This window comes from Actinosynnema sp. NPDC023587, assembly GCF_040640215.1.
Taxonomy (GTDB): domain Bacteria; phylum Actinomycetota; class Actinomycetes; order Mycobacteriales; family Pseudonocardiaceae; genus Actinosynnema.
Map to the genome: position 1 here is coordinate 516,596 of NZ_JBFABG010000002.1, position 222,760 is coordinate 739,355.

Below are 222,760 nucleotides of genomic sequence, written 5' to 3' on the forward strand. Positions count from 1 at the left end.
ATCGCGAACGCCGCGATGGTGTCGGCCTCGGCGGGCGACGGTCCGATCTCGATGCCCTCGGCGTCGACGTTGAGCTCGCGCGCCAGACCGAACAGCTCCACCAGGGTCTTGCCCGCGGACGCGACGGCGTCGCGCGGCGTGATGGAGGGCTTGGTCTCGACGTCGAGGATCAGCTTGTCGAAGTCGGTCCGCTGCTCGACACGGGTGGCCTCGACCTTGTAGGTCACCTTCATGACGGGCGAGTAGATCGAGTCGACGGGAATGCGGCCGATCTCGGCACCGGCCTGCTTGTTCTGCACGGCGGGGACGTAGCCGCGACCGCGCTCGACCACGAGCTCGATCTCCAGCTTGCCCTTGCCGTTCAGGGTCGCGATGTGCAGGTCCGGGTTGTGCACGGTGACACCGGCCGGGGGCACGATGTCGCCTGCGGTCACCGCACCAGGCCCCTGCTTGCGCAGGTACATGGTCACCGGCTCGTCCTCCTCGGAGCTGACGACCAGCTCCTTGAGGTTGAGGATGACGTCGGTGACGTCTTCCTTCACACCGGGGACGGTCGTGAACTCGTGCAGCACACCGTCGATGCGGATGCTGGTCACGGCCGCGCCGGGGATGGACGACAGCAGGGTGCGGCGGATGGAGTTGCCGAGGGTGTAGCCGAAGCCCGGCTCCAGCGGCTCGATGACGAACCGGGAGCGGGTCTCGTTGACCGCTTCCTCGCTGAGCGAGGGACGCTGGGAAATCAGCACTGGGTTCTTCCTCTCTCAAACCCGACGACCGCTATTTGACGCCGGGAGCGCCGGTCGCGGAGACCGGCCAACGCGTGCGGCACACCATTCCGTGCCGTCGCGGGACCCGACTGGAGGGCGTGCCCCGGGAAATCCGGTCCGGGGAGCGCCCTCCAGGAGGATCACTTCGAGTAGAGCTCCACGATGAGCTGCTCCGTGACGGGCGTGTCGATCTGCGCCCGCTCGGGGACCTGGTGCACCAGGATGCGCAGGTTGGACTGCACGACCTGGAGCCACGCCGGGATCGGGCGGTCGCCGAACGACGCACGCGCGGCCTCGAAGGGCAGCGTGGGCAGCGACTTCGGCTTCACGTCGATGATGTCGAACTTCGACACCCGGAAGCTCGGGATGTTGACCTTGTGGCCGTTCACGATGAAGTGCCCGTGGCTGACAAGCTGACGCGCCTGGCGACGGGTGCGCGCGAGACCCGCGCGGTACACCACGTTGTCGAGCCGCGTCTCCAGGATCTGGAGCAGGTTCTCACCGGTCTTGCCGGTGCGGCGGACCGCTTCGTCGTAGTAGCGGCGGAACTGCTTCTCCAGCACGCCGTACGTGTAGCGGGCCTTCTGCTTCTCCTGGAGCTGAGCCAGGTACTCGGTCTCCTTGATCCGACCCCGACCGTGCTGGCCGGGCGGGTAGGGACGGCGCTCGAAAGCTTGGTCCCCACCGACGAGGTCGACCTTGAGCCGGCGCGAGATGCGGGTGGCCGGTCCGGTGTAGCGAGCCATCTGTCTTACTCCTCCCCGTGCCTCAGACCCGGCGCCGCTTGGGCGGGCGGCAGCCGTTGTGGGGCTGCGGGGTCACGTCCTGGATGGTGCCGACCTCCAGGCCGGCGGCCTGGAGGGAGCGGATCGCGGTCTCGCGGCCGGAGCCCGGGCCCTTCACGAACACGTCGACCTTGCGCATACCGTGCTCGGCGGCCTTGCGGGCGGCGTTCTCGGCGGCCATCTGCGCGGCGAAGGGCGTCGACTTGCGCGAGCCCTTGAAGCCGACGTGGCCGGCGGACGCCCAACTGATCACGTTGCCCAGCGGGTCCGTGATGGACACGATGGTGTTGTTGAACGTGCTCTTGATGTGCGCCTGGCCGTGCGAGACGTTCTTCTTTTCCTTGCGCCGGACCTTCTTGACCCCGGCGCCCGTGCGGGACTTGGGTGGCATCTCTGGGTGATCTCCTACTTAAGTTCGCGAGGTCTTACTTCTTGCCGGCCTTCTTCTTGCCCGCCACGGTCTTCTTCGGACCCTTACGAGTGCGCGCGTTCGTCTTGGTGCGCTGCCCGCGGACGGGCAGGTTGCGACGGTGGCGCAGACCCTCGTAGCAGCCGATTTCCATCTTGCGGCGGATGTCGGCCTGAACCTCACGGCGGAGGTCACCCTCGACCTTGAAGTGGTTCTCGATGTACTCCCGCAACTTCGCGAGGTCTTCGTCACCCAGGTCCTTGACACGCAGGTCAGGGGAGATCTCGGTGGCGGTCAGCAGCTCCTTCGAGCGCGTGCGACCAATGCCGAAGATGTAGGTGAGCGCGATCTCCATCCGCTTCTCGCGGGGGAGGTCGACGCCAGCGAGTCGTGCCATACGGCGCTTGCTCCTGTCGGTTTCACTCCAGGTCTGCTCCTCGCCCGATTCCGGGACTGACTCGCTGTGTCAGTTCCGACCGCTCTCGCGGTCGGTGTCCCGGCCCCGGCCTGGAGTCCGGGGGTGTGCCCGCGCACGGCGGTGCGTGCGTGGGCAGGTGCGAGGAGGCTTGCTGTTGTCGCGTCCGCGGAAGACCGCGAGGTCGTGCTCGGCGCTGATCAGCCCTGGCGCTGCTTGTGGCGCAGGTTCTCGCAGATCACCATGACCCGGCCGTGACGGCGGATCACCTTGCACTTGTCGCAGATCTTCTTGACGCTCGGCTGGACCTTCACGCCTGAGCTCTCCTGCTGCTAGCCAGGTGTCCCCGAGGCATCGTGAACACCGTGGAGGTCACTTGTAGCGGTAGACGATGCGCCCGCGGGACAGGTCGTAGGGCGAGAGCTCCACGACAACCCGGTCCTCGGGGAGGATTCGGATGTAGTGCTGACGCATCTTGCCGCTGATGTGTGCCAGGACCTTGTGCCCGTTCTCCAACTCGACGCGGAACATCGCGTTGGGAAGTGGCTCGACTACGCGGCCCTCGACCTCAATGGCCCCGTCCTTCTTGCCCATGTCCTCCGCGTTTCGTGACGGTGGGTACTTCCTCTTGGGGTGCGGGCACGCGTGACCCCGACTCCTTCAAGGTCCTTGCGAACCCTGCCAACCGTGACCGGAACGTCACAGGCATGGCGGAACCGGCGCTACGTGTGCGCCACCCGTCCATAGTACGCGTGTCGCCGGACAACCCCAAATCGGCCCTGTTCGCGAGGTGGTGGCGGGGTGGGCATGGGGTGGTCGCGGGGGTGGGCGCGGGGGTGGGCGGGAGCCGGTCGGAGAGTGGGCTTCGGACGGGTCGCGCCTGGTCAGAGGCGGTGCGGGGTGCCGGGTTAAGGGATGACTATGAGCAGGATGCCCCAGAAGAGGAGCCACACCCACCAGGGGTGCAGGGCCTCGCCGAGGGACGCGCTGATGATCGCCCAGACGAGGAAGTTCACCGAGAACACCGCGAGGAAGAGCGCGTACATCCTCCGCTTGGACCGCCGCTCCGGCCCGGCGGGCACGTCGTCCCCGGGCAGGTCGGCGGTGAGGGCGGCGAGCTCGGCGTAGCTGTCGGCGGACGCCACCAGGTGGATGCGCTGCTCGTACTCGACCTCGGTGAGCCGTCCGTCCGCCCTCGCCCGAGCCAGTTCGCGGGCGGTGCGCGCCCGGTCGTCGCGCTGGAAGTCGGTCACTCGTCCCGGCCGAGGACGAGCCAGACCACGCCCAGCACCGAGCCGGCGGGCAGCGCGACCCACAGGAACCACGGGTGCACGAAGCCCTCGTCGCCGAGCAGGCTGACCAGGACCCACAGCGCGAAGTTCAGCGCGCTCACGCTCAACCAGATGGTGGTGAGCACCTTCATCGCGGTCCGGCCGCCGTTGCGCCTCGGCACGACGGGGAGCGGCGGCGGGACGAGCAGCGGCGGCGGGACGACGGTGCTCTGGGTGAGCGCCGTGCGCGGCAGGTCGGCGGTGAGGACGACCAGGTCGCCCCGGGTCCTGGCCTGCCAGGCGCGGGACACCCGGAGGTCGAATTCCGCCAGGTCGAGGCTGCCGTCGCCGTGGGCCCGGTGCAACCACTGCTGCACGAGTTCGCGTTCGGCGTCGGAGGCCCGCATGTCCTCGGGCCGCACAGGCTGCGTCACGCCTCCCATGGTGGCGCGATCCTCCCCCGAAGAGGAGGGGGCTAACCCCACGCTTGCCCGGGGTGCCACCCCGAGGTCAGTCCTCCAGCGCGGTGAGCACCCACGGGCCGTCGGCCGTGATCGCCACGCTGTGCTCCCAGTGCGCGGCGCGCGAGCCGTCCGCGGTGACCACGGTCCACTTGTCGTCCAGCTCTAGGGTCTGCTCGCTGCCCAAGGTCAGCATGGGCTCGATGGCGATGGCCATGCCGACCTTCAGGCGCGGGCCCTTGCCGGGCTTGCCGTAGTTCGGCAGGAACGGGTCCATGTGCATCTTGGTGCCGATGCCGTGGCCGCCGTAGCCGTCCACGATCCCGTACTCCACGCCGTCGCGTTCGCCGGCCAGGATCGTGGCCGACTCGATCGCGAACGAGATGTCACCGAGCCGCCCACCGGGCAGCGCCGCCTCGATCCCGGCCAGCATGGAGGCGCGCGTGGCGTCGGACAGCTTCGCCTCGGCCTCGGTCACCGCGCCCACCGCGAGCGTGACGGCGGCGTCGCCGTGCCAGCCGTCCAGGATCGCGCCGCAGTCGATCGAGATCAGGTCGCCCTCGTCCAGGACCTGGGTCTTGCTCGGAATCCCGTGGACGACCTGCTCGTTGACGCTGGCGCAGATGCTGGCCGGGAACCCGTGGTAGCCCTTGAAGCTCGGCACCGCACCCGCGTCGCGGATGCTCTGCTCGGCCAGCTCGTCCAGTTCGGCGGTGCTCACGCCGACCTTGGCGTGCTCGGAGAGCAGGGCCAAGGTCCGCGCCACGACCAGGCCCGCGGCCCTCATCGCTTCGAGCTGGCCGCGGCTCTTGATCTCGATCATGCGGTCGCTACCGCCGGGCAACGCGTTGCGCAGAGCATCGAGCAGTCCGTTCACTCGCTCGCGCGCAGCGCCTTGAGCGCGCGCTCGGTGATCTCGTCGACCGAACCCACGGCGTCGATCGTCAGGAGGATGTCCCGGTAGTAGTCCAGCAGCGGGGCGGTCTCCGACCGGTACACCTGCTGCCGGTGCCGGATGACGTCCTCCTTGTCGTCCTCCCGGCCGCGGGCGAGCAGCCGGCCCACCACGACGTCCTCGGGCACGTCCAGTTCGAGGACGGCCTCCAGGCGCTGACCGGTGGAGGTGAGGAGTTCGGTGAGCACGTCGGCCTGGGCGGTGGTGCGGGGGAACCCGTCGAGCAGGAAACCGTTCCCGGTGTCCTCCTCGGCGAGGCGCTCCCGCACCATGTCGATGGTGACCGAGTCGGGCACCAGCTTGCCTTCGTCCAGGTACTTCTTGACTTCCCGGCCGAGTTCGGTCTGGCCGCTGATGTGGGCGCGGAAGAGGTCCCCGGTGGAGATGTGCGGCACGCCGAGCTGGGCGCTGAGGATCTGGGCCTGGGTGCCCTTGCCCGCTCCGGGCGGGCCGACGAGAACGAGTCGCACTAGCGGAGGAACCCTTCGTAATTGCGCTGCATGAGCTGGCTCTCGATCTGCTTAACAGTGTCGAGGCCGACGCCGACCATGATCAGCACCGCCGTACCGCCGAACGGGAAGTTCTGGTTCTGGCCCTGGTCCGTGATGTCCAGGAAGAAGTTCGGCAGGATGGCGACGATGCCCAGGTAGATCGAGCCAGGCAGCGTGATCCGCCCCAGGACGAAGCGGAGGTACTCGGCGGTGGGTCGACCCGGTCGGATACCCGGGATGAACCCACCGAACTTCTTCATCTCGTCCGCACGCTCGTCCGGGTTGAACGTGATGCCGACGTAGAAGTAGGTGAAGAAGACGATCAGCAGGAAGTAGAGCCCGATGTGCACCGGGCTGGACTGGGTCACCAGGTGCGTCGCGACGAAGGTCGCGAACCACCCGGGAGGCGACCCGTCGGTGGCGGCGGTCAGCCGCGAGATCAGGTCGGGCAGGTACAGCAGCGACGAGGCGAAGATGACCGGGATGACGCCGGCCTGGTTCACCTTGAGCGGCAGGTAGGTCGAGGTGCCGCCGTACATCCGGCGACCGATCATGCGCTTGGCGTACTGCACCGGGATCCGGCGCTGGGCCTGCTCGACGTAGATGACGCTGGCGATGATGAGCAGCGCCGCGAGGCAGACGAGGAAGAAGGTCAGACCGCCGCGGCTCCAGATGACCTGGCCCTCGGCGGGGATGCGGGCCGCGATGCCGGTGAAGATCAGCAGCGACATGCCGTTGCCGATCCCCTTCTCGGTGATGATCTCACCGAGCCACATGATCACGCTGGTGCCCGCGGTCATGGTGACGACCAGGACGACCAGGTTCCACACGCCCTGGTCCGGGATGACCGGGACCTCGCAGTTGGCGAAGAGCTGGCCGCGCACCGCGAGCGCGATGATGCCGGTCGACTGGAGCACCGCCAGCGCGATGGTCAGGTAGCGGGTGTACTGGGTCAGCTTGCCCTGACCCGCCTGACCTTCCTTCTTCAGCTGCTCGAACCGCGGGATGACCACGGTGAGGAGCTGGACGATGATGCTCGCGGTGATGTAGGGCATGATGCCCAGCGCGAAGATCGACAAGTTGAGGAGCGCGCCACCGCTGAACAGGTTGATCAGCGAGTAGATGCCCTGCTGGTCGACCGAGTCGATGCATTGGCGGACGTTTTTGAAGGAGACACCCGGCGCGGGCATGGTCGCGCCCAACCGGTACACCACGACGATCCCCAGCGTGAAGAGGATCTTCTTCCGTAGGTCCGGCGTCGCGAGAGCCGAGCGGAATGCGCCGAGCACGCGAACCTCCATCAGCGTTGCCGCCCCGCCGGGGTCGGCATCCTGCGGTACCGGCTGTGTTGCCGGCACAGTCTTGCGTTTGTCCTTGCGGTGGTCCACCTGGCCGGGCCGGTGGAGGCGGCCGGTGGTGGCGGACGCGACGGGGTAGCCGCGACCGACCCGGAGGACATCCGGGTTCAGCCCGCGACTTTAACAGCCGCGAGGCTGATCGCCGTAGCCAGTCGTCCTTCACACTTCGTACCTGATCCACTACTCCGGTTGGCAAGCCCCCGAATGGATCAAGTTCAGGTGGTCGTGCTGGTAGCGAGGAGTCCTGCCAACCCGGCAGCAGTGTGCCCGCACCCGTGTCGAGTCCGCGTTTGGTGCGGGCGGCGGGGTGGGTTCGTCGGATGACCGCGCCGGTGGTCGCTCAGCCCGTTCAGGGGAGCGTTTCCGGTGCCAGGTATACGAGTCCGAGAAGTGCGGACCGCGTGGTGGGACGTGGCGCACGAGGTCCGCGAAGTGCGGGTCGACGGCGGGGAAGATCAACAACCCTGGTGGGGCGGGTGGCCGTGGCCAGGAACTCCGCGCGGAGCGGGTGACCTGGTCCTGGTGCCGGATCGCGGTGTGTAGGTGTGAAGAAGATGCGCGCGAGTGGGTGACGGGGTGGGGGCGGGGGGTGGGGGTCTTGGGGGTGGGGAGTGGAGGTCGGAGGGTGGGATGAGGCGGGGGTGAGGATCTTGATTGGTTTACGCCCTGGGCGAACTGGGTCTCGAATGGGTGTCGGGCGTGGTGGGGCGGCGTGGCGGGGCGGCGTGGTGGGGCTGGGAGGCAGAGCGGGAGGGAGGGGCGGGGCAGGGTTTTAGAGAGTCCTCGCCGGACGGGCGAGCCGCCAAGGATGGGACTCGGGTGGTTGCCGTGCGGTGATGCGGTGGGCGTCGTGTCATCCCCGTACGGCCCGGTCGGAGACAACCACCCTTGGTTGGGCAGGGCAAGCGAAGAGCGTGCTTGCCCTGCCCAACCAAGCGCGGTTCGCTGGCGCGCGGGCCATACGGGGATGACATGACGCGGTGTGTGGGGGCGAGAGGGGGGCGCGTTGTGTGGGGGCGGTGGGGGTGTGTGGAGGCGTGGGGGGTGTGGAGGCGTAGGGGTGTGGAGGCGTAGGGGTGTGTGTTGTGTGGGGGTATGAGAAAGGCCCCCGGAGCGGAGGCTCCGGGGGCCTTTCTCGGTCTTGCTGCGGTCAGAGCACCGTGGTGGTGCCGCCGGCCGCTTCGATCTTCTGGACGGCGCTGCCCGAGAACTTGTTGGCCACGACGTCCAGCTTGACGTCGCCCAGGTCGCCGTCGCCGAGGACCTTCACCAGCTCGTTCTTGCGCACCAGGCCCGCGTGGATCAGTGCGTCCACGTCGACCCGGCCACCCTTGGGGAACAGCCGGGCCAGGTCGCTGACGTTCACGACCTGGTACTCGGTGCGGAAGGGGTTGCGGAAGCCCTTGAGCTTCGGCAGGCGCATGTGCAGCGGCATCTGGCCACCTTCGAAGCGCGGGGAAACGTTCTTCCGCGCGCCGGTGCCCTTGGTGCCTCGTCCTGCCGTCTTGCCCTTCGAGCCCTCACCGCGACCCACACGGGTCTTCGCGGTCTTGGCACCGGGGGCCGGACGCAGGTCATGGATCTTGATGGTCACGGCTGGACCTCCTCGACGACCACCAGGTGGCGCACGGTGTGGATCAAACCGCGCACCTGCGGCGTGTCCTCACGGACCACCGACTGGCGGATCTTGCGCAACCCCAGGGTCCGGAGGGACTCGCGGTGGTTGTGCTTGGTACCGATGCTGCTCTTCACCTGGGTGACCTTGACCTGGGCCATGATCACACCGCCCCTGCGCGAGCGCGGAGCATACCGGCGGGAGCGACGTCCTCCAGGGGGAGGCCACGGCGGGCCGCGACTTCCTCCGGACGCTGGAGACCCTTCAGGGCCGCCACGGTGGCGTGCACGATGTTGATCGCGTTGTCGGAGCCCAGCGACTTGCTCAGCACGTCGTGGACACCGGCGCACTCCAGCACCGCGCGGACAGCGCCACCGGCGATGACGCCGGTACCGGCCGAGGCGGGGCGGAGCAGCACGACGCCGGCAGCCTTCTCACCCTGGATCGGGTGGGGGATGGTGCCCGCGATGCGGGGGACGCGGAAGAAGTTCTTCTTCGCCTCCTCCACACCCTTGGCGATCGCGGCCGGGACTTCCTTGGCCTTGCCGTAGCCGACACCGACCATGCCGTCGCCGTCGCCGACCACGACCAGTGCGGTGAAGCTGAAGCGACGACCACCCTTGACGACCTTGGAGACGCGGTTGATCGCGACCACGCGCTCCAGGTGGGGGGTCTTCTCCTGGGCCGCGCCGCCGCGACCGCCGTCACGACGGTCGCGACGCTCTCCGCGCTCGCCCCCGCCGCCTTCGCGACGCGTGCGTCCTGGCATCAGGCGTCCCTCTCAATTCGGAAGATGTGCATTGTCAGAACTCCAGACCCGCCTCGCGGGCGGCGTCGGCCAGAGCAGCGATCCGGCCGTGGTAGGCGTTGCCACCGCGGTCGAAGACGACCTTGGTGACGCCGGCGTCCTTGGCACGGGCCGCGGCCAGTTGGCCGACCTTCGCGGCGCGGGCCTTCTTGTCGCCGTCCACCGCGCGGACGTCCGCCTCGACCGAGGAGGCCGCCGCCAGGGTGTGGCCGGCGAGGTCGTCGATGATCTGCACGGTGATGTGCTTCGACGACCGGTGCACGACCAGGCGCGGGCGCTCGGCGGTGCCGCCGACCTTCTTGCGGAGGCGGAAGTGACGGCGCGTCTTGGCGATGCGGCGAGTGGTCGAGATGTCCTTGCCCACCGGCTTGCGCTTCGTTGCAGTCTCGCTCATGTCACTTACCCGTCTTTCCGACCTTGCGGCGGATCTTCTCGCCTGCGTAACGCACACCCTTGCCCTTGTACGGGTCGGGCTTGCGCAGCTTGCGGATGTTCGCGGCGACCTCGCCCACGAGCTGCTTGTCGATGCCCGCCACCGAGAACCGGGTGGGGGTCTCCACCGCGAAGGTGATGCCCTCGGGGGCCTCGACCTTCACCGGGTGGCTGTAGCCGAGCGCGAACTCCAGGCCGGAGCCCTTCAGCGCGACGCGGTAGCCGACCCCGTGGATTTCCATCTTCTTCTCGTAGCCCTGGGTCACGCCGATGACCATGTTCTGCACCAGGGTGCGGGACAGGCCGTGGAGCGAACGGCTGCGACGCTCGTCGTTGGGACGCTTCACCTCAAGGGTGCCGTCCTCGACCTTCTCGATGATGATCGGCTCAGCGATGGTCAGCGAGAGGGTGCCCTTGGGCCCCTTCACGTTGACGTCCTGGCCCGCGATGTTCACGTCGACCCCGGAAGGGACGGTGATCGGCAGCTTTCCGATGCGCGACATACCTAATCCCCCTTCCTCACCAGACGTAGGCGAGGACTTCTCCGCCCACGCCCTGCTTGTTGGCCTGGCGGTCGGTCAGCAGACCGCCAGAGGTCGAGATGATCGCAACGCCCAGGCCACCGAGGACCTTCGGCAGGTTGGTCGACTTCGCGTAGACCCGGAGACCGGGCTTGGACACGCGTCGCAGACCGGCGATGCTGCGCTCCCGGTTCGGGCCGTACTTCAGCTCGACCACCAGGTTCTTCGCCACGTCGCCCTGCTCATCGCGGTAGCTCGCGATGTAACCCTCGCGCTTGAGGATCTCGGCGATGTTGGCCTTCAACTTCGAGTGCGGCATCACGACCTTGTCGTGGTAAGCCGAGTTCGCGTTCCGCAGACGCGTCAACATGTCTGCGATCGGGTCGGTCATCGTCATGGTGACCTGGTCAACCTTTCTCGCTGCGGTTCCCCAGTCAGGGTCCGAGCCGGCCTTGCGGGCGGCTGGTCGTGAGCGGGCCTACAGCGAAGTGGAGTACGAAAAAAGTGCTACTACCAGCTCGACTTGCTCACGCCGGGCAGCTCGCCCCGGTGAGCCATCTCGCGGAGGCAGATCCGGCACAGGCCGAACTTGCGGAACACCGAGTGCGGGCGACCGCAACGCTGGCAACGGGTGTAACCCCGCACCTTGAACTTCGGCTTGGCCGCGGCCTTGTTGACCAGCGCCTTCTTGGCCATTCTCAGTTCTCCTTGTGGCAACGCTCGGCGACGGACATCTCGGTCACTGCTCCTTGAACGGGAAGCCCAGGAGCTTCAGCAGCGCCCGGCCCTCGTCGTCGTTGGTCGCGGTCGTGACCACGGTGATGTCCATGCCGCGGGGACGATCGATCGCGTCCGGGTCGATCTCGTGGAACATCGACTGCTCGTTGAGACCGAACGTGTAGTTGCCGTTGCCGTCGAACTGCTTCGCCGACAGGCCGCGGAAGTCGCGGATGCGGGGCAGCGCGATGGTCAGCAGCCGGTCCAGGAACTCCCACATGCGGTCGCCGCGCAGCGTGACGCGCGCACCGATCGGCATGCCCTCGCGGAGCTTGAACTGCGCGATGGACTTGCGGGCCTTGCGGACCTCGGGGCGCTGGCCGGTGATGATCGACAGGTCCCTGACGGCACCCTCGATCAGCTTGCCGTCGCGGGCGGCGTCGCCGACACCCATGTTGACGACGACCTTCACCACGCCGGGCGTCTGCATGACGTTGGCGTACTCGAACTGCTTGCGCAGCTCCGCGGCGATCTCCTCGCGGTAGCGCGTCTTCAGCCGAGGCGTGATCTTCTCAACGGTGGTCATCAGATGTCCTTCCCGTTACGACGGGAAACGCGGACTCGCTTGCCCTCGTCGTTCGTCCGGTAGCCCACGCGGGTCGGCTTGCCGTCGGAGTCGACCACCATCACGTTGGACACGTGGACGGAGGCCTCCTGGGTCACGATGCCACCCGACTGCGCACCGCGCTGGGTCTGCGTGACCCGGGTGTGCTTCTTGATCCGGTTGACGCCCTCGACCAGGACGCGGTCGGTCGCGGGGTAGGCCTGGATGACCTTGCCGCGCGCGCCCTTGTCCTTGCCCGCGATGACGACGACCGTGTCGCCCTTCTTCACCTTCATGGTCAGAGCACCTCCGGCGCCAACGAGATGATCTTCATGAACTTCTTGTCGCGCAGCTCGCGGCCGACCGGGCCGAAGATGCGCGTGCCACGCGGCTCGTTGTCGTTCTTGATGAGCACCGCGGCGTTCTCGTCGAATCGGATGTAAGAGCCGTCGGGACGGCGCTTCTCCTTGACGGTCCGGACGATGACGGCTTTGACCACGTCACCCTTCTTCACGCCGGCACCGGGGATGGCCTGCTTCACCGTGGCGACGATGATGTCCCCGATACCCGCGTAGCGGCGGCCCGAACCACCGAGAACACGGATGCAGAGGATCTCCTTCGCACCGGTGTTGTCGGCGATGCGCAGCCGCGACTCCTGCTGGATCACTTACCCACTCCTTGACCATTCCTGGCCCGCCAGATTTCCGACCTGACGGGCTCGGTCCGATTGCTACTTGGCCTTTTCGAGGATCTCGACGAGGCGCCAGCGCTTGGTCGCCGACAGCGGCCGGGTCTCCATCAGCAGGACACGGTCGCCGACACCGGCGGTGTTCTGCTCGTCGTGCGCCTTCACCTTGGTGGTGGAGCGCAGGACCTTGGCATACCGGCGGTGCTTCTTCCGGTCCTCCAGCGCGACGACGATCGTCTTGTCCATCTTGTCGGACACGACGTAGCCCTCGCGGACCTTGCGGTCGTTGCGCGTCTGGGTCTCAGTCACTTCAGTGTTCTCGCTCATGCGGCACCTTCACCAGTGGAAACAGCGTCGGGAGAGGCCGACAGACCCAGCTCCCGCTCCCGCATCACGGTGTAGATCCGGGCGATCTCGTGCCGGACCGTGCGGAGCCGGCGGTTGTTGTCGAGCTGCCCGGTGGCCATCTGGAAGCGGAGGTTGAAAAGCTCCTCCTTCGCCTCCCTCAGGCGCAGCACGAGCTCCTCCTCGGTGAGCTCTCGCAGCAAGGACGCCGCGGAACCCGCTTCAGTGCTTGCCATTGGCTAGAACTCACCACCCTCACGCGTAACGATGCGGCACTTCATCGGGAGCTTGTGGATCGCGCGGCGCAGAGCCTCGCGGGCCACCGTCTCGTTCGGGAAGCTCATCTCGAAGAGCACCCGACCCGGCTTGACGTTCGCGACCCACCACTCCGGCGAACCCTTGCCGGAACCCATGCGGGTCTCGGCGGGCTTCTTGGTCAGCGGGCGGTCCGGGAAGATGTTGATCCAGACCTTGCCACCACGGCGGATGTGCCGGGTGATCGCGATACGAGCCGACTCGATCTGCCGGTTGGTCACGTAAGCCGGCTCCATGGCCTGGATGCCGAACTCACCGAAGGTGACCCTCGTGCCGCCCTTGGCAGCACCGGACCGACCGGGGTGGTGCTGCTTGCGGTGCTTAACCCTGCGCGGGATGAGCACGACTCAGCCCTCCGTCTTCTTCTCTTCGGTCGCGACCGGAGCGTCCGTGGCCTCGGCCGCGGCGCGGCCTGCCTCGGTGCTCGTCGCCGTGGTGCCGCTCGCGCCCGAACGACGCGCCCGGTTCGGGCGGTCGCCGCGGTCACGCCGCGGAGCCCGCTCGGCCGACGGCGCGGCGTCGCGCTCGCGCTTGGCGTTGATGCCGCCGACCACGTCGCCCTTGTAGATCCACACCTTCACGCCGATCCGGCCGAACGTGGTGCGGGCCTCGAAGAAGCCGTAGTCGATGTCGGCGCGGAGCGTGTGCAGCGGCACGCGGCCGTCGCGGTAGTGCTCCGAACGCGACATCTCCGCGCCGCCCAGGCGGCCACCGCACTGCACGCGGATGCCCTTCACCTGGGGCGAGCGCATGGCCGACTGGATGGCCTTGCGCATCGCCCGGCGGAAGGCCACGCGGTTGGAGAGCTGCTCCGCCACGCCCTGCGCGACGAGCTGCGCGTCCGACTCGGGGCTCTTCACCTCAAGGATGTTGAGCTGCACCTGCTTCTTGGTGAGCTTCTCCAGCTCACCGCGGATGCGGTCGGCCTCCGCGCCGCGGCGGCCGATGACGATGCCCGGCCGTGCGGTGTGGATGTCGACGCGAACCCGGTCCCGGGTCCGCTCGATCTCGACCTTGGAGATGCCCGCCCGCTCCATGCCCTTGGAGAGCAGCTTGCGGATCTTGACATCCTCGGCCACGTACTCGGCGTACTGCTTGTCGGCGTACCAGCGGGACTTCCAGTCGGTGGTGATACCGAGTCGGAAGCCGTGTGGGTTGATCTTCTGGCCCACTACCGAGCCCCCTTCCTGGAGTCTGCGCCGGCCTTCGCGCTGATCTTCTTCGGACGGCTTTCCACCTCGACGGTGATGTGGCTCGTCCGCTTGCGGATCCGGTACGCACGGCCCTGGGCCCTGGGGCGGAACCGCTTGAGGGTCGGACCCTCGTCCACGTAGACCTTCGACACCCAGAGGGTGTCGGGGTCGAGGGACAGGTTGTTCTCGGCGTTGGCCACGGCGCTCGCGAGCACCTTGCGGACCGGCTCACTTGCCGCCTGAGGCGCGAACTGGAGCACGGCCAAGGCTTCGCCGGCGCTACGGCCCCTGATGAGCTCGACGACGCGGCGCACCTTCATCGGCGTGTCGCGGACGTAGCGAGCCCGAGCCACGGCGCGCGGGAGCTCCGGCGCTTCGGCTTCGTTACGGGCGTTCATCGCTGCTTCCCCTTGCTCTTCCTCTAGTTCGTCGCCTTAACGGCGGCGCGACTTCCGGTCGTCCTTGATGTGGCCCTTGAACGTGCGGGTCGGCGCGAACTCGCCGAGCTTGTGCCCGACCATCGCCTCCGTCACGAACACCGGCACGTGCTTGCGGCCGTCGTGCACCGCGATCGTGTGGCCCAGCATGTCGGGGATGATCGTCGACCGGCGGGACCAGGTCTTGATCACGGTCTTCTTGCCCGACTCGTTGAGCACGTCCACCTTCTTGAGCAGGTGGTCGTCCACGAAGGGGCCCTTCTTAAGGCTCCGAGGCATCCTTCACTCCCTCCCTGCTCAGCGCTTCTTACCGGTGCGACGACGCCGGACGATGAGCTTGTCGCTTGGCTTCTTGCGGCGGCGAGTACGGCCTTCCGGCTTACCAGCCGGGTTGACCGGGTGGCGACCACCGGAGGTCTTGCCCTCACCACCACCGTGCGGGTGGTCGACCGGGTTCATGGCCACACCGCGGACGGTGGGCTTGCGACCCTTCCAGCGCATCCGGCCCGCCTTGCCCCAGTTGATGTTCTGGTGCTCGGCGTTGCCGACCTCGCCGACCGTGGCGCGGCAGCGCACGTCCACGTTGCGGATCTCGCCCGAGGGCATCCGCAACTGGGCGTACGGGCCGTCCTTGGCCACGAGCTGCACGCTCGCGCCGGCGGAACGGGCGATCTTCGCGCCGCCGCCGGGGCGGAGCTCGATCGCGTGGATCACCGTGCCGACCGGGATGTTGCGCAGCGGCAGGTTGTTACCCGGCTTGATGTCGGCCTTGGGGCCGTTCTCGATCCGGTCACCCTGCTGCAACTTCGCCGGGGCGATGATGTAGCGCTTCTCGCCGTCGACGTAGTGCAGCAGCGCGATGCGGGCGGTGCGGTTGGGGTCGTACTCGATGTGAGCGACCTTGGCCGGAACACCGTCCTTGTCCGTGCGGCGGAAGTCGATGAGGCGGTAGGCCCGCTTGTGGCCACCACCCTTGTGCCGCGTCGTGATCTTGCCCGAAGCGTTCCGGCCACCACGGCCGTGCAGCGGGCGGACCAGCGACTTCTCCGGCGTCGTCCGAGTGATCTCGGCGAAGTCGGAGACGCTCGCACCGCGACGACCGGGGGTCGTCGGCTTGTACTTGCGAATGCCCATCTCTACGCAGTCCTCGTCGTCATCAGGCGGCCGGGCCGCCGAAGATCTCGATCGGCTTGCTCTCGGCGGACAGCGTCACGATGGCGCGCTTGGTGTCCTTGCGCTTGCCGAAGCCCGTCCGGGTGCGCTTGCGCTTGCCCTGGCGGTTGATCGTGTTGACGCTGACGACCTTGACGCCGAAGACCTTCTCCACGGCAATCTTGATCTGGGTCTTGTTCGAGCCGGGTGCCACCAAGAAGGTGTACTTGTTCTCCTCCAGGAGCCCGTAGGACTTCTCGGAGATGACCGGCGCGAGCAGGATGTCCCTGTGGTCGGGGATCACTTCTCGTCCTCCACTTCGGACGAACCGGCGACCGCCTCGGCCGAGCCCTTGCCCTGCTGGGCCTTGCTCGCCAGGAACACGTCCAGAGCGTCCTTGGTGAACACCACGTCGTCGTTGACGAGCACGTCGTAGGTGTTCAACTGGTCCGGGGCGATGATGTGCACGTGCGTGAGGTTGCGCAGGCTGACCCACGAAACCTCTTCGCTGCGCAGCAGCACGACCAGCACCCGACGGGCCTCGGTCACGGACTCCAGGACCTTGCGGGCGGTCTTCGTCGACGGGGCGTCGCCCGAGACGAAACCGCTCACGACGTGGACCTGGCCGGCGCGCGCCCGGTCGGAGAGGGCACCGCGCAGGGCGGCGGCCTTCATCTTCTTGGGGGTGCGCTGGCTGTAGTCGCGGGGCTGGGGGCCGTGCACGACGCCACCACCGGCGAACTGCGGCGCGCGGGTCGAGCCCTGGCGGGCGCGACCGGTGCCCTTCTGCCGGTACGGCTTCCGGCCACCGCCGGACACCTCGCCGCGGGTCTTCGTGGAGTGCGTGCCCTGGCGGGCCGCGGCCAACTGGGCCACGACGACCTGGTGCAGCAGCGCCACGTTCGCCTGCGCGTCGAAGACGGACGAGGGCAGGTCGACGCTGCCTTCGGTCTTGCCGTCCGGGGTGCGGACCTCAACGGACGTCATGATCAGGCACCACCCTTCGCAGCGGTCTTGACGAACACGGTGCCGCCCTTGGGACCGGGCACCGCGCCCTTGATGAGGAGCAGGCCCGACTCGAGGTCGACCCGGTGCACCCTCAGGTTCTGGGTGGTGACGCGCTCGTGGCCCATGCGTCCCGCCATGCGCAGGCCCTTGAACACGCGGCCGGGCGTGGCGCAGCCGCCGATGGAGCCCGGCGAGCGGTGCTTGCGCTGCGTGCCGTGGCTCGCACCGAGGCCGTGGAAGCCGTGGCGCTTCATGACACCGGCGGTGCCCTTGCCCTTGCTCGTGCCGACCACGTCGACCACCGCGCCGGCCTCGAAGACCTCGGCGGTGACTTCCTGGCCGACCTGGTACTCGGACGCGTCCGTGGTGCGCAGCTCCGCCAACTGCCGGCGGGGTGTGACGCCCGCCTTGGCGTAGTGGCCCGCAACGGGCTTCTTGACCTTGCGCGGGTCGATAGCGCCGAAGGCCAACTGCACGGCCGAGTAGCCGTCGCTTTCCTGGGTCCGGATCTGGGTGACCACGTTCGGCTCTGCCTTGACGACGGTTACCGGCACGATCCGGTTGTTCTCGTCGAAGACCTGAGTCATGCCGAGCTTGGTGCCCAGGAGGCCCTTAACCTGCCTGTCAGACATTGGTCTCGTTACTCTCCGCGTCCAACGCTTACTGGATGTTGACGTCGACGCTCGCCGGCAGGTCGATGCGCATGAGCGCGTCCACCGTCTTCGGCGTCGGGTCGAGGATGTCGATCAGACGCTTGTGCGTGCGCATCTCGAAGTGCTCGCGCGAGTCCTTGTACTTGTGCGGCGAGCGGATGACGCAGTAGACGTTCTTCTCAGTGGGCAGCGGCACAGGCCCGACGACCCGAGCGCCGGTGCGCGTCACGGTCTCGACGATCTTGCGCGCAGACGCGTCGATCGCCTCGTGGTCGTAGGCCTTGAGCCGGATGCGGATCTTCTGTCCCGCCATGGTGGCTTGCCGTTCCTCTGCTTCTCGATACCGCTGCGGTGCGGGCAACCGAATGAGGCCGTCAAGCCTTCGGCGCGTACCGCCCCCTATTCAGGACTGACACCTCAGCGGTGTCACGGTGCCCGGTCCACGCGGTCGGGCGTGTCGCACCCTTGGCCATAGACCGGTCCCACTGATGAAACCTTGTGGGATTGTCGTGCTGCTAGATCCCCTCGTGACGGAGCGGCCGGGTTCTGATGGAACCGGCCGCCCCGTGACGAGCAACCCGTCAATGGTTGCACACCGGGGTGCGCAGACCAAATCGGGGGTCCGAAAATTAGAGCCAGGTCACTTGAGGATCTTGGTGACCGAGCCCGCGCCGACCGTCCGGCCACCCTCGCGGATGGCGAACCGCAGGCCCTCGTCCATGGCGATCGGCTGGATCAGCTTCACGGCCATGGTCGTGGTGTCGCCCGGCATGACCATCTCGGTGCCCTCGGGGAGGGTCACGACGCCGGTCACGTCGGTCGTGCGGAAGTAGAACTGCGGGCGGTAGTTGTTGAAGAACGGCGTGTGGCGGCCACCCTCGTCCTTCGACAGGATGTAGACCTGCGCGTCGAACTCGGTGTGCGGGGTCGTGGTGCCCGGCTTGACGATCACCATGCCGCGCTCCACCTCCTCGCGCTTGACGCCACGCAGCAGCAGGGCGGCGTTGTCGCCGGCCTGGCCCTCGTCGAGGAACTTCTTGAACATCTCGATCGAGGTGACCGTGGTCTTCTTCGAGGTCTCCTTGATGCCGACGATCTCGACCTCTTCGTTGACCTTGACCACGCCGCGCTCGATGCGGCCGGTCACCACGGTGCCGCGACCGGTGATCGTGAAGACGTCCTCGACCGGCATCAGGAACGGCCGGTCGACCTCGCGCTCGGGCTCCGGGATGTTCTCGTCCACGGCGTCCATCAGGCCGATGAGCTTCTCGCCCCACTCGGCGTCGCCCTCAAGCGCCTTGAGCGCGGAGACGCGCACGACCGGCAGGTCGTCACCCGGGAACTCGTACTCGGAGAGCAGCTCGCGGACCTCGAGCTCGACGAGCTCCAGGATCTCCTCGTCGTCCACCATGTCGGCCTTGTTCAGGGCCACCACGATGTAGGGCACACCGACCTGGCGGGCCAGGAGCACGTGCTCCTTGGTCTGCGGCATCGGGCCGTCGGTCGCCGCGACCACCAGGATGGCACCGTCCATCTGCGCCGCACCGGTGATCATGTTCTTGATGTAGTCGGCGTGACCGGGGCAGTCGACGTGCGCGTAGTGGCGCTTGTCGGTCTGGTACTCGATGTGCGCGATCGAGATCGTGATGCCGCGCTGCTTCTCCTCCGGCGCCTTGTCGATCTGGTCGAACGGCGTGAAGGGGTTCAGGTCCGGGAACTTGTCGTGCAGGACCTTGGAGATCGCAGCGGTCAGCGTCGTCTTGCCATGGTCGATGTGACCGATGGTGCCGATGTTGACGTGCGGCTTCGTCCGCTCGAACTTCGCCTTCGCCACTGGATTGTCCTCCTGGACTTCTATTGCTTTGCCCGGCGGGTGCAGCGACACCCGCCGAACTTCACGTCAGGGTTGTGCGGACCCCAGGGACGAGACCCCGGAGAGCCCGCGTGGTGCTGCGGTGCTCCGGTTGGGGTTACTCGCCCGTCGCCTTCGCGATGATCTCCTTGGCGACGTTCGCGGGAACCTCGGCGTAGGAGTCAAAGGTCATCGAGTAGTTCGCCCGACCCTGGGTCCTGGACCGCAGGTCGCCGACATACCCGAACATCTCCGACAGCGGGACCAGTGCCTTCACGACACGGGCACCGCTGCGCTCCTCCATGGCCTGGATCTGGCCACGGCGGGAGTTGAGGTCGCCGATCACGTCGCCCATGTAGTCCTCGGGCGTGGTGACCTCGACGGCCATCAGCGGTTCGAGGATCGCCGGGCTCGCCTGGCGGGCGGCTTCCTTGAGCGCCATGGAACCGGCGATCTTGAAGGCCATTTCCGACGAGTCGACCTCGTGGTACGCACCGTCGAGCAGCGTCACCTTCACGCCCACCAACGGGTAGCCGGCCAGCACGCCGTACTGCATGGCGTCCTGCGCGCCCGCGTCGACCGACGGGATGTACTCCCGCGGGATGCGGCCACCGGTGACCCCGTTGACGAACTCGTAGAGCGCGCCGTCTTCCTTCTTCTCCAGCGGCTCCAGGTCGATCAGGACCTTGGCGAACTGGCCGGAACCACCGGTCTGCTTCTTGTGCGTGTAGGAGTACTTCTCCACCTTGCGGCGGATCGTCTCCCGGTACGCGACCTGGGGCTTGCCGATGTTCGCCTCGACCTTGAACTCGCGGCGCATGCGGTCCACCAGGATGTCCAGGTGGAGCTCGCCCATGCCGGCGATGATGGTCTGGCCCGTCTCCTGGTCCAGGTTGACCCGGAACGTCGGGTCTTCCTCGGCCAGCTTCTGGATCGCGGTGCCCAGCTTCTCCTGGTCCGCCTTGGTCTTCGGCTCGATCGCCACCTGGATGACCGGCTCCGGGAACGTCATGGACTCCAGCACGATGGGGTGCTGGGAGTCGCACAGCGTCTCACCGGTGGTCGTGTCCTTCAGGCCGATCACGGCGTAGATGTGGCCCGCGATGGCCTCGTCGACCGGGTTCTCCTTGTTGGCGTGCATCTGGAAGATCTTCCCGATGCGCTCCTTGCGGTCCTTGGTCGAGTTGATGACCTGACTGCTGGCCGCGACCCGACCCGAGTAGACCCGGATGTAGGTCAGCTTGCCGAAGAACGGGTGCGAGGCGATCTTGAACGCGAGCGCCGCGAAGGGCTCCTCGACGGAGGGCTTGCGGAAGGCCGGCGTCTCGCCGTCCTGGAGCGTGCCCTCGACCGGGGGGAGGTCGAGCGGGGCCGGCAGGTAGTCGATGACCGCGTCGAGCATGGGCTGGACGCCCTTGTTCTTGAACGCGGAACCGCACAGCACCGGGTAGGCGCTGCGGTTCTTCACGATGTTCCGGATGCCGGTCTTGATCTGCTCGGTGCTCAGCTCTTCGCCACCGAGGTAGAGCTCCATGAGCTCGTCGTCGGTCTCCGCGACGGCCTCGACCAGCGCCTCGCGGTACTCCCGGGCCTTGTCGGCGAGGTCGGCCGGGATCTCCTCGACCGTGTAGTCCTCACCCTTCTGGACCTCGCCGTGCCAGGTCAGCGCGCGCATCTCGACCAGGTCGACGACGCCGGTGAAGTCGCTCTCGGCCCCGATCGGGATCTGGATCGGCAGCGGCTTCGCGCCGAGGCGCTCCTGGATGGTGCGCACGGTGAAGTAGAAGTCCGCGCCCAGCTTGTCCATCTTGTTGACGAAGCAGATGCGCGGGACGTCGTACTTGGTGGCCTGCCGCCAGACCTGCTCGGACTGCGGCTCGACGCCTTCCTTGCCGTCGAACACCGCGACCGCGCCGTCGAGCACGCGGAGGTTGCGCTCCACCTCGACCGTGAAGTCCACGTGACCGGGCGTGTCGATGATGTTGATCTGGTGGTTCTTCCAGAAGCAGGTCGTCGCGGCCGACGTGATCGTGATGCCGCGCTCCTGCTCCTGCTCCATCCAGTCCATCACGGCCGCGCCGTCGTGGACCTCGCCGATCTTGTAGCTGATCCCGGTGTAGAACAGGATCCGCTCGGTCGTCGTGGTCTTGCCCGCGTCGATGTGGGCCATGATCCCGATGTTGCGGACCTTGGCCAGGTCGGTGAGCACATCCTGTGCCACGGGTGTTTCCCCTGTCTTGAGCTCGCAGGCTCACTAGGGCCGGGAGAGCCCGGCGGCTGCCCAGAAGTGGGTCTTGTGGCCGGCCGCCGGGCGTCACATCACCAGCGGTAGTGGGCGAAGGCCTTGTTCGACTCGGCCATCTTGTGGGTGTCCTCGCGGCGCTTGACGCTCGCGCCCAGGCCGTTGCTCGCGTCGAGCAGCTCGTTCATCAGGCGCTCGACCATGGTCTTCTCGCGGCGCTGCCGGGAGAAGGTGATCAGCCAGCGCAGCGCCAGCGTGGTCGAGCGACCGGGCTTGACCTCGATCGGCACCTGGTAGGTCGCACCACCGACGCGGCGGCTCTTGACCTCCAGGGCGGGCTTGACGTTGTCGAGCGCGCGCTTGAGCGTGACCACCGGGTCGGTGCCGTTCTTGTCGCGGGCGCCTTCGAGGGCGCGGTACACGATCCGCTCGGCCACGGAGCGCTTGCCGTCGACCAGCACCTTGTTGATGAGCTGGGTCACCAGCGGAGAGCTGTAGACCGGGTCGGAGATCAACGGCCGCTTCTGGGCCGGTCCCTTGCGGGGCATCAGCTCTTCTCCTTCTTCGCGCCGTAACGGCTACGGGCCTGCTTGCGGTTCTTCACGCCCTGCGTGTCGAGGGAACCGCGAATGATCTTGTACCGGACGCCGGGGAGGTCCTTCACACGACCGCCGCGCACGAGCACCATCGAGTGCTCCTGGAGGTTGTGGCCCTCACCCGGGATGTAGGCCGTGACCTCGATGCCGCTGGTCAGCTTCACGCGAGCGACCTTGCGGAGCGCCGAGTTCGGCTTCTTGGGCGTGGTGGTGTAGACGCGGGTGCACACACCGCGCCGCTGCGGGCTGCCCTTGAGCGCCGCGGTCTTCTGCTTCGCGACCTTGTCCTGCCGGCCCTTTCGGACCAACTGCTGGATCGTTGGCATTCGCCGACTGCTTCTTCCGTTCGAGTGCCCGTCGCCTTGGGGGCGTCGACCACTGTTTACCTGGTCCCTCTCTGCACCCGAGGTCGGGCGTGTCGCGCCCGTAGACCCCAGGTCCGCAGGCAACATCCCAGGACGCCCCTACGAGTGGAGGTCACCGCGGCCCGCAATCCAGCACCACTGGCGCGTAGGCACACGGAGCGGCCCGACATGGGTCGGGCACGAGTACCAAAGATACCCCGCCCGCTTCCCACTGGTCAAAACGGGTCGGTCACACCGCGGGGCCGGGCACGCGGGTGCCCCGCCGGTTCACCCGCTGTTCGTGCCCAACGCCGCCCACCTGCGCGGAATTCCCCCGCGCGGACCACCTCCGCCGCCGGTTCCGGGCGGCGGTCACACTGGGGCGCGTGGACTCCGTCGCGCCCGGCCCCGACCCGCTGCGCCGCCGCAAGGCGACGACCGTGCTGGTGATCGTCTCGGTGGTGGTGCTGCTGCTCGCGGCCGGTGCGGTGTTCGCGCTCAGCCGCACGTCGAACCCCGCCGCGGGGGACTGCGTGGTCACCTCCGGCGGCCCGACGACCCCGATGGCGGTGCGGAAGATCGACTGCGGCGCGCCCGAGGCGACCTACCGGGTGTCCCCCGCACCGTGCCCGGAGGGCGACTACTTGGCCGCCGACGACCTGTGCCTGAGCCTGGACGTGGTGCCGGGCGACTGCCTGAAACCCGTTGATTACCAAGGCGTTTCGGCGTTCCACACGTGGCCGTGCGACCAGGGCGAGGTGCGGCGGGTGACCCGCGCGGTCGACGTCGCGGACCGCGCCGCGTGCGACGGCGGGGCGGCCCACGTCTACGCCGCTCCCCCGCGCACCGTGTGCCTGGACCGGTGAGCCACGGCGCACACTGATCGGGTGAACTCCGAACTCGTCGCGGGCATGGCCGCGCTGGTCGCGTCGGACGCGCCGGCCGAGGTGCTCGCGGTGCGCGGCGACGTCGTGGTGGTGCGGGTGGGCGAGGTGGTGGTCAAGGCCCACGAGCGCGGCACCGACCGCGCGGTGCTCGCCGCCCGGCTCCGGGTGGCCGGCGATCCACGTCTGGGTGAACTCCTGCTCGCGCCGCTCGACGCGCCGGCGGTGGTGCTGGGCCGGGTGGTCACGGTGTGGCCGCTCGGCGTGCCGGTGCCGCAGGACGTCGACGCGCTGCCGCTGGAGGCCGCCGGGCGGCTGCTGGCCGAGCTGCACCGGTTCGGTCGGGCGGACTTCGCCGACCCGGTGCCGCCCGCCGGCGCGCGACCCCGGATGGAACGCGCGGTGCGCGACCTGGCGGACGTGCCGGGCGCGCGGGTCGTGCGCCGGGCGTTCGGCACGCTGGGGCCGGTGCTCGGGGGCGCGACCGGGGACACCCTCATCCACGGTGACTGGCACCTCGGGCAGCTCGTCCGGCGCGGTGGCTGGCGGCTGATCGACGTCGACGACCTCGGCCTGGGCGACCCGGCGTGGGACCTGGCCCGCCCCGCCGCGCTGTTCGCCGCGGGCGTGCTGGACCCGGAGTCGTGGGGCCGGTTGCTGGAGACCTACCTCGACGCCGGCGGGACGGCCGTGACGCGCGCCGACCCGTGGAGCCGCCTGGAGGTGCCCGCGCGGGCCCTGGTGGTCCAGATGGCCGCGCGTGCGCTGTCGGCTGCGGAGCGCGACGACAAATCGCTCACCGAAGCACAAGAGGCGCTGATCGACGCGTGCGGTCGGATCGTCTCGGAACACGAACCCATTCCGCGCGGCTAATATCGCGCGTATCGCACCGAGAGCAGGAGGCTCACACGATGCAGTGTCCCAAGTGTCATGCGAACATGCGCACCTTCGACCGCATGGGTGTACACATCGAGCAGTGCGACGGCTGCCGCGGGGTCTTCCTGGACTACGGCGAGCTGGAGGCCATCACGCGCCTGGAGACCCAGATGGCACCGCCGCCCCCGCCGCCCGCCGCGCCCGCTCCCGCCCAGGTGCACTACGTGCAGCCGGTGCAGCAGGTCCAGCCGGGTTGGGGCGCGCAGCCGCACTACGGCCACGGCTACGGCCACCGCAAGCACCGCGGTCTCGGCGGGCTGTTCTTCTCGTCCTGATCCGCGATCCGAGTCGGTCGTCGAGCCGGTCCCGGCAGGTCCGGGTCCGGTTTCGCCGGCACCGTTGCGACTGGTGGAAGACCGGGCGATGCTCAGGAGCGGCTGAGGGAGGTCGTCATGTCCGTCGCGACGGAGACCGCGTCGATGCGGTACCTCTTCGACCAGATCGAGGAGATCGAAGAGGTCGCGTCGAGCCTCCCGGCGGACGACGAGCGGCGGCACAAGCTCGACGGCGTGGTGGCGCGCGCGCTGCGCAACGCCCCGCCGGTCAGGCCCGTCGTGGCCGGCGAACTGCTCGACCTGACCGAGAAGACGGTCAAGGCGTGGGCCCGGGAGGGCGTGCTGGCGATCCACAGCCAGGAACCCCGGATGCTCCTGGACGCCGTGCGGCTGCACGAGGTGCTGCACGTGGTGTCGGAACTGCGCCGCGCCGGCCGCACCCGCGGCCTGCTGGACGAGGTGCACCGCAGGCTGGGCGACCGGACCCCGCTCGACCGCGAGGACCTGGTGACGGGGCTGGCGCGGTTGGGCCGGGGTGGGGGACGGGCAGTCCGCTCGGCTTGATCACCGCCGTGGAGACGCCGCTCGCCGGCGTCCGGGCCACGAACCGCCGTGCCGTTCGGACGGCACTCCCCCAGTCGACGCGTGCCGGGTGCGGCGGGGTCGGGCCACCCCGCCGCACCCGGTGACCGCGCTGGTCAGCCCGTCACGGCCAGGTGGCCCTCGACGGCGGTCGGGCGCGGTGCCTTGCCCGGCGCGGAGGCCGCCGGGCCGGTCGTGATCCGCGCGGTCGGCGTGGGCGTCCCGGATGCCTTGCCACAGCTCGCGGACGCGATGTCGATCTTCTGGACCCCGGCGGCCTCGATGGCGATCGCCACCACGGTGAGCGTGCCGTCGGCGGCGCGGGTCTGCTTGTTCAGCACCACGGACGCCACTCCGGGCACGCCGACCCCGGTGTTCGGCGGCGGCTGGACCGCGAGCGGCACCGCGCCCGCCTTCGCGCCGGCGAGCGTCACCTGGCCCGCACCGTCCACGCAGGACGCGCTGACCGCCTCGGCGGTCACCTCGGCGATGTCACCGGGCAGCTTCAGCAGAGCCAACTGCGCCTTGAGGTCCGCGACGCTCGCCCGCGCTCTGCCCCGGTCCGCCTCGGAGCTGAGCGCACCGGCGGACAGGACCGGTGAACCGGCGTCCGGGAGCCGCGTCGACGCCGCCGACGTCTGCCGGAACCCGTTGCGGCTGTCCAGCGCGGCCAGCGGCGGGACGGTGAGCGGCCCGGACGCGGACAGCGCGAACGCGGAACTCGCGCCGGAGGCGGACGGGTCGGCCGCCGCACCCGGGGTGGTCACGACGAGCGCCAACGCGGCGGCGGTGAGGGCGGTCAGGAACTTCTTACCGGACAAGGCAATGCCTTTCTGGGTCATTTGACGATCACCACGGTCCCCAGCGGAAGGGTCAGCAGCAGGTCGAGGGCGTCGTCCGGGACGCGGATGCAGCCGTCGCTGCCGGCCACGCCGAACGGACTCGCATCCGGCCACCCGTGCAGCGCGACCGTGCCCGGTCCACCGCCGAACGTCTCGTGGCTGTCGGAGTGCGCGCCCAGGGGGAGGATGTGCGGGCTGAACGTCGTCACGGTTTCCCTGATCGACGCCATGAGGTAGGTCCGGCCGGTCGGGGTCGGGTACTCGGGCTTGCCCGTGCCGACCGTCCAGGTGCCGCGCGATCGGCCCTTCTCGGACACGTCGAGGCGGAACGCGGCCAGGTCGACGGTGACCAGGAAGTCGTTCTCGGCGCGCTCGAAGTCGCCCGAGCCGGTGAACACCCAGCCGCTGGAGCGGTTCGGGCGGACCGGCAGCAGCACCTGCGACCAGCCGTCCCGGCGGGCGATCTCGGGGACCCAGGTCGGCGAGCCGAGCTGGGTCCCCGGCAGCCGGGCGACGGCCTCGCCGTCGGGCCGGTCGTAGACGGGCACGGCCTTGACGGCCCGGAGCACCTGCCCGGCGGTCGGCGACGTGTCGTCGTCCCGGGGCAGGCCGTCGATCTCGGCGAAGGTGGTGGCCTCCGGGAGGGCCTCGAAGGACCGCACGTCCACCGCCGTCGGAGCGGGCGGGGGCGGGGGCGGCGGATCCGGGGTGCCGGCGCAGGACGTGACGGCGAGCGCCGACACGGCTGCGAGCAGCAGCGAACGCAACATCGTGGGTCCCGATCAGGTTGAGGTCAGGTGACGGCGGAGGTGCCTCGACACGGCCGGTAGCGGCCGATCGGCACAAAGTCACGCCGTACCGCGAAGCTATCCACTTCCGAGGATCGGTCGCAAGCAGCCCAACGCCCTGCCACCTGAATGCCCCATCGCTTTACTCCACCTGTTCCAATCGGGCCCAAGATCGCCACTGAAAGTGACGTTCAATTACCGCGCGCTACAGCGGTCCGTCGGCCGTCAGTGCGCTCGGCAGGGGTCCTCGGAGCGTGCCCAGGGGTGCACGGTGGCTCCGGGAGGTGGAGCAAGGCCGGGAAAGCGAACGACCCCCGGAGCGGGAGGCTCCGGGGGTCGTTCGGGGGGACTGCGGTCAGCGGTAGTCGCGACCGAAGTCGTAGTCGTCCAGCGGAACGGCAGCGCCGGTCCCGGTGCCGAAGACGTCCGGCGTGTAGTAGCCGTCGTCGTAGGACGGGATGGCGTACGCCGCCGCGCGGGCTTCCTCGGTCGGCTGCACCTGGATGTTCCGGTACCGGTTGATGCCGGTGCCAGCCGGGATCAGCTTACCGATGATCACGTTCTCCTTGAGACCGATGAGCTTGTCCGAGCGGCCGTTGATGGCCGCGTCGGTCAGCACCCGGGTGGTCTCCTGGAACGACGCCGCCGACAGCCACGAGTCGGTGGCCAGCGACGCCTTGGTGATACCCATCAGCACGGGACGGCCGGCGGCGGGCTCGCCGCCTTCCGCCACGACGGCGCGGTTGCCGCTCTCGAACTCCGCGCGCTCGACGAGCGAGCCCGGCAGGAACTCGGTGGCACCCGAGTCGATGATCGTCACCCGGCGCAGCATCTGCCGGACGATGACCTCGATGTGCTTGTCGTGGATCGCCACGCCCTGGGCCCGGTAGACCTTCTGGACCTCCTGGACGAGGTGGAGCTGGGCTTCGCGGGGACCCATCACGCGCAGGACCTCGTGCGGGTCCGGCGTGCCTTCCAGGAGCTGCTGGCCGACGTGCACGTGGTCGCCGTCCTGCAACGGGCCGGTGACCGTGTTCGCCAGGCGCTGACGCTTGGACAGCTTCTCGAAGATGATCTCCTCGGACCCGTCGTCCGGGATGAGGGTGATCTTCCAGAAGCGGTCGCCGTCCTCGATCCGCACGCGGCCGTCGACGTCCGCGATGGGTGCCTTGCCCTTCGGCACCCGGGCTTCGAAGAGCTCCTGCACGCGGGGCAGACCGGTGGTGATGTCGTCGCCGGCCACACCGCCCTGGTGGAAGGTGCGCATGGTGAGCTGCGTGCCGGGCTCGCCGATCGACTGCGCGGCCACGATGCCGACCGCCTCGCCGACGTCGACGAGCTGGCCGGTCGCCATCGAGCGGCCGTAGCAGGACGCGCACACGCCGACCGCGGACTCGCAGGTCAGCACCGAGCGGACCTTGACCCTGGTGACGCTCGCCTCGACGAGCGTGGCCAGCGCCGGGTCGCCCAGGTCGTCACCGCGGTTGAGCACGACGTTGCCGTTGGCGTCGGTGATGTCCTCGGCGATGGTCCGCGCGTACACGGAGGTCTGCGCGAACTCGGCCAGACCGACCTTGTCGCCCAGCTTCTCGCCGACCGTCATGTTCACGCCGCGCGTGGTGCCGCAGTCGACCTCGCGGATGATGACGTCCTGCGAGACGTCCACCAGACGACGGGTCAGGTAACCCGAGTCGGCGGTGCGCAGCGCGGTGTCGGCGAGACCCTTGCGGGCACCGTGGGTCGCGATGAAGTACTCCAGCACCGACAAGCCCTCGCGGAACGAGTTCTTGATCGGGCGCGGGATGTACTCGCCCTTCGGGTTGGTCACCAGACCGCGCATGCCGGCCAGCGACCGGACCTGGGTCATGTTGCCCGCCGCCCCGGACTTCACGATCATGCGGATCGAGTTGTCCTCGGGGAAGTTGGCCTCCATGACCTCGGCGACCTCTTCGGTGGCCTTGGTCCACACCTTGACGAGCTCGTTGTTGCGCTCGACGTAGGAGAGCTGACCGCGCTGGTAGCGCTTCTCCACCGCGTCCGCGAGCTTCTCGTACTCGTCCAGGATGCCCTGCTTGGCCTCCGGCACGAGCACGTCGGAGATCGCGACGGTGACACCGGACCGGGTGGCCCAGTAGAAACCGGCGTCCTTGAGCTTGTCCAGCGTCCGGGCGACGGTGACCATCGGGTACCGCTCGGCCAGGTCGTTGATGATCGTGGCCTGCCGCTTCTTAGGCATGACCTCGTTGATGAAGGCGTAGTCCTGCGGCAGGACCTCGTTGAACAGCACCCGACCGAGGGTGGTCCTGGCCAGCCACGGCTGACCGGGCTCCCAGCCCTCCGGCTCCTCGTCCTTGGGCGGGTTCTTGTCGGAGATGCGGATCTTGGCCATCGCCTGGAGGCCCAGGGCCTTGCGGTCGTAGGCCATCAGCGCCTCGGCCGGCGACGAGTAGGCGAGACCCTCGCCGACGTCGCCCTCCTTGTGCCGGGTCAGGTGGTACAGGCCGGTCACCATGTCCAGACGCGGCATGGCCAGCGGCTTGCCCGACGCGGGCGAGAGGATGTTGTTCGACGACAGCATCAGCACGCGCGCCTCGGCCTGCGCCTCGGCGGACAGCGGCAGGTGGACCGCCATCTGGTCACCGTCGAAGTCGGCGTTGAACGCCTCGCAGACCAGCGGGTGGAGCTGGATGGCCTTGCCCTCGACGAGCTGCGGCTCGAACGCCTGGATGCCCAGGCGGTGCAGCGTGGGTGCGCGGTTGAGCAGCACCGGGTGCTCGGTGATGACCTCTTCCAGCACGTCCCACACGGCGGGGCGGGCGCGCTCGACCATCCGCTTGGCCGACTTGATGTTCTGCGCGTGGTTGAGGTCGACCAGCCGCTTCATCACGAACGGCTTGAACAGCTCCAGCGCCATCTGCTTGGGCAGACCGCACTGGTGCAGCTTGAGCTGCGGGCCGACCACGATGACCGAACGGCCGGAGTAGTCGACGCGCTTGCCGAGCAGGTTCTGGCGGAACCGGCCCTGCTTGCCCTTCAGCAGGTCGGACAGCGACTTCAGCGGCCGGTTGCCCGGACCGGTGACCGGACGCCCGCGGCGGCCGTTGTCGAACAGCGCGTCGACGGCCTCCTGGAGCATCCGCTTCTCGTTGTTGACGATGATCTCGGGCGCGCCGAGGTCGATCAGCCGCTTGAGGCGGTTGTTCCGGTTGATCACCCGGCGGTACAGGTCGTTCAGGTCGGACGTGGCGAAGCGGCCACCGTCGAGCTGCACCATCGGGCGCAGGTCCGGCGGGATGACCGGGACGCAGTCCAGCACCATGCCCTGCGGGTTGTTGCGGGTCGCCTGGAAGGCGGCCACGACCTTCAACCGCTTGAGGGCGCGCAGCTTCTTCTGGCCCTTGCCGCTGCGGATCGTCTCGCGCAGGACGTCGGCCTCGGCGTCCACGTCGTAGTCGCCGAGCAGCCGCTGGATGGCCTCGGCACCCATGGCACCGGTGAAGTAGTCGCCGTAGCGGTCGTACAGCTCGCGGTAGAGCATCTCGTCCGCGATGAGCTGCGCGCGCTCCAGCTTGGTGAAGGTGGACCAGATCTCGTCGAGCCGGTCCAGCTCGCGCTGCGCCCGGTCGCGGAGCTGGCGCATCTCGCGCTCGCCGCCCTCCTTGACCTTGCGGCGGACGTCGGACTTCGCGCCCTCGGCCTCCAGCTCGGCCAGGTCGGCTTCGAGCTTCTGCGCGCGGCCCTCGACGTCGGCGTCGCGCTTGTTCTCCACGCGCTTGCGCTCGACCTGCATCTCGTTGTCGAGAGTCGGCAGGTCGTTGTGGCGCAGCTCCGCGTTCACGCCCACGATCACGTAGGCGGCGAAGTAGATGATCTTCTCAAGGTCCTTGGGGGCCAGGTCGAGCAAGTAGCCCAGCCGGCTGGGGACGCCCTTGAAGTACCAGATGTGCGTGACCGGGGCGGCCAGTTCGATGTGGCCCATCCGCTCGCGGCGCACCTTGGCGCGGGTCACCTCGACGCCGCAGCGCTCGCAGATGATGCCCTTGAACCGGACGCGCTTGTACTTGCCGCAGTAGCACTCCCAGTCCCGGGTGGGACCGAAGATCTTCTCGCAGAACAAGCCGTCCTTCTCCGGCTTGAGCGTGCGGTAGTTGATGGTCTCGGGCTTCTTGACCTCGCCGAAGGACCACTGGCGGATGTCGTCCGCGGTCGCGAGACCGATGCGGAGCTCATCGAAGAAGTTGACGTCGAGCACGTCTACTCTCTTCCCCTTTTGATTCGGTTGCCCTTGCGGGCGGTGCTTGGGAGCTGGTGGCTCGGCGGTCGGGGGAAGGCGGGAGGCCCTCCCCCGACCGCCGGCGAGTGTCAGTTGACGACGTCGTCCACGGACGGCGACTCGGACCTCGACAGGTTGATGCCGAGGTTCGCCGCCGCGCGTTCCAGGTCTTCGTCGTCGCCGTCGCGCATCTCGATCGCGGCACCGTCCGAAGACAGCACCTCGACGTTGAGGCACAGCGACTGGAGCTCCTTGAGCAGCACCTTGAAGGATTCCGGGATACCCGGCTCCGGGATGTTCTCGCCCTTGACGATCGCCTCGTAGACCTTCACGCGGCCGAGCACGTCGTCGGACTTGATGGTCAGCAGTTCCTGGAGCGTGTACGCCGCCCCGTAGGCCTGCATCGCCCAGCACTCCATCTCACCGAAGCGCTGGCCACCGAACTGCGCCTTACCACCCAGGGGCTGCTGGGTGATCATCGAGTACGGGCCGGTCGAACGGGCGTGGATCTTGTCGTCCACCAGGTGCAGCAGCTTCAGGATGTACATGTAGCCGACCGACACCGGGAACGGGTAGGGCTCGCCGCTGCGCCCGTCGAAGAGCTGCGCCTTGCCGTTCTCCTTGACCATCCGCTCGCCGTCGCGGTTCGGGACCGTCGACCCGAGCAGGCCGGTGATCTCGTCCTCGCGAGCGCCGTCGAAGACCGGCGTGGCGGTCTTCGTGCCGGGGTCCACGTCGTAGAGGTCGGCGGGCAGGTTCTTGGCCCAGTCCGGGTCGCCGTTGATGCTCCAGCCCTGCTTGGCGATCCACCCGAGGTGGGTCTCCAGCACCTGGCCGATGTTCATCCGGCGCGGCACACCGTGCGTGTTCAGCACGATGTCCACCGGGGTGCCGTCCTCCAGGAAGGGCATGTCCTCGACGGGGAGGATCTTGCCGATGACGCCCTTGTTGCCGTGGCGGCCGGCGAGCTTGTCGCCGTCCTGGATCTTGCGCTTCTGGGCGACGTAGACCCGGACCAGCTCGTTCACGCCGGGGGGCAGCTCGTCGTCGTCCTCGCGGCTGAACACGCGGATGCCGATGACCTTGCCGTACTCGCCGTGCGGCACCTTCAGCGACGTGTCGCGCACCTCGCGGGCCTTCTCGCCGAAGATCGCGCGCAGCAGGCGCTCCTCCGGGGTCAGCTCGGTCTCGCCCTTGGGCGTGACCTTGCCGACCAGGATGTCGCCCGGCTGGACCTCGGCACCGATGCGGATGATGCCGCGCTCGTCGAGGTCGGCCAGGACCTCCTCGGAGACGTTCGGGATGTCCCGCGTGATCTCCTCGGCACCCAGCTTGGTGTCCCGCGCGTCGATCTCGTGCTCCTCGATGTGGATCGAGGTCAGGACGTCGTCCTGGACGAGGCGCTGCGACAGGATGATCGCGTCCTCGTAGTTGTGGCCCTCCCACGGCATGATCGCGACGAGCAGGTTCTTGCCCAGCGCCATCTCGCCGTTCTCGGTGCACGGCCCGTCCGCGAGGACCTGGCCCTCCTGCACCCGGTCGCCCTCGTTCACGATGGGCTTCTGGTTGATGCAGGTGCCCTGGTTCGAGCGGCGGAACTTGTGCAGGCCGTAGGTCTGCCGCGAGCCGTCGTCGGCCATGACCGTGACGTAGTCGGCGGAGATCTCCTCGACCGCACCGGTCTTCTTGGCCACCACGACGTCACCGGCGTCGACCGCGGCGCGCAGCTCCATGCCCGTGCCGACCAGCGGCGACTCGCTGCGCAGCAGCGGCACCGCCTGGCGCTGCATGTTCGCGCCCATCAGCGCGCGGTTCGCGTCGTCGTGCTCCAGGAACGGGATCATGGCGGTCGCCGCCGACACCATCTGGCGCGGGGAGACGTCCATGTAGTCCACGTCGAGCGGGTCGATCTGCTCGACCTCGCCGCCCTTCTTGCGGACCAGGACCTTGGTTTCGAGGAAGTTGCCCTCGTTGTCGATCTTCGCGTTGGCCTGGGCCTTCACGAAGCGGTCTTCCTCGTCCGCCGTCAGGTAGTCGACCTGGTCGGTGACCCGGCCCTCGATGACCTTCCGGTACGGCGTCTCGATGAAGCCGAACGGGTTGACCCGGCCGTAGCTCGACAGGGAGCCGATCAGGCCGATGTTCGGGCCTTCCGGCGTCTCGATCGGGCACATGCGGCCGTAGTGCGACGGGTGGACGTCGCGGACCTCCATGCCGGCCCGCTCGCGGGACAGACCACCCGGGCCGAGGGCGGAGAGGCGACGCTTGTGCGTCAGGCCCGCCAGCGGGTTCGTCTGGTCCATGAACTGGGAGAGCTGGGAGGTGCCGAAGAACTCCTTGATCGCCGCCACGACGGGCCGGATGTTGATCAGGGTCTGCGGCGTGATCGCCTCGACGTCCTGGGTCGTCATGCGCTCGCGCACGACGCGCTCCATGCGGGAGAGGCCGACCCGGATCTGGTTCTGGATCAGCTCGCCGACGGTGCGCAGGCGGCGGTTGCCGAAGTGGTCGATGTCGTCGACCTCGACGGGCACCTCGGTCTCGCCCGGCTGCATCGTCGTCTCACCGGCGTGCAGGCGGACCAGGTACTCGATCGTCGTGACGATGTCGTCCTCGGTCAGCACACCCGTGGAGATCGGGGAGGCCAGGCCCAGCTTCTTGTTGATCTTGTACCGACCGACCTTGGCCAGGTCGTAGCGCTTGTCCTTGAAGAAGAGGTTCTCCAGCAGCGCCTGCGCGGACTCCTTCGTCGGCGGCTCGCCCGGACGCAGCTTGCGGTAGATGTCGAGCAACGCTTCGTCGGTGCCCGCGGTGTGGTCCTTCTCCAGCGTCGTCAGCAGCGTCTCGGAGAACGAGAAGCGCTCGCGGATCTGCTCGGTGCTCCAACCCAGGGCCTTCAGCAGCACGGTGACCGGCTGGCGGCGCTTGCGGTCGATCCGGACACCGACGGTGTCACGCTTGTCGACGTCGAACTCCAGCCAGGCACCCCGCGACGGGATGATCTTGACGCTGAAGACGTCCTTGTCGGTCGTCTTGTCGATCGCCGTGTCGTAGTAGACGCCGGGCGAGCGGACGAGCTGGGAAACCACGACCCGCTCGGTGCCGTTGATGATGAACGTGCCCTTGTCGGTCATCATCGGGAAGTCACCCATGAACACCGTCTGGCTCTTGATCTCGCCAGTGGTGTGGTTGGTGAACTCCGCCGTGACGAACAACGGGGCGGCGTACGTCATGTCCTTGTCCTTGCACTCCTCGGTCGAGGCCTTGACCTCGTCGAAGCGCGGATCGGAGAAGGAGAGGGACATCGAGCCCGAGAAGTCCTCGATAGGAGAAATCTCGTTCAAGACCTCTTCGAGGCCGCCCGTCGGCGTCTCGTCGCCCTCGTCGACTCGGCGCTGGAACCACGCCTCGTCGCCGGTGAGCCATTCGAACGACTGGATCTGGAGGTCGAGCAGGTTGGGCGTCTGAAGCGGTTCGTGGATCTTCGCGAACGAGACGCGCTTCGGCGCTCCGGGAATCCCCGACGTGGAGTTGGTCGCAGCAGTGGCCTTGGTCGCGCGAGAGATCGCCAAGATGCGTCCTTCCAGGGACAGGTAGCTGGCTAGTCAGCGGAACTAGCACGGCTGTCAAGGGTGCGGCGATGCCCGGCAATCCAGCTCTCGGCGAAGGGCAAACGGAAAGAGGGCAGCGCAAAGGGGCAGTCTAGCCACGCGCATGCCAACTGTCGAGAGGCACCTGGAAGGACCTTCCTCGTCATCACCGACAGAGTGACCCTGCCGACGCCCACAGTCAAGATGCCACGCGGCGATCACTCTCGTGGCGCAAGCCGCGTTCACTCGCGGTTACCGCCCTGACCAGCGGAATTACTCGGATGCGGGCTGGAGGTGAACTGTCGGCGGGTGTTCGTGGTCCTCCGGTCGACGTCCCCGGTTCCACTCCGTGACCTGTCGTTTTGTGTGATGGAGCTCACTGTTCTAGGAGTTGCTTTTGGAGGTTTTTCGTCCACATGCGACCTGCGAGGAGACAGGAGAGCCGCGTGGGCTGGGGGTTTGGTGAGTTGATCTCTGCGGTGGGTGGTTGGGATACTGGGAGTGGCTGCGTGCCTACGCTGCGTTTGACATGGCGTGGGATGTTGGTGGGTGGTGTGGTGAGGGGCGAGGTGTAGCGCTGGGACTGCGGGGCGCTGTGTTGGACGTGCAGCGTTTGAGCGTGCGATCCGCTGGGCATGTGTGTGCAGGCGCTGGCGGTGCGGGGCTGGCGGGTGCGGGTGCGGTGCTGAAGATGCAGGTGCGGTGGCGCGGAATGCGGTGCGAGCGGGGCGGGATTGTCGTACCCCGCTGCTTGGATGTGAGTCGGGGGCTCTTCGCGCGGGAGTACCCCTGGGCGACCTTGGGCGGCGAACCTCGGGTGGCCTTGGACAGCGAGGTGCGGTGGCGGCGTTGAAGTGCGTTGGAGATGAAGGCGTCCTCGCTGATGGGCGAGCCGCCAGGATGATTGATGCGGCGGGTGGGGCGTGCCGGCGCGGGCCGGTTTCATTGGGCCAGTTCTGTTGACTGGTCACCGGCCTGACTGAACATTTCCCTGCTGTTGGCCTTCCAACGGCCGCCCGTCCTTTGGCCAGGCTGGTCACTCCCCCGGAGACGGCCTTGACCGTTACCACATAACTTCTGCTCCGGTGCCGGCTTCCTTACCGGTGGAAAACGCCCCCACGGTACTTCTGACCTGGCCCGAGACCTCCGTGGTGCCCGCGCTGGGGCTCCGGGAAGTCGATTACGTCCTCCATGAACGGCGAGATGTCCGGATTGGAGGTGAGGGTGGCCGTGGGGTGTTTGCGCAGGTCAGCGACGCCGGGTGGCCCGTTGTAGGGGTGGACGGGACCGGGCGGCGGGTGGGGGCACGGGATCTCCTCCTCCGGCGCTGAGCTTCCAGCCCGCGTCGGTGCGGGTCAGGTCGGTTTGGTAACGGTTGACCTCCTTCACCGGTTGGATGCCTTCCGGGGTCACCGTCGTTTCACCACGGTGATCAGGTGCGCTTTTCCGGCTCGGCCGTCCAGGTCCGGGAGATTTCGGTGCGGAGGTCTCCGGTGGACGAGTCGAACCAGCGGTTCAGGTCGTCGTCTACCTTTTGTAGTCCAGGGTGGGGAAGTCGGCTATTCCCGCCTGGTCCACGCTGAGCGCCTCTTCGCGTTCCGCCACGGCTGCATCGCGCACTCCAACTCGACCGGCAGTCCGAGTGGCTGTCCCAGGCTGGTCAGGGCGGGCACGTCGGGGCGCGCACGGCGGTGACGCGGTCGACCTCGGTCTTGCGGGAGGGCTCACGGAGCGCGAGCGTGGAGGCGGCTTTGTCGAACAGGGTCATCGGCCCGAATCCGGCCGCAGCGCCGTAGTCGCTCCCCAGTCGGTTCGACAGGTCACGGGGACGTGGCTTCGCGACGTGGGCCGCTTCGGGCGTCAGCGCTCGGCCGCCGGCACCTCGGTTCGTCCGGACACAGCGAGAGGGCGGGCACCCGTGGTGGGTGCCCGCCCTCTCGGAGCTTCAGCGCAAGCGCCCGGAGGCGCTCAGATCACTTGAGCGAGATCTTGGCGCCGGCCGCTTCCAGCTTCTCCTTGGCGGCCTCGGCGACGTCCTTCGCCACGTTCTCCAGGATCGGCTTCGGGGCGGCCTCGACCAGCTCCTTGGCCTCCTTCAGGCCCAGGCCCGAGACGACCTCGCGGACGACCTTGATGACCTGGATCTTCTTCTCGCCGGCACCTTCGAGAACGACGGTGAACTCGTCCTTCTCCTCCTCGGCGGGGGCAGCGGCGGCGGCCGGGCCGGCAGCGGCGACGGCGACCGGAGCGGCGGCGGTGACCTCGAACTTCTCCTCGAACTTCTTGAGGAAGTCCGAGAGCTCCAGCAGGGTCAGGTCCGCAAAGGCGTCGAGCAGGTCATCGGTGCTGAGCTTCGCCATGATCGGCGTCCTTTCGTTCAACGCCCGACTACCGCCGGGGCGCGGAGATTGTCGGGTGGATCAGCTTTCGGCGGGAGCGTCGGCAGCGGGAGCTTCTTCCGCCGTCTTCTTCTCCACCAGGGCAGCGGCCAAACGAGCGACCTGCGTGGCCGGGGCGTTGAACAGCGCCGCGGCCTTGGACAGGTTGCCCTTCATCGCGCCCGCGATCTTGGCGAGCAGCACCTCGCGGTTGTCGAGGTCCGCGATGCGGCTGACCTCGTCGACCGAGAGCGGGCGGCCGTCCATGAAGCCGCCCTTGATGACCAGGGCCTTGTTGTCCTTCGCGAAGTCACGCAGCGCCTTGGCCGCGTCGACCGGCTCGCCCTCGACGAAGGCGATGGCGGTCGGGCCGATGAGCAGGTCGTCGAGACCTTCGACGCCGGCGTCCTGGGCTGCACGCTTGACGAGCGTGTTCTTCGCGACGGTGTACGTGGTGCCCGCGCCGAGAGCGCGACGCAGCGTGGTGAGCTGCGCCATGGAGAGGCCGCGGTACTCGGTGACGACAGCGGCCGAGCTACCGCGGAACTTGTCCGTGAGCTCGGCGACGGCCGAGACCTTGCTGGGCTTCGCCATGATCGCCTCCTCTCTGGGCTGTGAGGTGACCAGCCGGCCGTGCCGAGGAGAGGGCATGAAAAACGCCCCGGTGCACAGCAGCACGGGGCGGTCAGGACGCGGTGCGTCCCGGGAACCTCGTCCTCCTGCGCGGGCCGTTCGCCGTGCGAACCCTTCGTTCCCACACCCTGGGGTGCGGGAAGACCAGCGGTCTTCGGTAGAACCACCGCAGACAGTACGGGATGTGTCCCGCGCGCTCCAAATCGGCATGATGTGACCTGTGACCGAAGAGCCCCCGAGGAACCCGCCACCCCCGGACATCGACCCGGAACAGCTCAGGCAGTTCCAGGAGTTCCAACGGTTCCAGGAATTCCAGCGCTTCCAGCAGGGCCAGGGCACCCCGGCCCTCCCCGCCGGCGCGGGCACCCCCGCCCTGCCACCGGCCGTCCCGGTACCGGTCCCGCCCGTCGCACCCCCGCCCAAGCCGCCGCGCACACCGCTGTGGCGGATCTTGCTGGGCAGCAAGGCGTTCCGGCGGTTGATCTACTTCCTGGTGGTGGTGCTCATCCTCTCCCTCGTCTACGACCACTACTTCGGCCCGAGCGACGAAGAGAGCGACCCCCGCGCCCAGGGCAGCCAGGAACAGGTGGCGCGAATCCCGAAGACGCCGTGGAACGCGAACGGCACCGTCGGCAGGCTGTACCAGCACGTGGGCCGGGATACCCCCGACCAGGGCTGCCTGCTGTTCACGCGCGACGGGGCGGCCAAGAAGAAGTTCGCCGAGGCGTTCGGCGCTCCTGATTGCGAATCGGCCATCCGGCGGCTGCACGAGCAGGTCACGAACCTGGCCGAGTACGAGAAGGCCTACCCCGACGACCCCGGTACCCAGGAGACCCGGGTGCGGGTGTCGTCCTGCGAGTTCAAGGTGAACGGCGGACCCCGGCTCGGCTGGTTCGAGTTGACGAAGCTGGAGCCGAGCGGGGGGTGGGCCATCTCCGACTACAAGGCCGAGCCCGCCGGCTGCGGTCCCGGCTGATCGCGAACCGGTCCGCACACGGGAAAAGCCCCTCGGCGGGAGGCCGAGGGGCTTTTTCGCGCTGGGAGGAAGCCGGTCAGGCGGTGGCTTCGTCGGTCAGCAGGTTGCGGGTGCGGTTCGGGTCGACCAGGATGCCCGGGCCCATCGTCGTCGAGACGGTGACCTTCTTCAGGTACCGGCCCTTCGCGGCGGACGGCTTCACACGCAGGATCTCGTCCAGCGCGGCGGCGTAGTTCTCGACCAGCTTCTCCAGGTCGAACGACACCTTGCCGATGACCAGGTGCAGGTTGGCCTGCTTGTCGACGCGGAAGTTGATCTTGCCGCCCTTGATGTCCGCCACGGCCTTCGTGACGTCCGGCGTCACGGTGCCCGTCTTGGGGTTCGGCATCAGGCCGCGCGGGCCGAGGATGCGGGCGATGCGGCCGACCTTCGCCATCTGGTCCGGCGTGGCGATCGCGGCGTCGAAGTCGTACCAGCCGTCCTGGATGCGCGCGATCAGGTCTTCCGAGCCGACCGCGTCCGCACCGGCGGCCTCGGCCTCGGCGGCCTTGTCACCGGTCGCGAAGACGATCACGCGGGCGGTCTTGCCCGTACCGTGCGGCAGGTTCACGGTGCCGCGGACCATCTGGTCGGCCTTGCGGGGGTCGACGCCGAGGCGGATGGCGACCTCGACGGTCGCGTCCAGCTTGACCTTGGACGTCTCCTTGGCGAGCTTGGCGGCCTCCAGCGGCGTGTACAGCCGCTCCCGGTCCACCAGCTCAGCCGCGTTCTTGTACGCCTTGCTGCGCTTCATTCTCTGTCCTTAGCCAACAGTTGTGGTCACGAGCCGAAGCGACGGCTCTCCCACGGAGTTCGGTGGAAAATCAGCCTTCGACCGTGATGCCCATGGAACGGGCGGTGCCCGCGATGATCTTCGCGGCCTGGTCGACGTCGTTCGCGTTCAGGTCGACCATCTTGGTCTGCGCGATCTCGCGCACCTGGTCCATGGTCACCTTCGCGACCTTGACGCGGTGCGGCTCGCCGCTGCCCTTCTCGACACCGGCGGCCTTGAGGATCAGCTTCGCGGCCGGCGGGGTCTTGAGCTTGAAGTCGAACGAGCGGTCTTCGTACACGGAGATCTCGACGGGCACCACGGTGCCGCGCTGCGACTCGGTCGCCGCGTTGTACGCCTTGCAGAACTCCATGATGTTGACGCCGTGCTGACCCAGCGCGGGGCCGACCGGCGGCGCGGGGTTCGCGGCCCCGGCCTTGATCTGCAGCTTGATGACCGCTGCGAGCTTCTTCTTCTTGGGTGGCATCTCGTGATTCCTCTATTGCGGTGTCCGCGCGCGGCCCTGCCGGCCGCAGCGTGGCTGCCGATCCCGCAGGGGGACCGATCAGATCTTGGAGACCTGGCTGAACGACAGCTCGACCGGAGTCTCGCGGCCGAAGATCGACACCAGGACCTTCAGCTTCTGGCCGTCCGCGTTGACCTCGCTGATCGTCGCGGGCAGCGTGGCGAAAGGGCCGTCCATGACGGTGACCGACTCGCCGACCTCGAAGTCGACCTCGACGGTCGTCTTGGTGGGCGCGGAGGACTTCTTGCCCCCGGTCGGCTTCTCCCGCTCGACCTGCGGGAGCAGGAACTTCAGCACGTCGTCGAGGGTGAGCGGCGACGGCTTGGAGGTCGCGCCGACGAACCCGGTCACGCCCGGCGTGTTGCGCACCGCGCTCCACGAGGCGTCGTTGAGCTCCATCCGGACCAGGATGTAGCCGGGCAGCACCTTGCGCTGCACCTGCTTGCGCTGGCCGTTCTTGATCTCGGTGACTTCCTCGGTCGGCACCTCGACCTGGAAGATGAAGTCCTCCATGTCGAGCGTCTGGATGCGCGTTTCGAGGTTGGTCTTGACCTTGTTCTCGTACCCCGCGTACGAGTGCACGACGTACCAGTCGCCGGGCGCGTACTTGAGCGCCTCGCGCATCTCGGCGGCCGGGTCGGCGGGCTCTTCGTCGATCGGCGTCGTGTCGAGCGCGGCGACGTCGACCTCGGCGTCCGCCTGGTCGTCCTCGTCGCCGGAGCCGGAGTCGTCGGGATCGGAGGCGGTGACGCCCTCGGTGTCCTCCGCCGCCTCGTCCTGCTCGACGTCCTCGACGCCACGGTCGAGGTCCTGCTCGTCGGTCAGCTCCTGGGCGTCAACGCCGTTCTCGGAGGTCACTGTGGGTCTCGCTTCCTTTCAATGCATCACGTGCTCCCGCCGCCGCCCGCGGGCGGCGGCCGGGGTGTCCGACTCTAGGCGAACACCTTGAACACGCCCCAGGCGAAGGCCGAATCGAGGCCGAACACCAACGCCACCATGAAGGCCACGAAGACCAACACGACCGACGTGTAGGTGATCATCTGCTTGCGGGTCGGCCAGATGACCTTCCGCAGCTCGCTGACCACCTCACGGGCGTAGCGGATGATCCTCGCGAAGAACCCGACGCGCTTCTCCTGGTCATCCCGCGCTCGCGTGGGACGACCCTTCTTGTCCTCCGCGTCGTCGGAGTCGACCTCGGCCGACTTCTTCGCCTCGGGACGTGCGGCGGAGTCCTTGCGGCCCGCAGGGCGCGCGGAGCCCCGACGCTCACGACGCGCTGCGGCGGTGACCGGCCGGGACGCGCTCTCGCGCTCGTCCGGCTGATCCTGCTCGCGGCCCTCGCTCATGCCGTCCTCCGCTCACCATCGCGATCGCACGTCGTGCTTCGACGCAGGGGCGACAGGACTTGAACCTGCAACCTGCGGTTTTGGAGACCGCTGCTCTGCCAGTTGAGCTACACCCCTTTGGGATCCCCGGTGGGGAACCCCTGGCTGAGGACGTCTTCCACTCTCCTCACGTGGCCCGTGAGGCAGCGGCTGGACGTTCCGGAGTCGAAGCATACGGCACCGGGTGCCCCTCCTTCCAACTGGCCCGGTCAGAGGGGGTGCCGGAGCGCTGCGCCGCTGTGCCGTCTGCCACGATTGGGGCATGGCCTCACCTGAGACGACCTCCGCCCCCGGCACCTCCGACCTCCCCAGGATCTCCCGGCGGATCTCCGGCATCGCCGAGTCCGCCACCCTGGCGGTCGACGCGAAGGCGAAGGCGCTGAAGGCGGCCGGGCGGCCGGTGATCGGCTTCGGTGCGGGCGAGCCCGACTTCCCGACCCCCGATGCCATCGTCGCCGCTGCTCAGGCTGCCTGCACCGACCCGCGGAACCACCGCTACACCCCCGCCGCCGGCCTGCCCGAGCTGCGGGAAGCCGTAGCGAAGAAGACCGAGCGCGACTCCGGGTACGCCGTGCCCGCCTCGCAGGTGCTGATCACCAATGGCGGCAAGCAGGCCGTCTACCAGGCGTTCGCGACCGTCCTGGACCCGGGTGACGAGGTGCTGCTGCCCGCGCCGTACTGGACCACCTACCCCGAGGCGATCACCCTCGCGGGCGGCGTGCCGGTGCAGGTGACCGCCGACGAGGCGACCGACTACCTGGTGACCGTGGACCAGCTCGAAGCCGCGCGGACCCCGAGGACCAAGGTCCTGCTGCTGTGCTCGCCGTCCAACCCGACCGGTGCGGTGTACTCCCGCGAGCAGGTCACCGCGATCGGCGAGTGGGCGCTGGAGCACGGCCTGTGGGTGATCACCGACGAGATCTACGAGCACCTGGTCTACGACGGCGCGGAGTCGGTGTCTCTGCCGGTGGCCGTGCCCGCGATGGCGGACCGCACGATCGTGCTCAACGGCGTGGCGAAGACCTACGCGATGACCGGCTGGCGGGTGGGCTGGCTGATCGGGCCGGCCGACGTGGTCAAGGCCGCCGCGAACCTCCAGTCGCACCTGACGTCGAACGTGTCGAACGTGGCGCAGCGCGCCGCGCTGGAGGCCGTGTCCGGCCCGCTGGACGCCGCGCACGAGATGCGCGAGGCGTTCGACCGGCGGCGGCGGACGATCGTCGACCTGCTCAACGCCATCCCCGGCGTGCACTGCCCGACGCCGAAGGGCGCGTTCTACGTGTACCCGTCGGTGAAGCCGTTGCTCGGCAAGGTGCTGCGCGGCGTGGAGATCACCGACACGGTGCAGCTCGCCGCGCTGATCCTGGAGCACGCCGAGGTGGCCGTGGTGCCCGGCGAGGCTTTCGGAACGCCCGGTTACCTGCGGCTGTCCTACGCCCTCGGCGACGACGACCTGAAGACCGGCATCACCCGTATGGCGGAACTGCTCGGCGAGATCAAGTTGTAAATATTCACAACCCCCTCGAAAGGCACCCTCGTCCGGGGGTGCCTTTCGTCGTTTTCGGACACATCCCGGTAACCGAACGTAATCGCTTTGTACGGCTGCCCGATGGTCCGACCCCGGCTCACCGAGCCGAAACCCCCCGAGGAGCTCACATGGCCTTACCCCAACCGCCGACGACGCAACACCACCAACACGCCGCGTCCGCTCCCCCGCGGAACGGGTTCGGCATCGCCGGCTTCGTGCTCGGCCTGGTCGGCTTGGCCACCAGCTTCATCCCGCTGATCGGCCTGGTCGCGTGGCCGCTGGTGATCCTCGGCCTGGTGCTCGGCGGCCTGGGCATCGCGCGGGCGGGCCGGTCCGGCGGCCGGGGGCTCGCGATCGCGGGCGTCGTGCTGTCCGCGGCGGGCCTGGTCGTCTGCGTGCTCTGGGTGGCGGTGTTCGGCAACGCGCTGAACGACGACCCCCAGTCGATGAACGACCTGAAGGGCCAGGCCGGCAAGGAGTCCAGGGTCGTCTACGAGATCACCGGCAGCGCGGCCAGGGCGTCCGCCACGTTCACCACCTACAGCGGCGGCGACAGCTCCTCCAACAAGGAGGAGATCACGAAGCTGCCGTGGACCAAGGAGGTCACCGTGACGGGCCTGCTCAGCGGTGCCGGTCTCTCCGCGATGACCGGCCCCGAAGGCGGCTCGGTGACCTGCAAGATCAGCGTGGACGGCGTGGAGAAGAAGACCGTGACCGCGACCGGGGCGTCCGCCGTGGCGGCCTGCAACTTCTGACCCGCTCTGCTTCGACCTGGCCACTCCGGCGCTCCTCCGCACCCGCCGGAGTGGCCTTCTCCCGCTACGCCGTGTAGTCCTTACGGGTGAACAGAGTAACCGTCGGAAGAACCACGACGATGGTCTGTTCAGATCAATGGATCTTGGCCCGAGGAGAGCAGCGCATGACGGAGTCCTCCCTGCCGGAGCCCCCTGGACGCCCGATCCGCAAGTGGCCGGTCATCACCGGGTCCGCCGTGCTGGTGCTGGGCGCGCTGCTGCTCGCCCTCTGGGTCGCCAGACCGGCCGAGCCGGCGGTGGTGGTCTACGAGGTCTTCGGCGAGGCGGGCGGTGCCACCGTCACGTACTCGACGTTCGACCGGAACGGCAGCGCGACCCGCGAGGTCGAGCTGACGTCGTTCCCCTGGTACCAGGAGCTGCGGGTGGCGGGCGACGACGTGCACGACGGCGTGTTCACCGTGACGATCGGCCCGGCCGGCGGCTCGGTGGGCTGCAAGGTCGGCGTGGACGGCGTCGAACGCCGCTCCGCGACCGCCACCGGGGCGCTCACCAGCGCCCTGTGCGGGGGTTTCTGACCCGGGGTCGCGCGCCGGACCGGCCCGGCGCGCACCGGGAGCCGGGCTACGGCAGGCGGACCCGGGCGGATGCGCCGCCGAGCACCGACCTGCCCTCGAACGAGGCCGTCACGTTGACCTTGAAGGTCCCGTCCTCCAGGACCTTGGTGACCTTGCCGGTGACCTCCACGAGCGCGCCCTCGTCGTCGTCGGGCACCGGGACGGGCCGCCCGAAGCGGACGCCGTACTCCACGACCGCGCCGGGGTCGCCGGCCCACTCGGTGACGATCCGGCCGGCCAGGCCCATGGTGAGCATCCCGTGCGCGATGACGCCGGGCAGGCCCACGCCGGTGGCGAACCGCTCGCTCCAGTGGATCGGGTTCAGGTCGCCGGACGCACCGGCGTAGCGGACCAGGTCGGCCCGGGTGATGCGCAGCGCCAGCGGCGGCAGCTCGTCGCCCACGGACACCTCGGCGGCGCGGATCACGCGTCCTCCCCACGGACCACGAGGGTGCAGCGGCCGGTGCACACCGGCTCGCCCTCTTCGGTGCTGATCTCGGCGCGGAGGGCGAGCATGTCGTTGCCCATCCGCGAGGTGACGCCGTCCACGTGCAGTTCGACCACGAGCCGGTCGCCGGCGGTGATCGGGCGCACGTGGTGGAACGTCTGGTCGCCGTGCACGACGCGCGTGTAGTCCAGGCCCAGCTCGGGGTCGTCCACCAGGACGTCGTTGGCCTTCAACGACACGATGATCGCGAACGTGGGCGGCGCGATGACGTCGCGGTACCCGGCAGCGCGGGCGGCCTCCGGGTCGCGGTGCACCGGGCTGGTCTCACCGAGGGCGTCGGCGAACTCGCGGATCTTCTCGCGGCCGACTTCGTAGGGCGGTGAGGGCGGGTACGCGCGGCCGGTGAACGACTGGTCGAGAGGCACCGGAGCAGGTTACGCGACGAGGCCCGCCCCCTGGTGCGGGGACGGGCCTCGTCGGAACGGCTGCGGGAACCCTAGCGGGTTTCCTTGTGCGCCCGGTGGGTCTTGCAGTTCGGGCAGAACTTCTTGATCTCCAGGCGGTCCGGGTCGTTGCGCCGGTTCTTCCTGGTGATGTAGTTCCGGTGCTTGCACTCCTCGCACGCGAGGGTGATCTTGGGGCGTACGTCGGTTGCAGCCACGGTCCTTGCCTTTCACAGAGCGCGCGTACCCCGGAACGTCCAGTACGGGCTTACCGCCTGGCGGGGATCGAACTACGAGTAGCGGTGGCCGGACTTGAACCGGCGACACAGCGATTATGAGCCGCTTGCTCTACCAACTGAGCTACACCGCTTTGCACGACAACCAGCCGCTGATGCTTGTGCACCGCGGCCAAGTCGTGGAGCCCCTTTACGGAATCGAACCGTAGACCTTCTCCTTACCATGGAGACGCTCTGCCGACTGAGCTAAAGGGGCCTGCTCTTTGCGTTCCTTGCGGAGCGAGTAGAACTCTACACAACCTCCCCGCGAGAGTGAAATCCGGGGGGCCGGTCAGTGCACGAGGGTGAGTACCGTCTCATCCCGGGCACCCCTGACCTGCACCGTCCGCGCCCGCAGCCACGCTTCGAAGCGCTCCTCGGACAGCGGCCGGGAGATCAGGTAGCCCTGCGCCACGTCGCAGCCCATCGCCACGAGCTGGTCGCGGGCGGCGTCGTCCTCGACGCCCTCGGCCACCACGATCAGGCTCAGCGAGTGGCCCAGCTCGACGATCGACCGCACCACGGCCATGTCGCCGAGGTCGGTGCCCATGCCGAGCACGAACGACTTGTCGATCTTGACCTCGTCCACCGGGAGCTGCCGCAGGTAGGCCAGCGACGAGTAGCCGGTGCCGAAGTCGTCCACGGCCAGCACGACGCCCATGGTGTGCAGCCGCCGCAGCACGGGCAGCGCCCGTTCCGGGTCGGCCATCACCCCGGACTCGGTCAGCTCGAACGTGAGCAGCTCCGGCGGCACCTCGTGCTTGACCAGCGCGGCGGCCACCCGGTCCGGGAACTCCTCGTCGGCCAGCGTCCGCACCGACAGGTTCACCGCGATGGACATCCGCAGCCCGCGGTCGAGCCACCCGCGCACCCGTTCCAGGGCCTTGTCCATCACGAAGTCGGTCAGCACGTCGACCAGGCCGGTGGCCTCGACGGCGGGCACGAACTCGTCCGGGTCGACCCGGCCGAACTCCGGGTGCTTCCAGCGCACCAGCGCCTCCGCGCCGACCACCTGCCTGCTCGGCAGCGCGACCTTGGGCTGGTAGTGCACCGACACCTGGCCGTTCTCCAGCGCCGACCGGAACTGGGTCACCAACTGGAAGCGGCGCAGGAAGATCTGGCCCATCGACGGCGCGTACGCCCGCAGCGGCTCGGCCTCGCTGGTCGCCCGGACCGCCACGTCGGCGCGCTGGAGCAGCGCGTCCGGGTCGGGGTCCTCGATCTCGCAGTTCGCGGTGGACGCCCAGCCGACGACCGCCCCGGCCTCGACGGTGAGCCGGTCCACCGGGTAGGGCACCGACAGCGCGGTGCGCAGCCGCTCGGCGATCTCCCGGATCCGCTCGGCCTGCCGGTCCAGCAGCAGCGCGGCGAACGCGCTGCCCTCCAGCCTGGCCAGCGGCACCTCGGGACCGAGCTCGTCGCGCAGCCGGCGGCCGGCGGCGACCACCATCCGGTTGCCCCACGCCTGGCCGAGCGCGTCGGACACGGTCGAGAGCACGTCCAGGTCGATCCGCACGACGACCGACGTGCCGGCCTGCCGCACCGGCTCGTGCCCGGCCTCCCGGAAGCCCGGCCGGTTGAGCAGGCCGGTCAACGGGTCGTGGTAGGCGTCGTGGCGCAGCCGGGCGAGCAGCCGGCGGTTGTCCACGGCGGTCGACAGGTGGCTGGCCAGGGTGCGCAGGAGCTGGAGGTCGGCCTTGCCGAAGCCGCGCCACCGGCTGAGCCGGTCGTGCACCTCGACCGCGCCGAGGAGCTGGGTCGCGCCGCGCAGCGGCACCACCAGCGCTTCCTGCGCGTCCCGGCGGGCCAGGGCCTCGGACACGTCCTCGCCGGCGTCGACGACGCGGAAGTACCGCACCTGCGAGCCGGGCAGTTGCAGCATGGCGTCTTCGCGGAGCTGGCGCGGGTCGTCGCGGCGCATCCCGTGCGGCAGCGGCTCGCCCGCGACGAGCATCCGCATCGGTGCCTGCGGGTCGGTGCGCAGCCGGAGCACCACGCGGTTGGCGTTGAGCTGCTCGCGGATCCGCTCGGCGATGAGCTGCCACTCGTCGTCCTCGGCCTGCCCGTCGCCGTCCTCGGCGGACGCGCCGCGCGGGCCGGTGGCGTGCCGGCCGGACCGGGCCACCCGCAGGGAGACCTCGCTGAGCGCCTCCAGGTCGCGCTGCTCGCGCAGCAGACCGGAGTACGCCAGGTAGATGGCGGTGATGCCGGCGAACACCAGGGCGATCAGCAGCCCGCCCCAGGGGGCCTTGGTCGCGATCTCGTAGCCGGCCAGGCCAGCGGAGGTGTTGAGCAGCGCCACGACCAGCGTCTGGAGCACCAGGCGCAGGCTCGGCGCGACCCGCATGCCCTTGCCCATCAACCGCAGCGCGGTCAGACCGAGCACGCTGGCCAGCAGCGGCACGGCGATGGTGCCGAGGAACGCGCCCGCCCAGAACGGCCCGTCGTCGCCGACGAACTCCTTCACGGAGTGGGCGACCGCGAAGGCGACCGAGATCTCCATGAACATCAGGCCGGCGTTGTAGACGGCGCGGTCCAGCACGCGCCTGCCGAGCAGGGTGCCGACGCCCGCGACCACGTGCGCGGCGAGCACGACCTCGAACGGCGCGACGAGCAGGCCGAGCACGAGCGGGATCTCGGTGAAGGAGATCGTCCAGGCCACGCCACTGCGGACGTCGACGTTGATGGCGAGCTGCTCGGCGAGCAGGAACCCGACCACGAGCAGCGGTCCGGCCCACAGCAGCTCGAACCGGTCGTCGTCCTTCGGGAGCCACGTGCCGACGGCGAACGCGGACAGCGCGCCCGCCGCGAGGAGCAGGACCGCGAACACGCTGAACGCGCGGTTCGTGGACCGGGTCGGCGCGCTCGGCACCGTGGCCGACGCGTGGTCGGACATCCAGCCTCCTCGTCGGCCGTCGTCGCGCACGGCCGGGTTGCGGCCTACGAGCTCCGGGCGTGACTGAGGGGTCCCGAACACCGACCGAGACCCCTCCAGGGGTGCCAATGTACCCCGGTTGGGCGACGAAATGGCAGGTCGATAAGCCGATTACCACGAGAAGTAACAGAACGGCTCACACGATCAGCTCTCCTGCCAGCACCGTCACCGCCTGGCCCGCGAGCCGCACGCGATCACCGGCCAAGGTCGTCCGGACCTGCCCGCCACGGGGCGACGCCTGCTCGGCGAGGAGCTCGGCGCGACCCAGCCTCGGCGTCCACCAGGAGGCCAGCGTGCAGTGCGCGGAACCGGTCACGGGGTCCTCCGGAACCCCGTAGGACGGGTAGAAGCAGCGGCTCACGACGTCCAGCCCGGGTCGGTCGCCGGGCGCGGTGACGATCACCCCGCGACCGGGGACCTCGCCCAGCGCGGCGAGGTCGGGGCGCAGCGCGCGGACCTCCGTCGCGGACGCCGCCTGCACCAGCACGTCGGACACGGCCCGCGCGACGGCGGTGATCGTCACGCCCGGCAGGCCGGCGCGCAGCGGCGGGGTGATCTCGACCGGCCGGGCCGGGTCGGCCGGGAAGTCCATCTCCACCCAGCCGTCGCGGGCGGTGCAGGTGAGCACGCCGCTGCGGGTGGCGAACCGGCGGTCGCCGCCGAGCACGTGCGCGGCGGCCAGCGTGGCGTGGCCGCACAGGTCGACCTCCCGGACCGGGGTGAACCAGCGCAGCGGCAGCGGTCCGTCGTCCACGAGGCGCACGAACGCCGTCTCGGCGTGCTTCATCTCCGCCGCGACGGACTGCATCCAGGCGTCGTCGGCGGGTTCGTCGAGCAGCACGACGCCCGCGGGGTTGCCCGCGAACGCCCGGTCGGTGAAGGCGTCGACCACGTGGATTCGCACGGGGACCAGGTTACGTTTCGGGCATGGACCCGTTGCTCCCCGCGTTCCCGCCGGTGGCCGACCCGTACTCGTTCCGCGAGTTGTCGGCCGATGACGCGTACGCGACCTGGGGCGCGCTGCGGACGCACAGCCTGCGGTGGCACCCCGACGCCGACCTGGACGGGCAGTTGCGGCGCTGGGAGCTGACCGGCGCGGGCGACCGGGAGACGGCGGCGATGGTGACCGTGCCCAGCCGGGCGGTGGCGGCGGCCGAGGTGCTGGCCCGGCACGGGTTCACGCCGATGCTCGTGACCGCCGTGCGCCGGGGCGGACGGCCCGGCGGGCGTCCGGCGTCCGACGTGGTGGTGCGCCGGGCGACGGAGGCGGACGTGGACTTCGCGGCGGCGCTCAGCCTGGAGACGGCCCGGTACGACAGCCGGTTCGGGATGGTGACCGAGCGGCCGTCGACCGCCGCCCGGCTGCGCGAGGAGGTCGAGGTGCGCATGACGTGGGACGACCCCGGCACGTGGGTGGCCGAACGCGACGGCGTGCCGCTCGGGGTGCTGTATTACGACCTGCCGCCGCACTCGGACCCCATGGTGCCGCTGACGTGCTTGTCGAAGATCGCGTACCTGTCGCTGCTCGGTGTGTCGGAGGCGGCGCGGAGCACGGGCGTGGGCAGCGCGCTCGCCGCCCGTGCGCACCAGGAGCTGGAGGACGCCGGCGTGGAGTCGACGCTGTTGCACCACACGCTGCCCAACCCGCGCTCCACGCCGTTCTGGTACTCCCACGGCTACCGTCCACTGTGGACGACTTGGCAGCGCCGCCCGGCGCTCGCCTAGACCGCGACGAGCTCCTCCCGCGCGTCCGACTCCCGCAGCCCGGCGCGGATGACGTCCAGCACCTCGCGCGCCTGCGTCGCCGCCTGGTGCTGGGCCGCGCCGCTGCCCACGGCCTCGCGGAGCACGAGCCAGACGGACGCGTCGTCCTCGCGCACGGCGGTGAGCAGGTCGCGCCGCTCCGGGTAGGGGTGCAGGGCGATGCGCTCGGTATGGGCGCGCAGGTCGCGGAGGGTGTCGTGGTCGACGGCGTTCGTGCGGGCGATCCGGTCGAGCTTGGCGGGCAGGTCCACGGAGCCGAGCTCGGAGGCGGCCAGCGGGCCGAAGTCGAGCACGGTGTTGAGGCCGTACTCAAGGTCGTCCGCGGCGTGCCGCAGTTCGCGCAGGCGGTCGCGGTCGGCGACCTCGGCGGCCGTCCGGTCCGCCCGCGGCCGGCGTCCGCCCACCCGGCGTCCGCCCGCCCCGCGCCCGACCGCGCCCCGGAGGAGGGCTCCGAGAACGACGCCGACGACACCGGCGGCGAGGACGGGCAGGACGGTCCAGAGTTCACTCATGGGTTCGAGTCTCGGCCTCGCGGGGCGACGCGGCGTCGGGACAACGGCGGCCGGCGCGATCCCAGCGCCGAGAGGTCGGTGGACTTCGGTTGGACTGAACAGCCCAGCCGATCGGCGTGGCGGCGTGATCCGAACGGCGGCGCGGGGGAAGGTGGGGGCGACGACCCCGCTCCGGCGGCGGTGAACCACCCGTTCGGGCGGTACTCAGTGGTCGGGTCGAGGCCTCCTACAGGAACGAGGGGTACCGGAAGGACGGGCGAGGGGGTCGCCATGACCATTGCGAAGGAACTCTCCGGCAGGGCCAAAGCGATGTTGCGCGCCGTGGCCGCAGGCAGGGGCGAGCTGTCCGGCGGGAGGGAACCGGACCTCTACGTCGACGGCCTGCCGTGCTGCGACCGGATGGCGACCCACGACCTGGTGCACGCCGGTCTGCTGCGCGCCAGACGCGCGGTAGGGCTGGACGAGCGGTCGGACGCGGAGCTGACGGACGAGGGAAGAGCCGCCATCGCGTAACCCTCGAACATACGTTCGACATGCGTTATGCTGTGATCGTGAGGCCGGCACGCAAGCGAGAGGAAGCGCTTGCGCGTCGGCCTCATCTTGAACGGGGCCCACTCGCCTGAGGACGGACGTGCGCAGGCCCGAGACAACGCCGGCGCGGCAACCGATCCGCATCTCGCGCTCGCCGCTCCACACCCACGCCCCGTTCCCACACCCACCGACGGTCGTGTGGATCGCTGTGCTCGCCCGACGACGGCAACACCAGGCACCTGACGGCATCGCCCTGATGTCGTGACATGGCACTGGCGGCGTACGCGACGAGCTCGAACATCAGCTGTCCCACGTAGCCGATGCCTGCACAAAGTGATCGCGCAACGCGTCATGCAGGGTGTCGTGCACCGGGACGGGAATGGCGGGGCTGCGCCCTTCCAGATCGCCGTAAGTCGAGTAGCCGGCCAATTCGGGCGCGACGCGGATCGTCAGCGAGGCGGGGTCGATGGCCATCTGCCCGGCGTCGAACAGCTGGTGGATGTCGGCGCGGAGCAGCAGACCTTCCCGCACGTTGTGCTTCTTGTGCACAGCGAACGCCCTGAGGTGTGCGGCGTGCAGAGCCACCTTCGGACACGGCCCCGTGATCGCGCAGGACTCGCCGAACTCCGCCAGCAGCAGCGCCCGGTACTGACCCTGCCCATTCCGCACGTTCACCAGACGCCGTTGGTGCCCTCCGCCCGGCGAGGGGTCGACGGCTTCGGTGTCCGGCGGCTCGGGGAGCTCCAACAGGCGCTCTGCCATCAGTTCCTCCAGCACGCTGCGCTTGAGCGGGCTGATCGACTGCTGCTTCGACTCGTTGGCGGCAGCCCGCCTCAAATCTACGACCGCGAACGGCTCCTCGAAGGCGTGCCAGGTCGTCTCGTAGTGCGCGATGCGGCGGGTGACCAAGAGCGGTTCCACGGTCGGGTGGTCGAACTCGTTCCGGCACTTCAGGCACAGGTACCTCGGCTTGAGCTTCTTGCGCTGCTTGAAGCTCGCGTCGCCACAACCCGGACACCGCCGCCGGACCGATTCGGCGCCGTGCTCGACCTCGATCCGCTGGATGACCGCGGATCCGAGCACCCAATCGCGGTTGCGGATGAACACCAGATCTCCGACCTCGACCTTGTCGGCGTAGGTGACCGGTGAGTCGTAGACGTAGTAGGACTCCAGTACATCCGGATAGCCAGCGTTGCCCTGAAAGTGACGTTCATCACCAACCGACAGAAAAGCCCAAGTCCGCATACCTACCTCCTGCGCCACATGAGTGCTGCACCTATCGAACCAAGACGTCGACTCGGCACATCGCGCGCGGGGTCGCTGCTCCGATGGGCCTGCGCCTCGCCCCCGCGCGGGTCGCGCCGACGCCCGCACGCACATCCAGGGCGGACTCCGTGCAGGGCAGCGGCTTCCTCGGGCATTCGACGCGCGGGGCTGCGCCGCGAGTCGTCCGACCGCGCGCACGAGAAAGCCCCCGCGACCTGTAGTACCAGGTCACGGGGGCTTTCCCGGGTGTGGCGGGTGTAGGATTCGAACCTACGTAGGCGTAAGCCGACGGATTTACAGTCCGCTCCCATTGGCCGCTCGGGCAACCCGCCTCGCGCCCGGCATCACCGGGTGCGGAGGAGACAATACATAAGCCCGCGGGGCACCCTGCAACCGGGATACCCCGGTAGGCTCCCGGGCGGTTCCAGACCCACCTAAGCGGAGGTACCGGCACGTGGCAGACCCGTCGTTCGACGTGGTGAGCAAGGTCGACCGGCAGGAGGTCGACAACGCGCTCAACCAGGCCGCCAAGGAGCTGAGCACGCGCTTCGACTTCCGGGGCACCGGCAGCGAGGTGTCCTGGGCGGGCGAGGAGGCGATCACCTTCCAGTCCGGGACGGAGGAGCGCTGCCGCGCGGCGATCGACGTCTTCCAGGAGAAGCTGGTCAAGCGCGGCATCTCGATGAAGGCCTTCGAGATCGGCGACCCCGTCCTCTCCGGCAAGGTGTTCAAGGTCACCGGCACCCTGGTGCAGGGCATCTCCTCGGAGAAGGCCAAGGAGATCGCCAAGAAGATCCGCGACGAGGCACCCAAGGGCGTCCAGGCGCAGATCCAGGGCGATCAGCTGCGCATCTCCGGCAAGAAGAAGGACCACCTCCAGGACGTCATCGCCCTGCTGAAGGGCAACGACTTCGGGGTCGCCCTCCAGTTCACCAACTACCGGTGAAGGGCATCATCCTGGCGGGCGGGAGCGGCACGCGGCTGCACCCGATCACCCAGGCGGTGTCCAAGCAGTTGCTGCCGGTGTTCGACAAGCCGATGATCTACTACCCGCTGTCGGTGCTGATGCTCGCGGGCATCCGGGACGTGCTGCTCATCTCGACGCCGATCGACCTGCCGCTGTTCCGCCGGCTGCTCGGCGACGGCTCGCAGTTCGGCCTGCGGATCTCCTACGCCGAGCAGGCCCAGCCGAACGGGCTGGCCGAGGCGTTCGTCATCGGCGCGGACTTCGTCGGCGACGACGACGTGTCCCTGGTCCTGGGCGACAACATCTTCTACGGCCAGGGCTTCTCCCGCGTCCTCCAGCACCACGCGGCGGCGCTGGACGGCTGCGTGCTGTTCGGCTACCCGGTGCGCGACCCCGAGCGCTACGGCGTGGGCGAGGTCGACGCGGACGGCCGGTTGGTCTCCATCGAGGAGAAGCCCGCCAAGCCGAAGTCGAACAAGGCGATCACCGGCCTGTACTTCTACGACAACCAGGTCGTGGACATCGCGCGCGGCCTGAAGCCGTCGGCGCGCGGCGAGCTGGAGATCACCGACGTGAACCTCGCCTACCTGCGGGAGGGCCGGGCCCAACTGGTGGACCTGGGGCGCGGTTTCGCGTGGCTGGACACCGGGACGCACGACTCGCTGCTCGAAGCCGGCCAGTTCGTCCAGGTGCTGGAGCACCGCCAGGGCGTGCGGATCGCGTGCCCGGAGGAGATCGCGTTGCGGATGGGCTACATCAGCGCGGACGAGTGCTACGCGCTGGGCGAGAAGCTCGCCAAGTCCGGCTACGGCCAGTACCTGATGAACGTGGCTCGCGAGGCCCGCTAGGAGCGCGCGAGCTCCTCCAGCCGGCGCACCCGGTCGGCGATCGGCGGGTGGGTGGAGAACAGCCTGGACAGGTTCTCCCCCGCCCGGAACGGCGACGCGATCATCAGGTGCGACTGGGCCACCACGGCGGGTTCCGGGGACAGCGGCGCGGCCTGGGTGCCGTGCTCCAGCTTGCGCAGCGCCGAGGCGAGCGCGAGCGGGTCGCCGGTGAGCTCCGCGCCGGACGCGTCGGCCTGGTACTCGCGGGACCGGCTGACCGCCAGCCGCACGATGACCGCCGCGACGGGGCCGAGGACCGCGACCAGCAGCAGCGTGACCGGGTTGGGGCGCTCCTCGTCGTCACCGCCGAAGACGCCCGCGAAGATGGCCAGGTTCGCCAGCGTGCCCACCGCGGCGGCCAGCGCGCCCGCGACGCACGAGATGAGAATGTCGCGGTTGTACACGTGCGAGAGCTCGTGCCCGAGCACCGCGCGCAACTCGCGCTCGTCGAGCAGCTCCAAGATCCCGGTCGTGCAGCACACCGCCGCGTTGCGCGGGTTGCGGCCGGTCGCGAAGGCGTTCGGCGCGGCCGTGGGGCTGAGGTAGAGCCGGGGCATCGGCCGGCGGGCCGCCATCGCCAGTTCCCGCACGATCCGGTACATCGCCGGCTGCTCGACCTCGGACACCGGGCGCGCCCGCATGGCCCGCAGCGCGAGCTTGTCGGAGTTGAAGTACGCGTACGCGTTCACCCCGAGCGCCAGCAGCGCGCCGATGACCAGGGCGGTCCGCCCGAACAACGAGCTGATCCCGATGATCAGCGCGCTCATCGCGCCGAGCAGCAACGCGGTCTTCAACCCGTTGTAGTGCTTGTGCACGTTGCTTCGCCTCCGGTGCCTTACGTCCTCCCCCTCAACGTCCCGGGACGTCCAGGGGTTCCGGAACCCCCCCGTGCCGGGCGGCCGGCGGCGTTCTCCGGGGCGGCTTCGGCGGCCGGGTCCAGGGCGGGCGGCGGCGGCACGTGGGCCACCCACGTGCCCAGGACGTCCCGCTCGTGGACGAGTTCGGCGACCGCGCCGCCCCCGGTCGGGGTGCCGGTGCCGGGGTAGGAGAAGTCGGGGGCCCAGTGCAGGGCGTCGAACGGGCACGCCTCGACGCAGATCCCGCAGTACAGGCACTGCCCGTAGTCGATGGCGAACCGGTCGAGCACGTTGCGCGCGCGGGGCCGCGCCGAGCCGGGCTGCTGCTCGGTCTCGGTGTGCGAGTCGATGTGGATGCACCAGTCGGGGCACTCGCGCGCGCAGATCATGCACACCGTGCAGTTGGCTTCCAGCAGCGCGATCACACCGCGGGTGCGGGGCGGCAGGTCAGGCACCGTTCCCCCCTTCACGTCGGGGCCCCCACGAGGGGTCGGGCACGCCGGGCGGCGCGGTGCGCCGGCGGCTGGGCGCGGACGTGCCGTCCTCGCCGGGTTCGAGGCGGCCCGGCCAGGGGCGCACCACGCGGGAGGCCAGCACGAAGTCCTTGCGCAGCGGGTGGCCCGCGAACGCGTCGGGCAGCAGCAGGTGCGGCGCGGGCTCGGCCAGGGCGATGCCGAACATCTCGGCGGCCTCCCGCTCGTGCCACGCCGCGCCCGCCCACAGCCCCGCCACGCTGGGCAGCGGCTCGTCGCCGACCTCGGTGCGCAGCAGCAGGCCCAGGCGGGTCCCGGGCTCGACGACGTGCAGGAACACCGCGTGCCGCAGACCGGACGCGCCTGGCCGGCCGGCGTCCTCGACGCCGAGCCAGTCGAACGCGGCGCAGCCGAGCTCGTCGCGCGCGTGCCGGGCGGCGGCGAGCCAGTGCTCGACGTCGACGTGCGCGGTGGTCTGCCCGAACGCGGTCGTCGCCCGCGATCGCGGGACCAGCGCGGCGAGTTCGGCGGACGCGGCGGTCACGACACGAGCCGGTGGAGCGCGGCGAGGCCGTCGAGCAGCGCCTCGGGGCGGGGCGGGCAGCCGGGCACGGCGACGTGCACCGGGAGGACCTGGTCGATGCCCTTGGTCACGCTGTAGGAGTCCCAGTACGGGCCGCCGGTGTTGCTGCACGCGCCGACGGACAGCACGTAACGCGGTTCCGGCATCTCCTGGTAGGTGGCGATCACGGCGGGCAGCATGACATCGGTGACCGTGCCGGAGACGACGAGCACGTGGGCCTCGCCCGCGGCGTGCGCCACGTCCACCCCCAGCGCCGCGAGGTCGTGCGGCCGGTCGCCTTCGAGAGCGGCCATGACCTCGACGCCGCAGCAGGCCAGTCCGAGGTCGAGCACGGTGACCCGGTACGTCGTGCCCCAGTCGAGCGTGGAAACCGTCACACCGGATGAGGTTAATACGTGGAGGCCCGCCCGGCGCACGCCCGGCGGGCCCCCAACCCCCCAATACTCCCCCTGATTGCTCCCAGGCGAACTCGCACCTGGTTGCGGCAGAAGTCTCTTACGGATCGCGTATACCTGTCCAGGGAAACCGGTCAAGATCTACGGATAATTTCACGGCAAACTGTGGTCAAGTTCAGTACAACTAATCGGTAGATCACCTAGCCCCGACCCGAGAGGCCCCGATGTCCACCTCGGCCCGGCTGCTGCTCCCCGTGGGCAACCAGCTCAGCAGGCTCCTGCACACCCCGCCACTGCTGCTGGACACGACGTTGGACCAGCTCAGGACGTTGATCGCGGTGCACGAGACGCGCTCGGCACTGCGCGCCGCGCGGGTGCTCGGCCGTGAGCAGTCGAGCGTCCAGAAGCAGGTCGACACGCTGAACCGCAACTTCAAGGCGCTCTGCGGGGAGCCCCTGGTCGTCAAGCAGGGACGGGGAAAAGACGTCCTCGTCACCCCGACCGGGGAAGCGTTGGTGCAATTGGCGAAGGAGACGCTGGGCGACTGGCTGGATTCGATTCACGAGTGCCGGCGCAAGCTCGGCACCACGCTCACCGTGGGCACCACGCGGTTCATGCTGGACTCGCTCGCGAAGGCGTGGCACCACGTGGCGGACGACTTCCGCCGGCGCGACGTCGAGCTGAAGGTGGTGCACATCCGGACGAAGGACATCTGGCACAAGCTGGAGAGCAAGGAGGTCGACATCGTCTGCGGATCGGTGGTGACCCCGGCGGGCGGCGGGTCGGACTTCGTCGACTTCGACGTGATCGAGTGGCGGCGCGGCGGGTTGGCGCTGCTCACGAACCTGCCCGAGCACCGGTTGGGGGCCAGCGTCGGCACCGGGGAGTTGCCGAAGCTGCCGCTGGTCGTGCCGGGCGACGGGTTGATCGCGGAGTTCCTGCGCGGCTGGTTCGGGCCGGACTACCGCAACGAGCTGGACATCGCGGCGGAGATCGACGAGATCCAGTACGGGATGTCGCTGCTGCGGTCGGGGCTGGTCGAGGGCTGCATGATCGTCACCTCCGGCCTGGGCGTGGTGGCGGCGAACAACGAGCTGCGCGAGGGGTCGGGACTGCGCGTGGTGGAGCTGAAGAACGACCGCAAACCGGTGCTGGAGCGGCTGGTGGGGGTGTTCGCGCGCAAGGAGGAGCGGGCCAAGTTCCCGGCCGACCACCCGCTGAACCTGCTGTGGGCGGCCTTCCAGCGCGAGGTCTCCGACTGAGCCGTCCCCCGCCGTCGGGATTTCACCCGGATGCCGGGGCCACCCGGTGCGCCCCCGGGCCCGCCCGCACGGGCGGACGGGCCCGGCGCGGCCTAGCTCTCGCGCTGCCGCTGAGCCTGCCGCACCAGCCACTGCAAGCCGGTGAGCTGCGGGGCGACCTCCGTCTGGTCGCGTTCCACCCGGTCCTCCTCCGGTTGCGGCTGAGGCGAAGGCACCCGGTCTTCGAGGTCGTTCATGGCGCGGCTCCCTACCTTGGTCGACAGCGAGTGCCGTCGATCGGAGCACTGTCCCGGCCCGACCCGCCAGCCCGATCAACCCAACGGGTGACAGGCCACAGCTCTACCGCGATCCCTGGTAAGTGGGCGCGGCCGGGGCCAGCTCGGCATCCCCACGACGCTCGTCGACCGGCGCACCACCTGGACCGAGGGCAGGGCCGCTCAGTCCCGGATCTCCATCGTGCAGCACTTCGGGCCGCCACCCGACTTGCGGAGTTCGGAGATGTCCACGAAGACCGGCTCGAAGCCCCGGCGGGCGATCTGGTCGGCCAGGTCGGTGGCCTCCACCGGGAGGATCACGTTCCGGCCGTCGGAGACGGCGTTGAGGCCCAGGTGCGCGGCGTCCTCGGCGGTCGCGATGACGGCGTCCGGGAACAGCCGGCGCAGGACCTTGCGGGAGCCCGGGGAGAACGCCTCCGGGTAGTACGCGACCAGGTCGTCCGCCAGCACGAACAGGGCCACGTCGAGGTGGTAGTACCTCGGGTCGACGAGCTGGAGCGAGATCACCGGGACGCCCAGGACCTCCTGCGCCTCCGAGTGCGCCAGGGGGTCGGTGCGGAAGCCCGTGCCGGCCAGCAGGTACCGACCGGTCCAGGTGAAGTCGCCCTCGGCTTCGTTCGTGCGCTCCGGCATCACCACGGACCGGTAGCCGTTCGCCAGGAACCACCGGCGGAAGTGGTCGGCTTCCGGGACGCGCTGGGCGGCGCGGAACCGCGAACCGAGAACCTGGCCGTCGACGACGGTGCCCGAGTTGGCCGCGAAGACCATGTCCGGCAGGCCCGGGACGGGCTCGATCAGGTCCACGCGGTGGCCCAGGCGCTCGTAGGCGTCCTTCAGCGCGGTCCACTGCTCGACCGCCAGCTCCGTGCTGATCGGTTTCGTCGGGTCCATCCACGGGTTGATGGCGTACTCCACCGTGAAGTACTCCGGCGGGCACATGAGGTACCGGCGGGTGGTCGGCACGCGCACCGGGCGGGCGGGGGTGGTGACGCCCAGCACGATCGGCTCATCGCCGGGGCCGAGGAGGGAAACCGAGGTCATGGATCGAAGGGTAAATTGCCTTCAGACCATCGAACAACGCCGCAGACTTGCGTTTGTTGGTGCAGAATGTTGCGTGTGGACTCGATCGACCAGCGAATCATTTCGTGCCTGATGGCCAACGCCCGCTCCAGCTACGCCGACATCGGCAAGGAGGTCGGTCTCTCGGCCCCGGCGGTGAAGCGCCGGGTGGACAAGCTGCTGGACACCGGCGTGCTGCGCGGCTTCACCGCCGTCGTGGACCCTGAGCAGCTCGGATGGGGCACGGAGGCCTTCGTGGAGGTGCACTGCCGGGGCAACGTGGCACCCCACGACATCCGGCAGCGGCTGGAGCCGATGGCCGAGGTGATGGCCGCCTACACGGTGTCCGGAGCGGCCGACGCGATCGTCCACCTCCGCGCGGCCAACATCCACCACCTGGAGACCGCCCTGGAGCGCCTGCGCGCCGTCGAGATCATCGACCGGACGGTCTCGACGGTCGTGCTCTCCCGCCTGCTCGACCGACCGCCGACCCCGTGACGCCCGCGCCCTAGAGTCGCGCCCATGTCCGAGGTGCTGCTGGAGCGTTCCGACCGGGTCGGTGTGATCACCGTGCACGACCCGGAGCGGCGCAACGCGTTGACGCTCGACCTGTCCGACCAGCTCGTCGCGGCCGTCAAGACCTGCGAGCGGGATGCCGACGTCCACGCCGTGGTGGTCACGGGTGCTCCCCCGGCGTTCTGCGCGGGTGCGGATCTGACGGCGCTGGGCGCGGCCCGGGAAGAGGGGCTGCGGCGCATCTACGCCGGGTTCCTCGCGGTGGCGGACTGCGCCCTGCCGACGATCGCGGCCGTCGGCGGCGCGGCGGTGGGTGCGGGGCTGAACCTCGCGCTGGCCTGCGACGTCCGGCTGGCCGGGCCGAAGGCGCGGTTCGACGCGCGCTTCCTCCAGCTCGGCATCCACCCCGGCGGCGGGATGACGTGGATGCTGCACCGCCTGGTCGGCCCGCAGACGGCGACGGCGATGACGTTGTTCGGGCAGGTCCTGGACGCCGACGCGGCGGTCCGGCTGGGCCTGGCCTGGGACCGGGTGGACGGCGGGCACGACGAGCTGGTGGCCTCGGCCGTCGAGTTGGCCGGGGCTTCGGCCGAAGGCCCGCGCGACCTGGTCCGCACCATCAAGTCCACGATGCGGACGACGGCGACCCTGGACGCCCACGCGGACGCCGTGGACACCGAGCTCACACCGCAGGTCGCCTCGATCGCCACGCCGGAGTTCGCGGCCAAGCTGGCCGCGATGAAAGCCCGGATCAGCGGGCGTCCGTGAACCCGGGCAGCACCACCAAATACTCGTAACTTCGGGTAACAGTTACTACCGGGTACCGCCAAAAATGCGGAGTTTTCCGCCTGGTCGGCCCTTGTCACACCAGGTGGGACGAACTGTCCCGCAGAGTGGTACAGGAGAAACCGGCCCGTGCGTGGGCACGACTACCCTCGCGGTGGGGAGGGGCGACTTGCCCTGAGGCGTGCGTGCGAAGAGAGGGATCGGCGTAGGACATGACTACCGACGTTGGTAATGGCACCGCGCCAGGTGGTGGCAACGCCAAGAACACAGGCACGGTCCACAAACTCGACCGCGTGGTGATCCGGTTCGCCGGCGACTCCGGCGACGGGATGCAGCTCACGGGCGACCGGTTCACCTCCGAAGCCGCCGCGTTCGGCAACGACCTCGCGACGCAGCCGAACTTCCCGGCCGAGATCCGGGCACCCCAGGGGACGCTGCCCGGGGTCTCCAGCTTCCAGCTCCACTTCGCCGACTACGACATCCTCACGCCCGGCGACCGCCCCGACGTGCTCGTGGCGATGAACCCGGCCGCGCTCAAGGCCAACATCGAGGACCTGCCCAAGGGCGGAATCCTCATCGTGAACACCGACGAGTTCAACAAGCGCAACCTGGTCAAAGTCGGCTACGCCGCCAACCCGCTGGAGGACGCCTCGCTGGAGGCGTACCAGGTGCACGAGGTGGCCATGGCCACGCTGACCATCGGCGCGCTGGAGAACACCGGCCTGGGCAAGAAGGACGCCGAGCGGTCCAAGAACATGTTCGCGCTGGGCCTGCTGTCCTGGATGTACCACCGGCCGACCGAGGGCACCGAGCGGTTCCTGCGCGAGAAGTTCGCCAAGAAGCCCGACATCGCCGAGGCGAACGTGCTGGCGTTCCGGGCGGGCTGGAACTACGGCGAGACCACCGAGTCGTTCGCGGTCACCTACGAGGTCGCGCCCGCCAAGCTCAACCGGGGCACCTACCGGCAGATCACCGGGAACACCGCGCTCGCCTACGGGCTCGTGGCCGCCGGGCAGCAGTCCGGGCTGCCGGTCGTGCTCGGCACGTACCCGATCACGCCCGCCTCCGACATCCTGCACGAGCTGTCCAAGCACAAGAACTTCGGCGTCACCACGCTCCAGGCCGAGGACGAGATCGCGGGCATCGGCGCGGCGCTGGGCGCGTCCTACGGCGGTGCGCTGGGCGTGACCTCCACGTCCGGTCCCGGTGTGGCGCTCAAGTCCGAGACCATCGGCCTCGCGGTGATGACCGAGCTGCCGCTGATCGTGGTCGACGTGCAGCGCGGCGGCCCGTCCACCGGTCTGCCGACCAAGACCGAGCAGGCCGACCTGCTCCAGGCGATGTACGGCCGCAACGGCGAGTCGCCGGTGCCGATCGTCGCGCCGCAATCCCCGGCGGACTGCTTCGACGCGGCCCTGGAGGCGGCGCGGATCGCGCTGGTCTACCGCACGCCGGTGCTGCTGCTCTCGGACGGCGCGATCGCGAACGGCTCCGAGCCGTGGCTCGTCCCGGAGGTCGACGAACTGCCGGACCTGACCGTGGAGTTCGCCACCGAGCCGAACGGCCCGAACGGCGAGTTCTGGCCGTACCTGCGGGACCCGGAGACGCTGGCCCGCCCGTGGGCGGTACCCGGCACGGCCGGCCTCCAGCACCGCATCGGCGGACTGGAGAAGGCCGACGGCAACGGCAACATCTCCTACGACCCGGTCAACCACGACCACATGGTGCGGCTGCGGCAGCGCAAGGTGGACGGCGTCGTGGTGCCCGACGTGGTGGTGGACGACCCGTCCGGCGAGGCCAGGGTGCTCGTCGTGGGCTGGGGCTCGTCCTACGGCCCGATCGGCGCGGCGGCCCGCCGCGTGCGCAAGCTGGGCCTGCCGGTCGCGCACGCCCACCTGCGCCACCTGAACCCGTTCCCCAAGAACCTCGGGGACGTGCTGGCCCGGTACGACAAGGTGGTCGTGCCCGAGATGAACCTCGGCCAGCTCGCGTTGTTGTTGCGAGCGAAGTACCTGGTGGACGCGATCAGCTACACCAAGGTGCAGGGCCTGCCCTTCAAGGCCGAGGAGCTCCAGGACGTGCTCGCCGATGTGATCAAGGGAGTGTCCGCGTGACGGCCATCGAATTGGGGCTGCCGAGCCTGGGGGGCCTGGTCGGCGTCCCCGTTGCCGACGAGCCGCAGAAGGCCAAGGACTACAAGTCGGACCAGGAGGTCCGCTGGTGTCCGGGCTGCGGCGACTACGTGGTGCTCAACGCCGTGCAGTCGTTCCTGCCGACGCTGGGCCTGAAGCGCGAGAACATCGTCTTCGTGTCCGGGATCGGGTGCTCGTCCCGGTTCCCCTACTACATGAACACCTACGGGATGCACTCGATCCACGGGCGGGCACCGGCCATCGCGACCGGTCTCGCCGTGGCCCGACCCGACCTGTCGGTGTGGGTGGTCACCGGTGACGGCGACGCGCTGTCCATCGGCGGCAACCACCTGATCCACACGTTGCGGCGCAACGTGAACCTCAAGATCCTGCTGTTCAACAACCGGATCTACGGCCTGACCAAGGGCCAGTACTCGCCCACCTCCGAGGAGGGCAAGGTCACCAAGTCCACCCCGCTGGGCTCGCTGGACCACCCCTTCAACCCGGTGTCGCTGGCGCTGGGTGCCGAGGCGACGTTCGTCGGGCGCGCGGTGGACTCGGACCGGGCGGGGCTGACCGAGGTGCTGCGGCAGGCCGCCGAGCACCGGGGTTCGGCGCTGGTCGAGATCTACCAGAACTGCCCGATCTTCAACGACGGCGCGTTCGACGTGCTCAAGGACGCGGACGAGGCGGCGCGGCGGATCATCACCGTCGTGCACGGGCAGCCGATCACGTTCGGCGGCGGCGAGTACGCCGTGGTGCGGGACGGGTTCGGCCTGGCCGTCGCGAAGACGTCGGAGGTGGCGGCGGCGGACGTCGTGGTGCACGACGCGAACGACCTGAACCTGGCGTTCGCGCTGTCCCGGCTGTCGACGCAGGACCTCCAGCACACCGTGACCGGGGTCATCCGCAACGTCGCGCGGACCACGTACGACGACGGGGCGCGGGCGCAGGTCGAGGCCGCCAAGGCGGCGAAGGCACCGGACCTGGCCGGGCTGCTGCGCGGCAAGGACACCTGGACCGTGGTCTAGAACGGGCCCCGGGGGTGGTCGCCCCCGGTTCGCGGCAGACACGGAAGGGCCCCTGTTCCGCCTCCCGGAACAGGGGCCCTTCGCGTTCCCTCCCCAGGGAGCTTCTGGTGCGCCGGGAGGACTATCCCACGCGCCGCTTGAGGTCGGGGTGAAACGATCCGGTCCGGTCCGGCGAGGACCGGACCGGTCACGGTGCCGGGCGGAACCCCGCCTTCTCGGCGTCGGACGTGGTGCGGAACCAGACGTCGGCGCGGGTCTCGCGGAAGTTCACGGCCTCGCCGGTGTAGTAGCGGCGACCGGTGAGCGTCGCCTTGACGTGGAAGTCCGGCGCGGGTGCCATGCCGTCGGACTTCGGCAGCACCGAGCCGGGACCGAACGGCGACCTCGGGTTGAAGCCCTCGGGCTGCTGGTACCGGGTGGTGGGCCCGCCGGTCGGACGACCGCCCGTGCTGGGGCTGAACCCGACCGGGCGCGGGCGGACCGGGCGGGCCGGTGGCGGGCTAGCGGGCTGCGGCGACAGCGGCGCGGGCGATGTCGTGCGCGGGCTGTTCGCCGAGCGGGTGGGGCGCTGCGGCAGGCCGCCGTTGCCCGACGCGAGCAGTTCGGGGGCGAGCGTGGGTACGAACGGCTGGTCGTTGCCGGGTGTCGCGGGACGCGGCGGGACCGGCGGCGGCTCCTCGTCGGCGTCCTCGGGGGTCAGGAGCGGCTCGAACAGGGAGCGGGGACGGCCGGGCTCGCGGGGTTCCGGTGCCTTGGCCGGCTTCGGCGCGGGACGGGGCTGCGCCGAGCGGGGCTGCGCCGGAGGGGACTGCGCGGGGCGCTCGGCGGGCGCGGGTTCGACGTCCACGTGCGGCGGGGTGAACATCGACACCGGCTCGACGGGCTCGACCGGCTTCGCAGGCGCTTCACGCACGGGCACGGGCTCGGACTCGGGCTCGGGTTCGGTGAACAGCGAGTTGGCGACGGGTGCCGGTCGCGGGTCCTCGGCCACCGGTTCGACGGCGTCCGGCTCGGGATCACCCGCGAAGGGCTCGCTGGTGAAGGGATCGAAGGGGGACGGGTCGGGTTCGCCGCCGAAGGGCTCGAAGATGGTGGGCGCGGGGCGGTGGGTGGGAAAGGGCGTAGAGGGAAAAGGCGCGGAGGGAAAAGGCGCGGCGCGAGAAGGCTGGACCACCACGGGCTCGTCGCGGGGCGGCTCGGCGCGGGCGGGCTCGGCGCTGGACGGCTCGGTGGGAGCCGGCTCAACGGCGGGCTCGGCGGCGACCGGCTCGACGTAGGTGGGCTTGAAGTGGGCGGGCTCGGGGAGCTCGGGCACGGCGTGCTCGGGCTCAGGGTGCTCGGACTCGGGACGCTCGGGCTCGGGGCGCGTGTGCGCCGCGTGCTCGGGCTGGGCGTGAGCGGGTGCTGCGGATTCGGGTGCTGCGGATTCGGGTGCCGAGGGTTCGGGGCGGGTGGCCGGTGGCTCGGGGTCCACCGACAGGTCCGCGCCGAACGGCGAGATGTACTCGGTGCGCGGCGAGAGGTGCTCGGCCTTGCGGCGCTCGGGCGCGGGTTCGGGCTTCGTGAACGCCGGTTCGGTGAAGGCGGGTTCGGTGCGGGCCGGTTCGGTGAAGGCCGGCTCGGTGCGGGGCGGCTCGGTGAAGGCCGGTCCGGCGTGGGGCGGGAGGTCGGCGCGGATCGCCGGGTACTCGCCGGTCAGGTCGTGGTCCGGCCAGAGCTGCGCGTGCTCCGAGCGCCACGCGGGCCGGGGGTCCTCGGTGTGCCGGGTGGTGCGCGGCTCGTCCGCCCACGTCCGCTCCGGCGCGTCCTCGGGGGCGTCCGACCGGGCGTCGGTCTCGCGGGCGTTCTCGGCGCGGACCCGGGCGAGTTCCGCGTGGAAGTCGTCGGCGCGGGCCTGCTCCTCGGCGCGCGCCTGGTCGGTGCGGGTCTGGTCCTCGGCGCGGGCCTGGTCGTCGTCGGCCTCGTCGTCGGGGTCGGCGCGGTGATCGGCGCGGGAACGGTCGTCGGCGCGGCCGTCGACCTCGGCGATGGCCTGGGCCAGCGCGGTCGCCGGGATGAGGGCGGTGGTCTCGGCCGGGCGCTCCGGCTCATCCTCCTCCTCGTGCGACGGGGACGTGCCGGGCTCGTCGGCGTCCTCGCCGTAGACCTCCGGCACCTCGGTGTCCCCGCGCCACACCTCGCGCGGTCGGTACGACTCGACCTCGGGCGGCGCGGTCGGCTCGTCCGACGCGGCGGCGGGCTCGGCCACCGGGACGACCGGCGGCAGGAAGCGGGTCTCCTCGTCCGGGCGCTCGGACTCCTGGCCGGGCCGGTGCGCGGGCTCCGCGCCGTTCGCCGAAACGTCCTTCGCGCCGTCTTCCGGGGAGAGCCGCTCGAACAGGCTGCGCGGGCGCTGCTCGTCGTCCGGCTCGGCGCGGTGCTCGACGCGCTGGTCGTCACGGTGCTCGACGCGGTGCTCGTCGCGCTGGTCGAGCTTGAGGTTCGTCACGTCGTGGCGGGGCGGCTCGTCGTGCGCCGGGGCGTCGACCAGGGAGCGCGGAGCCTCCGACCAGTCGTCGAACTCCTGGCGCACGGGCGCGGCCACCGGTGCCGGGCGGGGGGAGGTGAGCAGGCGCTCTTCGAGCTCCTCCAGCTCCTTCTTCACCGGGCGGACCAGGACCAGCCAGGTCAGCGCGACGCCTGCCACGAACGACAGCAGGCTCCACAGCCAGACCTGTCCGAACAGCGATCCCACGGGAGACCCTCCCACTGCGATGTCCTGTCACGCTCCGACACGCTCCGCAGCCGGTTCACCCGGTAGTGGAGCGGCTGCAAAACTACCCTGCCTCCCGACCGGACGCGCTCTACCGCCCGGACATCGGCCCTGGTGCGAATAGTAGGCCACCTGGACCAACTGACCAGGAAAAACGGCGGCGTAGAGTGACCCACGTGCCGCCGTTGACGAACTCTTCCGCCGTCGTGGCGGAAACCAACGACAGCAGGCGGGGCGTCGCCTTCGGCATCGGGGCCTACGTCATCTGGGGCATCGTCCCCGCTTACTGGCCGCTGCTGGCCCCGGCCGGCGCGGTCGAGATCCTGGCCCACCGGATCGCCTGGTCGCTGGTGCTGATGGCGCTGATCACAGCGGTCCTGGGGCGCTGGGCCGGGCTGCGCCGGCTGTCGGTCAAGGGCTGGGCGATGGTGACCGCCGCGTCGGTGCTGATCGCGGTCAACTGGGGCGTCTACATCTACTCGGTGAACTCCGGGCACGTGGTCGAGGCCGCCCTCGGGTACTTCATCAACCCGCTGGTCAGCGTCCTGCTCGGGGTCGTGGTGCTGCGGGAACGGCTGCGCCGCGCGCAGTTCGCGGCCATCGCCGTCGCGCTGGCCGCGGTGGTCGTGCTCGCCGTCGACTACGGCCGGCTGCCGTGGATCTCGCTGGTCCTGGCCTGTTCGTTCGGCCTCTACGGGCTGCTGAAGAAGACCGTGCCGCTCGACGCCACGGCCAGCCTCACCGCGGAGAGCGTCGTGCTGGCCCCGATCGCGGTCGGCTACCTGGTGTGGCTGGGCCCGGCGGGCACGTTCCACGACCACGGCGCGGGCCACGCGCTGATCCTGGTGTCCGCCGGCGTGGTCACGGCCGTCCCGCTGATGCTGTTCGGCGCGGGCGCGCGGCGGGTGCCGCTCGCCACCATGGGGATGCTCCAGTACCTCGCGCCGATCCTCCAGTTCTCCTGGGGCGTGTTCGTCATGCACGAGCCGATGCCGCCGTCGCGGTGGTTCGGGTTCGCCCTGGTCTGGGTGGCGCTGGTGGTCTTCACCGTCGACGCCCTGCGGTCCCGCCGCAAGTCGCGGCTGCTCGCGCCGGTCGAGTAGGCCGGCCGGGCGACGACGGAGCCGCCCCGGGATCAGCCGACGCGGGTCGGTGCGAGCGGGTCAGTGCGAGCGGGTCACGACGTACTCGCTGACCGACTCCAGCGCGTCCCGGGCGGTCCCGGGCGGCAGGTCGACCAGCGTGGCACGGGCCCGCGCCGCGTAGTCCTCCAGCGTCCGCCGGGCGCGCTCCAGGCCGGCCGAGGAGCGCAGCAGCTCCAGCGCCTCGTCCACCTCGGCGTCGTCGGTCAGCGGCTGCGCCAGCAGCTTCGCCAGCCGCGAGTCCGGCTCGTCGTGCAGCGCGTACAGCATCGGCAGCGTCTTCACGCCCTCGCGCAGGTCCGTGCCGGGCGTCTTGCCCGACTCGGAGGACGGGCTGGCGATGTCGATCACGTCGTCGGAGATCTGGAACGCCGCGCCGATGACGGCCCCGTACGCGCGCAGCGCCTCCACCTGCACCGGCGTGATGTCGGAGAACATCGCGCCGAACCGGGCGGCGGTGGCGATCAGCGAACCGGTCTTCTCGGCGATCGTGGTCAGGTAGTGCGCGATCGGGTCCTCGCCCCCGCGCGGACCCATGGTCTCCCGCATCTGGCCGGTGACCAGCTCGGAGAACGTCTCGGCGATGATCCGCGCGGCGCGCGTGCCCAGGTCCGCGACCAGGGCGGAGGCGTGCGCGAACAGGTAGTCGCCGGTCAGGATGGCGATGCTGTTGTCCCACTTCGCGTTGGCCGACTCCGCGCCGCGGCGCATGGTGGCCTCGTCCATCACGTCGTCGTGGTACAGCGTCGCCAGGTGGGTGAGCTCCACCACGGCCGCGGCCTTGATGACGCTGTCCCGGTCCCAGGTGGAACCCAACTGCGCGGACAGGATGGTGAACAGCGGCCGGATGCGCTTCCCGCCCGCGTCCACCAGGTGCAGGGAGGTCTCCATCACCGGGTGGAACTCGCTCTGCACGACTTTGTGCAGCAGCTCCTCCACCTCGGCCAGCCCGGCCTGCACCACCTCCGCGAGCACGGGGTCCGCAAACCGGATCCCCGTCCCCGCCTGCTCGCTACTGGTCACGCCTGAAGCCTACGTACCGCTAGAACACGAACCCGCCGGCACCCGCCCAATCGAGGGCGAAAGCCGGCCAGAGGCCCAGCACCAGGGTGATCCCCGCGCCCATGGTGATGGCGACGGTGGTGAACGCGCCGGGCACGCTCACCGTGGGGCCGTCCGGCGCGGGCTCGCTGAAGTACATCAGCACGATGACCCGCAGGTAGAAGAACGCGGCCACCGCGGACGCGATCAGGGCGATCACCACCAGCGGTGCCATGCCGCTCTTCAGCGCCGCCGCGAACACCACGAACTTGCCGATGAACCCGCTGGTCAGCGGGATGCCCGCGAGGGCGAGCAGCAGGAACGTGAACACCGCGGCGGTGATCGGCGAGCGCTTCGCCAGCCCGGCCCACTGGGACAGGTGGGTGGCCTCGCCGTCGGCGTTGCGGACCAGCGACACGACGCCGAACGCGGCGATCGTGGTGAAGCCGTAGGCCATCAGGTAGAACATCGTGCCCGACAGGCCGTCCTCGGTCAGCGTGATCGAGCCGACCAGCAGGAAGCCCGCGTGCGCCACCGACGAGTAGGCGATCATCCGCTTGACGTCGGTCTGCGTGAGGCCGAGCACCGCGCCGATGACCATGGACGCGATCGCCACGCCCCACAGCACGCCGTTCCACTCCCAACTGGAGTTCTCGAACGCCACGAACAGCACCCGCAGGATGCCGCCGAACGCGGCGACCTTCGTGCAGGCCGCCATGAACGCGGTGACCGGGGTCGGCGCGCCCTGGTAGACGTCCGGGGTCCACGCGTGGAACGGGCCGACCGACGCCTTGAACAGCAGGCCGACCACGAGCAGGCCGAAGCCCGCGTAGAGCAGCGTGTCGGAGCGGTCGGTGCCGGACGTCGCGGTGGCGATGTCGGCGAGCTTCACCGAGCCGGCGTAGCCGTACAGCAGGGCCACGCCGTACAGGAAGAACGCCGACGCGAACGCGCCGAGCAGGAAGTACTTGACCGCGGCCTCCTGCGAGAGCAGGCGACGGCGGCGGGCCAGGCCGCACATCAGGTACAGCGGCAGCGAGAGCACTTCCAGCGCGATGAACATGGTGAGCAGGTCGTTCGACGCGACGAAGACCAGCATGCCGCCGAGCGCGAACAGCGTCAGCGGGAACACCTCGGTCTGCATCCCGAACCTGCCCGCCTGGGCGCGGTCCTGGACGGTGCCGGGCCGGATGGCGGCGTCCGCGACGAACGCGCCGCCGGGCTCCACCGAGCGGTCCGCGATGAGCAGCACCGCGCCGAAGCCGAGCACCAGCAGCGTGCCCCACAGGAAGATCACCGGTGGGTCGACCGCGATGGCACCGGCCAGCGTGACCTTGCCCTGCTCGGGCGTGTCCTCCGCGCTGCCGTACCAGGCGAGCGCGCCACCGGCGGCGACGAGCGCCGCCAGGGTCAGCACGACCTGGGCGGACCAGCGCTGGGCCTTGGGCAGGAACGCTTCGACCAGCACGCTCAAGCAGGCCGCGCCGAGCACGATCAGGATCGGCGCGACCGCCAGGTAGTCGATCTCGGGTGCCTGGAGCCGCTGGGTCTGAACGAGGAACGTCTCCACGTCACTTGCCTTCCTGCGTGACCGGGTCCGCGACCCCGACCTCGCTGAGCGTCGCCCCGACGGACGGGGTGATCACGTCCAACACCGGCTGCGGGTAGAACCCGAGCACCAGGATCAGCGCGACCAGCGGCGCGAGCACCGCCAGTTCCCGCTTGTCCAGGTCCTTCACCGGGGCGCGCTCCGGGTCGACCGTCGCGCCGGGCCCACCGGTCGCGCCGATCAGCGCCGTGCCGCGCACCGGACCCTGGAACACCCGCTGGTACAGCCAGAGGATGTACAGCGCGGCCAGCACCATGCCGAGCGCGGCCAGGATCGTGTAGACGGGCTGGTTCGGGTAGGAGCCGACCAGCACCAGGAACTCGCTGACGAACGAGTTGGTGCCGGGCAGCGCCAGCGACGACAGCCCGGCCACGAAGAACAGGCCGCCGAGCACCGGCGTCAGCTTCGCCATGCCGCCGTAGTCCTCGATCAGGCGCGACCCGCCGCGGGCCATCACCATGCCGACGACCAGGAACAGCATGCCGGTGGAGATGCCGTGGTTGACCATGTAGAGCACCGCGCCCGCGCCGGCCTGCGAGCTGAACGCGAAGATGCCCAGCGCGATGAAGCCGAAGTGGGCGATGGAGGTGTAGGCCACGAACCGCTTGAGGTCGGACTGGCCGACCGCGAGCAGCGAGCCGTACAGGATGCCCGCCACGGCCAGCGCCAGCACCAGCGGTGCGAGCTCCCGGCTGGCCAGCGGGAACATCGGCAGGCAGTAGCGCAGGAAGCCGAACGTGCCGATCTTGTCCAGGATGCCGACCAGCAGCACGCCCGCGCCGACCGGCGCTTCGGCACCGGCGTCGGGCAGCCAGGTGTGCAGCGGCACCAGCGGGGCCTTGATCGCGAACGCGACGAAGAACCCGAGGAACAGCCAGATCTGGTGGGACAGCGGCAGTTCGCGGGTGACCGTGACCAGCGTCGCCCAGTCGAACGTGCCGGAGCCGAGCTTGTCCTCGGCGGCCACGTACACGCCGATCACCGACGCGAGCATGATCAGGCCGCCGAGCAGCGAGTAGAGGAAGAACTTCATCGCCGCGTACTGCCGGTTCGGGCCGCCGAAGCGACCGATCAGGAAGTACATCGGGACCAGCACGGCCTCGAAGAACACGTAGAACAGGAACACGTCGGTGGCCGCGAACACGCCGACCATGCCGGTCTCCATGACCAGCAGCAGCGCGAAGAACCCGCCCGCGCTGCGGCCCTCGGGCAGCTTGTCCGCCCACGAGCCGCCGATGACGACCGGCACCAGGAACGCGATCAGCGCGATCATCACCAGCGCGATGCCGTCCACGCCGAACGACAGGTGCACGCCGAACGACGGGATCCAGTCCGCCGAGCTGGTCAACTGGAGCCGCTCGGTCGACGAGGTGTCGTAGCCGACCCAGGCGACCACCGCGAGCGCCAGCTCGACCAGCGAGACGGCCAGCGCGACCGTCTTCGCCAGCCGGTCGTTGCCCCGCAGGAAGGCCACCACCACGCCGCCCACCAGGGGCAGCAGGAGCAGCGCGATCAACGTCCAGCTCACGAGAACCTCACCATCAGCAGCGCGCCCAGGACGAAGATCGCACCCAGGAGCATGGAGAGCGCGTAGGAGCGCACGAACCCGGTCTGCAACCTGCGCAGCCGGCCCGAGCTACCGCCGAGCAGCGCGGCGGACCCGTTGACCAGGCCGTCCACGCCCTTGTTGTCCACGAAGACCAGCGCGCGGGTGAGCCAGGTGCCCGGCCGCGCGAACAACGTCTCGTTGAGCGCGTTGCCGTAGAGGTCGGCGCGCGCCGCGCGGACCGGGAACGACACCCGCTGCGGCCGGGTCACCGGCTGCGGCCGGCGGCCGAACAGCAGCCACGCCACCAGCACGCCCAGCGCGGACAGGCCGAGCACCAGCAGGTTCACCACGGTGTGGTCCAGCACGCCGTGCTGCTCCCGGAGCTCGCCCAACGACGGGGTGAGCCAGCCGGCCAGGTTGTCGCCGGAGGCGAAGAACGCGCCCGCGCCGACCGAGCCGATCGCCAGCACGACCATCGGCACCGTCATGGACAGCGGCGACTCGTGCGGGTGGTAGTCGCGGCCGCCGCCGGACTTGAGGTCGGTCCAGCGCGGCTTGCCCAGGAACACCAGGAAGAGCAGGCGGGTCATGTAGAACGCGGTGAGGCCCGCGCCCAGCGCCGCCACGCCGCCGAACAGCCAGCCGCGCCAGCCCGGCTCGCTGAACGCCGCCGCGATGATGGCGTCCTTGGAGAAGTAGCCGGACAGGAACGGGAAGCCGATCAGCGCGAGGTAGCCCAGCGTCCAGGTGACGAAGGTGACCGGCATCTTGCGCCACAGGCCGCCCATCCGGCGGATGTCGCCCTCGTCGTTCATGCCGTGCATGACCGAACCGGCACCGAGGAACAGCCCGGCCTTGAAGAAGCCGTGGGTGAGCAGGTGCATGATGCCCAGCGCGTAGCCGACCGGGCCGAGGCCGACCGCCAGGATCATGTAGCCGATCTGGGAGACCGTCGAGTACGCCAGGACCTTCTTGAAGTCGTCGTAGGCGCAGCCGATGACGCAGCCGATGACCAGCGTGAACGCGCCGATGCACATCACCACCAGCCGGCCGTCGCCCGACAGGTTGTAGATCGGGTTGGACCGGGCGATCAGGTAGACGCCGGCGGTGACCATGGTCGCCGCGTGGATCAGGGCGGACACCGGGGTCGGGCCGGCCATCGCGTCCGGGAGCCAGGCCTGGAGCGGGAACTGGCCGGACTTGCCGCACGCGCCGAGCAGGAGCAGCAGCGTCACCGCGGTCACCTCGGCCGGCGACAGCTCGCCGACCCGCGCGAACACCTCGGTGTACTGGGTGGTGCCGAGCTCCTTGAACAGGATGAAGATCGCGATCGCCAGACCCAGGTCGCCGACCCGGTTCATCAGGAACGCCTTCTTCGCCGCCGACGCGGCCTCCGGCTTGTGCTGATACCAGCCGATCAGCAGGTACGAGGCGAGACCGACGCCCTCCCAGCCGAAGTACAGGGTCACGAAACCGTTGCCCAGCACCAGCAGGAGCATCGCGGCGACGAACAGGTTCAGGTAGGCGAAGAACTTCCGCCGCCCGGCCTCGTGCGCCAGGTAGCCGATCGAGTAGATGTGGATCAGCGCGCCGACACCGGTGATCAGCAGGACGAACGTCAGCGACAGCGGGTCGAGTCGCAAGGCGAACTCGACGGTGAGCGCGTTGACCGACACCCAGTCGAACAGGTGCAGCTCACTGGTCCGCTCACCGGTCCGCGCGACCGTGTCCAAGAACAGCGCCACGCCGTAGCCGAACGCGGCGACGACCGTCGCGGTGCCCAGCAGGTGGCCCCACTTGTCGGTGCGCTTGCCACCGATCAGCAGCACCGCCGCGCCGAACGCGGGCAACGCCAACAACAACCAGGCGAGACCGCCGATCCCGCTGGCGGCAACAGGTTCCGTCACCGGTGACCTCTCAGTACTTCAGCAGGTTGGAATCGTCGACCGAGGCCGAGCGACGCGTCTTGAAGATCGCCATGATGATCGTCAGGCCCACCACGACTTCGGCGGCGGCCACGACCATCACGAAGAACGCCATGACCTGGCCGTCGAGCGCCCCGTTGATCCGGGCGAACGTGACCAGGCTCAGGTTCACCGCGTTGAGCATCAGCTCGACGCACATGAACACGACGATGGCGTTGCGCCGCACCAGCACGCCCACCGCGCCGAGGCTGAACAGCAACGCGGACAGCAGCAGGTAGTAGGTGGGGGTCACGACTGCACTCCCTCGATCGCACGGGCGTTCGCCGACCCGGGACCCGGCGTGGCGGCGCGGGACCGGCGGACCCCGGCGGACCGGGCCGTCCCGGTGGACCGCGCGGTCACGACTGGTCCCCCTTGAGGGCGCGCGCGTCGGCCTCGTGGCCGGTGCCCGCGACCTCGCCGACGTCGCCGTCCAAGGTCTCCTTGGCGGTGGTCTCGATCAGCGCCGACAGCGACTCGGAGGCGACCGAGCCGTCCGGCAGCAGGGCGGGCGTGGCCACCGAGTTGGCGGTGGCGAACACGCCGGGGCCGGGCAGCGAGCCCGGCCGGTCGCCGCGGAAGCGCTCCTCGACCAGCTCGCGCTGGGTCTTCTTGCGGTCCTTGCCCACGTTCTGGGTGAAGGCCAGCACCATCGCGCCGACCGCCGCGGTGATCAGCAGCGCCGAGGTGAGCTCGAACGCGAACAGGTAGTCGGTGAACAGGGCCTCGCCGATGTTCGCGACGTTGCCGCCGTTCTCGGTGTTCTGCCGGGCCAGGCCGACCGGCTGCACGTCGGTCAGCGCGCGGGCCAGCGAGCCCACCACGAGGCAGGCGAAGCCGACGCCGAGCACGCTCGCCGCGAGCCGCTGGCCGCGCAGCACCTCGACCACCGAGTCCGAGCTGTCCCGGCCGACCAGCATCAGCACGAACAGGAACAGCATCATGATCGCGCCGGTGTAGACGATGATCTGCACGAAGCCGAGGAACGGGGCCTGCTGCACCATGTACAGCACGCCCAGGCTGAGCATCGAGAGCACCAGCCACAGCGCCGAGTGCACGGCGTTGCGGGCGAACAGCATGCCCAGCGCGCCGGCCAGGGCGAGCGGGCCGAGGACCCAGAACGCGACCGCTTCGCCCGTGGTGACGACGTCGACCACGCGCGCGGCGTCCTCGGGCTGGAGCAACAGCGTCATCGCCCGGCCTCCCGCGCCTGCTGCTCGGCGGCCAGCCGGGGACCGTCGACGTAGTAGTCCTGCTCGTTCTCGCCCAGCCGCATCGGGTGCGGCGGCTGCTCCATGCCGGGCAGCAGCGGCGCGAGCAGGTCCTCCTTGGTGAAGATCAGCTTCTGCCGGTTGTCGTCGGCGAGCTCGTACTCGTTCGTCATGGTCAGCGAACGGGTCGGGCACGCCTCGATGCACAGGCCGCAGCCGATGCAGCGCAGGTAGTTGATCTGGTAGTCCGCGCCGAACCGCTCACCGGGCGAGTAGCGCTCCTCGTCGGTGTTGTCGCCACCCTCGACGAAGATCGCGTCCGCCGGGCAGGCCCACGCGCACAGCTCGCAGCCGACGCACTTCTCCAGCCCGTCCGGGTGCCGGTTGAGCTGGTGCCGCCCGTGGAACCGGGGTGCGGTGACCTTCTTGACCTCGGGGTACTCCTCGGTGACGACCTTCTTGAACATCGTCCCGAAGGTGACCCCGAAACCCTTGACGGGATCAAACATCCCCATCGCCGGCCTCCTTAGCTGACACACTCGCTGCCGCGGGCGCGGTTGTCCGATCGCCGACCGCGCCGGCGGCCGGTAGCTGCGCCACCGGAACCTGCCGGCGCGGTGGCGACTTGGGCACTTGCAGGTCGAGCGGCGGCACCGGGAACCCGCCGCCGGTGACCGGCACGGCGTTCGGGTCGCGCTGCTCCCGCTGGTCCGGCAGCAGGAACGCGACCAGCACGATCACCGCCAGGACGACGCCGAAGACGGCGAGCAGCACGCCGGTGCTCAACCGGTCGGCCTCGCGCTCCAGGTTGAAGTAGCGGGTGAACGCGACGGCGACGAACCAGAACAGCGCGATCGGGACCAGGAACTTCCAGCCCAGCCGCATGAACTGGTCGTAGCGCAGGCGGGGCAGCGTGCCGCGCAGCCAGATGAACAGGAACAGGAAGCCCAGGGTCTTGATCACGAACCAGATCAGCCCGAGCCAGCCGTTGGAGTTGAGCACGTGGTCCGGCCCGACGAACGGGAACTGCCAGCCGCCCAGGAACAGCGTGGTGGCCAGCGCCGACACGGTCACCATGTTCACGTACTCGGCGAGGAAGAACAGCGCGAACTTCAGCGAGCTGTACTCCGTGTGGAACCCGCCGACCAGCTCCGACTCGGCCTCGGGGAGGTCGAACGGGGCGCGGTTGGTCTCGCCGACCATGGAGATGACGTAGATGACGAAGCTGACCGGCAGCAGGATCGCGTTCCACGCGGGCAGCGCGCCCCAGGCGATCGTGCCGGACTGGCTGCTCACGATGTCCGCGGTGGACAGCGAGTGCGAGCTCATCACGACCGCGACGATCGACAGGCCCATCGCGATCTCGTAGGAGATCACCTGCGCGGCCGACCGCAGCGCGCCGAGCAGCGGGTACGGCGAGCCGGAGGCCCAGCCGGAGAGCACGATGCCGTAGACGCCGAGCGACGAGCAGGCCAGCACGACGAGCACGCCCACCGGCAGGTCGACCAGTTGGAGCGCGGTCTCCTCGCCGAAGATCGTGACCTTGCCGCCCAGCGGGATCACCGAGAACGCGACGAACGCCGGGATGCAGGAGATCACCGGGGCGAGGAAGAACACCCACTTGTCCGCGAGGACGGGGCGGATGTCCTCCTTGAACGCGAGCTTGAGGCCGTCGGCGAGCGACTGGAGCCAGCCGTTGGGCCCGACCCGGTTGGGACCGGGCCGCTGCTGCATCCGGGCGACGACCTTGCGCTCCCAGTTGATCATGAACAGGGTCATCACGACGAGGAACCCGAAGATCCCCACGACCTTGATCAGGACCAGCCAGACGGGGTCGTCGGCGAGGAGTTGTCCCGCGTTCATGCCTTGCCTCCCTGCGCGTTCGCCACGGCCACCACGGAACCGTGGCCGGCGGCCAGGTTGCGCCGCACGGTGACCGCGCCGGAGTTGCCGGGCAGCCACACCACGCCGTCGGGCAGGTCCGCCGCCTCGACGGGCAGCGACACCTCGCCGCGATCGGTCGACACGGTGATCAGGCCGCCGAGCTCGACGCCGAGCTGCCGGGCGGTGGCCTCGGACAGCTTCGCGACCACCGGCCGCGCGGTGCCCGCCAGGTTCGGTTCGCCGTCCTGCCCGGAACCGTTGTCCAGCAGCCGCCGCCAGGTCGCGAGCACGGCCTGGCCGGGCCTGGGCTGGGGCAGCAGCGGCGCGGGCACGGACGGCGCGGCGGCGGTGAGCGTGCCTCGGCCGAGCCGGGCGAAGTCCGCCGCGGCGGCGGCCGGGGTCTGCGTGAACAGGTCGGCGTCCATCTCGACGGCCAGCGTGTCCAGCACCCGGCCGTCCGGCAGCGCGCCGGTGCCCTCCAGGGTCAGCGGGAACGGGCGGTGCCGCCCCTCCCAGTTGAGGTAGCTGCCCGCCTTCTCCACCGCCGGGGCGACCGGCAGCACCACGTCGGCGTACGCGGTGACCGCGCTGTGCCGCAGCTCCAGGCTGACCACGAAACCCGTCGCGGCCAGCGCGCGCTCGGCCAGCGCCGGGTCCGGCAGGTCGAACGGGTCGACCCCGCCGACCACCAGCGCGTCCAGCTCGCCGCTCGCGGCGGCGTGCAGGATGCCCGCGGTGTCGCGGCCGGCCCGCGCGGGCAGCGCGCCCACCGCCAGGCCCCAGACCCGCTCGACCTCGGCGCGCGCGGCGGCGTCGGACACCAGCCGGCCGCCGGGCAGCAGCGTGGGCAGCAGACCGGCTTCCAGCGCGCCCCGCTCACCGGCCCGGCGCGGAATCCACGCGACCTTCGCCCCGGTCCGGTCCGCCAGCGCGACGACCGCCGAGAACAGGCCCGGCACCTCGGCGGCGCGCTCGCCGACCAGGATCACCGAGCCCGGCTTGGCCAGCTCGTCCACCACGTCGGCGGCGTGCTCGGGCAGCGCGTTCAGCGCCGCCGGCTCACCGCCGGGCACGCACGCGAGCAGCGTGCCGTAGGTCTTCTCCACCGCCGGCGAGGTGAACTGGCCCAGGTGGAAGACCTTGGTCCGCTTCGCGCGGGCCGCCTTGCGCAGCCGCAGGAAGACGATCGGCGCTTCCTCCTCGGGCTCGAACGCCACCAGCAGCGCGGCGGGTGCGGCCTCGATGCCCCGGAACGTCACGCCGTCGGCGGGCGTCGTGCCCAGCACCGACGAGGTGAGGAAGTCCAGCTCCTCCGCCGAGTGCGGGCGGGCGCGGAAGTCGACGTCGTTGGTGCGCAACGCGATCCGGGCGAACTTCGAGTACGCGTAGGCGTCCTCGACGGTCAGCCGGCCACCGGCCAGCACCGCCGCGCCCCTGCCGTCCCGCGCCCTCGCCAACCCGGCCGCCGCGACCTGCAACGCCTCGGTCCACGACGACTCGCGCAGCTCGCCGGACCCCGCGTCGCGCACCAGCGGCCGGGTGATCCGGTCGTCGGCGGTGGCGTAGCGGAAGGCGAACCTGCCCTTGTCGCAGATCCACTCCTCGTTGACCTCGGGGTCGTCGCCGGCGAGCTTGCGCTGCACCTTGCCGCGCCGCCAGTCGGTGCGCTCCGCGCAGCCCGACGAGCAGTGCTCGCACACGCTCGGCGTGGACACCAGGTCGAACGGGCGCGCCCGGAACCGGTACGCGGCGGACGTCAGCGCGCCCACCGGGCAGATCTGGATGGTGTTGCCGGAGAAGTACGACTGGAAGGGCTTGTCCTGCGCCACACCGATCTGCTGCTGCGAACCGCGCTCCAGCAACTCGATGAACGGGTCGCCCGCGATCTGCGCGGAGAACCGGGTGCAGCGCTGGCACAGCACGCACCGCTCGCGGTCCAGCAGCACCTGGGTGCTGATCGCGATCGGCTTCGGGAAGGTCCGCTTGTGCTCGTGGAACCGGGAGTCGGCGCGGCCGTGCTTGAGCGCCTGGTTCTGCAACGGGCACTCGCCGCCCTTGTCGCAGACCGGGCAGTCCAGCGGGTGGTTGATGAGCAGCAGCTCCATCACGCCCTGCTGCGCCTTGTCCGCGACCGGCGAGGTGAGCTGGGTCTTGACCACCATGCCGTCGGCGACGGTCATCGTGCAGGAGGCCTGCGGCTTCGGCATCGGCCGGCCGCCCATCTCCACCTCGACCAGGCACTGCCGGCACGCGCCCGCCGGGTCCAGCAGCGGGTGGTCGCAGAACCGGGGCACGACGATGCCGAGCCGCTCGGCGGTGCGGATCAGCAGCTCGCCCTTGGGCGCGACGACCTCCAGGCCGTCGATCACCAGCTTGACGTGGCCCTCGGGCACGGCCGGCCCGGTGCCCGTCGGGGTGGTCTTGTCAGGCGCGATCGTCATGCGCTTGCTCCTGCCAGGGCTGCGGCTCCGCTGTGCTGGGACGCGTTCCGGTCGCACAGCGCGAGGAACTCGTCCTTGAAGTACTTGATGCCGCTGGTGATGGGGCTGACCGCGCCGTCGCCGAGGGCGCAGAACGAGCGGCCCAGGATGTTGTCGCAGATGTCCAGCAGCGTCTCGATGTCGGCGGCCGTGCCCTCGTGGCGGTTCATCCGCTGGAGGATCTGGACCAGCCAGTAGGTGCCCTCGCGGCACGGCGTGCACTTGCCGCACGACTCGTGCTTGTAGAACTCGGTCCACTTCATGACCGCCCACGGCACGGACACCGTCTCGTTGAAGATCTGGAGCGCGGTGGTGCCCAGCATCGACCCGGCCTCGGCCGCGCCCTCGAAGTCCAGCGGGACGTCCAGGTGCTCGGCGGTGAACAGCGGGGTGGACGAGCCGCCCGGCGTCCAGAACTTCAGCGGGACGCCGTCCTTCATGCCGCCCGCCATGTCCAGCAGCTCGCGCAGCGTCACGCCCATCGGGGCCTCGTACTGGCCGGGCCGCTCGACGTGGCCGGACAGCGAGTAGATCTTCGGGCCCGGCGACCGCTCGCGGCCCATGGTGCGGAACCAGTCCGCGCCGCCGTTCACGATGTAGGGAACCGACGCGATGGTCTCCACGTTGTTCACCACGGTGGGCGAGGCGTAGAGGCCGGCGGTCGCGGGGAAGGGCGGCTTGAGCCGGGGCTGGCCGCGCTTGCCCTCCAGCGAGTCCAGGAGGGCGGTCTCCTCGCCGCAGATGTACGCGCCCGCGCCCGCGTGGACGACGAGGTCGAGGTCGAACCCGGAGCCGAGGATGTCCTTGCCCAGGTAGCCCGCCTCGTACGCCTCGCGCACGGCCGCGTTCAGCCGGCGGATGCAGTGCAGCACCTCACCGCGCACGTAGATCGCGGCGAAGTTCGCCCGGATCGCGTACGAGGTGATGATGATGCCCTCGACCAGCGAGTGCGGGTCCGCCATCATCAGCGGGATGTCCTTGCAGGTGCCCGGCTCGCCCTCGTCGGCGTTGATCACCAGGTAGTGCGGCTTGCCGTCGCCCTGCGGGATGAAGCCCCACTTCAGGCCGGTCGGGAAGCCCGCGCCGCCGCGACCGCGCAGCCCGGAGTCCTTGCACTGCTGGATGAGCTGGTCCGGGTGGGCGGTCAGCGCCTTGCGCAGCGCCGTGTACCCCTCCAACTGCTCGTAGGTCTTCAGCGTCCACGAGCGCGGCGACAGCCAGCGCTTGGTGAGGACAGGAGTCAGGTTGTCGACCATCGGTGCCTCCCCCTACTTCTTTTCCGGCAGGGCGGGGAACTCGGCGTTCTCCGGCATCGCCGGCGCGGTCCAGCCGCGATCGGCGGCCAGCGCCGCACCGCGCACCGTCTCGGGCGCGGCGGACGGGCCGTCCAGGTCCGCGTCCCGACCCTCGAAGAAACCCGCCAACTGGAGCTCGGCCTGGCGGAAGTCGGTCAGCGGCGCGCCGCGCGTCGGGTCCGGCTTCACCCCGGCCCGCAACGACTTCACCAGCTCCAGCGCCTTCTCCGGGGTCTGGTTGTCGTAGAACTCGTAGTTCACCTGGAGCACGGGGCCCAGGTCGCAGGCCGCCAGGCACTCGGCGTGCTCCAGCGTGATCGAGCCGGGCGCGCCCGGCTCGCCCGCGGTCTCCTCGTGGCCCAGCGGCCTGCCCCCGGTGCCCAGGTGCTCGCGCAGCTCCGCGTAGATGGCGTCACCGCCCAGCGCGGCGCACAGCGTGTTCGTGCAGACGCTCACCAGGTGCTCGCCGCACGGGCGGCGCTTGTACATGGTGTAGAACGTCGCGACGGCGCTGACCTCGGCGAGGGACAGGTCGAGCTGGCCCGCGCAGAACGCGATGCCCTCCTGGCTGACGTACCCCTCCACCGACTGCACCAGGTGCAGCATCGGCAGCAGCGCCGAGCGGGCCTGCGGGTACCGCCCGATCAGGTTCCGCGCGCGGGCCACCGTGTCGTCGCCGAACACGTCGACGCCCGCCTGGTCCGGGGTTTCCTGGGTCTGCGTCATCGGTCACAACCACCCATCACCGGGTCGATAGAGGCCACCGAGGCGATGACGTCGGCGACCATGCCGCCCTCGCACATCGCGGGCATCGACTGGAGGTTCACGAAGCTGGGTTCGCGCACGTGCACGCGCATCGGCCGGGTACCGCCGTCGGACACCACGTGGTAGCCCAGCTCGCCGCGCGGCGACTCGATCGGCACGTACACCTGGCCGGGCGGCACCGCGAAGCCCTCGGTCACCAGCTTGAAGTGGTGGATGAGGGACTCCATGGACTGGCCCATGATCTTGCGGACGTGCTCCAGCGAGTTGCCCATGCCGTCCGCGCCGATGGTGAGCTGCGCGGGCCACGCGATCTTGGCGTCCGCCACCATGACCGGGCCCGGCTCCAGCCGGTCCACCGCCTGCTTCACGATCTTCAGCGACTGGTGGATCTCCTCGACCCGCAGCCGGTAGCGGGCGAACGAGTCCGCCTCGTTCGCCGTGGGCACGTCGAACGTGTAGTTCTCGTAGCCCGAGTACGGCTCGATCTTGCGCAGGTCCCAGGCCAGGCCGGCGGAGCGCAGGATCGGACCGGTGATGCCGAGCGCGAGGCAGGCGTCCACCGGCAGGTAGCCGACGCCCTCCAACCGGTTGCGCCAGATCGGCTGGCCGGTGAGCAGCTTGTCGTAGTCCGGCAGCCGCGAGTCCATCACCTTGATGAAGTCCCGGATGCGCTGCGGCGCGTCGACCGGGAGGTCCTGCGACAGGCCGCCGGGCCGGATGAACGCGTGGTTCATCCGCAGACCGGTCAGGAACTCCAGCAGGTGCAGGACTTCTTCGCGCTCGCGGAAGCCCGCCGTCATGCCGGTCAGCGCGCCGAGCTCCATGCCGCCCGTCGCCAGGGCGACCAGGTGCGAGCTGATCCGGTTGAGCTCCATCAGCAGGACGCGGATCGTCTGCGCGCGCTCCGGGACCGTGACGCCCAGCAGCTTCTCCACCGCGAGGCAGTACGCCGCCTCGTTGTGCAGCGGGGCCAGGTAGTCCATGCGCGTCACGAACGTGACGCCCTGGGTCCAGTTGCGGTACTCCAGGTTCTTCTCGATCCCGGTGTGCAGGTAGCCGATGACGCTGCGGGCCTGGGTGACGGTCTCGCCCTCCAGCTCCAGCACCAGGCGCAGCACGCCGTGCGTCGAGGGGTGCTGCGGGCCCAGGTTCATGATGATGCGCTCGTCGCCGGCCGCTTCGGCCAGCACCTCGTCCCAGTCGCCGCCGGTCACCGTGTAGACGGTGCCCTCGGTGGTCTGCCGGGAGCTCGCGTACGGGTCGGCCGCCCCGGGGGCGCTGTCCGGGCCGGTGGTGCTGTCCCGGCCCACCTCGGAGGTGTCGGTGCCGGTCGTGACGTCGGAAAGACGTTCGGTCATGAGTAGGACCGCCTCTGGTCTGGCGGGGGGATCTCCGCGCCCTTGTACTCCACCGGGATGCCGCCGAGCGGGTAGTCCTTGCGCTGCGGGTGCCCGTCCCAGTCGTCCGGCATGAGGATGCGGGTCAGGCCGGGGTGGCCGTCGTAGACGATCCCGAACATGTCCCAGGTCTCGCGCTCCTGCCAGTCCGCGGTCGGGTACACCGACACCACGCTGGGGATGTGCGCGTCCTCGACCTCGACCGCGACCTCCAGGCGGATGCGCCGGCGGTAGGTCATCGAGGTGAGGTGGTAGACCGAGTGCAGCCGCTGCGGCGCGGCCTCGCCGTAGTCCACACCGGACACCGAGCTGCACAGCTCGAAGCGCAGCGCGGGGTCGTCGCGCAGCACCCGGGCCACGTCCACCAGGTGCTCGCGGCGCAGGAAGAACGTGATCTCGCCGCGGTCCACGGTGATCTGCTGGACGGTATCGGCCGGCAGGCCCTTCTCGTGCAGCGCGCCCAGCAGCTCGTCGGCGACCTCGTCGAACCAGCCGCCGAAGGGGCGTTCGCTGGGCGCGGCCACGTGCGCGGGCAGCCGCAGGCCGCCGAAGCCCGACGTGTCGCCGGAGCCGGCCACGCCGAACATGCCCAGGCGCGCCTTGCCGGCGGTCACCCCGCCGTGCGCCTGGTGCTCCTCGTGCTCGGCCTCGCTCATGCTCGCGGAGCTCAGCGCCTCGCCCTGGGGGGACGGGTTGTCCGCGCCGGTGGTCTTCTCGACCTCGCGCTTGTCGTCAGCCATGCCGCTCACTTCTTCGCAAACCGCTGGGAGGACGGGATCAGGTCCGTGGTGTGGCCCTGCTCGGCCAGCAGCGCGGCCCGCGTCGGGCCCAGCGGCTCGTCCATGATCTTCGCGTGGATCTTGAGGATCGCGTCGATCAGCATCTCCGGCCGGGGCGGGCAGCCCGGCAGGTACATGTCGACCGGCACGACGTGGTCCACGCCCTGCACCACCGCGTAGTTGTTGAACATCCCGCCGCTGGACGCGCAGACGCCCATCGCCAGCACCCAGCGCGGCTCGGGCATCTGGTCGTAGATCTGGCGCAGCACCGGGGCCATCTTGTTGGTCACCCGGCCCGCGACGATCATCAGGTCGGCCTGGCGCGGGGAGGCGCGGAAGACCTCCATGCCGAACCGCGCCAGGTCGTAGCGCGGACCGCCGGTGGTCATCATCTCGATGGCGCAGCAGGCGAGACCGAACGTGGCCGGCCAGAGCGAGGACTTGCGGGTCCAGTTGACCAGCTTCTCCACGCTGGCGAGCAGGATGCCGTTCGGGAGCTTCTCTTCGAGACCCACGGGTCTTCCCCCTCAGTTCCAGTCGAGGCCGCCGCGCCGCCACACGTAGGCGTACGCGAAGCCGACCGTCGCGACGAACAGTGCGATCTCCACCAGCCCGAACAGGCCGAGCCGGTCCGCGGAGACCGCGAACGGGTAGAGGAACACCATTTCGATGTCGAACAGGATGAACAGCATCGCCGTGAGGTAGTAGGCGACCGGCATCCGGCCACCGCCCACCACGGGCTGCGGGGACGGCTCGATGCCGCACTCGTAGGCGTCGAGCTTCGCCCGGTTGTAGCGGCGGGGGCCGATGTACGGCGCGGCCGTCACGGAGAACAGGGCGAAGGCCCCGGCGAGGGCGAACATCAATACGAGGGGGAGGTAAGGGTCCAGCACTCTCCGTCGTCCTTTCCTCGCGTGTCGCGGTGGTGGTGCACCGCCGACCGTTGCGCACCCTAAGGGTGTTCTTGCGGCCCCGGTAAGTTAGGCGGACCTAACTTTCCCCAGGTCGCTTGTGAAACACTTCACAAGCCATCACAGTCGGTTGTGAAGTGATTCACAAGACCTGAGGGCCAGTGTAGAACGTCACACACAGGCGCTACGAGCACCCCCTACACACTGCCTGACCTGGTCTTTTACGGTGCAGATCACCGGCCCGGCGACGCGGACGTGAACGGGGACACACCACAAACGAAACAGCACCGGCTCAGAAGCCGGTGCTGCGACGTTAGGTGGAACCCGGTTAGGCCGTTGGGGTGAGTTTCGTGGCCGCCGTGATGATGCGGTCGAACGAGTCGCCGTCCTTCGGGTCGTAAAGGCCCGCGAGCAGCTTCAGGACCAGTTTCATCAACGTCTTGCGAGGTAGGCCGTACTTCGTCGCGGTGCGCATGATGGTCGGGTGGCCGATCAGGCGGCTGAACAGGTTGCCCATCCGGTAGTAACTGCCCAGCGCCTGCTCGATGCGCACCGGGTAGCCGTGCAGCGCCCGTTCCCGGCTCGGACCCGTGCGGGCCAGGGCCTGCACCACGCTCTCCGCGGCGAGCCGCGCCGACTCCATCGCGTAGCCGATGCCCTCGCCGTTGAACGGGTTCACCATGCCGCCCGCGTCCCCGACCAGCAGCAGGCCGTCGCGGTAGTGCGGCTTGCGGTTCAGGCCCATCGGCAGCGCCGCGCCGCCGATCTTGCCGGTGGCGTTCTCCTCGCGGAAGCCCCACTCCTCCGGCGTGCCGTCCAGCCACGACTTGAGGAGGGCTCGGTAATCCGTAGTCCCGTAGGCCTTCGAGGTGCTCAGGATGCCGAGGCCGACGTTCACCGTCCCGTCGCCCATGCCGAAGATCCAGCCGTAGCCGGGCAGCAGGACGTCGTTCGCGCGGTCCCACAGTTCGAGGTGGGATTCGAGGTAGTCGTCCTTGGTGCGCGGGCTCGCGTAGTAGCGGCGGACCGCGACGCCCATCGGCTTGGCGTCGTCCTTCTGGAGGCCGACGCTCAGCGCCAGGCGCGCGGACACCCCGTCGCACCCGATCACGATCGGTGCGCGGTAGGTGACCTCCCGCTTGTCCGGACCGGTCTTGGCGGTCACCCCGACCACCCGGCCGTTCTCGGTGATCGCGCCGGTGACGGTGGTCTGCTCGAACAGGCGCGCGCCGGCCTGCTGCGCGGTCCTGGCGAGCATCTCGTCGAAGTCCTGGCGCGGGCGGACCACGCCGTAGGGCGGGAAGGTCGCGAGCTCCGGCCAGTCCAGTTCGAGCGTGACCCCGCCACCGACCACCCGCAGACCCCGGTTGTGCAGCCAGCCGGCCTCCTCGCGGGTGTCGACGCCGAGGTCGATCAACTGCTTGACGCCGCGCGGCGTCAGCCCGTCACCGCAGACCTTCTCGCGGGGGAACCTGGACTTCTCCAACAGCAACACGTCCAGGCCCGCGCGGGCCAGGTACGTGGCCGCGGTCGAGCCCGCCGGACCCGCGCCGACCACGATCACCTCGGCGTCCTCGCCTGCCTTGCGGCGGCTGGGAGTCGTCATCCCCACTCCTTGTGCCTGAGTTCACGAAGTCCCCGCCGAGTCTACTGGCGGAGAGCTGAGAGCCTCGCCGTCGGCCGTCCGCGCAGCCGGTCGGGCACGGCGACCCCCGGGTCCCCGGCCTGGCCGCGCCGGCTCCGGGAGGGACGGGTTCAGCCCCGGGACGCGGCCTCGGGGTCCGGCTCCGGCTTGACGGCCCGGTGCAGCGCGACCATGCCGCCGGTCAGGTTCAACCAGGCGACGTCGTCCCAGCCGGCGCGGGCGATGATCTCGCCGAGGGCGCGCTGGGCGGGCCAGGTGCGCATCGACTCGGCGAGGTACTTGTAGGCGTCGGGGTTGGACGACACGAAGCGCGCGATGAACGGCAGCACCTTCAGCAGGTGCCGCATGTAGACGAACCGGAAGGGCCGGAACGTCGGCGTGGACACCTCGCAGACCACCAGCCGGCCACCGGGCCGGACCACCCGGGCCATCTCCCGGAGGGCCGCCTCGGTGTCGCTGAAGTTGCGGATGCCGAACGAGACCGTGACGGCGTCGAAGGAGTCGTCGGCGAACGGGAGGTGCAGCGCGTCGGCGGCCACCTTGGGCACGGGCCGGTGAGCGCCGCCGAGCAGCATCCCGAGCGAGAAGTCGGCCGCCACGCACCACGCACCGGACGCCGCGTACTCCACCGTGGACACCGCGGTACCGGCCGCCAGGTCGAGCACCTTCTCCCCGGCGCGCGCGTCGAGGACCCGCCGACTCCACTCCCGCCAGCGCCGGTCGAACCCCAGGGTCATGACGGAGTTCGTGCGGTCGTAGCCCTTGGCCACGCCGTCGAACATCTCGGCGACCTCGCGGGGGTTCTTGTCCAGACCTGCACGCGCCATGGGGAAAGCCTAAGTGACGCCGGCCGAGCCGCTCACCCCGTCCTCGCCCGGCAGCCGCCCGAACAGCGGAGGGGAGCTCCCGTCCGCGCCGGCGACGACGGGGTGACGGTCCGTGTCCGCGTGCCGGGGACCACGGGCCGCGAAGGAGACGGGGGCGTGACGAGTCGCGGAACGGAGGTCCAACTCCTCGCGTCGCGGTTGACGTTGCCCGGGAGATCGTCATCGCTTCACCTGGAGGACGTGTCACGGCCACCGGGAGCGGTGACACTAGTGCGGCATGACCGTCTTGTCGTCCCGGCCCGCGCAGCCCGTCGATCCCGGGTTGGTGTCGATCGCGCTGGAGATAGCGGGCCGCCTCGCCAACGACGCGTCGGACGTCATCATGGCGACGGCGGGTCGCGGGGCCCAGCCCGATGACGACACGTACCCGTTCGACTGGGTGACCGACACCGACCGCACCCTGGAGCGGCACACCCGGCGGGTGCTGACCGCCGAGTTCCCCGACATCCCCGTGTACTGCGAGGACACCGGCACGGACGTGCCGTCCGACGCCGAGTTCCGCTGGGTGGTGGACCCGGTGGACGGCACGGCGAACTACGTGGCGGGCGTCCCGTGGTGCGCGTACAGCCTGGCCCTGGTGGACCGCTGGGGCCCGGTGGTGGGCGTGGTGGCCGACCCGTACCGGGCCCAGATCTACGCCGCCGCGCGCGGGCGCGGGATGCGGGCGAACGGGACGCCGGTCAAGCTCGGCGGCCAGGCGATCAGCCCGATCGTGTGCACCGAGATGACGCGGACGGGTCCGTGGCCGGGGATGGGCGAGTTCATCTCGCGGGCGGCGGTGGCCGGGACGGGCGTGCGGGTGCTGGGGTCGAAGGCGCTGGCGGTGGCGCAGGTGGCGTTGGGGCACGCGGCGGCGGCCGTGCTGCACAGCTACCACGAGTGGGACGTGGCGGGCGCGGTGGCGCTGGCGGTGGAGTCGGGGGCGGCGGTGCTCGACCGGCGGGGCGAGGACGCGTCGCTGCCGGTGGACGGGCTGCTGGTGGCGGTGCCGGAGGTGGCCGAGGAGGTCCTGGGGTGGTGGCAGTCGTCCATGGCCCGGTAGGGCGCGGCTAGACGCTGCCCAGGTGGGGCAGTTGCTGTTCGAGCACTTCCAGGTGCACGCGGGCCGCGTCGAGCGACGTGTGGTCGACCATCCGGAGCGCGACGCTGCCGACCTGGTCCTCGAACGCGGTGAAGTCGCGCACGGCCGCGTGGAGGCGCTGCACGACGGGGTGGTTCTGGTCGGCGTCGAGCGCCCGGCCGAGGTCGGCGAGACGCCGGACGTTGCCGAGCTCGGCTTCGAACTGCCCGGCGATCCGCCCCATCCACTCCCGCGCGGGCGACGGCGGCACGGTCTCGACCACGGCGTACACCCGTCGCACGGACAGCTCGGCCCGGCCGACCGGTGCCGCCCAGCGGTCCATCGGGCCTGGTCGGTGCGGGATCGGCGGGGGCTGGACGGGGGGCGCGACCACCCTCATCGGCATCGGCGGCAGGGCACGGGCGCGGGTGCGGGTCTTGGCGACGCCGACGACGACGCCGATCAGGGTGCCGGGCACGCCGCCGCCGAACACCGACATGATCAACACCGCCAGCACGTTGGCGGCGAGCGAGCCGCCCTCGCCGGCCGGCGCGGAGGACATCGTGGCGGTCAGCACGAGCGTCAAGAACATCGCCACCGCCGTGGTGCCGATGATCAGGCCCGTCAGCACCGATCTCCCCATGACACCCATCGTGCCAGATCAAGCGTCGAAGTCGACGGTCACCGACGGTGTGACGGGCACGGACTGGCACGTCAGCACGAACCCGGCCTCGACTTCACGGGGTTCGAGGGCGTAGTTGCGGCGCATGTCGACCGCCCCGGACACGACCAGCGCGCGGCACGTCCCGCACACCCCGCCCTTGCACGCGAAGGGCAGGTCGGCGCGCACCCGCTGGGCGGCGTCGAGGATGGGCGTGCCGGGCGGCAGCGGCACAACCGTGGTGCGGCCGTCCAGGATCACAGTGCCCTCGGCGGCCGATTCCAGGACTTCTTCGGCCCGGCGGGGCGGCGGCGGTTCGTCCACGTAGAACAGTTCGTGGTGGACGGTCGAAGCGTCCACTCCGCGCGACGCCAGCACGTCCTGCGCGTCGCGCACGAGCCCGTAGGGCCCGCACAGCCACCACTGGTCGATGGACGCGAACGGCACCACGGTGTCGAACAGCGCGCGCAGCTTCTCGGCGTCCAGACGCCCGCTGAACAGCTCCACGTCCCGTGGCTCGCGCGACAGCACGTGCACGAGCTGGAACCGCGCGGGGTAGCGGTCCTTCAGGTCGGCGAGTTCTTCGGTGAACATCACGGTGTCGGCGCGCCGGTTGCCGTACAGGAGGGTGACGCGCGCGCCGGACGCCAGCACGGTCGCGGCGATGGACAGCGCGGGCGTGATCCCCGACCCGGCGACGACCAGGCCGTGGTGGGTGCCGTCCACGGGCGTGAAGTCGCCCAGCGGGGGCAGGACCTCCAGCACGTCACCGCACCGCACGCGGTCCACGAGGTGTTCGGAGAACAGCCCGCCGTCGACCCGCCGCACGCCGATCCGGGGCGGCGCGCCGACCGGTGCGCAGAGGGAGTACGACCGGCGTTCCTCGCCGATCTTCACCGTCAGGTACTGCCCGGCGCGGAACGCGAAGTCGGCGGCCGATTCCGCCGGCACGTCGAACGTGACGGCGACCGCGTCGTCGCACAGCCGGTCGACGGCGGCCACGGTCAGCTCGTGGAACACCGGCCGCGCCATCTAGATCTCCTTGACGTGCTCGAAGGGCTCGGCGCAGTCCGCGCACCGCCGCAGCGCCTTGCAGGCGGTGGAACCGAACCGGGACAGCTCGACCGTCCGGGGCGAGCCGCAGCGCGGGCAGGCGACCCGCGAGGCCGGCGGTGTGAGCCGGAGGGGCACCGGCCCGACCGCGCGCGGGCCGATCCGCGACGGCGGTGCGATGCCGGCTTCGGCGAGCTTGCGCAGGCCGTCGTCGGTGATCCAGTCCGTGGTCCAGGCGGGCGACAGCGACAGCCGCACCTCGACCCGCGCGAACCCCGCCGCGCGCAGGGTCCGCCGCAGGTCGGCACCCATCTCGTCGACGGCGGGGCACCCCGAGTAGGTGGGCGTGATGGTGACCAGCACCCGGCCGTCCTCGACCACCACGTCCCGCAGCACGCCCAGGTCGGCGAGCGTCAGCACGGGCAGCTCCGGGTCCCGGACCCGGGACGCGACGTCCAGCGCGGTCCGCGCCGCGACGGTCACCACGTGGCACCCGGCAGCGAGCGGTGCAGGTGCTGGAGTTCGGCGAGCAGGTAGCCCATGGCCTCGGTGTGCACGCCGTCGCGCCCGGCGCGGCCGTCGACCCGCGCGGCGGGCACCGGGTCCGGCCGGTCGAGGCCGGCGGCGGCGAACACCGCGTCGAGCACCTGGTCCACCTCGGCCGCGAGCTCGGCCGGGTCGACGCCCAGCCGCAGCTCGACGGGGTGCGCGGTGAACAGCTCGGCCAGGTAGGGCCACACGCGCGCCACGCCGGCCCGCATCCGCTCGTGCGATTCGGGGGTGCCGTCACCGAGCCGCACGACCCACTGGGCGGCGTGGTCGCGGTGGTAGGCGAGCTCCTTGAGGCCCTTGGCGGCGATCGCGGCGACCACCGGGTCGGCGAAGGACCGCAGGCGCGCGTAGAGCGCGACCTTCCACGACGAGTACACCAGCAGCCGGGCCACGGTGGTGGCGAAGTCGCCGCCCGCGAACGGGCCGCACTCGATCTCGGCGAGGTGCACGTTGCGGAAGTCGCGCTCGTCGCGCAGGTACGCCAGCGCGTCCTCGTCCCGGCCCGCGCCCTCGGCCTCGCCGGCCCGGGTGAGCAGCAGCCGGGCCTGGCCGAGCAGGTCGAGGGCGATGTTGGCGAGCGCCACGTCCTCTTCCAGCTCGGGCCCGCGCGAGCACCACTCGGCGAGCCGCTGGGACAGCACCAGGGCGTCGTCGCCGAGCATCAGGCAGTACTCGAACAGGTCCCGGGCGTCGAGGGTGTCCGGGATCTCGCGGTCGACCCCGGCCAGCGGCTCGGCGAACCCGGTGCCGAACGCCCAGTGCGCGTCCTCGTGGTCGACCAGCGACTCATAGGCGTTGTCGAAGCTCATAGGTGCGGCACGTCCTCGGGGATCGCGTAGAACGTGGGGTGGCGGTACACCTTGTCGCCGCTGGGCTCGAAGAACGGGTCCTTCTCGTCCGGGGACGACGCGGTGATCGCCGACGCGGGCACCACCCAGATCGACACGCCCTCGTTGCGCCGCGTGTAGACGTCTCGTGCGTTGCGCACGGCCATCTCCGCGTCCGGGGCGTGCAGCGAACCGACGTGCACGTGGTTGAGTCCGCGCTTGCCGCGCACGAACACCTCCCACAGCGGCCAGGAAGAACTCACGCCACACCCTCCTCTGCCCGGACGCCCGTGTTGTCGTTCCGCTCGCGCTTCGCGGCGTGCGCGGCTGCCGCCGCCCGCACCCACTCGCCGTCTTCGTGCGCCTTGCGGCGGTGTGCGACGCGCTGCGCGTTGGTCGGTCCATTGCCGCCGACGACCTGCCAGAACTCGTCCCAGTCGGGCCGGCCGAAGTCGTGGTGGCCCCGGTCGGCGTTCCACGCGAGGCACGGGTCGGGGAGCGTGACGCCGAGCTTCTCGGCCTGCGGCACGGTCATGTCCACGAACTTCTGCCGCAGCTCGTCGTTGGTGTTGCGCTTGATCCGCCACGCCATGGACTGCTCGGTGTTGGAGCTCTCGGCGTCCGGCGGGCCGAACATCATCAGCGACGGCCACCAGAAGCGGTCCACCGACTCCTGGACCATGGCGCGCTGCGCGTCCGTGCCGTTCATCATGGTCATCAGCAGCTCGTAGCCCTGCCGCTGGTGGAAGGACTCCTCCTTGCAGATGCGGATCATGGCGCGCGCGTACGGGCCGTAAGAGGTGCGGCACAGCGGCACCTGGTTGCAGATCGCCGCGCCGTCCACGAGCCAGCCGATGGTGCCGACGTCGGCGTAGGACAGCGTCGGGTAGTTGAAGATCGACGAGTACTTCTGCCGGCCCTCGACGAGCTTCTCGGTGAGGTCGCCGCGGTCCGCGCCCAGCGTCTCGGTCGCGGCGTACAGGTAGAGGCCGTGGCCGGCCTCGTCCTGGACCTTGGCCAGCAGGATCGCCTTGCGGCGCAGCGACGGCGCGCGGCTGATCCAGTTCCCCTCGGGCTGCATCCCGATGATCTCGGAGTGCGCGTGCTGCGCGATCTGCCGGATCAGCGTCCTGCGGTAGCCGTCGGGCATCCAGTCGCGCGGCTCGACGCGGTGCCCCGCTGCCACGGTGCGCTCGAAGTCCGCCTCCAGGTCCATACCGCCGATGTTACACCTGGAGACGGTTTTCGGGAACGAGTGTCACAAACGTCGGCGGACCCACCAGACCAGCGGCAGCAGCACGGCCCACACGGCGATCAGGAACGTGGAGATCGGCAGGGCGGCCAGCGTCCAGGTGCGCTCGGCGACCCGCGCCAGCTCGGGGTCGGCGGTGTCGAACTCGACGCGGACCAGTTGGCCGGGCTCCAACCCCGCCGGGTACAGCACGCCCTGCTCCGGGCTGTGCACCGCGCCGTCCGGCGTCGCGAACCGCACCACCGTGCGCTGGAAGTCCACCGACACCACCTCGGCGGTCGCCTTGCCCAGGCGGCGCTCGATCGCCAGGTCGTCCTTCAGGCACGCGGCCAGCAGGACCACCCCGATCAGCGTCACGACCCCGCCGAGCACCAGCAGCGCCCTGGCCGGCAGCCTGACCCTCCGGCGACTGCCGGCCCGCACTGCGTTGTCCGCCACAACTGAGAAGTCTAGGGCCGACCCGACGCGGAATCTCAGGGACGAGTCCATACCCTCGACCCCGTGAGCCCAGCCCCCGCCTCCCGGACCCGCCCCCGGCTGCGCGCGCGCACCAGGCGCGCCGGCGACGCCGGCCTGCTCGGCAGGCTGCCCGCGCCGACCGGTGCCCTGGCCTGGGTGCGCGACGGATCGGGCCTGGTCGGGTGGGGTGAGGCGGCGCGGTTCGAGGTCTCCGGGCCGGACCGGTTCGCCGAGGCCGACCGGTGGTGGCGCGAGTTCACCTCGACCCTGGACGTGGACGACGGGCTCGGTGTGCCGGGCAGCGGGCCGGTGGCGTTCGCGTCGCTGGCGTTCGCCGACCGGCCGGGCCGCTCGGTGCTGGTGGTGCCGGAGGTCGTCGCGGGCGTCCGCAACGGCGAGGCGTGGCTGACCACGATCGGCGAGCGCGCCCCCGTCGAGGTGCGGCCGGTCCGCCGGCCGCGCGGGGTGCGCTACGCCGACGGCGAGCTGTCCGTGCCCGCCTACCGGGAGGCGGTCCGCGCGGCGGTGGCCCGGATGCGGGCCGGCGAGCTGGACAAGGTCGTCCTCGCGCACGACCTGCTGGCCGTCGCCGACGAGCCGGTCGACCACCGGTTCGTGCTGGCGGGCCTGGCCCGGCGCTACCCCGAGTGCTGGGTGTACGCGGTGGACGGGCTGATCGGGGCCACCCCCGAACTGCTGCTGCGCCGGTCCGGCCGGGTGGTCGACTCCCGGGTGCTGGCCGGCACGACGTGGCCGCACGACGGCGTGCCCGACGCCGAGCTGGCCGCCGCGCTGCTGTCGTCCGGCAAGGACCGCGAGGAGCACGGGTACGCGGTGGCGTCGCTGACCGAGGCGCTGCGGCCGTTCTGCGCGACGATGTCCGTCGACGGCCCGTCCGTGCTGCGGCTGCCGAACGTCTCGCACCTGTCCAGCGACGTCATCGGCACCCTGCGGGGCACCCCGTCGCTGCTCGCGCTCGCCGCGGCCCTGCACCCCACGGCGGCGGTCGGCGGCACGCCCCGCGCGGACGCGACGGCCGTGATCGAGGAGCTCGAGGGCATGGACCGGGGCCGGTACGCGGGCCCCGTGGGCTGGATCGACGCGAACGGCGACGGCGAGCTGGGCGTGGCGCTGCGGTGCGCGCAGGTCGAGGGCCGCACCGCGCGGCTGTTCGCGGGCTGCGGGCTGGTCGCGGAGTCCGACCCCGACTCCGAGGTGCGCGAGGCGCACGCCAAGATGCGACCGTTCCGCGAGGCCCTGGAGGGCCGGTGACCGGGTCGGTGTGACCGGGGACACGGGGACGCCGGCGGGCCCGGCGGCCAACCGGTACGTGACCACAGCACTGGACAAGCCCCCGGACCTGCGCGGCCGGGACGTGACGGCCGTCTTCGCCGAGCTGTTCGACGCGCACGCCCGGAAGCTGCGGGGGTACCTCGCCGGCCGCGCCGGCGAGTCGGTGGCCGACGACCTGGTCGCCGAGACCTTCCTGGTGGCGTTGCGGCGGCGGCACGACTACGACCCGGACCGCGCCCCGGTCAAGGGCTGGCTGTACGGGATCGCGACCAACCTCGTGCGCGACCACCTGCGCAAGGAGACCCGTGGCCGCCGGGCCGGCCTGCGGGTCGTCGGACGGCCCGAACCCGACCACGACGGGCTCGTCGCCGACCGGGTGGACGCCGAACGCGCGACCCGGGTGCTCCGGCAGGCCATCGCCGAGCTCCGCGACGAGGACCGCGACGTCCTGCTGCTCACGTCCTGGGCCGGGCTGACGCCCGCGGAGATCGCCGAGGCGCTCGGCGAACCCGCCAGCACCATCCGCTCCCGCCTGCACCGGGTGCGCACGAGACTGCAAGCACTGCTCACCGAGGAGACCCGCTGATGCGCGAGCTCGACGACGCCCTCGACCGGCTCGACCACGCCGCCCGCACCTCCGACGCGCCGTTGGACGACGTCCGCGCCCGCGTGCTGGCCGCCGCAGCGGCCGAACAGGCACCCGCGCGCTCCCGCCGCATCGCCCGCCGGCTCCTGCCCCTGGCCGCCGCCGCCGCGGCGGTCCTGGTCGTCGGGGTCGTGGTGACCCGGCCCGAGGACGCCCCGCGCCAGGAGCCCGTGGCGCGGGAGCAGGTGCGGCCCGGCACCACCTCGCCCCCGCCGAAGGTGTCGCTGCTGTCCGCGAAGGAGGTGCTGGACGACGCCGCCGACGCGATCGACCCGGTCGACCCGGTGCTGTCGCCCGGCCAGTACCGGTACATCGCCGAGCACGCCTGGTACTCGCGCGGCCACCTGATCGGCGTCGGCCAGGACGACCCGGACCAGACCATCCGGGGCTGGACCTACCTCAAGGAGACCTCCCGCGAGGTGTGGATCCCGCAGGACCAGTCGCAGGACTGGCTGGAGAGGCGCGGCTGGCTGCCCGGCGTGGAGTGGCTCGGCGGTTCCGTGCCCCGGTCCGAGGCACCCGAACCCCGGGCGATGGACACCGACACCGGGGAGCGGCGCGGCAAGTGCGGCAACTTCTTCCCGAACTCGCAGGGGGCGGCATCGTGCGGTGACCCCACGAGCTGGGACAACCCCGAGTTCTACACCGGGCTGCCGCGCGACCCCGAGGCGATCGTGGCGTACCTGCGCAGCGCCACCGCGCAGCGCGGTTCGGCCCCGGCCACGATGTTCCACTGGGGCGTGGAGATCCTCCGCGCCGGCCTGATGCCCGCCGACCTGCGCGCCGGCTGGTACCGGGCGCTCGCCACGCTGGACGGCGTGCGGGTCTACGACGAGGCCGCCACCCTCGACGGCCGCACCGGCATCGCGATCGGCATCGAGGACGAGCGCCAACGCCGCGACCTGATCGTGGACCCGGCGACCGGTGACTTCATCGGCGAGCGCTCCGTGGCCGGCACCCGGCCGGACGAGGGGTGGATCGAGCCCGGCACGGTCACCGGGTTCAGCTCGATCACCACGAAGGTCGTGGACGGGATCGGTCTCACCGGCTGACCCGTCGCCGGGACCGGGGCCGCCCGCACGGGGGAGGGCGGCCCCGGGGCGTGCTCAGCGCCGGGAGCGGTCGAGCAGCGCGTGCGTCTCGCGGATCTTCTGGAACGACTTCGGCTCGGCCACCGAGGCGGTCGCGAGCGCGGCCCCGCCCGGAGCCGCCGCCGGCTTGCCCTTGGTGAACAGCCAGACCCGGAACAGGTCGTCGAGCTGCTCGCCGGACACCCGCTCGGCCAGCGCGATGAACTCCTCGACGGTCGCGTCGCCGTAGCGCTTGGCCTGCGTCCACTTCTTCAGGATCGCGAAGAACGCGTCGTCGCCGACCTCGACCCGCAGCGCGTGCACGGCCAGCGCGCCCCGGTCGTAGACCGCGCCGTCGAACTGGTGGTCGACACCGGGGTCACCGGGCAGGACCTGCCAGAAGGGGTTGTCCGCCGGGTACAGGTCGTAGGTGTACTGGGCGTTCTCCTGCGCGGTGCCCTCGCCCACGTGCTCCGACCACAGGAACTCGGCGTAGCTGGCGAAGCCCTCGTTGAGCCAGATGTCCCGCCAGTTGTGCACCGACACCGAGTCGCCGAACCACTGGTGGCCGTTCTCGTGCGCCACGACGTAGGTGTTCGCGCCGCGCCGGAAGAACGCCGGGTCGTAGGTCGAGCGGGTCTGGTTCTCCAGCGCGAAGCCGAGCTGCCCCGGTGCGACCACCACGCCGCCCTCGGCCTCGAACGGGTACGGCCCGAAGCTCTCCTCCAGGAACTCGACCACCTCGGAGGTGCGCTCGATGCTGGCCCTGGCCGCCGCGTCGTCGTCGCCCAGGGTCGGCGAGTACGCGTTGACCACCGGACGCCCGCCCGGTGCGGTGGACTGGCGGATGTCGAACTGGCCGATCGCCACGAACGCCAGGTAGCTGGCCTGGGGCTTCAGGCTGCGCCACCGCCACCAGGTCCGGCCGTTGACCAGCTTCGTGGTGCCGAGGAACAGCCCGTTGGAGAGCACCTCCAGGCCGTCGGGCACGGACAGCGAGACGTCGTAGGTCGCCTTGTCGCGCGGGTGGTTGTTGCTCGGGAACCACCAGGGCGCGACGTCGGGCTCGTTGATCGCCAGCGCGCCGTCGGCGGTGCGCTTCCACGCCGTGAAACCGTCCACCGAATGGCTGGAGGGCACGTCCGAGTAGGTGACGACGACCGTCAGGTCGGTGCCCTTGCGGAGGTTGGCCCGGGGGTCAACGACCAGTTCGCCACCCTGCTGCGAGAATGCGACCACTTTGTTGTTCACCCGGATGGAATTCACCTTGAGCAGGAAGTCCAGGTTGAACCGGGTGATGTCCTGGGTCGTCTTCGCGAGGATCGTGGCGGTGCCGGAGAGCCGGTCGTCCGCCGGCTGGTAGTTCAGCCGGAGGTCGTAGTGGGAAACGTCGTAACCGCCGTTGCCCGCATTCGGGTAGTACGGGTCTCCGATGCCCGGCGCGCCCGGACCCGCGGCGACCGCGGTACCGGCCACCAGCAGCAGGGACACCGCGGTGGCGGTGCCTAGCGTGAGCTTCGCTCTGAGGGACATGGGGTGAAGCTCCCACGTCGCGAGGTGCCGCTGTACCCCCCGTCCGTGGGTTCCTGGTCAGTGGAACGCGGTTGACACCGCGAGCTTCAGCCGGGCGTGCAGACCGCGCAATTCGGCACGTCCCGCCCGGATTTCCAGCACCCGGATTCCGCGCGGCCTGACCAGTGCCCGTCTGAGCTGGTCGGCGTTCTCGATCACCGTGTGCGGCACGTGGTGGGCGGCGCACAACGCGGCGAGATCGGTGCCGTGCGGCGTGCCGAAAACCCGTTCGAACGCGGTCGCGTGTTCCGGCGCGCCCTGTTCCAGCAGCGTGAAGATGCCGCCGCCGTCGTCGTTGAGCACCACGACGGTCAGGTCCGGGCGCGGCTCGTCCGGGCCGATCAGCAGCCCGTTCGCGTCGTGCAGGAAGGTCAGGTCGCCGATCAGCGCGAACGCGTGGCCGGCGGTCAGCGCGATGCCGGCGGCGGTGGAGACGCTGCCGTCGATGCCCGCCACGCCCCGGTTCGCGTGCACCCGGACGTCGTGCCGGGACGCGGCCACCAGGTCCACGTCGCGGACCGGGTTGGACGAGCCGAGGAACAGGGTCGCGCCGACCGGCAGGTGCGCCACCAGGTCCCGCGCCACCTGGAGCCCGGTCGGCCACGGCTCCTTGGCCAGCAGTTCGTCCACCACGTCGGCGGCGGCCTTGTCGGCGTGCTGCCAGGCGGTGAGCCAGCCGTCGTCCACCTCGTGCTCGCCCAGCACCAGGCCGGTGGAGGCGTGCGTGGCGGCGAACTGGGGGTCGGGCCAGTCGAGGTCGTCGGACAGCACGTGCACCACGCCGGTGCTCGCGATCAGCTTCGTGACGCCCCGGGAGAGCGTCGGGCGGCCGACCACCACCACCGCGTCCGGCTTCAGCTCCGGGGGCAGCTCGCCCGCGTTGAGCAGCAGGGTGCCGTGCCGCAGGCCGTGCGCGGTCGGCTCGGCGACCACCGGCCAGCCCGCGCGCTCGGCCAGGTCCGTGATGTCCTCGCGGCTGTCGCCGACCACGACCAGCGTGCGCGGGCCGAGGTGGTCGGCCGGGTGCAGGGAGGTCGTGGTGCGGGTCGCCACCCGGGTCCACGGCATGTCGAACGGGCGGCCGTCGAGCGGCTCGACCCACTCGTCGCCCGCCGGCACCAGCGGCTCCCGGAACGGGACGTTGACGTGCACCGGGCCGTGCGCGCGGGCGGTCGCGACGGCGCGGCAGACCAGCGAGCGCCACAGGCCGTTCTGGCCCGTGCGGCGCTCGGCGATGGGGAACTGGAGGGTGTCGATGCCGAACACGCGCTGCTGGTCCACGGTCTGGCTGGCCCCGGTCCGGTAGAGCTCGACCGGGCGGTCGGCGGTGAGCGCGATCAGCGGGACCTTCGCGTGCCCGGCCTCCAGCACGGCGGGGTGCAGGTTCGCCACGGCGGTGCCGGACGTGCAGGTCACGACGGTGATTTCGCCGCTGCCCCGGGCCAGGCCGAGGGCCAGGAAGCCGGCGGTCCGCTCGTCGATCCGGACGTGCAGGGTGAGCCGTCCGGCCGCCGCGGCCTCGGCCAGGGCGAACGACAGCGGAGCGTTGCGCGATCCGGGGCTCAGCACGACGTGCCGGACGTCGTTGCGGAGGAGCTCGTCGACGAGCACCCTGGCCTGCGCGGTGGACGGGTTCACCCCCACATTGTCACCTAGTCCACGAACAGGTGATTCCCCTTGCTGAGTCGAACACCAGTTCGAATCATGGACACAGGGGCATCACACTGCGTCAACATCCCGTCCCGACCGACCGGCGGCCTGGGCCGTTCTCAGCTTTCGCGCGGGCATATTGTCCGTGCCGTGGCAGATCACGGCGTCTCCGAGCTGTTCGACCCCTCCCGCTGGAAGCCGGTCGAGGGCTTCGACCTCACCGACATCACCTACCACCGCGCGGTGGACCAGGGCACGGTGCGCATCGCGTTCAACCGCCCTGAGGTGCGCAACGCGTTCCGCCCGCACACCGTGGACGAGCTGTACCGGGCGCTGGACCACGCCCGGATGAGCCCGGACGTCGGCTGCGTCCTGCTGACCGGCAACGGCCCGTCCCCGAAGGACGGCGGGTGGGCGTTCTGCTCGGGCGGCGACCAGCGCATCCGGGGCCGCAGCGGGTACCAGTACGCCTCGGGTGAGACCGCCGACACGGTCGACCCGGCGCGGGCCGGCCGGCTGCACATCCTGGAGTGCCAGCGCCTGATCCGGTTCATGCCGAAGGTCGTGATCGCGGTCGTCCCGGGGTGGGCGGCGGGCGGCGGGCACAGCCTGCACGTCGTGTGCGACCTCTCCCTGGCGAGCGAGGAGCACGCGAGGTTCAAGCAGACGGACGCCGACGTCGGCAGCTTCGACGGCGGTTACGGCTCGGCGTACCTGGCGAGGCAGGTGGGTCAGAAGTTCGCGCGCGAGATCTTCTTCCTGGGCCGGACGTACAGCGCGGCGGACATGCACGCGATGGGTGCGGTGAACGCCGTGGTGCCGCACGCCGAGCTGGAGGACACCGCCCTCCAGTGGGCGAAGGAGATCAACGGCAAGTCCCCGACCGCGCAGCGGATGTTGAAGTACGCGTTCAACCTGATCGACGACGGACTGGTCGGCCAACAGCTCTTCGCCGGCGAGGCCACGCGCCTCGCCTACATGACGGACGAGGCCGTGGAAGGCCGCGACGCCTTCCTGGAGAAGCGCGACCCGGACTGGTCCCCCTACCCCTACCACTACTGAACCCAGGCCCCCCATGACCAGCACCCCCGTGACGCCCCCCGACACTCCCGACGACACCCCCGAGGAGGCCTTGGCCGAAACCCTGGCCGCCCTCCGGACCGCGCTCGCCCCGGCGCTCGCCACCCCACCGGCGGACCAGGCCGCCCGACCGGCCGATGTCGCCCGGTCAGGTCGTGCCACCCGGGCAAGCGCCGACGAGACGCCCGGCGCGGGCGCGTCGGCCGGCGGCGGGGTGTGCGGGCCGGTGGTGACGGCGTCGTTGCCGGGTGGGCGGGGGTTGGGGGTGTTGTCCGGGTGGGAGGCCGGGGCCGCGTTGGCCGTCGGCACGTCCGGGTCCACCGGGGAGCCGAAGGTCGTGCTGCTGCCCGCGTCCGCCCTGGTCGCGTCCGCCGAGTCGACGCACGCCCGGCTCGGCGGGCCGGGCACGTGGCTGCTCGCCCTCCCCACCACCCACATCGCGGGCCTCCAGGTCCTGGTCCGCTCACTGGTCGCCGGCACCGCTCCGGGGCTGGTGGACAGCACCACGGGCTTCCGGGCGTCCGGGTTCGCCACCGCCGCCGGGCCCGTCCTGGCCCGCCCGGGTCCGCACTACACCGCCCTCGTCCCGACCCAGCTCGCCCGGCTGGTCGCGACCGAGGGGCCCGGCCTGGCCGCGATCCGCGAGTTCGACGCGGTCCTGATCGGCGGTGCCGCCACGCCGCCGTCCCTGCTGGCCCGCGCCCGCGACGCCGGCGTCCGCGTCGTCACCACCTACGGCATGAGCGAGACCTCGGGCGGCTGCGTCTACGACGGGGTGCCGCTCGACGGCGTCCGGGTCCGGCTCACCGCCGACCGCCGGATCGAGCTCGCCGGGCCCGTGCTCGCCCTCGGCTACCAGCACGGCGAGCGGTTCGGCGAGTGGTTCCGGACCGGGGACCTCGGGCGGTTCGCCGACGACGGTCGCCTGGAGGTCGTCGGGCGCGCCGACGACGTGATCATCACCGGCGGCGAGAACGTCTCGCCGGCCGAGGTCGAGCGGGTGCTCGCCGCGCGGCCCGGTGTGCGCGAGGTGTGCGTGGTGGGGGTGCCGGACCCCGAGTGGGGGCAGGCCGTGGTGGCGGCGGTCGTGCCGGACGACCCGGCGTCGCCACCCGATCCGGACGCGCTGGGTGCGGCCGTGCGGGACGCGCTGGGCCGGGCCGCCACGCCCCGGCGGGTGGTCTTCCGGTCGGAGCTGCCGGTCAGGGGGCCGGGGAAGGTGGACCGGCGGTCGGTGGCTCGCTCGATCGAGTGAGTTTATCCCACACGAGCGGCCTTGTTGGTTGACAGCCAACAACCGCCGCGCTTGGCTCAGGCCGATCCGTACGGGTGGCCGGTAGCGGTTCCTCCGCTCCGCCCGTCCGGGCGAGGAGTGCTGCGATGCCGAGGCGCTACCTGGTACTGGCCCTGACCACCGCGACGGTCCTGACCACCGCGTCCACCGCGCCGGCCACGGCCGGCCAACCCGGCTCGTGGCGCGCCGACCTGTCCACTGTGGACGCCGACGACGTCGGTGTCACCTCGGACGGCCGCGCCGTGCGGCTCGACGGGTCCGCGCCGACGCCCGCGAGCGCCCGCGCCGCGCTCCGCACCGGCTTCCTCCACCTCGCGCCGCACCACCTCGACGCGCCCGCCGACACCGTCGCCGCCACCGTGCGCGGCCACGTCCCGGACGACGCCGGGATCGCCGTGGACGTGCGGGGCGCGCTGGTCGACGGCCGGTGGACCGAGTGGGTGGAAGCACGCCCGCACGCGCCCGCCGTGCTGCCCACCGCCGTCGGCACCGTCCAGGTCCGGCTGGTCCTCACCGCCGCCGACCGGAGCCCGACCGCGCAGGAGGTCGCGCTGACCCCGTCCACGACCGGGTCGGGTGCCGCCCGGTCGGCCGGCGGCTCCGCGTTCCGCGTCTTCGCCACCCGCGAGGGCCTGGTCGGCGGCACCACCGCGAACGGCCACGTGATCGTCGACCGCGACCACTTCGCGGCCCTGCCGTCCCGGCGCGGCCTGTCCCCGAAGGACGACGGCACCTACAGCGTCCAGGTGTGCGCCGAGAACGGCCGCTGCGAGTGGGCCCCGGTGTGGGACGTCGGGCCGTGGAACACCAAGGACGACCACTGGAACCCGCCGGACACCCGCGAGATGTGGCAGGACCTCCCGCACGGCAGGCCCGAGGCGCAGGCCGCGTACCAGGACGCCTACAACGGCGGCAAGGACCAGTTCGGCCGCCGGGTCGCCAACCCGGCGGGCGTCGACCTCGCCGACGGCACCTTCTGGGACGGGCTGGCGCTCACCGACAACTCCTGGGTGACCGTCGCCTACCTGTGGACCGACTCCGGTCCGGGCGGCTTCGTGGTCTCCCCCGGTCAACCGCAGCAGGTGCGCGCCGGCCCGTCGTCCGGTGCGGCCGAGGTCGGGCTCGCGGTCGACCGCGCACAGGTCAAGACCGGGTGCGCGGTGACCGGCGAGGCCGTGACGGGCACGCAGGGCACCTCGGACGTCTGGTACCGGATCGCCGTCGACAAGTACCTGGCGAAGGCCCACCTGCGGGACGTCCCGGACGTGCCGGCCTGCTAGCCGAAACCCGGTCGGGGGTCCCCGGCACCCATGTCGGAGGATGAACGGCATGGCCACAGCCGTCCAGTGGATCTCGGGGGCCCGACCCCGGACCCTGCCGAACTCCCTCGCACCCGTCCTCGTGGGCGCGGGTGCCGCACACCACATCGACGGGTTCGACGCGACGTGGTCGCTGTTGGCGCTGGTCGTGTCCGTGGCGTTGCAGATCGGCGTGAACTACGCCAACGACTACTCCGACGGCATCCGGGGCACCGACGAGCACCGCGTGGGCCCGTTCCGCCTGGTCGGCTCGGGTGCCGCCAGGCCCGGGGCGGTGCGCCTGGCGGCGTTCGCGGCGCTCGGCGTCGCCGCCGCGGCGGGCCTCGCGCTGATCGTGCTGACCGGCCGGTACTGGATGCTGGCGTTCGGCGCGGTGTGCATCGCGGCGGCGTGGTTCTACACCGGCGGGCGCAAGCCCTACGGGTACTCGGGCCTGGGCGAGCTCGCGGTGTTCCTGTTCTTCGGTCCCGCCGCCGTGCTCGGCACGCTCTACGTGCAGGCCGGCGAGATCACCGGCATCGGCATCGGCGGCGCGATCGCGATGGGCGCGTTCTCGACCGGCGTGATGATCGCCAACAGCCTGCGGGACATCCCGACCGACGTCGAGGCCGGCAAGCGCACCCTGGCCACCACCCTGGGCGACCGGTACTCCCGCAGCCTGTACCTGGCCCTGGTGACCGTCCCGTTCGTCATCACCCTGGCGATCAGCCTGCGCGTCCCCCTGGCCCTGCTGGGGTTCCTGGCGCTGCCGCTGGTGGCGCTGGGCGCGATCCGGGTGCTCAGGGGCAGGAAGGGCCGCGACCTGATCCCGGTGCTCCAGCACACGGGCCTGGCGATGCTGCTGTGGGCGATGGCCACCACCGCGACCCTCTGGCTCGCCTGATCAAAGACCCGAGGGCCGGGAACGACCGCAGGCTGACGCAGGCGTCCCCGGTCGCGCGGTGATCTTCCCACGTCGTGCCGCGCACCGCAGGAGGTGACCGGGGCGGGCAGGTAGCCGGAGCGGGTCCTCGAATCGGGCCGGGTGGCGGCGCGGGAGCGCTACCAGGCGTCTTCGGTGAAGCTCATCGGCTCGTCGTCGTCGCGCTTCGGCTTGGGCGGCGCGACGCGGGGCTCCTCGCCCCGGCACAGGGCGGCCAGTCGGTCGCGGTCCTTCTCGAACGCCGCCCGCACGCCCCGGTCGTCGGCCGCTTCGCCCAGCAGCACCTGACGCCAGCTCAGGTAGCCGGCGGCGATCCTCCGCTGCAACGCCCGGAGCTCGGGGGACGCCTCGCCCGACTTCGCGAACCGCATCACCCGGCGGACGTCCTCCGCCGAGGGTTCACGGGCCGGGTGGCGGAGCTTCGCCGCGTCGCGCACGGCCTGGTCGGCGGCTGCCACGGACTTGGCCAGCACGTCCTCGGCGGTCACCACCTCCGCGGTCCGCCAGATGCCCACGGCTACCCCTTCCGACTGGCCGATCCACGCTGCGACGCAGCACACCCCGCCCGCGTTCCCACCGGGTCCGAGATTGTTACGACCAGGTCCCCGCCGCGTGGAACCCGGCCAGCGTCGCGAGGTGCGGGGAGAGGTCCATGCCCTGGTCGGCCACCCACTCGTCGTCGTAGTAGGTGTTCGCGTAGCGCTCGCCGCCGTCGCACAGCAGGGTCACGACGCTGCCCCGCACCCGGGACGCCCGCATCTCCGCGATCAACTGGAACGCGCCCCACAGGTTCGTCCCGGTGGAGCCGCCGACCCGGCGGCCGAGCACCTCCTCCACGTGCCGGATGGTCGCGATGGACGCCGCGTCCGGCACCTTGATCATCCGGTCGATGACGTGGCCGACGAACGACGGTTCGACGCGCGGCCGGCCGATGCCCTCGATCCGCGAGCCCCGGGTGCCGACCAGGCCGGGATCGCCGTTCCGCCACGCGTCGAAGAACACCGAGTGCTCCGGGTCGACGACCGCCAGCCGCGACCGGAGCTTCCGGTAGTGGATGAAGCGGCCGATGGTGGCGCTGGTGCCGCCGGTGCCCGCGCCGACCACGACCCACGCGGGTACCGGCGCGGCCTCCAGGGACATCTGCTGGAACACCGATTCGGCGATGTTGTTGTTGCCGCGCCAGTCGGTGGCGCGCTCGGCGTGGGTGAACTGGTCCATGAAGTGGCCGTCGAGGTCGGCGGCCAGCCTGCGGGACTCGTCGTAGATCGCGCCGGGCTCGTCCACGAAGTGGCACCGGCCGCCCTGGCGCTCGATCAGCGCGACCTTCTCCCCGCTGGTCGAGCGGGGCATCACGGCGATGAACGGCAGGCCGAGCAGGCGGGCGAAGTACGCCTCGGACACGGCCGTGGAGCCGGAGGACGCCTCGATCACGGGTGTGCCGCCGACCACCCAGCCGTTGCAGATGGCGTACAGGAACAGCGATCGGGCCAGGCGGTGCTTGAGCGAGCCGGTGGGGTGGGTCGACTCGTCCTTGAGGTAGAGGTCGATCCCCCACTCCAGGGGGAGCGGGAAGTGCAGCAGGTGCGTGTCGGCGCTGCGGTTGGCGTCCGCCTCGATGATCGAGACGGCCTCGCACACCCATTCCCTGGTGCGGGAGCTACATCGGTCTACCGAAATGGTCACGCCGGCACGATAACTTCTGTGACGTGACCTCACGTGGGAGCACTTCAGCTCGGGACGCCCTGCGGACCTGCCTGCTGGCGGGCGCGGTCGGCGACGCCCTCGGCGGGTCGGTCGAGTTCGACCGCATCGACCGCATCCGGAGCCGCTTCGGCCCGTCCGGCCTGACCGACTACGCGCCCGCCTACGGCCGGCTCGGCGCGATCACCGACGACACCCAGATGACCCTGTTCACGCTGGAAGGGCTGGTCCTGGCGCGCCGCCGGGGCAGCGACCCGGTGCACGAGGTGCGGGCGGCCTACGGCCGCTGGCTGCGCACCCAGGGCGGGCCCGAGGTGCCGGCGGACGGGTGGCTGCTCGACGTGCCGGAGCTGCACCAGCTCCGCGCGCCCGGCACCACGTGCCTGACGGCGTTGCGCTCGGGCCGGCCGGGCACGGTCGAGTCGCCGATCAACGACTCGAAGGGCTGCGGCGCGGTGATGCGCGCCGCGCCGGCGGCGCTCTGGTCGGACCGGCCGGACGAGGTCTTCGCGCTGGCCTCGGCGACCGGCGCGCTCACCCACGGCCACCCGAGCGGCTACCTGTCGGCGGGCGTGCTGGCGGTGCTGGTGCAGCAGTTGTGGCGGGGCCTGGACCTGCCCGGCGCGATCGGCGTGGCGCGCGACGAGCTCCGGCGCTGGGACGGTCACGAGGAGCAATCGGTGCTGCTCGACCTGGCCGTGGAGATGGGCGCGCGGGGCGAACGGCCGACGCCCGAGGTGATCGAGGCGGCGCTGGGCGGCGGCTGGGTCGGCGAGGAGGCGCTGGCGATCGCGGTGCTGACCGCCCTCGCGGCCGAGAGCCTGGCGGACGGGCTGCTGCTGGCCGTGAACCACTCCGGGGACAGCGATTCGACCGGCGCGCTGTGCGGGAACCTGCTGGGCGCGCGGGACGGCGGGGAGGCGCTGCCCGGCCACTGGGTCGACGCACTGGAGCTGGCCGACGTGATCGGGCGGCTGGCCGACGAGGCCGCCGAGGTGTTCGCGGGCTGATCCTGGTCGACCGGGGTGGCCGACCCCGTGGACAGGCTTAATCTACATAGGTAGTATTAGCGTCGTGGAGCCGCTGGAACGCATCGGCAAGGCCACGGTCGACGTGCTGGGAGTGCTGCTCGACGCCGACCGGCCGCGCTGGGGCCTGGAGATCATCACCCTGACCGGACGCCCGTCCGGCAGCGTCTACCCGCTGCTGGACCGGCTGGAGCGGGCGGGCTGGGTCACGTCCCACTGGGACGACGACGCCGAACGGCGCGGACCCCGCCGCCGGATGTACGTGCTCACCCCCGACGGAGCCAAAGAGGCGGTAAAGGTGTGCGCTCGCCAGACCCACCCCGGCCAGACCCGGGCCGGCCAGATCGCGGCCCGCGCGCCGCGCCCGGGGCGACCGCGGGTGGCGGGATGACGGGCCTCGCCCTCGTCCTCGTCACGTGGGCCGCGGCGCTGCTGCGGCCGGGCGACCGCGACCGCTACCGCGAGCAGTGGCGCGCCGACGTGCTCGGGGCGCGCGACCTGGGACTTTCCCCGTCGGGCGTCGCGTTCGGCGCGCTGCGCGTGGCGCACGCCCGGCGAGGACCGGTGGTGATCCCCGTCCGCGTGCTGGCCCTGGCCCTGCGCCTGCGCGAGAGCCGGCACCTCGGCGCGGTGCTCGTGGTGCTGCTGCTGGCGAACCTCGGCGGCGGAATCCTGCTGGTCGTCTGAGCGGCTCAGCCGGCTTCGCCGCGCAACTGCGAGCGCAGCTTCTCGCGCTCGACCCGGCGCGCGGCCTGCTTCTCCTCCAGGCCCCGCGCCACCCGCGTCCGCAGCCCGCGGAACACGAACAGCGACAGCGGCAGCGCGACGACCACGCCGACCGCCAGGGCGACCAGCAGGGGCACGTTCAGCAGCACGAGCGCCGCGGTGACCACGGCGACCATGCCCAGACGCGCGCTCACGTACAGCGTCACATCACGACCCAGGTGCACGGTTACCCAGGCTACGCGCCGCTCTCCGGTTCGCCCGCCGCGGTGTTCGGTCGTCCTTCGAAACGCGTGGACAGCACGACCGTGGTGCGGGTGCGGGCCACCCCGGGGATGCGCCGCAGCCTGCCCAGCGACCGCTCCAGGTCGTCCACCGTGGCCACCCGGACCTTGACGATGAACGACTCGTCGCCGGCCACCCGGTAGCAGGACTCGACCTCGATCAGCCCGCCCAGCGACAGGGCCAGCTCGTCGTCGTCGGCGGTGTCCGTGGGGTGGATGCTGACCAGCGCGGTCACCCCGAGACCGACCGCGCTCGGGTCGACCACGGCGTGGTAGCCGACGATGACGCCGGTGGCCTCCAGCTTGCCCACCCGCTCGTGCACGGCGGAGGCGGACAGCCCGACCTTGCGCCCCAGATCGGCGTAGGTGGCTCGGCCGTTCGCCCGCAGGGCGGCGATGATCTGGCGGTCCAGTGCGTCCACCGGCCCAGCCTAGGGCCACCCCCCGCGATGTCCGAACCGCCCACTTCGTCCCTTACTACCTCTTTACCATCACCCAAGCGTTCGAGTACCCGAAGGTCGGGATGCCACGATGCGTCCGGTACGTCTGTTCGGCATCGGGGAGGAAGACCGTGACCGTGACGCAGGGACACCAGGGGGAACGGCTGCTCACACCGGGCGAAGTGGCCAATCTCTTCCGCGTCGACCCCAAGACCGTGACCCGCTGGGCCACGGCGGGGCGCATCGGCTCGATCCGGACTCCGGGCGGTCACCGCCGCTTCCGGGAGTCCGAGGTCCAGGCCCTGCTCTCCCAGTTGACCACCGAAGCGACCGAGCCGGTGCGGCACTGACCCCGCCCACCCCGACGACACGGGTAACCTCGTGGCGAAGGAGGTGGCGACCATGCTCTACGTGCTCGCACTGGTCGGAGCGCTCACGATCACGGTACTGCTGTGGCACGCGTTCGGGCCGAACCGGGTCGGTACCGCCCCCAGCCGCCGCGTCATCGCGCCGGACGACGATCCCGAGTTCCTGCGCAAGCTGGGCGAACAGGGCAAGAAGCGTCCCGACGAAGAGTGACGGACGCGGTGCCGGGGGGCCTCCGTCGAGGCCCCTCGTCTCGTCGGCGCGGGTGAAAGCGCTCAGGTCACCTTGTTCGGGAAGTCGTCGGCCACCGTCGCGGCCAGCTCCAGCAGCGCCAGGCGGGTCTCCGGGCCGAGCTTGTCGAGCTCGATCTCGGCACCCTCTTCCAGGTGCGCGTCGAACGGGATGCGCACGACCGCGCGGCAGCGCTGGGAGAAGTGCGCGGCCAGCTTGTCCAGGTCGACCTTGCCCGAACCGGGCCGCACCGAGTTGATCACGGCCACCGACTTGGCCACCAGGTCGCGGTAGCCGTGCGCCTCCAGCCAGTCCAGGGTGGCCGCCGAGGTCTGCGCGCCGTCCACCGAGCCGGAGGACACCAGCACCAGCGAGTCGGCCTGGTCGAGCACGCCCTTCATCGCGGAGTGCATCAGACCGGTGCCGCAGTCGGTGAGCACGATGTTGTAGAAGAGCTCCAGCAGCGAGACCGTGCGCAGGTAGTCCTGGTCGCTGAACGCCTCGGACACCGCCGGGTCCTGCTCGGAGGCGAGGATCTCCAGCCGGCTGGGCGACTGCGAGGTGTACGCGCGGACGTCGCTGTACTTGGTGATCCGCGAGGCGTCCCGCAGCAGGTGCCGCACGGTGGCCGTGGTCTCGCGCGGGACCTTCAGCGCGAGCGTGCCCCGGTCGGGGTTGGCGTCCACCGCGATCACCCGGTCGCCGCGCAGCGACGAGAACGTCGAGCCCAGGGTGGTGGTCGTGGTGGTCTTGCCGACACCGCCCTTCAGGCTCAGCATCGCGATCTTGTAGCACCCGCGCAGCGGCTGGTTGATCCGCCCGATCAGCTCGCGCCGCCGCACGTCCGCCGGGCTCTCGCCGAGGTTGACCAGACCGCCGGTCACCGCGTGCACGGTCTTGCGCCAGCCGGACTGCGGCGGGCGCTTCGCGCGCTTGATCAACTGCTGCGACGACATGTCGTGCGCGGTCGCGGGCGGCGGCTGCTGGGGCTGGATGCTCTGCGGGAAGTTGTTCGGGAACGAGCCCTGGAACTGCGGCTGCTGCGCGTTCGGGTCGAACTGGTGCGGCCCGCTCTGGCCGGCCACCGGGTACGCGCCGCTCTGGTGCGGTCCCTGCTGGTACTGCCCGCCGACCGGGTAGGGCCCCGACTGGCCCGGCACCGGGTACGGGCCGGACTGGCCGGGCACCGGGTAGGGCCCCGACTGGCCGCCGACCTGGTAGGCACCGGACTGGTGCGGGCCCGGCTGGCCGGGGACCGGGTAGGGACCGGACTGGCCGGCCACCGGGTACGGACCCGACTGGCCCGGGACCGGGTACGGCCCGCTCTGGCCGGGCACCGGGTGCGGGCCCTGCTGCGGGCCCTGCGCCGGGAAACCACCGGACGGCGGACCGGTCACCGCGCCGGAGGGCGGACCGGCCACCGCTCCCGACGCGGTCGGGTCGAAGTTGAGCGTGGCGGGTTCGACGTAGTGGGATTCCGCCCCGGGCTCGACCGGGTGACCACCCGACTGGCTCGGGTTGGGCTGCCCCTCCGAGGGCGGCTGCCACGACGATTCAGGGTTCTCGTAGCGACCGGTCACCGCTGGGGTCCTCCCTGAGCAAGAGCGGATCGAGCACTCCCCGACCTCACGATTGCGACGGTAGTCGGGCCGCAGCGGTTCCACGACACTGGGTAGGGGGTCTAATCGACACCCGCGTAAGAGTGCAATCCGGTCGTGACCAGGTTGATGAAGAACAGGTTGAACACGGTGAGCGCGAAGCCCAGCGTGTTGATCCACGCGGCGGGACGGCCGCGCCACCCGGCCGTGGCACGGGCGTGCAGGTACGCGGCGTAGACCACCCACGCCACGAACGAGACCGTCTCCTTCGGGTCCCAGCCCCAGAACCGGCCCCACGCCGCCTCGGCCCAGATCGCGCCGCAGATGAGGCCCAGCGTGAACAGCGGGAACGCGAACACCGTGCTGCGGTAGGCCAGCCGGTCCAGCACGTCGGAGTCGGGCAGCTTGGCGAACCGCGCCCGGCCGGAGGACTTCAGCAGGTACAGCACGCTGGCCACGCCCGGCAGCAGGAACAGCCCGCTGGACACCGAGATCACCGAAACGTGTACGACCAGCCAGTACGACTGGAGCGCCGGCTGCACCGGCGCGGCCTCGGCGTAGAGGACGGTGCCGCCGAGGAACATCAGGACGGCGATCGGCGTCAGCACGAACCCGCCGAGCTTGCGCACCGGGAACATCCGCACCAGGACCAGCCAGCCCACGACGGCCGCGAGCGTCAGCAGCGCCGTGTACTCGTACATGTTGCCCCACGGTGCGCGCGCGGTCGCCAGACCGCGCAGCACCAGCGAACCGCCGTGCAGCACCACGCCCAGCAGGGTCAGCGCGACGCCCATCCGCCCGAGCTTCTCGGCGCGCGGGCGCTCGGCGCGCACCACCAGGCCCGGCGTCCAGGTGCCGTCCTCGGCGGTGCCCGCGACCTGCGGGCCGGCACCGACGAGCTCGCGCTCCTTGGCCGCGCCGGACTTCGCGGTGTTCTTCGCGAAAGCCTGCTCGCACAGGTAGAACACGGCCGCGATCACGTAGACCGCCACGGCCGCGCCGTACGTCCAGTCGCTGAACGTGGCCAGCGTCGTGTTGACCGGCATCTAGCTCTCCTCCTTGAGCAGGTCCCGGGACAGGGAGCCGAACTCCTCGCCGTACCCGGCCTGGTCGGTGCGCGCCAGGCCACCGACCTCGACAACCGTACGCCCGTCCTCCTGGGGTGTCGCCCGCACCCAGATCCGGCGGCGCTTCACCGTCAGCGACACCACCAGACCCACGATGACCAGCACCGCGAACGCCAGCACCCAGGTCTGGGTCGGGTCGTGGGACACCTGGAGCGACACCCAGTCGCGCACGCCCTCGAACCGGATGGTGGTGCCGTCGTCGAGCCTGATCTCCTCGCCGGCCTTCAGGTTCTGCCGGGCGACCTTGGCGAGCTTGCCGCTCTCCACCATCTTCCGGTCGATGGCGAAGATCGACTGGCCGCGCCCGGAGTCCGTGCCCAGGTCGCCCCGGTAGACGTCGACCGCGACGGCGGGGTCGCGCGCCGCGGGGAAGGCCGAGTCGAGCAGCTCGCCGTGGAACGCGGCGGTGGGCGCGAGCAGGCCGGTGATCGCGAGCTGGTTCTCGCGGCGCTGCCCGGCGTCGGTCACGCCGGGCGGGTCGAACTTGGTCGCGCCCTCGGAGGCCAGCGTGAGCTCGTTCACCGGCCGCCACTGGGTCGAGCCGTTGCGCACCTCCCCGTTGGGGAAGGTGACCTTGAACAGCGGCGTGTAGCCGTGGCCGAGCAGGTACAGCCGGTCGCCGACGGTCCGCAGCGGGTGGTTCACCCGCAGCGCGTACGGCCGCCAGGTCCCGCTCTCCAGGTCGTCGCCGGACTGGTACTGGACGTCCGCCTGGAACGTGTCCGCCTGCCCGTTGTCCAGGTAGGTGGCGTGGAAGTCGTCGACCTTGACGCAGAACTGGTTGAGGTCGGTGCCGTCGACCCGCAGGCCGGGCCGGAACGTGTCGTAGTTGAACACGCCGGAGTTGCAGAACTGGCCGCCCTGGGACTGGACGATGACCTGGCCCTCGTAGCCGAACATCTTGCCCAGCGCGAACGCCACCAGCAGGCCGAGCAGGGAGAAGTGGAACAGCAGGTTGCCGGTCTCGCGGAGGAACCCGCGCTCGGCGCTGACGCTGCGCCCGCCGCCGTCCTCCGCGCGCTCGACCAGCCGCCAGCCCCGGAGCCGGCGCTTCGCCGCCGCCACCACGTCCTCGGGCGACGCGGCGCGCTCGGCGGACGCGTGGTGCGGCATCCGGGCCAGGTTGCGCGGGGTGAGCACGGGCTTGGCCCGCATCTGCCGGTAGTACTCCCACGTGCGCGGCAGCAGGCAGCCGATCAGCGACACGAACAGCAGCACGTAGACGGCCGCGAACCAGGCGCTGGCGTAGACGTCGAAGAACTGGAGCCGGTCCAGCAGCCGGCCCCACCACCCCTTGTCGGCGAGGTACTCGGTGACCTTCTGCGGGTTCAGCGACCGCTGCGGCAGCAGCGCGCCCGGCATCGCGCCCAGCGCCAGCAGGAACAGCAGGGTCAGGGCGGTGCGCATGGCGGTGAGGCCGCGCCACGTGTTGCGCAGGAAGGCGAGGGCGGCGCGCACTACAACGGCAGTTCGAGGTCGTTGACCACGGCGTCGCGCAGCCAGAGCACGAAGTCGCCCCAGAGCCCGGTGACCAGCGCGACGCCGACCGCGATCAGCAGCGCGCCGCCGAACACCTGCACCTGCCGCACGTGGGTGCGCAGCCAGCCGGTGACCCGGACCGCCCACCGCGCGCCCAGCGCGATCAGCACGAACGGCAGCCCCAGGCCGAGGCAGTAGGCGACCACGAGGACCGCGCCGCGCGCGGTGGCCGAGCCGACCTCGGTGCTGCGCGCCAGGGCCAGCACGCCGGCCAGCGTCGGCCCGACGCACGGGGTCCAGCCCAGGGCGAAGATCCCGCCCAGGACCGGCGCGCCGATCAGGCCGCCGCGCGGGGTGCGGTGCAGCCGGACGTCCTTTTGCAGCGCGGGGACCAAACCGATGAACACCAGGCCCATGGCGATGGTGACGACGCCGCCGATGCGCTGAAACACGTCGGCGTCGAAGTAGAGGGTGTCGGTGAGCCCGAGGACCACGAACGACGTCAGGCTGAACACGATCGTGAAGCCCAGCACGAACAGCAGCGCCGCGCCCGCGACCCGCCAGCGCCCGGACTTGCGCGCCTCGCCGGTGTCCACGGCGGGTGCCTCCGCGCCGACCAGGCCGGCCAGGTAGGCGAGGTAGCCGGGGACCAGCGGGACCACGCACGGCGAGGCGAACGAGATCGCACCGGCCAGCACGGCGAGGCCCACGGCCAGTCCCAGCGGTCCGGACATCGCCAGTTGCGTCGTCGGGTCCACGGCCACCAGGGTAGGTACGGGCCTCGGGGAGCCGCCCACCGGACTCCCTTAGCGGCGACCTGGGTCACACCCGGCGGGGGTACCTGAGGACCCCCATCGGTTAAACCCGACTTTCCACCCTTGTGAGTGAGCGGCCCGATTCATAGCGTGAGTTCCATGCGCGTGAGCCGACTGACCCTGCCGGTCTTGGCCGTCGCACTCGTCGCCGCCACCGCCCCCGCGAGCGGTGGCGCGGTCGAGTCCGCTGTGGAGTGGCGGGAGGTGTTCTCGCCGGACGGCACGATCACCCGGGCCGCCGTCCCGGTCGCGGCGGAGCCGAGAGCCGAGGCGGCCGAGGTGACCGCCGAGGTCGTGCCGATCCAGCGGACCGGTGACGCGGACCAGCGCTTCGACCTGGTGTTCGTCGGGGACGGGTACACCTCGTCCGAACTGGGTGCCTACCACGGGCACGTGGTGGACAAGTGGGCAGAGCTGTCCGCCGTGGAGCCGTTCAAGTCCTACAAGCAGTACTTCAACGTGTGGCAGGTCGACGTCGTGTCGAACGAGTCCGGTGTGGACCACGACCCGGCGCTCGGGTCGGCCAAGGACACCGCGCTGGACATGGGTTTCTGGTGCCAGGGCCGGGACGTGGACACCGAGCGGCTGCTGTGCGTGAACCAGGCGAAGGCGGGCCAGTTCGGCGCGCTCGCGCCGGGCGCGGACCAGATCATCGCGCTGGGCAACACCGCCAAGTACGGCGGGGCGGGCGGCGGCGTCGCCACGGCGGCGGGCGCGAACGCCCAGGCCGGGCAGATCGCCGTGCACGAGCTCGGGCACTCCATCGGCGGGCTGGCCGACGAGTACGACTACCCGTACGACCGGTACGCGGGTGACGAGCCGGCCGAGCCGAACGCCACCGCCGACGCGAGCGGCGCGAAGTGGTCCCGCTACCTGGGGCAGACCTCCCCCGACGGCGGGACGGTCGGCGCGTACGAGGGCAGCCGGTACCACCGGTACGGCCTGTACCGGCCCACCGAGAACTCGATCATGCGCACGCTGGGCCGCGAGTTCAACCTCGTCGGCCGCGAGGCGATGGTCGACGCGTTCAAGACGAAGATCCCCGAGCTCAGGTGAGGGGAGCGCCACGCCGCTCCCCCACGCCTACCCCTCGGCGGCGAGCTCCTTCACCAGCGGCACCAGGTCGGTCGCGATCAGGCTCTCCAGGAACACCGCCGCCACCCGGTGCCCCTTGTCCAGCACGATCGTGGTGGGCACGGTGTTCGGCGGCAGGCCCTTGAACGCCAGCAGCGTCCGGCCCGACTCGTCGTAGATCGACGGGTAGTCGAGCTCGCGGTTCCGCATGAAGTCGCGGGGCTGCTCGGCGGAGCTCTCCTTCACCGCGATGCCCAGCACCTGCACGCCCAGCGGGCCGGTCTCGTCCTGCACCTTCTGGAGCTCGGGCGACTCCGTGCGGCACGGACCGCACCACGAACCCCAGACGTTGACCACCACGACCTTGCCCGCGTAGTCGGCCAGCGACACCGTCCGGCCCTCCTCGCGCACGTCCGGCCCGGACAGCGCGCGCACCGCCTTGCGCTGCTCGCCGTCGTACCGGATGCGCACCTGGCCGTCGGGCGCGACGAATTGGAAGTCCGAGCCGGTCACCACGGCGTCGTCGCCGGTCGTGCACGCCGTCGCCGCGAGCAGCAGCGACAGCGCCACCGCCGCCCGCTTCACGCGCCCGTCACCCGGGGGCTCGTCGCGCCGGCGGGCTCGGTGTAGACGACCCGGACCAGCTCCTCACCCTCGAACACCAGGCTGGTCAGCGACGCGAGCGAGCACTCCCGGCGGCGCGGGTCGTGCCACATCCGCTTGCCCTCCAGGAACCGCCGCAGCGTCCAGATCGGCAACTGGTGCGACACGCACACCGCCTCGTGGCCCTCGGCCGCCGCGCGCGCCCGCTGGACCGCGCCGAGCATCCGGTGCGCGATCTCCAGGTACGGCTCGCCCCACGACGGCCGGAACGGGTTGACCAGCTTCGGCCAGTGCTTCGGCGAGCGCAGCGCGCCGTCGCCGACCGCGACCTTGAGGCCCTCGAACTTGTTGCCCGCCTCGATCAGCCGGTTGTCGGTGGCCAGGTCGAGCCGGTGCGAGTCGACGATCGGCCCGGCGGTCTGCCGCGCCCGGTCCAGCGGGGAGGCCACGACGTGCGCGACGTCGTGGTCGGCGAGGTGCTCGGCGACGACCAGGGCCTGCTGCCTGCCCCGCTCGGACAGCGCGAAGCCCGGCAGCCGGCCGTAGAGGATTCCGGTCGGGTTGTGGACCTCGCCGTGGCGGAGCAGGTGCACGACGGTCTTCACGGCGTGGCCTCCGCGGCGGCGCGGGCGGCGTGGGGCAGGGCGTCGGCGATCACCGCGAAGTCCTCCTCGGTCATGGCGGCGTTGACGAACCACGCCTCGAACGCGCTGGGCGGCGGGTAGACGCCGCGCTCCAGCAGGGCGTGGAAGAACGGCGGGAAGCGCCAGGTCAGCGCGGCCTGCGCGGCGGCGTAGTCGACCACCTCGTGCTCGGTGAAGAAGACGCTGACCAGGTTGCCCGCGAACTGCACGCGGTGCGGCACGCCGGCGTCGGTCAGGGCGGCGGTGAACAGCGCGCCCAGGCGGTCCGCGTTGGCGTCCAGCGCCCGGTACACGTCGTCGGTCGCGGCGCGCAGCGTGGCCAGGCCCGCCGCGACCGCCACCGGGTTCCCGGACAGCGTGCCGGCCTGGTAGACCGGGCCGGCCGGGGCGAGCTTCGCCATCACGTCGGCGCGCCCGCCGAACGCGGCGGCCGGCAGCCCGCCGGACATCACCTTGCCGAACGTGTACAGGTCGCCGGCCACCTGCTCCAGGCCGAACCAGCCCGCCCGGGACACCCGGAAGCCGGTCATCACCTCGTCCATGACCAGCAGCGCGCCGTGGGCGTGGCACAGCTCCAGCAGCTCGGCGTTGTGCCTGGGCGCGACCGCGCCCATGTTGCCCGCCGCCGCCTCGGTGATCACGCAGGCGATCTCGTCCGGGTGCTCGGCGAACGCGGCCCGCACGGCGGCCGGGTCGTCGTAGGGCAGCACGATCGTGTCGGCCGCCTGCGCGCCGGTGACGCCGGGCGAGGTGGGCAGGCCGAGCGTCGCGACGCCGGAGCCCGCCTGGGCGAGCAGGGCGTCCACGTGGCCGTGGTAGCAGCCGGCGAACTTGACGACCTTGCGCCGGCCGGTGAAGCCGCGGGCCAGGCGGATCGCGCTCATGGTGGCCTCGGTGCCGGAGTTGACCAGGCGCACCCGCTCGACCGGGGCCACCCGGGAGATGATCTCCTCGGCCAGCTCGATCTCGCCCTCGGTGGGCGTGCCGAAGGACAGGCCGCGCAGGGCGGCGGCGCGGACGGCCTCGACGACCTGCGGGTGGGCGTGGCCGAGGATCATGGGCCCCCACGAGGACACCAGGTCCACGTACCGGTTGCCGTCGGCGTCCCACAGGTGCGGACCCTCGCCGCGGACCATGAACCGGGGCGTGCCGCCGACCGAGTGGAAGGCCCGGACCGGCGAGTTGACGCCACCGGGGATCACCGCCGCCGCGCGCTCGAACAGTGCCTGGGATCGCGTGGAAGTCACGAGGCCCAGTCTCACACGTCGGGTTCGGCGACCTGCTCCCGACCACGGGTGCGGACCGCGAGCAGGGTCTGCCGGATCGCGTCGAGCACCAGCACGCCCGCCACCGTGCCGAGCCCGATCGCACCGCCGAGCCAGTTGCCCAGGTAGCGGGTGGACTCCACCGGCGCGTGGTCGGCGGCGGTGTAGCCGGAGCGCAGCACACCCCGGTTCCAGCACCACGCCGCGAGGAGCACCAGCGCGACCGCGAGGACCACTTCACCGACCGCGACGGCGGCGCGCAGGGGCTGGTGCAGCCCCGGTCCGGGGGCGGCTGCGGCGGGGGCTACGGGCGTGGCAGCGGTCACGCGGGTCAGCCTCTCACGCCCCGTCGCGCCCCGGAGCCCGGGGCGCGAGCAGCCGGTCCAGTGCGGCGCGCAGCGCGTCGGCGTCCCGCGCCCAGCCCAGCACGACCTCGCCGTCGGCCAGCCGCACCGGCACCGGCGCGGTGCCGCGCGGCTCGGTCCAGCCGCCGCCGAGCACCCGGGCCCCGGCCCGGGGCTCCACCCCGGCCACCTCCGCGATGTCGCGCACCCGCACCTCCTCGCGGCCCAGGTGCAGCGCCGCAGGTGTGAGCAGCACGCCGTGCAGCCGTCGCCGGCCCTGCACCCACACCAGCGCGGCGAACGACAGCCCGGCCGCCACGAGCACCCACAGCAGCGGGAACACCGCGCCGGTCAGCGCCTCGACGCCGAGCCCGACCACGCCGGACACCGGTCCCCACAGCAGCGGCCACCAGGACGCGCCGGGTTCCCGGTAGAGCACGGGCTGGTCGGTCACCCGGGGTTCCCCGCGAAGTAGTGCCGGGTGCCCGGCAGGAAGCTCAGCACCCCGGCCACCACGGGCAGCACCAGCCGCAGCACGATCACCACCCACGACGCGGCGTCCGCGCCGCCGGACCGGGAGGCCAGGAGCGCCGCCGCCACGGCCAGGACGCCGATCGCCAGGTATCCCCCGCACAGCGCGATCCGGGCGTGGTGGCTGCCGCCCAGGAACGCCACCGCGCCCCACACGCCGCCGATCGCGAGGCAGCCGGTGCCGAACAACGTCATCACCGCGCCCAAGCCCGCGAACCCACCCTGCTCCGCGAGCACCCGCACCACGGTGCCCACCGGCCAGGCCAGCGCCGCGAGCAGCCACACCGCGAACGCCACGAGGACCACGCCGGGTCGGGGCACCACCGCCGTCCGCTGGTCGACCTCGCGCATCCCGCCGGGGAAGCCGGGCGGCGGTGGTCCGCCGGTCCGGGGCAGGTGCACGGGACGCATCGGCTGGTCGAACGGGTCGAACGGGTCGAACGGCGGTCGCGTCATCGGCGGTTCGCCGACCTCACGTAGTGGTTGACCGGGGGCAGGAACATGGCCACGCAGCCCAGGACGACCGCCCCCAGGAACAGCAGCGCCCAGATCGTGCCCACCAGCCAGTTCGCGTACAGCACCGCGCCGGACCCGAAGCCGATCAGCAGCGCCGCCCCGAGCAGCAGGGCGGGCGCGGCCAGGACGGCGAGCAGGACGCGCGGCCAGTCCCGCCCGGACCGGAGCTTGAGCGCGCCGACCACGTACGGCACGGCGAGCACCGCGAAGCCGAGCCCGAACAGCACGGGCGTGAGCTGCGCGCCGATCCGCGCCTCGGTCCGCGTGTTCGGCTCGGGCGTGGCCTGGGAGTCCTGGTAGAGCTGCTCGGCGAACACGTCCAGGCTGGTGAGGAACACCGCGGGCAGGCCGAGGACCAGCAGTGCGACGCAGGCCAGCCAGCTCCAGGACGCGGCGGTCAGCGCGGCGGGCCGGGACGGCGCGACCGCGCCGGGGTCGGCCGGCGGCATCGGCGGCGGGTACCCGGCGTAACCGGGCAGCGGTGCGGCCGGCTGTCCGGGCAGGTCGACGCGGTGGAACGGCGAGGCGTACGGGTCGTGCTCGGGCATGGCGCTCTCCGGCGGGGGTGCTAGTGCTGCGCCACCCACTCTGCCGTACCGCGCTGCCAGGTGACCGCCAATCCGGTACCGATCAGGCCCAGCAGCACCACGTTCGGCCCGGCGGACGTGGTCAGCACGATCCACAGCACGTGCACCGCCGCCAGCGCGGTGAGCGCCCACCGCGCCCACCCGGTGCGCCGCTGGAGCAGCCGGGCGAGCACCGCGTACCCGATCGCGAGCACCACCGCCCCGATCGTGTACTGCACCACCCGGTCGGTCGGCGGCGGGCTGTCCGGCGCGGTCGAGAGCCACCCGGCGCGGCGCAGCCACAGGTAGCAGGCACCGAGCGGGAGGAACACCGCCACCACGTACCAGACCGCCACGGCGGTGCGCGCGGACGGCGGCGGTTCGGGTGCGGTCACGCGGCGTGCTTCACCGACTCGAAGTAGGCCTTCGAGTTGGGCAGGTACAGCAGCACCACCGCGACCACGCTGATCAACGAGGTGAGCAGGCCGGAGATGGACGCGCCGACCAGCAGCGTGGACAGCAGGCCGAGGGCGGTCAGGACGGCGAGCACGATCCGCGCCCAGTTGCGGCCGGCCCGCGCCTTGAACGCGAACAGCACGTAGAGGGCGGCGAGCACCACGCCCACCACGGCGGTGATGATCATGTTGGCGCGCAGGAGCGCGTCGAACTCGTCGGGGCTGAGGCTCTGGTACTGGGGCACGTCGCGCAGCACCTCGGCCAGCGCGTCCCGCTGGGTGAACACCAGCAGCCCACCGACGGCGGACAGCACCGCGCCCGCGATCCAGATCCAGAAGGAGATCCGCACTTCCTTCGGCACCGGCAGCGCCGGGCCGGCCGTGCCGGTGCCGTGCAGCTCGGCGTCGCTCAGCGGCGGGGGCGCGGGGGTGTACGGCTGCTGCTGCCCGCGATCCGGGTCCTGTGGGGTCGTCACATCGGGAAACGCTAGAACCACCCAGGGCGACTGTCCACCGCGACGGGCCGCGCCGCGACGGACCGTGACACCGATCATCGACGAAGGTCGTCCGATCGCGCGACTTCGGTCGACGCGGACCGGGATCACCGGGTGGCGTGTTGCCCGTCGTCGGACGACGGGCAACACGCGGGCACTCCGGTCAGGCGGACTTGAAGTAGTGGTTCGCGTCCGGCTTGAACATGAAGATCAGCGCGCCGACGGTCACCACCAGGGACACCAGCGAGAGCAGCGCCTGGATCACGCCGAACGCGCCGACGCTGAACAGCAGGCCGAAACCGGCCAGGCCCACCAGGCCCGAGATCACGCCGATACCGCCGAGCACCGCCAGCACGATCCGCGCCCAGTTCGCGCCGTTGCGCATCTGGAGCACGACCACGATCCACACCACGAAGAGGATGATGCTGAAGATCGCCGTGCCGTACGACGGACCGCTGCCGAGGGCCGACCGGATGGACGGGTCCACCCCCTTGGTCACCTCGTCGTAGATCGCCTGCGCGGTGAGGAAGCTGACGATGCTGGACACGATGCCGATACCGGCGGCCACCATCCACAGCAGGAAGGCGGTCTCGACGGACTTGGGGCGCGGCGGGCGGTTCATCTCGGTGGGCGACAGCGGAGGTGCCTGGGGCGGGTAGCCGGGCTGCTGTTGCTGCTGGTAACCGCCCTGCTGGGGGAAGCCGCCCTGGGGGGTGCCGCCGGGCTGCTGGGGGTAGCCGCCCTGCTGGCCGTAGGGGTCCTGAGGAGTGGTCATGCGCGGACCGTAAGAGGACCGGCAGCCCGCGTCGACCGGAAATCACAATCCGTTAGCTACCCGGGGTGTTTTGTCGGCGACAGAGCGCTGTGCCCTGAAGTACCCGGAGACCGACGGCAAGTACATCAGGACGATCGCCACCACGTCCAGCACCATCGTGACGGTGCCGAACACCAGGTCTGGGGTGGCCACCGGGATCTTCAGCACGGCCGCCAGACCGGACGTCACGAGGATCAGCCGGGACACCCCGATCAGGATGCCCACCCCGCCGAACACGGTCAGCACGACCCGCGCCCAGTTGCGCCCGCCGGCCATCCGGTTCGCCAGCAGCGCGTACACCACCACCAGCAGCCCGCCCAGCAGCAGGCCCATCATGATCCCGCCGGACACAGCGGCGTCCAGCTCGTCCTGGCTCATCGTGATGTTCTGCTGCCGCTGCTCGTCGACCAGCACGTCGATGAGCATCTCGCGGTCGGCCAACTGCACGAGGAACCGGCCGAGGCCGACCAGGGCGCTGCCGATCCACACCCAGCGCGCCAGGTCGACCAGCTTCGGCGGGGTCGGCCGCACCCGCTTCGCGGCTGTCACTCCCGGTCCAGCCACCGCGCCGCCTCCACCGCCCAGTAGGTGAGCACGACGTCCGCGCCCGCGCGCCGGATCGACGTCAGCGTCTCCAGCACGGTCCGCTCGCGGTCGATCCACCCGTTGCGCGCGGCGGCCTCGACCATCGCGTACTCGCCGGAGATCTGGTACGCCGCCACCGGCACGTCGGAGACCTCCCGCACCGCGCGCAGCACGTCGAGGTACGGCAGCGCCGGCTTCACCATCACCAGGTCCGCGCCCTCGGCCAGGTCCAGCTCGACCTCGCGCAGCGCCTCCCGGGCGTTCGCCGGGTCCTGCTGGTAGGTCTTGCGGTCGCCTCGGAGCTGCGACTCCACCGCCTCGCGGAACGGTCCGTACAGCGCCGAGGAGTACTTGGCCGAGTAGGCCAGGACGCCGGTGTCGGTGTGCCCGGCCTCGTCCAGCGCCCGGCGGATGAAGCCGACCTGGCCGTCCATCATGCCGCTGGGGCCGACGAGGTGGGCACCGGCCTGGGCCTGCGCCACCGCCATCTCGCCGTAGACCTCCAGCGTGGCGTCGTTGTCGACCTCGCCGGTCGACGTGAGCACGCCGCAGTGGCCGTGGTCGGTGAACTCGTCCAGGCAGCAGTCCGACATCAGCACGGTGCTGTCGCCGAGGTCGGCGCGCAGGTCGGCCAGCGCCGCGTTGAGGATGCCGTCCGGGTCGGTCGCGCCGGAGCCGACCGCGTCCCGGGTCGAGGGCACGCCGAACAGCATCAGCCCGCCCACCCCGGCCCGGACGGCCTCGGCGGCGGCTTCGCGCAGCGAGTCGCGGGTGTGCTGGACCACGCCCGGCATGGACGAGATCTCGACCGGGGCCGCCGCGCCCTCCTTGACGAACATCGGCAGCACGAGCTGCCGTGGCCGCACGGTGGTCTCGGCGACCAGGCGGCGCAGCGCCGGCGTGGTGCGCAGGCGGCGGGGTCGGTGGGCGGGGAACACAGCGGCACTCCCGGGGAAGAAGGAGGTCGGGGCCCCCGGAGGAGGCCCCGACCGGGTGCTTCAGGAACGGCGCAGGCGCTTGGTCTTGCGCGGCGGGGGCAACGCGCCCTCGGCCCGCAACCTGGCCGCGTGCTGGGCCAGGGCGTCCACCAGGGCGGGCACGTTGGCCTCTTCCGGCTGGACGTCGACCCGCAGGCCGAACTCGCGGGCCGTCTCGGCGGTCTGCGGTCCGATGCACGCCACGAGCGTCCGGGCGTGCGGCTTGCCCGCGATGCCGACCAGGTTCCGGACCGTGGAGGACGAGGTGAAGCACACCGCGTCGAACCCGCCGGACTTGATCATCTCGCGGGTGTCGGCGGGCGGCGGCGCGGCCCGCACGGTGCGGTAGGCCGTCACGTCGTCGATCTCCCAGCCCCGGTCCCGCAGGCCCGCCGCCAGGGTTTCGGTGGCGATGTCGGCGCGCGGCAGCAGGACCCGGTCGACCGGGTCCAGGATGTCGTCGTACGGCGGGAAGTCGGCCAGCAGGCCCTCGGACGACTGCTCGCCGGAGGGCACCAGCTCGGGGATGATCCCGAACGAGCGCACCTTCGCCGCGGTCGACTCGCCGACGCAGGCGATCTTCACGCCGGAGAACGCCCGCGCGTCCAGGCCGAACTCGCGGAACTTCTCCCACACCGCGCGCACGGCGTTGGTCGAGGTGAACACCACCCACTGGTAGCGCCCGTCGACCAGGCCCTTCACCGAGCGCTCCATCTGCGCCGGGCTGCGCGGCGGCTCGACCGAGATGGTCGGCACCTCCACCGGGATCGCGCCGTGCGAGTGCAGCCGGTCGCTCATCGCGCCCGCCTGCTCCTTCGTCCGCGGCACGAGCACCCGCCACCCGTAGAGGGCGCGGGACTCCCACCAGGACAGCTTGGGCCGACCGGCGACGGCACTGCCGACCGTGACGATCAGCGGGCCGCCCAGGTCGCCGGCGTCGGCGGCCAGGGACGCCAGCGTGGTGTCCACGGTGCGCTGGCCGAAGCCGGTGCCGTCCGCGGTCACCGCCACCGGGGTCTGCGGTGCGACGCCGTGCTCCACCAGGGAGGACGCCGCTTCGGCGAGGTGGCTGCCGGTGGCGTGCAGGACCAGCGTGCCGGGCGCGGCGGCCAGGCTCGCCCAGTCCGCCACGCCGCGCACGTCGGCCTCGGTGTGCACCGCGCCGAGCGCGACACCCGCGTACGCGGGCACCGCCGTGCCCGCCGGGACACCCGGCACCACGTCGAACGCGATCGTCGTCTTCGAGACCGCCTGCGCCTCCTTGACCACCGCGTCCAGCGTGAGCGGGTCGCCCGCCACCAGCCGGACCACGGCGTGGCCGTTCTTCGCCTCGGTCACCAAATCCTTCGCCACGTCGGCCGGGTCACCGACCGCCGGGCGGATCTCCACTCCGTCCGGGACGAGGGCGACCACCTCGGACGGCACGTCCGGGTCCGTCACCACGAGTTCCGCCTTGGCCAGCAGATCACGGGCGCGGACCGTGAGCAGGCCGGTGTCGCCGGGGCCGGAGCCCACGAAAGCGACACGGCCGGGGGTCTTGCGTGCGCGGGTCATCAGGGCACTCCCCATCAACTACGCCCCTCCGACCGCGCAGCGGCGAGGCCGGAGAGGTCGAGCAACTCGACGGCCAGCGCGCGGCCGAGTTCCTCTGCTGCGGTCAAGTCACCGGTGGCGGACGCACGGAGGAGGTCGCCGTCCTCCGTCGCCATGACCCCGCGCAGGGACAGGCGGAGGACTACCGCTCCCTGGTCGTCAAGGTCTTCCACCACATCGGCCAGTGCGCCGACCGGCGCGCTGCACCCCGCTTCGAGCTCGGCCAGCAAGGCCCGCTCGGCGGTGACAGCGGCCCTACTGGCCGAATCGTCCAGAGTGGACTGGAGGAGGTGCTCGGTGTCGACGTCGTCGACCCGGCACTCCACCGCGAGTGCGCCCTGTGCGGGCGCGGGGAGCATCTGGATGGGCTCCAAGGTCTCGGTGATCTCGGCCGTGCGGCCGAGGCGGGAGATGCCGGCGCGGGCCAGCACCACGGCGTCCAGCTCACCCTCGGCCACCCGGCGGATGCGGCTGTCGACGTTGCCGCGCAACGGCACCACGTCCAGGCCCAGGCCCAGCGCCTCAAGCTGCGCCGCGCGCCGGGGCGAGCCGGTGCCGACCTTCGAACCGGTGGGCAGTTCGCCCAGGGTGAGGCCGTCGCGGGCGACGAGCGCGTCGCGCGGGTCCTCGCGCGGCGGCACGGCGGCCAGGGACAGGCGCGGGTCGCGCGCGGTGGGCAGGTCCTTGTACGAGTGGACGGCCACGTCGATCTCGTCGTTGGCCAGCGCGTCGCGCAGCGCCGAGGTGAACACCCCGATGCCGATCTCGGCGATGGGGGCGGACGACCGGTCGCCGGGGGTCGAGATGGTCACGATCTCCACGTCCGCGCCGGCGGCGCGCAGCACGTCGGCCACGTGACCGGTCTGCGCGAGCGCCAGCGCACTGCCGCGCGTGCCGATCCTCAAGGTGCGGTTCACCGCTTCTCGCCTCTGGGTAGCGTCGAATGGGGGGTGCTGACGGCGGCGGGTTTCTGCGGGTCGAGGCCGAACAGCTCGCGCAGCGCCTCGGCGTACCCGGCACCGCCGGGTGCGGCGGCCAGCTCCTTGACCCGCACGGTCGGCGTGTGCAGGAGCTTGTCCACCACGCGGCGCACGGTCTTGGCCAGCTCGTCCCGGACCGCGCCGTCGAGCTCGGGCAGCCGCGAGTCCAACCGCAGCAGCTCGGTGTCCACGACCTCGGCGGCCCGCTTGCGCAGGGCCGTCACGGTGGGCGTGACCTCGGCCGAGCGCTGCCCGGCCAGGTAGCCGCGCACCTCGTCGGCGACGATCTCCGCCGCGCGCAGGGCGTCCTGGCCGGTGGGGGCGTCGGACAGCCGTCGTTGCAGGGTCTCCAGGTCGACCACGCGCACGCCGGCGAGCAGCTCGGCGGCGGGGTCGACGTCCTTGGGCAGGCCGAGGTCGCACACCACCAGCGGGCGGCCGGGTGCGCGCTCGCCGATCAGCTCCGCGCCCACGACCACGTCCACCGAGCCGGTGCACGCGAACAGCACGTCGGCGGCGGCGATCTCGGACACCAGGTCGTCCAGGCCGGTGGACCGGGCGGCCACCCCGTCCGCGACCAGGGCGTTCGCCAGCCGCGCGCCGTTGGCGGCGGACCGGTTGGCGATCACCACCTCGCCGATGCCGGCGCGGCGCAGGTGCGCGGCGGCCAGGCCGCCCATCGAGCCCGCGCCCACGACCAGGGCGGTGCGACCCGCCAGGCCGCCGAGCGCGGTGGCGGCGTCGGCGAGCGCCTCGGACACCACGGACGCGCCGGCGTGGTCGATGCCGGTGTCGGTGTGGATGCGCTTGCCCACCCGCAGCGCCTGCTGGGTCAGCTCGTGCAGCACGCGGCCGACGACGCCGACCCCGTCCGCGCGGGTGTAGGCCGAGCGGAGCTGGCCCAGGATCTGGGCCTCGCCGACCACCATCGAGTCCAGGCCGCCCGCGACCGAGAACAGGTGCTCGACAGCGGCGGCGGCGTAGTGCACGTACAGGTGCTCGAAGAGGTCCGCGGGCTCCGCGCCGGCCTGCCGGGCGAGCACCTCCACGACCTCGTTCATGCCGCCGTGGAAGGTCTCGACCACGGCGTAGACCTCGACCCGGTTGCAGGTCGAGAGGAGCACGGCCTCGGACACGCTGGGCGCGTCGAGCAACTGGCCCAGCAGCTTGTCGAGGTCGGCGTCGGCCACGGCGACGCGCTCCAGCACGGGTACCGGCGTGGTGCGGTGGGACAGCCCGACGACGAGGACGCTCATGACCGCACCCGGCCCGTCGTCGACCCGACCGCCGGTCGCGTGGTCGGCCCGGCCGTCGCTCCCGTCGGAGCCGTCCGGCTCACTACCCGCACCATCACGGGCGAATCACCACCCCGTCCACACCGACGCCGTTGACCACGTCGACAGCGGCTTCGTCAGCCCGCCGCGCGACGTGGAACGACAGGATCTGCATCTCGACCGCCAGGTCGACCTTGCGCACCTCGACGTTGTCCGGCACTTGGAGCACGACGGGTGCGAAGTTCAGGATGCACTGCACCCCGGCGGATACCAAACGGTCGCAGACCGCCTGGGCGGCCTGGGGCGGTGTGGCGATGACGCCGATCGACACCTCGCGATCGGCGCAGATGGACGTGATGTCGTCGATGTGGTCGACGGGAATGCCGCCTACCGGCACTCCGGTGAGGTCCGGGTCGATGTCGAACAGCGCGGCGACCGGGAAGCCCCGGCTGGGGAACCCGCCGTAGTTGGCCAGCGCGTGACCAAGATTACCGATCCCGACGACCGCCACGGAGTGCTTGCGGGTGAGCCCGAGGATGCGCTCGATGTGGCTGACGAGCACCTCGACGTCGTAGCCGACGCCGCGCGTGCCGTACGAGCCGACGTAGGAGAGGTCCTTGCGCAGCTTCGCCGAGTTGACCCCGGCCGCGCCCGCGAGCTCCTCGCTGGAGATGGTCGTCACGCCCTGCTCGACCATCCCGGAGAGCACCCGGAGGTAGACCGCGAGCCGGGCGACCGCCGCCTCCGGGATCGCGCGAGCCCGCTCCCGGACGTCTGCGACCGACTCGGCGGGCGGCTTCGAGGTGGTGGTGCCGACCTCGTCACCCTCGCCCCGCCGATCCACCACGCTGGCTCTCCTCGACATCCGAAGCACTGACCCGCCGGGCACCGTCACCAGCGGAGTGATAAACCCACCGTACCGCTTGTGAACGTGTGCACAAAGTCGGCGGCCCAGCGGCCCGGCGGGTGCCTGAACTCGGTCAACCCCCATGGAACCTCCCCTTGGGGAAAAGGGGAGCCGGTCCGCCGCGTGGATACCGGGCGGGGCGGGGCGCTTCCCCGACGCGAAAGATCCGGCGAGCCGCGAGGCTGCCGGATCTCTGGTGACGGGCGGTGGGGGCGGACCGGGGGAGGTCCGGCCCCACCGGGTCGGGGTCACGCCGCGGGCGGCGAGAGGACCTTGCCGATCACGAACACGGTGGCGTTCTTGGTCGGGATGTTGCCGCACAGGACCGGCGCGCCGTTCACGGTCATCGCGTCACCGGTGCCCTCGACCTTGAGGTCCTGGCCGGTGAGCGACTTCACGGTGCCGGCCGACTCCAGGCCCTTGGCGTCGTAGCGCTTGTCGACCACGTGGAAGGCGAGGATCTTGCCCAGGGTGGTCGGGTCGGCCGCCAGCTCCTGGAACTTGGCGTCGCCCAGCTCGGCGAACGCGGGGTCGTACGGCGCGAACACGGTGATGGCGGGCTTCGAGTTCAGCGTGTCGCCCAGGTTGGCCGCCGTCACGGCCGCCACCAGCTTGGTCAGCAGCGGGTTGTTGCTCGCCGCGGTGGCCACCGGGTCGCTGACCATGCCCTGGAGCGAACCCTTGTTCGCGGGGTCCTGCGGCACGCTGGCGCAGCCCGGACCGAACACGTCGGTGGTCTGGGTGACCCCGTCGGCCATCGCGGAGGACGAGGGCATGGCGGAGGCGGTGGTGGTCATGGGCGCGGCGGTGGTGCTCGTGCTGGAAGCGCTGTCGCCGCTCCCGCAGGCCGCGACGGAAAGCACAGCTGCGGCGGCGACGCCGGCGATGGCGAGTTTGCTCGTACGCACTCGGATCACTCCTCGTTTTACCTGATTCGGTATTCACTGAGACGTTCGAAGTAGGACGCGATCCGGTTCGACCGATTCACTCGACCGTGAAAAAAATCGAGTGCCAGCCGGTCGCGCCGTCCGGGACGGGCGCGACCCGCTCCGACGGCTGGGTGACGCCGGCGCGGTCGGTGGCCCGGCACTCGACGGTGTGCCCGCCGGGCGGCAGGTCCAGTTCGGCGCGCCACATCCGCCAGGTCGACCCGTTGACCGCGACCGCGAGCGCGGCGTCCCGCCACGGCCCGCCGTCCGTGCGCACCTCGACCTTCGCGACGCCGGTCGGCTGCGCCCAGGCCACCCCGCTCACCACGGTCCGGCCGCGCACCGTGGCGAACCCCTGCGGGCGGTCGATCCGCGACATCACCTTGACCGGGGCCCGCTGCCCCCAGCCGCGCTCCAGCCAGTACCCGCGCTTGTCCGCGAACGTGGTCAGCTCCAGGTCGACCACCCACTTCGTGGCCGACAGGTAGCCGTACAGGCCGGGGACGACGAGCCGCGCCGGGAAGCCGTGCTCGACCGGCAGCGGCTCGCCGTTCATGCCCAGCGCGATCAGCGCGCCCCGGTCCTCCTCCAGCACCACGTCGACCGGTGAGCCGGCGGTCCACCCGTCGACGCTGGTGGAGTAGAGCTGGTCCGCGCCCGGCCGGACGCCCGCCTCCAGCAGCACGTCGCGCAGCGGGACGCCGATGAAGTTCGCGGTCGACACGTACGGACCGCCCACCTCGTTGGAGACGCAGGTCATCGTGATCGTGCGCTCGACCAGGTCGCGGTCGCGCAGGTCGGCGTAGCGGAGCCGGAGCTCGCGGTCGACCAGGCCGTGCACCCGGAGCTCCCAGTCCTCGGCCAGGACGCGCGGCACGCTCAGCGCCGTGTCGACCCGGTAGAAGTCCTGGTTCGGGGTGATGAAGGGGGGCGTGCCGTCCGCGACGAAGTCGACGCCGGCCGGGATCGCGGGAGCCGGGGTCGCGACCTTGAGCCGCCCGACCGCGCGGCGCGAGCCCTCGACGTCGCCCCGGGTGCCGAGGAACTGCCCGCCGAGGCCCGCGAGCACGCTCGCGCCGGCCGCGATCAGGAAGGTCCGGCGGCCCTCGCCGGGAGACGCCGAATCGGTCGCGACGCGGTGCAGCCACCGGAAGACCAGGACCCCGACGACACCGGCCGCGATCGGCGCGAGGACGCCGAGGCTGCCCAGGTCCGGCCGGTAGAGCACGGCCGCCACGCCGACCGCGCCGAGGGCGGCGGCCAGGAGCGTGCCGGGCAGCGCGCTCCGGCGGGACAGCAGGCCCGCGACCACCGCGACGGCGGCGATCACCACGGCCATGCCGAGCAGCAGGACGAGCTTGTCGTAGGTGCCGAACGTGCGCACCGCGAAGTCCTTGAGCGGTGACGGCGTGAAGTCGATGGCGGTGTTGCCGACCGCCAGGAACGGCGACGCGGTGGGTCCGACCAGCCCCGCGACGAGGTGCCCGGCCGCCAGGGCGGCGGCGACACCGAGGAAGCCGATCAGGGCAGCGGTCCAACGCGACATGCGGGTAGTTCGGTACCGGGGCCGCCCCGGTTCGGTGAATCGGGGAGAAACCCGCGAACCACCCCCGACCGGAGCGGAGCGGCCCCGGTGTCAGGGCCGGGCGACGGGCGCGCGGGACCGGGCTCGCGGCAGCCCGTGATCAGGCCGGCCCGGGATCAGGCCGGGGCGGGATCAGGCCGGGGCGGGATCAGGCCGGGGCGGGATCAGGCCGGGGCGGGATCAGGCCGGGGCGGGATCAGGCCAGGGCGGCGCGCAGGCGGTCTTCCTCGACGGACCAGTAGCCGTGCTCGGCACCGTCGACCAGGATCACCGGCACCCGGTCGCCGTACTCGGCGCGGAGCTCGCGGTCGCCGTCGACGTCCAGCACCTCCCACGGCACGCCGAGCTCGCCGCAGATCCGTTCGAGGTCGGCCTTGGCCTGGTCGCAGGCGTGGCAGTCGACGCGGCCCAGCAGGGTGACGTGGTGGCTCACCCGCCCATCATCGCGCACCGGCCGACGGCGGCGGACGGGCCTCCGACCCCCCGCGTGACCGGGGAGCCGGGGCCGGGTGGTCAGGAGAGCGGGAGCCGCAGGCGGGCGCGGGCGAGCTTGCCGGTGGGCGAGTGCGGCAGGGCCGCGGCGAACTCGACCGTCGACGGGACCTTGAACTTCGCGAGCCGGGCGGCGCAGTGCTCCTTGACCGCGTCCTCGGTCAGGTCCGCCCCCTCGTCGAGCACGACCACGACCTTGACCGACTCGCCGGTCCGCTCGTCGGGCACGCCCACCGCCGCCGCCTCGCCCACGCCGGCCAGTTCGGCGACGACCTGCTCGACCTCGTGCGGGTAGACGTTGAAGCCGTTGACGATGATCAGGTCGCCCGCCCGGTCCACCAGGTGCAGGTCGCCGTCCTCGTCGAGGTAGCCGACGTCGCCGGTGCGGAACCAGCCCTCGGGGTCGGGGCCGTGCGCGCCGTCCGGCCAGTAGCCGCTGAACAGGTTCGGGCCGCGCACCGCGACCAGGCCGGTGCCCGGCTCGTCCTCGTCCAGGTCCAGCGGACGGCCGTCGGTGTCCACCAGGCGCACCTCGACACCGGGCAGCGCCCGGCCCACCGAACCCGGCTTGGGCGTGCCGCCGACCAGCGCGGACGTCAGCACGGGACCGGTCTCGGTCAGGCCGTAGCCCTCGTAGACGGGCAGGCCCACGGCCTGCCGCACGCCGTCCAGCACGCCCGGCGCGAGCGGCGCGGCACCCGAGGTGAACAGCCGCACGGTGGCCAGGTCGGCGCGCAGCCGCTCGACCGGCCGGGCCAGGATCGCCTGGTACATCGGCGGGACGCCGATCACCGCGGTCACCCGGTGCTCCCGGATCGCGGAGAGCGCCGCGTCGGGGTCGAACCGCTCCAGCAGCACGGCCGTCGCGCCCGCGCCCGCCACCTGGAACAGGCCCGGACCCAGGCCGTAGACGTGGAACAGCGGCAGCGCCAGCAGCACCCGGTCGCCGGCGGTCACCGGCGCGGGGCGCAGGGACGCGCACTGGTCGACGTTCGCCAGCAGCGCCCGGTGCGACAGCATCGCGCCGCGCGGCACGCCGGACGTCCCGGACGTGTAGCCGAGCACGGCCAGGTCCTCGCCGGAGCCGATGGCCGCGAACTCGTCACCGGGCGCGAGCTCGGGTTCGGGGAGCGCGGTGGCGTCCGAGCCGCCGGCGTCGCCGACCAGCAGGCGCGCGCCGCTGTCCGCGACGAGCCGCTGGAGCTCACGCGTGGGCTGGCCCGGACCGGCTGGCACGACCACGCCGCCGGCGCGCAGCACGCCGAACACGGCCACGCAGAACGCGGGACCGGCGGGCAGCCGCACCACCACGCGGTCACCGGGTTCGACACCGGCATCCACCAGTCGGTGGGCCTCGCGATCCACGAACGAATTAAGTTGGGACCAGGTGTAACTATTCGCAGTCGTGACATCCACCAGTGCCACGTGCTTGGGTCCACGGTGCGCGGAGGCGCGAACCAGGTCGGCGACGTTGTGTGCGGAAGCGGTCAAGTCGACCTCCTGGTGAACCTCTGCGGACCTCCGCGCAAGTCTGTCACGCGCCGGCGGCGTCACGCAGTGCTGCCGAACGCGTCGCAGGTTCAAGACCACTCGCCGCTACCTACTACGGAGTAACAACACGTATGCTGCCCGCACGGCGACTCTGTGGAGGTGCCGCGAGCCGATGACCGCAAGGGCGCGCGACAAGACGGGACGGACACTCCGCTCGATGTGGGGTGCGGGCGGGCGGTCCAGCACGATCCGCGGTGCGCAGGACGATGCGGTGGAAGAACCGTGGGACCTCGTCCGCGCCGCCCAGTCCGGAGACACGGACGCGTTCGGCGCGCTCTACGACCGGTACGTGGACGTGGTCTTCCGGTACGTGCTGTTCCGGGTCGGTGACCGCACCCTGGCCGAGGACGTCACCAGCGAGACGTTCCTCCGCGCGCTGCGCAGCATCGGGTCCATCAGCTACCAGGGCCGGGACGTGGGTGCGTGGTTCGTCACCATCGCCCGCAACATCGTCTTCGACCACGTGAAGTCCAGCCGCTACCGGCTGGAGGTCACGACCGCCGAGCCGGCGGACAACCGCGAGGTCACCAGCGGTCCCGAGCAGGAGGTGCTGACCGGCGCGGCCAATGCGGAACTCCTGAAATGCGTCGCCCAATTGGGTGAAGACCAGCGGGAATGCATTACTCTCCGTTTCATCCAGGGCTTGTCCGTGGCGGAGACGGCCGCGAAGATGGGGCGCAACGAAGGCGCGATCAAGGCCCTGCAACACCGCGCCGTGCGCAGGCTGGCCCAACTGCTGCCGAACTGGCTGCGGTGATCCGGTCGCCACGATCGCGTGGTCCTGGGACGTGCCCCTCGTGCCCGCGTAACCCCGGCACCCGCGGGTTCGTTACCCGGGGCAGGAACCCCTGACGAGTCGGTGCGGGATGGTGGGCAGAGGGATCACGCCACTAGGGCGTCACAGGCAGCGCGAGGAGTTCGCCCGCGCCGTCGACGCGCTGCCCGGGGAAGTCGACCCGGCCTTCGCCGACGAGCTCGCCGCGGTCGCGCTGCTGCGGGAAGCCGCAGTGACGAGCGGACCCGACGAGGCGGCCAGGGCGCGCATGCGGGAGCGGGTGCTCGGTGCCACCCCGCCCCCGGTGACCGCGCTCGACCGGCGGCGTCCGCGCGGCGGGGCCCGGGGCCGGTTGGCGGTCGCCCTCGCCGCCGCGCTCTGCCTGGTGTTCTCGCTGGCGGGGATGAGCCTCCTGCTGTCCCGCGACGCGCTGCCCGGCGACGCGCTGTACGGCGTCAAGCGCACCGCCGAATCGGCCTCGCTCGGCCTGACCTTCGACGAGGAGTCCAAGGGCTACAAGCGCCTGGAGTTCGCCTCCGCCCGGATCTCGGAGATGGAGGTCCTGGTCGACCGGTACCGCGACTCCGGCGGCGGCCCGCTGGGAGGCCACCTCACCGCGCTGACCGACTTCGACGCCGACGCCGCCGCCGGTTCCCGCGTGCTGGCCGCGCACGGCTCGACCGCGGACGAGCGCGCGCTCGGCTCGCTGCGCGAGTGGGCCGGTGCCCAGGCGGGTCGCCTGGGCGGCCTCCGCGACCGGCTGCCCGCCGAGGCGGTCGGTCGTGCCGCCACCTCCCTGGACCTGCTGGACCGGATCGCCCGCCGCACCGCCGAGCTGGCCGCGCGGACCCGCTGCGCGGCCGTGACGACCGGGCAGTTCGACGAGGTCGGCCCGGTGCCAGCGACCGACGAGTGCGCCGCGCCGCCGATCGCGCCCGGCACCTCCGCGACACAGCCGCCGGGCACGTCGGTCGCCGAGACCCCGCCCCCCGCACCGGGCACGGTCACCGCCACGTCCGCACCCGCGCCCGCCCCCGTGCCCCCGCCCACCGCGCCCCCGGGCGGCGGCACCACGCCCGGCACCAGCCGGCCCGGTCTGCCCGTCCCGTCGATCACCCTGACCGTCGAGCCGCCCGTCCGGCTGCCGCCCCTGCCCATCACGCTGCCGCCGCTGCCCGGCCTCATCCGCTGATCGCTACCCTGTCCCCATCGGACGCTGGGAGGCGCTGACGTGGTGAGAAGGCGTGTGGTCGAGAGCTCGGCGGAACGGGAGAGGCTCGCCGAACTGGCCGGTGAGGCCTCGGCCGACGCCGCGCTGGCCTCCGCGCGCGCACCGGGCGCGGACGCTCCCACCGACCTGACCGCCGCCGCGTTCTTCGACGTGGACAACACGATGATGATGGGCGCGTCGATCTTCCACTTCGCGCGCGGCCTGGCCGCGCGCAAGTACTTCCGGAACTCGGACCTGGCCGGGTTCGCGTGGCAGCAGATCAAGTTCCGGGTGGGCGGTCGCGAGGACCCGCAGAGCGTGCAGGCGTCCCGGGAGCAGGCGCTGTCGTTCGTGGCGGGCCGGTCGGTCGCGGAGCTGGTCAGCCTCGGCGAGGAGATCTTCGACGAGCTGATGGCCGACAAGATCTGGACCGGCACGCAGGCCCTGGCGCAGATGCACCTGGACGCCGGGCAGCGGGTGTGGCTGGTCACCGCCACCCCGGTCGAGCTCGCCCAGATCATCGCCCGGCGGCTCGGGTTGACCGGCGCGCTCGGGACCGTGTCGGAGAGCGAAGAGGGCATCTACACCGGCAAGCTCGTCGGCGACCTGCTGCACGGCCGGGCGAAGGCGCACGCGGTGCGCTCGCTGGCCGCCAAGGAGGGCCTGGACCTGCGGCGGTGCACGGCGTACTCGGACTCGGTGAACGACGTGCCGATGCTGTCCGTGGTGGGCACCGCCGTCGCGGTGAACCCCGACTCGGGCCTGCGCGACACCGCGCGCAAGCGCGGCTGGGAGATCCGCGACTTCCGGACCGCCCGCAAGGCCGTCAAGATCGGCGTGCCGTCCGTGCTGGGAGCGGGTCTGGTCGCGGGTGCGATCGCCGCCGGTGTCGCGTACCGCCGCCGTGGCTGAGCCCGTGGCCGGGACCGCCCGGTACGTCCGCTTCCAGGCGACGGTCCCCAACGCGCACGGCCTCTACCCGGGCATCTTCGGCCTGGTCAACCGCCTGGCCCGGGAGGGCCGGCTGACCGCCGAGCAGGACGGGTTCCGGCGGACCGCCAACGCCTGGTACGACGCCGCCTACACCACCCCGACGAGCGTCGACCCGGACGTCTACGACCTCGTGCTGCACCCCGGCGCGGTCGCCTGGTTCAAGTCGTCGGCCGAACACCTGATCAGCCGCGTGGACGGCTACCTGGACGTCCTCGCCGCGCACGGGGTGGGCTGCGAGCGGGTGACCACGGACGACCCCGGCGTGATCGTGTACGAGGACGACGAGCAGGTCATCGCCAAGCCCCGCCCCTGACGCCCCGGGCCGTCGGGGCGCGGCTCAGCCCAGGAACACGTTCCGGCGCTGGGTGAGCAGGCGGTACAGGGTCTGCTGGATGGTCTCCCGGACCTGGTCGGTCAGGTTGAAGACCAGCATCGGGTCGTCCGCCGCGTGCTCGCCGTGCACGTCCGTGCGGATCGGCTCGCCGAACTCGATGTACCACTTGGACGGCAGCGGGATCGCGCCGAGCGGGCCGAGCAGCGGGAAGAACGGGGTGATCGGGAAGTAGGGCAGGCCGAACAGCCGGGCCAGCGCCTTGACGTCGCCGATCTTGGGGTAGATCTCCTCCGCGCCCACGATCGAGCACGGGATGATCGGCACGCCGGTGTCCAGCGCCGCCGAGACGAACCCGCCCCGGCCGAACCGCTGCAACTTGTACCGGTCCTTGAACGGCTTGCCGATGCCCTTGAAGCCCTCCGGCCACACCCCCACCAGCTCGCCGGAGCGCAGCAGCCGCTCGGCGTCGGGGTTGCACGCCAGCGTCTGGCCGGACTTGCGCGCCAGCGCGCCCAGCACCGGCGTCTTGAACACCAGGTCGGCACCGAGCATCCGCAGGTGCCGGTGGGCCGGGTGCTCCGCGCGCACCGCGTACGCCGTCATGGTCGCGTCCAGCGGCAGCGTGCCCGAGTGGTTGGCCACGATGAGCGCACCGCCCTCGGCGGGCACGTTGTGCAGCCCGATGGTCTCCACCCGGAACCACTTCTCGTACAGCGGCCTCAGCGGCGGCAGCAGGAGGTGGTCGGTCAGGTCCGGGTCGAAGCCGAACTCGTCCACCTCGTAGTCGCCCCGCACCCGGCGGCGGGCGAACGCGAGCAGGTCGGCCAGCCGGCGCTCCCAGTCCGACGGGGGCGCGGTCGGGGCGGGCGCGGTCGACACGGGGGGTTCCACCGCCGCCGGGCGTCGTCGCCGGGACGCGCCCCGGTCCGGGTCGTGCAGCGGGATGACCCGTGCGTCGGCCACGTGCACCTCCTCGGCGGGGTTCACCGGAGTCGGGCCGCCGCGTCGAGCACGCCGCGCTCGACCGACGCCAGCAGGTCGGGGTCGATCAGCGGGCGCATGCCGCGACCGCTCACGTAGTCGTCGAACGCCTGCCGCGTGGTCCACCTCGGGGTGAAGCCGAACTCGCGCCGCAGCAGACCGGTGTCGACCACGCGGCCCCAGTTCAGGAACCGCAGCTGGTCCGGCGAGAAGTCCACCAGCCGCGCGCCGCGGAACAGCCGGCCCACGGTCGGCACCGCCACGCCCGGCACCGGCAGCGGCAGCTTGCCCGCCCGCCGGATCGCCTGCGACAACAGCAGTACCCCGGCACCGCCGACGTTGAACACGCCGGGCAGGTCGTGCAGGGCGGCCCGCTCCAGCACGGCCAGCGCGTCCTCGGAGTGCAGGAGTTGCACGCGGGCGTCGTAGCCCATGATCGTCGGCACCACCGGCAGGGCGAAGTACCTGGTCAGCACGGTGTCGATGCGCGGACCGATGAGGTTGGTGAACCGCAGCGCGGTCACGTCCACGTCGGGTCGGCGGCGGGCGAACCCGCGCACGTAGCCCTCGACCTCGACGGCGTCCTTCGCGTACCCGCTGGAGGCCAGGTCCTTGGGCCCCATGTCCTCGGTGAACACCGCCGGGTCGCGCGAGGACGACCCGTACACCGCGCTGGTCGACTTCACCACGAGCTTGCGCACGTGCGGCGACTTCTGGCACGCCGCCAGGAGCTGCATGGTGCCGATGACGTTCATCTCCTTCATCGCCGTGCGGCCGGCGGGTCCGGCCGGGTTGGCGGTCACCGAGGCGTGCACGACGGTGTCGACGTGCGCGGTGGCGATGACCTTGGCGATGAGCGGGTTGCGGATGTCGGCCCGGACGAACTCGGCCCGGCCCATCCGGCGCAGCAGGTCGCGGGACGGCGGCTCGGTGTCCACCCCGAGCACCCGGTCGATCTCGGGGTTGGCCGCGAACCGCGCGGCGAGGTGGCCGCCGAGGAAGCGGCTGCAACCGGTGACGAGTACGACCTTGGGGGCCATGCGACTCCGTGTGGGTGCGGTGCGACGACGTGGATGCTACCCACGAAATCAGAGACCTGATCGTCCCGCGAGCGGAGCACCGGCGCAGGCCGCCGCGCCGGTCACCCGGCGGGGCCGCCCGCGCCCGGCCGGTCCGGCCCGGGAAAGCACGACGCCGACCCCCGCGGACGGGGGTCGGCGTCGGAGAACCCGAGGGCCTACTTGCCGCGCTTGCGACGCTGGACGCGGGTCTTGCGCAGCAGCTTGCGGTGCTTCTTCTTCGACATGCGCTTGCGGCGCTTCTTGATGACCGAGCCCATACGGGTCCCTCACTAACTAGACGATGGCGGTTCTCCACGCGCCGGTGGAGACACCCATCAGGTAGGGCGCGCCGACACCAGGCACGAACGGCCTGTCACTTTACCCGGCTGCCGGCGCGGGCCCTCACCCGGCGTCGAAGTAGGCGTTCCTCAGGTACTCGTGGACCGCCTTCTCGGGCACCCGGAACGACTTGCCCACGCGCACCGCGGTGAGCTCGCCCGAGTGCACCAGCCGGTACACCGTCATCTTCGACACCCGCATCACCAGCGCCACCTCGGCGACGGTCAGGAACTTGACCTGGACCAGGGACGCTCGATCGTTCTCCTCCGGCATGGTTCACCGTGTCCTTCGACACGCGTCATGCCGTCGGCTTCCCCACCGACGGTTCGACACGCACGTGCTCCCCTGAGGGTAACGGGACACCTGGGGCTGGTGCGACGGCCAATGGCGGTATCAGTCCGCCTGGTGGGCCCGTCCCAGCTCCACCGAACGGTCCCGGGCGGCCTCGATGGCGGCCAGCAGCGCCGCCCGGACGCCGTGCTTCTCCAGCTCGCGGATGGCCATGATGGTGGTGCCGGCGGGCGAGGTGACGGCCTCGCGCAGGATCACCGGGTGCTGGTCGCCTCGGCTGAGCATCTGGGCCGCGCCGACCGCCGACTGGACGATCAGCGTGGCGGCGAGCTCGCGCGGGATGCCGAGCAGGATGCCGGCGTCGATCATGGCCTCGACCAGGTAGAAGAAGTACGCGGGTCCGGAGCCGGACAGCGCGGTGACGGCGTCCTGCTGGTTCTCCGGCACGCGGGCCACCTTGCCCACCGATCCCAGCAGCTCCTCGACCAGGTCGAGGTGCCCGGCCCCGGCGAACCGGCCGGCCGAGATGGCGCTCATGGCCTCGCCGACCAGCATCGGCGTGTTCGGCATGACCCGGACCACCGGCGTGCCCGGGGGCAGCCGGCGCTCGTAGAGCGAGGTGGGCAGGCCCGCGCACAGCGACACGATCAGCGCACCCGGCCGCAGCACGGGCGCGAGCTCGTCCAGCAGGGGGTCGATGTCCTGCGGCTTGACCGCGACCACCAGCACGTCGGCGACTCGCGCGGCCGACCCGACGTCCAGGCCCCGCACGCCGTACCGGTCGCTCAGCGCCGCGCAGCGCTCCGGGTGCTTCTCGGTGAACACCAGCTCGTCCGCCGGCCGGCCGGCCCGCAACAGGCCGGACAGCAACGCCTCCCCGATCTTCCCCGCCCCGAGCACCGCGATCGTCGTCATGCGCCAAGCCTGCCACGGTTGCGCCGTTCGGCCGACGCCGGCCGGCGGGGCGGTCAGCCGGCGGGCGTCAGCGCCAACTGCCGCGACTGGCACACCAGCCGGCCGGTCGAGTCGATCACCACCGCGTCCTCGTCGAACCACTGCCCGTGCACCGCGCTGCACGACACCCGCACGCGCAGCCAGCCGGACGCCGGGGCGGCCCGCAGCAGTGCCGTGAGCTGCACGGTGGGCGACCACCCGAACCGGCCCAGGTTGAACGTGACGGGCATCGAGATGTCGCCGGCGACGAGCGCGAAGTACGGGTCCGGGCGCTCGCCGAAGGGCCGCACCCACAGCCGCAGCACCAGCGGGTCGCCCGACCGCCCGGTCAGGAAGCCCGCGCCCTGCTTGTCCAGCCGCACGTCGCACACCGAGCCGAGCTTGTAGACCCCGCCGGGCCCCAGCGAGGCCAGGTCGACGGCGTCCGCGGGCGGCACCGCGGGGACGTCGGGCAGGTCGGCGTAGTCCGGGGTCTGCGCCGGGATGCGCCCCACCGTCACGGTCGACTCGACGCAACTGCGCCCGCGCTGCTCCAGCGTGGAGGTCACCACGGTCGCCGTCCGCCCGGCCTTGCGGACGTCGGTGCGCAGCAGCACCGGCCCCACCTCGGGCGCGCGCAGGAACTGGGCGCTGACCGCGAGCGGCGAGAGCTCCTCCGCCGCCGGCATCGCGCCGCCGGCCGCGTGCACGGCCGCCCGCGCCGCGAGGGCGAGCAGGAACCCGCCGTGCGGCTTGGGACCGATGGTCCACTCCGCGGGCAGGGTCGCGGTGTACGTGCCGTCGCCGAGCGGGCGGACGGCACTGGCTACCGAGAACGACACAGGGCTCCTCACGAGCGGCTGACGAGCGAACGCAGGAAGAACGCCACAGCGGCCGGGCGTTCGGCCAGCCTCCGCATCAGGTACCCGTACCACTGCTCCCCGAAGGGCACGTAGACCCGCACCACGTGACCCTCGGCCGCCAGGCGCGCCTGTTCGGCGGGGCGGATTCCGTACAGCATCTGGAACTCGAACGAGTCCGGGGCGCGGTCGTGCCACCGGGCGCGCTCGGCGACGATCTCCACCAGCCGGGGGTCGTGCGTGGCGAACATCGGGTAGCCGTCGCCGGCCAGCAGGACGTTCGCGCAGCGCACGTAGTTCAGGTCCACCTCGTGCGGGTCGGTGAACGCCACGGAGGCGGGCTCCGCGTACGCGCCCTTGCACAGCCGCACCCGCGTGCCCGCGAGGGCGTGGCAGTCCTCCAGGGTCCGCCGCAGGTGCGCCTGGAGCACCGCGCCGGTCGACGGCCAGGTGCGCCGCAGCTCGGCCAGCACCCGCAGGGTGGAGTCGGTGGTGGTGTGGTCTTCCATGTCCAGCGTGACGGTGGTGCCGCTCTGGCCCGCGGCGGCGCAGATGCGCGACGCGCTGTCCAGGGCCAGCCGCTCGTCCAGGGCCTGCCCGACGGCGGAGAGCTTCACGCTCACCTCGGCGTCGTCGGACAGCCCGGTCTCGTGCAGCAGGTCCAGCAGCACGAGGTAGGACTGCACGGTCCGCTCGGCGGTCCGGCGGTCCGAGGTGTCCTCGCCCAGGTAGTCCAGGGTGACCCGGAGGCCGTGCTCGACGAGGTCGGCGGTCGCGTCGACGGCCGAGTCGACCGTCTCGCCGGCCACGAACCGGCGCACCACGTCGCGGCTGATCGGCGCGGTCGCGACGACCCGCCGCACCCCGTCGTTGCCCGCGGCGGCGAGGATCAACGTGCGCAACGGATTCACGATCAAGACCCTAGCCGCTGGCGGGGGCGGGAGCAGCCGGTCAGAGGTGCGACCGGGCGAAGCGCAGCGACTCGGCGAGCAGTTCCCGGCGCTCGGCGGCCGTCCGCGCTTTGCGGGTGTTGACCTCCAGGACGACCTGCCCGGAGAAGCCCGAACGGACCAGCCAGTGGCACAGTTCGGCGCAGGGCTCGCTACCCCGTCCGGGGATCAGGTGCTCGTCCTTCGGCAGGCCCGTGCCATCGGCCAGGTGGACGTGGGAGAGCCCGTCGCCCATCCGCTTGGCCAGTTCCATCGTGTCCACGTGCGCGGCGGACGCGTGCGAGAGGTCGAGGGTGTAGTTGCGGTGGCCGACGTCGGTCGGGTCGATGGACGGCCGGAACGCCGTCACCTGGACCGACCGGCCGCGACCGAGCGGGCGGCGGACCGGGAACATGTTCTCGACGGCGACCGCGATGCCGGAGCCGTCCTCCAGCTCGGCGACCAGGTCGGCGAACCCGTCGGCGTACTTGCGCTGCCAGACGAACGGCGGGTGCACCACGACCGTGCGCGCGCCGAGGTCCTGGGCGGCCTGGACGCTGCGCCGCAGCCGCTCGGCCGGGTCGGGCGACCAGACCCGCTGGCTGATCAGCAGGCACGGCGCGTGCACGGCGAGCACGGGCACCTTCAGCGCGTCCGACAGCCGGCGCACGGCGGCCACGTCCTGGCTGACCGGGTCGGCCCACACCATGACCTCGACGCCGTCGTACCCGAGCTCGGCGGCGGCCTGGAAGGCCGCGCCCGCCGGCTGCGGCCAGACGGCCGCGGTGGACAGCCCTACCGGGATCAAGACTTCACCAGCAGCATCGCCGCCGGCGACACCGTGACGATCAGACCGACCAGCACGGCCAGGACGGTCGTTTGCAGGTCGTCCGCGCGGCGGATCTTGCGGACCACCATGACCAGCCCGACGGTGACCGCCAGCGCCACCACCAGGGCGGCGGGCGCGAGCGTGCGCCACAGGAAGCTGAACCCCAGCCACAGCGCCGCACCGCCGATCACGCCGATCGCCAACTGGCCGATCATGACCAGCCACTCCTTGCCGGGCGAGCGCTCGACCGGTTCCTCCGGGTCGACGTCCACGTCGGCGAGGCCCGCGACCTCGTCGTCGAAGTCCGCGCGGTCGGGCCGGCGGTAGTCCTCGTCCTCGTCCTCGTCGTCGTCCTCGTCGAGGTCGACGTACGGGTGGAACTGGGTGCTCTCCGGCTCGGCCGGGCGCTCCTCCTCGTCGTCGTCGCCGAACCAGTCGTCGGGCGTCTGGTCGGGCAGCGGGTCCGGCATCTTGGCCGGCGCGGGCGGCACGATCAGCACCGACTCGGTGGGCAGCGACTCCAGCGGCACGTTCGGCGTGAGCTTGTCCGTGATCCGCGGCAACTGCTCGGTCACCGGGTCGCGGACCGGCGTGACCGGGCGGACCACGGCGGTCCGGGACGCCTCGGCGGGCGGCGGTTTCGGCGGCCCGGGGGGCGGGCCCGGCGGGATGGTCGGCTTGGGGTGGTGGGGCCGGGCCGACTCCGCCGCGAAGTCGTAGTCGTCCGGGAAGTCGTCGGTGATCGGCGGGACCTGCCGGGTCTCCTCGGCCGCGCTGGGCGGCGGCGCGGGACGCCGGCCGGGCGGCGGGTCGAGGCGGGGGCGGGCCGGGGGCTCGACCCGGCCGGGCGGCGGTGCCGGCGCGTCGAGCCGGGCCGACGGCGGGTCCAGGCGTCCGGGCGGGCCGGCGGGCGGCTCGGGCCGGACCGGGGGCTGGGGCGGCTCGGGCCGGACGGGCTGCTGGTAGGCGGTGCGCTCGGGCTCGGTGGGCCGGGCGCGCGGCGGCTGCCCGGCGGCGGGGCCCGGCGGCGGCGCGGCAGGACCCGGCGGCGGTGCGGCGGGGGGTGGCGACTGCGGACCGGGCTCGTCGCGGATCGGCAGGAGCCGGCCGCTGTCGGAGTTGACCCGGTCGATGATCGCCTGCGGAGCGGTGTCGGACACGTCCTCCGCACGGCGACGTCGCCGACGCGGCGACGCCTCGCCGGGGTTCGCGCCGTACTGGGCGAGCAACTCCGCGACCGTGCGCTGAGTCTGCTCGGACTCGCTCTCTCGACTCATCAACTCCACCGTGCCCCGTGGCGGCCAGTCCGTCCAGTGTCACCCGGCCGACGGGTGCGGGCCGGGGGAGCATCCCGCGCTTCACCGTTGTCCGAGCCGTTAGTGTGGTCCAGCCGACGCAGGATGACACCTTCGCGCAGCGCCCAGGGGCAGATCTCCAGCTCCCCGAGTGACAGGGCTCGCATGGTGGCCTCGGCCACCAGCGCCCCCGCGACGAGCTGGTGCGCCCGGCTCGGGCTCACGCCCTCCAGCTCGGCCAGGTCGTGGGCGGACATCCGGGAGATGAACCCGGTGAGCTGCCGCAGCCCGGCCTGGGTCAGCAACCGCCGCGCCCGAGGTCCGGCGGACGACGGGGCGGCACCGGTCAACCGGGCCAGCGTGCGGAACGTCTTGGACGTCGCGACCACCCGGTCGGGCGAGCCGACCCGGAGCAGCTTCTTGGCCACCGGCGCGAGCTGGTCGTCCAGCCACTCGGTGGTCTCGCCGACCTCGGACCGGCTCGGCGGGTCGTGCCGGAACCGGGTCCGGGTCAGCCGGCCCGCGCCCAGCGGGACCGAGAACGCCTCCTCGGGCTCCTCGTCCACGCCGACCGCGAGCTCCAGCGAACCGCCGCCGATGTCGAGGCAGAGCAGCCGCCCGGCGGACCACCCGTACCAGCGGCGCACCGCGAGGAACGTGTAGCGGGCCTCGTCCTCGCCGGAGAGGACCTTGAGCTCCACGCCGGTCTCGCTGCGGACCCGGTCGAGGACCTCGGCCGAGTTGCCCGCCTCGCGGACGGCGGACGTGGCGAAGGCCATCAGGTCCTCGCAGCCCAGCCGGGCGGCGGTGGCCTTGGTCGCCGCGACCGTCCGGACGAGCTGGTCCGCGCCCGACCTGGTGAGCAACCCGTCCTCGTCGAGCTGCTCGGCGAGCCGGAGCACGGACTTCTCCGAGCTCATCGGCGTCGGGTGGGCACCCCGATGGGCGTCCACCACCAAGAGGTGGACGGTGTTCGACCCGACATCAAGCACCCCTAGGCGCACGGCGTGCACCGTACCCGGTCGGCGGGGTCAGGACTCGAACTTGTAGCCCAGTCCGCGCACGGTCACCAGGTGCCGGGGGGCCGACGGGTCGGGCTCGATCTTCGACCGCAGCCGCTTGACGTGCACGTCCAGGGTTTTGGTGTCGCCGACGTAGTCCGCGCCCCACACCCGGTCGATCAACTGGCCCCGGGTGAGCACGCGACCGACGTTGCGGAGCAGGTACTCCAGGAGGTCGAACTCCTTCAGCGGCAGGCTGACCTCGCGGCCGTCGACCGTGACCACGTGCCGCTCGACGTCCATCCGGACCGGCCCCGCCTCCAGTACCTGCGGCAACAGCTCCTCGGACTCGCCGCCACGGCGCAGCACGGCGCGGATGCGGGCGATCAGCTCGCGGGCCGAGTAGGGCTTGGTGACGTAGTCGTCGGCACCCAGTTCGAGGCCCACGACCTTGTCGATCTCGCTGTCCCGGGCAGTGACCATGATCACGGGCACGGCCGAGCGGGCGCGGAGCTGCTTGCACACGTCGGTGCCGCTCATGCCGGGCAGCATCAGGTCGAGCAGCACGATGTCCGCACCGTTGCGGTCGAACTCCTCCAGCGCCTCCTGGCCGGTGGCCGCGAGCGCCGCGGTGAAGCCCTCCTTGCGCAGCAGGAAGGCGAGCGGATCGGCGAAGGACTCCTCGTCCTCCACGATGAGCACCCTGGTCACAGCTCTCCTCCGAGTCTGCCCGCGCCGGTCGGCACGGGAACGGCGAGTTCAGGTCTGGGCAGGTCGACCACGCGCTCGTCCCGGTCCGGGTGGGCCGGGATGCGCAGCGTGAACGTGGAGCCGGTGCCCGGGAGGCTCCACAGCTTGACCTCGCCGCCGTGGTTGGCGGCGACGTGCTTGACGATCGCGAGCCCGAGGCCGGTGCCGCCGGTGGCCCGGGAGCGGGCCTTGTCGACCCGGTAGAACCGCTCGAACACGCGGGCCTGCTGGTCCTCGGCGATGCCGATGCCTCGGTCGGTGACCGCGATCTCCACGAAGCCCGCGACCAGCCGCCTGCTCACCGACACCGGGCTGCCCGGCGGGGAGTAGGCGACCGCGTTGTCGAGCAGGTTGCTCAGCGCGGTGACCAGCAGGGTCCGGTCGCCCTCGACCTCCAGCCCGCTGGGGTCGTCGGTGGCGATCCCGATGCCGGCGGACTCGGCGGCGAGCTTCGAGCGGCCCATCGCCTCGTCGACCACCACGTCGACGCCCACCCGGTTGAGCTCGGGCAGCTTCTCCGCGCCCTGGAGGCGGGACAGCGCGATCAGCTCGGTGACCAGGGTGCCCAGGCGGGTGGCCTCCTGCATGATCTTGGCGCTGAACCGGCGGACCTCCACCTGGTCCTCCGCCGCGTCCAGGACGGCCTCGGCGAGCAGCGCGAGCGCGCCCACCGGCGTCTTGAGCTCGTGGCTGACGTTGGCCACGAAGTCGCGCCGGGTGGCCTCCAGGCGGACCGCCTCGGACTCGTCCGAGGCGTCCACCACGACGAAGCCGTCGGTGATCACCTTGACCTGGGCGTGCACCGCTTCCGGCTGGCGGCCCTTGACCTCGGGCGTGGACAGGTCGACGTTCACCACCTCGCCGGTCTCCCGGGCGAGTTCGGCGGCGCGCCGGGCGCGGTCGTCGACCCGGTTGTTGCGCACGACGCCGAGGTCCTCGGCGCGCGGGTTGTGCAGCACCACGTCCCCGAACACGTTCAGGACGACGATGCCGTCGTGGGAGGACTGGACGACCATCCCCATCAGGTCGGCGACGGTGAGGCCGGCGGGCCGTTCGTTGCGCGGGCGCGCGGTGGCCCGCCCGGCGAAGAAGGCCGCGCCGCCGATCAGCAGAACGCCGATCGACAGGACGAGGTAACCCGTTGCGGTCACGGACGCATCGTAAGCAGGTCAGGGTGGGTGCGGCCTAGCCCGCACGCCTGGTTCGTGACACCGGCGACACCGTCCGGCGGCGATGTTTTCCCGCAGGACGATTCCAGTTCACCCAATCGTGTCCAATCGGGTCGGTCCTGTTCGGACCGGCGCTCCCGACCGGTCGCCGGCTCCACGCCCAGGTGACGGACTGACGACGTTCCGGGAGCGCGGCACCGCGTGGTGCGGAACGGCCGGCAGGCCGGCAGACCGGGACTCGGTGCCCGACCTGCCGGCCTTCGTCGAAACGGTGGGACCGGCTGCTAGCGACTCAATCCGACCGGCCGCTAGCGACTCGATCCGACCGGCCGCTAGCGACTCGATCCGACCGGCCGCTAGCGGCCCTGGTTCGCCACGGCCTTGATCGCGTTCGCCGCCGCGTCCGGGTCGAGGTAGGTGCCGCCCGGGTTGAGCGGCTTGAGCGCCTCGTCGAGGTCGTAGCGCAGCGGGATGCCGGTCGGGATGTTCAGGCCCGCGATGGCCTCGTCCGACACGTCGTCGAGGTGCTTCACCAGCGCGCGCAGCGAGTTGCCGTGCGCGGCCACCAGGACCGTCCGGCCGGCGCGGAGGTCCGGCACGATCGCGGTCTCCCAGTACGGGATCATCCGCTTCACGACGTCCAGCAGGCACTCGGTCAGCGGCAGGTCCGGGCCGAGGTCCGCGTAGCGCGGGTCGGTGTCCTGGCTGAACTCGGTGCCGGGCTCGATCGGCGGCGGCGGGGTGTCGTAGGAGCGACGCCAGAGCATGAACTGCTCCTCGCCGAACTCCTCCAGCGTCTGCTTCTTGTTCTTGCCCTGCAACGCACCGTAGTGCCGCTCGTTGAGCCGCCAGTCGCGGTGCACCGGGATCCAGTGGCGGTCGGCCGCGTCCAGCGCCAGGTTGGCGGTGGTGATGGCGCGCCGCATCAACGACGTGTGCACCACCTCGGGCAACAGGTTCGCCTCGCGCAGCAGCACACCGCCGCGCGTCGCCTCCCGCACGCCCTTCTCCGACAGGGGTACGTCCACCCAGCCGGTGAACAGGTTCTCCGCGTTCCAGACGCTCTCGCCGTGGCGGAGCAACACGAGGGTTCCGACAGCCATGCGCCAAGCCTGCCAGATGCGCGTTCCACGCGTACGCGCCGGACCTGCGCGGACGCGGCGGGCGGGCGCGGGGAAGGCCCCCGGCCGGGGAGCCGGGAGCCTTGCCCGGTCGCGATCAGACGCCGGCGACGCCGAGGCCGAGCAGCGGGAGGGCGGTGTTCGTGACCAGGCCGAGCGGGCCGCTGGACGTCACCGGGCCGGTCACCGCGTCCAGCGGGGACGCGTTGGCGACCGGGGCGGTGATGACGAGGGCGGCGGCGGTCGCGAAGACGAGCTTGCCGAGCGTGCGCATGTGAACTCCGAACCAATGGGGGGTCTTTCCGAACAACCGACGATGCTGGCGGCCCGCCGACCCGCCCGCGAGCCGAACCGCCCGGGTCAACACTTCCGTGTGACGGCAGGCCGCAGTTCTGCGCCTCGCACCACGTCCACGTGTGGCCTGAGTGGACCGCGCAGCACCGCTCACCGGCCGGGAGACCGCACACCGCCGCCCGGAAACCGCGCACGGGGTGCGGCTAGTCGGCCACGATCTCAGGGCGCGGACCCCGGGCCACGAACGCCACCACCCCCACCGCGCAGCACGCGACGGCGAGCGCGAACGCCGAGCGGTCGTCGGCGTCCGCGAGGGGGAAGGCCCACCACCACTCCCCCCTCCCGCCCTGCGCCGTCGCACTCAGGCGGGTGCCGAACAGCAGGCACGCGACGAGGTGGACCAGCGGCAAGGTCCAACTGCGGGTGGCACCGGCCACCACGGCCGTGACCAGCGCCAGGCCGACCAGTCCCAGGGTGTTGCGCAACGCCGTCACGGGCTGGGCGAACACCAGGCTGGTCAGCGAGGCGGTGCCGACCAGGCACCCGACCAGCGCCGCCCGCAGCGGCCCGGCCCGGCGCGGTGCGACCAGGAACAGGGTCGTCGGCGTCCGGCTGTGCAGGCCGACGGCCCCGGCGAGGACCAGCGGCAGCAACTGGGTCAGCGGCACGTCCAGCCGGCGGACATCGCCGAACGAGGGCACCGGCACGTGCTCCCCGCCGACGGTCGCCGCCACGGCGGCGACACCGGCGCACGTGCCCAGCAGCACCGGCCAGCGGTGGGCCCGCAGCCACAGCCACGCGACGGTCATGACACCGCCGGCGCGGGCGTCACGCAGTCGCGGTGCGCGGCCACGACGTCCGCGTACCACTGCCGCTGCCGCTCGACCGGGCTCTCCACGAGCCGGGTGAACTGCGCCGCCCGGTCCACGGGCACCAGCGCGGCCGGCGGCGTGTCGGGACGTACGCGGTGGGTCAGCCAAGCGTCCACCAGGACCCGGGAGGTGGCGGCCGGGAACGGGCCGGAGCCGGTTTCGGTCCGGGCGCACTCGGGCGGGGACGGCATGTGCTGCCGGGCCAGCGTGAGGACCAGGTCGTCCTTGCCCATCCCGGGCCGCACCGCGCCGACGCGCGCCACGTCGGCCCCCGGCCGCAGCCCCGATTCCAGGTACAGCGCCGGCGACGCCCCGAGGTCGGCGAACAGCGCGCGGTAGGTGCCGACGGCGTCGAGCCAGGTCGTCACGTCGCTGCCGTGCTCCGGCCACATGCACACGGTCACGCCGTCCCGGGTCCCGCACGCCTCGGCGGTCGGGGTGCGGGGCACCGTGAGCTGTCCGCCGGTACCCACGATCAGCGACACGCCGAACACCGCCGCCGTCGCCCCGAGCACGCCGAGGGGCGCGCTGCGGATCACGCTGGGCCACGCCAGCACAGCGGCGGCGGACAGGACCAGCGCGGCGATCCACAGCCACTGGCCCGTCACGGTCTCGGCCAGCGGCTGGGTGGTGACGTCGCAGCACGCGCGGTCGACCGCGCTCAGCCGGGCGAGCACCGGGTCGGTGCTGGAGGAACCGAAGGCCAGGCTCAACCACACGAGCACGGCCACCAGCGGTGCGGCGAGGTGGCGCGGCAGCAGGCGGCCGGCGACGGCACCGACGAGGGTCCCGGCCACGAAGGTGAGCGGTCCGAGCAGCACGACCGACCAGTAGGGCCCGCCGCTGCCCCGCGTGCCGGCGGCCATGAGCGCGAACGCGGCACCCCACCCGGCGAAGCCGGCCAGCAGCGCGGGGATGCAGTTGATCATCGCCCAGGTGGCCGGCGACCGGGGGAACGTGCGGGCCGGCAGCGCCGAACTCGTCCGCCGCCAGCGCGAGGTGTCCCACGCCGCGATCGCCGCGGTGAGCGGCACCAGGAGCACCCCGTGCTGCTGGAGCTGCCCCGAGGTCCACCCCCAGTCCACCGATTCCCCGCCCCGGCTGCCCGCGAACAACCCCAGCGCCACCATCACCGGCACGGCGACCGGTGCGCTGCCCCGCCGCAGCGCGATCAGCAGCGGGCTCACCGTTCGTCCCCCACCAGGGAGTCGTACGCCTCGTCGATGTGCGCCGCGCCGGCCCCGGTGCCCCCGGTGAACTCGTCGACCGTGCCCGTGAACCGGATTCGGCCCTCGTCCAGGACCGCGACCCGGTCGGCCATCGCCGCCACGTCCTCGGTGAGGTGGGTGCTGAGCACGACGGTCCGCTGGTCGGCGACGGCCCGGACGAGGTCGCGCAGACCCCGGCGCTGCCGGGGGTCGAGCCCGGCGGTCGGTTCGTCCAGCAGCACGACGTCCGGCCGGTTGACGATCGCCTGCGCGATGCCGACCCGGCGGTGCATCCCCCCGGAGAGCTTGGCCACCTTGGTGTCCTTGCGCCCGGTGAGGTCGACCGCGGCCAACGCCTCGGCGACCGCCGAGGCCCGCTCCCGCCGGGGCACCAGCCGCTGCCACGCGGCGAGGGTCAGCAGCTCGGCGACGGTCAGGTTCCCGGGCAGGGTGAACGTCTGCGGCAGGAAACCCAGTGCGCAGCGGTACGCCGTGCGGTCCCGAACGCTGTCCACGCCCCAGGCCACGACCGTTCCGGATTGAATCCGCAAACCGGTGGACAACAGTCCCAACAACGTGCTTTTGCCTGCCCCGTTGGGCCCCAGCACCGCCGTCACGCCTATCGGGAAGTCAACACTTAAATCTTCTAACGCGACCACACCACCATAGCGGTGGCCAACCCCCTCGACCCGCACAGAATTGCCCATTGCCCGCCCTTTCCCCCTGGTCGTCGTGGTGGTCGACCCTATCGGATCGACCACCACGGCGTTCGAACAGGCTCGTCCCGATTGGGCCAAGGGACGGTCTTGCCGCCATCGTGGACCTGACCTGCGGTCGCGATCCAACGGAAAATTACCGAATACGGATGAGGCGGTATCACCATTAATATTTCCCGGAATTGAATGGGCTTTTTAGACGCTTTCGCGCGCCCGCAGGTCCTTGCGCAGGATCTTCCCCGACGCCGACTTCGGAATGGCGTCGATGAACTCCACGACCCGCACCTTCTTGTGCGGCGCGACGTGGTCCGCCACGAACGCCATCACGCCGGCCGCGTCCAGGGACGCGCCGGGCTGGACCACGACGAACGCCTTGGGCACCTCCTCGCCCTCGTCGTCGCGCACGCCGACCACCGCCGCATCCGCGATGTCCCGGTGCGTCAGCAACAACGCCTCCAGTTCCGCCGGCGGCACCTGGTAGCCCTTGTACTTGATCAGCTCCTTGACCCGGTCCACGATGCTGACCAGACCGCGCCCGTCGATCACCGCCACGTCGCCGGTGTGCAGCCACCCGTCCTCGTCCAGGGTCGCGGCCGTGGCGTCGGGGTCGTTCAGGTAGCCCTTCATCACGTTCGGGCCTCGGCACCACAGTTCGCCGCGCTCGCCGACGCCGACGTCCTCGCCGGTGGCCGGGTCGGTGACGCGGCACTCCATGTTGGGGGCGATGACGCCCACCGTGCCGACGGAGATGTCGTCGCGCCCGTCCGGGATCGCGTGGCTGACCGGGCTCATCTCGGTCATCCCGTAGCCCTGGGACACGCGGCAGCCCAGGCGTGTCGCGACGGCCGCCGCCAGGTCGACGTCGAGCGGCGCGGCACCGGAGAAGACGGTGTCGACGGCGGACAGGTCGTACTGGTCGACCAGCGGGTGCTTGGCCAGCGCGACGGCGAGCGGCGGCGCGATGTAGACCCGGTCCGTGCGGTGGTCCTGGATCACCCGGAGGAACTCGGCCAGGTCGAACCTCGCCATCGTCACGACCGTCGCGCCGACGTGCAGGCCGTTGTTCATCAGCACCTGCATCCCGTAGATGTGGAAGAACGGGAGCACGGCCAGGATGCGGGAGCCCGCGCCGACGTTCAGCAACGGCCCGCACTGCACGATGTTCGCGACCAGGTTCCGGTGCGTCAGCAGCACGCCCTTGGCGCGCCCGGTGGTCCCCGAGGAGTAGGGCAGCACGGCCACGTCCTCGGCCGGGTCCACCGCCACCCGGGGCACCGGTCCGGTGCCGGCCAGCAGTCCGGCCAGGTCCGGGTACCCCTCGGCCCCGTCCAGCACGACCACGTCGGTGACACCCGCCCCGGCCGCGCCCGGTGCGGCGTGGGGCAGCAGCGCGGACACCGTGAACAGCATCTTCGCGCCCGCGTCGACGAGTTGCCGCGCCACCTCGTCGGCGGTGTAGAGGGCGTTGACCGTGGTCGCGATCGCGCCGGCGCGCAGGATGCCGTGGAAGACGACGGCGTAGTGCGGGGTGTTGGGGCAGAGGATGCCGACGACGTCGCCCTTGCCGATGCCCCGCTCGGCCAGGGCGGCGGCCAGGCGGTCGACCGCCTCGGCCAGTCGGCGGTAGGTGAGGGACGCGCCCGTGGAGCCGTCGACCAGGGCCACGCGGTCCGCGCGCTCGCCGAGGTCGGCGAACAGCAGCTCGTGCAGCGTCACGTCCGGGAGCTCGACATCGGGGAACGGACTGCGGAAGACCATGCGGCAGCCTCACTACTCGCTGGTAACGACAGTCCCGCCATCGTGAGCCACGACACAGTGCGGGTCAAGGCACGACGAAGATCACGACAGCGTTACTTCACTCGGCCAATAGCACTCGAATGGAGCAGCGCCAGCCCTTGTGGTGATCGACGGCGATCTGCCAAGTTGACAGGGCCGAACGGGTCGGCTCCCACGCACTCCAACGACCCGCCAGGCACCACCGCGGTTTGCCATCCCCCCGTCGAACCGCGGCCCGCTGGGATTCCCGGGCTCCCCCCGCCCGGATCCACCAGTAGCGGGGACTGACGTGGGGCGGCTTGAGCTCGCGACTCCCCCTCTCTCCCAAGCCGCCCCGCGCTCCCCCACTAGGCCTACTCCGAGTAGAGTTTTCCTCAGGTAATACGGCTCATCCGGGTGTCAGGGCGTCACCGCGCTCTTGCGGCGACGACGCCAGACGAGGTAGGCGAGCAGCGGCGTCGCGAGCACCACCGCGAACGGCAGGACGCCCCCGATGACGACGAGCAACCACGAGACGGCCGTCGTCAGCGCGCCCCAGCCGGCACCGAGCGCGGTCAGGAAGTTCTGGTCCTCCGCCTGCGCCGCGCCCGGGGCGGGCGCGGCGGGCCGGGTCACCGACAGGGTCAAGGTCGACAGCGAGACCTGTCCCCGCAACGAGTCGTAGCGCCGCTGGAGCGATTCCAGCTCGCCCTGCCGCTTGGTCAGCTCGGCCTCGATCTGGGTGATCTCCGACGTGCTGCCCGCCCGGTCCAGCAGCCCGCGCACCCGCTCCACGCTCGCCCGCTGGTTCGCCAGGCGCGCCTCGACGTCCACGACCTGGTCCGTCACGTCCTCGGTGCGCACGGTCCGCTCGCCGACCACGACGTCGGGCAGCTCGCCGATCGCCTTCATCACCGCGTCCAGCCGGTCGCCCGGCACCCGCAGGGTCGCGGTGGCCCGCCGGTCGGTGAGGTTCTCCGCGCCGGTGAACCCGCCCTGGGCGATCGCGGCGTCCTTCGCGCTGGTCAGCGTGCCCGCCACGTCCTGGGCGGTCAGCTCCATCGACCCGGTGCGCACCAGGTGCCGGTTCTGCGCGGTCGGCTCGGCGGCGGCGTTCTCCTGCCTGCCCGGCGACTGTCCCGGCGTGCCCGCCTGCTGCGGGGCGTCCAGCCGTTCGGCCGGTGCCGCGGCCTGCGAACCGGCGTTCTCCTGGCCCGCCGAGCACCCCGCCAGCGCCACCAGCGCCAGAGCCACCGCGACTACCGCACGTCCGCCCATGTTCCCCTCCCGTGGTCCCACGCCCGCGGGGCCGCGTCGGGAGGCCCCGCCGACCTGCCGGAGGCAGGTCGATCAGACGGGAGACGGAACGCGGGAGGGCGGCAGTTGCGCGGGGACGATCACGATTCGGACACCAGGTGGCGGAACGCCGCCAGGTTCGCGAGCGATTCGCCGCGGGACACCCGCCAGTCCCACTCGCGCTGGATCGCACCCTTGAAACCGATCTCCAGCAACGTGTTGAAGTCGCCGTCGGCGGCTTCCACCACCTGCCCGAGCACCCGGTCCAGCTCGTCGGCCGTCACCGCGTGCGGCGGGATGCGCCCCACCAGGTAGATGTCGCCCTCGGTGTCGATCGTGTAGTGCACGCCGTAGAGCTTCGCGTTGCGCCGCAACAGGAACCGGTACACCGCCTCGTGCGCCTCGTCCGGCTTGCGGCACACGAACGCCTCCACCACGACGGCGTGCCGGCCGACCACCAGCCAGCAGTTGGTCTGGAGCTTCTTCGTCCCCGGCAGGGTGACGAAGAACTTCCCCGGTTCCTCGTGGGTGTACACCAGCTCGCGTTCGTCCAAAGCGGACCCGATGACCTCGTCCAGGCTCAAGCGAAGACCTCCTCGCAAAACACGTCCCGGGCACGTCCGTACCCCGCCAGCAGCGAATCAGTCGTCCGGTCCCAGGAGAACCGGCGGGCGTGCCCGACCGCGTTCGCGGCCAGCTCCTCCCGGCGCGCGGGGTGCAGCGCCACCGACTCCAGGGCCCGCGCCCACGCCACCGGGTCGTGCCCGTCGACCAGCGCGCCGGACACCCCGTCCCGCACGGCCACCGGCAGCCCGCCGACCGCCGCCGCGACCACGGGCGTCCCGCACGCCTGCGCCTCCAGCGCGACCAGGCCGAACGACTCGTTGTGGCTGGGCACCGCGACCACGTCGGCCGCCCGGTACACCCGCGCCAGGTCCGCGCCGCCCTGCGGCGGCAGGAACCGCACCACGTCGGTGATGCCGAGCTCGCCGGCCAGCCGCTTGAGCTCCTCGGGGGTCTTCACCCCGGTGCCGGACGGCCCGCCGACCACCTGCACCACGAGCCGGTCGCGCAGGCCGGGCGAGCGGCGCAGCACCTCGGCGGCGGCGTGCAGCAGCACGTCCGGGGCCTTCAACGGCTGGATGCGGCCCACGAACGTGAGCACCACGTCGTCCGGCCGCAGCCCCAGCGCCGAGCGCGCCGCGCCCCGGTCACCCGGCGCGAACAGGTCCAGGTCCACGCCCGGCGGCACGACCTGCACCTTCGCCGGGTCCGCCGCGTACAGCTCGACCAGCTCACGCGCCTCGACGTCGGTGTTGGCGACCAGCGCGTCCGCCTCGGCGACCACCTGCTCCTCGCCGATCACCCGCATCCGGGGCTCGGGGGTGTCCGACGTCGCCAGGTAGGCGTTCTTCACCTTCGCCAGCGTGTGCGCGGTGTGCACCAGCGGCACGCCCCACCGCTCCCGGGCGAGCCACCCGACCTGGCCGGACAGCCAGTAGTGCGAGTGCACCACGTCGTAGTGGCCCGGTTCGTGGCGCGCCTCGGCCCGCAGCACGCCCGCGGTGAACGCGCAGAGCTGGCCGGGCAGCTCCTCCTTGCCGAGGCCCTCGAACGGGCCGGCGACCACGTGCCGCACCTTGACGCCGGGCGCGAGCTCGGCCACCGGCGGCAGCTCGGACGACGTGGCCCGGGTGAAGATCTCCACCTCGATGCCGCGCCGGGCCATCCGGGTGGCGGTCTGCACGATGTAGACGTTCATGCCGCCCGCGTCGCCCGTGCCGGGCTGCTCCAGCGGCGAGGTGTGCACGGACAGCACCGCGACCCGCTTCACGGCGCGACCGCCGCGACGAAACCGGCCAGGTCGGCGGCGAACCGCTCCGGGCGTTCCCGGAACGGCAGGTGTCCCACGCCCTCGTACCAGCGCATCTCCGCTCCGGGAACGGTGGCCGCGGCGTACTCCGCCGCAGCCGGGTCGACCACCTCGTCGGCGGTCCCGTGCACCACCAGGGTCGGCCTGTCGACGGCTTTCAGCACCTCGGAGCTGTCCACGTCCCGCCGGAACAGGTCGCGGCGCACCCGCGCGGGCACCCGCAGCGCGGTGCCCAGCAGGCGTTGCACGTCACCGCCCTGGGCGGTGCAGAACTTCAGCAGCGCGGGCACGGCCACCTCCGGGTCGTCGGACAGCGCGTCGGGCAGGGCCTCGCGCAGCACCCGGCCGGTGACGCCGCCGGGCCGGTCCGGCCCGATCTCGGTGATCGCGCCCACCAGCACCACCCCGTCCACCCGCGAGGTGCCGTACCGGCGCAGGTAGTCGGTGATCACCAGGCCGCCGTAGGAGCAGCCGACCAGGACCGCCGGGCCGGTGTGGTCCAGCACGGTCCGCAGGTCGCCCGCCCAGGTCGCGGAGTCCCGGTAGCCGGTCTCCGGCACGTCCGACCCGCCGTGCCCGCGCAGGTCCGGCGCGTAGGCGTGGAAGGACTCGCCGGGTGGCCACACCTCGCCGGACTGGGCCCAGCCGTGCACCAGCACCACCGCCGGGCCGTGCGCGGGGCCCGACTCGCGGACGGACAGCCGGACGTCCTCGTCGGCGAGGAGAGAAGTCAGCACGACCAGTCTCAACAACCGGAAGAGTGCATCACTTCCCGATACGAGGCCGGATCGCGGCGCACGGCGGTCAGAGCGCCGACATGGTCCGCCACTGCGTCCACGGGATCTGCCAGTCGTACCAGTCGTACTGGGCCGGAAGGGTGGTGATCGCCCCGGTCACCTCCACCGGGTCACCCACCATGGCGCTGTCGTAGTACGCCTTGGCGTCGGCTTCCAGCAGGTTCGCGCAGCCGTGCGAGGTGTTGTTCTTGCCGATGTTGCCCGCGTTGTCGTTGTTCTCGTGGATGAACTCGCCGTGGTTGGAGAACCGGACGGCCCACTTCTTCAGCACGTTGGTGTAGCCGTAGCGCGGGTTGTCGAAGCTGAACTCGGGGTCTTTCTGCATCACCACGAACGTGCCGTTCGGGGTGGTCAGCTCCGGGTCCGCGTCCCGCCCGAACGACGCCGGGTAGCTCGCCACGGTCTGGCCGTCGCGCTGCACCACGAGCTGGTGCGACGGGGTGTCGATCTTCACGACCTGGTTGCGGCCGATGGTGAAGTCGCTGGTCACGTCGGCCGTGCCGAACGCGCCGCCGCCGTAGGGCACGCCGTAGAGCTTGGCCTCGACGTGCACGGTGGTGTTGGCCGGCCAGTAGGTCTCCGGGCGGTAGTGCACCTCGCGCGAGCTCAGCCAGCCCCAACTGCCCTTGACGTTCGCCGAGTTGGTCACGGTCAGCGCCTTCTCGGCGCTCGCCCGGTCCGCCACGTCCGCGTCGAACTTGACCATGATCGGGACCGCGACGCCGACCGTCTGGTCGTCGCCGGGGAACAGCGTGGCGCGCACCCGGCTGCCGGCGGCCAGCGTGGTGAAGGTGCCCTTGAGGTCGACCTTCCTGCCGTCCGTGCCGGTGGCCCGGCCCTGGTAGGCGTAGCTCTTGCCGAAGCCCAGGGGTTCGGTGCTGGACCAGGTCTTCTTGTCCTCGGCGACCTCGCCCGCGACGGCCTTGCCCTCGGCGTTGGTCAGCGTGACCTCGTCGAGCGCGCCCTCCGCCACGGTCACCCGCACCGGCTGGTTGACCGGCACGTCCACCGCGCCGTCCGCCGGCGCGGTGGTGAACTTCGCCACCGGCGGGCGGTCACCGCCCTCCGCCTGGGGGGCACCCGGTTCGACCTGGGCGGAGCACCCGGCCAGGACGACCGCCCCGAGCAGCAGGGCTGTGATTCGCTTGCGCACTGTTCGACCTCCCGAACGAAGGACGCGCACTGGGGCTTTCGGTGCGAGTGATCCGCATCACACACCTAGGATCACCCCTGTGACCCGTCCTATCGCAGTCGTCACCGGAGCCAGCGCGGGTATCGGTGAGGCCACCGCCCGCAAGCTCGCCGCCGAGGGGTTCCACGTCGTGCTGGGGGCCCGCCGGCTCGGCCTGCTCCAGACTATCGCGGATGAGCTGGGCGGCACGGCCGTCGAGCTCGACGTGACCTCCGCGTCGTCCGTCGAGGCGTTCGCCGCCGCCGTGCCGCACGCGCGCGTGCTGGTGAACAACGCCGGCGGCGCGCGCGGCCTCGACCCGGTGCTCACCGCCGACGAGGACGACTGGCGCTGGATGTGGGAGACCAATGTGCTGGGCACGTTGCGCGTCACCAAAGCCCTGCTGCCCGCGCTGATCGAGTCCGGCGACGGGCACGTGGTGACGGTGACGTCCGTGGCCGCGTACGAGGCCTACGACAACGGCTCGGGCTACACCTCCGCCAAGCACGCCCAGTCGGCGCTGCACCGCACCCTGCGGGGTGAACTGCTGGGACGACCCGTCCGGGTGACGGAGGTCCTGCCGGGCATGGTGGAGACCGACTTCTCGGTGAACCGGTTCGACGGCGACGCCGACCGGGCGGCGGCGGTGTACGCGGACGTGACGCCCCTCACCGCCGACGACGTGGCGGACGTCATCGCGTTCGCGGTGACCCGACCCTCGCACGTGAACCTGGACCAGATCGTGCTCAAGCCCCGCGCGCAGGCGTCGGCGACCCGGGTGCACCGGGGCTGACACCCCGGGGTCACGGCTCCACCACCAGCAGGTCCACGTCGAGCTGGTCGAGGACGTCGGCGATGGGGTTGGCGAACCCGCGGTGCCGGCTGCCGGCGCAGTGCAGACCGACCACCCGGTTCTCGTCGTCCAGCAGCACGGCCCCCGAATCGCCGTGGTCGGCGAACGGCCCCTCGACCCGGATCTGGTCGCGCAACGTCCGCACGCCCAGCCCCGCGCCGAAGTCCAGGGTGATCGACGCGTCCGTGGAGGCCACCACGCCGCCGGTCAGCGCGGTGGTCCGCCCGCGCTTGCGCACGTGCTGCCCGACCCGCGCTTCCCCTTGCCCGGCAACGAGTCCGATCCCCGCCACCTCGGCCCGCGACCTCGGGGTGGTGAGCAGGATCGCCGCCGCGTCCACGGCCCCGGACAGCGCGGCCCGCGCCAGCACGCCGATCCGGTCCCGGTACGGGTGCCCGCCGTCGACGCGGGACGGGTGCACCATCGGGTCGCCGACCGCCCACGCGTCGTCCACGCACGCGATGTGGAACGACGTCAGCGCCATCGTCCGGCGCTTGACGCGCGGCGTGACCAGCGCGCCGAGCGTCCCGGCGACGAGGTAGTCGTCCGCCTCCGCCACGTCCGGCGGCACGAACCGCACCGCGCGGCTCGGCCCGACCCCGATCCCGCCGACCAGCAGCTCGTGCCGCTCCGCGCCGCTCACGCCCTCCGGCGAGGCGAGCGTGTGGTGCGGGAAGAACGTGTCCTCGACCACGTCCGTCGGGATGCCCAGCACCTCCGGCGGGATGGTGAACTGCGCCGCGTTCCCCTTGCGCCGCACGTAGACCACGATCGACGGTACGCCCGTGCAGCGACCGCCGACCGCCTTGTGGCCGATGTCGACACCGGCCACCCCGGGCCGGCTCAGAAAGTCGTCCTCGACCAACCACTTGATCGGCCTGATCGCCGCACGCGCGTCGCCTGCCATGACGACCTCCCACCACCTCTCCCTCAATGAAACGCGAGGAGTGAGGTTTCGTCACACGCAGTCACCCGAACGGCCGGTCGGCCACTTGCGCCGGTCCGCTTCGGACGGCGGATTCGTCAGAACTCGCAACCCACCAGCACGGGCTCCGGGCGCAGCTCGACGCCGAACGCCGAACGCACCCCGTCGCGCACCTCGCGCGCCAGGTCCAGCAGGTCCTCGGTGGACGCGCCGCCCCGGTTGGTCAGCGCCAGGGTGTGCTTGCCGGACAACGCGACCCGCCCGCCGGGCCCGCAGTGGCCTCGGGTGAAGCCGGCCCGTTCGATCAGCCACGCGGCGGACAGCTTCCGGTGACCGGGACCGGCCGGGTAGGTGGGCACCTCCACGTGCCGGCCGAGCCGTTCGGCGATCCGGATCAGCACGCCGGACAGCGTCGAGTCGTCCAGCAGCGGGTTGGTGAAGAACGAGCCCGCGCTCCACGTGTCGTGGTCGGCCGGGTCGAGCACCATCCCCTTGCCGCGCCGCAGTTCCAGCACCGCCTCGCGGGCCGCGTCGGCGGGCACCCGGTCACCCGGGCCGACGCCGAGGACGCGGGCCAGCTCGGCGTAGCGGATCGGCGCGGACTGGCCGCCGGAGGTCAGCGCGTACCGGGCGCGCAGCACCACGGCGTGGTCGGTGCCCTTGAGCACGCTGGTGCGGTAGGCCAGGCCCAGCGCGTCGGTGGCCATCTGGTTGACCCGGCCGGTGCGCCGGTCCAGCACGTCCACGGAGGTGAGGACCTGGGAGATCTCGACGCCGTACGCGCCGACGTTCTGCACCGGCGTCGCACCGACCTGGCCGGGGATGCCGGACAGGCACTCCAGCCCGCCCAGGCCCTGCGACACGGCTTCGGCGACGACGGAGTCCCAGTCCTCGCCGGCCTCCACGGTGAGCTGCACCAGGCCGTCGCCGAGCGGGTCGAGCCGGCGGCCCTGCGTGCCGACCCGCACGACCGTGCCGGCGAAGCCGGTGTCGGCGATCACCAGGTTGGAGCCGCCGCCGAGCAGCAGCACGGGGTCGCCGGCCGCGTCGAGCGCGCGCACGGCGTCGACCAGCTCGGCGGACGTGGTGGCGTCGGCGTACCGCGCGGCCGGGCCACCGAGCCGGAGCGTGGTGCGCTCGGCCAGCGGCACGCGGGAGCGCACCTGGGTGCTGGACAGCGGGGTGGTCACGACTGGCAACGGTAGCCTCCGCGGCATGGCACGCCGCATCGAGCACCTGACGACGTTCCCCCGGCCCGCGTCGGAGGTCTACGCAGCGCTGGTGGACGAAAGCCACCTGCGCGACCGCCTGGCCGCCCTGGGCGGGGTGGACGCCGCGCTGGTGGCGTTCACCACGACCGAGGGCACCACGTCGTACCAGCTCAAGCAGGGCGTCCCGGCGGACCGGCTGCCCCCGGTGGCGCGCGGGGTGCTCGGCGGCGACCTGGTGATCGACCGGGCCGAGTCGTGGACCGAGGCCGGCCGCGCGGGCACCGTCGAGGTGACCCTGAACGGCGTGCCGGGACGGCTGGACGGGACCTTCACCCTCGTCGACACCGCCGGCGGCGGGAGCGAGCTCACCCTCGCCGGTCAGGTCAAGGTGGGCATCCCGCTGATGGGCGGCAAGCTGGAGGGCCTGATCGCCGAGCAGGTGGCCGTCCTGCTGGAGAACGAAACCGAGTTCACCACCGAATGGCTCGCCCGCCGCGCCTAGCGGCGGGCCGGGCCCGCGCGCTCGGCCTGCCCACCAGGGGCACGACCAACCCGAACCGCCTGCGCCGGGTCGACCGGTGGCTGGTGCACGCGCACGGCGGACTCGTCGCGCACGCCGCCGACCCGCTCGTGGTCGACCTCGGCTACGGCTCGTCGCCGGTCACCACCGTCGAGCTGGCCGCGCGGCTGCGCCCGCTCAACCCGGCGCTGCGCGTGCTGGGCCTGGAGCTGGACGCCGACCGGGTCGCGGCGGGCGAGGCCGCGGCCGACCCGCCCCGGCTGGAGTTCCGGCGCGGCGGGTTCGAGCTGGCCGGCCGCCGGCCGGTGCTGCTGCGCGCGTTCAACGTGCTGCGCCAGTACACCGAGGAGCAGGCGACCGAGGCGTGGACCACCATGCTCGGCCGGCTCGCGCCCGGCGGCGTGCTGGTCGAGGGGACGTGCGACGAGATCGGCCGCCGGTGCTCGTGGGTGGCGCTCACCGCCGGGGAACCCCGGACGTTCACGCTGTCCTGCCTGCCCGCCGACCTGGAGACGCCCGGTGACCTGGCCGAACGCCTGCCCAAGGCGCTGATCCACCGCAACGTGCCCGGCGAGCGGGTGCACGCCCTGCTGGCCGAGCTGGACGCGTGCTGGGCGACCGCCTCGGCGTTCGCGCCGTTCGGGCCGCGCGCCCGCTGGGTCGAGGCGGTCTCGCTGCTGGCCGCGCGGTGGCCGGTGCTGGACGACCGGAAGCGGTGGCGGCTCGGCGAGGTGACCGTGCCGTGGGAGTCCGTGCGGCCGTAGCCCACCGCGCCCGGCTCCCGCGCTGAAACGCGGCCCGACCCGGCGCACGATGTGCCCGTGGCCACACATCGGGAACGCCGGCGGGGGCCGGGGGCAGGTACCGGTGTGCGAAGCGACGTAGCGCCGACGGCGCGGACGAGGCCACCGGACCGGGTGGCGCTGGACGAGGGTTCGCTGTTGACCCTCTACGAGTCGACGGCGGCGCGGCTGCACCGGTACGTGGCCCGGCGGATCGGTGCGGACACCGCGCAGGACGTGGTGTCCGAGGCGTTCCTGGTGCTCTGGGAGCGGCGGGCGGGGCAGGTGGTCGAGCAGGACACGCTGCGCGCCTGGCTGTACGGCGTCGCCACGAACCTCCTGCGCCGGCACGTCCGGTCCGAGGACCGCAAGTACCGGGCCTGGAGCCGGGAGCACGCGGCGCGCACCGACGTGGCGGACGTCGGCGAGCGGGCCGGCGGGGCGGCCGACGCGGACGCCCTGGCCGGGCCGCTCACCCGGTGGCTGGCCGACCTGCGCCGCGAGGAGCGGGACGTGCTGCTGCTCACCGCGTGGGCCGACCTGGCACCCGCCGAGATCGCCGTCGCGCTGGACGTGCCGGTCGCCACCGTCCGCACCCGCCTGCACCGGGCCCGCGCCCGCCTGCGCACCCGCCTGGCCGACCACCTCACCGACTCGGGGGACCACGATGCGTGAGAACGCTCTCGACCAGTTGCTCGACCGCGCGCTGGACCGGGCCGTCGCCGACGAGCCGGACCTGACGGCGGCGCGGCTCGACCAGGGCCGGCTCCGCCTGGCCGCCGACCTCCGCGCGGCACCGACCGGCCGGAAGCGGTCCTGGCAGCCGCGCCGCGCGCTGGTCGCCGCCGCGGTGGTGGCGGTGGTCGCGGCCGGCGGGATCGTCGTGCAGGGCCTGGGCGGTGGCGAGCGGGCCGCCGCCGCGACCCTGAACCGCGCCGCCGACCTGGCCGCCTCGGTGTCCGACCAGCCCGTGGGTCCGGACCAGTTCCGCTACGTCCGCAGCCGCGCGCGCGGCATCACCGTCGAGCTGGGCGAGAACAGCGCGTGGAGCGCCGGCCTGGTCAACGAGCGGTGGATTCCCGCCGACCCGCACCGGGAGTGGATGGAGCGGCAGTCCGACGACGGCCCGGCCACGTGGGTGGCCGGCCGCGAGGGTGCCGGGGACCCGCCCGCCAACCCGGCGCAGCGCAACGGCGAGTTCCGCGCGCCGTGCGGCAACTTCGCCTACTTCGCCGCCACCGAACCGGACCGCTGCACCCTGGCCGACTGGAACCACCCCACGCCGGAGTTCCTGGCCGGCCTGCCGCAGGACCCCAAGGCGCTCTACGACCGCCTGGTGGCCGACGGCGGGGACGGCGAGGTCGGCGCGTTCACCGCGGTGCGCGGTGCGCTCGGCACCGGCCGCTACCCGGCCGCCGTCCGCGCCCTGCTCTACCGGGCGCTGGCCCACTCGCCGAACCTGGAGGTGACCGACGACCGGGCCAACCTCGACGGGGTCACCGGCACCGCGCTCGGCCTGGAGGTCCACGGCGACTTCACCGAGCTCGTCATCGACCCGGCCGACGGCTCGTACCTCGGCTGGCGCGAGGTGGCCGCCGACGACAGCTCGCTGCCCCGGGGCACGGTCCGCCAGTCGACCTCCACCACCACGGGCGTGGCCGACACCCTCGGCGTCGCGCCCCGCTGACACCGGTCGGCCGCGTCGGGGCGGCCGACCCCTCCGGGGGTGCGGTCCACGCGTTCGGGGCGCGTGGACCGCACCCGTCCCCCTAGGGTCGAACGGGTGGAACACCAAGACTTCCTCGACCAGGCGCAGGTCCAGTACCGGGCCCTGCGCACCGCGGTGATCACGGCCGGACCGGGGACCCCGGTGCCCACCTGCCCCGCCTGGGACGTGTCCGGGCTGGTGCGACACCTCGCCGGGGTGAGCTCGCTGGTGCTGGGCGCGCTGACCGGCCCGGTGGACGGCGGACCGCCGGAACCCGAGTCGCCTCCCGAGGACTGGGAGGAGCTGGTGACCTGGTGGCAGGACAGGTTCACGGCGGTGAACCGGGTGCTGGCCGGCGCGAGCGCGGACACGCCCGCGTGGACGCCCTCGGGTCCGCCGGTCGCCGGCTTCTGGAGCCGCCGCCAGGCCCACGAGCTGGCCGTGCACCGCCTCGACGCCGAGCACGCGGTGCACGGCCCCGAGGTCCCGCCGCTGCTGTTCGACACCCCGTTCGCGGCCGACGGCGTGGACGAGTTCTTCACCGCGGTGCTGACCCGGACGGCCCGCGAACGCCCGGTCGAGCGGTCCGGGCGGGTGCTGTGGCACGCCGCCGACGCGGGCCGCACCTGGGAGCTCCGCCTCACCGCCGGCGAACCGCCGGTGACCGGTCCGGCCACCGGCGCGGCGACCGACCACGACACCACCGTCGCGGGCACCGCGGACGCGCTGTACCGGGCGGCGTGGGGCCGGCCGAGCGGCGCGATCGTGTCCGGGGACAGGTCGCTGCTGGACGCGCTGCCGCGACCGTAGATACTTCGACCGTGCCCCAGCCTGAACGACGCTACGTGATCACCTTCGGGTGCCCGGACCGGACCGGCATCGTCGCCGGCGTCTCCGCGTTCCTGGCCGAGCACGGCGGCTGGATCGTGGAGGCGGCCTACCACACCGACCCGGCCACCAACTGGTTCTTCACCCGCCAGGAGGTGCGCGCGGACTCGCTGCCGTTCGGCGTGGACGAGCTGCGCGAGCGGTTCGGGCGGGTGGCGCGGGAGCTGGGCGCGCACACCAACTGGCGGATCACCGACACCGGCGAGCGGCGGCGGGTGGTGCTGCTGGTGTCCAAGGAGGGCCACTGCCTCTACGACCTGCTGGGGCGGGTCGCGTCGCGGGAGCTGGACGTGGACGTGTCGGCGGTGATCGGCAACCACACCGACCTCGCGGGCATCACCCGCGCGCACGGCATCCCGTTCCACCACGTGCCGTTCCCGGCGAACGACCCGGAGGCCAAGGGGGCGGCGTTCGCGCAACTGCGGCAGCTCGTGGACGTCCACCAGCCGCACGCCGTGGTGCTGGCCCGGTTCATGCAGGTCCTGCCGACCGAGCTGTGCGCGGCGTGGTCCGGGCGGGCGCTGAACATCCACCACAGCTTCCTGCCCTCGTTCGTCGGCGCGCGGCCGTACCACCAGGCGCGCGGCCGGGGCGTGAAGCTGGTCGGCGCGACCTGCCACTACGTGACGGCCGAGCTGGACCAGGGCCCGATCGTCGAGCAGGACGTGATCCGGGTCGACCACACCGACTCCATCCCGGACATGGTGCGCAAGGGCCGGGACATCGAGAAGGTGGTGCTGGCGCGCGGTCTGCGGTGGCACCTGGAGGACCGGGTCCTGGTGCACGGCAACCAGACCGTCATCTTCTAGCGGGCGCGGGGAGTCCCACCGGACCGCTCCGGCGGGCACGTGTCCCGGGCGGTCGGCGCGACCCGGGCGGCCGTAGGCTGCGCCGGTGCGCACCGAGATCAGGGACCTCGACCAGGTCCACGCCGCCCGCGACCTGCGCGGCGCGGTCCTCGTCGGACTGGACCTCACCGGGGCGGACCTGCGGGTGCCGCTGGACGGCGCGCTGTTCCTCGGCTGCGTGCTGTCGCCCTCGGGCCTGCGCCGCGCGAACGCGGCCGGTGCGCTGGTGTTCCCGAACATCCCCGACGTCCCATACCGGGTCTACCGGTCCTCGCTCTACACCCCGGCCGAGCTGTTCGCCGGGTTCGACCCGGCCCGGCCCGAGTCCTACGCCGACACCCCCGACGCCCGGATCTACCGGCACAGCAAGCAGCAGGGCCACCACCCGGACCCGCTGCACGCGCTGGCCGAGCGCCTGCACGACCACGCGGTGACCGAGGCCCTGGCCGAGGCGCTCACGGGCAGGCCGGTCGCCGTCATGGGCGGGCACGCGCTGGGCCGCGACACGGACGGCTACCGGCGCGCGGTCGCCCTGGGCGCGGCGCTCGGCGCGGCCGGGTTCACCGTGCTGACCGGCGGCGGTCCGGGCGCGATGGAGGCCGTGCCGCTGGGCGTGCGGGTGGGCGAGGACGCCTCGGTGCTGCGGGAGCTGGCGCGGACCCCGGGGTTCGGCCACGACGCCGAGTCGATCGGCCGGTGGCTGGCCGCGTTCCCGACCGACCTGCCGGCGTTCGACCGGCCGCGCACGATCGGCATCCCGACCTGGTTCTACGGGCACGAGCCGCCCAACCCCGCGTGCGAGCTGCACGCCAAGTACTTCGCGAACTCGGTCCGCGAAGAGGGCCTGCTCACCGTCGCGACCGGCGGCATCGTCTACACCCCGGGCAGCGCGGGCACCGTGCAGGAGGTGTTCCAGGACTACACCCAGAACCACTACGCCTCGGTCGGGCCGGCCGCGCCGATGGTGTTCCTGGGCGTGGACTTCTGGGTCGAGCAGGTGCCGGCCGCGCCGCTGGTCCGGCGGTTGGCGCGCGGTCGCGAGGCCGAGCGCTGGATCCTGGTCACCGACGACGTCGCGGAGGTCGTGGCGTTCCTCGGCGAGTACGCCGCCCAGGCCTGAGTCACGCCGGGCGGGCGAGCCCCTCGACCACCTCGGCACCGGGCAGCTTCGCCAGCACCTCGCCGGGCACCAGCAGCTTGCTGCCCCGGAGGCCGCTGCCGATCACCAGCTCCGGCGCGGCGGCGACCTCGGGCGAGAGCAGCACCGGCCAGTCGGCGGGCAGCCCGACCGGCGTGATGCCGCCGTACTCCATGCCGGTCAGCGACACGGCGTCGGCCATCGGCGCGAACGACGCGCGCCGGGCGTCCAACCGCCGCCGCACGACGCCGTTCACGTCGGCCCGCGTGGTCGCCAGCACGACGCACGCCGCGTACCGCACCGCGTCACCGCGCTTGCCCGCGACGATCACGCAGTTCGCGGAGGTCTCCAGCGGCGAGCCGTAGTGCGCGCAGAACTCGGCGGTGTCCGCCAGGCCGGCGTCGATCTCGGCGACCGCCAGGCGGTTCCCGTCGGGCAGCGCGCGCAGCGCGGCGGCCACCGGCGCGGCCACCAGGGCGAGGTGGTCGAGCACGGGGACGGGGGTCAGCTCTCCTGCGATGGTCCACACGCCGACCATCCTGCCAGCTCGCCTTGACGTTGACGTTACGTCAACCCCTAGCGTGGTCCTCACGGAGGAGGTGACGGGAAATGGCCTGGTCGATCGCCCAGGTCGCACGGATGTCGAAGGTGACTTCGCGGACGTTGCGGCACTACGACGCCATCGGGCTGCTGCCGCCGGCGAAGGTCGGCGACAACGGCTACCGCTACTACGAGCGGGAGCAGTTGTTGCGGCTCCAGCAGATCCTGCTGCTGCGCGACCTCGGGCTGAACCTGGACACGGTGTCCGAGGTGCTCGACGGCCGCCACCGCACGGTGGACGTGCTGCGCAACCACCAGCAGTGGCTGCACGCCGAGCGGGAGCGGCTGGACCGGCTGTCCGACACCGTCTCCAGGACCATCCGGGAACTGGAAGGAGATGAGCACACGATGAAGATGGAAGAGCTCTTCGAGGGCTTCGACGCCGATCGCCAGGCCCGCTACGAGGCGGAACTCGTGGAGCGCTACGGCGAAGGCGCGCGGGAGCACATCGACGAGGGCAAGCGCCGGTTCCGGGGCTGGACCAAGTCCGACGCCGACGGCTTCACGGCGGAGTGGCGGGCGGTCGCGAAGGCGCTCGGCGACCTGTTCGACGCGGGCGTCGCGCCCGACGCGCCGGAGGCGCTGGAAGCGACCGACCGGCACTACCGCTGGATCTGCCTGAGCTGGATCCCCAACCGGGAGTCCTACACCGGCCTGGGTCAGCTCTACGTGGACGCGCCGGACTTCAAGGTCCAGTTCGACGCCCACGCCGAGGGGCTCGCCGAGTGGGTGCGTGACGCGATGACGGCCTACGCGAACACCCGGCTCTAGCACGTCGCGGGGAGGTGCACCTCCCCGCGACGGCGGGCTACAACCCGAACGCCTTGAGCAGCTCGCGATTGAACGCGGGCAGGTCGTCGGGGTTCCGGCTGGTGACGAGCGTCCAGCCGTTCATGGTGCAGACCTGCACCTCCAGGTCGTCCCACTGCCCGCCCGCGTTGCGGATGTCGGTGGCCAGGCTCGGGAACGAGGTGAGCATCTTGCCGCGCACCACGTCCGCCTCGACCAGCAGCCACGGCCCGTGGCAGATCGACGCGACCGGCTTGCCGGCGGCGACGTGCGCCTTCAGGAACGCCACCGCGTCGCGGTCCAGCCGGAGCAGGTCCGCGTTCGCGACCCCGCCCGGGATCACCACGCCGTCGTAGTCGGCCGGCTCCGCGTCCGCGAACGGCACGTCGACGGGGAAGGTGTCGGCCGGCGTCAGGTGGTTGAACGCCTGGACCGTGCCCAGCTTCGGGGCGAGCAGCCTGGGCTGCGCGCCCGCCTTCTCGACCTGCTGCCAGGGATCGGTCAGCTCGACCTGCTCGATCCCCTCCGCGTGGACCAGGAATGCGATCTTCTTCGGTTCGGCCATGTCCCCCGGCTACCCGCCGAGGAAATCGCCCAACCACCCGCGCACGTCACCCCTCCGGGTCAACCACGACGGGACCAGCTCCAACCGGCCGTGCGGGAACGCGGCGGCGGTGGCCGCGGCGACCTCCGCCGGGTGCAGCGGGTCCCGGGTCGCGCCCACGACCAGCACCGGGATGCGCACCGCGGCCAGCAGCGCGCGGTCCGGGACGGCGACCTGACCGGGCAGGCCGGCCAGCGCCCCGTCCAGCCGGGCGAACGCCCGCCGGCGCTCCTCCAGGTACTCGGGCGGCCCGCCGACGACGGTGATCGCGCGCTCGCGGGGCAGCGGCCGGCGCGGCTCGTCCAGCACGGCGGGCAGCAGCAGCGCGACCCGCTCGAACGCGTCCGGGTCGTCGGCCAGCAGGGAGATCAGCGCGCCGGCGGTGAGCGAGACGCCGATCGCCCGCGTCGCGCCCACTTCACGGGCGACCAGGCGCAGGTCGGCGGCGATCCGCCGGTAGTCCCAGTAGTCGGCGGGCGCGTCCGGGGCGTCGCCGTGCGACGGGAGGGTGACCACGACCCTGGTGCCCGGCAGACCGGACGCGGGCAGGCGCGCTTCACCGGGTGTCGCACCCAGTCCGTGGCCGACCAGCGTGATCGGCGTGCCGGAGCCGAAGCTCCGGTAGGTCACCACCTCGGGCCGCGCTGGACCTCGATCAGGCGGGGCCGCACGTCCACCAGGTAGACCAGCACCGCGACCAGACCGGCGAGCCAGAACATCGCGCCCGCGCTGTTGAGGCTGAACAGCAGCAGCGCGAACGTGCCGCCGCCGGTGATGCCCAGCCACGCGGGCTTGGTGAGCCGCTCGGCCGCGGTGTAGGCGTCGGCGCGCTGGGACAGCGCGTGCACGAACGCGAAGACACCGACGATCAGCCCGGCGTAGTACGCCAGGATCATGATCCACTGGTCGAGGAAGATCAGGTCCAAGGCCGGAAACTGAGAGAACACGCCCCCCAGCCTACGTGCGGAGCGCGCGCCGGGTACAGCCGAAACGGGACGTCCCGGACAGGACGCCCCGTGACGGTGGGCTCACTCGGCCGTGTCGCCGGCCTTCTTCGTGGTGGAGCGCGTGGCGGCGGGCTTGCGCGCGGCCGTCACCTTGGGCGTGGCCGCCGCGTCGCGGGCGGGCTCGGCGCGGTCGGCCGCCTTGCGGGTGGTGGTGCGCACCTCGTGCGCGACCTCGCCGCCGGCCTCGACGACCGCCGTGGCGAGCTTCTCGCTGGCGTCGTCCACGTCGCGGGCGACCTTCTCGCCGACCGAGCGGGTCCGGCGGGTCACCTTGCCCAGCACGTCGTCGGCGAGGTCGCGGGCGTCGGCCGCGGCGGTACCGGTGCGCTTCTGCGCGGTCTCGACGGCCGCCTCGACCTCGCTCAGCGCCTTCTGCACCTGCGGCTGGCTCTTCAGCCGGTCCAGCGCCTCCTGGCCGTGCTCGGCGAGGTACTGGTAGAGGTTGAGCGCGGACTGGGTGTAGGTGTCCAGGACCTTGCGCAGCTCGGCCGGCTCGAACTTGTCGCGCAGGTCCTTGAGGTCGGCGCTCTCGGCGGCGGTCTTCGCGGCCTCGGCGCGCTCCTTGGTCTTGTTCAGGGCCTCGACCACGGCCTTCGCCGCCAGGTCGCCGGCACCCAGGGCGGCCAGCAGCGGCGTGCGGGCGGCGGCGACGACCTGCTCGCCCGCCTTGCGCAGCTCTTCGGTGGTGGGCAGGTTCGACATGGGGTTCACTCCTCAGGGCTTCGGTTGGCCGGCGGTGTTCTCCCGCCGGAACGACTCGTAGACGTCGAGCAGCACCTGCTTCTGCCGCTCGGTCAGGTCCGGGGCGGTCACGATGGCGTCCGCGAGTGCGCCGCCTTCGCGCTGCTCCAGGATTCCGGCCTCGACGTAGAGCGCCTCGGCCGAGATCCGCAGCCCCTTGGCGATCTGCTGGAGGATCTCCGCGCTGGGCTTGCGGAGCCCCCGCTCGATCTGGCTCAGGTAGGGGTTGGACACCCCGGCCAGCTTCGCCAGTTGGCGCAGCGAGATCTTGGCGGTGTTGCGCTGCTCGCGGATGTACTCGCCGATGTCGCGGCCGAGAGCGGCGACGGCCTGGTCGATGGACTTCTTGTCGGGCACGTCCACCACTTCCGGCACCTCCTCGATCCGTTTCCCACGGTACGCCTGGGTGCTAGCTCCTGCAAGCGCCCTGCTAGCAATTCGCACGTGCGCTCGCCCACAGCGCTACGGTGGGACGGGTGGACCTGGCCGCCAACCTGCGCGACGAGCTGGTCGACTCGCTGGCCACCGCCGGCGTGCTCGGCGACGGGCGGTGGGCGTCGGCGTTCCGCGAGGTGCCGAGGCACCTGTTCGTCCCGGAGTTCTTCGTGGCGACGCCCGCCGGCTGGGCCCCGGTGACCTCGGACCACCCGGACCACCTGGCGCTGGCCTACCGGAACCAGGTCTGCGTCACCCAGTTGAACGGCTCGGACGCGGCCTGGGGGCGAGCACTCGCCGAGGGTGCGGTGGAGGGCGTGCCGACCAGTTCGTCGAGCATGCCGACGATCATGGCGATCATGCTGGAGGCGCTGGACGCCGACGGGACCGTGCTGGAGATCGGCACCGGCACCGGCTACAACGCGGCGCTGCTCGCCCACGTGCTCGGCGACGAGGCGGTCACCTCGATCGACGTCGACCAGGGCGTGCACGCCCGCGCGGTGGCCCGGCTCGCCGAGGCCGGGCGGCGGCCGTTCTGCGTGGTGGGCGACGGCGAGCAGGGCTACCCGCCGCGCGCGCCGTACTCGCGGATTCTGGGCACGTGCGCGGTCTCCCGCATCCCGCCGGCGTGGCTCGGGCAGGTGGTGGACGGCGGGCTGATCGTCACCACGTTCACCCGCGCGCTGGGCGCGGGCCTGGTGCGGCTGGAGGTGCGCGACGGCGTCGCGGCCGGTCGGGTGCTGCCGGAGGACGGCCGCTTCATGCCGCTGCGGGCGCACCGCCAGGTCTGGGCGGACGACGCGCTGCACCGGGCGCTGCACGCGGAGGGGACCGGCCGGGCCACCCCGCTGGGCGCGCGGACCGCGGTCGACCCGGCGTCGGGTTTCGAGTTCTTCGCCGGGCTGGCGCTGCCCGAGGTGGCGGTGGGCCTGGACCCGGTGCGGCTGGTGCACCCCGACGGCTCGTGGGCCCGGCACCGGGGCGCGGTGGTCGACGAGGGCGGTCCGCGCGAGCTCTGGCGGGAAGCCGAGGCGGCCCACCGGGAGTGGCGGGCGCTGGGCCGACCCCGGCGGCACCGCTTCACCTTCACCGCGACCGCCGACGAGCAGCACTTCGCCCTCGACGGCACGGACCTCACCTGGCCGCTCTGACACCCGGCTACCCCGAGACCCCGGGACCCCGCCGGTGCCGCCCTAGTCGAGCAGCTCCTCCAGGAAGCTGCGCCGCCGGGGCGGGTGCCCGTAGCGGCCCTGGTCGGCGTAGCCGGGCGGGTACGCCTGCGGGTAGCCGTGCGCGGGCGGCGCGGCGGGTTGTCCGGGCGGCGGGGTGCCGGGCGGCGGTTGGTAGGGCGGTGGCGAACCGGCCGCCGCCGGCTGCGGACCGCCGACGTAAGGCGGCGGGGCACCGTCCGAGGGCGGCGGTGTGCCCGCGTACGGCGGCGGCGCGCCGTCCTGCGCGGGTTGCGGCGCGCCCGCGTAAGGCGGGGCCTGGGCGTAGTGATCGCGCTCGGCCGCCAGGATCTGGTCCAGTTCGCCGCCGTCGAGGAAGACGCCCTTGCAGTTGTCGCACTGGTCGATGTGGACGGCTCCGCGCGTGATGGTGCGCATGAGGTCCTGGCACTTGGGGCAGATCACCTACCCGAGGGTACGCACGACACAGGGGTGACCGCGTCACCACCTGGCGTGACCGGTGGGTCATTATGCCCAGGTGTCCCGATTTCGTCAGCGCGCCGTGCTCGTCGGATGTGTCCTGGCCGCCCTGCTCGCGGCAGCCGGGTTGTTCGTCACCGACTACGGCATCGAACCCGACCTGTGGTTGTCCGGCTTGGCCGTCGGGTTCCTGGCGTTCCTCGCCGCCGTCGACCCGTGGCTGCACCGGAGACGGGCGGCCGGGCTCGCCACGGACGCCAACCTCGACGCCGCCGTGGCCGCGCTCGCCACGGCGCTGCGCGCGCAGTGGACCGAGGAGTGCCGCGCCCGCGGGCTCGCGGACGAGATCCTCGACCTGCACTGGTCGTCCGAGAACGGCCGCCCCGGCCGCAGCGACGCCGTGGTGGGCGCGTTCGAGCGGCACCCCCGCCTGGTGTTCCTGGGCGAGGCGGGCGCGGGCAAGAGCACCATCGCCATGCTCCTCACGATCGGCCTGCTGGACCGGCACGGCGGCGGCCCGGTGCCGGTGCTGCTGTCGCTGTCCAGTTGGGACCCGGACACCGAGGACATCCGCACCTGGATGACCCGCCGGCTCTACGAGGAGCACCCGGCGCTGCGCAACACCGAGCTGTACGGCAGCTACGCGGGCGACCTGCTGATCGAGCAGCGGCGGGTGTTCCCGGTCCTGGACGGGCTGGAGCGGATCGCCGAGCGCAAGCGCGCGGACGCGCTGGACCGCATCAACCGCGCGTTCCCGGCGGCCACGCCGTTGGTGCTCACCAGCCGGTCGGACGAGTTCACCGACGCGGGCGTGCCGGTCGCCGGCGCGGACGTGGTGCACCTGCACCCGCTGGACCACGAGGAGATCGCGGGCTACCTGCGCGCCCACTCCGACCCGGTGACCGCCGCCCGCTGGGAGCCGATCTTCCTGCACCTGCGCGACGAGCCGGACGGCCGGCTGGCGGACGCCCTGGCCACGCCGTTCGCGGTGTGGCTGGCGGGCCTGGTCTACGGCTACGGCGAGCCCAGCGAACTGCTCGACCGCACCCGGTTCCCGGACCGCCGCTCGATCGAGGACCACCTGGTGGACGAGCTGGTGGACGGCGCTTTCGGTGACCGTGGCGTCGCCCGCGAGGCGCACGCCAGCCAGGTCTGGCCGCGAGACCGGGCCCGGCGCTGGCTGACGTTCCTGGCGGGTGAGATGCGCGCTCGCGGCATCACCGACCTGGCCTGGTGGGAGCTGCGCCGCTCGGTCGGCCGGCGCTGGCTCGCGGTGCTCGGCGCACTGGTCCTGGGCACGATCGGCGGGCTGGGCGTGGGCTGGCTGATGGCGTACGCGAGCACGCCGAAGCTGGCCCCGGCCACCGGCCTGGCCGCCGGGATCGCCGTGGCCGTGGCCGCGCTGTTCGCCTCCCGCGAGCGCGCGCCCAAACCCCGGCTGGGGATCTGGCGCAGCGTGGTGCTGGTCAGCGGCGTGCTCGGGATGGCGGTCGGCCTGGTGTTCGGCGCGCTGTACGGGCTGTCCGCCGGCCTCGTCGTCGGGCTCGGGCTGGCGGTGGCGGTGGCGCTGCGGTTCGCGCTCGGCAGCAGCGCCGAGCTGAGCCACCCGACCAGCCCGAGGTGGACGATGGCGCGGGACCGGATCGCGGTGTGGACCGGGTCGCTGGTCTTGGCCGTGGTGTTCGGCGCGGCGGCGGGCCTGGTGTTCGGCCCCCACCAGAGCGGCATGGTCGGGCTGGGGCTGGCGTGCGGGCTGATGCTCGGGTTCACGCTGTCCGTGCTGCACCTGCGCTGGTGGTGGTTCACCGTGGCGCGGATCTGGCTGGCCGCGCGCGGCAGGCTGCCGTGGGAGCTGGTCGTGTTCCTGGAGGACGCCCGCAAGCTCGGCGTGCTGCGCCTGTCCGGCGCGTCCTACCAGTTCCGGCACGCCCTGGTGCAGGAGCGGCTGGCGGGCGCGCCCGTCCCCGTCCGCTCAGACGCGTAGCCCGCGCAGCCGGCCGATCGCCTCGTCCAGCACCTCGTCCTTCTTGCAGAACGCGAAGCGCACCAGGTGCCGCCACTGCTCGGGGTGGTCGGTGAACACCTGCACCGGCACGCCCGCCACGCCGATCCGCTCGGGCAGCTCCCGGCACAGCCGCGCGCCGTCGGCGAAGCCGAGCGGGCGGACGTCGGCGGTGATGAAGTAGGTGCCCTCGCTGGGCCGCACCGCGAACCCGGCCTCGGTGAGGCCGGCCGCCAGCCGGGAGCGCTTGTCCTGCAACGACTTCCGCAGCTCCTCCACCCAGCCCAGCTCGTGCCGCAGGGCGTGCGCCACGGCGGGCTGGAACGGCGCGCCGCCGACGAAGGTGAGGAACTGCTTGGCCGCGCGCACGGCCGCGACCAGCTCGGCGGGCGCGCACACCCAGCCGATCTTCCAGCCGGTGCAGTTGAACGTCTTGCCCGCGCCGGAGATCGTGACGGTCCGCTCGGCCATGCCGGGCAGCGTGGCCAGCGGGACGTGCTCCGAGTCGTCGAACACCAGGTGCTCGTAGACCTCGTCGGTGATCGCGATCAGGTCGTGCTCGACGCACAGCCGGGCGATCTCGGTCAGCTCGGCGCGGTCCAGCACCGTCCCGGTGGGGTTGTGCGGCGAGTTCAGCAGCAGCGCCCGGGTCTTCGGGCCGATGGCGGCGCGCAGCGCCCCGACGTCCAGGCCCAGCCGCCCGGTGCCGGGCTCCTCGACCAGCCCGACGGTCCGGCGGGTCGCGCCCGCCAGCGCCACCGACGCGGCGTAGGAGTCGTAGTAGGGCTCGATCAGCACCACCTCGTCACCCGGCTCGACCAGGGCGAGCAGGCTGGCCGCGATCGCCTCCGTCGCGCCGACCGTGACCAGGATCTCGGTGTCCGGGTCGTAGTGCGTGCCGAACCGGGCGCGGTGCTCGGCGACGGCCTGCCGCAGCACCGGCATGCCGGTGCCGGGCGGGTACTGGTTGAGCCCGGCGTCGATGGATTCCTTGGCGGCGGTGAGCATCCCGGCCGGCCCGTCGGTGTCGGGGAAGCCCTGGCCGAGGTTCACCGCCCCGGTGCGCGTCGCCAACGCGGTCATCTCCGCGAAGATCGTCGAGGTGAACGGCCGCATCCTGGTGACTAGCGCTGGTACCCGCACAACGCCGAATCTTCACGGACAATGACGTCGTGGAGCAACTGACCGCCGCTGACCAGCTCAAGCGCCGAGACCTGCGCCGGATGAAACTCGTCGCCACGGGGTTCTTCGCCGCCGCGACCGTGATCTTCGTGGTGGCGCTGCTGTTCGAGGACGGCGGCCCGCCGTGGATCGGCTACGTGCGCGCCGCCGCCGAGGCCGGCATGGTCGGCGCGCTGGCCGACTGGTTCGCGGTGACCGCCCTGTTCCGCCGGCCGCTCGGGCTGCCGATCCCGCACACCGCGATCATCCCGACCAGGAAGGACACCTTCGGCGACGCGCTCGGCTCGTTCGTCGGGACCAACTTCCTGTCCGAGGACGTGGTCCGGGACAAGCTGCGGCGCGTCGGCGTGGCGCGCCGGGTCGGCGCGTGGCTGGAGCAGCCGGAGCACGCCGAACGGGTGACCGGAGAGCTGTCCAACGTCGTCAAGGGCGCGATCAGGGTGCTCCGCGACGAGGACGTGCAGGCGATCGTCGAGCAGGCCGTGGTGCGCCGGCTGACCGACCGGCCGTGGGGTCCGCCGCTGGGCGCGCTGCTGTCCCAGGTGCTCACCGACGGCGCGCACCACAAGCTGGTGGACCTGATGTGCGACCGCGCCCACGACTGGGTGCGCGACAGCTACGACAAGATCGTCGGCCTGGTCACCGAGCGCTCGCCGGTGTGGTCGCCGAAGTTCGTGGACTCGATGCTCGGCGACAAGGTGCACACCGAGCTGCTGAACTTCGCGCTGGCGGTGAAGACCGACGCCGACCACCCGATGCGGCGGGCGCTGGACCAGTTCCTGATCGAGTTCTCCCAGGACCTCCAGACCGACCCGGCCACCATGCAGCGGGCCGAGGCGGTCAAGCAGCAGGTCGTCGAGCACCCGGACGTGCAGCGGCTGATCGGGTCGGCCTGGGGCACGGCGAAGGGGATGCTGCTCACCGCCGCCGAGGACCCGGCGTCCGAGCTGCGCAAGCGCATCCGCACCGGGCTGACGTCGTTCGGCTCCCGGCTGGTCACCGACGACGCCATGCGCGCCAAGGTCGACGGGTGGCTGGAGGACGCGGCGGGGCACGTCGTGGGCAACTACCGCGACGAGATCACCACGCTCATCACCGACACCGTCGAGCGGTGGGACGCCGAGGAGACGTCCCGCAAGATCGAGCTCCAGGTGGGGCGCGACCTGCAATTCATCCGGATCAACGGCACGGTCGTAGGAGCCCTCGCGGGCCTGGTGATCTACACGGTCGGGCAGCTCGTGGTGTGAACCCCTGGGCGCTGCCGCACCACCGGGGGCGTGCGGCAGCACCCAGGCGCTACGACACGCTGAGCGCTCGCCGCTCCCGGAAGTTGCGCGCCTTCTCGCGGTTCCCGCAGACCTGCATCGAGCACCACATCCGCGATCGGTTGCGGGAGCGGTCGAAGAACGCCCACAGGCAGCCGTCCGCCTGGCAGATCCTGAACCGCTCCCACGACCCCAGCACCGCCAGCCGGGCCGCCGCGCCGAGCACCGCGCCCAGCGCGTCCTCGCTGGACAGCGTGGGCACGCCCTGGCTGAGGTCGACCCGGATCAGACCCGCGGCGGGGGTGGGGTCGGGGCCGTCGTGGCGTTCGCCCAGCGAAGCCCGCAACGAGGTGCGGACGGCGCGGGCCTCGGCCAGGTCCCCGACGTCACCCAGGCCGCGCTCGGCCACCCACGCCCGCCAGGCGGCGGCGTGGTCCAGCACGTCGGTGCCGAGTCCGGGATCTCGGGTGTTCAGGAAAGCGAGCAGCAGCTCCACATCGTGTTCCGCATCGCCGGCTCGACCCTGCGCAAAAGTCGCGTGGTCCCAGCCGGCCGCCAGACCAGTCACCCCACCACTGTAAGCGTCGACGGGTGGTGGTGTGGCGGAGTAACCGACAACTCGTGTACATCGGTTAGCCCCATTGCCCATTCGGGCGACCGCCGATCAGGCTATGCACACCATGTATACCTCGTGTGTATAGTCGCTCCCATGTCGATCGGACACACCCTGCTCGGCCTCCTCGAAAAGGGGCCACGGCACGGCTACGACCTGAAGAGGGCCTACGACGAGCGCTTCGGCCAAGACCGGCCGCTGCACTACGGGCAGGTCTACACAACGCTGTCCCGACTCCTGCGCAACGGCCTGGTGGCCGAGGCCGGCGTCGAGTCCGGTGACGGTCCGGAGCGCAAGCGGTACGCGATCACGGACGCGGGCGTGACGGACGTCGAGCAGTGGCTGGGCACGGCCGAGAAGCCGGAGCCGTACCTCCAGAACACCCTGTACACGAAGGTCGTGCTGGCGCTGCTGTCCGGTCGCAGCGCGGACGACGTGCTCGACGTGCAGCGCGCCGCGCACCTGGGCACCATGCGCGAGCTGACCCGGCGCAAGGCATCCGGCGACCTGGCCGACCAGCTCATCTGCGACCACGCCCTGTTCCACCTGGAAGCCGACCTGCGCTGGCTGGAGCTGACCGCCGCCCGGCTGGGCCAGTTGTCCGCGCAGATCGCGGGGGTGACCGGGTGAGCGCCCTGCTGGAGGCGATCGACCTGCACAAGTCGTTCGGCCCGACCCCGGCGCTCGACGGTGCCGGCCTGCGGGTGCGGGCGGGCGAGGTCGTGGCGGTGATGGGGCCGTCCGGTTCGGGCAAGTCCACTCTGCTGCACTGCCTGGCGGGCATCCTCACGCCGGACGCGGGCGTGGTCCGGTACCGGGACGTCGAGCTGAGCTCGATGGGCGACGGCGCGCGCAGCGAGCTGCGCCGGACCGACTTCGGCTTCGTGTTCCAGTTCGGGCAGCTCGTGCCCGAGCTGAGCTGCCTGGAGAACGTGGCCCTGCCGCTGCGGCTCGGCGGCCTGAAGCGCCGCGAGGCGGAATCGCGCGCCCTGGAGTGGCTGGAGCGGCTGGAGGTGGCCGCCGTGGGCGACAAGCGCCCGGGAGAGACCTCCGGCGGGCAGGGTCAGCGGGTCGCGGTGGCCCGCGCCCTGGTGACGGGCCCGCGCGTGGTGTTCGCCGACGAACCGACCGGCGCGCTCGACTCGCTGAACGGCGAACGCGTGATGCAACTGCTCACCACCGCCGCCAAGGAGACCAACGCCGCCGTGGTCCTGGTGACGCACGAGGCCCGGGTGGCCGCCTACTCCGACCGTGAGGTCGTCGTCCGCGACGGCCGTTCCCGCGAGGTGGCACCGGTCCGATGAACCACCTGCTCACCTCCGTCCGGCGCTGGGCCCGCCACACCGTGGCGGACCGGGCCGTCCGCCTACCGGCCCCACGCCCACTCCGCCGCAACCCGGCCCGCACCAGGCCGGACGCCCACACCCCGAGCCACGACGCCAAGCAGTCGGACCACCCGTCCCCCCACCACGCAGCACCCCACCACCCGGCACCTCACCGCGCGGCACCTCACCGGGCGTCCCCCGCCACCCCCACCTCCACCGCCTCCACCTCAGCGGCCACCGCACCGCCACCCCCCGCACCGCCACCCCCCGCACCGGCTCCCGCCACCACGTGCAAGCCGGCAACGACAGACCACACCCCGGCCCACCACCCGTCGGCCACCGTCCGCCCGCGCCTCCGCGCGCTGCCCACCCGCGCCGCCGACAGCCGTGCCCGGCGTGCGGAGGGGGCCCGGTGAAGGGCTGGCTGAGCGACCTCGTGCTGGGCGTCCGCCTGGCCATGGGCGGCGGTCGCACGTCGTGGGCCCGGCTGACGTTGACCGGTCTGGGCATCGGCTTGGGCATCGTCGTGCTGCTGGCGGCGTCGTCCGTGCCGACAATGCTGGCCGCCCGCGCCGAACGGAGTGCCGCGGGCCAACCCGTGACGGCGCAGACCACCCAACCGACGTCGGACGTGCTGTACGTCAAGGACTGGATGTCGAGCTATTACGGGCGGCCGATCGCCGGGGACTTCGTCCTGGCGAGCGGTCCGGGTGCGCCGGTCCCACCGGGGGTGTCGAAGGTGCCCGGTGACGGCGAGATCGCGCTGTCCCCCGAGTTGGCGCGGCTGCTCGACTCCCCGGAGGGCGAGTTGCTGCGCGAGCGCTTCCCGCAGCGCCGGGTCGAGCTGATCACCCAGGCCGGGCTCAACTCACCCCGCGACCTGGTGTTCGTCGCGGGCGACGCGACCGTGCAGCGCGACGACGAGCAGGCCGTCGTCTCCTTCGGTGGTGAGCTGCGGGAGCGCGGCCTCGACCCGGTCCTGTCGCTGCTGATCATGGTCGGCGTGGTGGCGCTGCTGTTCCCGGTTCTGGTGTTCGTCGGCATCAGCGCCCGGCTGGCGGGTGCCGAGCGCGATCGGCGGCTGGCCGCGCTGCGGCTCGTCGGCGCGGGCGCGCAACGGGTGCGCCGGATCGCCGCGGGCGAGGCGCTGCTCGGCGCGGTGACCGGCATGGTGATCGGCGCGGGGCTGTTCCTGGTGGCCCGCCAGTTCGTGGAGCGGCTGGAGCTGATGGGCATCAGCGTGTTCGTCAGCGACCTGACGCCGACACCGCCGCTGACCGCGCTGATCGCGGTGCTGGTACCGGTGCTGGCCGTGGTGACGTCGCTGATCTCCATGCGCCGCACGGTGGTGGAGCCGCTGGGCGTCGTGCGGCGGGCCAAGCCGGTGCGCCGGGTGATGTGGTGGCGGACGGTGCCCGTCTTCGTCGGCACGGCGGCGCTGTGGAGCCAATCCGGACTGCTGGCCGGCTCGGAGCACCAGGCGTCCGAGCCGGTGGTGGTCGGCGGCATCCTCCTGCTGCTGTTGAGCATCCCGCTGCTGCTGCCGTGGGTGGTGGAGCGCGCGGTGGGCAGGTTGCGCGGCGGTGCGCCGTCGTGGCAGCTCGCGATCCGCCGGCTCCAGGTGGACAGCGGCACGGCGGCCCGCGTGGTCGGCGGCGTGTCCGTGGTCCTGGCCGGTGCCATCGCCGTGCAGTCCGTGCTGGTGAGCGCGGAGCACAAGATCGTGGACCGCCCGGTCGACACCGCCGACCGCAGCCGCACGGTGGTGCAGTTGACCGACTGGTCCGAGGAGAACCTGGAGCAGACCGTCGGCCTGCTCAGCCGGGCCGTGGACCCGGCCCGCGTCCACCCGCTGTTGGGGATGCAGTTCGAGTTCGACGAGGACAACGCCTTCGGGGCGTCGGTCGGCTCGTGCGAGACGCTCAAGACCCAGGCCACGCTGGACGGGTGCGCGGACGGTGACGCCTTCTACGTCACCAGCGCCGCAGGGGACGACGCGGACAGGCGGGCCAAGCTCCGGCCGGGCTCGACCGTCACGCTGACCAAGGGCCACCACGAGGACCGGGTGGTCGGTTCGCGGTGGACGATCCCGGACTACCGGGTGGTGCAGCCGCCGGAGCAGGCCGACGGCTACGCCGACCCGGGCCTGCTGCTGACCCCGGGCGCGCTGCGGGGAGTCGACGTCGAGTACGGCTACGGCTCGATCCGGGTCGACGTCGACCCGGACGACCCCGCGATGGTCGAGGAGTTGGGCAACGCCATCGCCCCGCTGACCTGGCGGGTGTACACGTACTACTACGGCCGGACCGAGGTGGCCGAACAGGTCCAGGCGTTCCAGAGCGTCCGCCAAGGCCTGCTGGCGGGTTCGCTGCTCACCCTCCTGCTGGCCGGGGCCAGCCTGCTGATCCTGGCGCTGGAACAGGTGCGGGAACGCCGTCGCCCGCTGGCGGTGCTGGCCGCGAGCGGCGTCCCGCGCGGTGCGCTGAGCCGGTCGTTGCTGTGGCAGAACGCGGTGCCGCTGGTGCTGGCCCTGGTGGTGGCGGTGGCCATCGGCTCCGGCCTGGGGGTGCTGCTGCTGCGGATCGTCGAGCAGCCGATCGTCGTCGACTGGGCGAGCGTCGGAATCCTGAGCGGCACCTCGCTGCTGCTGGTGATCCTGGTGACCGCACTGACCCTGCCGGCCATGAGGAGGGCGACGGGAGCACTGGGCCTGCGCTCGGAGTAGCACAACTCGGGCTCCTCCACCGAGGGCGAGCACCCGGCCCGCACCGGCGACCGCAAGCTCAAGCGGGTAGGACACCCCCGCGCGCCCACCCCCGCGCCGCCACCCACTTCCCGGGGCGGCGGCGCACCCCTCCGTCCACACGCGCCCCGCTACCCCGAGCCCGTTCCCGAACCCGTGCCCGCAGCCATTTCCGCAGCCATTTCGGCCCTCCTGGCCACCAGACGGGCACCCGGACCGTCTTCACCTACGTGATCCCCCCATCCCCCTCCCACCAGACCCGCCACCGAGCCCGGGACGTGCGCCGGTGAACGAGAGGTGGTCGGCGGACCTGGTCCTCGGGGTCCGGCTGGCCGTCGGGGGCGGCCGGACCTCGTGGGCCAGGCCGGCGCTGACCGCGACCGGTGTCGGCCTCGGCGTCCTGGTGCTGCTCCTGGCCGCGTCGATCGGCCCGGCCCGGGAGGCCAAGTCCGAACGGGTCCAGGCCGCCGCGCTCGACCAGGCGCGCTTCTCCGGACCGCTCCGCGCGGACGCGGGCACCGCGCCGCTGCGGGCCCGCGAGGTGGTCGTCTCCTGGCAGGGTCGCCGCATCCTCGGCGTGGAGGTCGCCGCCACCGGTGCCGACCGGCCCACCCCGCCCGGTGTCGGCCGCCTGCCCGCGCCGGGCGAGGTCGTGGTGTCGCCGGAACTCCTGCACCTCGTCCAGACCGACGACTCGATGCGCGCCCGCTTCCCGGAACGGGTGATCGGCGTCATCGCCGACGCGGGCCTGCCGAGACCGAAATCCCTCCTGTTCTACGCGGGCCTGCCCGACGCGCTCGTCGCGGACGCGGCACCGGCGGCGGGCTTCGGCGTCACCGGCCGCCAGTCGACGCTGCTGCCCGCCTACCGGCTGCTGATGGTCTCCGCGATCGGCGCGCTGCTGGTGCCGCTCGGCATCTTCGTGCTGGTCGCCACCCGCCTCGGCGCGACCGGTCGGGACCGCCGGCTGGCGGTGATCCGCCTGGTCGGCGCGAGCCGCGACCGGGTCCGGTGGATCGCCGGCGGTGAAGTCCTGACCGGGGCGGTGCTCGGGCTGTTCGTCGGTGTCGCGCTGTTCTTCGCGGCCCGCCCGCTGGCCCGGTTCATCGAGGTCGAGGGCGTCGGGTTCTTCCCCACCGACCTGCTGCCCGATCCGCTGCTGGGCGCGTTGATCGGCGTCGGCGTGCCGGTGGTCGCCGTGGTGGCGGCGCTGGTCGCGCTGCGCACGGTCGACGTCGGACCGCTGGGCCTGGTCAAGACGCTCGCCACGGCGGCCGACGCGCCGGTCCGCCGGGCCTGGTGGCGGTTCGCCCTGATGAGTGTCGGCGCGGCGGTCCTGGTGGTGGTCTCGGTGGCCGGCAGCGTCCGCGCGGCGGTGACCGACTCGACCACGGCGGTCCCGCTGGGCCTGGGCATCGCGCTGGTGCTGGCCGGCACCGGCGCGGTGCTGCCGTGGCTGGTGGGCCGGGTCGCGGCGGGCGCGCGGCCGGAGGGGGTCGCGCCGATGCTCGCGGTGCGCGGGCTGCGGTCCGACACCGGGGGGCCGCGCGTGCTGGCCGGGGTGGTCGTGGTGCTGGCCGGGTCGCTGGCGTTGCAGGTCCTGCTGGGCGTCGCCGCGCGGGCCACCGCCGAGTCGGCACTGGACTCCGAGGCCGACCGGTGGGTGCTGGGCGTGTCCGAGCACACCCCGATCCGCTCGCTGGAGGAGGCGATCGCGCTGATCGGCGGGGTGCGGCGGGTCAGCGAGGTGCGGCGGTACGAGCAGTCCTCGCCGGTGCCGGCGGTGGTGGTGAGCACGGATTGCGCCGAGCTCGCCGACCGCCTGGAGGTGACCGGCTGCGTGCCCGGCGCGGTGTACCGGACGGCCGAGGGCCGCGCCGCGCCGCCGCCCGGCACCGCGCTGACGATCGACGGGCACGCGTGGACCGTGCCGGAGACCAGGGTGGTGCCCGGCCGGGCGACCGGCCTGTTCGTGGCGAACGGGCCGGACGCCGCGCCCGCCGCCGCACCGCCCGCCGAGCTGGTGGTGGTCGGCGACCCCGACCAGGCGTTCGGCGACCGGCTGCTGGCCGCGACCGGCCGCGTCGACCGGGGTGTCGCGCTGACCTCGGCCTACCACGACCTCCAGGTGGAACTGTTCACGTCGTTGCGCGGTGGCGTGATCGGCGGCTCGGTGCTGCTCACCCTGCTGGCCGTGGTGGGGCTGGCGGCCGTGGACCAGGTCTGGGAGCGCCGCCGGCACACGGCCGTGCTGACCGCGAACGGCGTGCCGCGCCGGGTGCTCGCGGCGGCGGCGGTGTGGCAGTCGGTGATCCCGATCGCGCTGGGCATCGGCCTGGCCGTCCCGGTCGGGCTGGGCACGGCGTGGCTGGTGGTGCCGGCCGAGCGCTTCCGGGTCGACTGGGTCGAGCTGGTGACCACGGTCGGCATGGCGGCGTTCGTGGTGCTCGCCGTGTCGCTGTGCACGCTGCCCGCCCTGAACCACGCGATCCGCCCGGAGAGCCTGCGCACCGAATAGCCGCTTGTCGAGGTGTCGAGGTGTCGAGGTGTCGAGGTGTCGAGGTGTCGACGAAGTTCCGGTAGACGCACCGGAGTCGGGGGCCGTTCCGCGAACCACACCTTCGGGCGGCAGCGGGAGCCGCGCGGACCGAGCGACCCTCACATCGCCATGCAAGATCAACGGAACGCCGAACTGCTGACCCGGGCCCACCACGGGGACCAGCGCGCGTGGCGGGAACTCGTCGACCGGCACATCCGACTGGTGTGGGCGGTGGCCCGGTCGCACCGGCTGAGCCCGGACGACGCGGCGGACGTGAACCAGACCGTGTGGCTGATCCTCGCGGAGAACCTGACCACGATCCGCCACCCGGAACGGCTCAGCGCGTGGCTCACCACGACCACCCGCCGCGAGTCGCTGGCCGTGCTGCGCCTGCGCGGCCGGGAACAACCCGTGGACCTGTGGGACTCGGTCGACGAGGACGAGCCGACACCGGAGGACCTGGCGATCGGCCTCGACACCGATTCCCGCCTGTGGCGCGCCTACACCACGCTCACCGACCGCTGCCGGCAGATCCTGCACCTGCTCGCGTTCGCGCCGGAGACGCCCTTCCGGCAGGTGGCGGACGCCGTGGGCATCCCGGCGAACAGCCTGGGCCCCACCAGGGGGCGGTGCCTGGAGGTCCTGCGCCGCCGGCTGGCCCGGATGGAGGTCGTCCGATGAACGACCGGACCCTGCTCGACGCGCTCGCCGGCCTGCTGGACCGGGTCGACCCGCCGCCCCCGGCGCTCGCCGCCCGCGCCCGGACCGCGTTCACCGAGCGCACCGGAGCGCTGCCCGCCCGCCTGATCACCGACTCCGCGCACACCACCGAGACCGGGATGCGCGGCGTCGGCCGCATCCGCACGATCCGCTTCACCGAACTGGACCTGCGCCTGGAGCCCACCGGGACGGGCCTGCACGTCACCGGCCTGGCCCGCACGGGCACCCACGCGGTGGCGCACTGGCCGGGCGGTGCCCGCACCACCCCCGTCGACCCGTCGGGCTGGTTCCACGTCGACCACGTCCCGCCCGGCCCGGTCCGCTTCGTGCTCCGCGACGAAGGCCGCCCCGACATCGCGACCCGCTGGTTCGTCGCATGACCGCCACGCACGGCGGCCACGAGCGCGCCCTGACCCTGGTCGAGCAGGGCCGCCTCGGTGCCGCGCACCGGCTCACCGCCGAAACCCTGACCGGCACCGACGACCCGAAGATCCACCTCACCGCCGCGTGGATAGCCCTGGACCGAGGCGACGGGGACGCCTGCGCGCGGCACCTGGGCGCGGCACCGTTCACCGGCCTGGACCGCGCCAGGGCGCACTGCCTGCGCGGCCTCCTGCTGTGCCAGCAGTCCACGCCCCACCGCGCCGCCGCCGGCCTCACCGAGGCCGTCCGCGCCCTGCGCCGCCACGGCGACCGGCGCTGGCTGGCCAACGCCCTGACCGGGCGCGGCATCGCCCGCGCCCACGCGCTGGACCCGGTCGGCGCGGACGCCGACTTCACCGCCGCGCACGCCATCCTGACCGGACTGGACGAGCCGGCCAGAGCCGCGATGTGCTTGCACAACAGGGGTTTCGCGGCGATGCTGGCCGGTCGCACCCCGGCCGCCCTGCGCCACTACGAGCAGGCCGCCCGCGAAGGTCTGCGCACGTCGACCCGCCCGGAGGCCCTCGTGGACCGCGCCCAGGCCCTCCTCGACACGGGCCTGATCCGCGAGGCCCGCGACGTCCTGCACCCCGCCGTCGCCCTGCTGACCCGGTGCGACCGGGGTTCCCGACTGCCCGAGGCCCTGCTCCTCGCGGCCCGCTGCGCGTTGCGGGACGACGATCCCCGCGCCGCCCGCACGTTCGCCGAGCACGCCGAAGCCCTGTTCACCGCCCAGCGCCGCGCCCGGTGGGTACCCGCCGCCCAGGCCGTGGCCCTGCGCGCCGGCCGGCCCGGCACCCCTGCCGGGACCGCCCGGACGTGCGCCGACCAGGGCCACCACGACGAGGCCGCCGAGCTGCACCTCACCGCCGCGCCGGACCGGATCCCCCGCCACCGGGGCACGCCGAGGTCCCGCGCGATCGGCTGGCTGGCCCGCGCCCGCACCGCCACCACCAGGCGTGCCGCCGCCTCGGCCTGCCACGCGGGCCTGCGCCTGCACACCCCGGACACGTGGCCGGGCACCGAGCTCACCGACACCGCCCTGCACCACGCCCTGGCCGGTCGGGACGCCCGGTCGGTGGTCCGCTGGTCCGAGCGCCGGCGCAACTCCGCGCCCACCCCGACCGCCGAGACCGCCCTGGTCCTGCTCCACCTGAGAGCGGCCCGGACCCGCGCCGAGCACGCCCGGGTCGTCGTGCTGGAGCGGGAGGTCCGCCGGCTCTCGCTGGCCGCCGGCACCACCCGGACCCCGACCGCGCGGTTGGACGAGCTCGCGGGTGCCCTGGGGGACAGGGCACTGCTCGACTTCGTGCACCACCGGGGTCGGCTCGTCGCGGTGTCGGTGGTCACGGGCCGCTTCCGCCTGCACGACCTGGGGGACGCGCGGACCACGGCCGGGCACGCGACTTCGTTGGAGCTGAAGGAGAACCGCGCCGCCCTGGACCACCTGGACGCCCTGCTGGCCCCGGCCGGCGACCACCCCCTGGTGATCGTGCCGAGCCGGGAGCTGGCCCGGGTGCCGTGGGCCGCGCTGCCCGCCGCCCGGGGCCGCCCGGTCTCGGTGGTGCCGTCGGCGACCTGCTGGCTGACCGCGTCCCGGCTACCGCTCGCGATCGAGCGCCGGATGTGGGTGGCCGGCCCGAACCTCCGCCACGCGGAACAGGAGATCACCGCACTGCGCGCGGCTCACGGTGGCGAACGGTTCCGGACGGTCGCTTCGGCATTGTCGGGAATGGCCCGATCGGACGTCGTGCACATTGCCGCGCACGGCGTGCGGCGAACCGATCTGCCGTTGTTCTCCCACGTGGAGCTCGCCGACGGCCCGGTGCACGGGTACGACTTCGACCACCTCCGGAACGCGCCTTCGGTGGTCGTCCTGTCGGCCTGCGATTCCGGGTTGGCCACCACGTTGGTGCGGCGCGGGGTCCGAGCGGTGATCGCCAGCGTCCGCCCGGTCCCCGACGACCGCGTCGCGGCCCTGATGCTCGACCTGCACGCGCACCTCGCCACCCCGGCGCACGCGCTCGCCCGCGCCCAGGAGAACCACGGCGACCTGGGCTTCACCTGCGTGGGCGCGGGGTAGCGCCCGCTCCGCACAGGCGGTTCCCGGCCGGTGCGGGGGTGCGGACCCGGCGAACGGCCTCGTCCGGTGCCACGCCCTCGTGCAGGAGCCGGGCGAGGTCGGCCGCGACGCGGGGAGCGGCGAACGAGGTGCCGCTCCACCGCGCGTACCCGTACGCACGCCCTCCCCCTCCGGCCAGCCGGACGAAACTGCTGGTCACGTCGACTCCCGGCGCGATCGCGTCGACCCACGTCCCGTGGTTGGAGAAGCTCGCGTCCGCCCCGACCGCCACCACCTCCGGCAACGCCGCCGGCCACACCGGACGCGAGGTGCCGCCGTTGCCCGCCGCCGCGACGACCACCCCGCCGACCCGCCCGACCTCGTGCCGCAGCACCGGCGGGCACCGGTCGTCCGACGTGTGGCACCCCGCCGTGAGCAGGACGACGTCCGCACCGCGCGCCGCGCGCAGACCACTGGCGACCGTCACGTCGTCGGTCAACCCGAGCGAGGACAACACCCGCCGTGGCCGCACCCGGACGCCCGGCGCGTGTCGCACCAGGACACCCGTCACGAACGTGCCGTGCCCGGCCTGCCGGTCCTGCCCCGGTCGGCCGTCCGCGTCCAGCACCTCGGGGACGGCGGTGAACCAGGTGCGCCCGGCGAACCACGGGTGCGGGTCCAGCCCCGTGTCGAGCACGGCGACCGTCACGTCCCAGGTCTCCTCACCCGGCGGGGGCGGGGCGTCGGCGGGTTCCGGCAGGGGCCGCGCGGTGCCGATCATGATGGGGCTGCCCAGGTGCACGTGGTTGGGCGCGACGTCGAGACCGCTGTCCGCCGCGATCCGCACCGGTTCCCCTCCCGGCCGCAGCCTGATCCGGGCGAAGTTCGGTTCGGCCGTTTCGTCCACCCGGTCCACCCAGCGGCGCAGGTGGTCGGCCGCCGCGCGCACGCCGTCCGATCGCACCAGCAGTTCACCTGAACGGACCAGGCACTCCTGCGGCCCCCCGGGATCGTGCACCACCAGGTCCGGTTGTTCCGCACGCCAGGATTCGGCGAGTTCCGCCAGCGAGATGACATCGAAGCTGTCCACACCGGACAAACTGCCCGCTGTCCACACCGGACGCTCGTTGTGGTCACCCGATGCGCTGAACACGACGCACGGTGTTCACGGACGGGCGCGATTACCCGGACAGCCGCACCACACCGCCCTTCCGGGTGGGTTCCGTGCCAGAACGTTCGAAATCGCGGTGACCAGTGCTAGACATGGCAGAACGTCGACCTCGAACGGTCCGTCGCGTTCGCCGTACCCGGAACGGTGGTGATCTCCAGTGGCAGTCTCCGACGCGGTGCGCCGCAGCGGATCGCTGCTGCTCCGGGCGCTGGCCGTGGGCGGATTCGCCACGACGGCCTGGTTGCTGGGCACAGGTGCCGCCGCAGCGGACGGCCAGAACCACCCGGACGAGGGGCCCACGACGCTCGACGTGGTGAACGTCGCGGTCGACCAACAGCGCACCGCGACCGCGGAGCTGCTGGAAGCGATCTTCACCGACCACCTGACGCCGGCTCTGCCCGGTCCGGTGGTCATCTCACCCGTCCAGGTGCCGTCCCCGATCGGCGCGGACCTCCCGATCCAGTCGGCCGCCCCGGTGACCGGGCCGGTCGCGGAGACCGTCGCGGAGACCGCCGAGGGGCCGACCAGCTTCACCGGCGGCACCGCGAACAGCGGTACCGGCACGCGGACGGGCCTGATCGTCAACACCGTGCCCGCGCCCGTGTACGAGGCGAAGGTGGCCGCGAAGGCGGCAGCCCGCCAGGCGGCGCTCCAGACCGAAGCGCCCGCGCCGGTGCCCGACGAGGTGCCCGTGCCGGTCCCGACGCCCGTCGAGGCGCAGCTCCCGGTGACCACCGCACCCGAGCCCGCGCCACCCCCGGCCCCGGTGCCGACCCCGGCCGACGAGCCCGCCGCCGAGGCCCCGGTGACCTGGGAGAACCCGGAACCCGCGCCCGCCGCCCCGGCACCCAAGCAGGCCCCGGCACCCACCGGGCCGACGACGGCGTCGACCAGCGGCCACGACAACTCGAACGGCCACCGGGGCGGCGTGATCGCGTCCGCGACCAGCCAGGCGGGCTTGATCGCGCCCGCCGTGTGGTCGGTGGAGCAGCGCGAGGACGACCGCTCCCCGGGCAGCGTCCCGGGGCTGCCCAGCACGTCACCCGACTGAGCGAGACGGCACAGTCCTGCCCTGAGCGCGGGACCCGCCACCCCCGGTCGACTCTCCGGTGACCCCCTTCCGAGGTTGTCGTCACACCCCGGAACCCCTTGCACCACCACGAACTCCCGGTTCCTGCCGACCGCGCCCCGACAGGAACGGGCACGATCCCGTCGTCGTCACACTGCCCCTGTGCCCCGACGGGATCCCACGGGAACCTGCGGCCGGGGACGCCCTCCCTGGAGCGTCCCCGCCGCAGGTCCACGGACCACCATCGGGCTCCGGCTCATCGAGGGGCTGCGCCGGAGCCCGATGGGGGCGATCTCCTCGCCGGGGTGCCGGGTCAGGCCACGGGCATCGTGATGTCGGCCTCCCCGACCGCCGGCGAGGTGCCGTTGACCGAGGCGGCCACCAGGCCCAACCGGCGGACGGCTTCGCGGAGGACGTCCGCCGGCAGGACGTACGGCAGGCGCAACCACCGCTCGAACCCGCCGTGCGCACCGAAGCGGGACCCGGGTGCCAGGCGGATGCCGTGGTTCTGGGCCACCACCGCCACCCGCGTGCTGATCGGCGCGTCCAGCTCGCACCACACGCTCAGCCCGCCCTCCGGCCGCCGGAACCTCCACTGCGGACAGTGCTCCCGCAGCCCGGCCAGCACCACGTCCCGCTGGGTCGCCAGCAGCGCGCGCCTCCTGGCCAGCGCCGCGTCCGGGTCGGCCATCAGGTCCGCCAGCACCATCTGCTCGACCACCGCCGACCCCAGGTCGAGCGCGGTCCGGGTGGACACCAGCCGGTGGACGACCTCGGGAGAGGCCCGGATCCACCCGATCCGCAGCCCGCCCCAGTACGCCTTGCTCGCCGATCCGAGCGTGATGACCAGCTCTTCCGCGAACGACGCCATCGGCGGCGGCCCGTCCAGCGGATCGCCGTCGAGGTCGAGCTCCACCACCGTCTCGTCGATGACCAGCGGCGTCCGCGCCCGCCGGGCGATGGAGGCCAGCTCGGCCCGCCCCTCGGCGTCCAGCCGGTGGGCGGTGGGGTTGTGGAAGTCCGGCACCAGGTACGCCATGCGCGGCGCGGCCTGGCGGAGCGCCGCCGCGATGCCGGGCAGGTCCCACCCGGTCGACGTCAGCGCCACCGGCACCGGGATGGCCGACACGGACTTGATCGCGTCCAGCGCGTTCGGGTAGCTCGGCTGCTCGACCAGCACCCGGTCCCCCGGCCCGGTGAGCAGGCGCAGCGTGAGCGCCAGGGCGTGCTGCGCGCCGCTGGTGATCACGATCTGGTCCGGCGACGTGGGCAACCCCCGCGCGGCGAACCGGGCCGCGATGCGTCGCCGCAGGTCGGGTAGCCCGTGCTCGTAGTACCCGTGGTCCGTCAACTGCTCGGGCAGCCGCAGCCGGACCGAGTCGAACGCGGCGAGCATCCCGGAGATCGCGGGCGGCGCGGCGCGGGCGAAGTCGACCATGCTCTGCCCGACCAGCGGGGTGTCCGGCACGATCCCGAGCGACCCGGTGGGCAGGCTGATCCACGACCCCGCGCCGCGCCGGCTGGCGACGAGCCCCTCGGACCGCAACTGGTCGAGCGCCGCGGTGATCATGGTCCGGCTGACGGGGAGCGCGTCGGCCAGCTCGCGTTCGGCGGGCAGGCGGGTGCCGGCGGGCAGCCGGCCGTCCAGGACGAGCATCCGGATCGCGGCGGCGAGGTCCGCTGAGCCCTGGCGGGCACCGCGGCGTCGCCACTCCCCGAGCTGGCGGGCCAGCCGGAGGCCGGATATACGTCCACCTGGTGGGACGTCATAGTTCATAAGGCCAATTATTGAACTTTGGCTCTGGAAAACAAAGCCAATCCGGGCGGACGATGGCCACATGCTCGCCGCCCTCACCCAGGTCCCCGTCTCCGTTTCCCCCGTCCGCCGCGTCCCGCAACTCGTGGCGGGGCTCTGGCTCTACGGCACGAGCATGGCCCTCCAGATCCGCGCGACGCTCGGCCTCGACCCGTGGGACGTGCTGCACGAGGGCCTGACCAAGCGCACCGGCCTGAGCTTCGGCACGATCACGATCATCGTCGGCGCGCTGGTGCTGCTCTGCTGGATACCGCTGCGGCAGAGACCGGGTGTGGGCACGATCGCGAACGTCTTCCTGATCGGCGTCGCCGTGGACGTGACGCTCGCGCTCCTGCCCACCCCGTCGGACCTGGTGGTCCGCATCCTGTTCCTGGTGGCGGGCATCGTCCTCAACGGGCTGGCCGCCGCCGTCTACATCGGCGCGCGCCTCGGTCCCGGCCCGCGCGACGGCCTGACCACGGGGTTCTGCGCGCGGACCGGGACCTCGCTGCGGCTGGTGCGCACCGCGGTCGAACTCGTCGTGCTGGCGGGCGGCTGGCTGCTGGGCGGCACGATCGGCATCGGCACGGTCCTCTACGCGCTGGCCATCGGCCCGCTCACCCAGGCGTTCCTGCCGCTGGTCACCTGGGTCGGTTCGCGACCAGCTTCCTGACCTCGGGGTAGGTCACCCCGCGAGCCGCCAGCACCTCGGCCACGAGCCCGCCACCGGCCAGCAGCGCCAGCACCAGGTGCTCCCGGCCGAGGGTCCCGTGGCCGAGGTCGCGGGCTTCGACGAGGCCGCGCACCAGCACCTGCTTGGCCGCCGCGGTGAAGGGCAGGTGCCCCCCGAACGTCCACCGCCTGCGCTTGGCCGGGCCCGCCAGCGCGCCTTCCCCGAACGACCGCTCGACCGAGGCGACGACGTCGTCCACGTCGATCCCGAGCCCGCGCAACGCTTCCGCGTCGGCCGAGCTGAGCCCGCCCTTGCGCCGGGCGTCCCGGAACACCTCCTCGACCTCCGCGCGGGACACCCCGAACAGCGCGAGCACCGGCGTGCCGAGCAGCGCGAGCAACAGGTGCTCGGGCCCGATCTCGCCGGCGGACGCCTGCTGCGCCTCCTCGACCGCGTCGTGCACGGCCTGCTTGGCGTCTTTGGTGAACCGTTCGCCGATCATCGGCTGCCCCCGTGCTTCTTGTGGACGGCCTGCCGGCTGACGCCGAGCTCGGCCGCGATCTCCTGCCACGACCAGCCCCGGACGCGGGCGTTGCGCACCTGGACCGCTTCGAGCTGTTCGAGCAGCCTGCGCAGGGCGCTGACCGCTCGCAGCCCGACCTGGGGGTCCTGGTCGCCCGCTGCCGAAGCGAGATCCGTTGCCTCCGTCATGACGTCAACCTTGGTTGACAATCCTGCGGTTGTCAACCCACGTTGACGCTAAGCTCGGAGTCGATGCCCGAGATCACCACCGCCGAGCGCGCCGGGGTCGGCCCGGACGGCGCGCCGAGGCCCACCGAAGACCGGATCGTCGTGCTGGAGAACGCGGTCGTCCTGCTGGACGGCGCGACCTCGCCCACCCCGCGAGCCCGCGACGGCGGTTGGCACTCCGCCCGGCTCGCCGCCCAGTTCGGCCCCGCCGACGGCCACCTGCGCGGCGACCTGGCCGACGAGCTGGCCGCCGCGATCGCCCGGCTCGCCGCCGAACACGGCCTGGTCCCCGGCGACTCGCCGTCCTCCACGGCCGCGATCGTGCGCTGGACCGACGAGACCGTCGACGCACTCGTGCTCGCGGACAGCCCGGTCGTCGTGTTCGGGGAGGGCATCGACGTCGTGGCCGACGACCGGCTCCGCGACCTGCGCGGAAAAGTGGGCAGGGTCACCGACTGGCGCAACCGCGAGGGCGGTTTCTGGGTGGCCGAGGCCGAGCCCGCCGCCGCCCACCGCGCGGTCCGCCGGTCGTGGCGACGTGACGCGGTCCACACGGTGCTGATGGCGACCGACGGCGTTTCGTGCGGGGTGGACGATTACGCGCTTTTCGCGGATTGGCGAGAAGTGGTGGACATCACTTTCGCAAAAGGACCGGAGGCGGTGCTCGACGCGATCCGGGAAGCCGAGGCGACCGACCCGGAACGAGTTCGGTGGCGACGGCCGAAAGTGCACGACGACCAGGCGCTGGCGGTGCTGCGCTTCACACCGTGAAAAGCGGAAAGCCGCACAAGTTCCCTTGTGCGGCTTTCCGTGAGCTGGTGGCCAGGGGCGGGGTCGAACCGCCGACCTACCGCTTTTCAGGCGGTCGCTCGTACCAACTGAGCTACCTGGCCAGGTGGCGGCCCGGCCGTGCAGCCGAACTACCTTGCGACCCAGACGGGACTCGAACCCGCGACCTTCGCCGTGACAGGGCGACGCGCTAACCAACTGCGCCACTGGGCCTTGCTCTACTACGTGCCCCCAACGGGATTCGAACCCGCGCTACCGCCTTGAAAGGGCGGGGTCCTAGGCCGCTAGACGATGGGGACCCGGTTCCTCCAGCAGCCTCTCGGGCCACCTTCTTCCCAGGCCCTCCACGCTGTCCGGTGGAAGCATCGTAAGCATAGGGCACGTATGCCACCTACTCCAAAACGGGGGGTCTCCACCGTTGTTGACCTGCGATTCTTTCCTCGGCGAGACCGCCTCGAAGACGCTTGGGGGGCCGCGAGCCCCCTCCGGAGACCCTCGATCGCCCACCGACGACCGGCGCGGCCCCGACGCCCGGACCGCTCACAGGCGGTGAGCCCGGTGGCGACGACACCGCCGTCAACGCTCGGACCAGGCGTTATGAGCGCTTGGCGGCACCACTGACCACTGGATGACAACGTTGTGAAAACTCGGGGGCGGCGAATGGCCGCTTTGCGGCGGCGCGCCACTCCTCCGTGGGGGGACCCGGCGGTGACAACCGCGGCCCGGCCTGGTGATTGCCCCGGATCAGCCGGCTCGGTAGGTTCCGAAGTGGCCCACCCGAGACGCGCTTCCGGGGGGTGCGCGTCTCGGTTGGGCCGTTCACCCGGCGCTCCTACCGCTGGACGGGTGGTGTGCCCCCGTCCTCACCCGGCGAGAGCCCGAGCATGTCGAGCAGCAGTCGGCAGTCTTCGGCGCTGGTCGCGCCGCGGGCCACGGACAGCCGCGCGCGGTGGACCTGTTCGTCCGAGATCCGCGATGGTTCACCGGTCCGCTGCGCGGGCACCCCACCGCCCGGCCTGGACATGATGTCGTCCTGGTTCCACAGGAACTGACGCACTTCTAGGGACCCGCTCATGACGCCTCCCCGACTTGAGGTTGGCGCGAGGCTAAGCGAGCCCGTCGAACCGCCGCAGCCCCCCGCAGAGTGATTCCAAGGCAACGCAGTGTCACTTTCCGTGTAGACGACCTGGTGTCAAGCAACCCGTGATGTGCTTGCCGCGAACAACGAGAGGGTGGACCCATGACCGACCCGGACTCCCGTCCGCAGCCCGCCGAGGCTCCCCGGGCCCCGGCCGCCGACACCGCCGGCACCGCGTCCGACACCGTGCCGGACGCCGTCCCGGACGCCAGTCCCGACGCCGGCCCGGCGGACGAGCCGAGCCCCGAGGCCGCCGGGGACCCGCCCCGCCCGGCCCCGCCGGTGGACCCGCAGTCGCTCTTCGGCAGCCTGTCGCTGGCGTCGATCGAGGCGGACATCGACGCGATGATGAACGACAAGATGACCGAGCTCGACGGCATGCTGGCGGGCCTGGAGCAGCTCGTCGTGCGACTGGAGGGCGAGATCACCTCGCTGGAGACCCCACCGGACGATAGCCCTACCCCCTAGGGGTATTCTCGGAGTGGACCACGCCGAGAGGAACGAGGTGCTCATGTCCGTCAAGACCACCTACACCGTCAACGGCATGACGTGCGGCCACTGCGCGAGCTCCGTGACCGAGGAGCTGACCGGCGTGACCGGCGTGACCGGTGTCGACGTGCAGCTCACGACGGGTGCGGTCACCGTGACCAGCACCCGCGAGCTGACCCGGGACGAGGTGACCGCCGCCGTCACCGAGGCGGGCTACGAGCTGGTCGGCTGATGCCCGCGGAGACCGCCCGCCGCGTCGAGCTGGCGATCACCGGCATGACGTGCGCGTCGTGCGCGAACCGGATCGAGCGCAAGCTCAACAAGCTCGACGGCGTCACCGCGTCGGTCAACTACGCGACCGAGCGGGCCAGCGTCGAGTGCCCGGCGGGCACGGCGGTGGCGGACCTGGTCGCCGCGGTCGAAGCGGCCGGTTACGCGGCCGGTCCCGAGCGGTCCGAGCAGGACCACGCGGGCGAGCTCGGGGAGCGGGTCGCGATCGCGACCGCCCTCGGCGCGCCGGTGGTCCTGCTCAGCATGGTGCCGGTGTGGCAGTTCCCCGGCTGGCAGTGGGTGGCGCTGGCGCTGACGTCCACGGTGGTGTGGGTGTGCGGCTGGCCGTTCCACCGGGCCGCCGCGGTGAACGCCCGGCACGGCGCGAGCACGATGGACACCCTGGTGTCGATGGGGGTGATCGTCGCCTACCTCTGGTCGCTCTACGCGTTGGTGTTCGGCGAGGCCGGTGCACTGGGCGTGCGGCACGCGTTCAGCCTGGTCCCGCGCCCCTCCACGACCGGCGACATCTACCTCGAGGTCGCGGTCGGCGTGACGGTGTTCCTGCTGCTCGGGCGGTGGTTGGAGGCCCGGTCGAAGCGCCGGGCCGGTGCCGCGCTGCGGGCCATGCTGGAGCTGGGCGCGAAGGACGTCTCGGTGCTCGTGGACGGCGTGGAGACCCGCGTCCCGATCAGCCGGCTCAAGGCGGGCGAACGCTTCGTCATACGACCGGGTGAACGGATCGCCACGGACGGCCTAGTGGTCGAGGGTTCCTCGGCGGTGGACCGGTCGTTGGTGACCGGCGAGTCGGTGCCGGAGGAGGTCCGACCGGGTGACGCGGTCGTCGGCGGCACGGTCAACGCGGGCGGCCGGCTGGTGGTCGAGGCGACCCGCGTCGGCCGGGACACCCAGCTCGCGCGGATGGCGCGGATGGTCGAGCGCGCCCAGTCCGGCAAGGCCGAGGTGCAGCGGCTGGCGGACCGGATCTCGGCGGTGTTCGTGCCCGTGGTGTTGGGCGTCGCCGTGCTCACGCTCGCCGGGTGGCTGCTCGCCGGGCGTCCGCTGGAGTTCGCGGTCACGGCGGCGGTGGCGGTGCTGGTGATCGCCTGCCCGTGCGCGCTGGGCCTGGCCACGCCGACCGCGCTGCTGGTCGGCACGGGCCGGGGCGCGCAGCTCGGCATCCTGGTGAAGGGTCCCGAGGTGCTGGAGTCGACCCGCCGGGTGGACACCGTCGTGCTGGACAAGACCGGCACGGTCACCACGGGCCGGCTGGAGCTGGTCGACGTGCTGCCGGCGGACGGCGTGACCCGCGAGGAGCTGCTGACCGTCGCCGGTGCCGTGGAGCTGGGCTCGGAGCACCCGATCGGCGCGGCCGTGGTGCGCGGCGCGCGGGCCGAGGTGCCGGTGCTGCCCGAGGTCACCGGGTTCGCGAACCAGGAGGGCCTGGGCGTCACCGCGCTCCTGGGCGGTCGCCGGGTGACAGCCGGGCGGCTGAGCCTGGTGGCGCTGCCGGAGTCGCTCGGCGAGCTGGCGGCGCAGGAGCAGCGCAAGGGCCGCACGGTGGTCGCGGTGGCCGTGGACGACCGGCCGCTGGGCCTGCTGTCGGTGACCGACGCGGTGAAGCCGACCAGCGCCGAGGCGGTCCGCGAGCTGCGCGCACTGGGCCTGCGCCCGGTGCTGCTGACCGGCGACCACCAGGTGGTGGCGGAGGCGGTCGCGGCCGAGGTCGGCATCGACGAGGTGATCGCGGGCGTGCTGCCGGCCGAGAAGGTGGACGTGGTGCGCCGGCTCCAGGCCGAGGGCCGGGTGGTGGCGATGGTGGGCGACGGCGTGAACGACGCGCCCGCGCTGGCGACCGCCGACCTGGGCCTGGCGATGGGCACGGGCGCGGACGTGGCGATCGAGGCGGGCGACCTGACCCTGGTGCGGGGCGACCTGCGGGTGGCGGCGGACGCGATCCGGCTGTCCCGGCGGACCCTGCGCACCATCAGGGGAAATCTTTTCTGGGCGTTCGCCTACAACGTGATGGGTTTGCCGTTGGCCGCCCTGGGATTGCTGAATCCCATGCTCGCGGGGGCCGCGATGGCCTTCTCCAGCGTCTTCGTGGTGACCAACAGCCTGCGGCTGCGCGGCTTCCGCCCGTCGACTGCCTGAAGATTTCGCGTCAACCCACTCCCCAGGTCCCCGTGCGCGTGCAACAATCCGAATTGCTGACACACCCCCGGTCAGCACCTGTGGAGATCCCCTCCGGCCCCCGCGTTCCTCCCCCTGGCGCGGGGGCCTCTCCATGCACAAAACTGTGACGCAAACCACAGTTGTGCGCGTTCCGCAATGCAACCGTTATCGTGGCGCGGTGCCTCTTGGATCGCTAGGTCGCAACAAGTCCGGCCGCCACCGCCCGCTCGGCAAGGAACTCGACGAAGCCTCGCCCGACGACGACCTGACGTCGTACCTGGCGGCGCTCGCGCCCGAGACGGTGGACGCCGAGACGACGGCCGGCAACAGCTTCGGCAACGCGCAGGTCTACCAGCTCCGCCTCCAGCTCGTGGCCAACGAGCAGCTCAAGGAGCTCGCCGCCGAACGGCAGACCTCCCCGCAGGCGCTCGCCACGGAGTGGGTCATGCAGCGCCTGGAGTGGGAAGCCCGCCAGCGCGGTTTCTAGCCCCGCCGGACGGTCCCGTGCGCCACCACCGGCGCGCGACCGCCGCACCCGACCTCGTGCACCCGACAGGCCCCCGACCGCGCGGTCGGGGGCCTGTCGTCACGAAGGGAAGATCAGACCTTGCGCACGTTCTGGGCCTGCGGACCCTTGGTGCCCTGGCCGATCTCGAACTCGACGCGCTGGTTCTCGTCCAGGGTGCGGAACCCCTGACCCTGGATCTCCGAGTAGTGGACGAACACGTCCGGCCCGCCGTTCTCCTGGGCGATGAAGCCGAAGCCCTTTTCGGAGTTGAACCACTTGACAGTGCCCAGTGCCATGTACCTGCCTCCATCGCAGGAGAGCTTGGGGCTACACCGTGCAACCCCGGCCGTCCCGCCGGCGTTTCCCCCGCCGCCGCCGGCGGGGAACGCACGCCCGCGTGTCGTTCCGCGAGCGTGAGTCACGAACACAGAAACCACGGCCTGCGCAGGCGAGCGTATCGGTTGACCACGCCCAGCACTACCACCGAACCACGCCGGGATGAACGACAGGGGTCGCTACTTCTCGGTGACCTGCGGTGGATCGGGGAGCTCGACACCCGACTGGCCGATGTTGCGCTCCAGCGCGAGCCGCCATTCGCCCGAGGCCACCATCCGCTCGATCGCCGCGCTGACGTCGGAGCGGCCCCTCGCGTCCGACTTCGCCAGCCCCACCCCGTACTTCTCCGTGGTGAACGGCTGTCCCACCAGCTTGAGCAGCTCCGGGTTCTCCGCGACGTAGCCCGCCAGGATCGCCTGGTCGGTGGTGACCGCGTCGACGTTGCCCGCGAGCAGCCCGGTGACGCAGTCGGAGTACTGGCCGTACTCGACGAGCTGCACGCCCTGCGCGAACTCGGACTTCACCTTCTGCGCGGACGTCGAGGCGGTCACCGAGCAGAGCTTCTTGCCGTTCAACGCCTCCGGGCCGGTGATGTCGCCGTCGGTGTAGCGCACCAGGAGTCCCTGGCCGGTCTGGAAGTACGGTCCGGCGAAGGCCACCTGCTCCTTGCGCCGGTCGGTGATCGAGTAGGTGGCGACGACGAAGTCCACCTCGCCGGCCGCGATCAGCTTCTCCCGGTCGGCGGACCTGGCTTCCTTCCAGGTGATGCCGGCCTCCGGCACCCCGAACTGCTGGGCCACGTACTTCGCCACGTCCACGTCGAAACCGACGTACTTGCCGTCCAGCCTGCGTTGCGCCATCCCCGGTTGGTCGAACCGGATGCCGATGGTGAGCCCACCGTCCTCGGCCTTGCCCTCGATGGTGTCGTCGGGAGCCCCACCGCACGCCGCGGTGGAGGCCAGGGCGGCCACCGCCGCGATCGCGGGCAGCAGTCGTCGAAACAGCATGGCGGCGAACCTCTCGGTGTTCCGGGGACGCGGTGCGGATCTGCGCACCGAACGTTCCTCATGCTAGGCACCGCCGTCGGGTCCACCGCTGCGACGAAGGTCTCATCAGCCCACTCCGCTGCTCCGAACGGACTAGGGCGCGGTGTGATGTCGGCCGGTCGTCCCCGACGCGGGTCGAGCCGCGCTCCACCAGGTCGGGACCTGCCGGCCGAAGCCCGGGAACCCGCGCCGCGTAACGCCTTCAGCCGGCCGAACGATTCCACGTGACCAACCGGGAGTGCCGTCTGGAGCGGGTGTAACGGGATGAGCAGGGTCGGTCGGGTCGCGTTCGCCGGGATCGCTGGTGCGCTGGCGATCGCGGCCTTGGTGGCCATGGTGGTCACGGTCGGCGGACCGCGTCCGGTGGACGTGCGACAGGTCGACCTGAGCCCGGCGCAGCCGGGTGTGCTCAGCGCGACCTACTCGACGACGGTGCAGGTCGTCCCGCCCACGCCGGTGCTGGTCGCGCCACCACCGCGGGAAGCCGTGCCACCGTCGCGGGCCACGACCGAGCCGCCGGCCGCGCCGCCGCACAGCGAACCGGCCCCGCCGCCCGCGCCCACCACGTCCGCCGATCGGCGCGACCCGGGGAGGTGCGAGTTCGGCCGCTTCCCCGACGGGCTCTGCGTGCCGTGGCGGTTCCCGCCGTCGACGCGCGAGCTGTGCACGTGGCTGCGCGCGCACGGGTTGCCCGACATCCAGTTCCGCGACCGGTCCGGCCGCGAGGTCGACTTCGACGGCCGGCTCTGCGGCGACTAGCGCTCCGCCAGCCGCTCGATCGCGCCGCCCACCCGGTCCGCCAGCAGCCCGACCGCGCCCACGGCCCGGCTCACCGGGTCGTCCTCGGCACCGCCGAGCGCCCGCGCCCGCAGGAAACCCGCCTTCACCTCGTCCCACCGCCGGCGCTGGTCGGGGGTGAGCGTCCCGCGCAACTCGGCCAGCTTCAACAGGTTCGACTCCGCGCCGGAGGTCAGCGTCTGCGCCTCGCCCAGGTAGTGGTCGTCGATGACGGCCATCAGCTCGGCGTCGTTCATCACCGGCACGACCTTCTCCGCCAGCTTGTTCATGTTCCGGTAGGAGCCCTGGAGCTGGAACGGCGGCTCGGTGCGCGACGCGTCGGACTGGGCGGCCGAGGCGATGTAGGCCTGGTTGTTGGCCAGCACGACCTCCTGCACCCGCACCAGCTTGCGCAGCACGCCGAGCACCTGCTCCAGCTCGACCGACGTGTAGGGGTGGGCGAGCCGGTCGGCGCGCACGTCCTCACCGCGCGCCATCCGCACCAGCAGGTCGATGTCGCCGCGGTCCCGCGTCGACAGCGGGGCGAGCACCGCGTTCGAGGTCAGCGCGTTCTCGATGTAGCTCAGCGCGAACAGGTCCTCGCGACCGGACAGCACGTCGCCGAGGTTCCACACGTCGGCCCGGTTGGCGAGCATGTCGGGAATCCGGAACCGCTGCCCGGACTCGGTGTAGGGGTTGCCCGCCATGCACACCGCGAACCGCTTGCCGCGCAGGTCGTAGGTCCGGGTCCGCCCTTCCCACACGCCCTCCATGCGGCGCTGCGCGTCGCACAGCGAGATGAACTTCTGGAGCAGCTCGGGCGAGGTGTGCTGGATGTCGTCCAGGTAGAGGAGCACGTTGCTGCCGCTCTCCAGCGCGAACGAGATCTTCTCCACCTCCTGGCGCGCGGTGGCGTTCGGCGCGTCCGCCGGGTCGACGCTGATCACGTCGTGGCCCAGGGAGGGGCCGTTGACCTTGACGAACACCAGGCCGAGCCGGTGGGCGACGTACTCCATCAACGTCGTCTTGCCGTAGCCGGGCGGGGAGATCAGCAGCAGCAGGCCCATCTGGTCGGTGCGCTTCGCGTCCCCCGCGGCACCGAGCTGCTTGGCCAGGTTGTCGCCGATCAGCGGCAGGTAGACCTCGTCCAGCAGCCGGTTGCGGACGAACGCGCTCATCACCCGGGGCCGGTACTCGTCCAGCCGCAGCCGCCGCTTCTCCCGCACCACCAGGTCGTTGCGCGACCGCTGGTAGTCGCGGAAGGCGGGCACCCGCTCGGTGCGGAACCGCCGGGTGCGGGTCAGCACCTCGTCCAGCCGCAGCACCAGCGACCGTCCGGTGATCCGCGGGTGCGCGCCCAGCAGTCCGTCCACAGTGGACTCCAACTGCGCGGAGGACTCGTAGCGCGGCAGGTCCCGGCACAGCTCCAGGGCGACGGCCTCGGGCAGGTCGGGGTCGACGCGGCCACCCAGGAACGCCTCGTACCAGCCCTCGACCAGCGCCTTGCGCTCGTCCAGGTCCGGGAACGCGCGCAGGTCGTCTTCGAAGTCCTTGCGGTTGCCCAGTCCCCGGTGGAACGCGTCGACCAGCGCCCGCGCGGCGGCACCGGCGACGAACCCGGGCGGCGCGGCGCACAGCTCCTCGAACAGGTACTCGCCGGCCTGCGGGTCGCCCGCGCGCCCGCCCAGTTCGGCGCACAGCTCGTCGATCGCCCCGGTGTGGCCGAAGATCGTCCGGGCCCGGCCGAGCGACGACGCGCGCCGCGTCCACCGGGTGCGGTCCTCCTCCTCGGCGCGCACCCACAGCACCTGCGCGGCGGCGCGCGCGGACGGCGGGAAGCGCAGCAGGCCGGCACCGGCGTGCAGGCGCAGCAACGCGTCCAGGATCTTGGTGGCGTCGTGGTCGTGCACGCCCCGCTCGTACCCCTCGTCCAGCCGCGTTTCCGCGACCCGGCGGACCACGTCGAGCAACCGCCCGTCCGTGGCGGCGACGTGCAGGCCGGCCACGGGTTGGTCGGCCAGGATCGACGCGGCCAGGTGCTCGGCCCGGTACACCTCGTCGGTCTCGGACACCACGAGCTGGTCCCAGAACGGCCTGGTGGCGGCGAAGCCCTCGTCGCGGACCGGCGCGCGGAAGTCGGTGCCGGTGATGGCGTAGGACAGGCCGCCGTCCTGGGGCACGAGGGTCAGGTCCAGCGGTTGGGTGTTGACCGCGAACCGGTGCCGGCCCAGCCGGATCGTCTCGCCGTCGAACAGGTCCAGCCGGTCGCGCAGCGCGCGGCCCGCCTCCTGCCGCGCGGCCAGCACCCGCCCGGCCAGCTCCTCGGCCCGCACCTGGTCGCCGAGCTCGCGCAGCTCGTCGGCCACCGAGCGGATGCGGGTCACCATCGGGTCGGTCGCGAAGTAGGTGTTGACCTCGTCCAGCGACCCCAGCGAGGCGACCCGGCGCACGACGCTGCCCAGAATCCGGTCGGCGGACTCGGCGAGCCGGTCCGCGCGCCGCGCGCGGTCGTCCAGCAGGGCCTGCTTGCGCGAGGAGAACGCCTCGTAGACGTCGGTCCGCTTGGTGCCCAGCCGGGTCAGGAAGTCGTCGAACTCGCCGAACCGGGCTTCGAGGTTCTCCAGGTGCAGCAGCAGGGTGCCGAGCTGCTCGTCACAGCGCTGCGGGGTGTCGGCGACGGCGAGCGCGCCGGTGACGGCCTGCCCGAGCAGGGCGAACTCGGCGGCGAACTCGGCCCGCCCCTCGGTGGCGAGCAGATCGCGCCGACGACCGTCCACAGTGGCCCGTGCCCGGTTCAGGCCGCCGAGCACCTCGCCGATGCGCTCCAGGATCGACGTGCGCACGGTGGCGTCCGCGATGTCCAGGGAGCCGACGACCTCGGTCAGCACCTCCAGGCCCTGCCGGCGTTCGGCGAGCTCCTCGGTGACCGGCGTCGCCTCGGCCACCGTGCGGATGCCCTCCGCCCTGCCCGTCAGCGCCTCGACCTGCTCGTGGAAGCCGGCGAAGGCGTCGTCGCGGCGCAGGTGCTCGACCGCGCGCTGCGCCGTGGAGCCCACCTGCTCCGACAGCGTGCCGGACAGGGCGTCGATGCGCGCGAGGTCGACGTACCGCAGCTCGCGCAACGTGACCAGGTGGCCTTGCGCGGCGCGCAGCCGCGCCAACTGGCGCACCCACGCCTCCGCGCCGCCGGGCACCTCACCGCGGGCGTGGCGGATCAGCGACGCGATGTCGGCGTCCGCCTCGGCCAGCGCGGCGGCGGCCTGGTCGGTCAGCGCCCGCACCGTCTCGAACTCGTCGAGCACCTGCTCGGCGGTGGACCGCACCTCGGTCAACGGGGTGCGCAGGTCTCCCAGGTCCGGCTCGCCCAGCCAGTGGTAGGAGTCGAACACCCTGGTGCAGGAGGCGATCAGGTCCTCGAACACCGGCGCGGACGCGGCCATCTCGCCGACCACCCGGCTCACCGACAGGCAGTCGGAGATGCCGCGCACCAGGTCGGCATTGCCGACGCGCTCCAACGGCCCGGTGCCGACCGGCTGCGCGGCGGCGTAGGTGTCGGAGAGGTACGGGGTCTGCCACACCTGCATCGGGTGCACGCGGGTCGGCTCGTCGTCCACCGCGCGGAACACGACCATCGTGCCGTCGTCGAACAGCGAGTACCCGTGGCAGGACAGCGGGGTCGAGACCTCCTTGCGGATCACGTTGTAGGGCAGCAGCAGCGAGCGGCCCTCGCGGCGGGCGTGGAAGACGTAGAGCACGTCCTCGCCGTTGGTGGACCGGATGACCCGCTCGAACTCCAGCTCGTCCACGGCGGTGTCGAACGTCTTGCTCACGCCGGTGGCCAGGTAGTAGCCGCCCGGGAAGATCAGGCCCTGGTCCTCCGGGAGCCGTTGGCACGCCTGGCCGATGCCGTCCAGCCGCACGACGGTCTTGGTGCGGGTGTTGAACACCAGGTGCCGCCACGCGGTCTCGTTGTACGGGCGGATACGCAGCAGGATCTGCGAGCCGACCCGCGCGTACTCGACGTCCGCGTCCGCCAGCGACTGCAACGGCTCGTCCACCGGTTCGCGGTAGATGCCCTCGCCGGTCTCGGTGTTGTTCTCCACCTTGATGGTGAGGTCGCCGCCGACCGCCTCCACGAAGACCTCGTCCTCGATGGAGATGTGCGGGTGGCGGCCCAGCACGTGGTGCTCGCGCGCGGTCGACGTCCACTCGAAGTCGTGCGACGGCGGGAAGACGTGGTCGCGCTCGCCCCGGTTGTCCAGGTACTTCACCGTGCCGTCGACGGCGATCTGCCAGCGCAGCACCTTGGTGTCCTCGATGCGCCCGCCGGTCTGGAACACCGCGAGCAACCTGCCCTCGACCCGGCGCAACTGCACCAGCCGGGTGTCCCGGTAGTACCGGTAGAGCTCGGCGAAGTCCCGCTCGAAACGCGGGTCCCGGAGCAGGCCGGGCAGCTCGTCGTGCGCGTCCTCGAAGCGGAACGCGTCGCCGTCACGGGCGAAGCGGTGCAGCGAGAACACGTCGTCGACCGTGGTCTCCGGCTTGAGGCCGATGAACACGTTGTAGCCGAACAGCATCAGCCCGGACACCGCCGTGCCGTGCTCGTCCGCGACCGACACCGACACGCAGTCCCGGGGCACGCAGTTGTTCTCGGTGCGGATCCGCTCGGTGCCCAGGAGCGCCAGCTCGGCGCTGCCGAACACCTCCAGCCGGCGCGCGTTGAGCGCTTCGGCCCGCCGGGCCAGCCCGGCCGCCTGGTCGGCGAGCCGGGCCTTGAGCACCTCGTAGGTGCCCGCGTCGAGGGTCGCGGGCACCCCCGGGGTCGCGGCCGTCGTCACAGGTGTCGTCACGACTGGGCGGCGAGCGCGGCCACCGGCCGTTCGGCCACGCCGAGCCGCTGCGCGGCGGCCAGCAGTTCGCGGAGCTTGTCCTCGTCCGGACCGCCCGCGTTGATCAGCTTGAGCAGCACCGCGGACACCGTGAGGTTCTTCAGGTCACCGGTGCCGAACGAGCCGAGGATTCGGCCGATGTCCTGGGTGAAGTCGGACGTGCCGTTGAGCCAGGAGCTGCCGAGCGTCTTCGCGACCTCGGAGTGGTCCACGAACCCGTCCAGGCTCTTGCCCACCGAGATCGCGCCGACCACGCGGTCGAAGAACATGCTGTCGCCGCCGACGATGTCGATGTCGGCCTTCTCCAGACCCGCCGCGAGCACCTTGGCCTGCGCCTCCGCGACCTGGCGCTGCACGTCGATGTCCGCCAGCCGGATCTCCTTCTCGGCCTCCAGCCGCAACCGGTACTCCTCGTGCTCGCGGGTCGCGTCGTCCAGCGCGGCCATGGCGTTCGCCTTGTCCGACAGGCCTTCCGCCTCGCCCTTGAGCTTCTCCCGGATCGCCTCGGCGATCACCAGCGCCTTCTCCCGGTCCACCACGGCCTCGGCGCGGCCGATCTTCTCGATCGCGTCCGCGTCGCGCTCGCGCACCTGCACGTCGGCCAGACCGGCCGCGGCGGCCTCGGCCTGCTTGCCCTCGGCGAGCCGGATCATCGCGCGGGTGTCCAGCTCGGCGGCCTGCTGGCGGGCCTCGGCGAGCAGGAGTTCCTCCCGGGCCTTGAACTTCGCCGACGTCTCGGCGGCCTCGGCCGCCTTGATGTCCTTGACCAGGTGCTCCTGGGCCTCGGCCTCGGCCTGGATGATCGTGGTCTCGCGCAGCCGCTCGGCCTCCTCGACCGCCCGCAGCCGCTTGATGTTCTCCTCCTGCTCGGCGACCGTCTTCTCCACCGCGATCCGCTCGCGGACGACCTCGGCGATGGCCCGCTTCTCGCCCTCGACCTCCTTGTCCTTGGAGATCCGGGACAGCTCGGTCTCCCGCTCGCGGCCGATGACCTCGAGCTGGCGGTCCTTCTCGATGCGCTCGGTCTCGATCGCGATCACGCGCTCGCGGTTCTTCTCGGCCACCGCGATCTCGCGGGACTTGTTCTCGTGCTGGATGCCGAGCTGCTCGTCCGTCCGGATGCCGGCGGTGGAGGCCTTGAGCCGCTCCTCCGCCTGCACCTTGGAGATCTCGGCTTCCTCGCGGGCGCGCATGGTCTCGACCTCGCGCCGCTGCTTGATCTCCGCGTCCGCCTGGCGGCGCTCCAGTTCGAGGATGGTCTCCCGCGCCTCGACGTTCTGGCGGGTGATCTCCTTCTCCTCGCCGCGCTGGAACTCGTTGGTGCGCACGTGCTCGATCGCGGTCAGCTCGGTGATCTTGCGGATGCCCTGGGCGTCCAGGATGTTCGACGGGTTGAGCTGCGCCATCGGCGTCTGCTCCAGGAAGTCGATCGCCGCGTCTTCCAGGCTGTAGCCGTTGAGGTCGGTGCCGATGACCTCGATGATCTGGTCGCGGAACTCGTTGCGCTTGGTGTAGAGGTCGACGAAGTCGAGCTGCTTGCCCACCGTCTTGAGCGCCTCGGAGAACTTGGCGTTGAACAGCTCCTGGAGGGTGGCCTCGTCGGAGGCCCGCGCGGTGCCGATCGCCTGGGCGACCTTGATCACGTCCTCGACGGTCTTGTTGACCCGCACGAAGAACGTGATCCGGATGTCGGCCCGGATGTTGTCCCGGCAGATCAGACCCTCGGTGCCGGCGCGGCGGATCTCGATCGTCTTCACCGAGATGTCCATGACCTCGGCCCGGTGCAGCACCGGCAGCACGATCGCGCCGGTGAAGGTCACGTCCACCTTGCGCACCTTCGAGATGATCAGCGCCTTGCCCTGCTCGATCTTCCGGAACAGCCGGCTGATCATGAACAGGAGTGCGGTGAACACGACGAGGGCGACGGCGACCAGAATGCCGAACCCGGTGGTGATGACGTCCATCAGTGCTCCCCCAGCGGATAGGTAGGGATAGGGGCGACCCAGAAGAACTCGCCGTCCTGGTCGTAGTCGAAGATCAACGCGGTGACGCCCGCGGTGAGCGGGTCCTGTCCGGCCTGGCGGACCTGCACGGTCGCGGACGACCCGTCGTCGGCGGTCACCTCGGCCTGGCCGAAGCTCGCGGTCACCGTGCCGGTGCGGATCACGCACACCTTGCCGACGAAGTCGTTGCGCGACGCGGATTCGATCGTGGGGTACAGGTGCCGCAACGGGATCACGGCCACCCGTGCGACGACGTAGCCGAACACCAGCGACCCGGCGAGGATCACGACGTCGAAGCCGTCGACGAGGGTCGTGCCGGCCAGGCAGGCGAACCAGGCGACCGGCACCAGCAGGGAGACCACCACGCTGGTCGGCACACCGCCCAGCCCGTAGGCGAGCTCCACACCTGCGTCCAGGTCGACCCCGAACGCGGCCAGGAGCCAGAACAGCAGCACGAAGACGAGCGGGATCGAGAGGATGACGGTCGGGAAGGCGAGCGCGACCGCGAAGAAGTCCCCCATGCACCCCCCTCTTGTCGCAGGGGACATTAACCCGTTGACCGCGCTCAGGTCGGCGGAATGACAGAACGCGGTCGCCCGATCACGAAGCCGGCGGGCCGGAGTCGTCGCCGTGCAGGAGCAGTCCCGACACCCTGGTATCGGGGTTCCCGCCGTAGCTCACCACCGCGCCCGACTCGTGCGGCATGGAGCGGATGCTCAAGCCCGCGAAGCCTTCCCCGGTGACGAACCACCCCCACGTGGTGAGCCAGGGGCGCTCGTCGTGCGGCACGGTGTCCAATGTCGGCCGCACCCTTTCCTGCACCACGTAAGGCTTGCCCCGGGCGTCGTCGAGCAACGCGCGCCACCCCGCGTCGTCGTGCAGCCACCCGGCGTGCACACCGGTGCCCGCGAATTCGTCAGCGGCCTTGAGGATCAGCGTCTCGCGGTGTTCACGCAGGTGGTCCGGCGGCACGTCGCCCACGGCGCGGGTCCACGGCAGCAGCCGGTCCACCAGGGCGAGCTCGTCCTCGGCGAACCGGTCCCGGTGGCCGGACAGCAGCGCGAGCGTGGACTTGTTGCCGTAGAGGTAGTTCTCCAGCGGCGTGCATACCTCGGTTTTGGTGGCCCTGAGGAAAGCGTCCGCCTTGCCGACCGCCTGGCGTGGCGAGAAGAACCGCACCACCACGTCCAACCGGGTGCCGTCCAGGTAGAGGTGTCCATTGCGCTCGGTGACGTTCTCCAATTCGCCCAACAGGACGTCCACGCCGAATCGCGCGCAGGATTCCTTGAGCGAGGCGAATCCCTTCGCGTACTTCCGCAACGCCCCGCCGGCTTCGAGGAAGGCGATGGTGCCAGAGCCGATTACGCGCAACAGCTCTTGTACCGGGTGCACGTAGGACAGGTCGTGCTCGCGGACGAACCCCTGGAATTCCGGCGCTTCGTGGATCGCGCGGGAGATGTCGCCGAAGTCGCGGTTGCCGAGCTGGCTGCCGGAGTTGAACTCCAGCAACCGGAACTCGTCGCCGACCCGGTAGATGTCGGCGCGGCCGTGGAAGCTCGGCGGTTGCGCGGACATCAGCGCGAGCTGCTCCGGTGGCACGCCCAGGGCGTCCCCGAACCGCGCGAGGCTGCCGCCGAACAGCCTGTCGGGCAACGAGGTCAGCAGGTCGTAGAACGCCCGCACGTCGGAGGCGACCGAGTCGGCCGTAGCACGGTCGAGGAAGAAGGGGCGCGGCACCAGCCGGTGCCCGTAGACGGCGGCCAGCGCCGGCGGGAGGTCCAGCCGTTCCATCACCCCGTGCAGGCTCTCGTCGGCCAAGAACGCCCGCGTCACGTGGTCGGTCACAGCGGCTCCCTAGGACTGGTCGCTGCACATGATGTCGAAACGGCGGACCGTGAACGCTGCGGGACCCCGCTGTCAGGCGGTCCACGTCCCGAAGATCCCGCGCAGCACGGTCCGCACGGCCGTGGCGGGCGCGAAGTCGGGCTGCGGGTCGGCGAGCTGGTTGGTGAGCAGCCCGTCGACCACCGCGAGCACCAGGCGCAGGTCGCGGACCGGGTCGTCCGAGCCGAGCGCGGCGAACAGCGGCGTCGCCCACTCCGCGATCCGCCGGTGCGCGGCGGTGATCCGCTGTCCCAGTTCGGGCCGCACGGCGGCCTCCACGAAGACCGCGTGCCGCGCCAACGTGATCAGGCGCTCGCGGGCGAGTTCGTCCACCAGCCGCCCCACGGCGACGGCCAGCGCGTCCGGGGTCGACACGTCGTCCGCGAGCCGGCCCCACAGCTCGGTCTCCCGCTCCAGCAGGCGGTCCACCACGCCGTCGACCAGCGCGTCCCGCGTGCGGAAGTGGTTGGAGGTCGAGCCCTGCGGCAGGCCCGCAGCGGCGTCCACGGCCCGGTGCGTGAGGCCGCGCGGCCCCGCCGTGCCCAGGACCCGGGTGGCCGCGTCGAGCACCTGGTGCCGCCTCGTCACGACGATCACACTACACCCGTAGTGTCAGGCACTACAGGTGTAGTACGGTCGGGGCATGAGAGCAGCGGTCATCGGCGGGGGGATCGGCGGTCTGACGGCGGCCGTCGGCCTGCGGCGGGTCGGGTGGGAGGTCACCGTGTTCGAGCGCGCGGAAGCCCTCCCGACCACGGGTACCGGCCTGGGGATCTGGCGGAACGCGTTGCGGGCCCTGGACGAGCTGGGGCTCGGCGACCCCGTGCGCCGGGCCGGCCGCAGGCAACCGGACGGCATCGTGCGCAAGCCGGACGGCGCGCGGATCGGCGTCCTGCGGGCGGACGTCCACCTGGTGACCCGTCCGGCGCTCCTGGCCGTGTTGGCCGCCGCGCTGCCCCGCGACACGATCCGGTTCGGCGAGGAGGTGGGCGGGGCGGACTGCGACCACGACCTGGTCGTCGCGGCGGACGGCATCAACAGCGCGACGCGACGGGCGTTGTTCGGCGTCGACGTCCGGCGGTCCGGTGCGATCGGCTGGCGCGGCACAGCGGACGTGACCGTCGAGGCGGGCGGTGAAACGTGGGGCAGGGGCGTGAAGTTCGGCCTGACCCCGCAGGCGGACGGCCGGACGAACTGGTACGCCATGACCGCCCCCGACGCCGACCTGGCGGCCACCTTCAGCACGTGGCACGACCCGATCCCCGAAATCCTGGCCTCGACGACCGACGTCCTGCGCCACTCGCTGGACTACCTGCCCCCGCTACCGGCCTACTACCGGGGGAACACCGTCCTGATCGGCGACGCCGCCCACGCCATGACACCAGACCTCGGGCAGGGCGCGTGCCAGGCCGTGATCGACGCGGTGACCCTCACCACCTGCCTGGCGAAGTCCCCCGAAACCGCCCTGCGGGCCTACGACAGGCTGCGCCGCGGACAAACCCAACGCATGGCGAGGCGGTCCCTGCTCCTCAACCGCCTGGCCAGGACGCGCCACTTGACGGGAATCCGCGACGCGGCCGTGGGAGCAGCGCTGGCCCTGGCACCCAAACCCCGCAACGACACCCCTTGGAGCGCCGACCTGGAACCAGACGAACTAGCCGGCTGACCGCCGCTCCCCCTAATTCCGCGGCACCTTGACCGAACGACCCGGCCGAGGAGCGGACGGCGGCGGCACGACCGGCCCGATGTCCCCGTCCGGCGCGGTGTCGAGATCCACGATCACCGGCGCGTGGTCACTGGGCCCGGTGCCCTTGCGCGCCTTCCGATCCACCCAGGCCGCAGCCACCCGCGAAGCGACCGGACCGGACGCGAGCACCAGGTCGATCCGCATGCCGAGGTCCTGGTGGAACATCCCGGCCCGGTAGTCCCAATAGGTGAAGATCCGCTCAGCGGGCCAGCGCTCCCGAACAACGTCCCGAAGCCCCAGGGCTTCGACAGCGCGCCGCTCGGGCGCGGTCACGTGCGTGTGCCCGACGTAAGCGGCCGGGTCGAACACATCAGCGTCCGCAAGGGCGACGTTGATGTCCCCGCACACCAGCACGTTCTCCCCGTCCCCGGCGACAACCTCCCGCAACGCCGCCAACCAGGCGAGCTTGTACCGGTAGTGATCGGAATCCGGCTCGCGCCCGTTGGGGACGTAGACCGAGTGAACCCGAACCCCACCACACGTAGCCGCGACCGCCCGAGCCTCCGGATGGGGAAAGCCAGGCGCACCAGCCACTCCGGTGACCACGTCGTCCAACCCGACCCGGGAGAGCAGCGCAACCCCGTTCCACCGGGGCTCCCCGAAAGCGGCGACCTGGTACCCCCGCTCGGCGAGAGGAGCCGAGAGCAACGCGTCGAAAGCGTCGTCGGTCAGCTTCGTCTCCTGAAGGCAAAGGACATCAGGAGCCCGCTCATCCAGCCAAGGCAACAACCGAGGCAACCGCTGCTTGACCGAGTTGACGTTCCAGGTAGCCACCCGCATACCCCCACGGTAGCCGGACCACCGCTTACCGGCCCGCCGCCAAGGAAAGGAACCCTGGACACACCTGCGGCTGTGACATCGCGCGAGGTGTCGACATGCCGTCCGGCTACGCGGTGCTGGGACCTACATCGACGCGCTGGAGTACCAACCACCGTGACGATGCTCGGCCCTAACTTGCCTTCGTTTGTGCGGGCAAGGTATGGCGTTGATCGTGAGGCCAGCCGCACTGCAGTCATAGGCATGACCCAAACGGACTGTCGAGCAGCAAGCCCGCCTCGGTTCGTGTGGGTCAAGCCGGAGGTCGGAGCCGGACCGCTCCATCACCCTGGGCTGGGGCCTGTGCTCGTGGCAGCTTGTCCTGACCGTAGCTCATTCGCCTCACGCGACAAGTAGCTGATCCACTCGGCTTCGCCAGAAACTCGATCAAGACCGAAGCCGGGGAACGGACGCTGCCGCCGTGGGCCGTGGAGATGCTGCGCTGGCGGAAGTGCGGGTTGATCTTGGTACGCGAAAGCCCCAGACCGGTGACCTGGGGCTTTGGTGGGCCGACAGGGGCTCGAACCCTGAACCCGCGGTTCGTAAATCTTACACAACTGTTACTTGCCGATACATTCCAGCAGTCACCATTACCTGCGATATTTCCTATCGCGAATGGCCATAGTGGATGATCTGGAACTGTCGCCTGTCATAATTTGTCGGGGATAAACCGAGGATTGGATCTTGACTCGTATCGCGTCCGCCTTGCCCAACACAGCGGTCGACTTGAGGCTGACGCCAAGAGTCTAGGGCTAGCCCTCAGCTTGCGTGATCACTCTGCACAAGCTGTCAGCATGTCGCGCGCCACTACACGACCACAGTCGCCAAGGGCTGACGCGGTCGTCGCCCGACCCGAAGGGCGGACGCAGAGCTGCGAGTGTCACGGACCGGAGTCAGTTGACCACCAGGAGCAACAACGGCGTCACCCGACGGCTTGACAGACTGTCACGAGTTGATCGACACCTCGCATGAGTCGTCGACGAGCAGCGCTCCGTCGGCTAGGTTCCATCGAGTGAGCACTTCGACACCAGTGGTACGGGCCGTTGACCTGTTCTGTGGCGCAGGTGGCTTGTCCTACGGCCTTCGTCAGGCAGGCATTGAAGTGGTCGGAGGCTTTGACATCGACCCTCGATGCGCCTACCCGTTCGAGGCCAACATCAAGGCACCGTTCTTCGAACAGGATGTGCGTACCGTCACTGCAAAACAGTTGAAAAAGCTGTGGGGAAGAGGCGCAGTCCGCATCTTGGCAGGATGTGCACCTTGCCAGCCGTTTTCTTCTCACCGCAGAGGGGTTGACACGTCAGCAGATGAGAGTTGGCCCCTTCTAGACGAATTCGCGCGCCTCGCCGAGGAGACACTTCCAGATATCGTCACGATGGAGAACGTACCTAGAGTCGTAGGCTCAGGTGTTTTCAAACGCTTCGTAGAAAGCCTCCAGGTGCAGGGATACAAAATCTCCTACAAGAGTTGCTATGCACCTGAATACGGCCTTCCACAGCACCGTCGACGGCTAGTGCTCCTCGCCTCTCGAATTGGTGACGTCGCAATACCGAAAGGTACCTGGAAAGAAAAGAAGGCCATAACAGTCCGCGAAATTATCGGGAAGCTGCCCGCAATCGGGGCAGGAGAGGTCGATCCGGTCGACCGGCTCCATAAATCCCGGAACCTCTCAGAGGTAAACCTCGCTCGAATCCAGGCATCTCGCCCGGGTGGAACGTGGCGCGACTGGCCTGAAGAGTTGCGCGCACCATGTCACCGTAAACCATCCGGCTCTTCTTTTGCAAATGTTTATGCTCGCATGGAATGGGACCAGCCAGCGCCGACGATCACCACTCAGGCACATAATTTTGGCACAGGCCGGTTCGGACACCCTGAGCAGGACCGCGCCATCACACTCAGAGAAGCTGCCATGTTGCAGGGTTTTCCGCGCAGCTATCGCTTCACAGCAAAAAATGAGCCGATCGAGTTTGCCCCACTTGGCCGGTTGATCGGAAACGCTGTACCGCCGCCTCTCGGCAAGATGGTTGGCACTGCCGTCATGAACTTCATCCTAGAGTCCAGGAGAGGGAGAGGCCGAGACGAATGAGCAGTGCCAGCGAACCCAAGTTCTCCATGACAGTAGATATGTCGGTACTTGAAGCACTGGGCATCAATCTTTACAGCAATGCGGCAGCCGTACTTTCCGAATTAGTCGCAAACGCTTGGGACGCTGACGCCTCTGAGGTCTCTATCAGATGGGAAGGCACCGAAGAGATCGTCATCAAAGACGACGGAGCTGGCATGTCGGTCGCTAGCTTGAACGGTCGATTTCTCAAAGTCGGCTATCAAAAGCGCGCAACCGAGGGCGCGTGTTCGGCGCGCTGGAAGCGCCCATTCATGGGACGTAAAGGCATCGGCAAACTTTCGGTTTTCTCAATAGCCGACGAGGTCGACGTCTTTTCTTCACACGAGGGCATTGTGTCCGGACTCCGCATATCCGTGCACGACTTGCGTGAGTCGATCAAGGCAGCGAAGCCTTACTATCCAAAAGAGATCGACGTTCCGAGCGCTTACAGCAAAACAGGCACCGCAATCGTTCTGAAGAAGTTGCGACCGAAACGCGCAGACCTTACTGCTGCGGCTCTTCGCAAGCGACTTGCCCGACGGTTCGACGTCCTCGATCTGAAGAAACCCGACGAAGGCGGCTTCAGGATCGTGATCAACGACAGTCCGATAACCTACGAGGATCGCCAAGAACTGAAGAAACTCGAATTTATATGGGAGTTCGGCAGAGAGTCAATACCGGACAAAGCTCTGCCACCCAATATACAGCGCTTCGTCTTCAAAGACACGGTAGTTGACGCTACAGGAGGCTGGAAGGTTGCGGGCTGGATCGGGACAGCTAAGACGCCAACAGAGTTGACCGATGATCTGGAGGCAGGTTCCCTCAAGAACATTATTGTTCTTGCGCGGAAACGTCCGATCCAAGAAGGCATCATTGAGAAACTCGACTTCAGTCGCCTTTTTGGCAACTACGTCACTGGCCAGATCGAGGCCGACTTTCTGGACCTTGACGACCATGATGATATTGCAACCAGTGACCGGCAGCGGCTAATTGAAGACGACCCACGAGTTCTAGCGTTGCAGAATTTTATGCGTCAGCGCTTTCTCGAAGCTTCTCAGCAATGGGCGGAAGCCCGCCCTAAGCGAGAAGCGGTTGACGCTATTGCTCGCTATCCAAAGATTCGCGACTGGATCAACGGTCGTCCTCCATGGCAGCGGAAGGCCGCTGAGAGGATGATCGGCACGATTGCGACTCTGGAATTTGAGGGCACATCTGCGACAAGTGACAGGCATGCGCTTTTCCGGTCAGGAATTTTGGCATTTGAGCGGGTGGGCCTTCGTCAAACTATTGAAGATTTGCAACATCTGAGCACGATGAAGGCCGTAGATCTGTTGCCTGTGCTAGCCGAGCAGGACTCCTACGAGTCTGCCTTGTATATGGACATTTTGCGATCGCGACTAGAAGCCATATCCAGCTTCCGTGAGATATCGCATGCGGACGAGAAAGAAAAGGTACTTCAGCAGCATCTTTACAGTCATCTTTGGCTACTCGACGCCTCCTGGGAGCGGGCCTCCCAAAGTGAAACGATGGAAGAAGACCTCCGCCGAATCGCACCCGGCTTGTTCTCACTTGACGACGAGGGCAAGGAACGGACCGGTCGCATCGATATTCGTTACGCAACGATCAGCGGACAACATCTTATAGTTGAGCTGAAACGGTACGCTCGCAAGACTGACATCGACGAGCTTGCCAAGCAGGGGGCGAAGTACGCGGTGACACTACGCGACCTGCTAGAGCAGCAAGGGCAGCCGAACGCAGAGATTGAAGTCGTCTTCGTACTTGGGCAAAAGCCGACAGCAAAGGAACGTGGAATGCTGGCCGAGCAGCAGTACATTGACCAGCAACTAAGGACATGCAACGGCCGAATTGTCTACTATGACGAGATGATCACAAACGCTCAGAAGCAGTATGCCGACTATCTGGAAGCCCGCGATGAAGCAAAGAGGCTAAACCAGGTTCTAGATTCGCTTATCTAGCTAGAGCCACTGTGTCGCCCGTAAGCGCTCCTCATGTGCGCGGGCCACAATCGTACTTCTGGATGGTTAGTACGCCTACCAGCGCCGACCTATCCGCCGGCAAGCCTGTGGGCTGGTCGATGCCGCCAAGGCGTCGAGCTGTCCATAGGTGCGGCAGCCGAGCGCCAAGACCAGCCCCGCCAAACCGACTACTTGGCGCTCGTTCCAAGCCTGGAATCCGAAAGCCATGCTGCGGCAGGATCAACGAATCCGTCCACGCGGATTCTGCGGGGGCTGCTGGCTGTGGCCTCTGGCTGTTGTGGGGAGGCTCCGGTGCCTCGCGTGTCGCGCCCGTGGGCCGCCAGGCCCACGTTGGCGCGACCGAGGACATCGCCGGAGCCTGCCCGCAACAGCCTGAGCAGACACGAACGGCCAGCGGCCCCCGCAGGAGGCCGCCTTGACCAAGAAAAGAAACTCTGAACACAGCGCCTGTGATCGGCGGATGTATGCAGGCCAACCCTGTGGGCCCAGGTGGGGAGAGCTGCGGGCCGGGACTGAAGCCTGTGTTCGTGCGGTGCGGCTGACGAGCCTGGAAGCATGGGGTGGCCACCTCTAGCCGACGAGGAGCGCTATGCCTGACCTGAACACCGAGACCGTCATCCGAACCATGGACGGCCTGAACCTTCGCGGGACAGTGACCGCCCCACCCGCACCGGTAGAGCAAGCCGTGGTCCTGGTCCACGGTGGCGGTGTGACTCGGGAAGAAGGTGGCTTCTTCGGCCGGATGGCTGGAGGGCTCGCTGAGGCTGGCGTGGCGACGTTGCGCTACGACCTTCGTGGGCATGGTGAGAGCGATGGACGGCCTGAGGAGTCCTCGCTGGCAGCCCACTTGAACGACATTCGTGTGGCGCGGGACCACCTCCGAGAAGTCTCCGGTGCGCAGGTGGTGAACCTGCTTGGCACTAGCTTCGGTGGCGGTCTGGCTGCCTACTACGCGGCGAAGCGGCCGGAAGGGTTGACACGGCTGGTTCTGCTGAACCCGCAGCTCAACTACAAAGACCGCTACATCGACCAGAAGCCGTACTGGGCGGGAGACTTCCTCGACGCCACCAAGGCCCAAGAGCTTGCGGACTGCGGCTTCATCGACCACTCGCCCACCGTGCAGCACAGCCGGGCGTTCCTGAACGAGGTCTTCTGGATCCGACCCAACGTGGTGCTGGGCGAGATCACGGCACCCACGCTCATCGTGCACGGCACCAAGGACACGTTCGTCCCGGTCGAGGCGTCACGGGCCGCTGTACGTGAGTTCCGGGCTGAGCATCGGCTTGTCGAGATCAAGGGCGCGCAACACGGCTTCGCGGTCCACGAAGATCCCGAGTACCGCGACCCGCAGACCCAGGAGTGGCAAGCCTTCGTGATCCGAACCGTGGCAGAGTGGTTCACCGAAACTCCATGAGTGCTTGGTCAGGACCTCACGGCTTCACGCAGAGCCCGCGGGCCTGACCGGTTCGCCCACGGGGTCAGGGTTTCGAGGACTCGGGCGAGTTCGCGCTTGGTGCGAATGGAACCCAGCTCGGCGACCAACCTCATGGCCGTCAGACCTTCCTGAGCGGCGTCGTCCGGTTCGCCGCTGAGTGCCAGAGCGCTTGCACGTCGCGCGCGGAAATAGCCTTCGTCGCGCCGTGACAGGGCCTGGGTGTCCAAGACATCCGCAAACAGGGCAGCGGCCTGAGCGGGCTTGCCTGCTTCGACATAGCAACTTGCTACCCGGAGCATGTGCGCGCCCTCGTTGTAGTACATCCCAAGGTGGGCATGTCGCTCGTCACCAGTGTCGGCCACGTCCGCCAGGCGGCGCGCGTCATCTAGCTTCTGTTGCACCGCGCTGAACGGCTCGCCAAGCATCGCCAGGCCGCGCGCCTCCTGCTGCGTCACCTCGGCGCGCACCTTCGGCGGTAGCTGCCACGGACCGTACTGGGCAGCTTGTGCCAACGTGAGGACGCGTAGCCCGTCGCGCTCCTCGTAAGCCATCTGGGACTTCTTCAGCAGCACATAACCCTGCATCGGCATGTCACCGGCTTCCTGCGCCCACTCAATCGCCCGGTCGTGCCAGAAGCCCGCAGTCGCGGCGTCGTGCGAGTCGCGGTACAGCCAGCCAGCGAACTCGGCGGCGTCTGCGCCGACCAGAAGTAGCGACCGGCGCACGTCTGGCGTGACCTCGCGGGCGTGAGTCTCGATCGCCCCGAGGATGCCCAGCACCACGGGCAGCACTGCGGCCGGTCCCAAGCTTCCGTCATCGGTCTTGCACAGGACCAGTTGGCGACGGAAGTAGTCGATCACCGGCCCGTCCAAGTACCGGCGTGGGTCTTCCATCGCGCTCGCTACCCGTTGCAGCTCGTCCAGACCAAGGTTGGGCAACGCGGCGATCGCAATCCCACGAGCGAGAAGAGACCGGCGGTTCACGGTGCTCACGACCTCTGACAGGGAGCCCGTCTGAGTGATCGGGTCGTCGTCCTCGGGGCGTTGGCCGTCGAGGAGTGTGCCGAGTTCGCTGTTCGCCACTGTCTTGGCGGCTAGCGGGATGACCACACGCTGGCCGCCTACGACAACCGGCAACAGCACGCCGCTCGTCTTCGTTGGTGAGGGCGCTGGTTCGACGTCCGCGACGGTCAGCAGTTCGTCCAGCTTGGCCATGTCGATCTTGAGCAGCCTGGCCAGCATCGGCCGCTTATAGGGTCGCGGCGAGCGCTCACCGGCTTCCCATCGCGCGATCGTCGCCCGATCCACGTGGGCAGCTTCGGCGAACGACTCTTGGGTGTAGCCAGCCGCTTTCCGGACCTTGGCCAGTCCAGTACGCCGTACTGCCATCGGGTGACCTCCTGGCCCGGCTTGCGGTGTGCTGTGGATCACGTTCCCACAGGTCAAGCATAGCTTGGCGACAAAAGTGCGTAGTTATTGCGACATATCTGCCCTTTTCACGTGCTATCGAGCCGGATTGAGTGGCGCGGAATGAGGAATTTTAGCCGCTCGTCGTCCGCAAGGCGAGGATGTGAACGAACATGACATCTGATCCGTGGTGGTTCGACCAGTGGGGACTGGTCGCGTGTGTGCTTGCCTTGGCGGGGCTGGGGCGAGTCCTGTTCATGCTGTACGGGCGCACGAAGTAGCAGGACGGCCAAGACATGTCGTTCACCGTAAGGCTCGATGTGGCCAAGCTGATCCGGTCCGCCCGGCTGGCCGGCCTGAACTCGGACTACGCGCTGGCCAAGAAGATGGGCATCAACCGGTCGACGCTGAGTCGTGTCATCGACTCCGAACTTCAGCCCGGACCTGCGTTCATCGGTGGTGCGCTGGTCGCGCTGGACCCACTGCGGTTCGAGGACCTTTTCATGGTCGTACCGAACCAGAAGGCGGAGCGAACTCGATGACCAGGGATGAGTTGCTGTTCAACGCTTGGCTGACGAGCGTCAACCATCGGCTGGGCCGCTATGTCGTCCGACGTCTCGATGAGGCTAACCCCCTGGCCACAACCAGCTACACGGCTGGCCTGCTCGATGTGGAGACCCAACTCGGGAACGAACTGGTCGAGCTGGGCACCGCGTTGCTGCGCAAGGCGGCCGGACTGGAGTTTCCCGTCGAGTTCTCGATGGTGCAGCCGCGTACCCCGAAACCAGAGATCCCAGAGTTCTGAAGCGAGGTAAGGAAATGACAGACAACACGCTTACGGATGACACCCTGCCTACAGTCGCACAGGCTGCTATCAGCTATGCCAAACTCGGATGGCCTGTGCTGCCATCTGCCGTATGGCATGACGGTGCGTTTGTCCACCCGGTGAGCGGCGAACCGGTGGACGATGTGCCATTGCGGCCACGGGAGGAAGCGACCACTGACGTGACCCTGGTTCATGAGTGGTGGAACGCCGGAGGGAACTTCAGTCCCGCGATCCTTGGCGTGACTGGGCCGGCATTCGGCGTCGTCTCCGTGAGCGCCGACTGGACAGAGCAGATCATGGCCCATCGGTGGTTCACCACCAGACCGACGCCCGTATTGGTCATGCCAGGAATGCCCATTGCGCTGTTCGTCGTCCGGCCACCGTTCCCGGCCGGTTTCGGCCAGGACGAGATCCGCCGATTCAGTGACGGCTCGTTGGTCCCACTCCCCCCGACCGCCGCCGGAGAGACCACCGCGACCTGGCTGGTTTCGCCCTGGGAGACCGAGGGCAAGTTGCTCGTGGCACGTGAGTTCGCCGAACTCTTGAACAACCTGGAGAAGGCCGGAGCATGAGTAGCCACACCACGAGCCCGTTGTGGGACGAACAGGGGTTCGCGGCCTTCCTCCGGGGCCTCGCGGAGGACGACGCGCCGCGCCTGTTCGCGGTCGGCCTGGAGTACGGCGAACGCCATGATGCGCACGTCGCCGCCTATGGCATGGCCTTCGACGGGTACACGGAGGCCATCTCCCGCGACGGGACCTTCCGCGTGCAGACCACCAGCCCCGAGGACGTCTTGCGCTACTTCGATGACGAGAGCGTGAGCGCCCGTGTCGTGTGGCTGTCCGGGCCTTCCACGGCGAACCTGGACTCAACAGGTGAGCCTTCGTGCGTAAATGATCGAGAACGACGACCAAGACGAGAGGTCCGTCCGGGGCCTTGGCGGCAGGGTTCGATGAGCAGGAGGCACGTGACGCGCTGGTTCGTGCCTGCGCGGCGGCGAACTTGGAGGTTGCCGACCCCCAGCTCCTCCGCTTGGGCGAGAACGCCATCTTCCGTCTGAACGGCACCGGGACGGTCGTCCGAATCGCGCGGAACGACACGCATTGGGATGACGCGGTCAAGGAAGTGAACGTCGCGAAGTGGTTGGGCCGCAACGACTTCCCAAGCGCTCACACGATCGACGTTTCACAACCGCTCCTGGTTGACGGCGGCTACCCGATGACGTTCTGGGCGTTCATCGACGGCAGGAACGGCCAGCCGGAGGACGTGGGGACGTTGGGGACGCTGCTGCGGCGGCTGCACGCACTCCCCCGGCCTGGGTCGTTCGAGCTTCCGCAACAGGAGCTGCTGGCACGGGTCGAGCCGCGCATCGAGTCGGCCCCGATCGACGCCGGCGACAAGGACTTCCTGCTGGAACTCTGCGATCGGCTCGGCTCGGAGATCAGCGGCTTGGACTATGAGCTGCCGGTCGGTCCCGTGCACGGTGACGCCCCCGTGCAGAACCTCATGTTCACGGGCTCCGCACCGACGTTGATCGACTTCGAGGCATTCTCGTGGCGCCACCCGGAGTGGGACCTCGGCGTGACGGCCACGGAGTACATGACACATGACGGCAGGTTGATGGACGGCCGTCCGCAACCGTGCGTGGAAGCCGTTCCTGAAGCGCGCGGGCTACGAGTGGGTGACGTTCCGGACCTTCCGGCGCACGGTCGCCACGCTGCTCGACCAGGCGGGCCTGACCGCCCGCCAGATCGCGGACATCCTCGGCCACTCCCGGCCGTCGATGACGCAGGACGTCTACATGGGGCGGCGCTCGCCTGGCCGCGCTGGTGCGGACGCGCTGGACACCGTGATCAGCGGAGACGCCGCGAAAAACGGGGATAAACCGGGGAAGTGATCTTGGGACGCGAAAGCCCCAGGCTGTTGACCTGGGGCTTTGGTGGGCCGCCAGGGGCTCGAACCCTGAACCCGCGGATTAAAAGTCCGCTGCTCTGCCAGTTGAGCTAGCGGCCCGCTGCCCAGGTTAGTGGAAGACGGGCGGATGGTTCGACGGTGGTGACCTACGTGGTGCGCGCCACAGCGGGGTCAGGGGCGACGGCACGCCGGATGTCGGGTACCCGGAGGTGGACGCGGGTGGACTGAGCTGCGGTGTTCTGGCTGCATGATGTTGACGGGATCGGCACCGTCGACGGCGGTTCGGGTTGCGTCTCGGTTGGGACCGGTGTGTCGGATCGGCGGTTTGCGTGGATCACCGCCACCTTCGGGACGCCCACGTGCGTGATCGACGAGACCGTCATCCGGGAGCTTGGGCAGCATGGAGGGTGCCGTGCCGGGCGGGTCGGAGCCCAAGTCTTAGAGCGGCCACGTCGGCGGTGGTGTCCGGTCGGTCGGCGCTGGTGGCTCGCTGTCAGCGTTCCTCCGGGCACCGACCGACCGGTTGCCACCGGTGATCGCCTAGGACGGGTGCGAGGTCAGCGGGTGTTCTCCGTGCGAGCACGGCGCGTGGCCGTCGCGCACAACAACCGCAGGACGGTCAGGGCGCGATCCCCCCGTGGGCCGGGTACCAGCACGGCCGCGATCCCGGCGACCAGGAACACCACCGCAGCAGGCCCGTACCGCAGGACGACGGCCGCCGTCGCGATCGAGGCGGGTGCGCTGAGGAGTAAGTGGACAGACGTGTGCATGGAGCGCTCTCCTTCGAAAGCGAAGAGGGACACGCCCGGCACTCGGCCCGGCACGTCCTCCTCCACCCTGTGGAAGAAAGAACGCCTGCGCCTCCACGGCCAGCCGATCTCCGGGATCGGCCACCGAGTCAGGAGCAGACGACCTCGGACCGGTCCATCCTGGCACCACATGGAGCTCGAAGGCGATAGCTCGTTCAGGGGCTGCCCGCGTCCGACCGGTCGACCACCCGGACGCCCAGCGCTGACCCGGTTGAGGGCTGTCCGTCCTATGACGCAGCCCCGTGATGCCGCCCCGCGACGCCACCGTGTGCACGACCACACCGGGCCCGATGTGCCTGGGTACGGGGGGCGACGGCCCGGAGGTGGCTACGGCTCGATCGGGTAACGGGCGACTCGGGCGGGCTACGCTGGTGGACGTGCCTTCGGCTGCCCCCACGTTGAAGATCGGCCCCTACGCGGTCGATCCCGCCGTCGTGCTCGCGCCCATGGCGGGCATCACGAACGTGGCGTTCCGGCAGTTGTGCCGTGAGTTCGGCAGCCCGACGTCGCTCTACGTGTGCGAGATGATCACCGCGCGCGCGATCGTCGAACGCGATTCCAAGACCATGGAGATGATCACGTTCGGCGAGCACGAGCACCCGCGCTCGCTCCAGCTCTACGGCGTCGACCCCACCTCGATGAGCGAGGCGACGAAGCTGATCGTCGGCGAGGACCGCGCCGACCACATCGACATGAACTTCGGCTGCCCCGTCCCCAAGGTCACCCGCAAGGGTGGCGGGGCGGCGCTGCCGTACAAGAGGCAGTTGTTCCGGCAGATCGTGCGGGCCGCCGTGCGCGCCGCCGAGCCCGCCGGGGTGCCGGTGACGGTGAAGTTCCGGACCGGGATCGACGACGGCAACCTCACCTACCTGGACGCCGGGCGGATCGCCGAGGACGAGGGGGCGCGGGCCGTCGCGCTGCACGCCCGCACGGCCGCCCAGCGGTACTCGGGCCAGGCCGACTGGACCGCGATCGCGCGGCTCAAGGAAGCCGTGGCGACCGTCCCGGTGCTCGGCAACGGTGACATCTTCAGCGCCCGCGACGCGCTCGACATGGTCGCCCGGACCGGGTGCGACGGCGTGGTCGTCGGGCGCGGGTGCCTGGGCCGGCCGTGGCTGTTCGGCGAGCTCCAGGCCGCGTTCCGGGGCGAGCCGGTCCCGGCCGGACCGTCGCTGGGCAAGGTCGCGGACATCCTCGGGCGGCACGGGCGGCTGCTCGCGGCGCACGTCGGCGAGGAAAAGGGGCTGCGGGACCTGCGCAAGCACATGGCCTGGTACCTGAAGGGGTTCCCGGTCGGCGCGGAGCTGCGGCGCGCCCTCGCCATGGTGTCGACGCTCACCGAGCTGGACGACCTGCTCGGCGGGCTCGACCCCGACGCGGAGTTCCCGCAGGACGCCGAGGGGCCGCGCGGCCGGCAGGGGTCGCCCGCGAAGGTCGTGCTGCCCGAGGGCTGGCTGGACGACCCCGAGGACGCGATGACGCCGTCCGCCGAAGACATGCACTCGGGCGGCTGAGCCGGTGACGCGTGTCGTGACGGCGGTGCTGTGCGTCCTCGCGCTGGCCGGGTGCGGGTCCGCGGTGACCGGCACGGCCAAGGCGCTCCAGATCACCGACGTCGAGCGCACCCTCGTGACCAGCTACTTCACCGCGCTCAACGAGGCGGGCGCGCAGGGGATCGCGCAGCAGCGCGAACTGCTCGCCGACACCCAGCACCCGGACTTCCGCGACGACGACTGCAAGCTGCCCGACGGCACGATCCGGGTGCAGCCGACCATGTCGACGCTGCGGCTGGACCCGGACTGGACGCCGCCCGGCGACGACGAGCACCCGCGCGGCGTGGTGGTGGTCGTCGCGGTGACGCTGACCGTCGTGCGGGACGGCGTCGAGATCGGCAGCCAGATCGGCTCGCAGCACCTCATC

General features: G+C 71.3%; 236 protein-coding genes, 8 tRNA genes and 2 pseudogenes (2 of these 246 cut by a window edge). 75 read left to right on the forward strand and 171 right to left on the reverse strand.

Translation table 11 applies throughout. The annotated features are described in order from the left end of the window. From AB0G01_RS07445 to rpsL, 36 genes are all read right to left on the reverse strand, one after another. Window positions 1-746 carry the 5' portion of a DNA-directed RNA polymerase subunit alpha gene (locus AB0G01_RS07445; RefSeq protein ID WP_310309938.1) on the reverse strand. It extends 307 nt beyond the left edge of the window, so only the first 746 of its 1,053 coding nucleotides appear in the window; it begins with the start codon at window positions 744-746; the stop codon falls past the left edge of the window. Window positions 747-907: 161 nt separating this feature from the next. Continuing rightward, complete coding sequence (gene rpsD / locus AB0G01_RS07450; RefSeq protein ID WP_360940738.1) at window positions 908-1,513, reverse strand: 30S ribosomal protein S4; 606 nt, start codon at window positions 1,511-1,513, stop codon at window positions 908-910. A gap of 22 nt (window positions 1,514-1,535) precedes the next feature. Further along, window positions 1,536-1,943: a 30S ribosomal protein S11 gene (gene rpsK, locus AB0G01_RS07455; RefSeq protein WP_015105236.1), complete on the reverse strand. Its 408-nt coding sequence runs from the start codon at window positions 1,941-1,943 to the stop codon at window positions 1,536-1,538. Between the two features lie 34 nt (window positions 1,944-1,977). Then, window positions 1,978-2,358 carry a 30S ribosomal protein S13 gene (gene rpsM / locus AB0G01_RS07460; protein WP_015105237.1) on the reverse strand — a complete coding sequence of 127 codons (381 nt, stop codon included), beginning with the start codon at window positions 2,356-2,358 and terminating at the stop codon, window positions 1,978-1,980. A 218-nt stretch (window positions 2,359-2,576) separates the two neighbouring features. After that, window positions 2,577-2,690, reverse strand: a complete 114-nt coding sequence (gene rpmJ / locus AB0G01_RS07465) for a 50S ribosomal protein L36 (protein WP_010148647.1) — start codon at window positions 2,688-2,690, stop codon at window positions 2,577-2,579. Window positions 2,691-2,748: 58 nt separating this feature from the next. Continuing rightward, complete coding sequence (infA, locus tag AB0G01_RS07470; protein WP_005166804.1) at window positions 2,749-2,970, reverse strand: translation initiation factor IF-1; 222 nt, start codon at window positions 2,968-2,970, stop codon at window positions 2,749-2,751. A gap of 314 nt (window positions 2,971-3,284) precedes the next feature. After that, window positions 3,285-3,629 carry a DUF1707 domain-containing protein gene (locus AB0G01_RS07475; RefSeq protein WP_360940741.1) on the reverse strand — a complete coding sequence of 115 codons (345 nt, stop codon included), beginning with the start codon at window positions 3,627-3,629 and terminating at the stop codon, window positions 3,285-3,287. After that, window positions 3,626-4,081: a DUF1707 domain-containing protein gene (locus tag AB0G01_RS07480; RefSeq protein WP_360940743.1), complete on the reverse strand. Its 456-nt coding sequence runs from the start codon at window positions 4,079-4,081 to the stop codon at window positions 3,626-3,628. Before AB0G01_RS07480 ends, AB0G01_RS07475 begins: the two co-directional genes overlap by 4 nt. Window positions 4,082-4,157: 76 nt before the next feature. Further along, complete coding sequence (gene map, locus AB0G01_RS07485; protein WP_360941277.1) at window positions 4,158-4,931, reverse strand: type I methionyl aminopeptidase; 774 nt, start codon at window positions 4,929-4,931, stop codon at window positions 4,158-4,160. 50 nt (window positions 4,932-4,981) lie between these two features. After that, complete coding sequence (locus tag AB0G01_RS07490; protein ID WP_360940745.1) at window positions 4,982-5,533, reverse strand: adenylate kinase; 552 nt, start codon at window positions 5,531-5,533, stop codon at window positions 4,982-4,984. Continuing rightward, on the reverse strand, window positions 5,533-6,843 hold the full coding sequence (secY, locus tag AB0G01_RS07495; RefSeq protein ID WP_360940747.1) for a preprotein translocase subunit SecY: 1,311 nt from the start codon (window positions 6,841-6,843) through the stop codon (window positions 5,533-5,535). The genes AB0G01_RS07490 and secY overlap by 1 nt, the downstream gene beginning before the upstream one ends. A 1,219-nt stretch (window positions 6,844-8,062) precedes the next feature. Next, the gene (gene rplO / locus AB0G01_RS07500) at window positions 8,063-8,506 is read right to left on the reverse strand and encodes a 50S ribosomal protein L15 (protein WP_360940749.1); all 444 of its coding nucleotides are present in this window, start codon (window positions 8,504-8,506) and stop codon (window positions 8,063-8,065) included. After that, entirely contained in the window at window positions 8,503-8,688 is a 186-nt protein-coding gene (rpmD, locus tag AB0G01_RS07505; protein ID WP_360940751.1) for a 50S ribosomal protein L30, read from the reverse strand. The genes rplO and rpmD overlap by 4 nt, the downstream gene beginning before the upstream one ends. A 2-nt stretch (window positions 8,689-8,690) precedes the next feature. Beyond that, window positions 8,691-9,296: a 30S ribosomal protein S5 gene (gene rpsE, locus AB0G01_RS07510; protein WP_037329520.1), complete on the reverse strand. Its 606-nt coding sequence runs from the start codon at window positions 9,294-9,296 to the stop codon at window positions 8,691-8,693. A 34-nt stretch (window positions 9,297-9,330) separates the two neighbouring features. Beyond that, a complete protein-coding gene (rplR, locus tag AB0G01_RS07515; protein ID WP_360940753.1) occupies window positions 9,331-9,729 on the reverse strand; it encodes a 50S ribosomal protein L18 in 399 nt (132 codons plus the stop codon). 1 nt (window position 9,730) lies between these two features. Then, a complete protein-coding gene (gene rplF / locus AB0G01_RS07520; protein WP_360940755.1) occupies window positions 9,731-10,270 on the reverse strand; it encodes a 50S ribosomal protein L6 in 540 nt (179 codons plus the stop codon). Between the two features lie 16 nt (window positions 10,271-10,286). Beyond that, the gene (rpsH, locus tag AB0G01_RS07525; protein WP_015105250.1) at window positions 10,287-10,685 is read right to left on the reverse strand and encodes a 30S ribosomal protein S8; all 399 of its coding nucleotides are present in this window, start codon (window positions 10,683-10,685) and stop codon (window positions 10,287-10,289) included. A gap of 113 nt (window positions 10,686-10,798) precedes the next feature. Beyond that, window positions 10,799-10,984 carry a type Z 30S ribosomal protein S14 gene (locus AB0G01_RS07530; RefSeq protein ID WP_015105251.1) on the reverse strand — a complete coding sequence of 62 codons (186 nt, stop codon included), beginning with the start codon at window positions 10,982-10,984 and terminating at the stop codon, window positions 10,799-10,801. Between the two features lie 43 nt (window positions 10,985-11,027). Next, window positions 11,028-11,591, reverse strand: a complete 564-nt coding sequence (gene rplE, locus AB0G01_RS07535; protein WP_360940757.1) for a 50S ribosomal protein L5 — start codon at window positions 11,589-11,591, stop codon at window positions 11,028-11,030. Next, window positions 11,591-11,905, reverse strand: a complete 315-nt coding sequence (gene rplX, locus AB0G01_RS07540; RefSeq protein ID WP_360940759.1) for a 50S ribosomal protein L24 — start codon at window positions 11,903-11,905, stop codon at window positions 11,591-11,593. The genes rplE and rplX overlap by 1 nt, the downstream gene beginning before the upstream one ends. 2 nt (window positions 11,906-11,907) lie before the next feature. Continuing rightward, window positions 11,908-12,276 carry a 50S ribosomal protein L14 gene (rplN, locus tag AB0G01_RS07545; RefSeq protein ID WP_360940761.1) on the reverse strand — a complete coding sequence of 123 codons (369 nt, stop codon included), beginning with the start codon at window positions 12,274-12,276 and terminating at the stop codon, window positions 11,908-11,910. A 63-nt stretch (window positions 12,277-12,339) separates the two neighbouring features. Then, window positions 12,340-12,624, reverse strand: a complete 285-nt coding sequence (gene rpsQ, locus AB0G01_RS07550; protein ID WP_360738652.1) for a 30S ribosomal protein S17 — start codon at window positions 12,622-12,624, stop codon at window positions 12,340-12,342. Continuing rightward, entirely contained in the window at window positions 12,621-12,878 is a 258-nt protein-coding gene (rpmC, locus tag AB0G01_RS07555; RefSeq protein WP_360940763.1) for a 50S ribosomal protein L29, read from the reverse strand. Before rpmC ends, rpsQ begins: the two co-directional genes overlap by 4 nt. Before the next feature lie 3 nt (window positions 12,879-12,881). Then, complete coding sequence (gene rplP / locus AB0G01_RS07560) at window positions 12,882-13,301, reverse strand: 50S ribosomal protein L16 (RefSeq protein WP_360940765.1); 420 nt, start codon at window positions 13,299-13,301, stop codon at window positions 12,882-12,884. A gap of 3 nt (window positions 13,302-13,304) precedes the next feature. Beyond that, window positions 13,305-14,129, reverse strand: coding sequence for a 30S ribosomal protein S3 (gene rpsC, locus AB0G01_RS07565; protein WP_360940767.1), 825 nt, complete (start codon window positions 14,127-14,129; stop codon window positions 13,305-13,307). Next, the gene (rplV, locus tag AB0G01_RS07570) at window positions 14,129-14,548 is read right to left on the reverse strand and encodes a 50S ribosomal protein L22 (RefSeq protein ID WP_360940769.1); all 420 of its coding nucleotides are present in this window, start codon (window positions 14,546-14,548) and stop codon (window positions 14,129-14,131) included. The genes rpsC and rplV overlap by 1 nt, the downstream gene beginning before the upstream one ends. A 36-nt stretch (window positions 14,549-14,584) precedes the next feature. Next, entirely contained in the window at window positions 14,585-14,866 is a 282-nt protein-coding gene (gene rpsS, locus AB0G01_RS07575; protein ID WP_015105260.1) for a 30S ribosomal protein S19, read from the reverse strand. 18 nt (window positions 14,867-14,884) lie between these two features. Beyond that, window positions 14,885-15,721: a 50S ribosomal protein L2 gene (gene rplB, locus AB0G01_RS07580; protein WP_360940771.1), complete on the reverse strand. Its 837-nt coding sequence runs from the start codon at window positions 15,719-15,721 to the stop codon at window positions 14,885-14,887. A gap of 22 nt (window positions 15,722-15,743) precedes the next feature. Then, the gene (rplW, locus tag AB0G01_RS07585; protein WP_360940773.1) at window positions 15,744-16,043 is read right to left on the reverse strand and encodes a 50S ribosomal protein L23; all 300 of its coding nucleotides are present in this window, start codon (window positions 16,041-16,043) and stop codon (window positions 15,744-15,746) included. After that, a complete protein-coding gene (rplD, locus tag AB0G01_RS07590) occupies window positions 16,040-16,726 on the reverse strand; it encodes a 50S ribosomal protein L4 (RefSeq protein ID WP_360940775.1) in 687 nt (228 codons plus the stop codon). Before rplD ends, rplW begins: the two co-directional genes overlap by 4 nt. Before the next feature lie 2 nt (window positions 16,727-16,728). Next, window positions 16,729-17,379, reverse strand: a complete 651-nt coding sequence (gene rplC / locus AB0G01_RS07595) for a 50S ribosomal protein L3 (protein WP_360940777.1) — start codon at window positions 17,377-17,379, stop codon at window positions 16,729-16,731. Window positions 17,380-17,407: 28 nt separating this feature from the next. Beyond that, window positions 17,408-17,713: a 30S ribosomal protein S10 gene (gene rpsJ / locus AB0G01_RS07600; RefSeq protein WP_003938093.1), complete on the reverse strand. Its 306-nt coding sequence runs from the start codon at window positions 17,711-17,713 to the stop codon at window positions 17,408-17,410. A gap of 327 nt (window positions 17,714-18,040) precedes the next feature. Beyond that, on the reverse strand, window positions 18,041-19,234 hold the full coding sequence (tuf, locus tag AB0G01_RS07605) for an elongation factor Tu (RefSeq protein WP_360940778.1): 1,194 nt from the start codon (window positions 19,232-19,234) through the stop codon (window positions 18,041-18,043). 136 nt (window positions 19,235-19,370) lie between these two features. Further along, complete coding sequence (gene fusA, locus AB0G01_RS07610; protein WP_360940779.1) at window positions 19,371-21,473, reverse strand: elongation factor G; 2,103 nt, start codon at window positions 21,471-21,473, stop codon at window positions 19,371-19,373. A gap of 98 nt (window positions 21,474-21,571) precedes the next feature. Next, the gene (rpsG, locus tag AB0G01_RS07615) at window positions 21,572-22,042 is read right to left on the reverse strand and encodes a 30S ribosomal protein S7 (protein ID WP_360940781.1); all 471 of its coding nucleotides are present in this window, start codon (window positions 22,040-22,042) and stop codon (window positions 21,572-21,574) included. Further along, the gene (gene rpsL, locus AB0G01_RS07620; protein WP_030473471.1) at window positions 22,042-22,416 is read right to left on the reverse strand and encodes a 30S ribosomal protein S12; all 375 of its coding nucleotides are present in this window, start codon (window positions 22,414-22,416) and stop codon (window positions 22,042-22,044) included. Before rpsL ends, rpsG begins: the two co-directional genes overlap by 1 nt. Window positions 22,417-22,820: 404 nt before the next feature. Between rpsL and AB0G01_RS07625 the strand changes: the two genes are divergently transcribed. From AB0G01_RS07625 to AB0G01_RS07640, 4 genes are all read left to right on the forward strand, one after another. Further along, window positions 22,821-23,300: a hypothetical protein gene (locus AB0G01_RS07625; RefSeq protein ID WP_360940783.1), complete on the forward strand. Its 480-nt coding sequence runs from the start codon at window positions 22,821-22,823 to the stop codon at window positions 23,298-23,300. A gap of 21 nt (window positions 23,301-23,321) precedes the next feature. Then, window positions 23,322-24,191: a phosphotransferase gene (locus tag AB0G01_RS07630; protein WP_360940785.1), complete on the forward strand. Its 870-nt coding sequence runs from the start codon at window positions 23,322-23,324 to the stop codon at window positions 24,189-24,191. Between the two features lie 38 nt (window positions 24,192-24,229). Next, window positions 24,230-24,529, forward strand: coding sequence for a zf-TFIIB domain-containing protein (locus AB0G01_RS07635; RefSeq protein WP_360940787.1), 300 nt, complete (start codon window positions 24,230-24,232; stop codon window positions 24,527-24,529). 117 nt (window positions 24,530-24,646) lie between these two features. Continuing rightward, window positions 24,647-25,093 (forward strand): hypothetical protein, encoded by a 447-nt coding sequence (locus AB0G01_RS07640; protein ID WP_360940789.1) that lies wholly within the window; start codon window positions 24,647-24,649, stop codon window positions 25,091-25,093. Between the two features lie 134 nt (window positions 25,094-25,227). On the opposite strand, the gene AB0G01_RS07645 is transcribed toward AB0G01_RS07640, so the two are convergent. The 6 genes from AB0G01_RS07645 to rplJ all read right to left on the reverse strand — a co-directional run bounded on the left by AB0G01_RS07645 (window position 25,228) and on the right by rplJ (window position 37,576). Next, window positions 25,228-25,953: a choice-of-anchor P family protein gene (locus AB0G01_RS07645; protein WP_360940791.1), complete on the reverse strand. Its 726-nt coding sequence runs from the start codon at window positions 25,951-25,953 to the stop codon at window positions 25,228-25,230. Then, window positions 25,950-26,723, reverse strand: coding sequence for a L,D-transpeptidase (locus tag AB0G01_RS07650; protein ID WP_360940793.1), 774 nt, complete (start codon window positions 26,721-26,723; stop codon window positions 25,950-25,952). The genes AB0G01_RS07645 and AB0G01_RS07650 overlap by 4 nt, the downstream gene beginning before the upstream one ends. A gap of 373 nt (window positions 26,724-27,096) precedes the next feature. Continuing rightward, window positions 27,097-30,993, reverse strand: a complete 3,897-nt coding sequence (locus AB0G01_RS07655) for a DNA-directed RNA polymerase subunit beta' (RefSeq protein ID WP_360940795.1) — start codon at window positions 30,991-30,993, stop codon at window positions 27,097-27,099. Between the two features lie 110 nt (window positions 30,994-31,103). After that, window positions 31,104-34,586, reverse strand: a complete 3,483-nt coding sequence (rpoB, locus tag AB0G01_RS07660) for a DNA-directed RNA polymerase subunit beta (protein WP_360940797.1) — start codon at window positions 34,584-34,586, stop codon at window positions 31,104-31,106. A gap of 1,991 nt (window positions 34,587-36,577) precedes the next feature. Beyond that, the gene (gene rplL, locus AB0G01_RS07665; protein ID WP_360940799.1) at window positions 36,578-36,964 is read right to left on the reverse strand and encodes a 50S ribosomal protein L7/L12; all 387 of its coding nucleotides are present in this window, start codon (window positions 36,962-36,964) and stop codon (window positions 36,578-36,580) included. 60 nt (window positions 36,965-37,024) lie between these two features. Next, window positions 37,025-37,576, reverse strand: a complete 552-nt coding sequence (gene rplJ / locus AB0G01_RS07670) for a 50S ribosomal protein L10 (protein WP_360940801.1) — start codon at window positions 37,574-37,576, stop codon at window positions 37,025-37,027. A 259-nt stretch (window positions 37,577-37,835) separates the two neighbouring features. Here rplJ and AB0G01_RS07675 point away from each other — a divergent pair, with 259 nt between their 5' ends. Further along, a complete protein-coding gene (locus tag AB0G01_RS07675; RefSeq protein ID WP_360940803.1) occupies window positions 37,836-38,591 on the forward strand; it encodes a hypothetical protein in 756 nt (251 codons plus the stop codon). A 76-nt stretch (window positions 38,592-38,667) separates the two neighbouring features. Here AB0G01_RS07675 and rplA read toward each other — a convergent pair whose 3' ends face one another. The 5 genes from rplA to AB0G01_RS07700 form a co-directional block, all read right to left on the reverse strand. Continuing rightward, entirely contained in the window at window positions 38,668-39,384 is a 717-nt protein-coding gene (gene rplA, locus AB0G01_RS07680; protein WP_360940805.1) for a 50S ribosomal protein L1, read from the reverse strand. A gap of 70 nt (window positions 39,385-39,454) precedes the next feature. Continuing rightward, on the reverse strand, window positions 39,455-39,889 hold the full coding sequence (gene rplK, locus AB0G01_RS07685) for a 50S ribosomal protein L11 (RefSeq protein ID WP_184689328.1): 435 nt from the start codon (window positions 39,887-39,889) through the stop codon (window positions 39,455-39,457). Between the two features lie 78 nt (window positions 39,890-39,967). Continuing rightward, window positions 39,968-40,786: a transcription termination/antitermination protein NusG gene (gene nusG / locus AB0G01_RS07690; RefSeq protein WP_360940807.1), complete on the reverse strand. Its 819-nt coding sequence runs from the start codon at window positions 40,784-40,786 to the stop codon at window positions 39,968-39,970. 74 nt (window positions 40,787-40,860) lie between these two features. Next, window positions 40,861-41,274, reverse strand: coding sequence for a preprotein translocase subunit SecE (gene secE / locus AB0G01_RS07695; protein WP_360940809.1), 414 nt, complete (start codon window positions 41,272-41,274; stop codon window positions 40,861-40,863). Between the two features lie 44 nt (window positions 41,275-41,318). Next, a tRNA-Trp gene (locus tag AB0G01_RS07700) sits at window positions 41,319-41,391 on the reverse strand. Between the two features lie 184 nt (window positions 41,392-41,575). Between AB0G01_RS07700 and AB0G01_RS07705 the strand changes: the two genes are divergently transcribed. The 3 genes from AB0G01_RS07705 to AB0G01_RS07715 all read left to right on the forward strand — a co-directional run bounded on the left by AB0G01_RS07705 (window position 41,576) and on the right by AB0G01_RS07715 (window position 44,171). Next, window positions 41,576-42,820 carry a pyridoxal phosphate-dependent aminotransferase gene (locus tag AB0G01_RS07705; RefSeq protein WP_360940811.1) on the forward strand — a complete coding sequence of 415 codons (1,245 nt, stop codon included), beginning with the start codon at window positions 41,576-41,578 and terminating at the stop codon, window positions 42,818-42,820. A 149-nt stretch (window positions 42,821-42,969) separates the two neighbouring features. Continuing rightward, the gene (locus AB0G01_RS07710) at window positions 42,970-43,596 is read left to right on the forward strand and encodes an MmpS family transport accessory protein (protein ID WP_360940813.1); all 627 of its coding nucleotides are present in this window, start codon (window positions 42,970-42,972) and stop codon (window positions 43,594-43,596) included. 164 nt (window positions 43,597-43,760) lie between these two features. Continuing rightward, on the forward strand, window positions 43,761-44,171 hold the full coding sequence (locus tag AB0G01_RS07715) for an MmpS family transport accessory protein (protein WP_360940815.1): 411 nt from the start codon (window positions 43,761-43,763) through the stop codon (window positions 44,169-44,171). 46 nt (window positions 44,172-44,217) lie between these two features. Here AB0G01_RS07715 and AB0G01_RS07720 read toward each other — a convergent pair whose 3' ends face one another. The 7 genes from AB0G01_RS07720 to AB0G01_RS07750 form a co-directional block, all read right to left on the reverse strand. After that, entirely contained in the window at window positions 44,218-44,637 is a 420-nt protein-coding gene (locus AB0G01_RS07720) for a MaoC family dehydratase (RefSeq protein ID WP_360940817.1), read from the reverse strand. Then, window positions 44,634-45,083: a MaoC family dehydratase N-terminal domain-containing protein gene (locus tag AB0G01_RS07725; protein WP_360940819.1), complete on the reverse strand. Its 450-nt coding sequence runs from the start codon at window positions 45,081-45,083 to the stop codon at window positions 44,634-44,636. The genes AB0G01_RS07720 and AB0G01_RS07725 overlap by 4 nt, the downstream gene beginning before the upstream one ends. Window positions 45,084-45,154: 71 nt before the next feature. Further along, window positions 45,155-45,319: a 50S ribosomal protein L33 gene (gene rpmG, locus AB0G01_RS07730; RefSeq protein ID WP_015105301.1), complete on the reverse strand. Its 165-nt coding sequence runs from the start codon at window positions 45,317-45,319 to the stop codon at window positions 45,155-45,157. A gap of 79 nt (window positions 45,320-45,398) precedes the next feature. Continuing rightward, window positions 45,399-45,471, reverse strand: a tRNA-Met gene (locus tag AB0G01_RS07735). 46 nt (window positions 45,472-45,517) lie between these two features. Continuing rightward, window positions 45,518-45,593, reverse strand: a tRNA-Thr gene (locus tag AB0G01_RS07740). 75 nt (window positions 45,594-45,668) lie between these two features. Further along, the gene (locus AB0G01_RS07745) at window positions 45,669-48,272 is read right to left on the reverse strand and encodes an EAL domain-containing protein (RefSeq protein WP_360940821.1); all 2,604 of its coding nucleotides are present in this window, start codon (window positions 48,270-48,272) and stop codon (window positions 45,669-45,671) included. A 175-nt stretch (window positions 48,273-48,447) separates the two neighbouring features. Next, window positions 48,448-49,215: a PhzF family phenazine biosynthesis protein gene (locus AB0G01_RS07750; RefSeq protein WP_360940823.1), complete on the reverse strand. Its 768-nt coding sequence runs from the start codon at window positions 49,213-49,215 to the stop codon at window positions 48,448-48,450. Window positions 49,216-49,238: 23 nt separating this feature from the next. Between AB0G01_RS07750 and AB0G01_RS07755 the strand changes: the two genes are divergently transcribed. After that, window positions 49,239-50,036, forward strand: a complete 798-nt coding sequence (locus AB0G01_RS07755; RefSeq protein ID WP_360940825.1) for a GNAT family N-acetyltransferase — start codon at window positions 49,239-49,241, stop codon at window positions 50,034-50,036. Here AB0G01_RS07755 and AB0G01_RS07760 read toward each other — a convergent pair. After that, window positions 50,033-50,587 (reverse strand): hypothetical protein, encoded by a 555-nt coding sequence (locus tag AB0G01_RS07760; protein WP_360940827.1) that lies wholly within the window; start codon window positions 50,585-50,587, stop codon window positions 50,033-50,035. The two genes, AB0G01_RS07755 and AB0G01_RS07760, sit on opposite strands and share 4 nt — an antisense overlap. 270 nt (window positions 50,588-50,857) lie before the next feature. On the opposite strand from AB0G01_RS07760, the gene AB0G01_RS07765 reads away from it, so the two are divergent. Beyond that, a complete protein-coding gene (locus tag AB0G01_RS07765; protein ID WP_360940829.1) occupies window positions 50,858-51,100 on the forward strand; it encodes a hypothetical protein in 243 nt (80 codons plus the stop codon). Window positions 51,101-51,418: 318 nt separating this feature from the next. Here the strand turns inward: AB0G01_RS07765 and AB0G01_RS07770 are convergent, their stop codons facing one another. Together AB0G01_RS07770 and AB0G01_RS07775 are read right to left on the reverse strand one after the other, a co-directional pair. Next, window positions 51,419-52,363: an HNH endonuclease signature motif containing protein gene (locus AB0G01_RS07770; protein WP_360940831.1), complete on the reverse strand. Its 945-nt coding sequence runs from the start codon at window positions 52,361-52,363 to the stop codon at window positions 51,419-51,421. A gap of 270 nt (window positions 52,364-52,633) precedes the next feature. Next, window positions 52,634-52,716 (reverse strand) — tRNA-Tyr (locus tag AB0G01_RS07775). A 122-nt stretch (window positions 52,717-52,838) separates the two neighbouring features. Here AB0G01_RS07775 and AB0G01_RS07780 point away from each other — a divergent pair. Together AB0G01_RS07780 and rfbA are read left to right on the forward strand one after the other, a co-directional pair. After that, on the forward strand, window positions 52,839-53,330 hold the full coding sequence (locus tag AB0G01_RS07780; protein WP_360940833.1) for a YajQ family cyclic di-GMP-binding protein: 492 nt from the start codon (window positions 52,839-52,841) through the stop codon (window positions 53,328-53,330). Then, window positions 53,327-54,199 carry a glucose-1-phosphate thymidylyltransferase RfbA gene (gene rfbA, locus AB0G01_RS07785; RefSeq protein ID WP_360940835.1) on the forward strand — a complete coding sequence of 291 codons (873 nt, stop codon included), beginning with the start codon at window positions 53,327-53,329 and terminating at the stop codon, window positions 54,197-54,199. The genes AB0G01_RS07780 and rfbA overlap by 4 nt, the downstream gene beginning before the upstream one ends. Here the strand turns inward: rfbA and htpX are convergent. The 4 genes from htpX to nuoB are packed head-to-tail and all read right to left on the reverse strand — an operon-like array spanning window position 54,196 to window position 56,528. Then, window positions 54,196-55,053, reverse strand: a complete 858-nt coding sequence (htpX, locus tag AB0G01_RS07790) for a zinc metalloprotease HtpX (protein WP_360940837.1) — start codon at window positions 55,051-55,053, stop codon at window positions 54,196-54,198. The genes rfbA and htpX overlap by 4 nt on opposite strands. A gap of 20 nt (window positions 55,054-55,073) precedes the next feature. Further along, window positions 55,074-55,550 (reverse strand): 4Fe-4S binding protein, encoded by a 477-nt coding sequence (locus AB0G01_RS07795; RefSeq protein ID WP_360940839.1) that lies wholly within the window; start codon window positions 55,548-55,550, stop codon window positions 55,074-55,076. Beyond that, window positions 55,543-56,112, reverse strand: coding sequence for an NADH-quinone oxidoreductase subunit C (locus tag AB0G01_RS07800; RefSeq protein ID WP_360940841.1), 570 nt, complete (start codon window positions 56,110-56,112; stop codon window positions 55,543-55,545). The genes AB0G01_RS07795 and AB0G01_RS07800 overlap by 8 nt, the downstream gene beginning before the upstream one ends. Further along, window positions 56,109-56,528 (reverse strand): NADH-quinone oxidoreductase subunit NuoB, encoded by a 420-nt coding sequence (gene nuoB, locus AB0G01_RS07805; protein WP_041315569.1) that lies wholly within the window; start codon window positions 56,526-56,528, stop codon window positions 56,109-56,111. The genes AB0G01_RS07800 and nuoB overlap by 4 nt, the downstream gene beginning before the upstream one ends. Window positions 56,529-56,770: 242 nt before the next feature. Here nuoB and AB0G01_RS07810 point away from each other — a divergent pair, with 242 nt between their 5' ends. Beyond that, window positions 56,771-57,808, forward strand: coding sequence for a LysR family transcriptional regulator (locus AB0G01_RS07810; protein WP_360940843.1), 1,038 nt, complete (start codon window positions 56,771-56,773; stop codon window positions 57,806-57,808). A gap of 92 nt (window positions 57,809-57,900) precedes the next feature. Here AB0G01_RS07810 and AB0G01_RS07815 read toward each other — a convergent pair whose 3' ends face one another. Next, window positions 57,901-58,044 carry a hypothetical protein gene (locus AB0G01_RS07815; RefSeq protein WP_360940845.1) on the reverse strand — a complete coding sequence of 48 codons (144 nt, stop codon included), beginning with the start codon at window positions 58,042-58,044 and terminating at the stop codon, window positions 57,901-57,903. 201 nt (window positions 58,045-58,245) lie between these two features. Continuing rightward, on the reverse strand, window positions 58,246-59,124 hold the full coding sequence (gene ddaH / locus AB0G01_RS07820) for a dimethylargininase (protein ID WP_360940847.1): 879 nt from the start codon (window positions 59,122-59,124) through the stop codon (window positions 58,246-58,248). Between the two features lie 75 nt (window positions 59,125-59,199). Here ddaH and AB0G01_RS07825 point away from each other — a divergent pair, with 75 nt between their 5' ends. The 4 genes from AB0G01_RS07825 to AB0G01_RS07840 all read left to right on the forward strand — a co-directional run bounded on the left by AB0G01_RS07825 (window position 59,200) and on the right by AB0G01_RS07840 (window position 63,607). Continuing rightward, the gene (locus AB0G01_RS07825) at window positions 59,200-59,640 is read left to right on the forward strand and encodes an Lrp/AsnC family transcriptional regulator (RefSeq protein ID WP_360940849.1); all 441 of its coding nucleotides are present in this window, start codon (window positions 59,200-59,202) and stop codon (window positions 59,638-59,640) included. A gap of 24 nt (window positions 59,641-59,664) precedes the next feature. Continuing rightward, window positions 59,665-60,426, forward strand: a complete 762-nt coding sequence (locus tag AB0G01_RS07830) for an enoyl-CoA hydratase (RefSeq protein ID WP_360940851.1) — start codon at window positions 59,665-59,667, stop codon at window positions 60,424-60,426. A gap of 230 nt (window positions 60,427-60,656) precedes the next feature. Beyond that, window positions 60,657-62,558, forward strand: a complete 1,902-nt coding sequence (locus AB0G01_RS07835; RefSeq protein WP_360940853.1) for a 2-oxoacid:acceptor oxidoreductase subunit alpha — start codon at window positions 60,657-60,659, stop codon at window positions 62,556-62,558. Continuing rightward, window positions 62,555-63,607 (forward strand): 2-oxoacid:ferredoxin oxidoreductase subunit beta, encoded by a 1,053-nt coding sequence (locus tag AB0G01_RS07840; RefSeq protein ID WP_360940855.1) that lies wholly within the window; start codon window positions 62,555-62,557, stop codon window positions 63,605-63,607. The genes AB0G01_RS07835 and AB0G01_RS07840 overlap by 4 nt, the downstream gene beginning before the upstream one ends. 187 nt (window positions 63,608-63,794) lie before the next feature. On the opposite strand, the gene AB0G01_RS07845 is transcribed toward AB0G01_RS07840, so the two are convergent. After that, entirely contained in the window at window positions 63,795-66,341 is a 2,547-nt protein-coding gene (locus AB0G01_RS07845; protein ID WP_360940857.1) for a hypothetical protein, read from the reverse strand. A gap of 194 nt (window positions 66,342-66,535) precedes the next feature. Between AB0G01_RS07845 and rarD the strand changes: the two genes are divergently transcribed. After that, window positions 66,536-67,462 carry an EamA family transporter RarD gene (gene rarD, locus AB0G01_RS07850; RefSeq protein WP_360940859.1) on the forward strand — a complete coding sequence of 309 codons (927 nt, stop codon included), beginning with the start codon at window positions 66,536-66,538 and terminating at the stop codon, window positions 67,460-67,462. Window positions 67,463-67,522: 60 nt separating this feature from the next. On the opposite strand, the gene AB0G01_RS07855 is transcribed toward rarD, so the two are convergent. The 17 genes and pseudogenes from AB0G01_RS07855 to AB0G01_RS07935 all read right to left on the reverse strand — a co-directional run bounded on the left by AB0G01_RS07855 (window position 67,523) and on the right by AB0G01_RS07935 (window position 86,858). Beyond that, on the reverse strand, window positions 67,523-68,524 hold the full coding sequence (locus tag AB0G01_RS07855; protein ID WP_360940861.1) for a polyprenyl synthetase family protein: 1,002 nt from the start codon (window positions 68,522-68,524) through the stop codon (window positions 67,523-67,525). 19 nt (window positions 68,525-68,543) lie between these two features. Next, complete coding sequence (gene nuoN, locus AB0G01_RS07860) at window positions 68,544-70,112, reverse strand: NADH-quinone oxidoreductase subunit NuoN (RefSeq protein WP_360940863.1); 1,569 nt, start codon at window positions 70,110-70,112, stop codon at window positions 68,544-68,546. Window position 70,113: 1 nt separating this feature from the next. After that, window positions 70,114-71,679 (reverse strand): NADH-quinone oxidoreductase subunit M, encoded by a 1,566-nt coding sequence (locus AB0G01_RS07865; RefSeq protein ID WP_360940865.1) that lies wholly within the window; start codon window positions 71,677-71,679, stop codon window positions 70,114-70,116. Further along, window positions 71,676-73,580 (reverse strand): NADH-quinone oxidoreductase subunit L, encoded by a 1,905-nt coding sequence (gene nuoL / locus AB0G01_RS07870; RefSeq protein WP_360941280.1) that lies wholly within the window; start codon window positions 73,578-73,580, stop codon window positions 71,676-71,678. Before nuoL ends, AB0G01_RS07865 begins: the two co-directional genes overlap by 4 nt. A 37-nt stretch (window positions 73,581-73,617) precedes the next feature. Then, the gene (nuoK, locus tag AB0G01_RS07875; protein ID WP_015105349.1) at window positions 73,618-73,917 is read right to left on the reverse strand and encodes an NADH-quinone oxidoreductase subunit NuoK; all 300 of its coding nucleotides are present in this window, start codon (window positions 73,915-73,917) and stop codon (window positions 73,618-73,620) included. A 106-nt stretch (window positions 73,918-74,023) separates the two neighbouring features. Next, entirely contained in the window at window positions 74,024-74,857 is an 834-nt protein-coding gene (locus AB0G01_RS07880; RefSeq protein WP_360940867.1) for an NADH-quinone oxidoreductase subunit J, read from the reverse strand. Further along, on the reverse strand, window positions 74,854-75,390 hold the full coding sequence (gene nuoI / locus AB0G01_RS07885; protein WP_360940869.1) for an NADH-quinone oxidoreductase subunit NuoI: 537 nt from the start codon (window positions 75,388-75,390) through the stop codon (window positions 74,854-74,856). Before nuoI ends, AB0G01_RS07880 begins: the two co-directional genes overlap by 4 nt. Beyond that, the gene (gene nuoH, locus AB0G01_RS07890) at window positions 75,377-76,738 is read right to left on the reverse strand and encodes an NADH-quinone oxidoreductase subunit NuoH (protein ID WP_360940871.1); all 1,362 of its coding nucleotides are present in this window, start codon (window positions 76,736-76,738) and stop codon (window positions 75,377-75,379) included. The genes nuoI and nuoH overlap by 14 nt, the downstream gene beginning before the upstream one ends. Further along, on the reverse strand, window positions 76,735-79,200 hold the full coding sequence (locus tag AB0G01_RS07895; protein ID WP_360940873.1) for an NADH-quinone oxidoreductase subunit G: 2,466 nt from the start codon (window positions 79,198-79,200) through the stop codon (window positions 76,735-76,737). Before AB0G01_RS07895 ends, nuoH begins: the two co-directional genes overlap by 4 nt. Further along, the gene (gene nuoF / locus AB0G01_RS07900; protein WP_360940875.1) at window positions 79,197-80,495 is read right to left on the reverse strand and encodes an NADH-quinone oxidoreductase subunit NuoF; all 1,299 of its coding nucleotides are present in this window, start codon (window positions 80,493-80,495) and stop codon (window positions 79,197-79,199) included. Before nuoF ends, AB0G01_RS07895 begins: the two co-directional genes overlap by 4 nt. A gap of 12 nt (window positions 80,496-80,507) precedes the next feature. After that, window positions 80,508-81,260 (reverse strand): NADH-quinone oxidoreductase subunit NuoE, encoded by a 753-nt coding sequence (nuoE, locus tag AB0G01_RS07905; RefSeq protein WP_360940877.1) that lies wholly within the window; start codon window positions 81,258-81,260, stop codon window positions 80,508-80,510. After that, window positions 81,257-82,657, reverse strand: a complete 1,401-nt coding sequence (locus tag AB0G01_RS07910; RefSeq protein WP_360940879.1) for an NADH-quinone oxidoreductase subunit D — start codon at window positions 82,655-82,657, stop codon at window positions 81,257-81,259. Before AB0G01_RS07910 ends, nuoE begins: the two co-directional genes overlap by 4 nt. Continuing rightward, complete coding sequence (locus AB0G01_RS07915) at window positions 82,654-83,352, reverse strand: NADH-quinone oxidoreductase subunit C (protein ID WP_360941283.1); 699 nt, start codon at window positions 83,350-83,352, stop codon at window positions 82,654-82,656. Before AB0G01_RS07915 ends, AB0G01_RS07910 begins: the two co-directional genes overlap by 4 nt. A 92-nt stretch (window positions 83,353-83,444) precedes the next feature. After that, a pseudogene (locus tag AB0G01_RS07920) lies at window positions 83,445-83,990 on the reverse strand (NADH-quinone oxidoreductase subunit B family protein); the annotation flags it as partial. Between the two features lie 12 nt (window positions 83,991-84,002). Continuing rightward, entirely contained in the window at window positions 84,003-84,368 is a 366-nt protein-coding gene (locus AB0G01_RS07925) for an NADH-quinone oxidoreductase subunit A (RefSeq protein ID WP_015105359.1), read from the reverse strand. A 346-nt stretch (window positions 84,369-84,714) separates the two neighbouring features. Further along, window positions 84,715-85,992 (reverse strand): geranylgeranyl reductase family protein, encoded by a 1,278-nt coding sequence (locus tag AB0G01_RS07930; RefSeq protein WP_360940881.1) that lies wholly within the window; start codon window positions 85,990-85,992, stop codon window positions 84,715-84,717. Window positions 85,993-86,141: 149 nt separating this feature from the next. Further along, the gene (locus AB0G01_RS07935) at window positions 86,142-86,858 is read right to left on the reverse strand and encodes a demethylmenaquinone methyltransferase (RefSeq protein ID WP_360940883.1); all 717 of its coding nucleotides are present in this window, start codon (window positions 86,856-86,858) and stop codon (window positions 86,142-86,144) included. Window positions 86,859-87,135: 277 nt separating this feature from the next. Here AB0G01_RS07935 and AB0G01_RS07940 point away from each other — a divergent pair, with 277 nt between their 5' ends. Continuing rightward, window positions 87,136-87,960 (forward strand): inositol monophosphatase, encoded by an 825-nt coding sequence (locus AB0G01_RS07940; RefSeq protein ID WP_360940885.1) that lies wholly within the window; start codon window positions 87,136-87,138, stop codon window positions 87,958-87,960. A 7-nt stretch (window positions 87,961-87,967) separates the two neighbouring features. On the opposite strand, the gene AB0G01_RS07945 is transcribed toward AB0G01_RS07940, so the two are convergent. Genes AB0G01_RS07945 through AB0G01_RS07975 form a run of 7 tightly spaced genes read right to left on the reverse strand, consistent with a single transcriptional unit; the run spans window position 87,968 to window position 92,761 of the window. Further along, window positions 87,968-88,621: a hypothetical protein gene (locus AB0G01_RS07945; protein ID WP_360940887.1), complete on the reverse strand. Its 654-nt coding sequence runs from the start codon at window positions 88,619-88,621 to the stop codon at window positions 87,968-87,970. 18 nt (window positions 88,622-88,639) lie between these two features. Continuing rightward, on the reverse strand, window positions 88,640-89,671 hold the full coding sequence (gene paaE, locus AB0G01_RS07950) for a 1,2-phenylacetyl-CoA epoxidase subunit PaaE (protein ID WP_360940889.1): 1,032 nt from the start codon (window positions 89,669-89,671) through the stop codon (window positions 88,640-88,642). After that, complete coding sequence (paaD, locus tag AB0G01_RS07955) at window positions 89,672-90,175, reverse strand: 1,2-phenylacetyl-CoA epoxidase subunit PaaD (protein WP_360940891.1); 504 nt, start codon at window positions 90,173-90,175, stop codon at window positions 89,672-89,674. Next, on the reverse strand, window positions 90,172-91,053 hold the full coding sequence (gene paaC / locus AB0G01_RS07960; protein ID WP_360940893.1) for a 1,2-phenylacetyl-CoA epoxidase subunit PaaC: 882 nt from the start codon (window positions 91,051-91,053) through the stop codon (window positions 90,172-90,174). Before paaC ends, paaD begins: the two co-directional genes overlap by 4 nt. Then, window positions 91,050-91,334, reverse strand: coding sequence for a 1,2-phenylacetyl-CoA epoxidase subunit PaaB (gene paaB / locus AB0G01_RS07965; protein WP_015105369.1), 285 nt, complete (start codon window positions 91,332-91,334; stop codon window positions 91,050-91,052). The genes paaC and paaB overlap by 4 nt, the downstream gene beginning before the upstream one ends. Then, entirely contained in the window at window positions 91,331-92,287 is a 957-nt protein-coding gene (paaA, locus tag AB0G01_RS07970; RefSeq protein WP_360940896.1) for a 1,2-phenylacetyl-CoA epoxidase subunit PaaA, read from the reverse strand. Before paaA ends, paaB begins: the two co-directional genes overlap by 4 nt. 42 nt (window positions 92,288-92,329) lie before the next feature. Further along, a complete protein-coding gene (locus AB0G01_RS07975; RefSeq protein WP_360940898.1) occupies window positions 92,330-92,761 on the reverse strand; it encodes a DUF3592 domain-containing protein in 432 nt (143 codons plus the stop codon). 63 nt (window positions 92,762-92,824) lie between these two features. Between AB0G01_RS07975 and AB0G01_RS07980 the strand changes: the two genes are divergently transcribed. From AB0G01_RS07980 to AB0G01_RS07990, 3 genes are read left to right on the forward strand one after another with little or no spacing between them, the layout of a single operon-like run. Then, a complete protein-coding gene (locus AB0G01_RS07980) occupies window positions 92,825-94,054 on the forward strand; it encodes an isochorismate synthase (protein ID WP_360940900.1) in 1,230 nt (409 codons plus the stop codon). A 10-nt stretch (window positions 94,055-94,064) separates the two neighbouring features. Next, window positions 94,065-94,661 carry a sigma-70 family RNA polymerase sigma factor gene (locus tag AB0G01_RS07985; protein WP_360940902.1) on the forward strand — a complete coding sequence of 199 codons (597 nt, stop codon included), beginning with the start codon at window positions 94,065-94,067 and terminating at the stop codon, window positions 94,659-94,661. Continuing rightward, on the forward strand, window positions 94,661-95,773 hold the full coding sequence (locus AB0G01_RS07990) for a CU044_5270 family protein (RefSeq protein WP_360940904.1): 1,113 nt from the start codon (window positions 94,661-94,663) through the stop codon (window positions 95,771-95,773). Before AB0G01_RS07985 ends, AB0G01_RS07990 begins: the two co-directional genes overlap by 1 nt. Before the next feature lie 54 nt (window positions 95,774-95,827). On the opposite strand, the gene AB0G01_RS07995 is transcribed toward AB0G01_RS07990, so the two are convergent. Both AB0G01_RS07995 and menD read right to left on the reverse strand, forming a co-directional pair. Beyond that, complete coding sequence (locus AB0G01_RS07995) at window positions 95,828-97,324, reverse strand: M1 family metallopeptidase (RefSeq protein WP_360940906.1); 1,497 nt, start codon at window positions 97,322-97,324, stop codon at window positions 95,828-95,830. 57 nt (window positions 97,325-97,381) lie between these two features. Next, on the reverse strand, window positions 97,382-99,001 hold the full coding sequence (gene menD, locus AB0G01_RS08000; RefSeq protein WP_360940907.1) for a 2-succinyl-5-enolpyruvyl-6-hydroxy-3-cyclohexene-1-carboxylic-acid synthase: 1,620 nt from the start codon (window positions 98,999-99,001) through the stop codon (window positions 97,382-97,384). A gap of 162 nt (window positions 99,002-99,163) precedes the next feature. Between menD and AB0G01_RS08005 the strand changes: the two genes are divergently transcribed. From AB0G01_RS08005 to AB0G01_RS08020, 4 genes are all read left to right on the forward strand, one after another. Next, entirely contained in the window at window positions 99,164-100,075 is a 912-nt protein-coding gene (locus tag AB0G01_RS08005) for a 1,4-dihydroxy-2-naphthoyl-CoA synthase (RefSeq protein WP_360940909.1), read from the forward strand. Window positions 100,076-100,322: 247 nt separating this feature from the next. Beyond that, complete coding sequence (gene menE, locus AB0G01_RS08010) at window positions 100,323-101,348, forward strand: o-succinylbenzoate--CoA ligase (RefSeq protein WP_360941286.1); 1,026 nt, start codon at window positions 100,323-100,325, stop codon at window positions 101,346-101,348. A gap of 125 nt (window positions 101,349-101,473) precedes the next feature. After that, a complete protein-coding gene (locus AB0G01_RS08015) occupies window positions 101,474-102,667 on the forward strand; it encodes a hypothetical protein (RefSeq protein WP_360940911.1) in 1,194 nt (397 codons plus the stop codon). Window positions 102,668-102,716: 49 nt separating this feature from the next. After that, the gene (locus tag AB0G01_RS08020; protein ID WP_360940913.1) at window positions 102,717-103,589 is read left to right on the forward strand and encodes a 1,4-dihydroxy-2-naphthoate polyprenyltransferase; all 873 of its coding nucleotides are present in this window, start codon (window positions 102,717-102,719) and stop codon (window positions 103,587-103,589) included. Window positions 103,590-103,747: 158 nt separating this feature from the next. Here the strand turns inward: AB0G01_RS08020 and AB0G01_RS08025 are convergent, their stop codons facing one another. Both AB0G01_RS08025 and AB0G01_RS08030 read right to left on the reverse strand, forming a co-directional pair. After that, on the reverse strand, window positions 103,748-104,143 hold the full coding sequence (locus AB0G01_RS08025; protein WP_360940915.1) for a hypothetical protein: 396 nt from the start codon (window positions 104,141-104,143) through the stop codon (window positions 103,748-103,750). Window positions 104,144-104,219: 76 nt separating this feature from the next. After that, on the reverse strand, window positions 104,220-105,266 hold the full coding sequence (locus tag AB0G01_RS08030) for a PLP-dependent cysteine synthase family protein (RefSeq protein WP_360940917.1): 1,047 nt from the start codon (window positions 105,264-105,266) through the stop codon (window positions 104,220-104,222). 68 nt (window positions 105,267-105,334) lie between these two features. Here AB0G01_RS08030 and AB0G01_RS08035 point away from each other — a divergent pair, with 68 nt between their 5' ends. From AB0G01_RS08035 to AB0G01_RS08045, 3 genes are all read left to right on the forward strand, one after another. Continuing rightward, on the forward strand, window positions 105,335-106,339 hold the full coding sequence (locus tag AB0G01_RS08035; protein ID WP_360940919.1) for an ADP-ribosylglycohydrolase family protein: 1,005 nt from the start codon (window positions 105,335-105,337) through the stop codon (window positions 106,337-106,339). Between the two features lie 64 nt (window positions 106,340-106,403). Continuing rightward, on the forward strand, window positions 106,404-106,748 hold the full coding sequence (locus AB0G01_RS08040; protein ID WP_360940921.1) for a PadR family transcriptional regulator: 345 nt from the start codon (window positions 106,404-106,406) through the stop codon (window positions 106,746-106,748). After that, window positions 106,745-107,044 carry a hypothetical protein gene (locus AB0G01_RS08045; RefSeq protein WP_360940923.1) on the forward strand — a complete coding sequence of 100 codons (300 nt, stop codon included), beginning with the start codon at window positions 106,745-106,747 and terminating at the stop codon, window positions 107,042-107,044. Before AB0G01_RS08040 ends, AB0G01_RS08045 begins: the two co-directional genes overlap by 4 nt. A 5-nt stretch (window positions 107,045-107,049) precedes the next feature. Here the strand turns inward: AB0G01_RS08045 and AB0G01_RS08050 are convergent, their stop codons facing one another. Then, on the reverse strand, window positions 107,050-107,307 hold the full coding sequence (locus tag AB0G01_RS08050) for a DUF4229 domain-containing protein (RefSeq protein ID WP_360940925.1): 258 nt from the start codon (window positions 107,305-107,307) through the stop codon (window positions 107,050-107,052). Window positions 107,308-107,318: 11 nt separating this feature from the next. Then, window positions 107,319-107,786: an Lrp/AsnC family transcriptional regulator gene (locus AB0G01_RS08055; protein WP_360940927.1), complete on the reverse strand. Its 468-nt coding sequence runs from the start codon at window positions 107,784-107,786 to the stop codon at window positions 107,319-107,321. A gap of 149 nt (window positions 107,787-107,935) precedes the next feature. On the opposite strand from AB0G01_RS08055, the gene AB0G01_RS08060 reads away from it, so the two are divergent. Together AB0G01_RS08060 and AB0G01_RS08065 are read left to right on the forward strand one after the other, a co-directional pair. Beyond that, window positions 107,936-108,154, forward strand: coding sequence for a BldC family transcriptional regulator (locus AB0G01_RS08060; RefSeq protein ID WP_231904860.1), 219 nt, complete (start codon window positions 107,936-107,938; stop codon window positions 108,152-108,154). 52 nt (window positions 108,155-108,206) lie between these two features. After that, complete coding sequence (locus tag AB0G01_RS08065) at window positions 108,207-108,383, forward strand: hypothetical protein (protein WP_360940929.1); 177 nt, start codon at window positions 108,207-108,209, stop codon at window positions 108,381-108,383. A gap of 62 nt (window positions 108,384-108,445) precedes the next feature. Here the strand turns inward: AB0G01_RS08065 and AB0G01_RS08070 are convergent, their stop codons facing one another. The 4 genes from AB0G01_RS08070 to AB0G01_RS08085 form a co-directional block, all read right to left on the reverse strand. Next, window positions 108,446-109,981, reverse strand: a complete 1,536-nt coding sequence (locus AB0G01_RS08070; RefSeq protein WP_360940931.1) for an AAA family ATPase — start codon at window positions 109,979-109,981, stop codon at window positions 108,446-108,448. A gap of 101 nt (window positions 109,982-110,082) precedes the next feature. Further along, window positions 110,083-111,045: a c-type cytochrome biogenesis protein CcsB gene (ccsB, locus tag AB0G01_RS08075; RefSeq protein WP_360940933.1), complete on the reverse strand. Its 963-nt coding sequence runs from the start codon at window positions 111,043-111,045 to the stop codon at window positions 110,083-110,085. Continuing rightward, the gene (locus AB0G01_RS08080) at window positions 111,046-112,533 is read right to left on the reverse strand and encodes a cytochrome c biogenesis protein ResB (RefSeq protein WP_360941289.1); all 1,488 of its coding nucleotides are present in this window, start codon (window positions 112,531-112,533) and stop codon (window positions 111,046-111,048) included. It lies immediately after the preceding gene. Between the two features lie 50 nt (window positions 112,534-112,583). After that, a complete protein-coding gene (locus tag AB0G01_RS08085; protein ID WP_360940935.1) occupies window positions 112,584-113,363 on the reverse strand; it encodes a cytochrome c biogenesis CcdA family protein in 780 nt (259 codons plus the stop codon). A 156-nt stretch (window positions 113,364-113,519) separates the two neighbouring features. Here AB0G01_RS08085 and AB0G01_RS08090 point away from each other — a divergent pair, with 156 nt between their 5' ends. Further along, window positions 113,520-114,476, forward strand: coding sequence for a M64 family metallopeptidase (locus AB0G01_RS08090; protein WP_360940937.1), 957 nt, complete (start codon window positions 113,520-113,522; stop codon window positions 114,474-114,476). A 27-nt stretch (window positions 114,477-114,503) separates the two neighbouring features. On the opposite strand, the gene AB0G01_RS08095 is transcribed toward AB0G01_RS08090, so the two are convergent. From AB0G01_RS08095 to AB0G01_RS08175, 17 genes are all read right to left on the reverse strand, one after another. Further along, window positions 114,504-115,079, reverse strand: a complete 576-nt coding sequence (locus tag AB0G01_RS08095) for a TlpA disulfide reductase family protein (RefSeq protein WP_360940939.1) — start codon at window positions 115,077-115,079, stop codon at window positions 114,504-114,506. Then, window positions 115,076-115,702, reverse strand: coding sequence for a histidine phosphatase family protein (locus tag AB0G01_RS08100; protein WP_360940941.1), 627 nt, complete (start codon window positions 115,700-115,702; stop codon window positions 115,076-115,078). Before AB0G01_RS08100 ends, AB0G01_RS08095 begins: the two co-directional genes overlap by 4 nt. Further along, window positions 115,699-116,988, reverse strand: coding sequence for a glutamate-1-semialdehyde 2,1-aminomutase (hemL, locus tag AB0G01_RS08105; RefSeq protein WP_360940943.1), 1,290 nt, complete (start codon window positions 116,986-116,988; stop codon window positions 115,699-115,701). Before hemL ends, AB0G01_RS08100 begins: the two co-directional genes overlap by 4 nt. Before the next feature lie 11 nt (window positions 116,989-116,999). Beyond that, window positions 117,000-117,332 (reverse strand): hypothetical protein, encoded by a 333-nt coding sequence (locus AB0G01_RS08110; RefSeq protein ID WP_360940945.1) that lies wholly within the window; start codon window positions 117,330-117,332, stop codon window positions 117,000-117,002. Between the two features lie 13 nt (window positions 117,333-117,345). After that, window positions 117,346-117,804 carry a hypothetical protein gene (locus AB0G01_RS08115; protein ID WP_360940947.1) on the reverse strand — a complete coding sequence of 153 codons (459 nt, stop codon included), beginning with the start codon at window positions 117,802-117,804 and terminating at the stop codon, window positions 117,346-117,348. Next, the gene (locus AB0G01_RS08120; RefSeq protein ID WP_360940949.1) at window positions 117,801-118,337 is read right to left on the reverse strand and encodes a hypothetical protein; all 537 of its coding nucleotides are present in this window, start codon (window positions 118,335-118,337) and stop codon (window positions 117,801-117,803) included. Before AB0G01_RS08120 ends, AB0G01_RS08115 begins: the two co-directional genes overlap by 4 nt. Then, window positions 118,334-118,945 carry a hypothetical protein gene (locus tag AB0G01_RS08125; protein ID WP_360940951.1) on the reverse strand — a complete coding sequence of 204 codons (612 nt, stop codon included), beginning with the start codon at window positions 118,943-118,945 and terminating at the stop codon, window positions 118,334-118,336. The genes AB0G01_RS08120 and AB0G01_RS08125 overlap by 4 nt, the downstream gene beginning before the upstream one ends. Before the next feature lie 20 nt (window positions 118,946-118,965). Continuing rightward, on the reverse strand, window positions 118,966-119,358 hold the full coding sequence (locus tag AB0G01_RS08130) for a hypothetical protein (RefSeq protein ID WP_360940953.1): 393 nt from the start codon (window positions 119,356-119,358) through the stop codon (window positions 118,966-118,968). Continuing rightward, window positions 119,355-119,894: a hypothetical protein gene (locus AB0G01_RS08135; RefSeq protein WP_360940955.1), complete on the reverse strand. Its 540-nt coding sequence runs from the start codon at window positions 119,892-119,894 to the stop codon at window positions 119,355-119,357. Before AB0G01_RS08135 ends, AB0G01_RS08130 begins: the two co-directional genes overlap by 4 nt. A gap of 181 nt (window positions 119,895-120,075) precedes the next feature. Continuing rightward, window positions 120,076-120,687, reverse strand: a complete 612-nt coding sequence (locus AB0G01_RS08140; RefSeq protein ID WP_360940957.1) for a hypothetical protein — start codon at window positions 120,685-120,687, stop codon at window positions 120,076-120,078. Between the two features lie 42 nt (window positions 120,688-120,729). Then, window positions 120,730-121,275 carry a hypothetical protein gene (locus AB0G01_RS08145; RefSeq protein ID WP_360940959.1) on the reverse strand — a complete coding sequence of 182 codons (546 nt, stop codon included), beginning with the start codon at window positions 121,273-121,275 and terminating at the stop codon, window positions 120,730-120,732. Continuing rightward, the gene (hemB, locus tag AB0G01_RS08150; protein ID WP_360940961.1) at window positions 121,272-122,249 is read right to left on the reverse strand and encodes a porphobilinogen synthase; all 978 of its coding nucleotides are present in this window, start codon (window positions 122,247-122,249) and stop codon (window positions 121,272-121,274) included. The genes AB0G01_RS08145 and hemB overlap by 4 nt, the downstream gene beginning before the upstream one ends. A gap of 60 nt (window positions 122,250-122,309) precedes the next feature. Beyond that, window positions 122,310-123,842 carry a bifunctional uroporphyrinogen-III C-methyltransferase/uroporphyrinogen-III synthase gene (locus AB0G01_RS08155; protein ID WP_360940963.1) on the reverse strand — a complete coding sequence of 511 codons (1,533 nt, stop codon included), beginning with the start codon at window positions 123,840-123,842 and terminating at the stop codon, window positions 122,310-122,312. Window positions 123,843-123,856: 14 nt separating this feature from the next. Then, window positions 123,857-124,798 (reverse strand): hydroxymethylbilane synthase, encoded by a 942-nt coding sequence (gene hemC, locus AB0G01_RS08160; protein ID WP_360940965.1) that lies wholly within the window; start codon window positions 124,796-124,798, stop codon window positions 123,857-123,859. Then, the gene (locus tag AB0G01_RS08165; protein WP_360940967.1) at window positions 124,795-126,117 is read right to left on the reverse strand and encodes a glutamyl-tRNA reductase; all 1,323 of its coding nucleotides are present in this window, start codon (window positions 126,115-126,117) and stop codon (window positions 124,795-124,797) included. The genes hemC and AB0G01_RS08165 overlap by 4 nt, the downstream gene beginning before the upstream one ends. Window positions 126,118-126,211: 94 nt before the next feature. Next, window positions 126,212-126,982, reverse strand: a complete 771-nt coding sequence (locus AB0G01_RS08170) for a redox-sensing transcriptional repressor Rex (RefSeq protein ID WP_360940969.1) — start codon at window positions 126,980-126,982, stop codon at window positions 126,212-126,214. Window positions 126,983-127,290: 308 nt separating this feature from the next. Further along, on the reverse strand, window positions 127,291-127,839 hold the full coding sequence (locus AB0G01_RS08175; protein ID WP_360940970.1) for a fasciclin domain-containing protein: 549 nt from the start codon (window positions 127,837-127,839) through the stop codon (window positions 127,291-127,293). Here AB0G01_RS08175 and AB0G01_RS08180 point away from each other — a divergent pair. After that, window positions 127,817-127,975: a hypothetical protein gene (locus AB0G01_RS08180; RefSeq protein ID WP_360940972.1), complete on the forward strand. Its 159-nt coding sequence runs from the start codon at window positions 127,817-127,819 to the stop codon at window positions 127,973-127,975. The genes AB0G01_RS08175 and AB0G01_RS08180 overlap by 23 nt on opposite strands. Window positions 127,976-128,026: 51 nt before the next feature. On the opposite strand, the gene AB0G01_RS08185 is transcribed toward AB0G01_RS08180, so the two are convergent. The 3 genes from AB0G01_RS08185 to AB0G01_RS08195 form a co-directional block, all read right to left on the reverse strand. After that, complete coding sequence (locus tag AB0G01_RS08185; RefSeq protein ID WP_360940974.1) at window positions 128,027-129,517, reverse strand: molybdopterin-dependent oxidoreductase; 1,491 nt, start codon at window positions 129,515-129,517, stop codon at window positions 128,027-128,029. Between the two features lie 235 nt (window positions 129,518-129,752). Then, the gene (locus tag AB0G01_RS08190) at window positions 129,753-129,989 is read right to left on the reverse strand and encodes a glutaredoxin family protein (RefSeq protein ID WP_360940976.1); all 237 of its coding nucleotides are present in this window, start codon (window positions 129,987-129,989) and stop codon (window positions 129,753-129,755) included. Window positions 129,990-130,069: 80 nt separating this feature from the next. Next, the gene (locus tag AB0G01_RS08195) at window positions 130,070-131,539 is read right to left on the reverse strand and encodes an AMP-binding protein (protein ID WP_360940978.1); all 1,470 of its coding nucleotides are present in this window, start codon (window positions 131,537-131,539) and stop codon (window positions 130,070-130,072) included. Between the two features lie 172 nt (window positions 131,540-131,711). Here AB0G01_RS08195 and AB0G01_RS08200 point away from each other — a divergent pair, with 172 nt between their 5' ends. From AB0G01_RS08200 to AB0G01_RS08215, 4 genes are all read left to right on the forward strand, one after another. Beyond that, complete coding sequence (locus AB0G01_RS08200) at window positions 131,712-132,356, forward strand: sigma-70 family RNA polymerase sigma factor (RefSeq protein ID WP_360940980.1); 645 nt, start codon at window positions 131,712-131,714, stop codon at window positions 132,354-132,356. 109 nt (window positions 132,357-132,465) lie between these two features. Continuing rightward, window positions 132,466-133,566 (forward strand): DUF5667 domain-containing protein, encoded by a 1,101-nt coding sequence (locus tag AB0G01_RS08205; RefSeq protein ID WP_360940982.1) that lies wholly within the window; start codon window positions 132,466-132,468, stop codon window positions 133,564-133,566. A gap of 39 nt (window positions 133,567-133,605) precedes the next feature. After that, window positions 133,606-134,496 carry an HAD-IB family hydrolase gene (locus AB0G01_RS08210; RefSeq protein WP_360940984.1) on the forward strand — a complete coding sequence of 297 codons (891 nt, stop codon included), beginning with the start codon at window positions 133,606-133,608 and terminating at the stop codon, window positions 134,494-134,496. Next, window positions 134,489-134,890, forward strand: a complete 402-nt coding sequence (locus tag AB0G01_RS08215; RefSeq protein WP_360940986.1) for a hypothetical protein — start codon at window positions 134,489-134,491, stop codon at window positions 134,888-134,890. Before AB0G01_RS08210 ends, AB0G01_RS08215 begins: the two co-directional genes overlap by 8 nt. Window positions 134,891-134,914: 24 nt before the next feature. On the opposite strand, the gene AB0G01_RS08220 is transcribed toward AB0G01_RS08215, so the two are convergent. The 23 genes from AB0G01_RS08220 to AB0G01_RS08330 form a co-directional block, all read right to left on the reverse strand. Continuing rightward, window positions 134,915-135,790: a lysophospholipid acyltransferase family protein gene (locus tag AB0G01_RS08220; RefSeq protein ID WP_360941292.1), complete on the reverse strand. Its 876-nt coding sequence runs from the start codon at window positions 135,788-135,790 to the stop codon at window positions 134,915-134,917. Window positions 135,791-135,894: 104 nt separating this feature from the next. Beyond that, window positions 135,895-136,932 (reverse strand): NAD-dependent epimerase/dehydratase family protein, encoded by a 1,038-nt coding sequence (locus AB0G01_RS08225; protein WP_360940988.1) that lies wholly within the window; start codon window positions 136,930-136,932, stop codon window positions 135,895-135,897. 197 nt (window positions 136,933-137,129) lie between these two features. After that, window positions 137,130-137,231, reverse strand: a complete 102-nt coding sequence (locus tag AB0G01_RS08230) for an AURKAIP1/COX24 domain-containing protein (protein WP_015105422.1) — start codon at window positions 137,229-137,231, stop codon at window positions 137,130-137,132. A 124-nt stretch (window positions 137,232-137,355) separates the two neighbouring features. Further along, window positions 137,356-137,565, reverse strand: coding sequence for a helix-turn-helix domain-containing protein (locus tag AB0G01_RS08235; RefSeq protein ID WP_219439257.1), 210 nt, complete (start codon window positions 137,563-137,565; stop codon window positions 137,356-137,358). Between the two features lie 120 nt (window positions 137,566-137,685). Further along, window positions 137,686-138,498, reverse strand: a complete 813-nt coding sequence (gene proC, locus AB0G01_RS08240) for a pyrroline-5-carboxylate reductase (RefSeq protein WP_360940990.1) — start codon at window positions 138,496-138,498, stop codon at window positions 137,686-137,688. A gap of 53 nt (window positions 138,499-138,551) precedes the next feature. After that, window positions 138,552-139,358 (reverse strand): thioesterase family protein, encoded by an 807-nt coding sequence (locus tag AB0G01_RS08245; protein WP_360940992.1) that lies wholly within the window; start codon window positions 139,356-139,358, stop codon window positions 138,552-138,554. A gap of 8 nt (window positions 139,359-139,366) precedes the next feature. Beyond that, window positions 139,367-140,287 (reverse strand): proline dehydrogenase family protein, encoded by a 921-nt coding sequence (locus tag AB0G01_RS08250; protein WP_360940994.1) that lies wholly within the window; start codon window positions 140,285-140,287, stop codon window positions 139,367-139,369. A gap of 40 nt (window positions 140,288-140,327) precedes the next feature. Then, window positions 140,328-141,113, reverse strand: coding sequence for a sugar phosphate isomerase/epimerase family protein (locus AB0G01_RS08255; RefSeq protein ID WP_360940996.1), 786 nt, complete (start codon window positions 141,111-141,113; stop codon window positions 140,328-140,330). After that, on the reverse strand, window positions 141,110-142,411 hold the full coding sequence (locus tag AB0G01_RS08260; protein WP_360940998.1) for a hypothetical protein: 1,302 nt from the start codon (window positions 142,409-142,411) through the stop codon (window positions 141,110-141,112). Before AB0G01_RS08260 ends, AB0G01_RS08255 begins: the two co-directional genes overlap by 4 nt. Next, entirely contained in the window at window positions 142,411-143,433 is a 1,023-nt protein-coding gene (locus AB0G01_RS08265; protein WP_360941000.1) for a Ppx/GppA phosphatase family protein, read from the reverse strand. Before AB0G01_RS08265 ends, AB0G01_RS08260 begins: the two co-directional genes overlap by 1 nt. Before the next feature lie 27 nt (window positions 143,434-143,460). Beyond that, complete coding sequence (locus AB0G01_RS08270) at window positions 143,461-144,141, reverse strand: response regulator transcription factor (protein WP_360941002.1); 681 nt, start codon at window positions 144,139-144,141, stop codon at window positions 143,461-143,463. Next, window positions 144,138-145,289, reverse strand: a complete 1,152-nt coding sequence (locus tag AB0G01_RS08275; protein WP_360941295.1) for an ATP-binding protein — start codon at window positions 145,287-145,289, stop codon at window positions 144,138-144,140. Before AB0G01_RS08275 ends, AB0G01_RS08270 begins: the two co-directional genes overlap by 4 nt. Window positions 145,290-145,705: 416 nt before the next feature. Continuing rightward, a complete protein-coding gene (locus tag AB0G01_RS08280; protein ID WP_360941004.1) occupies window positions 145,706-146,452 on the reverse strand; it encodes a phosphoglyceromutase in 747 nt (248 codons plus the stop codon). Window positions 146,453-146,567: 115 nt separating this feature from the next. Continuing rightward, a complete protein-coding gene (locus AB0G01_RS08285; protein ID WP_360941006.1) occupies window positions 146,568-146,744 on the reverse strand; it encodes a hypothetical protein in 177 nt (58 codons plus the stop codon). A 223-nt stretch (window positions 146,745-146,967) separates the two neighbouring features. After that, window positions 146,968-147,573, reverse strand: coding sequence for a hypothetical protein (locus tag AB0G01_RS08290; RefSeq protein ID WP_360941008.1), 606 nt, complete (start codon window positions 147,571-147,573; stop codon window positions 146,968-146,970). Further along, window positions 147,570-148,823: a hypothetical protein gene (locus tag AB0G01_RS08295; protein WP_360941010.1), complete on the reverse strand. Its 1,254-nt coding sequence runs from the start codon at window positions 148,821-148,823 to the stop codon at window positions 147,570-147,572. The genes AB0G01_RS08290 and AB0G01_RS08295 overlap by 4 nt, the downstream gene beginning before the upstream one ends. Continuing rightward, on the reverse strand, window positions 148,820-149,551 hold the full coding sequence (locus tag AB0G01_RS08300; protein WP_360941012.1) for an ATP-binding cassette domain-containing protein: 732 nt from the start codon (window positions 149,549-149,551) through the stop codon (window positions 148,820-148,822). The genes AB0G01_RS08295 and AB0G01_RS08300 overlap by 4 nt, the downstream gene beginning before the upstream one ends. A gap of 204 nt (window positions 149,552-149,755) precedes the next feature. Further along, entirely contained in the window at window positions 149,756-151,318 is a 1,563-nt protein-coding gene (locus AB0G01_RS08305) for an AMP-binding protein (protein WP_360941014.1), read from the reverse strand. A gap of 417 nt (window positions 151,319-151,735) precedes the next feature. Beyond that, on the reverse strand, window positions 151,736-152,593 hold the full coding sequence (locus tag AB0G01_RS08310; protein WP_360941016.1) for a DUF4349 domain-containing protein: 858 nt from the start codon (window positions 152,591-152,593) through the stop codon (window positions 151,736-151,738). A gap of 119 nt (window positions 152,594-152,712) precedes the next feature. Then, complete coding sequence (locus tag AB0G01_RS08315) at window positions 152,713-153,195, reverse strand: YbjN domain-containing protein (protein ID WP_360941018.1); 483 nt, start codon at window positions 153,193-153,195, stop codon at window positions 152,713-152,715. Next, the gene (mshA, locus tag AB0G01_RS08320; protein ID WP_360941020.1) at window positions 153,192-154,445 is read right to left on the reverse strand and encodes a D-inositol-3-phosphate glycosyltransferase; all 1,254 of its coding nucleotides are present in this window, start codon (window positions 154,443-154,445) and stop codon (window positions 153,192-153,194) included. The genes AB0G01_RS08315 and mshA overlap by 4 nt, the downstream gene beginning before the upstream one ends. Then, on the reverse strand, window positions 154,442-155,221 hold the full coding sequence (locus AB0G01_RS08325; protein ID WP_360941022.1) for an alpha/beta hydrolase: 780 nt from the start codon (window positions 155,219-155,221) through the stop codon (window positions 154,442-154,444). Before AB0G01_RS08325 ends, mshA begins: the two co-directional genes overlap by 4 nt. Before the next feature lie 67 nt (window positions 155,222-155,288). Beyond that, entirely contained in the window at window positions 155,289-156,434 is a 1,146-nt protein-coding gene (locus AB0G01_RS08330; RefSeq protein WP_360941024.1) for an Ig-like domain-containing protein, read from the reverse strand. 79 nt (window positions 156,435-156,513) lie between these two features. Here AB0G01_RS08330 and AB0G01_RS08335 point away from each other — a divergent pair, with 79 nt between their 5' ends. Further along, on the forward strand, window positions 156,514-157,245 hold the full coding sequence (locus AB0G01_RS08335; RefSeq protein WP_360941026.1) for an SDR family NAD(P)-dependent oxidoreductase: 732 nt from the start codon (window positions 156,514-156,516) through the stop codon (window positions 157,243-157,245). A 10-nt stretch (window positions 157,246-157,255) separates the two neighbouring features. Here AB0G01_RS08335 and AB0G01_RS08340 read toward each other — a convergent pair whose 3' ends face one another. Next, window positions 157,256-158,212, reverse strand: a complete 957-nt coding sequence (locus tag AB0G01_RS08340) for a hypothetical protein (RefSeq protein ID WP_360941028.1) — start codon at window positions 158,210-158,212, stop codon at window positions 157,256-157,258. 116 nt (window positions 158,213-158,328) lie between these two features. Further along, window positions 158,329-159,459: a UDP-N-acetylmuramate dehydrogenase gene (locus AB0G01_RS08345; RefSeq protein WP_360941030.1), complete on the reverse strand. Its 1,131-nt coding sequence runs from the start codon at window positions 159,457-159,459 to the stop codon at window positions 158,329-158,331. Here AB0G01_RS08345 and AB0G01_RS08350 point away from each other — a divergent pair. The 7 genes from AB0G01_RS08350 (at window position 159,446) to AB0G01_RS08380 (ending at window position 165,307) form a co-directional block, all read left to right on the forward strand. After that, on the forward strand, window positions 159,446-159,943 hold the full coding sequence (locus AB0G01_RS08350; protein ID WP_360941032.1) for a DUF2505 domain-containing protein: 498 nt from the start codon (window positions 159,446-159,448) through the stop codon (window positions 159,941-159,943). The genes AB0G01_RS08345 and AB0G01_RS08350 overlap by 14 nt on opposite strands. Then, window positions 159,922-160,725, forward strand: coding sequence for a class I SAM-dependent methyltransferase (locus AB0G01_RS08355; RefSeq protein WP_360941034.1), 804 nt, complete (start codon window positions 159,922-159,924; stop codon window positions 160,723-160,725). Before AB0G01_RS08350 ends, AB0G01_RS08355 begins: the two co-directional genes overlap by 22 nt. Window positions 160,726-160,830: 105 nt before the next feature. Further along, window positions 160,831-161,418: an RNA polymerase sigma factor gene (locus AB0G01_RS08360; protein ID WP_360941036.1), complete on the forward strand. Its 588-nt coding sequence runs from the start codon at window positions 160,831-160,833 to the stop codon at window positions 161,416-161,418. Further along, window positions 161,411-162,430 (forward strand): CU044_5270 family protein, encoded by a 1,020-nt coding sequence (locus AB0G01_RS08365; protein WP_360941038.1) that lies wholly within the window; start codon window positions 161,411-161,413, stop codon window positions 162,428-162,430. The genes AB0G01_RS08360 and AB0G01_RS08365 overlap by 8 nt, the downstream gene beginning before the upstream one ends. Before the next feature lie 96 nt (window positions 162,431-162,526). Continuing rightward, window positions 162,527-163,261, forward strand: a complete 735-nt coding sequence (locus AB0G01_RS08370) for a maleylpyruvate isomerase N-terminal domain-containing protein (protein ID WP_360941040.1) — start codon at window positions 162,527-162,529, stop codon at window positions 163,259-163,261. Window positions 163,262-163,272: 11 nt separating this feature from the next. Further along, window positions 163,273-164,148, forward strand: coding sequence for a formyltetrahydrofolate deformylase (purU, locus tag AB0G01_RS08375; protein ID WP_360941042.1), 876 nt, complete (start codon window positions 163,273-163,275; stop codon window positions 164,146-164,148). 85 nt (window positions 164,149-164,233) lie between these two features. After that, window positions 164,234-165,307, forward strand: coding sequence for a hypothetical protein (locus AB0G01_RS08380; RefSeq protein WP_360941044.1), 1,074 nt, complete (start codon window positions 164,234-164,236; stop codon window positions 165,305-165,307). 1 nt (window position 165,308) lies between these two features. On the opposite strand, the gene AB0G01_RS08385 is transcribed toward AB0G01_RS08380, so the two are convergent. Then, complete coding sequence (locus tag AB0G01_RS08385) at window positions 165,309-165,863, reverse strand: YbaK/EbsC family protein (protein WP_360941046.1); 555 nt, start codon at window positions 165,861-165,863, stop codon at window positions 165,309-165,311. Window positions 165,864-165,934: 71 nt separating this feature from the next. Between AB0G01_RS08385 and AB0G01_RS08390 the strand changes: the two genes are divergently transcribed. Beyond that, window positions 165,935-166,696: a TipAS antibiotic-recognition domain-containing protein gene (locus AB0G01_RS08390; RefSeq protein ID WP_360941048.1), complete on the forward strand. Its 762-nt coding sequence runs from the start codon at window positions 165,935-165,937 to the stop codon at window positions 166,694-166,696. Window positions 166,697-166,733: 37 nt separating this feature from the next. Here AB0G01_RS08390 and AB0G01_RS08395 read toward each other — a convergent pair whose 3' ends face one another. From AB0G01_RS08395 to AB0G01_RS08415, 5 genes are all read right to left on the reverse strand, one after another. Beyond that, window positions 166,734-167,279, reverse strand: a complete 546-nt coding sequence (locus AB0G01_RS08395) for a type 1 glutamine amidotransferase domain-containing protein (protein WP_360941050.1) — start codon at window positions 167,277-167,279, stop codon at window positions 166,734-166,736. Between the two features lie 9 nt (window positions 167,280-167,288). Next, complete coding sequence (locus AB0G01_RS08400; protein ID WP_360941052.1) at window positions 167,289-167,948, reverse strand: alpha/beta hydrolase; 660 nt, start codon at window positions 167,946-167,948, stop codon at window positions 167,289-167,291. Next, window positions 167,945-168,235, reverse strand: a complete 291-nt coding sequence (locus tag AB0G01_RS08405) for a DUF2516 family protein (RefSeq protein ID WP_360941298.1) — start codon at window positions 168,233-168,235, stop codon at window positions 167,945-167,947. The genes AB0G01_RS08400 and AB0G01_RS08405 overlap by 4 nt, the downstream gene beginning before the upstream one ends. 111 nt (window positions 168,236-168,346) lie before the next feature. Beyond that, window positions 168,347-169,027: a hypothetical protein gene (locus AB0G01_RS08410; protein WP_360941054.1), complete on the reverse strand. Its 681-nt coding sequence runs from the start codon at window positions 169,025-169,027 to the stop codon at window positions 168,347-168,349. A 12-nt stretch (window positions 169,028-169,039) separates the two neighbouring features. Next, window positions 169,040-169,432: a helix-turn-helix transcriptional regulator gene (locus AB0G01_RS08415; RefSeq protein WP_360941301.1), complete on the reverse strand. Its 393-nt coding sequence runs from the start codon at window positions 169,430-169,432 to the stop codon at window positions 169,040-169,042. A gap of 110 nt (window positions 169,433-169,542) precedes the next feature. On the opposite strand from AB0G01_RS08415, the gene AB0G01_RS08420 reads away from it, so the two are divergent. Further along, a complete protein-coding gene (locus AB0G01_RS08420) occupies window positions 169,543-170,652 on the forward strand; it encodes a methyltransferase domain-containing protein (RefSeq protein WP_360941056.1) in 1,110 nt (369 codons plus the stop codon). A gap of 42 nt (window positions 170,653-170,694) precedes the next feature. On the opposite strand, the gene AB0G01_RS08425 is transcribed toward AB0G01_RS08420, so the two are convergent. Next, on the reverse strand, window positions 170,695-171,135 hold the full coding sequence (locus tag AB0G01_RS08425; protein WP_360941058.1) for a zf-TFIIB domain-containing protein: 441 nt from the start codon (window positions 171,133-171,135) through the stop codon (window positions 170,695-170,697). 73 nt (window positions 171,136-171,208) lie between these two features. Between AB0G01_RS08425 and AB0G01_RS08430 the strand changes: the two genes are divergently transcribed. Beyond that, window positions 171,209-173,134: a hypothetical protein gene (locus tag AB0G01_RS08430; protein ID WP_360941060.1), complete on the forward strand. Its 1,926-nt coding sequence runs from the start codon at window positions 171,209-171,211 to the stop codon at window positions 173,132-173,134. Here AB0G01_RS08430 and AB0G01_RS08435 read toward each other — a convergent pair. Further along, window positions 173,123-174,295 carry a pyridoxal phosphate-dependent aminotransferase gene (locus tag AB0G01_RS08435; protein ID WP_360941062.1) on the reverse strand — a complete coding sequence of 391 codons (1,173 nt, stop codon included), beginning with the start codon at window positions 174,293-174,295 and terminating at the stop codon, window positions 173,123-173,125. The genes AB0G01_RS08430 and AB0G01_RS08435 overlap by 12 nt on opposite strands. Window positions 174,296-174,375: 80 nt before the next feature. On the opposite strand from AB0G01_RS08435, the gene AB0G01_RS08440 reads away from it, so the two are divergent. Further along, window positions 174,376-175,581, forward strand: a complete 1,206-nt coding sequence (locus AB0G01_RS08440) for a DUF445 domain-containing protein (RefSeq protein ID WP_360941304.1) — start codon at window positions 174,376-174,378, stop codon at window positions 175,579-175,581. A gap of 49 nt (window positions 175,582-175,630) precedes the next feature. Here AB0G01_RS08440 and AB0G01_RS08445 read toward each other — a convergent pair whose 3' ends face one another. Then, window positions 175,631-176,167 (reverse strand): CGNR zinc finger domain-containing protein, encoded by a 537-nt coding sequence (locus tag AB0G01_RS08445; RefSeq protein WP_360941064.1) that lies wholly within the window; start codon window positions 176,165-176,167, stop codon window positions 175,631-175,633. A gap of 141 nt (window positions 176,168-176,308) precedes the next feature. Between AB0G01_RS08445 and AB0G01_RS08450 the strand changes: the two genes are divergently transcribed. The 7 genes from AB0G01_RS08450 (at window position 176,309) to AB0G01_RS08480 (ending at window position 186,045) form a co-directional block, all read left to right on the forward strand. Next, window positions 176,309-176,842: a PadR family transcriptional regulator gene (locus AB0G01_RS08450; protein ID WP_360941067.1), complete on the forward strand. Its 534-nt coding sequence runs from the start codon at window positions 176,309-176,311 to the stop codon at window positions 176,840-176,842. Continuing rightward, window positions 176,839-177,516 (forward strand): ABC transporter ATP-binding protein, encoded by a 678-nt coding sequence (locus AB0G01_RS08455; RefSeq protein WP_360941070.1) that lies wholly within the window; start codon window positions 176,839-176,841, stop codon window positions 177,514-177,516. The genes AB0G01_RS08450 and AB0G01_RS08455 overlap by 4 nt, the downstream gene beginning before the upstream one ends. Window positions 177,517-177,949: 433 nt before the next feature. Further along, a complete protein-coding gene (locus AB0G01_RS08460; RefSeq protein ID WP_360941073.1) occupies window positions 177,950-180,262 on the forward strand; it encodes an FtsX-like permease family protein in 2,313 nt (770 codons plus the stop codon). A 304-nt stretch (window positions 180,263-180,566) separates the two neighbouring features. After that, a complete protein-coding gene (locus tag AB0G01_RS08465; protein WP_360941075.1) occupies window positions 180,567-182,798 on the forward strand; it encodes an FtsX-like permease family protein in 2,232 nt (743 codons plus the stop codon). 150 nt (window positions 182,799-182,948) lie between these two features. After that, window positions 182,949-183,500, forward strand: coding sequence for a sigma-70 family RNA polymerase sigma factor (locus tag AB0G01_RS08470; RefSeq protein WP_360941078.1), 552 nt, complete (start codon window positions 182,949-182,951; stop codon window positions 183,498-183,500). Continuing rightward, complete coding sequence (locus AB0G01_RS08475) at window positions 183,497-183,919, forward strand: hypothetical protein (RefSeq protein WP_360941081.1); 423 nt, start codon at window positions 183,497-183,499, stop codon at window positions 183,917-183,919. Before AB0G01_RS08470 ends, AB0G01_RS08475 begins: the two co-directional genes overlap by 4 nt. Further along, window positions 183,916-186,045: a CHAT domain-containing protein gene (locus AB0G01_RS08480; RefSeq protein WP_360941084.1), complete on the forward strand. Its 2,130-nt coding sequence runs from the start codon at window positions 183,916-183,918 to the stop codon at window positions 186,043-186,045. The genes AB0G01_RS08475 and AB0G01_RS08480 overlap by 4 nt, the downstream gene beginning before the upstream one ends. On the opposite strand, the gene AB0G01_RS08485 is transcribed toward AB0G01_RS08480, so the two are convergent. Continuing rightward, window positions 186,023-187,114 (reverse strand): S8/S53 family peptidase, encoded by a 1,092-nt coding sequence (locus AB0G01_RS08485; RefSeq protein ID WP_360941087.1) that lies wholly within the window; start codon window positions 187,112-187,114, stop codon window positions 186,023-186,025. The genes AB0G01_RS08480 and AB0G01_RS08485 overlap by 23 nt on opposite strands. A 238-nt stretch (window positions 187,115-187,352) precedes the next feature. Between AB0G01_RS08485 and AB0G01_RS08490 the strand changes: the two genes are divergently transcribed. Beyond that, window positions 187,353-188,246, forward strand: coding sequence for a hypothetical protein (locus AB0G01_RS08490; protein ID WP_360941090.1), 894 nt, complete (start codon window positions 187,353-187,355; stop codon window positions 188,244-188,246). Between the two features lie 331 nt (window positions 188,247-188,577). Here the strand turns inward: AB0G01_RS08490 and AB0G01_RS08495 are convergent, their stop codons facing one another. Then, window positions 188,578-190,041, reverse strand: coding sequence for a PLP-dependent aminotransferase family protein (locus AB0G01_RS08495; RefSeq protein ID WP_360941093.1), 1,464 nt, complete (start codon window positions 190,039-190,041; stop codon window positions 188,578-188,580). A 61-nt stretch (window positions 190,042-190,102) separates the two neighbouring features. Between AB0G01_RS08495 and AB0G01_RS08500 the strand changes: the two genes are divergently transcribed. After that, the gene (locus AB0G01_RS08500) at window positions 190,103-190,732 is read left to right on the forward strand and encodes a hypothetical protein (RefSeq protein WP_360941096.1); all 630 of its coding nucleotides are present in this window, start codon (window positions 190,103-190,105) and stop codon (window positions 190,730-190,732) included. On the opposite strand, the gene AB0G01_RS08505 is transcribed toward AB0G01_RS08500, so the two are convergent. After that, window positions 190,701-191,234: a Clp protease N-terminal domain-containing protein gene (locus tag AB0G01_RS08505; RefSeq protein WP_360941099.1), complete on the reverse strand. Its 534-nt coding sequence runs from the start codon at window positions 191,232-191,234 to the stop codon at window positions 190,701-190,703. The two genes, AB0G01_RS08500 and AB0G01_RS08505, sit on opposite strands and share 32 nt — an antisense overlap. Then, window positions 191,231-191,443 (reverse strand): helix-turn-helix domain-containing protein, encoded by a 213-nt coding sequence (locus AB0G01_RS08510; protein ID WP_360941102.1) that lies wholly within the window; start codon window positions 191,441-191,443, stop codon window positions 191,231-191,233. The genes AB0G01_RS08505 and AB0G01_RS08510 overlap by 4 nt, the downstream gene beginning before the upstream one ends. Before the next feature lie 63 nt (window positions 191,444-191,506). On the opposite strand from AB0G01_RS08510, the gene AB0G01_RS08515 reads away from it, so the two are divergent. After that, window positions 191,507-192,253: a hypothetical protein gene (locus tag AB0G01_RS08515; protein ID WP_360941105.1), complete on the forward strand. Its 747-nt coding sequence runs from the start codon at window positions 191,507-191,509 to the stop codon at window positions 192,251-192,253. 45 nt (window positions 192,254-192,298) lie between these two features. On the opposite strand, the gene AB0G01_RS08520 is transcribed toward AB0G01_RS08515, so the two are convergent. The 4 genes from AB0G01_RS08520 to AB0G01_RS08535 all read right to left on the reverse strand — a co-directional run bounded on the left by AB0G01_RS08520 (window position 192,299) and on the right by AB0G01_RS08535 (window position 193,346). Continuing rightward, a tRNA-Phe gene (locus AB0G01_RS08520) sits at window positions 192,299-192,375 on the reverse strand. Between the two features lie 35 nt (window positions 192,376-192,410). Further along, window positions 192,411-192,484: transfer RNA gene (locus AB0G01_RS08525), tRNA-Asp, on the reverse strand. Window positions 192,485-192,497: 13 nt separating this feature from the next. After that, a tRNA-Glu gene (locus AB0G01_RS08530) sits at window positions 192,498-192,570 on the reverse strand. A 533-nt stretch (window positions 192,571-193,103) separates the two neighbouring features. After that, window positions 193,104-193,346, reverse strand: a complete 243-nt coding sequence (locus AB0G01_RS08535) for a hypothetical protein (protein ID WP_360941108.1) — start codon at window positions 193,344-193,346, stop codon at window positions 193,104-193,106. A 165-nt stretch (window positions 193,347-193,511) separates the two neighbouring features. On the opposite strand from AB0G01_RS08535, the gene AB0G01_RS08540 reads away from it, so the two are divergent. The 4 genes from AB0G01_RS08540 (at window position 193,512) to AB0G01_RS08555 (ending at window position 196,830) form a co-directional block, all read left to right on the forward strand. Continuing rightward, entirely contained in the window at window positions 193,512-193,877 is a 366-nt protein-coding gene (locus tag AB0G01_RS08540; RefSeq protein ID WP_360941111.1) for a hypothetical protein, read from the forward strand. Between the two features lie 43 nt (window positions 193,878-193,920). After that, window positions 193,921-194,130: a heavy-metal-associated domain-containing protein gene (locus AB0G01_RS08545; RefSeq protein WP_360941114.1), complete on the forward strand. Its 210-nt coding sequence runs from the start codon at window positions 193,921-193,923 to the stop codon at window positions 194,128-194,130. Then, window positions 194,130-196,322, forward strand: a complete 2,193-nt coding sequence (locus AB0G01_RS08550; protein WP_360941117.1) for a heavy metal translocating P-type ATPase — start codon at window positions 194,130-194,132, stop codon at window positions 196,320-196,322. The genes AB0G01_RS08545 and AB0G01_RS08550 overlap by 1 nt, the downstream gene beginning before the upstream one ends. Before the next feature lie 199 nt (window positions 196,323-196,521). After that, window positions 196,522-196,830: a hypothetical protein gene (locus AB0G01_RS08555; protein WP_360941120.1), complete on the forward strand. Its 309-nt coding sequence runs from the start codon at window positions 196,522-196,524 to the stop codon at window positions 196,828-196,830. A 113-nt stretch (window positions 196,831-196,943) separates the two neighbouring features. Here the strand turns inward: AB0G01_RS08555 and AB0G01_RS08560 are convergent, their stop codons facing one another. Then, complete coding sequence (locus tag AB0G01_RS08560; RefSeq protein ID WP_310310099.1) at window positions 196,944-197,147, reverse strand: cold-shock protein; 204 nt, start codon at window positions 197,145-197,147, stop codon at window positions 196,944-196,946. 219 nt (window positions 197,148-197,366) lie between these two features. Next, window positions 197,367-198,194 (reverse strand): glutamate ABC transporter substrate-binding protein, encoded by an 828-nt coding sequence (locus tag AB0G01_RS08565; protein WP_360941124.1) that lies wholly within the window; start codon window positions 198,192-198,194, stop codon window positions 197,367-197,369. Between the two features lie 303 nt (window positions 198,195-198,497). Here AB0G01_RS08565 and AB0G01_RS08570 point away from each other — a divergent pair, with 303 nt between their 5' ends. Beyond that, the gene (locus AB0G01_RS08570) at window positions 198,498-198,992 is read left to right on the forward strand and encodes a hypothetical protein (protein WP_360941127.1); all 495 of its coding nucleotides are present in this window, start codon (window positions 198,498-198,500) and stop codon (window positions 198,990-198,992) included. Here the strand turns inward: AB0G01_RS08570 and AB0G01_RS08575 are convergent. The 5 genes from AB0G01_RS08575 to AB0G01_RS08595 form a co-directional block, all read right to left on the reverse strand. After that, the gene (locus tag AB0G01_RS08575; RefSeq protein ID WP_360941130.1) at window positions 198,989-203,860 is read right to left on the reverse strand and encodes a DNA repair ATPase; all 4,872 of its coding nucleotides are present in this window, start codon (window positions 203,858-203,860) and stop codon (window positions 198,989-198,991) included. The two genes, AB0G01_RS08570 and AB0G01_RS08575, sit on opposite strands and share 4 nt — an antisense overlap. After that, window positions 203,857-205,863: an SPFH domain-containing protein gene (locus AB0G01_RS08580; protein WP_360941133.1), complete on the reverse strand. Its 2,007-nt coding sequence runs from the start codon at window positions 205,861-205,863 to the stop codon at window positions 203,857-203,859. The genes AB0G01_RS08575 and AB0G01_RS08580 overlap by 4 nt, the downstream gene beginning before the upstream one ends. Next, entirely contained in the window at window positions 205,863-206,423 is a 561-nt protein-coding gene (locus tag AB0G01_RS08585) for a hypothetical protein (RefSeq protein WP_360941135.1), read from the reverse strand. Before AB0G01_RS08585 ends, AB0G01_RS08580 begins: the two co-directional genes overlap by 1 nt. A 79-nt stretch (window positions 206,424-206,502) precedes the next feature. Continuing rightward, window positions 206,503-207,747, reverse strand: coding sequence for a hypothetical protein (locus tag AB0G01_RS08590; RefSeq protein WP_360941138.1), 1,245 nt, complete (start codon window positions 207,745-207,747; stop codon window positions 206,503-206,505). Window positions 207,748-207,819: 72 nt separating this feature from the next. Beyond that, window positions 207,820-208,374 carry a TetR family transcriptional regulator gene (locus AB0G01_RS08595; RefSeq protein ID WP_360941141.1) on the reverse strand — a complete coding sequence of 185 codons (555 nt, stop codon included), beginning with the start codon at window positions 208,372-208,374 and terminating at the stop codon, window positions 207,820-207,822. A 55-nt stretch (window positions 208,375-208,429) separates the two neighbouring features. Here AB0G01_RS08595 and AB0G01_RS08600 point away from each other — a divergent pair, with 55 nt between their 5' ends. Further along, window positions 208,430-209,452 carry an FAD-dependent oxidoreductase gene (locus tag AB0G01_RS08600; protein WP_360941144.1) on the forward strand — a complete coding sequence of 341 codons (1,023 nt, stop codon included), beginning with the start codon at window positions 208,430-208,432 and terminating at the stop codon, window positions 209,450-209,452. 12 nt (window positions 209,453-209,464) lie between these two features. Here the strand turns inward: AB0G01_RS08600 and AB0G01_RS08605 are convergent, their stop codons facing one another. Next, a complete protein-coding gene (locus AB0G01_RS08605) occupies window positions 209,465-210,313 on the reverse strand; it encodes an exodeoxyribonuclease III (RefSeq protein WP_360941147.1) in 849 nt (282 codons plus the stop codon). Window positions 210,314-211,361: 1,048 nt separating this feature from the next. On the opposite strand from AB0G01_RS08605, the gene AB0G01_RS08610 reads away from it, so the two are divergent. The 3 genes from AB0G01_RS08610 to AB0G01_RS08620 all read left to right on the forward strand — a co-directional run bounded on the left by AB0G01_RS08610 (window position 211,362) and on the right by AB0G01_RS08620 (window position 215,864). Further along, window positions 211,362-212,435, forward strand: coding sequence for a DNA cytosine methyltransferase (locus tag AB0G01_RS08610; protein WP_360941150.1), 1,074 nt, complete (start codon window positions 211,362-211,364; stop codon window positions 212,433-212,435). Continuing rightward, entirely contained in the window at window positions 212,432-214,429 is a 1,998-nt protein-coding gene (locus tag AB0G01_RS08615) for an ATP-binding protein (protein WP_360941153.1), read from the forward strand. Before AB0G01_RS08610 ends, AB0G01_RS08615 begins: the two co-directional genes overlap by 4 nt. A 610-nt stretch (window positions 214,430-215,039) precedes the next feature. Continuing rightward, window positions 215,040-215,864: an alpha/beta fold hydrolase gene (locus AB0G01_RS08620; RefSeq protein ID WP_360941156.1), complete on the forward strand. Its 825-nt coding sequence runs from the start codon at window positions 215,040-215,042 to the stop codon at window positions 215,862-215,864. 8 nt (window positions 215,865-215,872) lie between these two features. Here AB0G01_RS08620 and AB0G01_RS08625 read toward each other — a convergent pair whose 3' ends face one another. Beyond that, a complete protein-coding gene (locus AB0G01_RS08625; RefSeq protein ID WP_360941159.1) occupies window positions 215,873-217,273 on the reverse strand; it encodes a helix-turn-helix transcriptional regulator in 1,401 nt (466 codons plus the stop codon). A 338-nt stretch (window positions 217,274-217,611) separates the two neighbouring features. Here AB0G01_RS08625 and AB0G01_RS08630 point away from each other — a divergent pair, with 338 nt between their 5' ends. The 5 genes and pseudogenes from AB0G01_RS08630 (at window position 217,612) to AB0G01_RS08650 (ending at window position 220,014) form a co-directional block, all read left to right on the forward strand. Further along, entirely contained in the window at window positions 217,612-217,833 is a 222-nt protein-coding gene (locus tag AB0G01_RS08630; RefSeq protein WP_360941162.1) for a transcriptional regulator, read from the forward strand. After that, the gene (locus AB0G01_RS08635; RefSeq protein ID WP_360941165.1) at window positions 217,830-218,096 is read left to right on the forward strand and encodes a hypothetical protein; all 267 of its coding nucleotides are present in this window, start codon (window positions 217,830-217,832) and stop codon (window positions 218,094-218,096) included. Before AB0G01_RS08630 ends, AB0G01_RS08635 begins: the two co-directional genes overlap by 4 nt. Before the next feature lie 14 nt (window positions 218,097-218,110). Then, the gene (locus AB0G01_RS08640; protein ID WP_360941168.1) at window positions 218,111-218,689 is read left to right on the forward strand and encodes a bifunctional DNA primase/polymerase; all 579 of its coding nucleotides are present in this window, start codon (window positions 218,111-218,113) and stop codon (window positions 218,687-218,689) included. A gap of 460 nt (window positions 218,690-219,149) precedes the next feature. Continuing rightward, window positions 219,150-219,668, forward strand: a pseudogene (locus AB0G01_RS08645) (phosphotransferase); the annotation flags it as partial. A 130-nt stretch (window positions 219,669-219,798) separates the two neighbouring features. Continuing rightward, a complete protein-coding gene (locus AB0G01_RS08650; protein ID WP_360941171.1) occupies window positions 219,799-220,014 on the forward strand; it encodes a hypothetical protein in 216 nt (71 codons plus the stop codon). A gap of 40 nt (window positions 220,015-220,054) precedes the next feature. On the opposite strand, the gene AB0G01_RS08655 is transcribed toward AB0G01_RS08650, so the two are convergent. Next, window positions 220,055-220,130 (reverse strand) — tRNA-Lys (locus AB0G01_RS08655). A gap of 458 nt (window positions 220,131-220,588) precedes the next feature. After that, complete coding sequence (locus AB0G01_RS08660) at window positions 220,589-220,801, reverse strand: hypothetical protein (protein ID WP_360941174.1); 213 nt, start codon at window positions 220,799-220,801, stop codon at window positions 220,589-220,591. 407 nt (window positions 220,802-221,208) lie between these two features. Between AB0G01_RS08660 and dusB the strand changes: the two genes are divergently transcribed. Both dusB and AB0G01_RS08670 read left to right on the forward strand, forming a co-directional pair. Next, a complete protein-coding gene (gene dusB, locus AB0G01_RS08665; protein WP_360941306.1) occupies window positions 221,209-222,354 on the forward strand; it encodes a tRNA dihydrouridine synthase DusB in 1,146 nt (381 codons plus the stop codon). Window positions 222,355-222,358: 4 nt separating this feature from the next. Beyond that, a protein-coding gene (locus AB0G01_RS08670; RefSeq protein WP_360941177.1) for a hypothetical protein crosses the window boundary here: on the forward strand, window positions 222,359-222,760 show its 5' portion. The gene runs 45 nt beyond the window's last position; 402 of the gene's 447 nt are visible here — the first part of the coding sequence; the start codon lies at window positions 222,359-222,361; the stop codon falls past the right edge of the window.

Bases quoted from the DNA above. Each gene is read 5' to 3' on its own strand.
- AB0G01_RS07880 (WP_360940867.1), bottom strand. From the start codon at position 74,857: ATGACGCTGTTGCTCCAGCCCGAGGACGCCGCGCGCGTGGTCGACGTC.
- AB0G01_RS08540 (WP_360941111.1), top strand. From the start codon at position 193,512: ATGACCGACCCGGACTCCCGTCCGCAGCCCGCCGAGGCTCCCCGGGCC.
- ccsB (WP_360940933.1), bottom strand. From the start codon at position 111,045: ATGCCGGTCAACACGACGCTGGCCACGTTCAGCGACTGGACGTACGGC.
- AB0G01_RS07645 (WP_360940791.1), bottom strand. From the start codon at position 25,953: ATGACCCAGAAAGGCATTGCCTTGTCCGGTAAGAAGTTCCTGACCGCC.
- AB0G01_RS07995 (WP_360940906.1), bottom strand. From the start codon at position 97,324: ATGTCCCTCAGAGCGAAGCTCACGCTAGGCACCGCCACCGCGGTGTCC.
- AB0G01_RS08180 (WP_360940972.1), top strand. From the start codon at position 127,817: ATGGCGGAGGCGGTGGTGGTCATGGGCGCGGCGGTGGTGCTCGTGCTG.
- AB0G01_RS08350 (WP_360941032.1), top strand. From the start codon at position 159,446: ATGGCACGCCGCATCGAGCACCTGACGACGTTCCCCCGGCCCGCGTCG.
- AB0G01_RS08205 (WP_360940982.1), top strand. From the start codon at position 132,466: ATGGTGGGCAGAGGGATCACGCCACTAGGGCGTCACAGGCAGCGCGAG.
- AB0G01_RS08625 (WP_360941159.1), bottom strand. From the start codon at position 217,273: ATGGCAGTACGGCGTACTGGACTGGCCAAGGTCCGGAAAGCGGCTGGC.
- rplR (WP_360940753.1), bottom strand. From the start codon at position 9,729: ATGAGCGAGACTGCAACGAAGCGCAAGCCGGTGGGCAAGGACATCTCG.
- AB0G01_RS07895 (WP_360940873.1), bottom strand. From the start codon at position 79,200: ATGACGATCGCGCCTGACAAGACCACCCCGACGGGCACCGGGCCGGCC.
- AB0G01_RS08565 (WP_360941124.1), bottom strand. From the start codon at position 198,194: ATGCTGTTTCGACGACTGCTGCCCGCGATCGCGGCGGTGGCCGCCCTG.
- rplL (WP_360940799.1), bottom strand. From the start codon at position 36,964: ATGGCGAAGCTCAGCACCGATGACCTGCTCGACGCCTTTGCGGACCTG.
- AB0G01_RS08410 (WP_360941054.1), bottom strand. From the start codon at position 169,027: ATGTCGAACCTGCCCACCACCGAAGAGCTGCGCAAGGCGGGCGAGCAG.
- AB0G01_RS08125 (WP_360940951.1), bottom strand. From the start codon at position 118,945: ATGCCCGAGCACGACCCGTACGCCTCGCCGTTCCACCGCGTCGACCTG.
- AB0G01_RS08585 (WP_360941135.1), bottom strand. From the start codon at position 206,423: ATGGGGGACTTCTTCGCGGTCGCGCTCGCCTTCCCGACCGTCATCCTC.
- AB0G01_RS08470 (WP_360941078.1), top strand. From the start codon at position 182,949: ATGCAAGATCAACGGAACGCCGAACTGCTGACCCGGGCCCACCACGGG.
- AB0G01_RS08545 (WP_360941114.1), top strand. From the start codon at position 193,921: ATGTCCGTCAAGACCACCTACACCGTCAACGGCATGACGTGCGGCCAC.
- AB0G01_RS08615 (WP_360941153.1), top strand. From the start codon at position 212,432: ATGAGCAGTGCCAGCGAACCCAAGTTCTCCATGACAGTAGATATGTCG.
- AB0G01_RS07945 (WP_360940887.1), bottom strand. From the start codon at position 88,621: ATGGGGAGATCGGTGCTGACGGGCCTGATCATCGGCACCACGGCGGTG.
- AB0G01_RS07770 (WP_360940831.1), bottom strand. From the start codon at position 52,363: ATGCGGACTTGGGCTTTTCTGTCGGTTGGTGATGAACGTCACTTTCAG.
- AB0G01_RS08500 (WP_360941096.1), top strand. From the start codon at position 190,103: ATGCTCGCCGCCCTCACCCAGGTCCCCGTCTCCGTTTCCCCCGTCCGC.
- AB0G01_RS08640 (WP_360941168.1), top strand. From the start codon at position 218,111: ATGACAGACAACACGCTTACGGATGACACCCTGCCTACAGTCGCACAG.
- nuoH (WP_360940871.1), bottom strand. From the start codon at position 76,738: ATGAACGCGGGACAACTCCTCGCCGACGACCCCGTCTGGCTGGTCCTG.
- AB0G01_RS08355 (WP_360941034.1), top strand. From the start codon at position 159,922: ATGGCTCGCCCGCCGCGCCTAGCGGCGGGCCGGGCCCGCGCGCTCGGC.
- AB0G01_RS08045 (WP_360940923.1), top strand. From the start codon at position 106,745: ATGACGGGCCTCGCCCTCGTCCTCGTCACGTGGGCCGCGGCGCTGCTG.
- rpsK (WP_015105236.1), bottom strand. From the start codon at position 1,943: ATGCCACCCAAGTCCCGCACGGGCGCCGGGGTCAAGAAGGTCCGGCGC.
- AB0G01_RS08300 (WP_360941012.1), bottom strand. From the start codon at position 149,551: ATGGGCAATTCTGTGCGGGTCGAGGGGGTTGGCCACCGCTATGGTGGT.
- AB0G01_RS08065 (WP_360940929.1), top strand. From the start codon at position 108,207: ATGCTCTACGTGCTCGCACTGGTCGGAGCGCTCACGATCACGGTACTG.
- rpsH (WP_015105250.1), bottom strand. From the start codon at position 10,685: ATGACGATGACCGACCCGATCGCAGACATGTTGACGCGTCTGCGGAAC.
- AB0G01_RS07715 (WP_360940815.1), top strand. From the start codon at position 43,761: ATGACGGAGTCCTCCCTGCCGGAGCCCCCTGGACGCCCGATCCGCAAG.
- AB0G01_RS07910 (WP_360940879.1), bottom strand. From the start codon at position 82,657: ATGACCGAACGTCTTTCCGACGTCACGACCGGCACCGACACCTCCGAG.
- rpsD (WP_360940738.1), bottom strand. From the start codon at position 1,513: ATGGCTCGCTACACCGGACCGGCCACCCGCATCTCGCGCCGGCTCAAG.
- rpsG (WP_360940781.1), bottom strand. From the start codon at position 22,042: ATGCCCCGCAAGGGACCGGCCCAGAAGCGGCCGTTGATCTCCGACCCG.
- AB0G01_RS08230 (WP_015105422.1), bottom strand. From the start codon at position 137,231: ATGGGCTCGGTCATCAAGAAGCGCCGCAAGCGCATGTCGAAGAAGAAG.
- AB0G01_RS07915 (WP_360941283.1), bottom strand. From the start codon at position 83,352: ATGAGCGAGGCCGAGCACGAGGAGCACCAGGCGCACGGCGGGGTGACC.
- AB0G01_RS08660 (WP_360941174.1), bottom strand. From the start codon at position 220,801: ATGCACACGTCTGTCCACTTACTCCTCAGCGCACCCGCCTCGATCGCG.
- AB0G01_RS07745 (WP_360940821.1), bottom strand. From the start codon at position 48,272: ATGTCCGACCACGCGTCGGCCACGGTGCCGAGCGCGCCGACCCGGTCC.
- rpmC (WP_360940763.1), bottom strand. From the start codon at position 12,878: ATGGCAAGCACTGAAGCGGGTTCCGCGGCGTCCTTGCTGCGAGAGCTC.
- AB0G01_RS08535 (WP_360941108.1), bottom strand. From the start codon at position 193,346: ATGAGCGGGTCCCTAGAAGTGCGTCAGTTCCTGTGGAACCAGGACGAC.
- AB0G01_RS08365 (WP_360941038.1), top strand. From the start codon at position 161,411: ATGCGTGAGAACGCTCTCGACCAGTTGCTCGACCGCGCGCTGGACCGG.
- AB0G01_RS08310 (WP_360941016.1), bottom strand. From the start codon at position 152,593: ATGGGCGGACGTGCGGTAGTCGCGGTGGCTCTGGCGCTGGTGGCGCTG.
- rplC (WP_360940777.1), bottom strand. From the start codon at position 17,379: ATGTCTGACAGGCAGGTTAAGGGCCTCCTGGGCACCAAGCTCGGCATG.
- AB0G01_RS07640 (WP_360940789.1), top strand. From the start codon at position 24,647: ATGTCCGTCGCGACGGAGACCGCGTCGATGCGGTACCTCTTCGACCAG.
- AB0G01_RS08390 (WP_360941048.1), top strand. From the start codon at position 165,935: ATGGCCTGGTCGATCGCCCAGGTCGCACGGATGTCGAAGGTGACTTCG.
- AB0G01_RS07810 (WP_360940843.1), top strand. From the start codon at position 56,771: ATGTCCACCTCGGCCCGGCTGCTGCTCCCCGTGGGCAACCAGCTCAGC.
- AB0G01_RS08155 (WP_360940963.1), bottom strand. From the start codon at position 123,842: ATGACCCGCGCACGCAAGACCCCCGGCCGTGTCGCTTTCGTGGGCTCC.
- AB0G01_RS08510 (WP_360941102.1), bottom strand. From the start codon at position 191,443: ATGACGGAGGCAACGGATCTCGCTTCGGCAGCGGGCGACCAGGACCCC.
- AB0G01_RS08290 (WP_360941008.1), bottom strand. From the start codon at position 147,573: ATGACCGTCGCGTGGCTGTGGCTGCGGGCCCACCGCTGGCCGGTGCTG.
- ddaH (WP_360940847.1), bottom strand. From the start codon at position 59,124: ATGACCTCGGTTTCCCTCCTCGGCCCCGGCGATGAGCCGATCGTGCTG.
- AB0G01_RS07815 (WP_360940845.1), bottom strand. From the start codon at position 58,044: ATGAACGACCTCGAAGACCGGGTGCCTTCGCCTCAGCCGCAACCGGAG.
- AB0G01_RS08620 (WP_360941156.1), top strand. From the start codon at position 215,040: ATGCCTGACCTGAACACCGAGACCGTCATCCGAACCATGGACGGCCTG.
- AB0G01_RS08495 (WP_360941093.1), bottom strand. From the start codon at position 190,041: ATGAACTATGACGTCCCACCAGGTGGACGTATATCCGGCCTCCGGCTG.
- rplB (WP_360940771.1), bottom strand. From the start codon at position 15,721: ATGGGCATTCGCAAGTACAAGCCGACGACCCCCGGTCGTCGCGGTGCG.
- rplV (WP_360940769.1), bottom strand. From the start codon at position 14,548: ATGAACGCCCGTAACGAAGCCGAAGCGCCGGAGCTCCCGCGCGCCGTG.
- AB0G01_RS07930 (WP_360940881.1), bottom strand. From the start codon at position 85,992: ATGACGACTCCCAGCCGCCGCAAGGCAGGCGAGGACGCCGAGGTGATC.
- AB0G01_RS08080 (WP_360941289.1), bottom strand. From the start codon at position 112,533: ATGCGCACCGCCCTGACCCTGCTGTTCCTGCTGGCGCTGGGCGCGATG.
- AB0G01_RS08505 (WP_360941099.1), bottom strand. From the start codon at position 191,234: ATGATCGGCGAACGGTTCACCAAAGACGCCAAGCAGGCCGTGCACGAC.
- AB0G01_RS08020 (WP_360940913.1), top strand. From the start codon at position 102,717: ATGGCCACAGCCGTCCAGTGGATCTCGGGGGCCCGACCCCGGACCCTG.
- nuoF (WP_360940875.1), bottom strand. From the start codon at position 80,495: ATGGTCGACAACCTGACTCCTGTCCTCACCAAGCGCTGGCTGTCGCCG.
- AB0G01_RS08200 (WP_360940980.1), top strand. From the start codon at position 131,712: ATGACCGCAAGGGCGCGCGACAAGACGGGACGGACACTCCGCTCGATG.
- AB0G01_RS07530 (WP_015105251.1), bottom strand. From the start codon at position 10,984: ATGGCCAAGAAGGCGCTGGTCAACAAGGCCGCGGCCAAGCCGAAGTTC.
- AB0G01_RS07755 (WP_360940825.1), top strand. From the start codon at position 49,239: ATGGACCCGTTGCTCCCCGCGTTCCCGCCGGTGGCCGACCCGTACTCG.
- AB0G01_RS08635 (WP_360941165.1), top strand. From the start codon at position 217,830: ATGACCAGGGATGAGTTGCTGTTCAACGCTTGGCTGACGAGCGTCAAC.
- AB0G01_RS08280 (WP_360941004.1), bottom strand. From the start codon at position 146,452: ATGGCTGTCGGAACCCTCGTGTTGCTCCGCCACGGCGAGAGCGTCTGG.
- AB0G01_RS07650 (WP_360940793.1), bottom strand. From the start codon at position 26,723: ATGTTGCGTTCGCTGCTGCTCGCAGCCGTGTCGGCGCTCGCCGTCACG.
- AB0G01_RS08140 (WP_360940957.1), bottom strand. From the start codon at position 120,687: ATGACCACTCCTCAGGACCCCTACGGCCAGCAGGGCGGCTACCCCCAG.
- AB0G01_RS08340 (WP_360941028.1), bottom strand. From the start codon at position 158,212: ATGGCAGGCGACGCGCGTGCGGCGATCAGGCCGATCAAGTGGTTGGTC.
- rplD (WP_360940775.1), bottom strand. From the start codon at position 16,726: ATGACGTCCGTTGAGGTCCGCACCCCGGACGGCAAGACCGAAGGCAGC.
- AB0G01_RS08515 (WP_360941105.1), top strand. From the start codon at position 191,507: ATGCCCGAGATCACCACCGCCGAGCGCGCCGGGGTCGGCCCGGACGGC.
- rplX (WP_360940759.1), bottom strand. From the start codon at position 11,905: ATGAAGGTGAAGAAGGGCGACACGGTCGTCGTCATCGCGGGCAAGGAC.
- AB0G01_RS08345 (WP_360941030.1), bottom strand. From the start codon at position 159,459: ATGCGGCGTGCCATGCCGCGGAGGCTACCGTTGCCAGTCGTGACCACC.
- paaE (WP_360940889.1), bottom strand. From the start codon at position 89,671: ATGGCGCGGCCGGTGTTCCACGAGCTGACCGTGGCCGCCGTCGACCGG.
- AB0G01_RS08385 (WP_360941046.1), bottom strand. From the start codon at position 165,863: ATGGTCGGCGTGTGGACCATCGCAGGAGAGCTGACCCCCGTCCCCGTG.
- nuoI (WP_360940869.1), bottom strand. From the start codon at position 75,390: ATGGGGATGTTTGATCCCGTCAAGGGTTTCGGGGTCACCTTCGGGACG.
- AB0G01_RS07705 (WP_360940811.1), top strand. From the start codon at position 41,576: ATGGCCTCACCTGAGACGACCTCCGCCCCCGGCACCTCCGACCTCCCC.
- AB0G01_RS08480 (WP_360941084.1), top strand. From the start codon at position 183,916: ATGACCGCCACGCACGGCGGCCACGAGCGCGCCCTGACCCTGGTCGAG.
- AB0G01_RS08015 (WP_360940911.1), top strand. From the start codon at position 101,474: ATGCCGAGGCGCTACCTGGTACTGGCCCTGACCACCGCGACGGTCCTG.
- rplE (WP_360940757.1), bottom strand. From the start codon at position 11,591: ATGACCACCGTTGAGAAGATCACGCCTCGGCTGAAGACGCGCTACCGC.
- rplK (WP_184689328.1), bottom strand. From the start codon at position 39,889: ATGCCACCCAAGAAGAAGAAGCTCGCAGCGGTCATCAAGCTGCAGATC.
- AB0G01_RS07765 (WP_360940829.1), top strand. From the start codon at position 50,858: ATGACCATTGCGAAGGAACTCTCCGGCAGGGCCAAAGCGATGTTGCGC.
- AB0G01_RS08570 (WP_360941127.1), top strand. From the start codon at position 198,498: ATGAGCAGGGTCGGTCGGGTCGCGTTCGCCGGGATCGCTGGTGCGCTG.
- AB0G01_RS07990 (WP_360940904.1), top strand. From the start codon at position 94,661: ATGCGCGAGCTCGACGACGCCCTCGACCGGCTCGACCACGCCGCCCGC.
- AB0G01_RS08120 (WP_360940949.1), bottom strand. From the start codon at position 118,337: ATGACGCGACCGCCGTTCGACCCGTTCGACCCGTTCGACCAGCCGATG.
- AB0G01_RS08395 (WP_360941050.1), bottom strand. From the start codon at position 167,279: ATGGCCGAACCGAAGAAGATCGCATTCCTGGTCCACGCGGAGGGGATC.
- AB0G01_RS07830 (WP_360940851.1), top strand. From the start codon at position 59,665: ATGTCCGAGGTGCTGCTGGAGCGTTCCGACCGGGTCGGTGTGATCACC.
- AB0G01_RS08165 (WP_360940967.1), bottom strand. From the start codon at position 126,117: ATGAGCGTCCTCGTCGTCGGGCTGTCCCACCGCACCACGCCGGTACCC.
- AB0G01_RS07935 (WP_360940883.1), bottom strand. From the start codon at position 86,858: ATGGCGCGTGCAGGTCTGGACAAGAACCCCCGCGAGGTCGCCGAGATG.
- AB0G01_RS08225 (WP_360940988.1), bottom strand. From the start codon at position 136,932: ATGGCCCCCAAGGTCGTACTCGTCACCGGTTGCAGCCGCTTCCTCGGC.
- rpsS (WP_015105260.1), bottom strand. From the start codon at position 14,866: ATGCCTCGGAGCCTTAAGAAGGGCCCCTTCGTGGACGACCACCTGCTC.
- map (WP_360941277.1), bottom strand. From the start codon at position 4,931: ATGATCGAGATCAAGAGCCGCGGCCAGCTCGAAGCGATGAGGGCCGCG.
- AB0G01_RS08185 (WP_360940974.1), bottom strand. From the start codon at position 129,517: ATGTCGCGTTGGACCGCTGCCCTGATCGGCTTCCTCGGTGTCGCCGCC.
- rplA (WP_360940805.1), bottom strand. From the start codon at position 39,384: ATGAAGCGCAGCAAGGCGTACAAGAACGCGGCTGAGCTGGTGGACCGG.
- paaA (WP_360940896.1), bottom strand. From the start codon at position 92,287: ATGGACCTGGAGGCGGACTTCGAGCGCACCGTGGCAGCGGGGCACCGC.
- rpsQ (WP_360738652.1), bottom strand. From the start codon at position 12,624: ATGAGCGAGAACACTGAAGTGACTGAGACCCAGACGCGCAACGACCGC.
- nuoE (WP_360940877.1), bottom strand. From the start codon at position 81,260: ATGACGCAGACCCAGGAAACCCCGGACCAGGCGGGCGTCGACGTGTTC.
- paaC (WP_360940893.1), bottom strand. From the start codon at position 91,053: ATGAGCTTCGACAACGCCTATGAGTCGCTGGTCGACCACGAGGACGCG.
- rpsM (WP_015105237.1), bottom strand. From the start codon at position 2,358: ATGGCACGACTCGCTGGCGTCGACCTCCCCCGCGAGAAGCGGATGGAG.
- AB0G01_RS08175 (WP_360940970.1), bottom strand. From the start codon at position 127,839: ATGACCACCACCGCCTCCGCCATGCCCTCGTCCTCCGCGATGGCCGAC.
- rpmD (WP_360940751.1), bottom strand. From the start codon at position 8,688: ATGGCCCAGGTCAAGGTCACCCAGGTGAAGAGCAGCATCGGTACCAAG.
- AB0G01_RS08440 (WP_360941304.1), top strand. From the start codon at position 174,376: ATGAAACTCGTCGCCACGGGGTTCTTCGCCGCCGCGACCGTGATCTTC.
- proC (WP_360940990.1), bottom strand. From the start codon at position 138,498: ATGACGACGATCGCGGTGCTCGGGGCGGGGAAGATCGGGGAGGCGTTG.
- AB0G01_RS07710 (WP_360940813.1), top strand. From the start codon at position 42,970: ATGGCCTTACCCCAACCGCCGACGACGCAACACCACCAACACGCCGCG.
- AB0G01_RS07635 (WP_360940787.1), top strand. From the start codon at position 24,230: ATGCAGTGTCCCAAGTGTCATGCGAACATGCGCACCTTCGACCGCATG.
- rplF (WP_360940755.1), bottom strand. From the start codon at position 10,270: ATGTCGCGCATCGGAAAGCTGCCGATCACCGTCCCTTCCGGGGTCGAC.
- AB0G01_RS08260 (WP_360940998.1), bottom strand. From the start codon at position 142,411: ATGAGTCGAGAGAGCGAGTCCGAGCAGACTCAGCGCACGGTCGCGGAG.
- rplJ (WP_360940801.1), bottom strand. From the start codon at position 37,576: ATGGCGAAGCCCAGCAAGGTCTCGGCCGTCGCCGAGCTCACGGACAAG.
- AB0G01_RS07940 (WP_360940885.1), top strand. From the start codon at position 87,136: ATGACCGTCTTGTCGTCCCGGCCCGCGCAGCCCGTCGATCCCGGGTTG.
- AB0G01_RS08580 (WP_360941133.1), bottom strand. From the start codon at position 205,863: ATGGACGTCATCACCACCGGGTTCGGCATTCTGGTCGCCGTCGCCCTC.
- AB0G01_RS08600 (WP_360941144.1), top strand. From the start codon at position 208,430: ATGAGAGCAGCGGTCATCGGCGGGGGGATCGGCGGTCTGACGGCGGCC.
- AB0G01_RS08560 (WP_310310099.1), bottom strand. From the start codon at position 197,147: ATGGCACTGGGCACTGTCAAGTGGTTCAACTCCGAAAAGGGCTTCGGC.
- AB0G01_RS08550 (WP_360941117.1), top strand. From the start codon at position 194,130: ATGCCCGCGGAGACCGCCCGCCGCGTCGAGCTGGCGATCACCGGCATG.
- secE (WP_360940809.1), bottom strand. From the start codon at position 41,274: ATGAGCGAGGGCCGCGAGCAGGATCAGCCGGACGAGCGCGAGAGCGCG.
- AB0G01_RS08605 (WP_360941147.1), bottom strand. From the start codon at position 210,313: ATGCGGGTGGCTACCTGGAACGTCAACTCGGTCAAGCAGCGGTTGCCT.
- rpsE (WP_037329520.1), bottom strand. From the start codon at position 9,296: ATGCCAGGACGCACGCGTCGCGAAGGCGGCGGGGGCGAGCGCGGAGAG.
- AB0G01_RS08450 (WP_360941067.1), top strand. From the start codon at position 176,309: ATGTCGATCGGACACACCCTGCTCGGCCTCCTCGAAAAGGGGCCACGG.
- AB0G01_RS08305 (WP_360941014.1), bottom strand. From the start codon at position 151,318: ATGGTCTTCCGCAGTCCGTTCCCCGATGTCGAGCTCCCGGACGTGACG.
- AB0G01_RS08285 (WP_360941006.1), bottom strand. From the start codon at position 146,744: ATGCGCACGCTCGGCAAGCTCGTCTTCGCGACCGCCGCCGCCCTCGTC.
- AB0G01_RS07835 (WP_360940853.1), top strand. From the start codon at position 60,657: ATGACTACCGACGTTGGTAATGGCACCGCGCCAGGTGGTGGCAACGCC.
- AB0G01_RS07760 (WP_360940827.1), bottom strand. From the start codon at position 50,587: ATGAGTGAACTCTGGACCGTCCTGCCCGTCCTCGCCGCCGGTGTCGTC.
- infA (WP_005166804.1), bottom strand. From the start codon at position 2,970: ATGGGCAAGAAGGACGGGGCCATTGAGGTCGAGGGCCGCGTAGTCGAG.
- AB0G01_RS08235 (WP_219439257.1), bottom strand. From the start codon at position 137,565: ATGCCGGAGGAGAACGATCGAGCGTCCCTGGTCCAGGTCAAGTTCCTG.
- rpsJ (WP_003938093.1), bottom strand. From the start codon at position 17,713: ATGGCGGGACAGAAGATCCGCATCCGGCTCAAGGCCTACGACCACGAG.
- rpsL (WP_030473471.1), bottom strand. From the start codon at position 22,416: ATGCCAACGATCCAGCAGTTGGTCCGAAAGGGCCGGCAGGACAAGGTC.
- AB0G01_RS08475 (WP_360941081.1), top strand. From the start codon at position 183,497: ATGAACGACCGGACCCTGCTCGACGCGCTCGCCGGCCTGCTGGACCGG.
- AB0G01_RS08090 (WP_360940937.1), top strand. From the start codon at position 113,520: ATGCGCGTGAGCCGACTGACCCTGCCGGTCTTGGCCGTCGCACTCGTC.